Here is a 211,005-nt window from a genome sequence, read left to right as displayed (position 1 = left end):
GCTGATGACCTGGTCCTGGAGCTCCTGGCGGGTCAGGCCCGCGCCGTCCTCGTGGGGGCCGCGCCCGCGGGGGCCGGGCGCGTGGAGGGCGAGCGGTCTGCCGCGCTGACGCCCGGCGCCGGCCGCGCCGGGCGGCCCCGCGACATCTAAGCGTGGTTCGCACCCGGCAGGGCGCTCCGCACGAATAAGGTGGAAGGCCATGGCCACCTCGGAGTACGTCCCTCAGCCCGCGCGATACGCGATCTTCGTCGACGCGGGGTACCTCTACGCGGCCTCCGGGGCCCTCCTGCTCGGTTGCGGTTCCCGGCGCGAGTACCGGGTCGCCGCGGAGAAGTTGATCAAGGCGCTCACCGACCACGCCGACGAGCAGCGGCGCGGCGAGCTGCTGCGGGTGTACTGGTTCGACGCCGCGCCGAGGCGCCAGCCGACCGTCGACCAGCGGGTGATCGCCAACCTGCCGCTGGTGAAGCTGCGCCTGGGCAACCTGAACGCGCAGGGGCAGCAGAAGGGCGTGGACGCCCAGCTGCGCGCCGACCTGGAGGCCCTGGCCCGGCACCGCGCGATCACCGACGCGGTGCTGCTGGCCGGTGACGAGGACATGCTGCCCGCCGTGGAGGCCGCGCAGCGCTACGGCGTCCGCGTGCACCTGTGGGGCGTGGAGCCGACGCACGGCTCCAACCAGGCCGAGTGGCTGGTGTGGGAGTCCGACACGGTCGAGGTGCTGCCCGCCGAGTTCCTGCGCCCGTACTTCACCAAGGCCAAGGTCCTGCCGGTGCCCGCGCCCGGCTCCGCCGCCGCGGTCCGCGACGCCGCGGCCGCCGCGCAGCGCACCAGCCCCGTCCCGTCGCCGTCGCAGGTGTTCGCGGGACGTCCCCCGGCGGTCAAGCCGACGCCCGCGGCGGCCCGCGCGGCCGTCCCGGTGCCGGGCGCCGCCACCCCCGCCACGGTGGCCGCGTCGCTGAACTCCGCCACGGCCGCGCCGTCCGACGGCAAGCTCGGCCCCGACCGCGACCACATGCTGGAGATCGGCGAGCACGTCGCCCAGAAGTGGATCTTCGAGCGCGGCCGGGACAACATCCGCGACCTGCTGCCCGGCCCGATCCTGCCGCCCGTCATCGACAAGGAGCTGCTGATCGAGGCGGAGAAGGAGCTCGGCGGCTCGCTGCGCCCCTACCAGGAGGCCCGCACCTGGCTGCGGGACGGCTTCTGGGAGCGCGTCTACCGCGAGTTCGGCATAGGCATCGGCAAGTCCGACTGACGGACCGGCCGCGGCGCCTCAGCGGAGGATGTCGTGGCCCGCGCGGCGCGCGCGTCAGTGGGCGACGCGCATGGCGGCGCCCACTCCGAGCCGGTAGACGAGCCGTCGGCGCCGGAGTCGGCGCCCAGCGTCTCGGGGTAGTCGCCGAGCGGGGCCGAGAGCGATGCGGTGCCCTGGACCAGCACGTATTCAGGCCGGTCGCTGTAGCCGTGGTCGCGCGCGTGGAAGGCCAGGGCGACCTTGGGCTCGCGCTTGATGCGCTGGAGCTTCTTCCAGCCTCCGACCGAACTGTTCACCGTGACGGTTCCGCCGTCGCGGTCACGTGCGCCGAAGTTGGTGGCCGGGGTGAGCACCACCCCGCGGGCCGGGGTGACGGTGGCGAGGATGACGGCCTGGTCGCCGCCGATGATGTCGTCGACGGTGTCGGGCCAGTGCGCCAGGGTCATCGATCGCTCCCCTCAGAACGGGACCGAATCTAACAGACGTAAGTGTTTTTTTAGAGGGGCCGGCGGGCTTTGCGCCGTTCGTGGCGGTGAACCGCGCACCCCGCGGACCGGCCGGCACCCGATACCGTCTCCGCAGCGAACACGTTTGGCAATTAGCCGGATGCAGAACGTCGTCCCTAGGTAAGGTCCCCGCCGTGAATGGGGGAGACCGCGCATGCAACCTCACAAGGGACGATCACGGGCCGCCGCGCTGCCGCTCGCCGCGGCCCTCGCGCTGACCGGCCTGGCCGGGTGCGAGTCGCCCGTCCCCTTCTACCGGCCCGGGGAGGGCTCCCCGGACGACCCGGTCGTCGGGCTCGGCGGACCGGCGCCCTACCTGCCGGCGCGCCCGGGCGGCGCGCCGCGCGCGTCCGAGTCCGGGCCGCCCGGCGGGGTGCCCGTCGCGCCGGCGGGCGGCCGCGTCTACGCCGCCACCGGCCCCGGGATGCTCGCCCCGGCGGCCCGCGGGCTCCCGGCACGGCTGTACGTGCCGAACGGCCCGTACGTCGACGTCCTCGACCCCGCCGGGCTCAGGCTCGTCGGCCGGTTCCACACCGGGGCGCCGGCGTCGCGGGTGGCGCCGTCGTGGGATCTGCGGCGGCTGTGGGCCACCGACCGCGCGAACGGCCTGCTCGTCCCGCTCGGTCCGCGCAGCGGGAGACTGGGCCGCCCGGTCGGGGTCACCGCGCCGACCGGGCTCTACTTCTCCCCCGACGGCCGCGACGCGCTCGTCCTGGCACGCCGCCCGGACCGGATCGACGTGCGCGACCCGCGCACGATGGCGGCGCGGGGGACGGCGCCCCTGCCGTGCGCGGCCGGCCACGCCGACTTCACCCCCGACGGCGCGTCCCTGGTGGCCACGTGCGCCGCCGCCGGGGTGCTCGCCCGCGTCGACCTGGCGAGCCGCGCCGTCTCCGGCACGCTGCGGCTGCCCGGCGGAGCGCGGCCCGGCGACCTGCGCCTGTCCCCCGACGGGTCCGCCTTCTACGTCGCCGACGCCCGGCAGGGCGGGGTGTGGCTGGTGGACGCCCGGCGGTTCACCCCGCTGGGGTTCGTCCGGACGGGAGCCGGCGCCCGGGGCCTGGCGATCAGCAGGGACGCGCGCCGGCTCTTCGTCGTCGGCGGCGGCGCCGTCACCGCCGTCGAGTTCGGGACGCGGCGGGTCGCGGCGCGCTGGCCGCTGCCCGGCGGCGGCTCGCCCGCGCCGGGCGGGGTGTCCCCGGACGGGACGGCCCTGTGGCTCGCCGACCCCGCCGGGCTCGTCTACGCCGTCTCGACCCGGACCGGGCACGTCGTCCGGTCCGTCCGGGTCGGCGGGCGCCCGGCGGGGATGTGCGTGCATCCGCAGCCCGGCCGCTACTCGCTGGGCGGCACCGGCCTGTACCGCTAGCGGGGCCGGCTAGCGCGAACCGACATGGTGCCAGTCGGGGAGCAGCTCCTCGACGAGCGCCTCGGTCTCGGGCTGGAGCCCGTCGAACAGCGGGTCCCGGACGACGCGGCCGCGCAGCTCGTCCACGGCCACCTGGACCTGCGCGACGTCGCCGGTCGCGTGGGTGGCGCGGAGCAGGTCGCGCCACAGGCCCTCGTCCTCGGGGGCGAGCCGCAGCCCGGCGCGGGCCGCGCCCACCGCGCCGCGCGGGTCGCCCTCCTCCAGCCGCAGCACGACGAGGCGGTGCGCGACGTCGATGACCCGCGCGGGCGCCTCGAACTCCAGGTCGTGGTCGGCGAGCCAGGCGTACCGGCCGCGCGGCCGGTCGGCGAGGAGCGGGCCGCGGACGAGGTCCAGCGCGTACGCCATGTAGGCGGTCTCGGAGGCGGGCTCGGCCGCCGACCGCCACACCAGCCAGCGGAACACGTTCAGGTCGACGCGCACCTCGGAGCCGAGCCGGATCCGGCCGCGGTCGTCGTAGTACAGGTTGGGGCGGCCCCGTGCGTCGCGGCCGAGCCAGTCCGACACGCGGGCCACGCACGCGTCGCGGACCCCGGTGGAGACGCCGCGCGGCCAGACCGCGCCGGACAGCACCGTCGGGTGGACGCCCTCCGGGTGCGCCGCGAGGTACACCAGCAGCTCCGTGCACAGCTCGCGGCGGGACTCGTCCATCGGCCCCGGCGCGTCGACCTCGATCGGGCCGAGCAGCCGGACCTCCACCGACGACTCCTGCGCGCTCGGCGGCTCCTCGCCTCCGGCGAGGCCGGGCAGCTCCACCGGCTCCAGCCGCGCGGCCGTGCGGAACAGCTCGAACACGCCGCGGTAGTCGTCGTCGCCGACGAGCTGCGCCTCGACGTCGAAGCCGAGCACGCCGGCCGTCAGGCGCCCGGCGGCGTCGACGTCCCACGTCCAGGTGGCGCCCGGCACGTCGCCGGGGACGAGGTAGCCGGCGGCCATCCGGGTGCCGGTGCGGGCCAGCGCGACGAGCCGGTCGGCGTCCCGCTCCGGGGGCTGGTCGGCCATGATCAGGTAGTGCGGCATCCACGCCTCGCCGAACACGCCGCGGCAGCGCCCGGTGAGCACCGAGTCGACGCCGGACGCGGCCAGCGCCTGCCGCACCTCCTCGCTGCGGCCCTCCAGCTCGGGCAGCGCGTCCTCCAGCGTCGGGACGGACCGGACCCGGTCGGGGGCGATCTCCGCCAGGCCCTCGCCGAGCTCGGCGTCGAACCCGACGAGCGTGATCCGCATGTGGTCGGACCAGCGGTTGGTGGCCAGCTCCAGCGCGACCGCCGACAGCACGGCGCGGCGGGTCTCCTCGGGCCCGCGCAGCGCGATCAGCCCGTGCGCGGCCTCCAGGTCGACGAGGATGCGGCCGTTGTCGTTCGTGCCGATCGAGACCAGGCCGGGGTAGGGGGCGAGGACGTCGGCGAGGTCGGAGGCCTCCAGGCCCGGCAGCGCGTCGGCGCCCAGCCGCCACACCTGCCCGTCGTCGAACGCCTGCCAGGGCGCGGGCGGGTTCCGGTCGGCGGGCGCGATCCACAGGTCGAGGCTGCCGCGCCCGAGGTGCACGCCGTAGATGGTCGGCAGGGCGCGCCCACCCGCCGCCATCGACTTGGACATGTGCCGAAGCCCGAGGTCGAGCAGCCGCGCCGCGTCGTCGTCGGCGCCGATCCGCAGGGCCCGCTCCGCCTCAACGGCCGCCCCCTCCGGCCGGACGATCATGTGCCCGAACGCGCGGTGCCACATCTGGGTGCGGCGCCGCCGGCCGAGCGCGCCGAGCAGCCCGGCGGCGAGCAGCGACGCCGCGGCGAGTCCGTGCGGCCAGCTCACGTCGAACCTGTCGCCGGTCTCGGCCGAGGGCCTCTCCGTCCCGCCGTCGTGCGCGGGCGGCTGCGCGGTCTCCGTCCTCTCCGGCCCTGACTTCTCCGGCGCGGGCGCCTTCGGCTCGGTGTGCTGCGGCGCCGGGGTCGGCGAGGCCGACGGCCGCGGGACGACCGGCGGGGCCTGGGACGCGGGCGGCTGCGTCGGCTCGGCTTCGTGTGTGGGCGGCTCGTGCGTGGGCGGCGCCTGATGGGTCGGTGGCGCCTGATGCGTGGGCGGCGTCTGCTGCTGCGGCGGCGTCTGCTGCGCCGGCGGGGTGGGCTTCGGCGCCGCGGGCGGGGCCGGGTTCGGCTTGGCGGGCGCGTCGGGGACGGCGTGCCCGTGCCGGAAGTAGTCCTGGAGCTCCTTGGTGGGGATGACCTGCGCGTGCTTGGCGTCCGCGGGCATCTCCAGGATCCAGCCGGGACGGATCAGGCTCGCGATCGTCAGCCGCGTCCCGTCCGGCTGGATGTGGCCCTTGTTGAGGGAGTAGATCTCGTTGTAGCGGCGGCCCTCGCCGAGGCACTTCTCGGCGATCTCCCACAGGGACTCGTGGTGCCGGCCCTCGGGCGGACGCACCCGGTAGATCTTGGTGGTGGCGGCCTTCTCGGCCGGGCTCGCGGCGAGGTTCTCGGCGGCCGGGGCGGCGGCGGGCCGCTCCGGCGCCTCGGGGATCTGGTGGAACTCCGCCGCCTGCGGCTGCATCTGGACGGCGGGCGGACGCTGGGCCAGCCCGCCGGAGAGCGCCGGCATGATCGAAGTGGTGGCGGTGAACAGCAGCAGCGCCGCCACGACGAGCCGGTGCACGAGCGACTGCGTCCCGCCCGCGAGCGGCACCCGCGCGGGGACGCCGACGCCACGGATCCCCGCGTACACCTCGACGACCACGCACGCCGCGAGCTGGATCCAGGCGAGCCACACCAGCACCACGAGGATCGCGATGAGCGAGCCGGGGCCCACCCGGTGCGTGAGGTCGGACGCGGACGGCACGTGGTCCGGCAGCGGCGAACCGAAGATCGTCAACAGCGCGAACGGGACGCCGGCCATCAGCGCGGCGAGCAGGACGAGCGCCCCGATCCCCGCCAGCACGTCGCCCGCGCTGCGCTGCCTCCGCACCCGGACGGGTGTCCTGCGCTCCTGCCGCGTCACCATCGCGCCCCTGCCGTTCTCCGGTCCCTGGACGTCGTCCTCATGGTAGATCTGTTCTCGCCGATGCTCACGGGTTCGTTCCTCCCGGTCCGCCCGTGACGGGGCGGGCGGTCGCGCTGGAGGTCATCTGGAACTCGCCGAAGCCCGGAATGATCCCGAGCAGCTGGGGCCGCACGCTGATCCGCACGCTGACGGCGACCTCCTGCTCGTCGGCGTCGCACCGCGACCCGGTCACCTGGTCGCTGTAGGAGGCCAGCAGGTCGCACGCCGCCGCGCGGGCCTTGCCGGGGTCGAGGACGGGCTTGCCGGTCTGCCGCAGGGCGTCGGGGTCGATCTGGTTCGCGCCGGCGCGGGCGGCCTGCTCGGCCATGTCCGCCGCGCGCTGCCGGGCGTGGATGGCGAGGCCGCCGTCCACGAGCAGCCCGGCCAGCAGGATGACGACCGGGGTGAACAGCACCGTGTACATCGCGATCGTGCCCCGGTCGCGACCGTCGCCGACGGCCCGTGCCTCCGGCCGGCCCCGCCGTCCCGGCGCGTTGCGCGGTCCCGTCATGGCGTGTCCTCCGGCGGCTCGTCGTCCGTCCCGCGGAAGGTGTAGGTGTCGACGGGCGCGATCGCGTGCCCCTGGAGCCGCTTGCTGCCGGGCAGCCCGATGAACGCCAGGTCGCCGAGGTCGACGTCGCAGGTGATGGTCACGTCGACGCTGCCGCCCGGCCCCCAGCCGGACACGTCGGTCTCCACGGTGGGGCCGCCGGAGCACCAGGAGGTGCCGCGCAGCCCGGCGGACGCGGTGTCGGAGGCGAGGCCCTCCGCGTCTCCCGCGCTGCGCGCGATGGACGCGGCGCGGGCGGCGTCGCGGGCCGCGCCGTCCACCTGGCTCTTGGCGTCCACCATGCGCCCCGCGCCCGCGAGGAACAGCAGGAACGCGACGAAGATGGGCGTGACGAGGACCATCTCCAGCGACATGGACCCGCCGTCGGCGACGAGGCGCGGCAGGCGGGCCCTCATCCGCCCGCTCCCCGCTGGCACGCCGTCCCGGAACCGACGTCGGGACGGAAGCACTCGATCGGGCCCTGCGAGCGCTGCGACACGTGGAACCTCATGAACGGGACGACCTGGACGGCCTCGCCGCTGACCTCGACCCAGCGCTCGTCGTTCTCCTCCCCCGCCCGGACCTGGAGCCCGCCGAGCAGGTTCGGCCCGATCTCGCGCACGCTGGAGGACGCCTTCGCGGTCGCCGCGCCCTCCCAGCCGCCGCCGACCGGGGAGGTGCGCGCGACGCGGGCGCCCGACTGCGCCGCCGCGAGGGCGACGTGCCGGGCGTGGAAGACCATGGCGAACTGCACCGCGGCGAGCATCATCATGATGAGGACCGGGGTGAGCAGCGCCCACTCCATCGACGAGGCGCCCGCGTCGGAGGAGGCGCCGGGTTCCCTGGGCCGCACGGCGGTCAGCCCGTGTTGATGCTGTTGGCCTTGTCCTGGATCTTCTTCTGGATCACCGCCCCGATCGTGATCGCGATCAGCGCGAGGATCGCGGTGATGATCGCCCATTCGATCGCGGACGCGCCGCGGCACCGCTCCTCCTCGTCTCGCAGTCGCGCCAGGCGGGTGCCGAGCAGGGCGCGCAGGTAGACGACGGCCGGGTCGTTCAGGGGATTGAGCGGGCTCATCGTGACAGCTCCAGGGGCGTGGGTCGGTGAACGGGTCGGGGAAGGTTCGCGGTCATGAGGCCAGCACCCGCATGAGGGCCGGATAGGCGAGGAAGATCAGGAAGCCGGCGCACAGGAACAGCTGCGCGATGAGCATCGACTGGGAGCGCTCGCCCGCCTTGCCCTCCAGCTCCGACAGTTCGCGGCTGCGCATCGACGCGGCGCGGGCGGCGAGGGACTTGCGGATCTGGGCGCCGTCGTCGGACACCAGCGCGAGCGCGCCCGCGAGGTCGCGCAGCTCGGCGATGTCGACCTCCTCGCCGAGCCCGCCGAGCGCCTGCCAGGGCGTCTGGCCGGTGATGCGGGCGTTGGCCAGGGCGTCGCGGATGCGGTGCATGGCCCAGCCCTCGCCGACGTTCGAGGCGGTCATCAGCGCCTCGGGGACGCCGCGGCCGCCCGCGAGGTTCATCGACACCAGGTCGAGGAACGCGCCGACGACGTGCCGGAAGTCCTGCCGGCGCGACTGCGCCTCCTGCCGGAGCTGCATGTCGGGAAAGAAGAAGAACAGGCCGGCGAACAGCACGCAGATCCACACCGGGACGGCGACCGAGGAGCCGAGCCCGAGCAGCGTGAAGTAGGCGACGACCAGCGGGATGAACACCAGCGCGGCGGCGGGCAGCAGGAACTTGGTGGCGAGGAACGCCTCCAGCGACCGTTCGGTGATCGCCAGGTCGGCGCGGACCGACCGCAGCCGCCAGCCGCGCGCCTCGCACATCCGCGCCAGTTCCCGTCCGAGCTTCTCCCGCGTCCCGCCGAACCGTCCCGGCGTCGGCGCCGGCGTCCCGGACCGCCGCTGCTCCAGGTCGCGGCGGCGGGCGGCGTCGAGCGCCGCCATCCGCGCGGCGAGGCCGGGCCGCGACGGGAACAGCGCCCGGAAGAGCACGTACAGGCCGAACCCGACGACGGCCCCGGCGATCATCGCGGCGTTCACGGGACGCCACCGCCCTCGGCGGCGCGGCCCTGCCAGCCCGCGACGGTGCTCGGCACCTCGCCGGGCACGCCGGGCTGGGCGGCCCCGCGCGGCTCGCTGAGGAACCGGCCGGGCATCTCGTACCGCGACAGGCGGCGCAGCCACAGGAAGGCGGCGCCGTACAGGGCGACGACGATGCAGAGGACGAGCTGCCCGAGGACGTCGTCGTACGGCTCGACGTAGGAGTGGTTGAACACGGCGAGCGCCAGGGCCGTCCCGACGGACACGGCGACGACGATCCGGACGCTGCGCCGGGTCGCGCGGCGGTCGGCCTCCACGCGGCGGCGCATGTCCAGCTCGGCGCGGGCCGAGTCGGCGAGGGCGCCCAGCATGTCGCGCAGCCCGGGGCCGCGCAGCTTGGCGTTCAGGATCAGCGCGGCGATCACCAGGTCGGCGGACGGGTCGTCCAGGTCGTCGGCGAACCGGCGCAGCGCCTCCGGCATCGGGACGCGGGTGTGCAGCCGGTCGACGAGGTTGCGCAGCGGCTGCTGGAGGGCCGGCGCGGCGGCGCGCTGGGAGGCGGGGATGGCCTGCTCCAGCCCGACGGCGCCGGCGATGGTGTCGCGGAGCGACTCCGTCCACGCGGCGAGGGCCTCCAGCCGCGCCATGCCCCTGCGCTCCTCGGCGGCGCCGCCCGCCAGGCCGTTCCAGGCGAGGACGAGCGCGCCGGTGCCGCCGGCGGCGATCGGCCAGCGCGTCACGATCAGCACGACGGCGCCGACGATGACGGCGAGGGCAGTGCGGGTGGTGAGGGTGCGGACCAGGTCCTCGCGGCTGTGGCCGCGGGCGGGCCCGCGGCGCGGCGGCAGCCCGCGCATCGCGACGATCAGCAGCAGGAGGCCGCCGCCGACCGCGGCGCCGGTGACGACGGCGAGCATCACGTCCGGCGCGTACATCAGCCGTCACCCCCGCGCGTCACCAGGACCCCCCGGCGGACGGGTCGTAGCCGTGCTCGACCAGGTCGGCGATGCACGCGATGGGCGCCGCGGGGACGGCGTACCCGGCGGGCCCGAGCGCGAAGATCTCCGAGGACAGCACGCGCCCGTCCACGCCGGTGACCTCCCGGACGCTGGCCACGTAGCGGCGCAGCCGGCCGCCGGAGGCGTAGTCGTTGCGCTTCTCGATGAACACCACGAAGTCGATCGCGCCCGCGATCAGCATGTGGGTCGCCTCGACCGGCAGCCGCTCCTCGGACTGGATCGCGTACGTGGCGACGCGGTTGAAGACCTCCGCCGAGGAGTTGGCGTGGATCGTCGACAGGGATCCGTCGTTGCCCTGCGTCATCGCGTTCAGCATCGTGACGATCTCGTCGCCGAGGACCTCGCCGACGATCACCCGGGACGGGTTCATCCGCAGCGACCGGCGGACCAGCTCGGCCATCGAGATCGCGCCCTGGCCCTCGGAGTTCGGCAGCCGCTGCTCGAACGCGACGCAGTTCGGGTGGAGCTCGGGGAACGCGTCGAGGCCGAGTTCGAGGGCGCGCTCGACGGTGATCAGCCGCTCGTGCGGCGGGATCTCGTTGGCGACGGCGCGCAGCAGCGTCGTCTTCCCCGCGTTGGTCGCGCCCGCGATCATGATGTTCTTGCGGGCGTGCACGGCGGCGCGGAAGAACTGCCCGACCTCCTGCGTGATCGTGCCGTTGCCGACCAGGTCGGCGAGGAACACCTTGCCGAGGCGGGCGCGGCGGATCGACAGCGCGGGGCGGACGGTCACGTCCATCACCGCCGACAGCCGCGACCCGTCCGGGAGCCGCAGGTCCAGCTGCGGGTTCGCGGTGTCGAACGGGCGCGAGGACAGCCCGCTGTAGGCGGCGAGGATCTGGATCAGCTCGACCAGCTCCTCGTCGCTCTCGGCGACGGGCTCGCCCATGGCCTCGCGGCCGTCGGCGTAGCCGAGGAACACGCGGTCGCAGCCGTTGATGTCGATGTTCTCGATCTCGGGGTCCTCCAGCAGCGGCTGGAGCCGGCCGACGCCGAACAGGGCCGCGTGCACGCCGGCGGCGAGGGCCTCCTCCTCTTCGGCGTTCGGCGGCCGGCGCCCCGAGGTGATCTCGCCGCGCGCGAACTCCTCCAGCACCTGGCCGATCAGGGCGCGGGCGAACTGCCGCTCGTCCTCCCCGGACATCGGCGGGAGCCCGTTGGCGGCGTCCAGCCGGCGCTGCCGGGCCAGCCGGTCGCCGACCTCCTGGCGGAGACGTTTGACCAGAGCGTGGTCCATCTAGCGCCTCCCCTCCTCGTGCCCGCCGCCCGCGGCCACGTGCGGCGCCTGCCGCGGCGGCGGCGGTCCCTGCGGCGGCTGCTCGGGCGGTCCCGGCGGGAGCGGGACGTCGTGCCCCGCGGGAGGCGCTCCGGGGGGCCCGGCGGGAGGCGCGGCGGAGACCGCGGCGGGCAGGCGCCCGACCAGGTCGGCGGCGACCTCGCGCGCCGACCGGATGAGCAGCGAACGGTCCAGCCGCCCGCCCCAGCTGCCGGACAGCAGGTCGGCGCCCTTCGGGTCGAGGGCCAGGCCGCCGAGGACGGTGACGTCCGGCGGCGGAGGGCCCTGCGCGGCGTCGGCGGCGCGCCCGCGCACCCCCGCGAGGATCCGGTCGACCTCGGCGATGGAGCCGCGGAAGTCGCGCGGGTCGGCGAGCACCAGCACGCCGACGGGCGGCCCGCCGCGCAGTTCCGCGGTCAGCGCGGCGACGCGCTCGCGCAGGTGGGCGACCTGCTCCAGGGTGGCCCTGGTGAGCAGGACGACGAGGTCGGCCTCGTGCATGAGGTCGATCAGCGGGCTGGCCGCGCCGAGCCGCCCGCAGTCGGCGATCACGTCGACGGGGGCGAGGCCGGCGAACGCCCGGCCGAGCGGTCCCCACAGCCACGTCATCGCGTGCGCCTGCTCGGCGTTGGTGACGCCGACGAGCACGTCGAGGCCGCCGGAGAGCCGCTGGCAGTGCTCGGCGACCTGGTCGGGGCGCAGCCCGCGGCGGGCCGTGGCGGCGAGGCTGAGTAGCCCGCGCGAGGGGTTGAGCATGCCGCCGTCGGCGTCGCCGTCCGGCTGGGCGGAGGGCAGCCGGTAGACCAGGTCGCCGCCCGCCTGGTCGCATTCGGCGACGAGCACGGGACGCGGCCACACGGCGCCGAGCGCGACCGCCGCGGTCGTGACGCCCGGCGCGCCCTTGTCGGCCGCCAGCGCGATGAGTGCCACCGTCAGTTACCGCCCGTGCCTGGGCCCGGGGTGCCGGCTCCGGGGGTGCCGGCTCCGGGGGTGCCGGCTCCGGGAGTGCCGGTTCCGGGGACGGGCTGGACGCCGTTGCCGCCGTCCGAGCCCTCGGGCGCCGCGGGCGGCACCGAGACGTTCGTGCCGGGCGGGAGCAGCGCGAGCGCGACCGTCCCGGCGGAGGCCGCCTGCGTCACCCGCGCCGCGTCGGCCGGGAGCACGGCGACGTCGACGCTCGTCTGCTCGGACCGCAGCCGCGTCGGGCCGCCGCCGTCCCCGGCGCCGACGTTCAGCACGACCGCGTCCCGCGCGAGGACGGTCCCGGCGCGCGGCCCGCCGCCCGTCCCGCCGCCGACCGCGAACAGGGTGACGTGCGCGCCGCGGGTGACGTTCCCGGAGGGCATCTGGCCCGGCTTGAGCGCGAGCCCGACGACGAGCCGGCCGCTGGTGGGCGCGTCGGCCGGGCTGATCATGGAGTTGGTCAGCAGCGCGCCCTTCACCAGCGGGACGGCCGCGAAGTACCGGCTCACCTTCGCCCGCTCGGACCACTTGAGGTACTGGATGCCGGTGTCGCCGATCTGCACCTCTTCGAGGGCGCCCGCCGGGATCCGCTGCCCGGCCGCGACCGGCTGGGCGATGCGGATCGCCGAGACCCGCTCGCCGCTGGCCATCACGAGGTAGGCGCTGGCGAGGGCGCCGCCGAGGATCAGCAGCACCGCCAGCGCGGCGAGCGCCGGTCTGCGCTCGCGCGAGGACGCGGGGAGCCGCTGCCCTCCCGAGGTGCCGAGCCCCGACCGGCCGAGTCCCGTCCCGCCGGACGAGCCCGCCGCGCCGCCGCCGGAGATGGTCGACTGGTTGGCCTTCATCGCGCTGCCCACGCGCTCCTTCCCGCCCTGACCCGGCCCCGTCCCACCGGAGTCCGCGTCGTCGAGCGATCCATGCTCGCGGGGGCGGAGAGGTCACGTCAATGGATTCGCGGGAGCCGAGCGCCCCCATATCCGAGCACACGGCGATGACCTGCGAATTCACGGATCACATGGCCACTTACCACCAGTCACATCCGTCACTGACCCCCGGGCCGGACGGGCGGGAGGGCCCGTCCGGTCACGGTTTCAGGCCGATGAGGCGCGCGAGCAGGGTCGACGTGTGGTCGAAATAGGCGGCCCGTTCCTCGATCACGTTGTTGTACTGGCCGAACAATTCGAAGCTGACAGTCCCGTACAAAGCGGCCCACGCGGTGAACGCCCGCGCCATGACGTCGCCGGGGACGTCCAGGGGGAGCATCGCGCGTGCGCGGGCCATGTCCTCGGCGATGGCGGCCGGCGGCGGGGGGCACGGCCCGGCGGGGTCGAGCTCGCCGGCCGCGTGCGCCTCGGCGACGATCCGCGCCATGACGACGGTGTCCCGCACGGCGGCGGGGACGGTCTCCTCCGGGGCCTTGTAGCCGGGGACCGGCGACCCGTAGAGCAGCGCGTACTCGTGCGGGTGCGCGAGGGCCCACTCCCGGACGGCGCGGCACACGGCGAGCCAGCGTCCGCCGTAGTGCTCCGCGCCGGCCCCGGCGTCGGCGCGCTCGACGGCCTCGCCGACCGCGTTGTAGCCGTCGATGATCAGCGCGGTCAGCAGGTCGTCGCGGCTCGGGAAGTACCGGTAGATCGCCGACGACACCATGCCCATCTCGCGGGCGACCGCGCGCAGGGACAGCCCCGCGGCGCCGTCGGTGGCGAGCTGCCGCCTCGCGATCTCGGTGATCTCCCGGACCATCTCCGCCCGGACCCGCTCGCGCGCCGTCTGCCCCGCGCTCATGCCCACCTCCTCGGGGACGGCCTTCCGCCGGCCCCTTCGTCCTGCCCGTCCTCCGGAGGCTAGCAGAGCGCCGCGCTGTTTTGAGAGCCTCGAACTTCTTCGAGAGCACTGCTCTTGACAACATCGCTCTCCTCAGAGAGCATTGCTCTCGTAACGGAGCACCGAACAAGGAGCCGGCCATGCGAAGCCTCACGACCCTGCACGACGACTACGCGCTGCGCGGACGCATCGACGACGCCGCGCCCGTCACCAGCGCCTCCACCGTCCTGATCGACGCGCCGGCCGCGCGGGTCTGGGAGGTCCTGGCCGACCTGCGCGGCTGGGAGGCCTGGGCGCCCGACTTCAGGCTCCGCGAGCTGGACGCCGTCGAGCCGGGCCGGGAGTTCCGCTGGAGCCAGGGCGGCACGCCCCTGCGGTCCCGCTTCGCCGTGGTCGACCCCGGCCGGGAGCTGAGCTGGACGGGCACCTTCCTCGCGCTCTACCGGGCCGTGGACCGGCTGGTCCTGGCCGACGAGGGCGGCCGGACCCGCGTGACCGTGCAGGAGTCGCTGGACGGCCCGCTGATCCGGCTGATCTACGGGGAGCACAAGCTCCGCGCGGGCCACGAGGCCCGGCTGGCCGCCCTCAAGGACCACGTCGAGGCCTCCGCCTGAGGCGGAGCGCGCAACACCGAGCACACACCACCGGGCACACACCACCGTCAGGGAGAGAACCATGGGCAGGCACGTGATCGTCGGAGCCGGGCAGGTCGGGACGCACCTCGCCGAACTGCTGACCGGGCGGGGGCACGACGTCGTCGTCGTGACCCGGTCCGGGTCGGGCCCGGACGGGGTCGAGCGGGTCGCGGCGGACGTCGCCGACCGGGACCGCCTCACCCGGATCGCCAAGGGGGCCGACGCGCTCTACAACTGCGTCAATCCGCGGTACCACCGGTGGACGCAGGACTGGCCGCCGATGGCCGCGTCCCTCCTCGGGACCGCCGAGGACACCGGGGCCGTCCTCGTGACGCTGAGCTGCCTGTACGGATACGGGCCGGTGGACGGGCCGATGACCGAGGACCTGCCGCTCGCCGCGACCGGCGCCAAGGGGCGGGTGCGGGCGAGGATGTGGAAGGACGCCCTGGCCGCGCACGAGGCGGGCCGCGCCAGGGTCACCGAGCTGCGCGGGTCCGACTACTACGGGCCGCGCAGCACCGACCAGGCCTACATCGGCGAGACGCGGTTCGTGAAGCCGCTGCTGGCGGGCAAGCGCGTCCTGTACTTCAGCGACCCGTCCGTCCCGCACGCGTGGACGTACCTGCCGGACGTCGCGCAGGCCCTCGCCATCGCCGGGACGGACGAGCGCGCCTGGGGGCGTCCCTGGCACGTCCCCACCGGCCCGGCGGTGCCCACGGTCGAGGTCGGGGAGCGGCTGTGCGAGATCGCCGGAGCGCCGGCGCCGCGCATCAGCGAGGTCCCCCGCGCGGTCTTCAACGCGGCCGGGCTCCTCTCACCGATGCTCAGGGAGCTGCGGGAGACGCGGTACCAGTTCGACAAGCCCTACATCCTCGACTCCTCGGCCTTCGAGTCGACTTTCGGGATGGCCCCGACACCGCTGGACGACGCCCTGAAGGCGGTCGTGTCGGCTTCCCGGATGGCGGAGGGGACGGGTAATTAAGCTAGGCCCGGTTGTCCCGCGGACGTCGGAGGGCTCGGATGCGGATCTCGTTCACGGCGTTGACCGGCGGGGGCCCCCGCGACGTGGTGCTCAACCTCGACTCCGAGGCCACCGTGGACGGCGTCGCCCAGACGCTCGCCGCCACGCTGGACGGCCGCCCCGCGGTCCCCGCCCCGCGCTTCTCCAAGGACGCGCTGCTGTCCCGGGGCGCGCGCAAGGCCCTCTGGATGGACGGCCGGATGCTGGACCCGCAGGCGCTCGCCGTGAAGGAGCTGCGGGACGGCGCCGTCGTGGCGGTCGAGCGGCGCGGCGCCGCCGCGACCGTGCTGACCGAGCCGACCGGGCTGGTCGAGGTGCGCGTCGTCGGCGGCCCGGCCGCCGGGTCCGTGCACCGGCTGGGGCTCGGCGTCTGCACGATCGGGTCCGGGAACGACGTCGACGTGGTGCTGGACGACCCGTCCGTCCCGGCCCGGTCCCTGCGGCTGACGGTCGAGCGCACGGCCGTCCAGGTCGAGGCGTCCGCCCTGACGATGCAGGGGGCGGTCGTCCTGGACGGGACGCCCCTCGGCGCGAAGACGGCGTGGCCGATGGGCGCGCTGCTGACGGTGGGGGCCAGCGTGCTCGCCCTCGCGCCGTGCGCCGCCCCCGACACCCACCTGGAGCCCCTGCCTGAGGGCGGCCTCGCGTTCAACCGGCCGCCGCGGCTGAACCGGCCGCGGCGGGCGCGGACGCTGGAGGTGCCGAAGCGCCCCGAACGCAACCCGCGCGAGCGGCTCCGGCTCTTCGGCGCGCTGCTGTTCTCGGCGTTCGGGCTCGCCATGGCGTTCGGGCTCGGCCAGTGGTGGTGGGCGCTGTTCGCGCTGGCCTGGCCGGTGATGACGCTCGGCGAGTGGCTCGGCGACCGGATGCACGGCCGCAAGTCCTACAAGAAGTCGCTGAAGGAGTACCACCGCAAGGCGGGCGAGTTCGACGGCGAGCTGGAGCGGCTGCGGCGCGAGGACGAGGCCGAGCGCCGCGCGCTGCACCCCGACGCCGCCGAGGTCCTGCTCACCGCGACGGGCCCGCGCCGCCGCCTGTGGGAACGCCGCCGGGACGACCCCGACGTCCTGCACCTGCGGGTGGGCCTCGCCGACCTGCCCGCCCGCATCGAGCTGACCGGGGACGCCGAGCCGGCGGGCGGCGCCGGAGGCGAGCGGGCGGGGCGGGAGGGGCCGTCCTCCGACGGGCGCGGACTCCGGGTCCCGAAGGCCCGGCAGGTCCCCGTGGTGCTGCCCCTCACCGAGCTGGGCGTCGTCGGGCTGACCGGGCCGCGGCACGCCTCGCGCGCCCTGGCCCGCTGGATGGTCGCGCAGGCCGCCGCCCTGCACAGCCCCCGCGACCTGGCCATCGTCGTGCTGTCCGCCGACCAGAACGCCGGGCACGAGTGGAACTGGGTGCGCTGGCTGCCCCACTGCGCGCCGCGCGAGGGCGAGGACTGTGTGGCCCTCGTCGGCACCGATCCCGAGTCGGCGGCGCACCGCGTCACCGAACTGGCGATCCGGGTGACCGAGCGGCGCCGGGCCGCGCAGGCCGAGTCGTCGTTCTTCGGCCAGGGCGGCCGGCCCGCCGACGGCGCGCCGTACAACATCCTGATCGTCCTGGACGGCGCCCGCGCGCTGCGCCGCATCCCGGGGATGCCGATGCTGCTGTCGCGCGGCGCCGAGTACGGGCTCTACGCCATCTGCGTGGACGACGAGGAGCGGCTGCTCCCCGAGGAGTGCAGCGCCGTCGCCGCCTGGGACGCCCAGCGGCACTCGACGCTCCTGCTCCAGGGGCGGGGCCTGGACGCCGTCGGCCCCGTCCTCGCCGACCAGGTCTCCGCGACCTGGACCGACCGGGTGGCGCGCGCGCTGGCCCCCGTCCGGGACGTGTCCCGCGAGGACGCCGAGGACTCGCTCCCCGCCGACGTGCGGCTCCTGGACATCCTCGACATGCCCGAGCCCACGGCCGAGCACGTCCTGCAGTCGTGGAACAGGACGGGCGGCCGGACGACCCGCGTCCCCGTCGGCCTCGCCTCGGGCGGCCGCTACGAGATCGACCTGCGCGCGGACGGCCCCCACGGCCTCATCGCCGGGACCACGGGCGCGGGCAAGTCGGAGCTGCTCCAGACCCTCATCGCCTCGCTCGCCGTGGCGAACCGCCCCGACGAGATGACGTTCGTCCTCATCGACTACAAGGGCGGCGCGGCGTTCAAGGACTGCGCGGACCTCCCCCACACGGTCGGCATGGTCACCGACCTGGACGGCCACGCCACCGAGCGCGCCCTGGAGTCGCTGGCCGCCGAGCTCCGCCGCCGCGAGGAGATCCTGCTCGGCGCGGGCGCCAAGGACGTCGACGACTACGACGACCTGCGCCCCGCCGACCCGGGGCTGCCGGCCGTGCCGCGGCTCGTCCTGGTCATCGACGAGTTCGCCGCGATGGTCACCGAGCTGCCCGACTTCGTCGCCGGCCTGGTCGACATCGGCCGCCGGGGCCGCTCCCTCGGCGTCCACCTCATCCTCGCCACGCAGCGCCCCGCCGGGGTCGTCACCGCCGACATCCGCGCCAACACCAACCTGCGCATCGCGCTGCGCGTCACCGACCCCGACGAGTCCGCCGACGTCCTGGACTCCCCTGACGCGGCGCAGATCTCCAAGTCCACCCCCGGGCGCTGCTACGTCCGCTCCGGGGCGTCGTCGCCGCAGGCCGTCCAGTCCGCGCGGATCGGGGGCCGCCGCCCCGGGGCCGCGTCCGGGTCCGGCGGGCCGACCGTCCACCCGCTGCCGTGGCAGGGCCTCGGCCATCCGCTGCCCGCGCCGCGCGAGGCGGCCGACGACGCCGTGCTCGCCACCGACCTCGGCGTGCTCGTCCAGGCGGTCGACGAGGCCGCGCGCCGCGCCGGGATCGCCCGGCAGCCCTCGCCGTGGCTGAGCCCGCTGCCCGAGCGGGTCGCGCTGGCGCCCCGCACCGCCGCGGGCGGCTCCGTCGTGGACGTCCCGCCGATCCCGTTCGGCGTCACCGACCTGCCCGCCGTCCAGTCCCGCGAGGAGCTGACGCTCGACCTCGCGGCCGGCGGCCACCTCTACATCGCCGGGTCCGCGCAGTCGGGCCGCTCCACGGCGCTGCGCACGATCGCCGGGTCCCTGGCGGGGGCGTGCTCCCCCTACGACGCGCACCTGTACGCCGTCGACTGCGGCGCGAACGCCCTGCTGCCGCTGGTCTCCCTGCCGCACTGCGGCGCCGTCGTGACCCGCGACCAGCTCGACCGCTGCGAGCGCCTCCTCACCGCGCTCTCCGCCGAGGTCGCCCGCCGCCAGCAGGTGCTCGCCGAGGCGGGGTTCTCCTCCCTCGCCGAGCAGCGCGCCGCCGTCGCCGCCACCGACCGCCTCCCGTGGATGGTCCTGCTCCTGGACCGCTGGGAGGGCTTCCTCGGCGCGTTCGAGCACTACGACTACGGGCGCCTCGTCGACCAGGTCGTCCGGCTGCTGCGCGAGGGCGCCGCGGCCGGGCTGCGCGCCGTGTTCACCGGCGACCGCTCCGGTCTCGGGGGGCAGGTCTCCACGGTCTTCGACCGCCGCCTCATCCTGCGCATGGCCGACCCGAACGACTACGGGTACGGCGGCCTGCAGGACCGGCAGATCCCCGCCGAGATGCCGCCCGGGCGCGCCCTGGAGCCCGCGGGGCCCGGCGCGCCTCCCCGCGAGTCGCAGATCGCGCTCCTCGGGGACGACGCGTCCGGCGCGGCCCAGGTCGCGGCCCTGCAGGAGATCGCCCGGAGCTGCGTGTCCCGCTACGGCCGGCTGCCGCGCCGCCGGGGTCCCCTGCACGTGGACGAGCTGCCGGTCCGCGTCACCTACCGGGAGGCGATGTCGCTCGACCCGGAGTTCCTGGCCCCCTCGGCGCTGTGGGCGCTGGTCGGCGTCGGCGGCGACACGCTCGCGCCCGTCGGCGTCGACCTGCTCAACGAGGGCCCGGGGTTCGCCGTCGCGGGGCCGCCCCGCTCGGGCCGCTCCACGACGCTGCGGACGATCGTCCAGTCGCTGCTCGACCCCGCGGTCGGCGGCGGGCTCGTCCCGGTCGTCCTGGTGACGCCGCGCCGCTCCCCGCTGCGCCTGCTGGCGGGCCGGCCCGGCGTGCTCGGCGTGCTGACGTCCGACGCCGGCGCCGACGACCTGGAACGCGCGATCGGCGACGAGCACCGCTTCGCGGTGGTCGTGGACGACGCCGAGCTCCTGGACGAGACCGAGCTGGACGAGGCCCTGAGCGGCGTCCTGCGCACCGCCCGGGACGGGGAGCACGCCGTCGTGATCGGCGGCACCACCGACGATCTGGGCCGCGGCTACCGGGGCTTCATGTCCGACACCCGGCGCTCGCGGTCGGGCGTCCTGCTGTCGGTGGACTCCCCGGACGACGGCGACCTGTTCGGGCTGCGCCTGCCCCGCAACGCGCCGCTGGGCGGGCCCACCGGCCGGGGCCTGTTCGTGGCCGCGGGCGCCACCACCCGGATCCAGGTGGCGCTTCCCCCTCCGGTCGGCTCCGACTGATCGCGACCGGCCTCCGCCGGGCGGAGGGCGCCGGGCGAAGAAAAAAGGCGGGTCCCGGCCTCGGGGGGATGGGCCGGGACCCGCGGCTCGCGGAGGCTCAGCGCGTGGCGGCCTCGATGTTCTGCTGGGACCTGCGGATGTCCTGGCTGCCCTGTTCGAGGGCGACGGCCATCTTGTCGAAGGCGGTCTTGGCCTCGGCCCAGGAGGCGCGGAAGCGGTCGGCCCCGGGGCCCCACCAGGCCGCGCTGCTGCTCACGGTGCGGCCGTTGAGGTCCTTGATGAGGGCGTCGAGGTTGCGGGAGTGCTTGCTGAAGATGCGGGACAGTTCCTCTAGCTCGCCCAGGTTGGCGCCGCGCTTGTCACCCATCGCCCCGGCCCTTTCCTCGCTGATCGTTGGAACGTTTCCAGCCGCTGCCGCAGGAATGGCGCCAGCCTACGCCCCACCGATCACATCCATCCAGCGACCCCCCGGGTATCCCCCGTCGAAACGGCCACATTCCCACCATGACGGCCTGTCCGGATGTGGCCAGCGAGGGCGAAGCCGAACGGCTTGTGACGAGGATAATTACTGCGCGTCAAGAGAATTTCAGAGCGGTTTCCGGATGTGAATGGAGATCGCCGCAAGAAAGGGAGGAGCGGCGCGTCAGCGGTTCTCGCCGATCGGGTCGTTCACCGGGTGCGCCCCCGGGTCCAGGACCCGCTCGCCGACCATCGTGATCTGCTCGCCGGACGCGCGGAACTCGAACCGGCGCCGCACCGACTGGGTGACCTTCCCGCGGCCGCCGAGGCCGTAGCGCATCTCCGTGTGCTCCACCGCCTCCAGCGTGATGCGGTCGCCCGTGCGGACGGCGCGGCCCTCGTCCAGGCGCGTGCGGGCCCCGGTATAGGCGGGGCCGCCCTCCACGGGGGCGCGGTTGCGGGTCTCCAGCTCCCGGACGGCCTTCTCCTGCGACCGCACCAGCGACGGGGAGATCCGCACGCCGAGCACCTCCGTGGGGGCGGCGCCGCGGTCGCGGCCGTCCTTCTGCACGAGGGCCTGGGAGCGGCGCTCCAGGTAGGAGTTCGCGGCGACGGTGAGCTGGCGGGTGAGGTAGTCCTCCACCGCAGGGGTCGGCCCGCGCACGCCCGACGAGGGCGCCAGCAGGCAGGCGGCCAGCACGACCGCCAGTCCGGCCCGGGGCCACGGGCGAACCATCGGCCTCTCCCGCTGATCAAAGGCTGGTGGGTCCGAGCCGACATTACACGGCCGGACCGCGGGAGGAACGCCGGTTCAGTCCGCTTCGCTCTCCAGTGCGGCGACGCGCGAGCGGGCCCGCGCCATCGCCTCGTGGTAGCGCTCCTCCCATTCCGGATCACCGTCCGGAATGGCGGCGACGGCCTGGCGGCCGATCTCCGCGAGCACCTCCCCGGCGCCGCCGCGGGAGACGCGCCGGACGACGACCGTGGTGACGCCGCCGGTCGACTCGGTGTGCGCCTCCCACCGGGCGCCGTCCTCCAGCCGCGCCCGGCTCCGCGACGACCGGTCGGAGAACCCGTAGAGCAGCAGGACGACCACCACGGCCGCCACCGCCAGCGCCACCAGAACGATCAGAAACCGCACGACCGCCTCCCTCGCCGTCCGCGCCCGCCGCCGCCCCGGCGCCTACCTGCCCCGCAGGAGCGAGCCGTTCGGGTTGCCGGGCGCGTAGACCGTGATGCCCTGCGGAAGGGCCTTCAGCTCCTCGATCCTCGCGCAGGTCGGGCACTTGTTGTAGCCGTCCTGGCGGGCCTTGTTGGCCGCGGCCTCCGCCTTGGCCGAGGCGACCTTGGCCTGGGCCTCGCTGATCTGCGCGAACGCGGCCTGCGCGCGGTCCACCGCGTCCTGCACCTTGGCCGGCAGGGTGATCCGCACCAGGTTGAAGTGGATGTTGGTGACGAACTTGCCGCCGAGCGTCTGCTCCAGGTCCGCGGCCAGGCTCGTGTTGATCGCGTTCTGCACCTTGGCGATGTTGCCGTTGTTGCTCTGCGCCTGCTGCCCCGCGGTCTGGACGTTCCTCGGCGCGGAGGAGTTCTGCACGAGGGCGCAGGAGGAGACGAGCTCGGCGCAGCGGAAGCTGTTGATCTGGCTGCGCAGGTCGTTGTCGATGACCGGCCGGACGATCTGGTCGAGGAACGCCGACCAGCCCTTGTCGCCGTCGTAGACGTTGTAGGTCTCGCCGCTGGCGCTGCGGAACTTGCGGGTGCCGTACTTGTCGTCGAACTGCCTGAGGGCCTTGTGGTCCTGGTTGAGCGTGAAGTACAGCGTCCCCTCGATGCCCATGTTGACGCCGTCCGAGCTCGGCACGGTGACGACGTCCACGCCGGACTCGTCGCCCTTCCCGGAGTCCGAGGTGATCGTGTAGAAGCGCTGCTGGGCGGGGTACTTGTGGACCTGCGAGTAGAGCCCGACCCAGACGCGGCCGGATCCGGGGTCGATGACCTGCCGGATCCTGTTGTTGTCGAAGAACCCGCCGTTGCGGACGACGGCGATCTCGCCGCCGCCGGTGCGCTCGAAGCCGCCGAACAGCGCGCTCAGCACCGGCCATCCCACGACGACCAGCAGCACGGCGGCGACGATGGCGGTGCGCCGGCTGGGCGCCCTCACCCCGGAGCGCCGGGTCGCGCCGGCCTTCTCCCTGGCTGTGGACGTCTTCTTCTCGGCCACGGTGGCTCCTCTCATGCCCGCACGGGGGGTCGTGCCGCGGGTTCCCGGATGAGACGGACCGGAGCCCCGCCCGGATCCCCCTGGGGGTACCGCTTTCTGGGGAAGCCTCCCACTATCCGGGACCTCGCCCCCAATAAGGAGGGGCTTACGAAAACCTGGGATCCGGGTTATCTAGACTGCCTGCGAGGTTGAAGGAGGAGACCCACGTGCGCAAAGTCCTGATCGCCAACCGCGGCGAGATCGCGGTCCGTATCGCCCGTGCCTGCCGCGACGCGGGGCTGGCCAGTGTGGCGGTGTACGCCGAGCCCGATCTGGAGGCGCTGCACGTTCGGGTCGCCGACGAGGCGTTCGCCCTCGGCGGGCGGACGGCGGCCGAGAGCTACCTGGACATCGACAAGCTGCTGAAGATCGCCTCGGAGTCGGGCGCCGACGCCGTCCACCCCGGCTACGGCTTCCTGGCGGAGAACGCCGACTTCGCCGCGGCCGTGCAGAACGCGGGACTGACCTGGATCGGTCCGCCGCCGGCCGCGATCACCGCGCTCGGCGACAAGGTGCAGGCCCGGCACATCGCCCAGCGGGTGGGCGCGCCGCTGGTCGCCGGCACCGCCGACCCGGTGTCGGGCGCGGACGAGGTCGTCGCGTTCGCGCGCGAGCACGGCCTGCCCATCGCGATCAAGGCCGCGTTCGGCGGCGGCGGGCGCGGCCTGAAGGTCGCCCGGACGCTGGAGGAGGTGCCCGAGCTGTACGAGTCGGCCGTCCGCGAGGCCGTGGGCGCCTTCGGGCGTGGCGAGTGCTTCGTCGAGCGGTACCTCGACAAGCCCCGGCACGTGGAGACGCAGTGCCTGGCCGACAAGCACGGCAACGTGGTCGTGGTGTCCACGCGCGACTGCTCGCTCCAGCGCCGCCACCAGAAGCTCGTCGAGGAGGCGCCCGCGCCGTACCTGTCCGAGGAGCAGCTGGAGCTGCTGTACTCCTCGTCCAAGGCGATCCTGAAGGAGGCCGGCTACGTCGGCGCCGGGACGTGCGAGTTCCTCGTCGGCCAGGACGGGACGATCTCGTTCCTGGAGGTCAACACGCGCCTGCAGGTCGAGCACCCCGTCACCGAGGAGGTCGCCGGGGTCGACCTCGTCCGCGAGATGTTCCGCGTCGCCGACGGCGAGGAGATCGGCTACGGCGACCCGGAGCTGCGCGGCCACTCGATCGAGTTCCGGCTGAACGCCGAGGACGCCGGGCGCGGGTTCCTGCCGGCCGTCGGCACCCTGACGGCCTGGCACCCCCCGACGGGCCCCGGGGTCCGCCTGGACGCCGGCTACGAGGCCGGGCAGACCGTCCCCCAGGAGTTCGACTCCCTCATCGCGAAGCTGATCGTGACGGGCGCGACGCGGCGGCAGGCCGTCGAGCGGTCCCGCCGCGCCCTCGCCGAGTTCGTCGTCGAGGGCATGCCGACGGTCCTGCCGTTCCACCGGGCGGTGCTGGACGACCCCGCGTTCGTCCCGGCGGACGACGAGACCCCGTTCAGCGTCCACACCCGGTGGATCGAGACGGAGTTCGACAACACGATCCCGCCCCACGAGGCTCCCCCCGCAGGCGAGGAGGACGAGGGCGAGCGCGAGCGCGTCACCGTGGAGGTCGGCGGCCGCCGCATCGAGGTCGTCCTGCCCGCCGGGTTCGGCGCCTCCGCCGCCCCCGCCGCCGGCAAGGCGGCGCCCGCCAGGCGCCGCGGCGCCAAGAAGGGCGGGGCGGCGCAGGCGTCCGGCGACTCCCTGGTCAGCCCGATGCAGGGCACCATCGTCAAGCTCCTCGTCGAGGAGGGCGCGACCGTGGCGGCCGGCGACACCATCGTGGTCCTGGAGGCCATGAAGATGGAGCAGCCGCTCACCGCGCACAAGGCGGGGACGCTCACCGGCCTGTCCGCCGAGGTGGGCCAGACCGTCTCCGCGGGCGCCGTGATCTGCGAGATCAAGGACTCCTGAGCGCGGCCCCCGGCCCGCGCCGCCTCCAGGGCCCCGGCGCTCCGGGTCCCTGGAGGGGATGGGGCGCGGTGCCCATGCGGCGCGTGCGCAAATCCGTCCTGCGAAGGACGCATCGGTGCGTCCACGTGGGCAGACTGAGAGCATGAGCACCGAGAACCGGGCCGTTCGAGCGGCTCGCGGGGGCGCCGCGGCGGCGGTCATCGCCGCCGTCGCCGTCCCGGCGTTCGCCCTGGCCGCCCCGGCGGGCGCCGCCGCGTCGCAGGCCGCCGCCACCCGCACGACGGCGACCGCGACGGCGACGGGAACCGCCGTGCGGGCGGCGGCTCCGCGGGCGGCGGCGGACGACACCGTCGGCCAGATCGCCAAGGGCCTGATCGACTCGCGGCTGTACGTGACGAGCGGCGCCGGGAACCCGCTGACCCCGGCCGACCGGAACGAGATCGAGACGTCCCTCGGCGGCGACAGCGACGCCGACATCCGCGCCGTGGTCGTCCGCAACGACGTGACCGGGACCGAGGTCCGGCAACTGCTCCCGGCCGTCGCCGAGCGCGTCGGCAAGGGCCAGACCTACGTCGCGGTCACCGCCGACGGCGCGCGGATGGGCGCGATCTCCAAGAAGCTGGACCGCGCGGAGATCAACCAGCTGGTCACCCGCACCGAGGGCGCGCCGCTGAAGCAGCGGCTGATCCAGTTCGGCGGCCTCGCCGAGAAGAAGGTCGACAGCGACTCCAGGTCCAGCGCGACGATCGGCTACGTGCTGCTCGGCGTGCTCGTGCTCGTGGTGGCGGCGATCACGGGCGTCATGCTCAACGCCCGGAGGAAGCGGCGGGAGCGGGCGGCGCGCGAGATGGCCGACCTCAAGGCGGGCGTGCAGGAGGACGTGACGCTCCTCGGCGAGGACATCGCCCGCCTCGACCTGAACGTCATGGACAGCGGCCTCGATCCCGACACCCGCGCCGACTACGAGCGCGCGATGAACTCCTACGACCGCGCCAAGTCCGCGACCGAGCGCGCCGCCCGGCCGCAGGACATGCAGGAGGTCACGACGGCGCTGGAGGACGGCCGCTACTACATGACCGCGACGCGCGCCCGGCTCGCCGGCGACCCGGTGCCCGAGCGGCGCCCGCCCTGCTTCTTCAACCCGCAGCACGGCCCGTCCGTCCAGGACGTGACGTGGGCGCCGCCCGGCGGCGTCGCCCGCTCCGTCCCGGCGTGCGCGGCCGACGCGGAGGCCGTCCTGCACGGGAACGACCCCGACGTCCGCATGGTCCCGGTCGGCGGGGGGCGGCAGCCCTACTGGAACGCCGGCCCCGCCTACGCGCCCTACGCCGGCGGCTACTACTACGGCTACGGCGGCGTCGACCTGCTCAGCGGCATGCTGATCGGCACCGCGCTCGGCTCGATGTGGGGCGGCGGCTTCGGCGGAGGCTTCGGCGGAGGCGACTTCGGCGGAGGCGACGGCGACGTCGGCGGTGGCTGGGACTTCGGCGGAGGCGACTTCGGGGGCGGCGGCGACTTCGGCGGAGGCGGGGACTTCGGCGGCTTCTGAGGGGCGTTCCCCGTGAGCAGGACACCCGCGTCCGCGCTGTTCTGGCGCATCCTCGGCATCAACGGCCTGGTGTTCGTGGTCGGCACCCTCGTGCTGGCGGTGGGACCGGTGACCGTGTCGACGCCGATCCTCCTGAACGAGTTCTTCGTGCTGCTGGGCGGGCTGGCGGTCATGGTCGCGGCGAACGCCCTGCTGCTGCGCGCCGGCCTGGCGCCGCTGGAGGGGCTCACCGCGCTGATGGCGCGCATGGACTCGCTGCGCTCCGGCGACCGGCTGCCGGCCGGCGGCAGCGGCGACCTGTTCCACGTGGTCGACGAGTTCAACGCGATGCTCGACCGGCTGGAGGCCGACCGCAGCACCAGCACCGCCCTCGTCCTGGACGCGCAGGAGGCGGAGCGCCGCCGCATCGCCCAGGAGCTCCACGACGAGATCGGCCAGACCCTCACCGTGGTGCTGCTGGAGCTGAAGTCGGTGGCGAACCGGGCGCCGGAGGAGATCTCGGAGGAGCTGCGGGAGGTCCAGGAGACCGTCCGGTCCAGCCTGGACGAGGTGCGCCGCGTCGCCCGGCGGCTGCGCCCCGGCGTCCTGGACGACCTGGGGCTGACCAGCGCGCTCACCGCCCTCGCCACGGACTTCTCCGGGACGGGCGGCCCCCGCGTGACCCGCCGCGTCCAGCCCGTCCCCGAGGGGCTCGGCGCGGACGCCGAACTGGTGATCTACCGGATCGCGCAGGAGAGCCTGACGAACGTGTGGCGGCACTCGGGCGCGCGGAACGCCGAGCTGTCGCTCGCCCAGGACGAGGAGGGGCGCGTCGTCCTGCGGGTGGCCGACGACGGGACCGGCCCGCCGGACCGGGTGGGGTCCGGCATCCACGGGATGCGGGAGCGCGCGATGCTCGTCGGCGCGCAGCTGACGATCGGCCCGGCGGACGGCGGCGGCACCGAGGTGAGGCTGGTCGTCCCCCCGCCCGGCGCACGCCGGGCCTGACCCCGCCGGGCGCCGCGCCCGCCCCTCAGGGCTCGACGAGCCCGACGCGGATCGCGTACTTCGTCAGCTCCAGCCGGTCGCGCATCCCGAGCTTGCCGAGGATGTTGGCGCGGTGCCGGTCGACGGTCTTGACGCTGATCGTGAGGGTCTCGGCGATCCGCCGGGACGAGTAGCCCTCCGCGACCAGCTTGATGATCTCCTCCTCGCGGGGCGTCAGGATGCTCGCCTGGCCCTCGCCGCGCCGGTCGCGGTCGAGGTACTCGCGGATCAGCGCGGTCACCGCCGCCGGGTACAGGAACGGCTCGCCGCGCATCGCGGCGCGGACGGCGTGCAGCAGGTCGCGGTCGGCGACGGACTTCAGCACGTACCCGGACGCGCCCGCCTTGAGCGCCTCGAACAGGTACTGCTCGTTGTCGTACATCGACAGGATCAGCGTCCGGACGCCGGGGAAGCGGCGGGAGATCTCCCGCGCGGCCTGCAGCCCCGTCATGCGGGGCATCGCGATGTCGAGGATCGCCAGGTCGACGCCGCCCGCGGCGAGCGCGTCGACCGCCTCCGCCCCGTCGGCGGCCTCCGCCACCACGGTCAGGTCGGGCTCGGCGTCCAGGATCAGGCGCAGCCCCCGGCGCACCAGCGCGTGGTCGTCGGCGAGCAGGATCCGGGTCGCCGACTCCCGGGTGTGCGCGAAGCCTCCCGCGTGCACCGATCACCGCCTCTCGTGCGCACCGGTCACCTGCGGTCTCGTCCTCATCCTAGGCGCGCCGCCCCGCTGGGACCGGGCCGCCGCCCGCGAATACATGATCCGCACCGCCCGATATGGGTGCCGCGCCCGATGGGGACGCGGGCCGCCGCCGAAAAGACTGGAAGCCGCAGGACGAAAGGGGCGGACGCATGGCACGGCGAACGGGCGGAGGGCACCGTCCCCCGCCCACGGCACCGCGGAGGCCGTCCCGTGACGGGTCCGCCCCCGGCGCCAGAAGGAGGACCCCATCCACCCGGAGGACCAGGCTTTCCGGAAGCCGAAAGGACACCATGCAAGCGCGGGACATCGCCGTACAGGTGCCCACCGTGACCCTGGGCGACTCGATCGCCCACGCCATCCAGGTCATGGCGCTCGGGCGGCTGCCCGGCCTGATCGTGATCGACCGGGCGCAGCGCCCTGTGGTCGTCCTGCCGGGCACGCAGGTGCTGCGGCTGGCGGTCCCCGTCGCCTACCAGGAGGATCCGGCCCTGACCCGGACCGTGGACGAGGCGCACGCCGACGTCTTCTGGCACGAGATCCGCGACCTCACGGTCGGCGACTGCCTCGCAACGCCCACTCCCCGCCCGGTGATCGTCAGGACGTCCGCGACGCTGCTGGAGCTCGCCACGCTGATGGCGCGCCAGCGCAGCCCCCTGGTCGCCGTGGTGGACGAGGCCGGGCTGCTGGCCGGGGCGGTCACGCTCGACCGGCTGCTGTCGGCGCTGGCGCTGACCAGGCCCGGCGACTGAGGGACGGCTCCCCCGCCGGCGCCCGGCGCGAGGGCGCGCGGTGACCGCGGTCGCGGCACTCGCCGTGTTCGTGGTCGCGTTCTTCTTCATCGCGACCGAGAAGGTCGACAAGGTCAAGGTCGTCCTCGTCGCCGCGGGCGTGCTGACGGTCCTCGGGCTCGCCCCCGGCGCCGAGGTCTTCTTCTCCGAGCACGACGGGATCGACTGGAACGTCATCTTCCTGCTGCTCGGAATGATGATCATCGTGGGGGTCGTCAAGGGCACCGGGCTCTTCGACTACCTGGCGATCTGGGCGGCCAAGCGCTCCAGGGGCAGGCCGTACCGGCTGCTGGTGATGCTGATGCTCATCACCGCGGTCGCCTCGCCGTTCCTGGACAACGTCACCACGATCATGCTGGTGGCGCCGGTGACGGTGGTGGTCTGCAACCGGCTGCGCGTCCCGGCCCACCCCTACCTCATCGCCGAGGTGCTGGCGTCCAACATCGGCGGCGCCGCGACCCTGATCGGGGACCCGCCGAACATCATCATCGCCAGCCGGGCGGGGCTGACGTTCAACGACTTCCTCGTCCACATGGCGCCGATCACGGTGATCGTCTTCATCGCGTTCGTGCTGCTGGCCCGGGTGCTGTTCCGCTCCTCCTTCCGGTACGACGAGCGGTACGCGGCCGAGGTGATGTCGCTGGACGAGCGCAAGGCGATCACCGATCCGGCGCTCCTCGTCCGGTGCCTGGCCGTGCTCGGCCTGGTCATCGCCGGGTTCTCGCTGCACTCGGTGCTGCACGTCGAGCCGTCCATCGTGGCGCTCGTCGGCGCGGGCGTGATGCTGCTGGTGTCGCGCGTCCAGGTCTCCGAGGTCCTCGAAGAGGTGGAGTGGCCCGTCCTGGTCTTCTTCATGGGGCTGTTCGTGATGGTGGCCGCCCTCGGGCACACCGGCGTCATCGAGAGGATCGGGACCTGGTCGGCGGACGCGGTGGGCGACAACTATTTCGCGGGCGCCACCGCTCTGCTGTTCGGGTCGGCCGTGCTCGGCGCGTTCTTCGACAACATCCCCTACGCGGCGACGATGGCGCCGATCGTGGAGGGGATGGCCGCGGGCGCGCCCGACCCCACGACCGCGCAGGCGCTGTGGTGGTCGTTCGCCCTCGGCGCGGACTTCGGCGGCAACGGGACGGCCGTCGCCGCGAGCGCCAACGTGGTCGCGATCGGCATCGCCGCCAAGACCGGCAACCCGATCAGCTTCTGGCAGTTCACCCGGTACGGGATCATCGTGACGGTGCTGAGCACGCTGATGGCGTGGGTCTACGTCGCCCTGCGCTACTTCTAGCCGGATCTCCGGACGGCCCGGCCGGGCACGCCGCTAGTAGGCGTGCTCGGCCATCAGCCGGCGGGACGCCTCGGTGATGCTGCCCGACAGCGACGGGTAGACCGCGAACGTGTGCGCCACCTGGTCGACCGTGAGGTGCTGCTGGACGGCGATCGACACGCCCAGGATCAGCTCGCTGGCCCGCGGCGCCACGATGACGCCGCCGAGCACGATCCCCGTGGACGGGCGGCAGAACAGCTTCACGAAGCCGTCCTCGAAGCCCTGCATCTTGGCGCGCGCGTTGGTGAACAGCGGCAGCATGACCGTCCGGGCGTTGACGTCCCCGGAGTCGACCATGTGCTGCGTCACGCCGACCGACGCGACCTCGGGATCGGTGAAGATGTTGGAGGAGACCCAGCCGAGCTTCAGCGGCTGCACGGCCTCGCCCAGCGCGTGCCACATAGCGATGCGCCCCTGCATGCCGGCGACGGAGGCCAGCATGAGCACGCCGGTGCAGTCGCCGGAGGCGTAGATGTGCGGGACCGACGTCCGCGACACCTTGTCGACCTCGACGAAGCCGCGCGCGTCGCACCGCACGCCGACCTCCTCCAGGCCGATGCCCCGGGTGTTCGGGACCATGCCCACGGTCATCAGGCAGTGGGTGCCCTCGACCTTCGTCCCGTCCTCCAGCGTGACGATCACGCCGTTGCCCGACCGCTCCACGGCCGCGGCCCGCGACCGCGACATGACGTTCATGCCGCGCCGCAGGAACACGTCCTGCAGGACGGCGGCGGCGTCGGCGTCCTCCGTGGGCAGGATCCGGTCGCGCGAGGAGACCAGCGTCACCTTCGAGCCGAGGGACAGGTAGGCGCCCGCGAGCTCGGCGCCCGTCACGCCGGAGCCGACCACGATCAGCTCCTCGGGCAGCTCCGGCAGGTCGTAGAGCTGGCGCCAGTTCAGGATGCGCTCGCCGTCCGGCTCCGCGCCGGGCAGCACGCGCGGCGTCGCGCCGGTCGCGATGAGCACGATGTCGGCGTGGATGCGGCGCTCGCCGACCGCCACGACGTGCGGCTCCACCAGCCGCGCCTCGCCGCGGACGATCTTGACCTCCTCGTAGGCGAGCCGTTCGGCGACGTCGAACGACTGGGCCCGTGCGAGGTCCTTCACGCGCTTGTTGACGGTGGCCATGTCGGCTTCGAGGGCGCCGACGATCCCGTCCGGGCCGCCGTTGAAGCGCAGCCCGAGGCCGGCCGACTCCGACATGACCGCGATGCGGGTCGAGGTGGCGATGAGCGTCTTGGAGGGCACGCAGTCGGTGAGCACGCACGCGCCGCCCGGACCGTCCCGTTCGACGACGGTCACGTCGGCGCCGAGCTGCGCCGCGACGAGCGCGGCCTCGTAACCGCCCGGGCCTCCTCCGATGATCACGATGCGGGTCACATCTTCCATTGTTTCCTACTCACGGCAGTGAAAAGTCCCGCTCCGGACCCTTTCTTCCTGCAACAACCCCCGAGTGGCCCATCAACCGGTGTGGCGCGTTCCATCGCAGACCACAGCAGCCACACCCCCGCCTCCCTGGTGGCGTCTTCCCTGTGGGGGGCGTCCCCCACACCCCCGAGCCTTACTTGGCGTAGCCTTCCCCCGTGGCTCTGTACGCGGCGTACGCCTCCAACATGGACCCCGAGCAGATGGCCGGCCGGGCTCCCCACTCGCCCATGCGCGGCACCGGCTGGCTCGCCGGCTGGCGCCTGACCTTCGGCGGGCAGGACAAGGGCTGGGACGGGGCTCTCGCGACGGTCGTCGAGGACGACTCCGAGCAGGTCTTCGTCGTCATCTACGACGTGCCTGCCTGGGACGAGAAGGAACTCGACGCCTGGGAGGGCGCCGCGCTCAACGTCTACCGCAAGATCAGGGTGCGAGTGCAGACGCTCGACGGCGACGCGCTGTGCTGGATGTACGTCCTGGACGACTACGAGGGCGGGCTGCCGTCCGCGCGCTATCTCGGCATCCTCGCCGACGCCGCCGAGAAGGCCGGCGCGCCCGACGACTACGTCAAGGACCTGCGCACACGCCCCTGCAAGTCGCTGGGCGACTGACCGGCGGCGGCCGGGCGGCGCGGCGGTAGTGTCGGCGGCGTGAGCAACGACGCTTTTGCACTGGCACGGGACGCCGCGGACGCGCTGCGCTCCCGCACGTCCATCGACTCCTTCGACGTCGCCCTCGTCATGGGGTCCGGGTGGGTTCCGGCGGCCGACAAGCTGGGCGAGCCCGTCGCCGAGCTGACGGTGGCCGAGCTGCCCGGGTTCGCGCCGCCGGCCGTGGAGGGCCACGCCGGCCGGATCCGGGTCGTGGAGATCGGCGGGCGCAACGCGCTGGTGTTCCTCGGCCGCACGCACCTGTACGAGGGGCGCGGGGTCGACTCCGTGGTGCACGGCGTCCGGACGGCGCTCGCCGCGGGCGTCAAGACGATGGTGCTCACGAACGCCGCGGGCGGGCTGCGGCCCGAGCACCAGCGGGTGGGCGACCCGGTGCTGATCTCCGACCACCTGAACCTGTCCGGCGCGAACCCGCTGACCGGCGCGACGTTCCTCGACCTGACCGAGGCGTACTCGGGACGCCTGCGGGCCCTGGCCAAAGAGGCCGACCCGAGCCTGTCGGAGGGCGTCTACGCGGCGTTCCGCGGCCCGACCTACGAGACGCCCGCCGAGATCCGGATGCTGCGCACGCTGGGCGCCGACATGATCGGCATGTCGACGGTGCTGGAGACCATCGCGGCCCGCCAGGGCGGCGCGGAGGTGCTCGGCATCTCCCTGGTCACCAACATCGCGGCGGGGCTGTCGGACGAGCCGCTCGACCACGAGGAGGTCCTCGCGGCGGGACGCGCGTCGGCCGGCCGCATGGGCACCCTGCTCGCCACCGTCCTGGCGAAGCTGTGAGCGACCTGCGCGCGCGGGCCGGGGAGTGGCTCGCCCAGGACCCCGACCCGGCGACCCGCGCAGAACTGCGGGCGATCCTCGACGCGGGCGACGAGGCGGTCCTCGCCGACCGGTTCGGGACGCGGCTGGAGTTCGGGACGGCCGGGCTGCGCGGCGAGCTCGGCGCCGGGCCGAACCGGATGAACCGGGTGACGGTCATGCGCGCCGCCGCCGGTCTGGCCGCCCGGCTGCCCGCCGGCGGCCGGGTGGTGATCGGGTTCGACGCGCGGCACGGCTCCCGGCGGTTCGCCGACGACACCGCGGCCGTGCTGAGCGGGGCGGGGCTGCGTCCCGAGGTGTTCGCCGATCCCGTCCCGACGCCGGTCCTGGCGCACTTCACCCGGGCGTTCGACGACATCGTGGCGGGCGTCATGGTCACGGCCAGCCACAACCCGCCGCGCGACAACGGCTACAAGGTGTACTGGGCGGACGGGGCGCAGATCGTCCCGCCGACGGACGCGGAGATCTCCGCCGCGATCGACGCCGTCGGCCGCGTCGACGAGCTCCCCCTCGGCGAGGGGTGGCCCGTCCACGAGGGCGCCGGCCTCTACCTGGACGCGGTGTCGTCCCTGCGCCTCGGCGGCGACCGGGACGTCTCGATCGTCTACACGCCCCTGCACGGGGTGGGCCGGGACGTCCTGCTCGCCGCGTTCGAGCGCGCCGGGTTCCCCGCGCCGGCCGTCGTCCCGGAGCAGGCCGAGCCCGACCCCGACTTCCCCACCGTCGACTTCCCGAACCCGGAGGAGCCGGGCGCGCTCGACCTGGCCCTCGGCCTCGCCGAGGCCCGCGGCGCCGACCTGGTGATCGCGAACGATCCGGACGCCGACCGCTGCGCCGTCGCCGTCCCGGGCCCGTCCGGGTGGCGGACCCTCACCGGGGACGAGGTCGGCGGGCTGCTGGCCGAGCACGTGCTGCGGCACACCACGGGCGACGACCGCCTGGTCGCGACGACGATCGTGTCGTCGTCGCTGCTGCGCTCGATCGCCGCCGCGCACCGCGTCCGGTTCGCCGAGACGCTCACCGGCTTCAAGTGGATCATGAAGGCGGGCGGTCCGGGCCTCAGGATGGTGTTCGGCTACGAGGAGGCGCTCGGCTACAGCGTCGGCGACGACCGGGGCGTGCTCGTCAACGACAAGGACGGCATCGGCGCCGCGCTCGCCGTCGCCGCGCTCGCGGCCGACGCCAGGCGCGACGGCCGCACGCTGCTCGACCTGCTGGACGCGCAGGCCCGCCGGTACGGGCTGCACGCGACGTCCCAGCTGTCGGTCAGGGTGAGCGACCTCTCGCTGATCACCGCGGCGATGGCCCGGCTGCGCTCCGATCCCCCGCGCGAGCTCGGCGGGCGGCGCGTCGAGTCCTTCGACGACCTCGCCCTGCCCGCCGGGGACCTGCCGCCCACCGACGGGCTCCGGTTCCGCCTGGCCGGGGGCTCGCGGGTGGTCGTGCGCCCCTCCGGGACGGAGCCGAAGCTGAAGTGCTATCTGGAGGTCGTCCTCCCGGTGGACGGGGACGTCGCCGAGGTCCGCACGCGCGCCGCCGCCGACCTGGAGGCCCTCCGCGCGGACGTGTCCGCGGCCATCGGCTGACCCGGCCCCCTCAGCCGACCGGGGCCCTCAGCCGACCGCGCCGACGATCAGCAGGGCGACGACCACCGCCAGCGGGACGGCCAGCGAGGCCACCGCGGGAACGGACCACGTGACCCTCCCCCTGGCGGGCCCCTGCTCCTCCGCCTCGGCCTTGGCCCTGGCCGCCTTGTCCGGCGCGCCCGACCGGGCCGTGGAGCGCTGCCGTTCCTTCATCTCGTTCAACTGCTGCGCCGCGTACGCGGTCGGCGTCCGCCCCCGCAGATCGAGCCCCTGCGCCTGCCCCTTGCCCTTGCGGGCCTCCTTCTCGGCGCGGGCCTCCGCCTTGGCCTGCGCCCGGGGCGAGGTCTGGAGCACCCACGCCCGGGTCTCCAGGTCCGTCCCGTCCGGGCCGGCGAACACCACCGTGAGCGCGTTCCTGCCCTCGATCCGGCGGACCGCGCCCCACGGCGCCCGGACGTCCCGCAGCGGGTTGCGGATCGTCACCCCGTCCTCGTCGCCGGCGATCAGCGGCCGCAGCCCGACCGTGTAGGCGATCCCGCAGCCGAGCAGCAGCAGGAACGCGATCGTCACCGTCGTCAGCGAGTAGTCGGGGTCGCCGGTGATGCCGACGAACAGGTCGACGAGGTTGAGGGCGGCGAACACCAGCCACGCGTACGCCGCGACGCGCCCGCCGGTGGAGCGAATGGTCATGGCTCGATCATGCCAGGGGCCGGGCGCCGCTCCACTTGAGCTGCGCGAAACCGGGCTTGATCACCCCGTTGATCAGTTCGAGCCGCTCGTTGAACGGCGCGAACGCCGACTTCATCGCGTTCACCGTGAACCACTGCAGGTCGTCCCATCCGTAGCCGAACGCGTCGGCGAGCTTGGCGAACTCCTCCGACAGCGTCGTGCCGCTCATCAGCCGGTTGTCGGTGTTGACCGTGACCCGGAAGCTCAGCCTCCGCAGCAGCCCGATCGGGTGCTCGGCGATCGACTTCGCCGCGCCCGTCTGGATGTTGGAGGTCGGGCACATCTCCAGCGGGATCCGCTTGTCGCGCACGTAGTCGGCGAGCCGGCCGAGCCGCGCCTCGCCGCCCTCGACCTCGATGTCGTCGATGATCCGGACGCCGTGCCCGAGCCGGTCGGCGCCGCACCACTGGATCGCCTGCCAGATCGACGGCAGCCCGAACCCCTCGCCCGCGTGGATCGTGAAGTGCGCGTTCTCGCGCTGCAGGTACTCGAACGCGTCCAGGTGGCGGGTGGGCGGGTACCCGGCCTCGGCGCCCGCGATGTCGAACCCGACGACGCCCGCGTCCCGGTACCGGACGGCCAGCTCCGCGATCTCCATGCTGCGCGCCTGGTGCCGCATCGCGGTGACGAGCGTCCCGACGCGGATGCCGAAGTCCTCGCGGCCGCGGGCGAAGCCGTCCAGGACGGCCTCGACGACCTGCTCCAGCGACAGCCCCTCGCGCAGGTGCTGCTCGGGGGCGTACCGGACCTCCGCGTAGACGATCCCGTCGTTCGCGAGGTCCTCGGCGCACTCGTAGGCGACCCGGGTGAGCGCCTCGACGGTCTGCATCACCCCGACCGTGTGGGAGAACGTCTCCAGGTACCGTTCGAGCGATCCGGAGTTGGAGGCCTCCTCGAACCACGTCCGCAGGGCGTCCGCGTCGGTGGTGGGCAGGTCCCCGTACCCGGTCTCCCGCGCCAGGTCCACGATGGTGGCGGGCCGCACGCCGCCGTCAAGGTGGTCGTGCAGCAGTACCTTCGGCGCGCGGCGGATGTCCTCGAGAGTAGGCCGATCGTTCATTCCCCGAACCTACCCGTCCCGGCCTCTCCCGGCGTCATCAATTCTCGCCGGAACCGCCGCCCCCCGCCCTCGCGACCTGCGGACCTTCCGGCCCGCTACACCCCGAGACGGTCGAGGAACGCGGCGACGAGGGGCGCGATCTCGCAGAGGTGGGTTTCGAGGGCGAAATGGCCGGTGTCGAGAAGGTGGAGCTCCGCGTCCGGGACGTCCCGCAGGTAGGCACGGGCGCCGGACGCGGTGAAGAACGGGTCGCCGGCTCCCCAGACGATGAGGGTGGGCGGCGTGCACCGGCGCAGCCAGGCCTGCCAGCGGCCGTAGCGCTCGACGTTGGAGTGGTAGTCGAAGGCCAGCGCGACCTGGGCTTCCTTGCGTCCCGGCAGGTCGAGGAAGTGCTGGTCGAGGGTCCAGCCCTCCGGTGCGATCGCCTCGGGGTCGGCGACGCCCGTCTCGTACTGGCTCCGGGTCCCGTCCAGGGTCAGCAGGCCCCGGACGGCCTCCTCCGCCCCCGGCGCACCGGGACGCAGGGCGATGAAGTCGCGGGCGCCGTCCGACAGGCCCTCGGCGTAGGCGTTGCCGTTCTGGACGACCAGGCCCGCGATGCGCTCGGGCCGCCGCTCGGCCAGCCGGAACCCGACCGGCGCCCCGAAGTCGAACACGTACATGGCGAAACGGGTGAGGCCGAGCCGCTCGACGAAGCCCTCCATGACGTCGGCGAGCCCGTCGAAGGAGTAGGCGAAGTCGTCCGGCGCCCGCGTGTGGCCGAAGCCCGGGTAGTCCGGGGCGATCAGCCGGTAGCGGGCGCCGAGGACGTCGACGAGCCGGCGGAACTGGTGCGAGGCGGACGGAAAGCCGTGCAGGAGCAGCAGGACGGGCGCGTCCTCCCTCTCCGGCAGGGACTCGCGGTAGAAGACGCGGACACCGTTCACGTCGGCGTGCCGGTGGGCGGTGCGGGCGATCGAAAACATACCTAACGCCTAACTGTCGAGATGTTGCATTAGGTACAACGATCGCACACCTAACGGGTCAATCGGTCGATGTACCGTTAGGACATGAGCGACCCGACCCCGTTGACCGGCGAGCCCCCGGCCCTGGACCTGGTCAACACGCGACCGGCGGGCGCCGACCTGCTGTCCACGCCCGACGACCTCCGGGCCTGGCTGCGCCTGCAGGCCGACCGGTCCGACGAGGCCGCGGCGCTCGCCGCCGCGGAGACGGGGGCCGCGTCGCTGGCCGCCGTCCGGGACGTCCGGGAGCACACGGCCCGGGCCCTCGACCGCGTCCGCCGCGGCGAGCCGCCCTCGGCCGCCGATCTGGAGGCCCTCACCCGGGCCCAGTGCGCGGCGCCCGCGGTCACCCAGCCGGTCTGGGACGGGCGTTCCCTGCTCGCGGCCCGCCGCCGCACCGGCCCGCCGGAACTGCGCCCGGCGTCCTGGCTCGCCGAGGCCGCCGCCGAACTCCTCGCCGACCCGGCGGTCACCAGGATCCGGAAGTGCGAGGCCGACGACTGCGTGCTGCTCTTCCTGCCCGCCCACCCGCGCCGCCGCTGGTGCTCGGCGGCGCGCTGCGGCAACCGCGTCCGCGTCGCGCGGCACTACCGGCGGCACAGGCCCGTGGAACCCGGCCCGGAGTCCTCCTGACACGCGGAAGCGGGGGCACCTGACGGCGCCCCCGCCTCACGGAACCGAACGCTCAGTGACCGGCCTTGGCGTACTCGCCGATGCCGCCGGCGAAGTCGAACACGACGCAGGCCTCGTCTCCGACGACCCATGCGTCATGGCCGGGCGTGGCGACGAACACGTCACCGGGGCCGACCTCCTGCTCCGCGCCGTCGCGCATGCGGATGTGCATCCGCCCCTGCACGACGTAGCCGTTGTGGTGGACCTCGCACAGGTCGGTGCCCGCGATGTCCTTCACCGACTCCGTCCAGCGCCATCCGGGCTCGAACGTCGCCTTCCCGAAGACGAGGCCGCTGAGGTTGGCGATCTCCAGGTGCCCCCTGGGGAAGTCGCGCCGGTCGTCCGGCTTCTCGATGCTCTTGATCTCAATCATGTCGGGTCCCCCTTCCCCCTCTCTTTTCACGCTCGCACTGGTGCTGACCTGCGTCAAGCCGTCTGGAGCGGCGAGCGCGCGGCGGTTGCGGAACAGCAGCACCGGGGTCGCCAGGGACAGGACGCCCGCGACCGCGACGGCCGTGCGGGGGCCGGTGAGCCCGGCCAGCACGCCCCACAGGCCCGTCATGGCCGCGATCGTGAGCTTGCTCGTCACCGACCACGCCGACAGCACGCGGGCGACGCGGTCGGGCGGCGTCCACTCCAGCCGGCAGGTGGCGTACAGCGGGGTGAACACCCCCATGCAGGTGATCAGCCCGAGTTCGACGGCGATGACGAGCACCAGGCCGGCGACGCCCGGGCGGACGAAGGCCAGCCCGGGCAGCCAGCACGCGCGCAGGGTGCCGAAGACCAGCATGGTCCTGGCCCGTCCGAACCGCGCGGCCAGCGGCCGGGCCAGCCGCGAACCGGCGAGCCCTCCCACGCACGGGGCGGCGAACGCCAGCGCGTACTCCCAGGGCGCGAACCCGAGGTCGCCGAGCATCAGGACGGCCAGCACCGGCGCCGTCGCCATGATCAGCCCGCCGACCAGGATCTGGTTGAGGAACAGCGAGCGCAGCGCCGGGCCGGTGAGGATGTGCCGCCACCCTTCGAGCAGGTCCCCGGCCCGGAGCCGGGCGCCCGCGCTCGGGGCCGGGCGCGGCTCCGTCCCCCCGATCGCGCGGATCCCGGCCGCCGACACCAGGAAGCTGACCGCGTTGGCCGCCACGGTGACCAGCGGGCCGGACAGGCCGATCGCGGCGCCGCCGAGCGGCGGCCCGAGCATGGTGGCGGTCCAGCTCGTGGACTCCAGCCGCCCGTTCGCGGTGAGCAGGTCGTCCGGCCGGACGAGCGCCTTCAGGAAGGAGCCGCTCGCCGCGGTGAAGGCGATGTCGGCCGCGGCGACGACGACCGACACGACCAGCAGGTGGGCGAAGCCGAGCCCGCCGAGGAGGAACGCCGCGGGCAGGCTCAGCAGCGCCGCGCACCGGACCAGGTCCATCGCGACCATCACGGGCCGCTTGCGGCGGAACTCCACCCACGGGCCGAGCGGCACCGCCACCGCCGCCCCCGCCAGCAGGCCCGCGGCGGCCAGCGCCGACACCCGGGCCGGCCCGGCGTGCAGCACGGTGATCGCGATCAGGGGGAACGCGTCGAAGGCGAGCCACGTCCCGAACGCGCTGACCGCGTAGGCCGTCCAGAGCCACCCGAACCCCCGGCCGAGCGACCGTCGCTCCCCCGTGCGCACCATCGCCACGCCCCTTCCGCCGGCCGCGCCTCCGGCGGCCAGGGAGATCCAAGCGGGCGGCGGGGCCGCGGATCAAACAACCGCCCGCCCAGGTCACAACCACGCGTTGTCACCCATGGCATGGGCGAACGAGGTGACCGATCGGACTTGCGTACTCGGGGAGTGGACGGACGTCTCATGTCGGGGGGCGGCGGCGCCGGCCCCCCGATCCCACTCGATCAAGGAGAACCATGGCCAATTCCGTCAGCCTCGCGGTGTCCGGCACCCTCGACCAGGTCCGTGCCGTCGTGGAGGCCGCCCTGCAGCCCGAGGGCTTTCGTTTCACGTGGGAGAACCCCGGTCAGGGCATCGTCGAGAAGGGGACCCGCACCAAGGCGATGCTCCTCGGAGCGTTCGCCACGCACTACAAGTACCACCTGCTCCTGAGGCCGCAGCCCGACGGGACCGTGGTCGTCGAGCTCGGGCTCGCGACGACCGGTCTGTCCGGCGGCGCCACCGGCGCCGTCAAGCTGCGGAAGAATCTCGACAAGGTCGGCCGGATCCTGACCACCGCGTTCCAGTCCTCCGGCACCCTCGTCTCCCCGGCGCAGTGACCGGATCGGCCTTCGGCCGGGGCTACCGGACCGCCGTCTCGGCGGCGTAGACGATGACGTTGTCGCGGTAGCTGCGCACGGCGCGGTCGAACGCGCCGCCGCAGGTGACCAGGCGGAGCCCGGGGTGGTCGAGCGGGCCGTAGACGCGCGCGGTGGGGAAGCGGCCCTTCGGGACGCGCTCCACGGACTCGACGGTGAACACGGCCACCCGGCCGTCCGCGCGTTCCACCTCGACGCGGTTCCCGGGCCTCAGACGGCCCAGGTCGTAGAAGACCGCGGCGCCCTTCCCGGAGTCGACATGGCCCAGGATGACCGCCGCGCCGCGCTCGCCGGGAGTGGGCCCGCCCTGGTACCAGCCGGCCTCCCCCGGCCGGTCGGCCGGGGGGACCCGCACCTCGCCGCCCGCCCCGAGGCCCAGGCGGGACAGCGGCGCCCGCACCCCGATCGACGGGATGGACACCCGGACGGGCAGGGAGCGGTCCAGCACCGGCCCGTGCCGGTCGACCGCCCGCGGGGTCGCGGCCCACGCGGGCGGGCTGGGCGGACCGGCCCGCCCGCCCAGCCCGAGGACGACCAGGACGAGACCGGCGGCCGTCAGGACCGCTGCCGCCGCCCCCGGGCCCCACCGGCCGCCCTTTCTCCCCATCGCCCTTCCCGTCCCCTTGGAATTGTCGGAGTCAGCCTTCGCGAGAAAGGCTGCGGTATTACGCGCTCGCGCCATTCCTGCGTCGGACGGCAATGGCGCCGACACCGATCCCGCCCAGCAGCAGGACGCCTCCGCCGGCCAGAAGGGCGGTGTCCGCTCCGCCCGTCCCGCCGCCGAATCCCGTCGCCGGCCCGCCGGTCGGGGTGGGCTGCGACATCGGACGCGCCTTGCCGTCCACGACGTGGACCTCGCCGGTCCCCTTGTACGCGCCGCACCGCACGAGCACCGTGTAGGTGCCGGCGAAGGTGTCCTTCTTGATGGTCGCGAGACCGGCCCGGCCGTCGACCTCCTCCGCGCCGTTCAGCGGGACGGCCCCGCCCACGAAGGCCAGCGAGCCCGCCGTGCCGTCGACCTCGCACTTCTTCCCCACGACGGTGACCTGCTCGCCGGGGCGCGCCTGCGCGGGCTTCACGACGACGTCGCCGGGGTCGGCCATCGCGGGCGCGGCCGCGCCGAGCGTCGCCGTACCGATCACAAGGCCGAGAACGGCCGCCTTACCGAGTCGCATGTTCTCCCCATATCGACACGGCGGCTTACTCGACTTTCAGCCCGCTGGACCGTGTCCCCCTTATGCCCATCTCTGATGAGGACGGCCCCGGTTTGGTTCGGTGATCCTTTTTCAATGGCCGGCGACGTGCCCGTCCGGCGTTCTAGGAAAGGTCCGCGCGGTGGCCGTCGCATTCCAGCACGGCCCGGGCGATCTCCTCGGGCCGTTCAGCGACCACGGCGTGGCTGCCGGCCAGTTCGAGCACGCGCAGGTGCGGCCGATCGGCGGTGAGGGCCAGCAGGTCGCGGCGGACGCCCGCACGCTGCGCCGCCATGAGGTCGCCGACGCGGCCCGGCAGGCCGGGCAGGTTCTCGGTGGCCAGGACGAACAGGGCGGGGCAGCGGATGCCGGCCACCGCCGCCACGCTGTCCTGGAAGTACGGGTCGTACCTGATCTGCCCGGCCAGCTCCGCGTCCGGCCGCGCGTAGACGCCCTCATCGGTGGTGCGCAGCGCCCGCGAGGGAAGCATCGCGGCTTGGGCCTCGGGCAGCGGCCGGGCCATCGCCTCGACCTGGGCCTCGAAGAGGGACTTCAGCTCCGCCAGCAGCGGGGTCAGTTCGTCGGGCTCGATGCCCGCGTAGTGCTCCGGCGCGGTCTCGGCCGAGCGCAGGCCGTCGACGTTGACGATCCCGGGGCCGTCCGGATGGCGCAGCGCCCACCGCACCGCGACCATGCCGCCGAGGGAATGGCCGACCACGAGAGGAGCGGTCAGGCCGAAGTGGTCGACGACCGCCTGCACGTCGTCCAGGACGGCCTCCCACTCCCACGGCCCGTCGCCGGACAGCCCGTGGCCGCGCAGGTCCATCGCGACGACCCGGTGCGCGCCGGTCAGCAGGGGCGCGACGGCGTCCCAGTGCAGGAGGGTGCCGCCCAGGCCGTGGAGCAGCAGCACCGGAGACCCGGCCCCGCCGTGGTCGCGGGCGGCCAGGCGGACCGGACGGTCATCGATGATCACTTCTTGCGGTGCCACGGGTGTTCTCCTGGGGTCGGTCGAGCCGGTCGCGAATGGAGGAGGTGGTGACGCCGCCGCCGGGATCCCTGTCGAGCTTTCCGCGTTTCACCAGGTCGTGGACGCCTTGCCGGGTGATGCCGAGCATCGCCCCGGCCGTGGAGTACGGGACGGCCGCCGCGGGGTGGGCGGTCGTGCGGGCCACGGCCCGTCCCAGCGCGGTGCGCCACCACGCGGCGGGCGGGTCGAAGGGCCCGTCACCGGGGAACAGCACCCCGATGAGCCGTGCCGCGGTCAGCGTGGCCCGCTCCCGATCGGCGCCGAGCAGCTGGGCCGCCCACACCTCGGCCTCCACGCGCAGCCGCGCCCTGATCGGCCCGAGCGGCTCGTCGGAGGCCAGCAGGATCTCCAGGGGATCGAAGATCCGCGTCTCCAGCGTCCGGACCAGCTCGGCGACGAGCTCGATGTGGTCTTGCGTGGTCGTCACTTGACGAACGATAGCAAGTACTTGCTCTCTCGCGTCAAGTAGTGAACGGCGCTAGCGGTCGGCGATGGTGAAGAGCTGGCCGGGCGCGCGTTCGTCGCAGGGCAACTGGAGCACCGGGGCGCGGACCGCGGGCTCGCCCTTCACACCGACGCAGAGATCGCTGCCCTGGGGCCTCAACTGGATGCCGCCGGCCGACGACCGGAGGGTGAACAGGTCAGGTTCCGTGCGGTCGCAGGTGTCGTCGGACATCGGCGAGCCAGGCCCGAACGAGGCGTCCAGGACCCCGCGGGGGAGCCGAAGGCCCGCCGAACTGCCCGCGCTGCGGGAGTCGGTGAAGGGACGGCCCCGCCGCGCGTGGGGGCGAGCGCGCACGGGTCATAAAGGCGTGCGCCCGGAACGCCGATTCGGCGTTCCGGGCGCAGCTCTTCAATGGCCGCCCCTACCTCGGGGCGTGCCGGGTCAGCCGCTGGTGAGGGGCAGGGTCAGGGTGCTGCCGTGCAGGTCGACCTTGACCTTCGTGCCCGCCGGGTAGCGGAGCGTGTAGGCGTGGTCGGTGGCCAGCACCATGAGGCCGATCCGGTGGCCGGGCTTGAAGACGTAGTCGTACGGCTGCATGGGCCAGCTGAACGTGTAGTCCTTGCCGGGCGTCACCGGGCTGCTGCGCCAGATCGACTCGCGGTTGCGCACGTCCGTCCAGCCGCGCGTCACGATCTTGAACGGGCTGACGGCGGTGGTGTACTTCCGGACGGTCCGGCAGCCCTCGTCGCCGGGAATCGAGTCGCCGTAGCACCACCGGTCGGACGTCGGGCCGAAGCCGGAGACGCGCTCGTCGGAGCCGTAGTCGACCAGGAGGGCCGACAGGTACGGCGAGCGGCCGTCGACGGAGGCGCGCAGCTTGATCCGCGCCGTGCCGCTGAGCCGCATGGCCTTGGTCAGCTTCGGCGTGAGGTAGACCAGGCGGTTCGGGTCCGCCGTGTCCGGGTTCGCGGCCAGTTCCTCGGCCTTGCGGGACGGGTCGTCCACCAGCTGCTGGGTGCCGGCGCCGCGCTCGCCGAGGCCCTTGGCCGACAGGCCGAGCGGCACGGGGCGAGCCGAGGCCTCCGGCCAGTCCTTGTGCGTCTCCCACTGGCCGGGGGTGCGCTCCAGGTCGACCTTGGGCTGGCGCATGATGTCGTTGCGGACGTTGTAGAGCTCATGCGCGAACCACAGGTTCAGGGATTCGAGCCACACGCTCTGGCGGACGTCCAGGGGCTCGTCGTGCGCGGCCTGGTGGATCCACAGCTTGCGGTCGACGCCGGCCTTCTTCAGGCCGTCCCACAGCAGGGACATCTGGATCGGCTTGACGTTCCAGTCGGCGAGGCCGCTGGTCATGAACACGCTGGCCTTGAAGCGGGGCGCGGACTTGGCGAAGTTCCGCTCGTCCCAGGTCCGGTTGTAGTCGCCGGTGACCCGGTCCATCTTCTTCTCGAGGTCGTGCATGACGGGCGCGCAGACCTCGGGGTCGCGCCGGGTCAGCACGGCCTTGGCGTGCAGGTCGAGGTCCTCGCCCTCCCAGCCGTCCGGTGCGACGACGCCGCCGTTGGCGCGGTACTCGTCGTACCAGTTCGACACGCCGGAGATGGACACGACCGTCTTGAGGCCGGTCACCCGGGTCGCGGCGGCCGCCAGGGGCAGCGTGCCGTCGTAGGACTTGCCGGCCATGGCGACGTTCCCGGTCGACCATCCCGCGCGGATCCTGTTGCCCTGGGCGTCGTACGCGGTGGCCTTGCCGGTGAGCCACTCGATGACCGACTTCATGCCCTGCGCCTCGTTCGGCCCGACGGCGGTCGGGCAGCCGTCGGAGTCGCCCGTGCCGAGGGTGTCGGCCGCGAGGACGGCGTAGCCGCGGGAGACGAAGTAGTTGTCGTAGTAGACGCGCGAGTAGCTCGTCGGTCCGGGCGGACCGGGCGGCGGCGTCCACGGCGCGAGGCGCGGGTGGTCGGTGACGTCGGCCGGGTGGTACGGCGGGTCCTGGAGGCCCGCGTAATAGGGGCTGCCCTCGAGGATCGAGGCGACCTTGAGGCCGCCGCCGGTCTCCTTCGGGCGGGTGATGTAGACGGAGACGCGGTCACGTTCGCCGTCCCGGTCGCTGTCCACGGTCGTCTCGACGAACACCTTCTCGCGGATGGCGTCCTTGAACGAGAACGTGGGCTGCGTCTTGCCGTCCTTCACCACGATGTGAGGACGTCCCGCGTCGGCGTACGCGGGCACGGTGCCGGCCGCGAGGCCGACCGCGCCCGCGAGCGCCGCGGCGGGGAGGAGTGAGAGTCGCAACGTCCGCTCCTTGGCTGCTGAGAGAAACCTGATCAGCTTCCAGAGCGGACACAACGCCCGTCAACGGTGATTCTTAACAAACCGGCCGGTTCACGCGATCCTGTCGATGACCAGGGGGAGCGCGGGCACGGTGCCGCCTGCCTCGATGTCGAAGGCGCCGTCCAGGGCCTCCAGCGCGCGACCGAACCTGGCCTCGTCGTCGGCGTGCAACGTCAGCAGCGGCCGGCCCGCCTCGACCGTGTCGCCCGGCTTGGCATGGCAGATCACGCCCGCGCCGAACGACACCGGGTCCTCCTTGCGGGCCCGGCCGGCGCCCAGACGCCACGCCGCGACACCCACCCCGTAGGCGTCCAGCCTGGTCAGCACGCCCGAGGACGGGGCGGTGACCACATGGGTCTCGCGGGCGGCCGGCAGCGGCGCGTCCGGATCGCCGCCCTGCGCGGTGATCATGCGGCGCCAGGCGTCCATGGCGGAGCCGTCCTTTAGCGCGTCCGCCGGATCCCTCCCGGAGATCCCGGCGGCGGCGAGCATCTCCCGCGCCAGCGTCAGGGTCAGCTCGACCACGTCGGACGGGCCTCCCCCGGCGAGCACCTCCACCGACTCGGCCACCTCGACGGCGTTGCCGACCGCGTTGCCGAGCGGACGGTCCATCGCGGTCAGCAGCGCGACCGTGCGCAGCCCGTGGTCGGCGCCGATCGCGACCATCGTCTCGGCCAGCTCGCGGGCCCGGTCCGCCGTCTTCATGAACGCGCCCGAGCCGACCTTGACGTCCAGCACCAGCGCGCCCGTGCCCTCGGCGATCTTCTTCGACATGATCGAGGAGGCGATCAGCGGGATCGACTCCACCGTGCCGGTCACGTCCCGCAGCGCGTAGAGCTTGCGGTCGGCGGGCGCGAGGCCGCCGCCCGCCGCGCAGATGACCGCGCCCGCCGAGCGCAGCACGTCCAGCATCTCGGCGTTCGACAGCGACGCCCGCCAGCCCGGAATCGACTCCAGCTTGTCGAGCGTCCCGCCGGTGTGCCCGAGGCCGCGCCCCGACAGCTGCGGGACCGCCGCCCCGCACGCCGCCACCAGCGGCGCCAGCGGCAGAGTGATCTTGTCGCCGACCCCGCCGGTGGAGTGCTTGTCGGTGGTCGGACGGTCCAGCGCCGACCAGTCCATCCGCTCCCCGGACCGGATCATCGCCTCGGTCCACCGGGCCACCTCGGCCCGCGACATGCCGTTCAGCAGGATCGCCATCGCCAGCGCCGACATCTGCTCTTCGGCGATCACGCCCCGCGTGTAGGCGTCCACCGCCCAGTCGATCTGCTCGGGGGTCAGCGTCCCCCCGTCCCGCTTGGCGCGGATGACATCGGTGGCGTCCACGAAATCCTCTCAGAAGGTGAAACCGAGCCGGCCAGGGTGTGCCGGCCAGGGTGCGTCGGTCAGGCCCGGTCCACGAGATCGTCGGGACCGAACGCGTCCGGCAGGACGTCCGACATGGGCAGGATGCCGCGCGTCGTCTCCAGCAGCATCGGGGCGCCGCCGTGCTCCCACAGCAACTGCCGGCAGCGCCCGCACGGCATCAGCGGATTCCCGTGCCGGTCGACCACCGCCATGGCGACCAGCCGCGGCCGCTCGGACTTGCCGGGCCCGTGCAGCGCCGACACGACCGCGCACTCCGCGCACAGCCCGACCCCGTACGAGGCGTTCTCCACGTTGCACCCGGTGATCACCCGGCCGTCGTCCACCAGCGCGGCGGCCCCGACCGGAAACCCGGAGTACGGGCAGTAGGCACGTTCCATAGCCTCCCGCGCCTCAGCGCGCAGAACAGGCCAATCAATCTCCATAAGAGTTATCGTGCCTCACCGCGCCGGTAGCGGAGCCCGTTGGCGGCGGGCATGCGGAGGCGTTGGCTGGCCAGGGCCAGGACGAGCAGCGTCGTCAGGTGCGGTGTGAAGGAGACCAGCTCGCCGGGGACGATGTCGCTCAGCAGGAACCACGTGAGCAGCGCGGCGGCCGTGACCAGGGACAGCGCGGAGCCGACGACGGCGGCCCGCATGTCGCGGCGGTGCGCCGCGTCCAGCGCCGCCTGCGGGAGCAGGCGGTTCGCTCGCACGCCCTGCCAGACCGCGACGCCGATCAGCAGGATCGCCACGAACAGCAGCAGCGCGTGCACCGACTGGCCGCCGCCGCGCACGTTCATCGCGTCGGTGTAGCCGAACAGCAGCGAGCCCGCGGCGAGGCCGCCCGGACGCCAGTTGCCGAAGATCATGGCGGCGAGGCCGATGAACCCGCGGCCGTTGGTCTGGCCGTCCTGGTAGATCGGCGCGGCGACGGTGACGAGGAACGCGCCCGCCAGGCCCGCGAAACCGCCCGAGATCATCACGGCCGCGTACTTCATCCGGTAGACCTGCACGCCGAGCGACTCGGCCGCGTACGCGTCCTCGCCGCACGAGCGGATCCGCAGACCGAACGCCGTCCGCCACAGCACGAAGAAGCTGGCCGGGAGGAGCAGCAGGGCCACGAGCGTCAGCAGCGACATGTCGCTGGTGAGACCGCGGACGATCCCCGCGAGGTCCGACACCAGGAACCAGTGGTGCCTCTCCAGCGAGCCGAGCCAGTCGGGGCTCTGCCAGCCGCCGATCTTGCCTCCGGACAGCACCGGCAGCGTCAGCGTCGGGATCGGATCGACGGGCGGAGACTGCCGGGGGCCGCCGCCGAGCGCCTTCGCCTCCCCCTTGTCGAAGATCAGCCCGGCGAGGAACTGGGTGAGCCCCAGCCCGAGGATGTTGATCGCGACACCGGACACGATGTGGTCGACGCCGAACGACACGGTCGCGATCGCGTGCAGCAGCCCGCCGAGCACGCCGCCGATGATCCCGGCGAGGACGCCGATCCACGGGCCCCACTGGTAGCCGGCCCAGGCGCCCGTCCAGGTGCCGAGGATCATCATGCCCTCGAGGCCGATGTTGATCACGCCGGACCGCTCGGACCACAGCCCGCCGAGCCCGGCCAGGAAGATCGGCACGGCGAGGCGCAGCGCGGCGCTGACCGTCCCGCTGGAGGTCACCGGGTCGGCGTCGTCGATCACCCGGACCAGCGACAGCAGCACCAGCAGGCCGGACGCGATGAGCAGGTAGTGCGGCCAGCGCAGCCGGCGCGCGCCGCTCGCGGCCTTGCGGGCCGGGGCCGTCTCGGTGGCGGTGCTCATGAGGCGCTCCCAGCGGCCTCGCGGGCCAGGTCGTGGCCGGTGGCCAGCTCGGCGGCGACGGCCCGCTGCTGCAGCCGGATCTCCCAGCGCCGGACGAGCTCGTACACGATGACGACGGTCAGCACGACCACGCCCTGCATGACCCCGACGATCTCCTTCGGGACGTCGACCTCCTGGAGGACGTCGGAGGTCTGGTCGAGGAACGCGAACAGCAGCGCGGCCAGCGCGATCCCGGCCGGATGGTTGCGGCCGAGCAGCGCGACCGTGATGCCGGTGAAGCCGAGGCCGGCCGGGAAGTTCAGCGAGTACTCGTAGGACGCGCCGAGCAGCTCCGGCATGCCGATCAGGCCCGCCACCACGCCGGACGCGACCATCGTGTAGACGATCATGCGGCGGGCGTTGACGCCGCTGGCCTGCGCCGCCGACGGCGACAGCCCCGACACCTTCAGGTCGAACCCGAAACGCGTGCGGTTGATGACGACCCAGAACACGACGCCGACCAGGATCGCCAGCGGCAGCAGCCCGTAGACGTCGCCCGGCAGATCGATGCCGATCGAGGACAGGAGGCCGTTCAGGCCGCCGACACGTCCCGACTCGGGGATCTGCGGCGTCGCGACGTTGTTGCTGCCCGGCCGCACCTCGGCGAGCCGCTTGTCGTTCAGCAGGTAGGCGATCAGGCCGGTCGCGATCGCGTTCAGCATGATCGTGGACAGCACCTCGCTGACCCCGCGGGTCACCTTCAGCACGCCCGCGATCGCCGCCCACAGCCCGCCGACCACCATCGCCGCGACGATCGTCAGCATCTGGCCGAGGGGGGCGGGCAGCGCCAGCGCGCCGCCGAGCGCGGCGGCGAGGAACGCGGCGATCCGGTACTGGCCGTCCACGCCGATGTTCAGCAGCGCCATCCGGAACCCGATGGCCACGGCCACGGCCGACAGGTAGTAGCGGGTGGCGCGGTTGACGATGTCGACGATCGAGTTGTCGGTCGTGCCGTAGTCGATCATGCTCTGGATCGAGCTGACCGGGTCGGCGCCGGTGACCCGCAGCAGGATCATCGTGATGCCGAGGGAGATCAGCAGCGCCAGCACCGGCGCGCCGATCTTCAGGCCGAGCCCCCGCGGGCCGAGGCCGCGCAGCATCGCCTTCCACGACGGCACCGTCTCCGGCTCCACCGGGCCGGACGCCTTCTCGGGCCGCTTCCCGGGATCGGGGCTCTCGCCCGGACGCGGCGCGGGGACGTCGGCCGGGGGCGTCGCGCCCGCCGGTTCCCCGCCGCCCGCGGGCTCCTCGCCCGCCGGGTCCAGGTCCTTGCGCTCGTCGCTCATGCGGGCGCTCCGGCACCGGTCATGGCGGAGCCGAGCTCCTCGGGGGTGACGGTCCGCGGATCGACCTCCGCGACCAGCCGCCCCCGCAGGATCACGTGCAGGGTGTCGGACATACCGATGAGTTCCTCAAGATCGGCGCTGATCAGCAGCACGGCCAGCCCGTCCGCGCGGGCCTGCCGCAGGTACTCCCAGATGGCGGCCTGGGCGCCGACGTCGATGCCGCGCGTCGGATGCGCCGCGATCAGCAGCCGCGGGTCGCCGGACATCTCCCGCCCGACGATGAGCTTCTGCTGGTTGCCGCCCGACAGCGCGGCGGCGGGCACGTCGATCCCCGGCGTCCGCACGTCGTAGGCCTGGACGATCCGGGTGGTGTCGCGGCGGGCGCCGCGCCGGTCGATCCACGGACCGCGCACGTTCGGGCGCCGGGTCTGGTGGCCCAGCATGCGGTTCTCCCAGAGCGTCCCCTCCAGGACGAGCCCGTGGCGGTGCCGGTCCTCGGGGATGTAGGCGATGCCGGCCTCGCGGCGCCGCCGCGTCGACCACGAGGTGACGTCCTCGCCGCCGTAGCCGATGGTCCCGGCGTCGGCGCCGCGGATGCCCATGATCGCCTCGATGAGCTCGGTCTGCCCGTTGCCCTCGACACCGGCCAGCCCGACGATCTCGCCGCGGCGGATGCGCAGCGACACGCCGTCCACCACGGGACGGCCCTCGGAGGTCAGCACGGTGAGCCCGGCCACGTCCAGCTGGACGTCCTCGGTGACGGTGGACTCGCGCAGCTCCGGGGTGGGCAGCTCGGACCCGACCATCAGCTCGGCCAGGCGCCGGGACGTCACCTCGCGCGGGTCGAGCCGGGTCGCGACCGTCGTGCCGCGCCGGATCACCGAGATCGTGTCGGCGACGGTCAGCACCTCGTCCAGCTTGTGGGAGATGAACAGGACGGTCAGGCCCTCGGCGCGCAGCTCGCGCAGGTTGCCGAACAGCTCCTCGACCTCCTGCGGGACGAGCACCGCGGTCGGCTCGTCCAGGATGAGCACGCGGGCGCCGCGGTAGAGCACCTTGAGGATCTCCACGCGCTGCCGCTCGCCGACGCCGAGCGTCTCGACCAGCACGTCGGGGTCGACGCGCAGCCCGTACGCCTGCGACATCTCCTTGATCTTGGCGCGCGCGGCGGCGAAGTCGATCCGGCCGCGCCGCCGGCCCTTGGCGCGGGGCTCGGCGCCGAGGATCACGTTCTCCAGGACGGTGAGGTTGTCGGCCAGCTTGAAGTGCTGGTGCACCATGCCGATGCCGCGGGCGATCGCGTCGGCCGGCGTCCGGAAGGCCGCCTGCTCGCCGTCGACCTCGACGGTGCCCTCGTCCGGCCGCTGCATCCCGTAAAGGATCTTCATCAGCGTGGACTTGCCGGCGCCGTTCTCACCGCAGAGCGCGTGCACCTCGCCGCGCTCGATGGTGAGGTTGATGTCGCGGTTGGCCACCACTCCGGGGAACCGCTTGGTGATCGATGTCAGCCGCACGGCCGGCACCTGGTCAGGCACGAGTGCCCCTCCTCCTGCCTAGAACGTGAGAGAGGTCCTGGACGGGGATACGTGCCGCCGCACCGGGCGCCACCACGAGATGGCGCCCGGTGCGCGCGTCGGCCGGCGGACCGGCCGGCACGTCGCCGCGCGGGAGCGTGCTCCCGCGTCCCGGCCGCGGCGTCAGGCCTTGGTCGGAACGGTGATCTTGCCGCTGACGATCTCCGCCTTCAGCTCGTCGAGCTTGGCCTTGATGTCGTCGACGTTGCCGCCGGAGGTGGCGTACCCGATGCCGTCGTTGCTCAGGTTGTACTGCGTGGTGCCGGCCTTGAAGGTGCCCTTGGCGACGCTCTCGACGAAGTCGTACACCGCGACGTCCACGTGCTTCTCCATGGACGTCAGGATCTGGGCCTTCACCCCGGCGACCGCGGGCTGGTTGTACTGGTCGGAGTCGACGCCGATCGCCCACTTCTTGGCCGCGCCGACGGTCTTGATGACGCCGATGCCCGCGCCGCCCGCCGCGTGGTAGATCACGTCGGCGTTCTCGTCGAGCTGGCCCTTGGCCGCCTCGTTGCCGAGACCGGCGTCCTTGAAGCCGTTGAAGTTCGGGGGCTGCGTGAGGTACTTGGCGGGCAGCACCTTGATGCCCGGCTTGGCCTTCTTCGCACCCGCCTGGTACCCGGCGAAGAACTTGTTGATCAGCGGGACGTTGACGCCGCCGATGAACCCGATCGTGCCGGTCTTGGACTTCAGCGCGGCCGCGGCGCCGACCAGGTAGGACCCCTGCTCCTCGGAGAAGCAGGCGCCGCTGACGTTGGCGCCCTCGACCTTGCACTGGTCGGCGTCGACGACGAGGAACTTGGTGTTCGGGAAGTCCTTGGCGACCTTGTTGATCGAGGCCGTGTAGGCGAAGCCGACGCCGATGACCGGGTTGTAGCCCTTGTTGGCCAGCAGACGCAGGCGCGACTCCTTGTCGGAGTCCGGCTCGTCCGGCTTGGCGGAGATCTCCTCGGTCTTGACGTCCAGGTCCTTCTTGGCCTTGTCGAGGCCCGCGGCCGCCGAGTCGTTGAAGGACTGGTCGCCGCGGCCGCCGATGTCGAAGGCCAGACCGATCTTGAGGGTCTTCTTGCCGTCGCCGCCGCCGTCGCCGCTGTCGGCCTTCTTGCCACCGCACGCGGAAGCGCTGAGCGTCAGCGCCGCACCCGTCACGGTGACGAGCGTAATCTTCAGTCCACGGCGCAAGGTAGCGCTCCTTCCGTCCCACCCACGGTCCGGTGACAGATCCGGTCACCGAAATCGTCAGGACGCTACCTCGCGAATGAGGGCAAACCTCTTGCTTGCACGGTTTCGCAACAGGTCCGTTACCAATGCGTAGGCATATCGCCACAGGTCAGCGCCGCCATGGACGGCGCTGACCGGCGCGCGAGGCCCTCGTGCGCGGGCGTCCGAAAGGACGGAAAGCGACAGGCCGGGCGATGACGCCTGGTGATCAAGCCCGGCCGGCGGGGGGAGTCTAGGCCAGCGCGGCGCCCTCGATCGACTCGGCGTCGCCGGGACGTCCGCCGTCCCACAGCGCGGTCAGCGCGGTCGCGCTCAGCACCTTCATGCCGACGGCGATGCACCGCTCGTCGACGTCGAAGTCGCCGCGGTGCAGGTCGTACTCGCCGGGCGAACCGGGAGTGCGGACACCGAGCCGGGCGAGCGCGCCGGGGATCGACTCCAGGTACCAGCCGAAGTCCTCGCCGCCGAGGCTCTGCGGGGTCGGCACGACGCCGTCCTCGTCCATGACCTGGGCGGCCGCGTCGCGGAACATCTGCACGCTGGCCACCTCGTTCACGGTCGGCGGGACGCCCCGCACGTAGTCCAGCGACGCCTCCACGTCGTAGGCGGCGGCGACCGACTGCAGCAGCGCCTTCATCATCTCCGGCGCCCGGTGCCACGCCTCGTCGTCCAGGCAGCGGACGGTGCCCTCGGCGATCCCGTCGTCGGGGATGGCGTTGGCGACGGACCCGGCCGAGACGCGGCCCCACACCAGCGACAGGCTGGAGCGCGGGTCGACGCGCCGCGACAGCGCGGACGGCAGCTCGGTGACGATCTTGGCGAGCGCGTAGACCAGGTCGGCGGTCAGGTGCGGCCGGGCGGTGTGCCCGCCGGGGCCGGTGACCTTCACGTAGACCTTGTCGCAGGCCGCGGTGATCGGGCCGGTGCGCAGCCCGAGCTGGCCGACCTCGATGCGGGGGTCGCAGTGCAGCGCGAAGGCGCGGTCGACGCCCGCGATGCCGCCGGCGGCCATGACGTCCAGCGCTCCGCCGGGCGTCTCCTCGGCGGGCTGGAACAGCAGCCGGACGCGGCCGGGCAGCAGCCCCGCCTCCGCCTGCTGGGCCAGGAACAGGCCCGCGCCCAGCACCATCGCGGTGTGGACGTCGTGACCGCACGCGTGCGCGACGCCGGGGACGGTCGACCGGTAGGCGACGCCCTCCTTCTCGTCCTGGAGCGGGAGCGCGTCGATGTCGGCCCGCAGCGCCACGGTCGTGCCGTCGGCGGGGCCGATGTCGCAGAACAGCCCGGTGCCCTTCGGCAGGATCACGGGTTCGAGCCCGGCCGCGCGGAGCCGCTCGGCGAGCCTGCGGGTGGTGCGGTGCTCGGCGTAGCCGAGCTCGGGGTGCATGTGCAGGTCGCGGCGGAAGGCGATCAGCTCCGCCTCGTGCCCGGCGAGGAACGCGTCGAGCTGCGGCTGCAGCACGGCGCCGCCGAGCACCGCCGGGAGCCCGGACACGACCGGTGCTCCGGCCGCCGCGGCGGACGCGTCCCGCCGCCGCGCCGAGCCCTCGGCGTCGCGCGGTGCGGGCCCGCCGGAGGCCGTCCCGTTCACTCCGCCGGCGCCGGCGGCGGCGCCCCGGTCCTCCCGGCCCTCGGGACTCTCGTGTCCCGGGGCGGCGGGTGGTTCAAGGCCGGGCATCACCCCGGGTCCCGGATATGTCATGTGCGCCCCCTGCGCGACGGCGGAGCCTAGCGGCGCCCGCCGGGTGATGTTCTCGTTGGTGGATGCGGTGCGGTTCTCGGGTCTGCTCGCGGGATCGGTGTTCGCGGGGTTCCCGGCGCCGTCCGGCTGCTCAGGCTCCGGCATGTGCGACCTCCCCCAGTGTGACGAACCTGTCCTCCGCGAGCTCGGCGATCGCCGCGTCGACGATGTTCTCCAGCGTCCCTCCGCCGGCGCGGATCGCGCGCTGGCGCTCGTACGGGGCGCCGTGCTCCAGCACCTCACCGGCGACCTTGAGCTCCTCGGCGCAGCCGAGCCGGTCGGCGACCGGTTCCAGCTCCCTGATCAGCTCGTACAGGTCGTCGCGGAGCGGAGCGGTGTTCCCCGTGTCGTCGGTGATGACGATGGCGTCGAGCCCGTACCTGGTGGCGCGCCACTTGTTGTCGCGCACCACCCAGGCGGCCGGCCGCGGCAGCGTGTAACCGCGGTCCAGCTGCTGCTCGAACAGCGTGACGAGGCTCTGGCACAGCGCGGCGGCCATCCCCACCTCACGCAGGGTGGGAATCCCGTCGAACATCCTGATCTCGACGGTGCCGAAGTCAGGATGCGGCCGGATGTCCCACCAGACCTCCTTGATGCTCCTTATGGTTCCCGAACGCATCAGCGTGTCCATGTAATCCTCGAAGGCCGCCCAGTCGTCTAGGAGATGGGGCGGCCCGGCCGTGGGCAGCTGGCCGAACACGACCGCCCGGCAGGACGCGAGGCCGGTGTCGCTGCCGCTCCAGAACGGGCTGGACGCGGTGAGCGCGAGGAAGTGCGGAAGGTAGGACGAGAGCGCGTTGACGATCGGGATCGCCTTGGCGCCGTCGGAGATGCCGACGTGGACGTGAACGCCGAACGTCTGGATGCGCCGGGCCAGCCACTGCATCTCCTCGACCAGCTTGGCGTAGCGCCCCATGGGCGCCATCACCGCCTCCCGCCAGTCGCTGATCGGGTGGGTGCCCGTGCAGGCGAGGGCGAGGCCGCGGTCCGCGGCGGCGGCGCGCAGGTCGGTGAGGGTGCCGGCCAGGTCGGCCTTGGCCTCCCCCACGGTGTCGCTGATCCCGGTCACCACCTCGATGGTGGACTCCATCAGCTCGTGCCGGACGCGCGGGTTGTCGCCGTCGTCACTGAGCGAAGGCAGGGCGGCGAGCACCTCGCGTGCGTCCTGCCGCAGGTGCCTGGTCTCCGCATCGACGAGCTGGATCTCCCACTCGACGCCGAGCGTCGCCCCGTGCGATGCGTTGAAGTCAATGGCCACGGCCAACCTCCGTCCACAATCCTTGCAGGTCGTTGCGTGGCACGTGGCGCAATTCAGCCAGCGGGTCCCTAAGCCTGGACAAACGCCGGTCCAGGTCACGTGTTCGTTCCATGATGGCGTCCGTGCCCGCCCCCTGCCGGGCGTCCATGCCCTTTGCGGATCAATTGACTCATGCGAGCCGTCGGAAGGGGGGCGGACGTCCTACTTTTCGGTCACGATCTTGGCGTCCGCACCGCTAGATCGAACTAGTCAGTCCGTCCAAAATACCGTCAGCCCGTCTCAAAGTCTCGTCCATGACGGATGGTAACCGATCGGCCTCGCCCCATACGTACCGGGTTATGACCGCTGCACCCTGTCGTCACGTCCGTCGCCTGCGCCCCGCGCTTGCCGGATTCGCGATCGGGTACCTCTTCGCCGGATAGGTCGCCTAGTCTTCGGGGGGAGTCATGGGCGTTGGGCGCCTGCGCGCCGGGAGCGATCGCGCTCCCATGGGACTGAGGAGCGTCGGGAGCTTGCCAGGACAGCGACGAGGGCCGGCCGGCGTCCGCCGCGCCCTGACGTTGATCACCGTGCCGGTCACGGCCGCCTCGCTCGCGGCGGCCCCCGCGCTCGCCGCCGCACCGGCCGGCGCCGCGCGTGCCGGAGCGTCCCCGGGCGGGGGCGCGCGCGCCGAGGCGTCGCCCGTGGCGTCGCCGTCCGCGCAGACGGTCGGCGGGCCCCGGCTCGCGAGCCGCGGCGTCGTCGCGAACACGGCCCCGGGCGTCCCGGCCCCGCCGAAGATCAAGGCGGCCTCGTACCTGATCGCGGACGCCGACACCGGCGAGGTCCTGGCCGCCAAGGACCCGCACGGGCACTACCTGCCCGCCAGCACCCTCAAGACCCTCACCGCGCTGACGCTCGTCCCCAAGCTGGACCCGAACCGGCTCGTCCGGCCGTCCCAGAAGGCGTGCGACACCGAGGGCACCAAGGTCGGGCTGACGCCGAAGATGCAGTACAAGGTCTCCGACCTGTTCCACGCGCTGCTGATGATGTCGGCCAACGACGCGGCGGTGACGCTGGCCGAGGCCGACGGCGGGATGGGCAGGACCCTCGCCGACATGAACGCCGAGGCCCGGCGGATCAACGCGCGCGACACGCTCGCAGGATCCCCGAACGGGCTGGACAAGGACCTCGGGCTGAACGTCCGGACGCAGCACACCTCGGCCTACGACCTCGCGCTCATCCTGCGCGAGGGGATGAAGAACCCCCAGTACCGCGCCTACATGCAGGCGATCGACTTCCCGTTCCCGGCGCCCCCGACCAAGAAGGAGCGCAAGAAGGGCAAGAAGGTCGGCGGGTACCCGATCCACACGCACAACCACATGCTCCCGGGCGAGCGGCTGGCCTACCCCGGGATGCTCGGCGGCAAGAACGGCTACACGATCGCCGCCCAGCAGACCTTCGTCGCCCAGGCGCGCCGCGGCGGGCACACGATCGTGATCTCGCTGATGCGGGCGGACATGCCGCCGTCGGCGTACGCGGCCAAGCTGCTGGACTGGGGCTTCGCCGCGCGCGGCAGGGTCCAGCCGGTGGGCACGCTCGTCCCGCCCGGCGACATCGAGCAGACCCGCAAGAACGGCGGCTCGGGCGTGCTGCCCGACGCACCGCTCGCCTCCGACGACTCGTCCCGCATGTGGCTGCTCGTCGGCGGCGGCGCGGTCGGCGCCCTGCTCGCGATCGCGGTGCTGTACGTGGTGCTGCGCCGCAGGCGGCGGCTGGAGGCGGCCCGCTCCCGCGGCGGCCGGTAAAGCTTCCCCCACCCCTTCTCACGGGCCTGGCACCGCCGCGCCCGGCGGGCTTACGCTCGCGGTGGCGCCGGTGATCGCGTCACCGCCGGGGGGACGGCGGAACGGCGCCGCGGGGAGGAACTGCGCCATGTCCGACTTGTATGTCCCCTTGCCCGGCGCCCTCGCCCTGGCGCCGGAGCCGCCGCCGACGTACGAGCATCCGAACGTGACGCTGCTGAAGGACGGCTACACGGCCTTCGACAAGGGCGACATGGACCTCATCCGCGAGCTGCTCGCCGACGACGTCGTGCACCGCGTCCCCGGACGCGGGCCCGTCTGCGGCGTGTACCGGACGCCCGAGGAGGTCCTGGGCTTCTACGTCCGGCTGTTCGAGCTGTCCGGCGGGACGTTCCACACCGAGCCCTACTCGGTCATGGCCAACGACGAGTACGGCGCCGCCCTCGTCCAGACCTGCGCCGAGCGCCCCGGCCGCATCCTGGACGGCCGCGCCGTCGACCTGTTCCGCTTCCGCGACGGAAAGATCACCGAGATTCGCACCCTGGCCGAGGACCAGTACGCCAACGACGCCTTCTGGACCTGACCGTGTTTCACAGTCCCGGCCCACTTCGCCCGCCTGGCGGCTGTGTTTCAACGTCCCGGCCCACTTCGCCCGCCTGGCGGTTCGCTGCGTGACCGGGCCTGGGCGAACGCGGCATCGCTTCGCGATCTGCCCGGCTCCGCTCGCCTCCGGCTTCGCTCCACCGGCCAGGTCACGCGTTCGCGCGTGCGGCCAGGGCCACTTCGAGACAGGTCCTAGGCCGGTTTCCCGGTTTCGAGCGGCTTTTCGTCGTTGCTCGGCTTCGCGGCCTCTGCGGGCCTCCGGTCTTCCGCCCGGTCGCCGGCCTCGGCCGGTTTCTCGTGGCGGCCGGGCTTCCGGCGGCGGGCCTCGGCCCCGTCCTCGGCCGGGTCCTCGTTCCTCGCGGGCCTCTCGTGCCTGCCGGGCCTCTCCCCGGCGCGCTCCTGGAGCGCCTCGACCTCCGCGCGGTCGACGCTGTTCTCCGGGTTGGCGGCATCCGCGGTGAGGACGACGCGGCGCGTCGCGGTCCAGGCGGCGACGAACAGCGCGAACCGGGTCGCGATGTTGATCCACACCATCAGGCCGACCAGCACCGCGAACGTGCCGTAGACGGGGTTCTGCGTCGTCCGCCCGATCAGGAAGGCCGCGATCTGCTTGAGGATCTCGAAGCCGACCGCGCCGAAGAGCGCGCCCCGGATGATCCGGCGCCAGGGCGCCCGGGTGCCCGACAGCCGGCTGAACAGGGCCAGGAAGACCACGGTGTCGAAGAAGATGGCGCAGGCGAGGGACAGCAGCCGCAGCCCGGTCCCGGCGCCGGGGACGTGCTCCAGGCCGAGCCAGCCGAGGACGGTGTGGGTGGCGGACGTCGTGACCGTCGTGACCGCCATGCCGCAGATCAGGATGAGCCCGAGGAACGCCAGCACGCCCCCGTCCCAGAGCCGCTTCAGGAAGAAGTTGCCGCCGCCGCCCGGCTCGTTGCCCCAGATGTCGCGCAGGGACTCGCGCAGCACCTGCACCCAGCCGATCCCGGTGACCAGCAGCGCGACCAGGCCGAGGACCCCGACGGCGGTCTTGGACTGGGCGATCTGCTCGACGTCCAGCTGGCCCGCGAGCCCCGGCAGCTGCGAGCTGATCGCCCGGACGAAGTAGGCGCGGGCCTCGTCGCTGACCCCGACGAGATAGCCGAGCAGCGCGTACGCCAGCGCCATCAGCGGGAAGAACGACAGGAACGCGTAGCTGGTGAGGGCGGCGGCGAGCCGGTCGCCGCGGCGCTCCTGGTACCGCTCCAACGCGCGCACCTGGTGGTCGAACCACCGTGACCGCTCCCGGGAGCGTTGCAGCAGCGCCTTCCCGTCGCCGAGCAGGGACTCGCTCCGCCGCTGAACCCTGCCGATCACCTGCCGCATGCACGCAACGTACCCAACGCGGGCCGGTCGATGCCGCAGACGGTAATCGAACGGTCAACGCAGCGTCTCGTGCGGCCCGCTCATCCGGGGGCGGGCCCGCCGCGGTCGCCGCCCGGGGACGGCACCGCGCCGTCGCCGAAGATGAAGTCGCACTGCGGGCGCCAGACGCCGTCCCGCCCGTGCTCGTACAGGGAGAACCCCCACGCCTCGAAGTCGGCGCTGTAGCCGGCGAGCTCCTTGAACGCCTGGTCCATGACGCTCTCGGGGAGGTGGTGGGCGATGGTCACGTGCGGGTGGTACGGGAACGGCAGCGGCCGGGCGAGCGGACCCGACAGAACCTTCGCCTGAACCCGCTCGCAACCGCCGATTCCTTCGGCGAGCGCCACGAACACGACCGGTGACACCGGCCGGAACGTTCCGCTGCCTCGCAACTTGATCGGGAACGGGGTCTCGGTCGCCGCGACGGCCCGCAGATGCTCCTGGACGGCGTCGATCCCCGACTCGGGGACCTCGGTCGGCGGCAGCAGCGTGATGTGCGTCGGGATCGCGTGGGCGAGCGGATCCCCGAACGAGGCCCGCCGCGCCTGGAGGAAGGCCCCGAACGGGTCGGGGATGGGGATGGCGACGCCGATGGTGCGCACGCCGCCGTCCCCGCCGGGGGTCACGCCCCCGGCGGCGGAGGGCGCCTTCCCGGGGCCCTCCGCGGCGTCGCGGGCGGGGCCGTCAGCGGCCACGTCCCACGAATCCCACCCGTTCGCGCACGGTCTCCATCGTCGCGGTGGCGACCCTGGAGGCGCGCTCGGCTCCCAGGGCGAGCACCCGGTCGAGCCGCTCCTCGTCCTCCAGCAGCGTGAGGGTGCGCTCCCTGATCGGCGTGAACGTGTCGAGGACGACCTGCGCGAGGTCCTTCTTGAACTGCCCGTAGCCCGAGCCCGCGTAGCGCCTCTCCAGGTCGGGGACGGAGGTGCCCTCCAGCGCGGAGAAGATCCGCAGGAGGTTGGTGACGCCGGCCTTCTTCTCCTCCTCGTAGACGACCTCGGAGCCGGTGTCGGTGACCGCGCGCATGATCTTCTTGCGCATCGGGCCGGGCTCCTCCAGCACGTCGATGATCCCCTGCGGCGAGGACGCCGACTTGCTCATCTTGGCGTCCGGCTCCTGCAGGTCGGTGATCTTCGCGGCGCCCTCGGGGATGTGCGCGTCCGGCGGGACGAACGTGTCGCCGAAGCGGTGGTTGAACCGCTGCGCGAGGGTGCGGGTCAGCTCCAGGTGCTGACGCTGGTCCTCCCCGACGGGGACGCGCAGCGCCCGGCCGCCCTCGGCGGTGGGGTCGGGCGAGTAGAGCAGGATGTCGGCGGCCTGGAGGACCGGGTAGGTGAACAGCCCGACCGTCGTCCCGCCCGTGCCCTGCTTGGACGACTTGTCCTTGAACTGCGTCATCCGCTGGGCCTCGCCGAAGCCGGTGAGGCAGCCGAGGACCCAGGCCAGCTCGGCGTGCTCGGGGACGTGGCTCTGCACGAACACCGTGGCGCGCTCGGGGTCCAGGCCCATCGCGAGGAGCTGGGCGACGGCGACCTTGGTCCGGCGGCGCAGCAGCGCGGGGTCGTGCTCGACGGTGATCGCGTGCAGGTCCACCACGCAGTAGAAGGCGTCGTGGGTGTCCTGCATCGAGACCCACTGCCGGAGCGCCCCCAGGTAGTTGCCGAGGTGGAACGAGTCGGCGGTGGGCTGGATGCCGGACAGCACGCGCGGCGGTGCCGCGGCCGTTCCGGCGGACGCTTCGGGGCTGGGCGCTTCGGGCATGTGCACGGACCGATTCTCTCAGGTGTCGCTTGAGACTTCGCCGCCGGTGGCCTGCCGGGTGCCGGGGCCGGCGGCGGCGTCGCCTGCCACCGCCCGCGGGGTCGCGGACGGCGTGCCGGGCGGCACCGGTGCGGCCTGCGGCGACGCCCGCGGCATGACGCGCACGCGGGCCACCCGCCGGCCCTCCATCCGGGCCACGGCGAGCCGGCGACCGCCGGCGTCCACCGAGTCGCCCTCGGCGGGCACGCGGCGCAGCACCGCCATGATGTGCCCGGCGACCGTCTCGTACGGCCCGGCCGGGAGCCGGATGCCGGTCTCGGCGGCGAAGTCGTCCAGGTTGAGCAGGCCGTCGACCTCGACCACCCCGCCGTGCAGGCGCCGTGCCTGCGCGTCCTGGACATCATATTCGTCGCGGATGTCGCCGATGAGCTCCTCCAGGAGGTCCTCCAGCGTGACGATGCCGGCGACGCCGCCGTACTCGTCCATGACGATCGCCAGGTGGCAGCCCTCGCGGCGCATCTCCGACAGCGCCGGCAGCACCCGCTTGGAGGACGGCAGGAATTTCACCGGCCGCACCAGACCGCCCACCGGGCCGTCGCCGGGGACGCCCGGGGCGGGCCCGTCCGGCAGGACGGGCGCCAGCAGGTCGCGGATGTGCACGAACCCGATCACCTCGTCGTGGGAGTCGCGGCAGACCGGGAACCGCGAGTGCGGGCTGCCGGCGGCGATCCGGGCGGCGGCGGTCAGCGGGAGCGCGGCGTCCAGGAACTCCACCTCGGTGCGCGGGACGAGGACCTCGCGCAGCGGCCGCTCCCCCGCCGCGAACACCTCCCCGATCAGCGCCCGCTCGTCCGGGGTGAGCTGCGTGTTCTGGGCGACCAGCGTGCGCATCCGCTCCGCGGTGATCTCCCCGCGGAGCGTGCCCGGGTCGCCGCCCGACAGCCGCACGACGAGGTGGGTCGAGCTCGACAGCAGCCGCGCCAGGGGGCGGGCGAGCGCTCCCGCGGGCCCCACGAGCGTCCGGGACGGCGTCCGGTCCATGGGTTCAGCCTTCCCCGTTCGGCGTTCCGGATAGCCTGGGCGGACCCCTCGGCCTGGACGGGTCTCGCCGTCCTGATGATCGTGAACCGGCCGAGAGTCTCGTCGTGGAGGTCCGTCAGTGAAGCTGCTCGTCACCGGAGGCGCCGGCTACGTCGGCAGCGTCGTCTCCGCTCTGCTGCTGGAGGCGGGGCACGAGGTCGTCGTGCTCGACGACCTGTCCACCGGGCACGCGGACGCGGTGCCCGAGGGCGCACGGCTGGTGCGCGGCACGCTGCGCGACGCGGCGGCGGAGGTGCTCGGCGGCGCCGGGTTCGGCGCCGTGCTGCACTTCGCGGCCCGCTCGCTCGTCGGGGAGTCCGTCGAGAAGCCCGGCCTGTACTGGGACAAGAACCTCGGCGAGTCCCTCGCCCTGCTGGAGGCGATGCGCGTCGCGGGCGTGCCCCGGATCGTGTTCTCCTCGACGGCCGCGACCTACGGCGAGCCGGAGTCGACGCCGATCCTGGAGACCGACCCGACCCGTCCGACCAACCCCTACGGGGCGTCCAAGCTGGCGATCGACACGGCCCTCGCCGAGTACGCACGGCTGCACGGGATCGGCGGGGTGTCGCTGCGGTACTTCAACGTGGCCGGCGCGTACGGGCGGCTCGGCGAGCGCCACACGGTCGAGACCCACCTGATCCCGAACGTGCTGAGGATCGCGCAGGGCGGTGGCGACGCCGTGAAGATGTTCGGCGACGACTACCCGACCCCGGACGGCACCTGCGTCCGCGACTACATCCACGTGACCGACCTCGGCCGCGCCCACCTGCTCGCGCTGGACGCCTGCGAGCCCGGCCGCCACGAGATCTTCAACCTGGGCAGCGGCACCGGCAACTCGGTCCGCGAGGTCGTCGAGGTCTGCCGCGAGGTGACCGGCCGCGCCATCCCCGCCGAGGTGGCGCCGCGCCGTCCCGGCGACCCGGCCGTGCTGGTCGCCTCCTCGGAGAAGATCCAGGCACGGCTCGGCTGGAAGCCCGAACGCGATCTGCGCACCATGGTCGGCGACGCGTGGACCTTCCTGCGCTCCCGATGAGCGGCGCGCTCAGCGAGGCCTTCGCCGAGGCGTTCGGGCGGGCCCCGGAGGGCGTGTGGCGCGCGCCCGGCCGGGTCAACCTGATCGGCGAGCACACCGACTACAACGACGGCTTCGTCCTGCCGTTCGCGCTCCCGCACGGCGTCTCGGTCGCCGCCGCCCGCCGCGACGACGGCGTGGTGGAGGTCCGCTCGCTGCAGGCCGCCACCACCGTCAGCGCGCCCGTGGACGGCGGGACGGTCGCCGCCGAGAACTGGCCCGCCGACCGCGAGTGGGCCGCGTACCCGGTCGGCGTCGCGCGCGTGCTGCGCGAGCACGGCACGGGCGGCGCGTCCCTGCTGATCGACTCCGACCTCCCGCAGGGCGCGGGCCTCTCCTCGTCCGCCGCCCTGGAGTGCGCGACGGCGCTGGCGCTGTGCGACCTGCACGGCGTGGAGATCGACCGTCCCGCGCTGGCCCGGCTGGCGCAGCGCGCCGAGAACGAGCAGGTCGGCATGCCCTGCGGCCTCATGGACCAGTCGGCGTCCCTGCTGTGCACGCCCGGCCGGGCGCTGATGCTCGACTGCCGCAGCGGTCTGTCGTCGCAGGTCCCGTTCGACCCGGCCGCCTCGGGCATGGTCCTGCTGGTGGTCGACACGCGGGCCTCGCACGCGCTGACGGGCGGCGACTACGGCCGCCGCCGCGCGGAGTGCGAGGAGGCCGCGTCCCTGCTCGGCGTCGAGGCCCTGCGCGACGTCAAGGACCTCGCCGCCGCCCTCGCGGCGCTGCGCGACCCCGTCCTGCGCCGCCGCGTCCAGCACGTCGTCACCGAGAACCACCGGGTCGAGGCCGCCGTCGGGCTGCTGCGCGCCGGCGCCCTCCCCGAGCTCGGCGCCATGCTGAACGCCTCGCACCTGTCCCTGCGGGACCAGTTCGAGGTCTCCTGGCCCGAGGCCGACGCCGCCGTCGACGCCGCGGTGCGCGCGGGCGCCCGGGGCGGCCGCATGGTGGGCGGCGGCTTCGGCGGCTCCGCCATCGTCCTCACCCCGGCCGCCCGGGCCCAGAAGGTGCGGGACGCGATCACGGCCGCCTACGCCGACCGCGGCTGGACGGCCCCGGAGTTCCTGGAGGCGCCCCCCTCCGAGGGCGCCCACCGCGTCAGCTGAGGGCCGACTTGAGGTCGTCGTGCAGGCGGGTGGCCTCTTCCGCGGCGCCGGTCTCGTCCAGGGTGGTGAAGCCGTCGGCGGCGGCCGCGGCGTGCGCGGCCGCCTCGGGGAGGCGGCCGACCTGGCCGAGGACGCGGGCCTGGTCGTAGGAGACGAGGGCCGTCTCCCAGACGCGGGCGGGCTCGTTGTCCGGGGGCAGCCCGGCCAGGGCCGCGCGGGCCGCGTCCATGACGGCGACGGCCTCGTCGGCGTCGCCGCTCCACAGCAGGCTCATCGCGGCGCGGCGGCGGGTGCGGACCACCCCGTAGGGATCGCCCGCCTTCTCGTTGGCCTCGGCGGCCTCGGCGAACCGGGCGGCGGCCTGGGCGTCCCTGTCGAGGGCGGTCAGGACGCCCCCGGCCTCCTCCAGGAAGTGCGCGACGGCGTCGTGCCGGCCGTCCCGCGCGGCGTCCTCGGCGAGGTCGGCGAACGTCGCGGCGGCGTCCTCCTCGCCCATGTCCTTCTGCGCGTGCGCGAGGATCAGGCGGCAGCGCCGGGCGGGGTCGCCGTCCAGTCCGGGCAGCGCCTCCTCGGCGGTCTCGGCGGCCTCCAGGTGGCGGCCCACCGCCAGGTACGCGGCGGCGAGGTCCACGCGGAGGTGGACGGCCTGCTCGTGCATGCCCTCGGCCGTCCAGGCCGCGATGGCCTCGGCGAGGTCGGCGACGGCGTCGGCCGGCCGGTCGGCGGCGAGGAGCGCCAGGCCGCGGTCGCAGTGCGCCACCGCGCGCATCGGCGACGGGGGCAGCGCGGCGATCACCTCGTCGAGCAGGGCGAACACCTCCTCGTCCGGGCCGGTCTCCCCGCGGGCGAGGGTGCGGGCGAGCAGCAGGCCGGGCGAGGCGACCGTCTCCGGCTCGCCGGAGGCGCGCGCCGCGTCGGCGGAGCGCCGCAGCGCCGCCACCGCCTCGCCGGTGTCGCCGGTCCGCAGGAGCGCCTGACCCCGCAGGAACCACAGCTCGCCGGCGCGGTCGGGCGCGTCGCCGGTGTCGACCCGGTCCAGCGCGGCCAGGGCCTCGGCCGGGCGGTCCAGCCCGAGGTGCGCGGTGGCGAGGCGGAGCAGCGCGGCCGTGGCGTCGCCGTCCTCCCCCGGATGCGCGGTGAGGTGCTCGGCGGACGCGACCACCTGCTCCAGGCCGCCCTCGTCGCCGAGGTCGACGCGCATCGCGCCGAGGCGGCCGAGCGCGCGGTACCGGCGCGTCTCCTCGCCCAGCTCCGCGTACAGCCGGGAGGCCTCCTCCCAGCACCGCGCGGCGCCCTGGCCGTCGCCCTCGACGGCCAGCTCGACGCCCCGGCCGTCCAGGCGGCGGGCCTTCTGGAAGGGCGTCGGCCCGGTGGTCTCGGCGACGGCGTCGAACCGCCGGAAGGCCGCGAGCATGCCGGGCAGGTCGCCGTCGGCGCGGCGCCGGTCCACCAGGTCGAGCAGCTCCCCGAGATCGTCCATGGACGCGAGGGCGTCGGCGGAGGCGGCGTCGTCCGCGGAAGGGGTCCGCGGGGCGGGGGCGGGCGCGGGGCGGCGGTGGTGGGGGGCCAGCGGCAGGAAGTCGACGACCGGCTCGGCCTCCAGCGTGGCGCGCACCTTGTCGCCCTGGTGGGACGTGCCGTTGCGGGCGTCGAACCGGGCCGCCAGCGCCGTCGCGCGCTCGGCCAGTGCGCCGCGCTGCTCGGGCAGGGGCACGTCCGCCGCCGGGCGGTCGTCGGCCGCCGGCCGGCGGACGGTCGCCGCGCCGTGCCCGGCCGCCTCGACCGCCCCCAGCAGCAGGGCCGCCGCGGCGGAGAACTCCATGTCGGCGTGCGCGCTCGGGGCCCGGTCGAGCCAGCCGAGGTGCCGCTGCAGGATCTCCAGGCCGCGCGCCCCGTTGCCCGTGACCGCGCAGAACTCCAGGTGCTCGCCGATGTCGCCGAGGTCGGCGAGGCGCGCCCGGTGCACCCGGTAGGCGCGGCGGTGCGCGGCGGCGGCCTCCTCCAGGCGGCCCATGCGCAGGTACACCGGCAGCAGCGCCGTCTGGATCGACTGCGGCTGCTCGTTGCAGGACAGCCGCGCGCTCAGCACCGGCGCGGCGATCTCGAACGCCTCCTCGTGCCGTCCGGCCTCGACCAGGTGGCGGGCCATGCCGGTCGGGTCGCAGCCCTCGCAGTCGGACAGCTCGTCCCGCTCGGCGGCGCGCCACTTCACGAACCACTCGTGCGCCGAAGCGTCGCCGATGTGCCGCGCCACCACGTTGCGGTAGTGGTACACCGCCTGGAGGCTGTGCCCGCCCGCCTTGTAGCGCCGCTCCATGTCGTCGAGGACGGCGTAGGCGCGGTCCAGCGGGATCTCGGGGAACGAGGTCAGGGAGCTGACCACCGCCTTCATCTGCCACAGCAGGCTGTGCGCCTCGTCGAACCGGGCGGGGTCGCGGTCGTGGTCGGCCAGCGTGCGGCTGAACGTCGCGAACGCCTTCACGGGCTCGCCGCCGTACCGGTAGGCGTCGGTCAGCCTGACCCGCACGTGGAACGCGAGGACCTCGTCGCCCGCCGCCTCGGCGCGGCGCAGCGCGTCCTCGATCAGGACGGTGCGGGCCTCCCCGTAGGGCAGCTCCTGCGACCGCGCCATCAGCGCGTAGACGTCATCCATGCTCAACGGGGCCCTCCGGGGAGTGGACGGCCCACTCCAGCAGGCCGATGAAGGAACGGTTCAGGACCGCCGTGTCGACGGGCCGCAGCGGATGGTGGCCGAGCAGCAGCGCCTGCCCGTACAGAGCCTGGACGGCCGCCTCGACCGGCCCGCCGTCGCCGAGCGAGGTGACGCGCCGCGCCAGCGGATTGCGGTAGTTCAGCACCAGCTGGGGGCGGTCGGCGCTCGTGGTCGCGCCGACCGCGCCGAGCACGTCCGCCCACAGCTCGCCCGCCTCCTCCTGCGCGCGGGCCAGCTCCTCGCGGAACTGCGCGTCCCGGCTCGTCAGGTACAGCGCGGGCAGCGACGCGGGGTCGAAGTCGCGGACGACGACCTCGCAGCCGAGCCGCTCCACCGCCCGCTGCGCCGCCGCGAGGAACGGCCGCAGCGCCAGCTCCGCCGCCGGGTCGAGGACGCCGAAGGTGGTGGTCAGCTCGGCCGCGTCCAGCCGCGCGAGCCGGATGTCGGGATCGAGGTCCGGCAGCCGCTCGATGATCTCGGTGTCGTGGACGTAGCCGCCGTTGACCAGGCCCACGCCCTGGGCGCCCGCGACCGCCGCGAGCCGCCGGAACTCGTCCACGTCCGCGGTGAACCGGCCGTCCGGGTGGCGGCGGCGGAACTCGTGCAGGGTCATCGGCCCGGAGGACGTCTCGTACTCCAGCCACCGGTCGACGATCCGCAGCATGTCGTCGTCGTGCAGGGCCATCGCCTTGACGCCGAGCTGGTGCAGCCGCAGGAAGGCCCGCAGCCGCGCCGGGTCGGTCTCGGCGAGCTTCACCAGCCACTGCCGCAGCACCTCGCCGAGGCCGTGCCGGGTCGATTCGAGCAGCTCGTCCTCGTAGAGGGCCTCGCGGCTCGCGGTCGGCCGCAGCTCCCCCGCGTCCACGACGCAGCGCGCGAAGAACGCCCAGTCGGGAAGCAGTCCCTCGACGCTCTCGGCCAGCAGCATCCGCTTCAGGTAGACGCGGTGCGCGGCGCGCGCGGACGGCGACACCGGCTCGGGCAGGACGAACGCGACGCCCGTCAGCCCGGCCTCCGGCACGTCGAGGTCCACGACGTCGAACGGGGTGAACCCGCAGACCTCCTCGCAGTACCGCTCCAGCGCCCGCCTGCGGTCGGCGGGATCGCGGTAGGACGCCCGCCACGGCGGCCCGTCGCCGGTGACGGCCACGCCGTCCACGACCAGCTCGACCGGGAGGAGCGACCCGTAGGTGGCGGCCAGCTCGGCGACGACCGGCGGGCTGAGCAGCTCCCCCGCGCCCGGCCGCGCCCGCAGCGTCACCGTCGTGCCCGGCTCGTCGCGCTCGCCCGGCTCGACCAGGTAGCTGCCCTCGGACCGTCCCGTCCACCGGACGGCCCCGCCGCCGCGCGCGGACCGCGTCACGACCTCGATCTCGTCCGCGACGAGGAACGCCGACAGCAGCCCGATCCCGAACTGGCCGAGGAAGTCGTGCCGCGCGAAGCCCAGTTCGTCCCGCTTGGACGACCGCCCGATGGTCGCCAGCAGCGTGTGCACCTCGTCCTCGGTCAGGCCGACGCCGTCGTCGTGGACGCGCAGCACGCCGCCGCCCGTCTCGATCTCGACGCGGCCGCCGGCGCCGCGCGCGGTGATCGCGTCCACCGCGTTCTGCAGCAGCTCCCGCAGGTAGACGCGCGGGCTCGCGTAGAGATGGCGGCTCAGCAGATCCACCACGCCCCGCAGGTCCACCTGGAACGCCTGTTCGGCCACCGGCACGCCTCCCCCGATCACTTTCCGAGCGATCACACCCTAGCGACCGATACCGACGCATTCAGATCATTTGCCGTCGCCACCGCGTGATCGCCGCCCCGCCGCCGCCCGGAAGCGGCCCCGGACGCGGACGAGCCCCGGACCACGGGGTCCGGGGCTCGTCCGCGCTCAGGTCAGATGAGGCCGAGCTTGCGGACCGCCTCGCGCTCCTCCGACAGCTCCGCGACGGACGCGTCGATCCGGGCGCGGGAGAAGTCGTCGATCTCCAGGCCCTGGACGATCTCCCACTTCCCGTCCGCGGCGGTGACCGGGAAGGAGGAGATCAGGCCCTCGGGGACGCCGTAGGAGCCGTCCGACACGACCGCCATCGACGTCCAGTCGCCGTCGGCGGTGCCGTTCACCCAGGTGTGCACGTGGTCGATCGCGGCGGACGCGGCCGACGCCGCCGACGACGCGCCCCGCGCCTCGATGATCGCGGCGCCGCGCTTGGCGACGGTCGGGATGAAGGTGTTCTCCAGCCAGTCCTGGTCGTTCACCGTCTCGGCGGCGTTCCTGCCGGCGATCTCGGCGTGGAACAGGTCCGGGTACTGCGTGGCGGAGTGGTTGCCCCAGATCGTCATCCTGCGGATGTCGGAGACCGAGGCGCCCGTCTTCTTCGCCAGCTGCGCGAGGGCGCGGTTGTGGTCCAGGCGCGTCATCGCGGTGAACCGCTGGGCCGGGACGTCCGGCGCGTGCTGCTGCGCGATCAGCGCGTTGGTGTTGGCCGGGTTGCCGACCACGAGGACCCTGACGTCGTCGGCGGCGCCGGCGTTGATCGCCTCGCCCTGCGGCTTGAAGATGCCGCCGTTGGCCTCCAGCAGGTCGCCGCGCTCCATGCCCTTCGTGCGCGGGCGCGCGCCGACCAGCAGCGCCACGTTCGTCCCCTCGAACGCCCGGCCGGCGTCGTCGAAGATGTCGATGCCGGACAGCAGCGGGAACGCGCAGTCGTCCAGTTCCATCGCGGTGCCCTCCGCGGCCTTCACCGCCTGCGGGATCTCCAGCAGGCGCAGGCGTACGGGCACGTCCGCGCCGAGGAGGTGCCCGGACGCGATGCGGAACAGCAGCGCGTAGCCGATCTGGCCCGCGGCGCCGGTAACGGTAACGGTGACTGGGGTGCGAGTCATGCGTCCTTCTCCTGCTGTGACCTGACGGGGCTCAGGCGGCCATCCTTGGGAACCCGACCGCCCGAGAGGCCTCCCGCCCGCACTCCGTCGCGCGGGTTCTCTCGCCGTCGAGATAGTTGCGGTGCCAGGCTATCGCGCACGTCCCGCCCGCCACCGCGCAGGTGCGCCTCCCGGCACGCCCCCCGCCCCGAACAGGCGGAAGGCCGCCCCGGACGGATCCGGAACGGCCTTCACCCCGCGTGCGCGGGGGGCGACCGGCGAGACGCTAGCCGCCGATCTTCTTCTGGAGGTTGGTGTCGAGCGCCTCCAGGAAGCCCTGCGTGGTCAGCCAGGGGGTCTCCCCGCCGACGAGCAGGGCGAGGTCCTTGGTCATCTGGCCGCTCTCGACGGTCTCGATGCAGACCTGCTCCAGCTTGCGGGCGAAGTCGATGACCTCGGGCTGGTCGTCGAGCTTGCCGCGGTGCTCCAGCCCGCGCGTCCAGGCGAAGATCGACGCGATCGGGTTGGTCGACGTCGGCTTGCCCTGCTGGTGCTGCCGGTAGTGCCGGGTCACCGTGCCGTGCGCGGCCTCGGCCTCGACGGTCCTGCCGTCGGGGGTCATGAGGACGGAGGTCATCAGGCCGAGGGAGCCGAAGCCCTGCGCGAGGGTGTCGGACTGGACGTCGCCGTCGTAGTTCTTGGCGGCCCAGACGAACCCGCCCTCCCACTTGAGCGCGGCCGCGACCATGTCGTCGATCAGGCGGTGCTCGTAGGTGAGGCCCTTGGCCTCGAACTCGGCCTTGAACTCGGTCTCGTAGATCTCCTGGAAGAGGTCCTTGAACCGGCCGTCGTAGGCCTTGAGGATCGTGTTCTTCGTCGACATGTACAGCGGCATCCCGCGGCTCAGCGCGTACCGCATGCTCGTCCGGGCGAAGTCGCGGATCGAGTCGTCGTAGTTGTACATGCCCATGGCCACGCCGCCGCCGGGGAACGAGGCGACCTCGAACTCCATCGGCTCGTCGCCGTTCTCGGGGGTGTAGGTGATCGTCACCTTGCCCGGGCCCGGCACGACGAAGTCGGTGGCCTTGTACTGGTCGCCGTGGGCGTGGCGGCCGATGATGATCGGCTTCGTCCAGCCGGGGACCAGGCGCGGGATGTTGGAGACAACGATCGGCTCACGGAAGATCACGCCGCCCAGGATGTTGCGGATCGTCCCGTTCGGGGACCGCCACATCTTCTTCAGGCCGAACTCCTCGACGCGCGCCTCGTCGGGGGTGATGGTCGCGCACTTCACACCGACGCCGTGCTCCAGGATGGCCTTGGCGGCGTCGACGGTGACCTGGTCGTCCGTGGCGTCACGGTGCTCGATCCCCAGGTCGTAGTACTTCAGGTCCACATCGAGGTAGGGCAGGATCAACTGGTCCTTGATGAATTTCCAGATGATCCGCGTCATTTCGTCGCCGTCGAGTTCGACGACCGGGCCCGCTACTTTGATCTTGGGCATGCTGTTGCTGTCCCTTTCCTACACCTGGCCAGCAGTCCTTGTAAGGCTCAACTGGCAAGGCTAGCCGAGGCGGTCATGAGGTCTAGACCTGGCCTTGCCCTGGGACCCGCCGCCTCCGGCCTGACCTGCGGCGACGCGCTAGCCCGGGGGCTCCTTGGCCGTCCGGGAGGAGCGCCCGGCGAGGAGCAGCCGCGCCCCGCGCACCATCATCGTGAACGCGATCAGCACGCCGAACGCGCCGGCGAGGACGAGCCCGGTCTTGTTCATCGGCGGGACGCTCAGCGACACGAACGCGACCATCTCGCCGAGGATCACGAGCGTCCAGCAGTCGACCGACCGGCTCCGGACGGCGAGCGGGCCGAGCTGCGACTCGGGCAGCAGAAGCCGGGCCAGCGCGCCGATGAGCAGCGCGGCGGCCATCAGGCCCGAGCCCTTGCGGAAGTAGTTGAAGGCGCACAGCGTGAGCCCCGCGCCGACGCCGCTGAGCACGAGGAGGTACGGCAGCCGCGCGAGCCAGTGCGGGGCGGCGCTCCTCCGACGCGGCGCCTTGCGCCTGCGCCGGTGCACCTGGGTGCTCATGGCCCTCACGGTATAGGCAATCGGGCCCCGGCACGACATCGCGCACCCCTCCGGCGGGAGCGGTCCGCGGGGGGACGCAGATGAGTCGGGGCGGAGACGCAAGCGAGGCGGCGGGGGGAGCGTCCGGTTTGTCACACGCCGCCGAAATGCGGATGGGACCTATGTGCTCAAGGTGATGGCCGAGAGCCCGGAATCCCCTGCGCCATCGGTCCTACTCGCCAGTAGGAGGGTGTGACGGCATGGCACCCGGGTAACCCGGCAGACAGGGGTCGCTAACTAGCTGGGAGGACTGCCGTGGAGGGGCCGTTCATGCGGATCGAGGACAGCGGGCTGGTGGTGCCGCTGCGCCCCGACGTGACGACGGTCGGGAGAGGGAGAGGAGTGGACATCCGCCTCGACGACCCGTCTGTGTCCCGTTTGCACGCAGAGATCGTCCGACGTGGCCCGTACGTCTACGTGGTGGACATGGGCCTGTCCCGCAACGGGACGCGCGTCAACGGCCGGCCGATCGCCCGCCGTGTGCTGGAGGACGGTGACGTCGTGAGCTTCGGCACGGCGCGCTGCCGCTTGGGGGGCATCCCCCGTGAGGAGGTCGACCCGGACGTCGAACTGCGGCGCGCCGTCGCGCCCGAGCTCACCCGCCGGGAGGTCGACGTGCTGACCTCGCTGTGCCGGCCCGCACTGTCCGACGAGGCGTTCGTGGCCCCGGCCACGGCGCGCGACATCGCCGGCGAGCTGGTCGTCACGGAGGCCGCGGTCAAGCAGCACCTGCTGCGCCTCTACCAGAAGTTCCGGATCCCCGAGGGCGCCAACCGGCGCACCCGGCTCGCCAACGAGGTCATCGCGATGGGCCTCGTCCGCCCGCTGCCGCCGGTGCACGTGCCCCAGCAGGGCCGTCCGCCGATGGACGGGCGCGTCCCCGGGGTGCGCGGCACCACCGAGACGCGCCGGCCGGGCGCCACCGGCCACGCGCACGGCCCGGGCCGTCCGGCGCACAGCACGGCCGCGGGACGGAGGGCCAGCTGATGTGAGACCCGCGGTCGCCCTCCCCGGCAGCGCGACAGGAGGGCGATCGCTCAGCCCCCGATGCGGCCGCGTAAGTGACGGCGCGGCCCAGGGACTCGCCGGCGGGGGCCGCCACCCAGGTGCTGGTGGCGGCCCCCGAAGCGTGCCTGTCCGCGGCCCGTGCCCGGCCGGCCCGGCGGGGCCGGCCGGTCGGGCTGGTGGTCAGACGGCCTGCCCTGTGGCCTGCTCGGCGGCCTCGACGACGTTCGCGAGGAGCATGGCGCGGGTCATCGGGCCGACACCGCCGGGGTTGGGCGCGACCCAGCCGGCGACGTCGCGGACGTCGGCGGCGACGTCCCCGGCGAGCTTGCCGTCCACGCGGGACACGCCCACGTCGAGGACGGCGGCGCCGGGCTTGACCATGTCGGCGGTGATGAGGCCGGGCACCCCGGCCGCGGCCACGACGATGTCGGCCTTGCGGGTGTGCTCGGCGAGGTCGCGGGTGGCGGTGTGGCAGAGGGTGACGGTCGCGTTCTCGGTGCGGCGGGTCAGCAGCAGGCCGAGGGAGCGGCCGACGGTGATGCCGCGGCCGACGACGGTGACCTCGGCCCCCTTCAGCGGGACGTCGAAGCGTCGCAGCAGCTCGACGATGCCCTTCGGCGTGCACGGCAGCGGGCCCGGCTGCATCAGGACGAGCCGGCCGAGGTTGACCGGATGCAGGCCGTCGGCGTCCTTGACGGGGTCGATGCGCTCCAGCACGCGCTGCTCGTCGAGGCCCTTCGGGAGCGGCAGCTGGACGATGTAGCCGGTGCAGGCGGGGTCGGCGTTCAGCTCGGCGACGGCGCGCTCCACCTCGTCCTGCGAGGCGGTGGCGGGCAGGTCGCGGCGGATGCTCTCGATGCCGACCTCGGCGCAGTCGCGGTGCTTCATGTTCACGTACGAGTGGCTGCCGGGGTCGTCGCCGACCAGGACGGTGCCGAGCCCGACGGAGACGCCGCGCTCGCGCAGCGCCTCGACGCGGACCTTGAGGTTCGAGCGGATCTCGGCGGCCGTGGCCTTGCCGTCCAGAATCTGTGCCGTCATGCGTTCCTCCGCGTGGATCTCGGCGGGACCGGGCCCCGGGCGCACAGCCCGGCCGGATGGGTCCCGTCCACCCAGGCGCGCGGTGTCCGGACTGTCGTTCGCTCCCCGGTGGTGATCCACCTTGACCGCGCCAGTCGCGTAGGCCCCCATGCTAACCGGCCGCCCGGAGACGGCGGGCCCCGCGGCTCCGTGGAGGAGGCCCCCCGCGAGTGGCTTGCGGAAAAGGGCGCCGAGTGGCTCTGCCGGAGGCCGCCCCCGGGGTCCTAGCGTGCTCCGCATGAACGAGGAATGGTTCGAGCGGCCCGTCCTGACCGGGCGGTACGTGCGGCTGGAGCCGCTGTCCGCCGAGCACGCCCCGGGCCTGTTCGAGGCGTCCAAGGACCCGGACCTGTGGACGTGGATGAGCCAGCGCCGGCCGGAGAGCGTCGCCGACATGCGCGCGCAGGTCGACCAGGCGCTGGCGGCCTGCGAGCGCGGGCTGCGCCTGCCCTGGGTCCAGATCGACGCGGTGACCGGGGAGGTCGCCGGGACGACGTCGTACTACGAGATCTCCCCGTCCGACCGCGGCCTGTGCATCGGCCACACGTGGATCGGGGCGCGGTGGCACCGGACGGGGCTCAACACCGAGGCGAAGCTGCTGCTCATGGGCCGCGCGTTCGCCGACCTGGGGGCGATCCGGGTCGGCTGGCACACGCACGTCAGCAACGAGCGGTCGCGCGCGGCGATCGAGCGGCTCGGGGCGGCGTTCGAGGGCGTCCACCGGAAGCACCGGATCCGCGCGGACGGCTCGATCCGCGACACCGCCGTCTACGCGATGACGGACGACGACTGGCCCGCCGCCGAACGCGCCCTGCGCGCGAGACTGCGCTGACGGCCGGTGGGCGGGGCGCTCAGTCCTCGGAGCGCTGGCGCCAGCCGATGAGGCGGTCGGTGCCGTGCCAGCCGAGCTGGGCGGCGAGCACCGCGGCCAGGAACGCGGCGACCAGCCCGATCACCTGGCGCGACTCCATCAGCAGCAAGTCGGCCTGGTAGACGACGCCGAGCATGAGGGACATCAGCAGATTCATCCTGCCTCCACCACGGAACGCCCGCGCCGGGGTCAAGGGAGGGTCACAGGGGGGCGCGGCAGCCTGAGGGTACCTGCCCGGCGGCCGTGTGTGGTCCCGCGCCGCGGAACGGGTCGCGCGAGGGCGCCGGGCGGGCCGCCGTCAGTGAATGATCGCGATGAAGATCAGACAGCAGATGATGTTGACCATCCAGCTGTTGTTCGTCATCCACTCCCGCGCGCGTGGCATGGCGCGCTCGGCGCGCCGGTGGAAGAGCAGCACGGCGAGCAGCGGCAGCGCCGCGACCAGGAGGGTGGCCCCGACGAAGACGGCGGCCTCCGCCGCGCCCTCGTGGTGCTGCTCCAGGTTGGCCCCCACCGTGAGCATAACGATGATGTCGGAGGGCATCAGGATGATCAGCAGCAGCCCGGTCTTGAACGCCCGGCCCGGCCCGGCGTTCATCAGCGAGCCGAGCCACTTGGGCGGTTCGATCGTGGCCCGTTTCACGTAGTTGCGCACGATGGCGGCCAGCAGCAGCGCGATCAGCACATACTGGACGATCTTGCCGACCGAGCTGTCGTCGGACGGCTTGCCGATGTCCACGCTGTTGCCCACCAGCGCGAAGATGCCCCGCGCGGCGGCGACGCCCGCGCTCGCCGAGATGGCCACGCCCGCCAGGAACGCCAGGGAGACCCGCACGGGCCTCGGGGTCGTCACCAGGATGATCGCCGACATGATCTGGGGACCCGCCATCATCGTGATGGCCAGCGGGAGCACCTGAAAGCTCATGGCCCCTCCCCGCCGTGGCTCCCGCCGCACGGGAGACGCCCCTCGTCAGGGCTCACGCTAGAGGAGCGACCGGGGCTCGGTCCGCCGGCCGACGCGTTCTTGACCGGGAGCCGATCCTTTTTTCTGCCCCGCGGTCCGCCCGATGGCCCGCGCCAGGGACGCGGCTGACCCGCGTCTGGGGAGCGCGGACGCGACGCCCCGCGGCAGCACGGGCCGGGAAGCGCGCAGGCGCGCCGGCGGGACGTTCCCCGCCGGCGCGCCCGGCGGACGGCGCGCCTCGCGGCCCCTCAGTGGAAGAAGTGCCGGACGCCGGTGAAGTAGAGGGTGATGCCGGCCTTCTCCGCCGCGGCGATCACCTTGTCGTCGTTGACGGACCCGCCCGGCTCGACGATCGCGCGGACGCCCGCCTCGGCCAGCACCTCCAGGCCGTCCGGGAACGGGAAGAACGCGTCGGACGCGCCCACCGACGCCGCGGCCCGCTCCTGCCCGGCCCGCGCGACGGCGAGCTTGGCGGAGTCGACCCGGTTGACCTGGCCCATGCCGACGCCGACGGTGGCGCCGTCCGCGGCCAGCAGGATCGCGTTGGACTTCACCGAGCGGATCGCCCGCCACGCGAACGCCAGGTCGCGCAGCGTCGCCTCGTCCGCGGCGGCGCCGGTCTTGAGCTCCCAGGAGGACGGGTCGTCGCCGGGGGCGTCCACGCGGTCCACGTCCTGCAGGAGCACGCCGCCGTCGACGCGCCGGTACTCGACGCCGCTTGCCGGGGCGTCCGGGCAGACCAGCAGGCGGATGTTCTTGAAGCGGTCCTTCAGGACCGTCACGGCCTCGTCCTCGAAGGACGGGGCGACCAGCACCTCGGCGAAGCTCTCGGTGACCTGGCGGGCCATCGCGGCGGTGACCGGCCGGTTCGCCGCGATCACGCCGCCGTACGCCGACACCGGGTCGCAGGCGTGCGCCCTGCGGTGCGCCTCGGCGATGTCCGCACCGACCGCGATGCCGCACGGGTTGGCGTGCTTGATGATCGCGACGCACGGCTCGGTGAAGTCGTAGGCGGCGCGGCGCGCGGCGTCGGTGTCGACGTAGTTGTTGTAGGACATCTCCTTGCCGTAGAGCTGCTCTGCCCCGGCCAGGCCGCTCTCGCCCGGCGAGCGGTACAGGGCGGCCCGCTGGTGCGGGTTCTCGCCGTACCGCAGGGTGTTCGAGCGCTCCCAGGTGGCGCCGAGGAAGTCGGGCCACCGCGTCTCGGCGGCGGTCTCGTCGGGCGCGTAGTCGCCGGCGAACCAGGACGCGACGGCCACGTCGTAGGACGCGGTGTGCGCGAACGCCCGCGCGGCGAGCCGGCGGCGCTCGTCCAGGGTGAAACCGCCGGCGTTCACGGCGTCCAGGACCGTCCCGTAGGCGGACGGGTCCACCACGACGGAGACGCTCGCGTGGTTCTTCGCGGCGGCGCGGACCATCGTGGGCCCGCCGATGTCGATCTGCTCGACGCACTCGTCCGGCGTCGCGCCCGAGGCCACCGTGTCGGCGAACGGGTACAGGTTCGCGACCACGAGGTCGAACGGCTCGACGGCCAGGTCGTCGAGCTGCTGGAGGTGGTCCTCCTTGCGCCGGTCGGCGAGCAGGCCCGCGTGCACCTTCGGGTGCAGGGTCTTGACCCGTCCGTCCAGGCACTCGGGGAACCCGGTGAGCTTCTCCACCCTCATCACCGGGACGCCGGCCGCGGAGATCCGGCCCGCCGTCGACCCGGTCGAGACGATCTCCACTCCCGCCTCGTGCAGGCCGCGGGCCAGCTCCTCCAGCCCGGACTTGTCGTACACGCTGATCAGCGCGCGCTTAATCGCCACCCGACTCACCGGTCGAGCTCCCCTCTTGATCGGACGAACCCCTGCCAGACGAACCGCTGTCGGACGGACCCGGGGCGGAGGTCTCGCCGCCGGGCGAGTCCGCGCAGGTCCGGCACTTCATCGAGACCCGTCTGCCGCGCACGGTCCACCCGTCGCGGGCCAGCCGTCCGACGACGTCGACCAGGAGCCGGCGCTCCACCTGCTTGATCCGCTCGTGCAGGGAGTCTTCGTCGTCATGCCAGCCCACGGGGACGGTCTCCTGGGCGATGACGGGTCCGGTGTCCACGCCTTCGTCGACGAAGTGAACCGTACAGCCCGTGACCTTCACTCCGTACGCCAGGGCGTCCCGTACGGCGTGCGCGCCGGGGAAGGACGGCAGCAGCGCGGGGTGGGTGTTGACCGTCCGGCCGCCGAAGCGCGCCAGGAACCGCGGGCCGAGGATCTTCATGAAGCCGGCGGACACCACGAGGTCGGGCTCGTGCTCGGCGACCGTCTCGGCGAGCGCCGCGTCCCAGTCGTCCCGGGACGGAAAATCCGGTATGCAGAGAGTGAAAGTCGGCAATCCCGCCCGTTCGGCGCGTTCGGTTCCGCCGATATCGGGGCGGTCCGCCCCCACGGCCACCACTTCCGCCCCGTAGGCTGGATCCGCGCACGCGTCGAGCAGCGCTTGTAGGTTGGTCCCCGCGCCGGAGACGAGGACGACGAGCCGGGCGGACACCTTTTCTCCCCGGTGGACGTTGCTGGGACGACACGAAGCCTATCGGGCGACCTCGGCGCGGCCTCACCCCAGACCGCCCGAACCGGAAGCCCGCCCGAACAAGAGCCCGCCCAAACCCAGACCCGTACGAACGCAGACCGTACGCACACCCCGCATGGAACCGAGATGCGCACGCCCCAGGAGGAGAAGAACGTGAGCGACCAGCCGGACCGTCCGGCCCAGCCCGAAGACCGCCCCGACGGGCGGCCGGCGGGAGAGCCGCCCGCGGGACCGCGCCAGGGCGGGCGAGGCACCGGCTGGCGGGCCCTGTGGCTCGGCGGCATCGCCCTGCTGACCGCGTTCTTCTTCTACCCGCTCGGCCTGGTGCTCGGCATCGCCGCGCTCGTCGTCGGCGTCAAGGCCCGCCGCAGCGCCCGCCGCACGCACGACGCCGCACCCGGCGCCGTCCCCGGCATCGTGCTCGGGACGATCGGGCTGGTGTTCTCGCTGCTGTCGGTCTCCCTGACGGCGTTCCTGTGGACGGAGCTGAGCGGCTACCAGAGCTGCGTCAGCGCGTCCAACACCACCACCGACAAGCAGGCGTGCCGCGCCGAGTACTACCCGAAGATCGAGAAGAAGCTCGACCTGCCCGCCGGCAGCATGGACAAGTACGGCGACCTGCTCTGACCCACCGGCTCCGCCCCGCCGCGGGTCGGGGCGGAGCGGACTATGCGTCCTGGTCGGGGTCGTCCCGGAGGACGTAGATGGCGCCGCCCCGGTTCTCGGTGCGTCCCGAGTCCTCGCGGGGCGGCGGGACGGGGCGCCGCTCCTCCGCGGGCTCCCGCTCGCCGGGCTCGTGGTGCACGCCGAGATCTCGGTGCCCGCCGGGCTCCTCGGGCTCCAGGTGCCCCTCGACGACGATCGTGCCGTCGCTCGGCGGCTGGGGCTCGTCCTCGGCGAGATCGGGCGCCGGGTCCGTCCGGCGGCGGGGCCGCCGGGGCGCGAGGACGGGCTCGGCCTCCTCGAACTCCAGCGGGTCAGGGGCGTGCGGGGCCTTCGGCGCCGGCTCGGGCGGGCCCTCGGGGCGCAGGTCGTAATCCCCGGGGACGGGCGCCGACAACGGCACGGCGGGCTCCGGGACGGTCCGCACCGGCTTCTTCGGCTTGCCGGGCTTCTTCGCCGCCTTCTTGGAGGGCGCCTTCGCGGCAGAGGCCTTCTTGGCCGCCCGCTTCTTGGACGGGGCGCGCGCCGGACGCCGCAGCACCATCCAGTTCGCCACCCACGCCGCGATCGCCGCCGAGATCCCCACCTCCAGGGCCGCCAGCAGCCCCACCTGCCACGCCGACGGACCCACGGTCGCCATCCGTCCGCCGCCCAGCGGCCCTCCCGCCAGCGCGCTCAGCAGCGCCGCGACGGCCCCGGTCAGGGCGCCGGACACGAAGCCCCACAGCGGCGCGCCCTCCGACACCGGGCTCGGCAGGGACCGGATCGTCAGGACGCCGCCCACCGCGCCGGCGACGAAGGGCGCGGCCAGCGCCAGCAGTGAGATCGCGGGGGCCGGGCCCGGCTGGGGAAGGGCCGCGAGCGGCGGGAACGCGGGCACGGCGTTCAGGAACACCCCGGTCGGGGAGACGCTCGTCCCGGCGCCGACGGAGAAGCCCGGCCCGACCGCGTACGCCATGCCCCAGATCGCCGCGTTCGGAAGGAAAGCCAGCTCGACCAGCAGCAGGAGGACGCCGCCGACGGCGCCGGGGGCGAGCATGTCGTAGAGGTCGCCGGCGTCCGACAGGTGCGCGGCGAGGGACCCGCCGACGAGCAGCGCGCCGGACGCGAGCAGCACGCTCAGCGACCCCGCCACACCGATCACCAGGGAGCGCGGCCGCTCGGGCAGCAGCCGCAGCAGCGCGCCCAGCCCGGACCGGACCCGCCGCCCGCGGGCCTCCGCCGCCACGACCGCCCGCGCCGCCCCGAGCCCGCCCGCGACGGCGGCGACGAGGAAGCAGCCGACGAGCGCCTGCCACGCCGACGGCCGCACCTCCTCGGACGACGCCGCGAGCGCGAGCAGCCCGGCCAGCGCCGCGTACGGGGCGGCCAGCGCGACGCTCACGTGCAGGACCGCGGTGCGCTGCCGGTGCGGCAGCCCGGCCACCCGGATCATCCACCCGCCGCCCCGGTACAGCAGGACCCCGGGCAGGACGAGCACGCCGAGCGGAAGGAGCCCGAACCGCCCCTGCCCGTAGGAGAAGCCCGCGTGGTGCGAGACCAGCCAGAAGTTCACGGCCGTGCGGAACACCCCGGCCAGGCCGTGGCCGAGCGCGGTCTTCGGCGCGGCGATCCAGCCGATCAGCGTGATCGTGGTGAGCACCGCGAGCCCGATGCCGATGCACCACAGCGCCGCGACGAGCCCCGTCACGTACAGCGGCCTCGCGGGGACGGCCGGCGGGCGCCCGCGACCGGAGTCCGCGCCCGGCGGCGCGTCGGCCCGGCCCGCCTCGCCCGGCGGCGGCGCGGCCTTCGGCGTGCCCGTCGCTCCCGCCCCCCTCGCCCCTGCGCCCTTCGACGGCGCGCTCTTCGACGGTGCCGCTTTGGTCGGTGCCGCTTTGGTCGGTGCCGCCTTGGTCGGTGCCGCCTTCGACGGCTGCCGCTTCGCGCGGTGCCCGGGGGTCTTGTCGCTCACCGGTCCATGCTGGCACCGCGCCCGCCCCCGCAAGGCCCGCCCGCCCGGCGTGTCGCCTTTGCGATCACGCCTGGCCGGGCGCCGCCACCCCGCCCGGCCGGCTGGCGCCACCGCGCGCCGCGGCGCCTGCCGGGACGCGAAAGACGCCCGGGCCGACGGGCGGCTCGGGCGTCTTTCGGGTGGTCCGGGGGGATCAGCGGTTCTGCATGATCTCCCGCATGAGGACGGCGGTCTCGCTCGGGGTCTTGCCGACCCGGACGCCGACCTTCTCCAGGGCCTCCTTCTTCGCCTGCGCGGTGCCGGCGGAGCCGGACACGATGGCGCCGGCGTGGCCCATGGTCTTGCCCTCGGGGGCGGTGAACCCGGCGACGTAGCCGACGACCGGCTTGGTCACGTGCTGCTCGATGTAGGCGGCGGCGCGTTCCTCGGCGTCGCCCCCGATCTCACCGATCATCACGATGGCGTCGGTCTCCGGGTCGTCCTGGAACGCCTGGAGCGCGTCGATGTGGGTCGTCCCGATGACGGGGTCGCCGCCGATGCCGACGCAGGTGGAGAAGCCGATGTCGCGCAGCTCGTACATCATCTGGTAGGTCAGCGTGCCCGACTTGGACACCAGGCCGATGCGGCCGGGCGTCGTGATGTCGGCCGGGATGATGCCCGCGTTCGACTTGCCGGGGGACGCGATGCCGGGGCAGTTCGGCCCGATGATGCGGGTCTTGTCGCCCTTGGACTCCGCGTACGCCCAGAAGTAGGCGGTGTCGTGCACCGGGATGCCCTCGGTGATGACGACGCAGAGCGGGATCTCGGCGTCGATCGCCTCGACCACGGCGTCCTTGGTGAACTTCGGCGGGACGAACACGACGGAGACGTCAGCGCCGGTCTCCTGCATGGCCTCCCTGACGGTGCCGAACACCGGGAGGGTCGTGCCGTCGAAGTCGACCGTCTGCCCGGCCTTGCGGGCGTTCACGCCGCCGACGACCTGGGCGCCGGAGGCGAGCATCCGGCGGCCGTGCTTGGTGCCCTCGGAGCCCGTGATGCCCTGGACGATGATCTTGCTGTTCTCGGTGAGCCAGATGGCCATTGTCATGCACCTGCCGCTGCGAGTTCGGCGGCGCGCCTGGCCGCGTCGTCCATGGTGTCGACCTGCTGGACGCCGGGAAGCGCCGCGTCGTTGAGGATCCTGCGCCCGAGCTCGGCGTTGTTGCCGTCCAGCCGGACGACGAGCGGGCGGTTGACGGTCTCGCCGCGGTCGGCCAGCAGCTTGTAGGCCGACACGATGCCGTTGGCGACGGCGTCGCAGGCGGTGATGCCGCCGAAGACGTTGACGAAGACGGACTTGACGTCGGCGTCGGACAGGACGATCTCCAGCCCGTTCGCCATCACCTCGGCGGACGCGCCGCCGCCGATGTCGAGGAAGTTCGCGGGCTTCTGGCCGTTGAACTGCTCGCCGGCGTAGGCGACCACGTCGAGCGTGGACATGACGAGCCCGGCGCCGTTGCCGATGATGCCGACGCTGCCGTCCAGCTTGACGTAGTTGAGGTCCTTGGCCTTCGCCGCCGCCTCCAGGGGGTCGGCCGCGGCCTTGTCCTCGAGCTTCTCGTGGTCGTCCTGGCGGAACGAGGCGTTGTCGTCCAGGGAGACCTTGCCGTCGAGGGCCTTCACCTGGCCGTCGGCGGTGAGGATCATCGGGTTCACCTCGACGAGGGTGGCGTCCTCGTCGGTGAACACGGCCCACAGCCGCTCGATCAGCTCGGCGGCACCCTCGAGGGCCTCCTGCGGGAGGCGGCCCTTCTCGGCGATCTCGCGGGCCCGGGCGCGGTCGACGCCCTCCAGCGGCGAGACCGGCACCATCGCCAGCCGGTCGTGCGGCACCTCCTCGATCTCCACGCCGCCCTCGACGGAGCAGATGGACAGGAAGGTGCGGTTGGCGCGGTCGAGCAGGAAGGAGAAGTAGTACTCCTGCGCGATCGCGCTGCCCTCCTCGACGAGGACCTTGTGGACCGTGTGGCCCTTGATGTCCATGCCGAGGATCTGGGTGGCGAGCTGCTCGGCCTCGTCGGCGGAGTCGGCCAGCTTCACGCCCCCGGCCTTGCCGCGGCCGCCGGTCTTCACCTGGGCCTTGACGACGACTTTCGAGCTTCCCGCGGCGAACAGCTCCGCCGCGATGGCCCGGGCTTCCTGGGGAGTATGGGCGACCTTGCCGGTGGGCACCGGTACCCCGTACTCGGCGAAGAGTTCCTTCGCCTGATGTTCGAACAGGTCCACGAGGGCGTCCTTTTACGGATCGACAGCCGAATGTGCGACCACACGAGTGGGCGTTACACGGGTGTCCGTGCGGCCGGCACTCTGCGGTCCGCTCCGTCGATGCAGCCTAGTCAACCCGCCTCGGTGGTGACGCCGCCGGGTCCACAAGTAACGCGGACTTCTCTTGTACGGGAGCGCCCCGGGCGGTAGGTGTGCTCATCCTCAGGGGAGGGCACGAGTGGCTCGTGAGGAGGATGAACCGATTGACGTAGTTTGATGTACTAATTCGGCGAGACGGCCAGGCGGACAGGGGGCGAACGCATGGCGATGGCGGAGAGACGGAACAGGTCCGTCGCGGAACCCGTCCCCGTCGCGTCCGTCATCTCCGTCCCGCCGCCCGCGGGCGGGCCGGCCACGCCGCGCCGGCGGGCCGCGCCGCGCGGCCGCTCGGGCGCCCGCAAGGTGCGGCGCACCGCGGGCCTGCTCATCGTGGCGGCGCTCGTCGCGACCGGCGGCGCCACCGTCCCCGAGCCGCCCGAGGCCGGCTGGGCGAGCCCCGGGCTCGTCGGCGGCGGCGGGTGGCCGTTCGCGGGCGTCCCGCTCTCCCCCGACCAGGCCGAGGGGGCCTCCTACCTGCCGGGAAGCTCGGTCGTCAGGCTCGCGGACGGGCGGGTCCGGCTCGTCCCGTCGGGCGGCGAGGCGCCGATCACCGTGGACGCCTCCGACCCGCGGGTGGACCGGGCGGTCCGGTCCGACGGCGCGTGGCTGGCGCAGGGGACCGTCCCGGGCGGCGCGACGAACGACGCCTACCGCGACATGGCGACGCGCGCCCTGCTCGACCTCCGGCTCCTCACCCGCCCGAACGGCGCGTCCCTCGCGTCCTGGTACTCGAAGTGGCGGTACTGCTGGCCCCGCGACTCGGCGTTCACCGTGGCAGCGTTCACCGCCACCGGGCATCCGGCCGAGGCGCGCCGCGTCCTGTACTTCCTCGCCCGGGCGCAGCACGACAACGGCATGTGGGCCGCGCGGTACAACGCCGACGGGACGGCCGTCGCCGATGGCCGCGCCCCGCAACTCGACTCGCTCGGCTGGGTGTTGTGGGCGACGTGGTTCTACGGCGTCCGGACCGCGGACCAGGACGACCTGCCCACGCTGTGGCCGATGGTGCGGCGCGCCGCCGACCACCTGGCGCGCTCCCTCGACGCCGAGGGGCTGCCGCCCGCCTCGTCCGACTACTGGGAACGCGACCACCGGCGCGAGCAGGACCCGCGCCGCCCGACGCTCGGCGTGGTCGGCCCCGCGCTGGCGGGGCTGCGCGCGGCGGCCGACCTCGCGCGGATGCGCGGCGAGGGCGCCAAGGCGACGCAGTGGCGGCACGCCGCGCGGCGGCTCTCGGACGCGGTGGCCAGGCAGTTCGCCCCCTACGGCTACCCGCGCTCCCCCGTCCCCGGCGGGCTGATGGACACCTCGGTGACATTTCTCGCACCGCCGTTCGCGCCGGCCGATCAGGGCGTGACCACCGCGATCGCGGACGCCGCGCGCAAGCAGGCGCTGCCGAACGGGGGCGTCCTGCCGGGCGAGCGCTGGTCGGGCGACCCCGACGTCGCCTGGACGCCGGAGACCGCGCTGTTCGGGCTGAACGCGGCCGCGTCGGGCCGGAGGGACGAGGCGCTGCGGCGGCTCGACTGGCTCTCGGCGCACCGCACGTCCCTGGGCGTCCTGCCGGAGAAGGTCGGCGTGACGGGCAGGCCCGCGGGCCCGGCTCCCCTGGGCTGGACGGCGTCGCTGGTCCTGCTGAGCCTTTCCGCGCTGGACCGGCCGCTCCCCGTCCCGTGAGGTGAGGCCCTAGCCGAACTGCTCGTACCCGAGCTTCAGCACGAGGGCTGAGACGACGCAGAGCAGGACGGCCCGAACGAATCCGGCACCGCGGTTGATCGCCATGTGGGCGCCGAGTTGCGCGCCGACGATGTTGCAGACCCCCATGGCCAGCCCGATGGCCCACAGCACGTGGCCCTGGGCCGCGAACACCGCGAGGGCGCCCAGGTTCGTGCCGGTGTTGATGATCTTCGAGGTGGCGGAGGCGTCGACGAAGTCCATGCCGAGCAGCACGGTGAAGGCGATCACCAGGAACGTCCCGGTGCCCGGCCCGAGGAGCCCGTCGTAGAAGGCGATCGCGACGCCCGGGACGAGGACGGCGGCGGCGACCCGGCGGCGCGTCCGCAGCACCGGCCGCGGGAGCCGGCCGAGGTTCGGCCTGAGCACCACGATCGCGGCCACCGCCAGCAGGACGACCATGATGACGGGTTTCAGCACGTCCGAGGAGATCGCCGCCGCGCAGAGGGCGCCGCCGGCGGCGCAGCAGACCGCGAGCAGGCCCGCCGGGAGGGCCACCCTGACGTCCGGCTTGGCCTTGCGCGCGTAGGCGACGGCGGCGGACGCGGTGCCCGCGATCGAGCCCAGCTTGTTGGTGGCGAGCGCGGTCGCGACCGGCTGCCCGGGGTTGAGCAGCAGCAGCGCGGGCAACTGGATCAGCCCGCCGCCTCCCACCACGGCGTCGACCCAGCCCGCCGCGACGGCGGCGGCCAGCAGCAAGACGACCTGCTCGGCGTGCACGGGGGCTCCCGGGGGTAAGGAGTGAAACTGAGATCACCGATTACCCTAGCGGGCCGCCTCCTCCGGCCGGCGGCCGCCTCCTCCGGCCGGCGGCCGCCTCCCCCGCCCCCCGGCACGCCGCTCCCTTCAGGAGGTCGGCCACTCGCTGGCGAGCACCGCCCAGACCTGGACGTCGCGACGGTCGCCGTCGAGGACGAACGCCTGCCGCAGGACGCCCTCGCACGTCATCCCGAGGCGCTCCGCCACGGCCGCGCTCGCGGTGTTGCGCGGGTCGCACAGCCACTCCACCCGATGCATCCCCCGCACGCCGAACGCCCAGTCGATCATGATGCGGACGGCCTTGGTGATCAGCCCGCGCCCCCGGACCTCGGCCGCGAGCCACACGCCCGCCTCGCAGACGCCCTGCGCGGCGTCGAACGTCCGGAAGACCGTGCCGCCCTGGAGGACCCCGTCCACCCAGATGCCGTAGAGGCGGCCCTCGTCCCTGGCCTGCCTGTGGGCGTAGGCCTGGAGGAGCTCGCGGGCGCTCGCCTCGTCCACCACGGTCCGGGCCCAGGGGATGTACTGGTCGATCTCTCCGCGGATCCGGTCGGCGTGCTCGGCGAACTCGGCCGCCTGCCAGGGCTCGAACGGGCGCAGCTCGGCGCCCTCGGCGAGCGTGCGAGCGAACATGGGGGACCTCCCGGGGAGTACGTACCGAACGTTTGTTATGTATTCTACGGGCATGCCCGCCCGAGGTGATCACGACGCCCGCCGCCAGGACGTGTCCGAGGCCGTCTGGCGCGTCCTGGCCGGTCGCGGCTTCGGCGGCCTGACCCTGCGCGCGGTCGCGGCGGAGATGGGCGCCTCCACCGGACTGCTCACGCACTACTTCCCGAACAAGAGGGCCCTCGTCGCCTACGCCCTCGACCTCGCCGAGGAGCGCACCGCGAACCGCCCCCTCCGCGAGGCCCCGCCCGGCCTGGCGTCCCTGCGCGCCGCGCTCCTGGACGTCCTGCCGCTGACCCCCGCCGCGTCGGCCATGAACCGGATCTGGGTGAGCTCCTGGGACGTCGCGCTGGCCGATCCCGAACTCGGCGAGCGCCAGCGGCTCCGCTACGAGAACTGGCGCGCGCGGCTCCGCCCCCACGTCGCCGCCGCCGTCGAGCGCGGCGAACTGCCCGCGGGGCCCGGCCCGGACGACACCGTCGCGGCCGCCGCCGCGTTCACGCACGGCCTGGTCGTCCATGCCCTGTTCGCCCCGGACGCCTACCCGCCCGCCCGCCAGGCCGCGATGCTGGACGCCTTCCTGGCCGTACTGGCCGCGCCGGCCGGCCTCCCCGCGGCTCCCGGCGGGGAGGGATGATGTCCCGATGACCGAGCCGCGCACGCTGCGCTGCCCCCGCCACCTCGGCATGATCCTCGCCGGGGTCGCCATCGCCGCCCTCTTCGGCGTCGTGGCGGTCCAGAAGGCCCTCGACGGCGCCGGCGCCCCGGCATGGGCCGCCGCAACCGCCTGCTTCGCCCTCGCGGCCGGAGCCGTCCCCCTGCTGCGGACGCGCATGATCCTGGACGCGGAGGCCCTCACCCTCGTCACGGGTTACGGCCGCCGCCGGTTCGCGTGGACGGAGATCACCGAGATCAGCGCGGACGCCTACCAGGGCTTCTGGCTGCTCCAGGTCCGGTCCGAGGAACGCGAGCGCCAGGCCGCCTTCTTCCCCGTCCGGCCGGCGTCGATGCCCGTGGACCAGGGCACCCGCTTCCGTGAGCCGTCCGGCGACACCCCCTACGGCCTCTACCGGCTGCACGCCGAGCTCAGCGAGGAATGGCGGCGCCTCGCCCCGCCCCGCGCGCGGAGCCGCGGCGGCCCGGGCTCCGCTGGGCCATCCTGGTCCCATGACGATCAGGACCCGCGCCCTCGGTGACGACTTCGCCGCCCCCATCGACGACCGCTATCTCGAGGACTACACCGCCGGCACGACCTACGAGTACGGCCACGTCACCGTGGACGAGGCGGAGATCGTCGAGTTCGCCCGCCGCTTCGACCCGCAGCCCATCCACGTGGACCCGCAGTTCGCCGCCTCCGGCCCGTTCGGGGGCATCATCGCCAGCGGCTGGCACACCGGCTCGATCATGATGCGGCTGTTCGCCGACCACTTCCTGTCCCGGGTCGCCAGCCTCGCCTCCCCCGGCGTGGACGAGCTGCGCTGGCCCGCTCCCGTCCGTCCCGGCGGCACCCTGCGCCTGCGCGTCGCCGTCCTGGAGGTCCGCCCGTCGCGTTCCAAGCCGGACCGGGGCGTCGTCAGCACCCGCGCCGAGCTTCTCAACCAGGACGACCAGGTCGTCCTGCACACCCTGCCGGCGAACCTCCTGGGCCGCCGCACGGCCTGATCACCGCGCGCCCTCCCGCACCGGCGGCGGCGCGGCGGCGGGCGCCGGGACCGCGGGCTCGGGCAGCGTCCGGAACAGCAGCCAGGCCAGCGCGGGCAGCGCGATGAGCGGCGCGAGGGCGACGCGCAGCGACGCGGCGTCGGCGACGGCTCCGAGGACGGGGCTCGCGAGTCCGCCGACGCTGACGGTCAGGCCGAGGGTGACGCCGCCGGCGGTGCCGACGCGCGTGGGCAGGTAGTCCTGCCCGAGGGTGACCTGCAGCGAGAACGGGACGTAGAGGCCGGCGGAGGTCAGCGCGACGAACAGGTAGAGCGCCGGGCCGGGCACGAGCACGATGCCCGCCACGGCGACCACGGTCAGCAGGTACGACCAGCGCACGACGGTGACCCGGTCCCAGCGGGCGGCCAGGGAACCGCCCGCCACGGTGCCCACGGCGCCCCCGACGTACAGGACGAACAGCGCCGCCGTGCCCGCCGCCACTCCCCCTCCAGTGCGCTGCCGCGCGTAGAACGAGATGAACGTGCTCAGGCCCACGAACACGATCGACCGGCAGACCACGGCGAGCGACAACTTGATGAAGGAGCGTGGGTCGTCCACACCGACCGTTGTTACCGCGCGCGCGCCGGAGGCCGTCCCCTCAAGGGCGCGCAGGACGGGCAGGCACACGACGCTGCCCACGAGCGCCGGCACCACGAGGAACGGCGTGCAGCGCAGGCCGCCGGTCGCGACGACCGCCGCGACCAGAAGCGGCGCGAGCGCGAACCCGACGTTGCCGCCGACGGAGAACCAGCTCATCGCCGTGTGGCTCCCCCTGCTCGCCTTCCGCGCGACCCGGGCGGACTCGGGGTGGTACGCCGCGACCCCGATCCCGGAGATCGCCACGAAGGCCAGGGTGAGGGCGTAATCGCCGCTGAGGCCGCTCAGAGCGATCCCCGCTCCCCCCAGAAGCGTGCTCAGCGGAAGCAGCCAGGGCATCGCCCACCGGTCGGTGAGCGCCCCGAACAGCGGCTGCGCCACCGAGGACAGCAGCGACGCGGCGAGCACGATGCCCGAGGCGGCCGCGTAGGTGTAGGCGCGCTCGGCCACGAAGAACGGGACGAGCGCCGTCACGGACCCCTGGTAGACGTCCACGCACGCATGTCCGGCGGACAGCAGGAAGACCGGCCGCCCGTCCCGCCGACGGGTCGCTTCTCTTGGACTCGATGACACGTCCCTCATGCTCGCGCCGGAGACCGGTGTCGGACTTCCGATAATCTGCCAACCAATGCAGGAAAGCCGCCATCAACCGATCGCGCCGACCCGAGCGCGCTCGCTGGCGCCGGGCGCCGCCATCGACGCCCACCGCCACGACGACCACCAGATCGCCTACGCCGGACGGGGCGTGGTCGCCGTCACCACCGGCGCGGGCTCCTGGGTGGCGCCCGCCGACCGCGCCATCTGGATCCCCGCCGGGGCCGTCCACGCCCACCAGGCCCACGGCGAGCTCGAACTCCACCTGGTCGGGCTGCCCGCGACCCACAACCCGCTCGGGCTGGACGAGCCGGCGGTGCTCGGGGTCAGCCCCCTGCTGCGCGAACTGATCCTCGCCTACACCCGCGACCCGGACGGCGACACCCCCGCCCGGGTCCGGCTGCGCGCCGTCCTGCTGGACCGGCTGCGCGTCTCGTCCCAGCAGCCGCTGCACCTGCCCGCCCCGTCCGTCCCGCAGCTCAGGGCGCTGTGCGGCATCCTGCACGCCGACCCCGCCGACAACCGCACGCTCGCCGAACTGGGCAGGGAGGTCGGCGCAAGCGACCGCACCCTCTCCCGGCTCTTCCGGAGCGACCTCGGGATGACGTTCCCGCAGTGGCGCACCCAGCTGCGCCTCTACCACGCCCTGATACTCCTGGCCGAGAACACCCCGGTGACCACCGTGGCCCACCAGTGCGGCTGGTCGTCCGCCAGCAGCTTCATCGACGTCTTCCGCCGTGCCTTCGGCCACACCCCGGGCGCCCACCACCCCGCGTGAGCGGCTCCGGGGACGGGGTCAGCCCTTCAGGAAGTCCAGCAGGTCGGCGTTGAACCTCTCCTTGTCGCCGGGCACGAGCGCGATCCCGTGCGAGGACCCCTCGTACACCTTCAGGTCGGCATTCGGAATGATCTCGACGGCCTTGCGGGCGGTCGCGTCGATCGGGACGATCTGGTCGTCGTCGCCGTGCACGATCAGCGTCGGGACGTCGAACTTGCGCAGATCCTCGTGGAAGTCGGTGAAGCCGAAGGCGTCGACGCACTTCACGCCGGCCTGGAGGCTCTCCTGCATGCCCATGAACCAGAACGCGTCCCGGTTGCCCTGGGTGACCTTGTTGCCCGGCCGGTTCGCGGAGAAGAACGCCTCCGAGGCGTCCTTCCAGTACTGCGAGCGCTCGCGCAGGATGCCGTTCTTGATGTCTTCGAACGCCTGCTCGGGCACGCCCTCGGGGTTGTCGCCGGTCTTGAGCATGGACGGCGTGATCGCCGACAGCAGGACGGCCTTGCGGACCCGCCCGGTGCCGTGCCGCCCGATGTAGCGGGCCAGCTCGCCGCCGCCCATCGAGTGCGCGACCAGCGTGACGTCCCGCAGGTCGAGCCGGTTGATCAGGTCGTTGAGGTCGTCGGCGAAGGTGTCGAAGTCGTAGCCGTCGAACGGCTGGCTGGAGCGCCCGTGCCCCCGGCGGTCGTGGGCGATGCCGCGGTAGCCGGCGTCGGCCACCGCCTTCATCTGGTCCTCCCACGCGTCGGCGTTCAGCGGCCAGCCGTGGATGAAGAGCACGGGCTGCCCGCTGCCCCAGTCCTTGTAGAAGATCTCGTTGCCGTCGCGCGTGGTGACGAATGCCATGCTCGAACCCCCGTAGCGTCTCGTGGACACGTCGGCCGGACCGACCGCGCCCCCAGCGACGAAACGGCCGTCCAGCAACCAGCCGCACCGATACCCTCACGACCGCCCAGAACGCCCAATGAGCAGTCGAAGTGTCTTTACCTCCAAGCCCAGCCTTGGGGAGATCGAACGGAATCCATGGATTGACGAGGGTCGTCCTCGGCGCGCAGCCTGTCGAGGGGGCCTTCGACCAGGGAGCGGCCGTGACGGCAGAACAGGACGCCGGCCTGAACCGCGAGGCCGATGCCGCCGACCTCCTGCGCGCCGAACGCGCCGACCTGATCCAGCACCCCGGCGGCACCCTGCTTGAGCATCTCCAACGGGTGCACGCTCTGCTGGAAGCCTGGGGTGCGCGGCCCGCCCTTCGTCTTGCTGGACTGTGCCACGCCTTCTACGGAACCGACGGTTTCCCCGTCGCGCTCGGCTCCGTTCACCGGCGCCAGGAACTGAGCGAGGTCATCGGCACCGAAGCCGAGGACCTCGTCCACCTCTACGCCGGCTGCGACCGTGCCCGCACGTACCCGTCCCTGCACCAGCCCGACGGCGCCTTCACCGACCGCTTCACCGGGTCGGTGTCTCGTCCCTCACCACGGCAGCGCCGGGACTTCGCCGAACTCACCGTCGCCAACGAACTGGACGTCATCCGCACGGCCGCCCTGGACGGATCCCAGATCACGAAGCTTCTCGACCTGTTCGCCGCCTGGCGGCCCCTGCTGAGCGCCGCGGCTTCCCTGGCAGTCGAGGAGACCGCGCGGCGCCGGGTACCCCCGCCGGCATGATCGCTCGCGGCACCGCGAGCGGCCGGCGGCTCTCGTTCAGGCGCACAGCTGGGCGGCCAGGGTGGCGTGGACCCATTCCTCCCAGGCGTCCGGCGCCCAGCCGCGGTCCTGGACGAAGAGCAGGTACAGCTGCGGGCTGAGCAGGCCGAACAGCAGGTCGGCGGCCAGCTCGGCGGACACGCCGGGGCGCGCGTCGGGCTTGCCGACCAGCGCCTCGGCCGCGGCGCGCTGAACGGTGTAGCGGGGGTCCGGCCCGTCGGGCCACTGCGCGGCGATCTGCGGGTCGGCGGCGCCGGCGGCCGCGATCATCGACATGATCGGGGCGACCCGGCCGAGGATCTCGACGGTGCCGCGCACGTGCTCGCGCAGCTGGACGGCCGCGGTGGGCGCGGCGCACGCGGCGCGGAACCACTCCCGCTCCAGGGTGGCGACCGGCTCGGCGTCCCCCGCGATGGACACGTCCACGACGTCCTTGAACAGCGCGCGCTTGGTGCCGAAGACGAAGTACACCGTCTGGACGGCCACCCCCGCGCGGTCGGCGACCTCCTGAAGGCTCGTCGCCCCGTAGCCCTGCGCGACGAAGAGCTCCCGCGCCGCCTCGATGACCTTCGCCCGGGTGCGGCGGGAGCGCTCGGCCCGCTTGTCCGGCCGCTTGACGGTGTCCATGGCGGGAGTATATCTCTAGAGTTCATCACTAGAGTTAACCTCTAAAGAGTTCGGACCCCCAGCGAAGGAGACAGGATGCACACCGTCGTCAACGTCCAGCAGGCCGAGGCGTGGAACGGGTGGGAGGGGGCGGCCTGGGCCGACGACGCCCCGCGGTACGACGCGATGATGGGCGGCTTCAACCGGCCCCTTCTGGACCGGGCCGCGATCGCCGAGGACGAGACCGTCCTGGACATCGGGTGCGGCACCGGGCAGCTCACCCTGCTCGCCGCGCGACGGGCGGCGCGGGCGCGGGCGGTCGGCGTCGACATCTCCGGCCCCATGCTGGCCCGCGCCCGCGCCGACGCGGCGGAGCAGGGCATCGCCAACGTGCGGTTCGACCAGGCCGACGCGCAGGCCCACCCCTTCGACGAGGAGGGCTTCGACGTCGTCGTCAGCCGCGGCGGCGTCATGTTCTTCGCCGATCCCGCCGCCGCGTTCGCCAACATCGCCCGCGCGCTGCGGCCCGGCGGCCGGATGGCGTTCATCGTGCCGCAGGCCGGCGGCCCCGACAGCGAGTACGCCACGGCCACCGCCGCTCTCGCGCCGCTGATGCGCCGCCCCTCGCCCGCGGCCCGCGGCATGGGCTCCCTGTCCGACCCCGACCGCATCCGCCAGGTACTGCACCAGGCGGGGCTGACGGACGTGGACACGAGCCCCGTCCAGGCGCCGATGGACTACGGCCGCGACCCCGGCGACGCCGCGGACTTCATCCTCAGCCAGGGCCCGGTCCGCTACAACCTCCAGGACGCGGACCAGACCGCTGTCGCGCACGTCCGCCAGGAGCTCCAGGAAGCACTCGCGGCCTACGAGACTCCGGGCGGCATCCGCATCCGCGGCTCCGTATGGCTGGTGAGCGCCACCCGCCCCTGACGTCGATCGCGGCCTGGTCAGCCTTCCGGATAGAAGAGGAAAAGGGTGCAGCCGGTCGACGTCTGCGGGACGTGGGAAGAACCCGCGGGGGCATGGATGAACGAGCCGGCCGGGTAGTCCCGGTCGCCGTCGTTGAAGGTGCCGGAGACCACGAAGACCTCCTCAGGACCCGGTTCGTGGACGTCGACCCCCTCCCAGCACGTGTTCGGATCCATCTGCAGGACGAAGGCCTTCGCGCCGTCGTCGCCCTGCCACAGCGGCCGCAGCCGGATGCCCGGGAAGAGTTCGCGGACCGGGGCGTCCTGAACGCTCGCCCACACATAGCCGGGCATGCTCTGTTCCGTCGTCATGGGGCCAGCATGGCGACCGGCGCCGCGTCCGGCCGAGTGTCAGGAAAGACATCTTGCGGTACTTTCATGCCATGCATCGCGTGGCGGCGCTCGTCCACCCACCCCAGTCGACCTTCGAGCTCGGCTGCGCGGCCCAGATGTTCGGCGTCGAGCGCGCCGGGCTTCCGGTCCGGTACACCTTCGGCGTGTGCACGGAGCACCCCGGCCCCGTCGCGACACTGGCCGGGTTCGACATGCTCGTGACCGACGGGCTGGACGCGCTCGACGCGGCCGACACCGTGGTCGTCCCGGGCTGGCTGCCCGCCGGCAGGCCGCCGTCCCCTGCGGTCGTGCACGCCCTGCGCCGCGCGCACTCCCGCGGCGCGCGAGTGGTCAGCATCTGCTCCGGCGCCTTCGCCCTGGCGCACGCGGGCCTCCTGGACGGGCGGAAGGCGACCACCCACTGGGCCCTGGCCGGCGAGTTCGCCGCCCGCTTCCCGCACGTCCAGGTCGACCCGGACGTTCTCTACGTCGACCACGGCGACGTCGCCACCAGCGCCGGAGCCGGAGCCGGCATCGACCTGTGCATGCATCTGATCCGCTCCGACCAGGGCGCCCGGTACGCCGCCCACGTCGCGAGGACCATGGTGATGCCGCCCCACCGCGAGGGCGGCCAGCTCCAGTACTCGGCGCCGCCGCGCCCCGCGCAGATCGACGGCACGCTGGCGCCGCTCCTGGACTGGATCGCCGAGCGGCTCGGCGAACCCGTGACCATCGAGACCATGGCCGCGCACGCGGGCGTCTCCACCCGCACCCTCGCCCGCCGGTTCGCCGAGCAGCTCGGCACCAGCCCCGGGCACTGGCTGCTCACCCGGCGCATCGCCGCGGCCCAGGACCTGCTGGAGTCCTCCGACCTTCCCCTGGACGCCATCGCCCGCCGCGCCGGCCTCTCCTCGGCCACCAACCTGCGCAGGCGCTTCCTCGCCGCCCTGGGCACGACACCGGGCGCCTACCGCCGCACCTTCCGCACTCAAGCGGATTCCGCAGGCGCCCCGGCGTCGTCCAGCACGCAGCCGCCGGAGAGCTAGGCGTCGTCGGACTGGGGAAGGCTCGCCTTGGCCGTCTCGTAGTCGCCGCTCGGGGCCTCGTCGTCCAGGCGGTAGACGAGGTGGACCACGCCGGTGCCGAAGGTCTCGGAGGAGACGAGCTTCAGCGGCAGCGGCGCGTCGGCGTCCTCGAACAGCCGCATCCCCTTGCGCACGGCGATCGGGTGGACCAGCAGGTGCAGCTCGTCGAGCAGGCCCGCTTCCAGAAGCGCGCGGACGACCGAGACCGAACCGCTCATCGCGATGTCCGACGTGCCCGGTTCCTTCTTCAGCGCGGTCACGGCCTCGATGAGGTCGCCCCGGAGCAGCTCGGAGTTGCGCCAGGTGAAGTCGAGGTCCTGGCCGGACACCACGATCTTGCGGGCGTCTCCGAGCTTCCTGGCGAAGTCGGCGTCCTCACCTCCGGCCTTCTCCCGGTCCGGCCACGCGCCCGCGAAGCTGTCGTAGGTCCTGCGGCCGAGCAGGAGGGTGTCGGCCGACCCCAGCTGGGCGTCGACGGCCTGGCCCATCTCCTCGTTGAAGTACGGGAAATGCCAGTCCTGCGGGTCTTCGACGACTCCGTCGAGCGAGATGAACAACCCTGCTGTGATCTTCCGCATCCTGCGACTCCTTCGACAGCCCGGTGGAAAAGGTGCTCACAGGATCTGACCACCGCCGCCCCCGGAACTCATCGGTTCCGGCTGCATCCGGCCGTACGCACTGCCGCCCCGGCGCGGCGGCCTCACCTGAGCGAACGGCTGAAGAGCCGGACGTCCTCCACCAGCAGCTCCGGCACCTCCATGGCCGCGAAATGGCCGCCCCGGTCATACTCCGACCAGTGCCCGACAGAGCCGTCCGGGTCCATCAGGGAGCGGATGGTGGTGTCCGCGGCGAAGACCGCGACCCCCACCGGCACATCCGGCTTCGGGGCGGGCCCGCTCTGCTGCGCCGCGAAGGCCTTCCATGCCCGCATGCCGTCGTAGACGGCGTGCGCGGAGGACGCGCCGGAGCCCGTGAACCAGTAGAGGCTCACGTTGGCGAGAAGCTGGTCCCGGTCCACCGCCGCGTCGGGGAGGTCGATCGCCGGGTCCGTCCACTCGCGCACCTTCTCCACGATCCAGGCCAGCTGGCCGACCGGCGAATCGTTCAGGGAGTACGCCAGCGTCTGCGGTCGCGTCGACTGCAGGGCCAGGTAACCGGTCCCCTCCTCCCTGAACTCGTTGAACTTCCGCGCCCGGGCCCGGTCCGCTCCCGAGAACCGCTCCGGCTCAAGGGCGGGCCCGAACGGCGGGGCAGCGCCCGTCCCGGACAGGTGGACGCCGGCGACCTGCCCCGGAGCGACCAGGGGGAGCATCCCCGCCACCCCCGAGCCGACGTCCGTTCCCTGCGCGACGTACCGCTCGTATCCGAGGCGGCGCATCAGTTCCGCCCACATCCGCGCGACGCCGAAGAGGTTGAAGCCCGCCTCGCCGATCGGGTTGGAGTATCCGTAGCCCGGAAGCGAGGGCAGGACGACGTGGAAGGCGTCGCGGGGATCGCCGCCGTGGGAGCGGGGATCGGTCAGCGGCCCGACGGCCTTCATGAACTCGACCGGCGAACTGGGCCAGCCGTGCGTGAGCACGATCGGGAGCGCGCCCGGCTCCGGCGACCGCGCGTGGAAGAAGTGGATCGTCTGGCCGTCGATCTCGGTCGTGAACTGCGGGATCTCGTTCAGCGCCGCCTCCTGCGCCCGCCAGTCGAACCCGGCGGCCCAGTACTCGGCGAGTTCCCGCAGGTATCCGGCCGGCACGCCGCGGCTCCAGTCGTCCACCCCCACGGCCGCCGGCCAGCGCGTCGCGGAGATCCGGGCTCGCAGGTCCTCGATCTCGGCGGCCGGGACGTCGATGCGGAAAGGACGGATGTCGTTCGTCATGGGAAACACGCTACGGGCCAATGCGGAACAGATCGTTCCGCGATTCGCGGCATCATGGAGCGATGATGCGAACCTCGGTCCGGCTGCTCCGGCTGCTGTCCCTCCTCCAGGCCCGGCGCGACTGGACCGGGCCCGAGCTGGCGGAACGCCTCGACGTCACCACCCGGACCGTCCGCAACGACATCGAGCGCCTGCGGGAGCTCGGGTATCCGGTGGACGCGGCCCCGGGGGTCGGAGGCGGCTACAGCCTCGGCACGGCCGCCGTGCTGCCGCCGCTGCTGTTCGACGACGACGAGGCGGTCGCGGTGGCGATCGGGCTCCGGACGGCGGCGACCGGCGCGGTCTCCGGCATCGAGGAGAGCTCGGTCCGCGCGCTCGCCAAGCTGGAGCGCCTCCTGCCGTCGCGGCTGCGCCGCCGCGTCGGCGCGCTCGCCTCGGCGACGGTCGCGCTGCCCGGCTCGCAGCCGCCGGTGGACGCGGCCGTCCTGACCGCGATCGCCGCCGCCTGCCGGGACCACGAGCGCCTGCGCTTCGACTACCGCACGCACGGCGGCGCGACCGGGCCCCGCGTGACCGAACCGCACCGCCTGGTCGCCTCCGGCCGCCGCTGGTACCTCCTCGCCTGGGACCTGGAGCGGGACGACTGGCGCACCTTCCGCGTCGACCGCGTCGTCCTGCGTCCGCCCGCCGGCCCCCGGTTCACGCCCCGGGACATGCCGGACGAGGACGTCACGACCCGCCTCGCCTCCGGCCTCGCGCAGGCCACGTGGGCCTACAGAGCGCGGGTCGTGGTCAACGCGCCGGCCACCGAGATCGCGGCTCGGCTGCCCGCCGGCATCACGGTCGAACCCGGCGAAGACGACACCTGCGTCGTGGAGGTCGGCTCCGACGACCCGTCCATGCTCACCGTCTACCTGGGCATGCTGGGCGCCGACTTCCGGATCGACGAGACCGCGAACCCCGAACTCGCCGACCATCTGCGCGCCCTCGCCGCCCGCTACACCCGCGCCACCGCCCCCGGCCCCAGCGCGGGCACACCGGGAACGTCACCGGCGTAGGCGCCCTGCCTCGCGCCGCCGGAAGCTGGGGTCAGAGCTTCTCGATGGTGGCGAAGCGAAGGACCAGGGTGCGGACGCCGTAGTCGCCGCCGAAGTCAACGCTGGCCTTCTCGCCCTTGTCGTAGACGGAGACGACGGTGCCCAGCCCGAAAGCGTCGTGGGTGACCTTGTCGCCTGGCGACAGGGACGGGACCGGACGGTTTCCCGGTGAGCGGGTTCCCGGGCGTTCCGCCATCCGCGACATGGCGGAACCGGACGTGGAGGACGCCTCGCGTTCCCATTCGACGAGGGATTTCGGGACCTCGCCGAGGAAGCGGGACGGCGGGTTGACCTGAGGCGCTCCCCACGAACTGCGCATCGTGGCCCGGGAGACGTAGAGGCGCTGCCGGGCGCGGGTGATGCCGACGTAGGCGAGACGGCGTTCCTCTTCGAGCTCCTTGGGGTTGCTCATGGCGCGCAGGTGCGGGAAGACCCCGTCCTCCATGCCGGTGAGGAAGACGACCGGGAATTCGAGGCCCTTCGCGGTGTGCAGCGTCATCAGGGTGACGACGCCGTGCTCACTTTCTTCGGGCTGCTCTCCCGGCGGCACGGGCCCGCCCTTCGCGCCCCCGGGAATGGAGTCGGCGTCGGCGACGAGGGCGACCTGCTCCAGGAACTCGGGAAGGCGGCCCTCGGCGGACTCCCCGTCGAGGCGCTCTTCGAACTCGCGGGCGACGGCTTCGAGCTCCTGGAGGTTCTCGATGCGGGTCTCGTCCTGCGGGTCCTTGGACGCCTGGAGCTCGGCCAGGTAGCCGCTGGCCTTCAGCACCTCGGCGATCAGGTCGGCGGGGGCGAGCGACTCGGCGGCGGCGCGCAGCTCGTCCAGCAGGGCGACGAAGTCGCGGACGGCGTTGAGCGAGCGGGTCGCCATGCCGGGGACGTCCTCGGGCGTCCGGAGGGCCTGCCAGAACGAGATGCGCTCGCGGGACGCGTACGCCTCGACGCAGGCCTCGGCGCGGTCGCCGATGCCCCGCTTGGGGACGTTCAGGATGCGGCGCAGGGAGACGGTGTCCTCGGGGTTGGCGAGGCAGCGCAGGTAGGCGAGCGCGTCGCGGATCTCCTTGCGCTCGTAGAACCGGACGCCGCCGACGACCTTGTACGGCAGCCCGACCCGGATGAAGACCTCTTCGAAGACACGGGACTGCGCGTTGGTGCGGTAGAAGATGGCGACGTCGCCGGGACGGGCCTCGCCGTCATCGGTGAGCCGGTCGACCTCGCGGGCGACGAACGCGGCCTCGTCGTGCTCGTTGTCGGCCACATAACCGGTGATCTTGTGGCCCTCGCCCTGGTCGGACCAGAGCTTCTTGGGCTTGCGGTCGGCGTTGCGCTCGATGACGGCGTTGGCGGCGGACAGGATCGTCTGCGTGGAGCGGTAGTTCTGCTCCAGCAGGATCGTGGTGGCGTCGGTGTAGTCGCGCTCGAACTCGAGGATGTTGCGGATGGTCGCGCCGCGGAAGGCGTAGATCGACTGGTCGGCGTCGCCGACGACGCACAGCTCGGCGGCCCCGACGCCCTCCACCGGCGCGGTCAGCTCGCGGACGAGCTCGTACTGCGCGTGGTTGGTGTCCTGGTACTCGTCCACCAGGACGTGCCGGAAGCGGCGCCGGTAGTGCTCGGCGGCCTCCGGGAACACCTGCAGCAGGTTGACCGTCATCATGATCAGGTCGTCGAAGTCCATGGCGCCGGCCTGCTGGAGCCGCGCCTGGTACATCTCGTAGGCCTCGGCGAGCGTCTGCTCCATGTGCGTGGACGCCCGCGCCTTGAACGTCTCGTAGTCGATCAGCTCGTTCTTCAGGTTGGAGACCTGGGCGCTGAACGACTTCGGCGGGTAGCGCTTGGGATCGAGGTCGAGCTCCCGGCAGACGAGCGCCATCAGCCGGTTCGCGTCGGCCTGGTCGTAGATCGAGAAGCTCGTGGGGAAGCCGAGGCGCTTGGCCTCGCGGCGCAGGATCCGGACGCACGCGGAGTGGAACGTCATCACCCACATGGCCCGCGAGCGCGGCCCGACGAGGGCGTCGACCCGCTCCTTCATCTCGGCGGCGGCCTTGTTGGTGAAGGTGATCGCCAGGATCTGGCCGGGGTGCACCTCCCGCTCGCCGAGCAGGTGGGCGATGCGGTGGGTGAGCACCCGGGTCTTGCCCGAGCCTGCGCCGGCGACGATCAGCAGGGGGCTGCCGGAGTGCACGACGGCGGCGCGCTGCTGCGGGTTGAGGCCGTCCAGCAAGGGGTGAGCTTCGGTCTTCGACATCACGTGCGAGTCTACGGCGCTGCGCGGACGTTTTCGGCGCGTCCGCCGAGCCGGGGTGTCCGGCCGGGCCGTACCACCTCCGCACCTCTTCCGAACTCGCCCGGGGGCCCGGCGGCAGCATGTGGACAGATGGGATGCCTTTTGGACACGGTGGGTTGACTCGATCTCACGTTCCGGCGGACGTTGAAGATGAGGCGGACACCGATCGGGCTCCGGCCCGTACTCGGAGTGCAAGGCCCTTATTTGCATCCCCGCATGTCCGCGCACAGCGGCGCAGAGTCAGCAGGGACTCGCGCACTGTCACAGGGGAGGTGGCTTCGATGACCCACCAGCAGGAACTCCAGACGCAACTCGACGCCGAGATCGTCGTACCCGCGCAGTGGACGGGACGCGCGTCCCAGGCGGCGGCTCCGCCGGTTCCGCGTTCCGTCCCGCGCCCGGTGCCGGTTCCCGTGCCGGCGCAGCCCGGCCACAGGTTCCTGATCTACAAGCAGGACCCGTCGGTCACCGAGCTCGGCGCGCGGCTGACCTACATCCCGACCGTGGTGCTGAACGGCCCGATGGACGTGCGCGTCCAGACCGAGTTGCCGGGCGTCACCCCGGTCGCCCGCAACATCGACGGCGACTTCGTGTTCACTCCCGGGACCCCGCAGTTCGACTGCGCGCACACGTTCGCGGTGGTCCGGGAGACGATCGCCATGTACGAGCGCCACAACGGCGGGGTCCCGATCCCGTTCGCGTGGAACGTCGGGGGCAACACCGAGCGCATCACCGTCTTTCCGCATGCCGCCGAGGGCGCGAACGCGTTCTACACGCGGACGGCCAAGGCGTTGAAGTTCCTCTTCTTCACGCCGAAGGGACAGCCTCCGCAGAACGTGCTCTACACGTGCCAGTCCCTCGACATCGTCGCGCACGAGACGGGCCACGCGGTCCTGGACGGCCTCAAGCCCGGCTGGCTGTCGGCGGACGCGCCGCCGCAGACCGGCGGGCTGCACGAGTCGTTCGGCGACATCACGGCGATCTTCCTGGCCCTGGCGCAGCCGGACCAGGCGGACGCGCTCGTCGCGCTCACCAAGGCGAACCTGCACGACAGGTCGTTCCTGGCGGAGCTGGCCGAGCAGTTCGGCCAGGCGCTCGGCATGCCGTCCGGGCTCCGCAACGCCGACAACGACCTCAAGCTCAGCGAGGTCGGCAACGAGGTGCACGCGATCTCGCAGGTGTTCACCGGCGCGATCTACGACATCCTCGCCGACGTCTACACCTTCGAGATGAGCCGGCAGCAGCGCACGAAGGACGCGACGATCGTGCTGATCGAGACCGCGTCCGCGCTGTGCAAGCTCGTGTTCGACGCGATCGTCGCGTCCCCCGCGACCGGCGCCCGGTACGTGGACGTGGCGAACAGGATGCTCCAGGCCTCGGCGAGCCGCGGCGACCCGGCCGTCTACCGGACGTTCATCCGCAACCGGTTCGCCGTCCGGGAGATCACGACGGCGGCGACGCCGCTGCGCGACCTGATGAGCGGGCAGATGGCGATGACCGAGGCCGCGTACACCGGGGACGGCCAGGACGTCACCGAGGTCGAGCCGCACGACGAGAACTCGGCGAGCCTGCTGGCCGCCCAGGACCGGTCGCGCTGCTGCGGCACCATGCAGATGCCCGAGTACCGGCTCGTCCCTGAGGAGAAGCTGGCCCAGGGCGGTCCGCTGGACAACGACGACATCCTCCGGAGCCAGCTGGACGAGCTGCGCAGCACGTTCGGCTAGCGGCACCGGCCAGGCGGTCGCCGGGCGGCACCGTTCGGGAGGTAGCGACCCGCGGCGAGCGGGTAGCGAGCAAGGAGCAGGCCAGTCGACGGGGAGGTGCGCGGGATGCGCGTGACGATCGAGAGCACCGGCGGTTTCACCGGCCAGAGCGCCGTCGTCGCGCAGTACGACACCGCGACCCTCCCCGCCGGACAGGCCGGCCGCGTCCGCGACGCCGTGGACGCGCTGGCCGCCGCGCACGCCCGGGGCGAGTCCGGCGAGATCGGCGCCGACCTTCCCGCTTACCGGATCACGGTGTCCGGGGACGGAGCCGAGGAGTACGGGGCGGAGGGGGAGCCGCGCGTCTACGAGGTGCGGGGCGACCCGACCGCCGGGGTCGCCTCCGTCCTGGGCACCCTCCTCGAAGGCCCCGACGCCACCCCTTGACGAACCCGCTGCACGTCCCGGCCGCGCGGCGCCGCGGTGAGGCCGGGGCGTCGCCGGCCCGGCACGGACGCGGGGTCAGCTCGTCTTGCGGTGGTCGCGGGCGGATTCGGCCGCGGCGTGGACCGCGGCGAGGTCCGCGCCGGTCGCGGCCATGGACGCGGCGGCGACGGCGCCCTCGACCAGCGGGGCGTCCGCGAGCAGGACGTCGTCGCCCTCGGCGTCCTCGATGAGCATCTTGGCGGTCAGCACGGAACTGCCGAGGTCGGCGAGCAGCACGACGCCGTCGCCCCCGTTCGCGGCGGCGACCGCCTGCTCGACGAGGTCGATGCTCGTCCCGAGACGCCCTTCGGAATCTCCCCCGGCGGGTTCGACGACGGCCTTGCCGACGCCCATGGCGCGGGCGACCTCGGCGACGCCCTCGGCGAGCGTCCGGCTGTGGGAGATGATGACGATGCCGACCATGTCACGCCACCCCCGCGGATTCCGCGACGTCGGCGAGGGCTTCGAGCACCAGGGCGGTGGACGACGCGCCGGGGTCCATGTGCCCCTCGCTGCGCTCGCCCAGGTAGCTCGCCCGGCCCTTGCGCGCCCGCATCGGGACGGTGCCGTCCGCGCCCTTCGCGGCGGCCTCGGCGGCGGCCCGCGCGCATCCGGCGAGGCCGGAGCCGTCCGCCAGGGCCGCCTCGTACGCGGCGACGGCCGGAGCCAGCGCGTCGACCATCGTCTTGTCGCCCTCGGCGGCCTTCCCGAGATCCTGGACGCCCTCCAGGGCGGCCCGGAGCGCGGCGCCGAGCGCGGCGGCGTCCACGTCGGCGGCGTCGCCGAACGCCTTGCCCGCGCGGCGCAGCGCCGTCCCGTAGAGGGGGCCGGACGCGCCGCCGGTCTTCGACACGATGGCCCGGCCGGCCGCGATCAGCACCTTCCCCGGCGGGGCGTCCCCGGGCAGCGCCTCCACGGCGGCGCGGAAGCCGCGGTCGAGGTTGAGGCCGTGGTCGCCGTCGCCGATCGCCGCGTCCAGCCGCGTCAGCCGCTCGGCGTCGGCGGACACCCGCTCGGCCGTCCGCCTGATCCAGGCCGCGAAGTCCCCCGCGTCCATCGAGTCCGCGCTCATCGGCCCCACCGCAGCCCCGGCGTCTCGACGGGCGCGTCCCACAGGCGGACCAGCTCGGGCGTCACCCGGCACACGCTGATCATGCAGCCCGCCATCTCCAGGCTGGTCACGTACGGCCCGACCAGGCGGCGGACGACGGTCGCGCCGTGCCCCTCCAGCCATTCGGCGGCCGCCGCGTAGGCGACGTACTGCTCGATCAGCGGGGTGCCGCCCATCCCGTTGACCAGCACGAGCACCTCGGAACCCGACAGCGGCATGTCCGCGTCGATCGCGCCGAGCGCGGCGTCCACGATCTGCGCGGCGGTGCCGATCCTGACGCGTTCGCGGCCGGGCTCGCCGTGGATGCCGATGCCGAGCTCCATCTCGTCCTCGCCCAGCTCGAACGTCGGCGTCCCGGCCGCCGGGACCGTGCAGGACGACAGCGCCACGCCGAAGGACCTGCTGCGCTCGTTCACCTCCCGGGCCGCGGCCGCCACGTCCGCGAGCGGGGCCCCCTCCTCGGCGAGCGCCCCGGCGATCTTCTCGGCGAACAGCGTGGCGCCGGTGCCGCGCCGCCCGGCGGTGAACGTGCTGTCCTCCACCGCGACGTCGTCGTCGACGATGACGGACACGACCTCGATGTCCTCGTCCTCGGCGAGTTCGGCGGCCATCTGGAAGTTCATGACGTCGCCGGTGTAGTTCTTCACCAGGTGCAGCACGCCGGCGCCGCCGTCCACCGCCATCGTCGCGGCGATGATCTGGTCGGGGACGGGAGAGGTGAAGACCTCCCCGCAGCAGGCCGCGTCCAGCATCCCGTGGCCGACGAATCCGGCGTGGAGCGGTTCGTGCCCGGATCCGCCGCCCGAGACCAGGGCGACCTTCCCGGTGCGCGGGGCGTCCCCCCGGATGACGGTCCCGGTCCCCGGGTCGACCTTCAGCGACGGGTGCGCGGCGGCCAGCCCGCGCAGGGCGTCGGACACCACGTCCGCCGGGGCGTTGATGAGTTTGCGCATGTCTCAGGCTTACCCCGGCGAAGCGCCCCCTCCCAGGCCCAATCGCCGATCTTGCGAACCGGGGGTGCCCGAAGGTCCGCGCCCGCATAGGTTGCACCCGTGACGAAGGCACCGAAGATCCTTTATGACTGCGACACCGGCATCGACGACGCGATGACGCTGCTGTACCTCGCCTCGCTGGTGCGGGCGGGGAAGGCGGAGCTGGCGGCGGTCGGCACGGTGCACGGCAACATCGACCCGACGACCGGCGCGCTGAACACGCTGCGCGTCCTGGAGGCCGCCGGCGTCCCCGCGGGCGAGCCCGGGCCGGGAGGGCCCGTGGTGCCGGTCGCGGTCGGCGCCGCCCGGCCGATGGCGCAGGACGTCCACTACGCGCTCGACTGGCACGGCACCGACGGCCTCGGCGACACGCACCTCCCCGAGCCCGCGGGGCGCCCGGTCGCCGAGCCCGCCGCCGCGCAGATCGTCCGGCTGGCCCGCGCGATGCCCGGCGAGCTGACCCTGCTCGCGACCGGCCCGCTGACCAACCTCGGCTCGGCGCTGCTGCTGGACGGCGAGCTGCCGTCGCTGATCCGCGAGGTCGTGGTGATGGGCGGCGCGTTCGACCACCCCGGCAACATCACCACGCACGCCGAGGCGAACATCTGGCACGATCCCGAGGCCGCCGACCTGGTGTTCGCGGCGGACTGGCCGATCGTCCTGGTGCCGCTGGACGCGACGCACCCGACCGCCGTCCACGACGACTGGCTGGACAGGCTGGCCGCGCACGACACCCCCGTCGCCCGGTTCGCCGCGAACATCCTGGAGTTCTACGCGGACGCCTACACCCCCACCCTGAGGCGCCGGGGCGCCGTCATCCACGACGCCCTCGCCGCGATGCTGGTCGTCGACCCGGACCTCGGCGAGTACGTCCAGCGTCCGGTGCGGGTGGAGCTGCGGGGCGAGCTGACGCGCGGCACGACCGTGTGGGACGCCCGCTCGCTGCCCGCCGAGGACACCCGCCGTCCGGTGAAGGTGGCCGTGGGCAGCGACGTCGCGCGGTTCCAGGAGCGCCTGCTGTCGGCCCTGCTCACCTTCTGAGCGGGAGCCGCCTCCCGGCCGCCTCGGATCCGGTCACCCGGCGCACCCGGAACGTTCGCCGAAAGCACGGCGTCCGGGTATGCCGGGACCGTTGGCCGACCTTATTGTTGAAGATGTGACCAACGTTCTGGACGACAGCGAAGTGCAGCGGATCCTGGCCGTGATGGCGCACCCCGACGACGTCGACTTCGGCGCGGCCGGGACGGTGGCGCACTGGACGGACCGCGGGATCGAGGTCGTCTACCTCATGATCACCGACGGCGACGCGGGAGGCTTCGACGACGGCGTCACCCGCGAGGAGATGGCCGCCCTGCGCCGCGAGGAGCAGCGCGCCGCGGCCAAGTGCGTCGGGGTCGGCGACGTCCGGTTCCTCGGCTACCCGGACGGGCGGGTCGAGGTGGGCTTCGGCCTGCGCCGCGACATCGCGCGCGTGATCCGGCAGGTGCGCCCGGACCGGGTGCTGATGCCGAGCCCCGAGCGCAACTACGAGCGGATCTACCCCAGCCACCCCGACCACCGGGCCGTCGGCGCGGCCGCGCTCGACGCCGTCTACCCCGACGCCCGCAACCCCTACGCCTATCCGGAGCTGCTTGCCGACGAGGGCCTGGAGGCGTGGACGGCGCGGGAGGTGTGGCTGTCCGGCGGCCCCGTGGTGAACCACTACGTCGACATCACCGACCAGTTCGACCGGAAGGTGAACGCGCTGCGGGCCCACGCGAGCCAGACCGCCCACATGGGGGACGGCCTGCCGGAGATGCTGCGCGGCTGGCTCGCGGCCAACGCCGCCGCCGCGGGGCTGCCCGAGGGACGTCTCGCCGAGTCGTTCCAGGTCGTCGACACCGCCTGAGCCCCGCCACGACTCCCGGGGAACGCGCCCCCAGGTAATGCGCCGCTCTCGCAAAGGCTCCCCGAAGCGGTCAGGTCACTCAAGTCTCGGTCACTTAGCAAATACAGTCTCTTACAAGCCGTAATCAGCCTCCGAGCGGGCATGTACCCCCATGTGACAGAACTCGGGGGGTCGTCATGCCGCGTGAGATCGAGGCCACCGCCACATCCGCCGCCGCGCCTGAGGTGATCTTCAAGCACGTCTGCGTGCCGGAGGCATGGGACGAGTGGGGCGGTTTCTGGACCAGGGTGCGGCGGGAGTCCGCCGGTGAGGAGCACCCGAACGGGCTCGGCGCCGTCCGGTACGTCCGGTCGTGGCGGGAGGAGGTCGTGGCCTGGGACCCGCCGCGGCACTACGGCTACATCGCGCTGGCCGGCCACCCGGAGCGGCGCCTTCGCGCCGACATCACCCTGGAGCCGCACTTCGCGGGCACGCTGATCCGCTGGCGCGGCGAGGTGGACGGCTTCCCGGGCACCGGACCGCTCACCAGCGCCGTCCTGCGTCGCCGCCTCGACGCGTACGCGCGCCGGTTGGCGCGGCATTCCGAGCGCTGCGAGCCGGGCTGCCCGGCCCGCCTGCCAGGCGCCCTCTAGGCCCACACGCCACCCAGGCGCGCACCCCGGGGCGGCACCTGCCCACGGGGACGCGCGCCCGCGAGCGCCTGCCCCTGAAGAGCCCCGCAGAGCCCGTCCGGCCACGCACGACCAAGAACTCGTGCGCGGCCGATGAGTCGCGCACGGCTAGAGGGCTCACACGCAGCCGGTAGGCCACGCGTTCATTTTTGGTTGGGTCGCATGAGTTTCGGGGGAATCGATGCGGCGTCAGTTGGTTGTGCTCGCTCTCTTGGCGGGTGGCGGGGCGGGTTCGGCCGCCTACTGGTTCATGGCGGACGGGGCGCCGCACGGGGGCCGTGTCGTCGCGAACGCGGGCGAGTCCTCATCGACGGGGCGGGACGTGTCCACGGTCCGGCTGGCGAGTCGCCCGTTCGACTCGGGGGCGCTCCGCCAGGCGGTGCGCGCCTATGTCAGGAACCGTCCGGGCAGGGCCGGGGTGATGGTGAAGGACCTCAGGACGGGGGCGTCGTTCGGCGAGAACCAGGACGGGCGGTTCGTCTCCGCCAGCATCATGAAGGTCGACATCCTGGCGAGCCTCCTGCTGCAGCGGCAGGCCGGCGGGCGAGGGCTGAGCGGCACGGAGCGGGCGCTGGCCCGAACGATGATCAGGGAGAGCGACAACGCGGCGGCGGACGCCCTGTACTCCGCGGCCGGTCGCGGCCCCGGAGTCGCGAGGACGAACCTGGCCTTCGGGCTGAAGGACACGAAGCCGTTCCCCACCTCATGGGGGTCGTCCTGGACGAGCCCGGCCGACCAGGTGCGCCTCCTGACGAACCTGGCGTCGGACGAGAGCCCGTTGGAGGCGCGCGGGCGCCGGTACGTCCTCGGTCTGATGGGGTCCGTGCTGGACGAGCAGGCGTGGGGCGTCAGCGCGGCGGCGCGTCCGGGAGAGAGGGTGGCGCTGAAGAACGGCTGGGTGCCGCTCCGCTTCCAGGGGCACGGCTGGTCGATCAACAGCATCGGCCGCGTCAGCGGGCCCGGCCACGACTTCCTCATCGCGGTGTGCAGCGGGGGCAACCCGACGATGGAGACGGGGGTGTCCACCGTCGAACACGTCGCCGACATGGTGGTCGACGGCTTGCGCGGGTCGGGAGGGTGAGGGGGTTCGCGCGGAGGGAAGTCCTCTGGTCCGGAGAAACCGGTACGGAAAGAGGCTGGCGCAGAACCGGGGGAGCCGCGGTTCCGGACCGGGCGGCGGGCCGGCCGCCCAGCGTACGCCGGGAACGTCAGCGGTGCAGAGGTCGCGTGAGCTTCTTGCCGTCGGCGGCGGCCACGGCGACGCAGGTGACGGTGCGGTCGCCGGACTTCCACGAGTCGGCGGTCGGGTAGTAGTAGGAGTTCGCGATGCCCCGCGCGGCCGGGTCGCGGTTGATCCGCGCCTGCGTGCGGAGCTTGCACCCGGTCAGGGCGAGCTGCTGGAGCCGCGCCTCGGGCGGCATGACGTAGCCCTTCAGCCGGAAGACGGCCGTCACCTCGCCGTCGTGCGGCCCCGTGCAGGGCACGATCTTGACGCTCTCCACCTCGACCGGCGCCTCGGTCGCGGTGCTGGTGGCGCCCGAGTTGTCGTTGATGCAGTCGCCGAGCTTCATCTTCTCGGCGTCGACCTCCTTGGGCTTGGTCGGGGTCACCTTGGGCGCGGCCCCGGCGTCGTCGGACGAGCCGTCTCCGCTGAGCGCGAAGGCGGCGATGCCGCCCACGAGCCACAGGCAGGACAGGACAATCCCGGCGATCGCGAGGCCGCGGCCCTTGCCGCCCTTCTTCGCGATCTGGCTGAGCGCGACGGCGCCGAGGACGAGGCCGACGACGCCGAGGCATCCGAGGAGGCCGGTCACGAAGGCGGCGATCGCCAGCCCGTTGGTCTTGTCGGAGTCGGATCCGTACGGGGAGCCGGGACCATGGTCGCCCGGCATCGGCGGGGGCGGGGGCTGGGGCGGATAGGGGGCCTGCGGGCCCGGCTGCGCGGGCCCGGGTGGTGGATAGGTCATGACGAGCGACTGTTCCACACCGGAGGGTGTTCGTGATCATGATGCGCGGCAACCGGGGATTACGATTCGCTCACAACCGCAGTGAAAACGTTTACTTCCTGGCCCGCCCGGGCAGGGTGTTCCCCCTCTAGACGAGGCGGCGGGCGGCGGCCCAGCGCGACAGCTCGTGCCGGTTCGACAGCTGGAGTTTCCGCAGGACGCTGCTGACGTGCGTCTCCACCGTCTTCACCGAGATGAACAGCTCCTTGGCGATCTCCTTGTAGGCGTAGCCGCGCGCGATCAGCCGCAGCACCTCGCGCTCCCGCTGGGTGATCTGGTCCAGCTCAGGGTCCACGGACGGGGCGTCCGTGGCGGCGAACGCGTCCAGGACGAATCCGGCGAGCCGCGGCGAGAACACGGCGTCCCCGTCGGCGACCCGGCCGATCGCGTCCGTCAGCTCGGGCCCGGAGATCGTCTTGGTCACGTAGCCGCGGGCTCCGCCGCGCACGACGCCGATGACGTCCTCCGCCGCGTCCGACACCGACAGCGCGAGGAACTTGGACGAGACGGCGCCGTGCAGCCGCCGCAGCACCTCGATGCCCCCGCCGCCGGGCAGGTGGACGTCCAGCAGGACCACGTCCGGCCGCGTCTCCCGGATCACCGCGACCGCCTCGTCGACGTCGCCGGCCTCCCCGACGATCTCGACGCCCCCGCCCAGCTCCGCCTTCACGCCGGTCCGGAACATCTGGTGGTCGTCGACCAGCACGACCCTCTTCAACGACCCGCTCATGCCCACGTCCCGCTCCACCTCACCCCGCGCTGCCGCCCCGGCGGCCGCGCTCACGACTTCCTGATCTCCAGGCGCACCTCGGTGCCCTCGCCCGGCGCGGTGCGGACGGTGGCCTTGCCGCCGTTGCGCTCCATACGTCCGATGATGGACCCTCGGACGCCCATCCGGTCCTCCGGGACCTGGTCGAGAACGAATCCCCTGCCCCGGTCGCGGACGAAGATGGCGATCTCGTCGCCCTCCACCTCCGCGTACACCGACACCGAGGGCGCCTCGGCGTACTTGGCGGCGTTCACCATCGCCTCCCGCGCGGCCTGCAGCGCGGCGCCGAGCCGGTCGTCCAGCGCCGTGTCGCCCACGCAGACGACCTCGATCGGGACGTTGTGGTCGTCCTCGACCTCTCCGGCCGCCTCCCGGATCGCGGCGGCGAACGTCTGGTCGGGGTCGGCGCGCGGCTGGTAGAGCCAGCTCCGCAGCGTCCGCTCCTGGGACCGGGCGAGCCGCTGCACCTCGCGGGTGTCGTGCGCGTTCCGCTGGATGAGGGTCAGCGTGTGCAGCACCGAGTCGTGGATGTGGGCGGCCAGCTCCGCGCGCTCCTGGGACCGGATCCGCTCGTGCCGTTCGGCGTCGAGGTCCTGCCAGAGCCGCACGACCCACGGCGTCACGATCACAGCGACCCCGGTCAGGATGATCAGCATGGCGATGAGGACGGACCGCGCCTGGTCGGCCTCCACCTTCTGCGCCACGAAACCGCCGATGCCGCCGACGACGAGGAGCAGGCCGAGCAGGCTGCGCAGCCACCTCTGGCGCAGCGGCAGCGTCCAGCGCTGCCGCTGGTCGCGGTCGGCCTGCTGCCACAGGATCGCGGCGCCGACGCCGCCGACGATGAACGGCCACAGCGCCCACCGGACGACCCCGGCCGCGCCCCACGGCAGCGCCGCCAGCCCGAACGCCACGGCCGCGTAGGCGAGCAGCTGGCCCCAGTCCCGGCCGCGCCGCCGCCCGGCCGCCTCGGCCGAGGACCTCTCCCGGACGGGGAGGAGGATCCAGAACGCGGCATAGGCGGCGAACCCGAGCCCGCTCGCCATCGTGAGCAGGACGAAGGCGCCTCGGACGAGGAACACGTCCACGCCGAGGTGCACGGCCAGCCCCCGGCCCACCCCGGCGACGAGCCGCCCCTCGGCCGCCCGTTCCAGCCGGGCCGGCCCGAGGGGGCTCGCGCCCGCCGGCCCCGGCGGCGCCGCCGGCCGTTCCGCCGTCTCCTGGCTCACCGCCGTCCTTCCCCAGGTTCTCCCACGTCACCGATCGTCACACGCCCGGACATGTTTCGCATCAGGGAACCACCCCGGGCCGGTCTCAGGGTCGGAATCAGGGACGACCCCGATACCGCGCGCCGCGCGGGGCAGGCGACCATGGCTGCCATGGGCGAGAAAGAGGGCCAGAACGAGGACCTGCACGGGCGCACCGGCGACGGGCCCGCCACTGGTGACCGCGGCGCGGCCGGTTACCGGCGGCTCTCGCGGGACGCCGAGCGGAAGGTGCTCGCCGGCGTGTGCACGGGGCTCGGCCGCTACACCGGCATCGACCCGGTCGTGTTCCGCGTCGGGTTGGCGGTCCTCGCGCTCGCGCACGGGCAGGGGATCTTCCTCTACATCGTGGCGGCGCTGCTGATGCCGGCGAGCCCGGGCGAGTCGTCGCTCGCCGAGCAGTGGCTCAAGCGGTGGTTCGACGGGCAGGCCGTCCTGACGATCCTCGGCGCGCTGCTGTGCGTGGGCGTCGCGTTCAGCCTCTTCGGCGGGGTCCCCACCGACGCCATCGCGCCTCTGGTGGTGGTCGGGCTGGTGCTGCTGGTCGCGCACTCCCGGGGCGTCGACCTGATCTCCGTGGCGCGGACCGTCCCCGAACGGATCACCGGGCACACGCCCGAGCCCTCCGCGAAGTGGGCGCGGGCCGAGACCGCGTCCGTCGGCGGCGTCTCGCTCGACAAGGACGTTCCTCCCCGCGAGCACGGCCCCCTCGGCGAGCACGGCCCCCTCGGCGAGCACGGGCCGCTCGGCGGGCCCGGGGCCTCCGGGCGGGGCGGGCTGCCCGAGGGCATGATCGATCTCGCCGCGTACTCGGCCGCGTGGACGGACGCGCCCGGCGCCGCGCCCGCGGCGCCGGCCCGGGAAGGCTGCGGCGGCCGGACGTCGCCGGTGGCGGCGATCACGCTACTCGCGGCCATGGGCGCCGGCGCGGCGCTGATCCCGATGGCCAAGGACCACCCCGCCCCGGACTCCTGGCTGATCGTCATGGCGCCCGCGCTCGCCGTCCTCGGGCTCGGCCTCGTCGTCGGCGGCTGGTTCCGGACGGGCGGCCTCGCCGCGGCCGGGACCGCCCTGACCCTCGCCATGCTGACCACCACGGTCGCGGGCGACGTCCCGCGCAACGCCGAGTACGGGGAGGTCGACTGGCGCCCGACCGACACCTCCCAGATCGGCCGGGTGTACAAGGTGGGCGTCGGGCAGGGCGACCTCGACCTCACCGCGCTGCCGGTCGCGGCCGGCCAGCGGGTCACGATCGACGCCGAGGTCGGGCTCGGCGGCCTGGAGGTCACGGTGCCGCCCACCGCCCGGGTGCTGGTGGACGCGCGGATCGGCCTCGGCGACGTGCGGATCGACCACCGGACGACGAGCGGGCCCGCCGCCAAGGTCATGCGGACCCTGGAGCCGGAGGTCGCGCACGCCGCGAACCCGCCGGTGATCGTCCTGCGGATCCGCGGCAAGCTCGGAGACGTGGACGTGCACCGTGTCTGAGATCCCGCGCGCCCGTGGGACGGGTTCCGGCGAGACAGGTCACAGCGAGTGAAGGCGGGCAGGGAGATGGCCGGTAAGAAGGCGGCGGGCGAGAAGCGGTTCCGGTTCGATCCGGCGGGGCCCGTGACGGGGCTGTTCTTCCTCGCCCTGGCGGGGCTGTTCCTCGCGGACGGCCTGACGGACGGGGACGTCCTGCCCGTGACGGCGATGGTCCCGGTCGTGCTGATCGGCCTGGGGCTGGTCGGGACCGTCCGGGTGCTGACCCGCTCGCGGCGCCGCCACCTGCGCTGACGCGCCGGCGCCGCGGCGCCGCTGTGACCCGTGCCGCACGGCCCGGGGCTTCCCCCCGGACGGCGAACGCCGAGTAATGTGACCTCGACGGCAGGTGACGGATCGAGGGCCGATGGCGGGGAAGGCCGGGACACCGGAGACGGGGTGCGCCGAGGCGCTGCCCGGATCCCGGTCCGCGCTGGACCCGCGCCGCGCCATCAAGCCGGGCCGCCACGGCCTCTCCCCCGAGACCGTCGCCGGGATCCAGCGGGAGCGGCTGATCGACGCGCTCGTCCACGTCGTCTCGGAGCGGGGCTTCGCGCACACGACGATCAGCGGGGTCACCGAGGGCGCGGGCGTCACGAAGAAGACGTTCTACGCGCACTTCTCCGACCTCGACGCGTGCTTCCTCGCCGCCTACCAGCGCGGCATGGACATCCTGCTCCGCCGGATGACCGAGGCCTACGAGGCCGCGCCGTCCTGGCCGGACGGCATCCACGCGGCGCTTCGCGCGCTCCTCGCCGCCCTCGCCCGCGAACCGCGGTTCGCGCGGGCGTCGCTGGTGGAGGTGAACGCGGCGGGGCCGCAGGTCAGGCAGGCGCGCCTCGACAATCTCACCCGGTTCCGCGCCTTCTTCACCGATCCGTCCCTGGCGCCCGTTCCGACCCCGGTGGTGGACGCGATCGTGGGCGGCATCTACAGCGCGATCCACGTCCAGATGGAGACGGGCGAGGCGGAGGAGCTTCCGTCGCTGCTGCCGTCCCTCACCTATTTCGCGCTGCTCCCCCTCGTCGGCCGCGAGGCCGCCTCCCCCTACCTGACCGGCGACCCCGGCTGACCTGGCCTGACCGGCGCCGTACGGGTTCCTGGCCGCCCCGGGCCCGGCGCGCCCCCTCCCCGGCCGGCCGCTGACCGGAAGCGGCCGGAGGCCCCCGTCCCCCTTGACGTGAAAAACCCACGGGTTTCTATTGGTGTGGATCTTGCGTGGGACCTCCGGGCGGTCCGGGCCGTCCCGCGCCGACCCCCGGTGCACGCGCGGCGGGCCTAATCCCCCGGGGCCCGCCGCGCGCTCTCTTTCCCTGGAGGACCCATGCGGCCGGCCGTGGCCACGCTGTGCCTGTCCCTCGCCGCGCTGCTCACCGCCTCGCTGGCCGGCTGCAGCGACTCGGGAGAGCCGGAGCCGGCGCGGTCCTCGCCGGCCGCGCCGGCGGCTCGTCCGACGCCGCCGGTGCTGAACGGGGTCCGGCCCGGCGCGGAGAAGAAGTCGCCGCTGGACGGCACCTGGACGGCGGGATCCGGTTCGCGGCGCGTGGCGCTCTTCCTCTACCGGGGCGCCGCCGCGCTGAACGCGCCGGGCTTCTGCACCGGCACCGTGGACGCGCAGGGCCGGATCAAGCTGAGCTGCGCGAACGGCTCCCGTGACCGGCTCGACGGGCGGGCCGCCCTGCGCTCGGGCGAGCTGGTGGTCACGTGGGCGGGAGGTCCCAAGGACGTCCTGCACCGGCGTGCAGGCTGACCGCGAACGCCGGACCCGGATTCGTCAGCGCGGGCGGGCCGCCGTGGACGCGGACCCGGTTGGCCCGGAGCGGACGCTCGGTGACGCCGCGCGCGGTGATCGTCACCTCGGCCAGCTCGCCCGCGATCAGGGTGCTGACCCGGGTGGGGATCGTCCCGCCGTGGCCGGGCGGCCAGGTCGTCAGCCAGGTCCGGCCGTCCAGCGGGACGTGCACCGGCCCGGCGGCGTCGAACCGGACGAGGCGCCACCACTCGCCGGGACGTCCGGCGAGGTCGCCGACGCGGGCGGCGAGCTGCCCGACGGTCGCGGGACGGACGGCGGTGGCGCGGCCGTGCGGATCGTCCTGGCCGCGCATGGCGAGGTCGGGAACCACGGAAAGGTCCATGGGAAGTCCTTCGTGCAGGTGTGCCGGCTGGGAAGGGGACCGTCAGCGAGAGCGACGATCACCCGGAAGGGGGATCAGCGACAACACGAAGGACACAGCGCGCTGGCCACGCGACCCAGGGCCACGGGGCTGTCGGTCTGCACGCGCTTCGTCACGCACACAAGGAGACACTCGGTAACCGAAGCTTGTCAAGCTGATCACTCGGAGTCGACCGGAATCTTCCCGGCGAGGGCCCTCGCGGCGCCTCGACGGGCCTCGCCCCGCGCCGCCGGCTCAGCGGCTGAGGAACACGTAAACGACCCACGTGAGCACCAGGGTCACGAGCAGCGACCCCAGGCAACCCAGGCGGGAAGAGAAAAAGAAGAACATAGGCGGCCCCTACCCCGGAAACGCCAAATATCCCCTGCTCAGAACGGTGACGCCCGCCCCGAACGGCGTCCGCGCGGCCGAGGCCCGGGCTGCCTCCCGCTCCTGAGGGACGGGTCGTGAATGGCTCCGGCCGATCGACCGTCGTCGCTGGTGAACGGCAGAAATCCAGCAATCACGTGTTTTCGCCCAAAAACCGGAGAAAGTGGGGTTGTTCCCATTACGGTCGGCCCGGAGCCGCTGACGGAACGGATCAGGCTCCCGACCGATCGGACACTCCGACGCTGCGGAGAAGCAACGTGACCCCCCAGACCGAAACAGACACCGCGGAAGCGACTCACATGGACGAGGTGGACGTCAATCCCGACGTCCACCGGGCCACCGAACCCGACGAGGAGCAGATCCTCCGGGAGCTGTACGGCGAGCCCGACGCCGACGGCATCTTCCGCGGACAGGGCGCGGCCCTCCTGGACGAGACCCAGCAGGACGGGACCGAGCAGGAGGACCCGTCATGAGCGCCGCGGGAATGATCGCCGAGGCCCGCAAGTCGCTCGGGATGGCGGGACGCCCGAACACCATCACCCGGGAGTACGCCTCCAGGCACGGAAGCGAGTTCCTCAAGGCGTCCTGGTGCGACATGGCCATCACCTACTGGGCGCGGCACAGCGGCAACGCGGGCGCCGTCCTGCCCGGCGGGGACCGCGCCTACACCGTGTGGCACGCGCAGGACTTCCAGAAGGCCGGGCGCTGGCACAGCGGGACCACCGCGAGCGTCAACCAGGCCAAGCCCGGCGACATCGTGTTCTTCGACTGGGGCGCCACCAACAGCATCGGCGCGATCGACCATGTCGGCGTCGTCGAGAAAGTCCTCGGCGGCGGGCGGCTGCAGACGATCGAGGGCAACACGAGCGACTCGGTGAGGCGCCGCGTCAGGGACTCCAGTGTCATCGCTGGTTATGGACGGCCCGCCTACGGCGGGGGCAACTGGACGGAGGACATGGTGAAGAAGCTGCCGCAGCTGAACAAGGGCGACTCCGGCGAGCACGTGGAGACCCTGCAGGGGCTGCTGCTGGCGCGCAGCCACCCCGAGGTGAGCATGACCGGCAAGTTCGACGACGAGACCGAGAAGGCCGTGAAGGCCGTGCAGCGGTGGGGCGGCGTCGACGACGACGGGGTCGTCGGGCCGAAGACCTGGCCGGTTCTGCTCCGCGTGCACTAGCGGCCATGAGAACCCCAGACGTCGGTAAATAAGCGACGCCGGGGACTAGTACGGCATTCAACCCCGGCATAGGTTCGGAGGGTCGCCTTCCACGGAGGTGGCCCCGATGACGTGGCCGGATCAGCGCGCTCCTCCCAGGGACGTCTCTCTCGCTGTCCACCCCGAGACGTCCCTGGGAGAAACCGCATGCCACGTATCCGTGTGGAGGTCGACGGAGCGACGTACGAAGACGACGTCGAGCCGCGCCTCCTTCTCGTCCAATATCTGCGCGAACGGCTGGGAAAGGTCGGGACCCCGGTCGGGTGCGACACCAGCAACTGCGGAGCCTGCACCGTCCTGATGGACGGGATGAGCGTGAAGAGCTGCTCCGTGCTCGCCGTCCAGGCGGACGGCCATGACGTGACGACCGTCGAGGGGCTCGGCGTCGACGGCGAGACGCACCCGATGCAGCGGGCCTTCCACGAGGAGCACGCGCTGCAGTGCGGCTACTGCACGCCCGGCATGATCATGGCGTCGCTCGACCTGCTGAGGGAGAATCCCGACCCGTCCGAGGACGAGGTGCGGGAGGGGCTCGAAGGGAACCTGTGCAGGTGCACCGGTTACCAGAACATCGTCAAGGCCGTGCGGCGGGCGGCGAGCGACATGCGCGAGCCCGGCCGGCAGGAGGTGACGCCGTGACCGTGCAGGAGGTCGGCTCCCCGCGCAAACGGTCGGAGGACGCGCGGCTCATCACGGGCCGGACGCGGTGGACCGACAACATGACCCCGGCGGGGACGCTGCACGTGGCGTTCCTGCGCAGCCCGTTCGCGCACGCCCGGATCACCGGGGTCGACACCGCGCCCGCGAAGGAGCGTCCCGGCGTCGTCGCCGTGTTCAGCGGCCGGGATTTCGCCGCGGAACAGGGTTCGCTGCCCTGCGCGTGGGTCGTGACCGAGGACATGAAGCATCCGGCCCACCCGCCCATGGCGGTGGACGAGGTCCGCTACGTCGGCGAGCCCGTCGCATGCGTCGTGGCCCGCGACAAGGCCGCGGCCATCGACGCCCTGGAGGAGATAGACGTCGACTACGAGCCGCTGTCCGCCGTCGTGGACATGGAGGCGGCCCTAGCCGACGGCGCCGATCTGGTGCACGAGGACCTCGGCACGAACAAGTCCTACACGTGGGTGTTCGAGAACGGGGATCTCGACGCGGCGATGCGGGACGCGCCGGTCGTGCTGGAGCGCCGCTTCGTCCAGCAGAGGCTCATCCCGACGGCCATGGAGCCGCGGTCGGTGCTGTGCGTCCCCGAGGGGGACGAGTTCACGCTGTACTCGGCCACGCAGATCCCGCACATCCTGCGGTTGATGCTGGCCACGGTCACCGAGATCCCCGAGCACCGGATCCGGGTCGTCGCGCCGGACGTCGGCGGCGGCTTCGGCTCCAAGCTGCAGGTGTACGGGGAGGAGGTCCTCGCGCTCCTGCTCGCCCGCAGGCTGGGCCGTCCGGTCAAGTGGACGGAGACCCGCAGCGAGGGCAACATGACCGTCCACCACGGCCGCGACCAGATCCAGCGGCTCACGCTCGCCGCCGAGCGCGACGGCCGGATCCGCGGTCTGAAGGTCGAACTGCTGGCCGACATGGGCGCGTACCTGATGCTGGTCACCCCCGGCATCCCGCTGCTGGGCGCGTTCATGTTCAACGGCATCTACAAGATGGACGCGCTGTCGTTCACCTGCACGGGGGTCTTCACCACCAAGACGCCCACGGACGCCTACCGGGGTGCGGGCCGCCCGGAGGCCACCTTCGGCATCGAGCGGATGATGGACGAGCTGGCCCACGAACTGGGCATCGACCCCATCGAGGTACGGCGCCGCAACTGGATCGCGCACGAGGAGTTCCCGTACGAGACGATCGCGGGCCTCACGTACGACACGGGCAACTACGAGGCGGCGACCGACAAGGCGCTGGAGCTGTTCGAGTACGACAAGCTCCGTGCGGAGCAGGCGGACAGGCGGGAACGGCGCGATCCGGTGCAGCTGGGCATCGGGGTCTCGACGTTCACGGAGATGTGCGGTCTCGCCCCGTCCCGGGTCCTCGGGTCGCTGTCGTACGGTGCCGGCGGCTGGGAGCACGCGTCGGTGCGGGTGCTGCCGTCCGGCAAGGTCGAGGTGGTCACCGGCTCGTCCCCGCACGGGCAGGGCCACGCGACGGCGTGGGCGCAGATCACCGCCGACCGGCTCGGCGTGCCGTTCGAGGACGTGAAGGTCCTGCACGGCGACACCGCCATCTCGCCCAAGGGAATGGACACCTACGGGTCCCGTTCCCTGGCCGTGGGAGGGGTCGCGCTGTTCTCCGCCTGCGAGAAGGTGGTGGACAAGGCCCGCAAGGTGGCCGCGCATCTGCTGGAGGCGTCCGAGCAGGATCTGGAGTTCTCCGGTGGGCGGTTCAGCGTCCGCGGCGTCCAGGAGGAGGGCAGGACGATCCAGGAGGTGGCGCTGGCCGCGTTCGCCGCGCACGACCTGCCGGACGGCATCGAACCGTCTCTGGACTCCGACGCCACGTTCGACCCGGAGAACTTCTCCTTCCCGCACGGCACGCACCTGTGCGCGGCCGAGGTCGACACCGAGACCGGGATGGTGAAGCTCCGCAAGTACGTGGCGGTGGACGACGTGGGCAAGGTCGTGAATCCGCTCATCGTGGAGGGGCAGGTCCACGGCGGGCTCGCGCAGGGCATCGCCCAGGCGCTCTACGAGGAGGCCGTGTACGACGCGGACGGCAACCTGACGACGACCACGATGGCCGACTACCTGGTCCCGTCCGCCGCGGACCTGCCGACGTTCACGACGGACCGCACCGAGACGCCAGCGACGTCCAACCCGATGGGGGTGAAGGGCGTCGGCGAGGCCGGAACGATCGCCTCGACCCCCGCGGTCGTCAACGCGATCGTGGACGCGCTGCGCCCCTACGGGGTGCACGACGTGCGGATGCCGTGCACGCCGGAACGCGTGTGGCGCGCGATGCGCGCGGAGGAGAAGCCGGCGGCCGCGGAACCGGGCGCGGGCGGCGGACTCGGCTCGGCCGGAGGTGACCAGTGATACCCGCGACGTTCGACTACGTCCGTCCCGCGTCGGTGGACGACGCCGTCCAGGTGCTGGCCGACGCGGGCGAGGACGCCAAGGTGCTGGCGGGAGGGCAGAGCCTGATGCCGCTGCTGCGGCTGCGGCTCGCCTACCCCGACGCGCTGATCGACCTGGGCCGGCTCGGCGCGCTCCGGGAGATCCGCGACGAGGGGGACTCGCTGTTCATCGGCGCCATGGCGACGCACCACCAGGTGATCCGCGATCCGCTGGTGCGCGAGCACGTCCCGCTGATCGTGCAGGCGACGGAGACCGTCGCCGACCCGGCGGTCCGGCACCGCGGCACCTTCGGCGGGTCGCTCGCCCACGCGGACCCGGCGGGCGACCTGCCCGCCGTGGCGCTCGCGCTGGACGCGGTGTTCCTCGTCCGGTCCTCGCGCGGCGAGAGGGAGATCCCCGCGTCGGAGTTCTTCGTCGACTGGATGACGTCGGCGATGGAGCCGGACGAGCTGCTCGTGGGCGTGCGCGTGCCGAAACTGGGTGCGGGCTGGGGCGTGCACTACGAGAAGTTCCACCGGACCGCGCAGGCATGGGCGATCGTCGCGGTGGCGTGCGCCGTCCACCGCAACGGTGACGGCATCGAGGAGGCGCGCGTCGCGCTGACGAACATGGGCCCGGCGCCGGTCAGGGCGAGCGCGGTGGAGACCGCCGTGAGAGGGGGGCCGGCGTCGGAGGACGCGTTCCGGACCGCCGCGGCGCAGGCCGCGGCGGGCACGGAGCCGCCCACCGACCTGCACGGGTCGTCGGAGTACCGGGCCCACCTGGCGACGGTGCTGACGGCGCGCGCGCTGGCGGCCGCCGCGGGCTGACCCGCCCGCGCGGCGGGAGCACGCGGCCGGGCGCCGTCGCCCCGGCGTCCGGCCGCGTGCGTTCCGGCGCCCCGGGTTCCCCGTGCCGCATGATCACTGCTGGGCGGGGTACACCGGGGTGCCTGAGGCGTACCGAGGTGCCCGGGGCCCCACTGGCGACGCGACGGGCGGCCGCCGTAGGGTCGGGGCGAGGACTCCGGACGATAAGGACACTGATCATGGAGCTCGACCACGATTTCACCGTCCCCGTGCCGGTGGATCAGGCCTGGTCGGTGCTGCTCGACGTGGAGCGCGTCGCGGCCTGCATGCCGGGCGCGACGCTCGACTCGATCGACGGCGAGGAGTACTCGGGCCGGATGAAGGTGAAGGTCGGCGCGATGACCATCACCTACCGCGGCACCGCGCGGATCGTCTCGGCGGACGAGTCGTCCCGCGTCGTCACGATGGAGGCGTCCGCCAAGGAGGCCCGCGGGTCGGGGACGGCGGCGGCGACCGTGCAGGCGCGGCTGCACGGGGAGGACGGCGCCACCCGCGTGAGCGTCCACACCAAGCTGAACGTGACGGGCCGCCCGGCGCAGTTCGGCCGCAACATCCTGTCCGAGGTCGGCTCCAAGATCATCGCCCGGTTCGCGAAGCAGCTGGCCGCCGAGCTGGAGGCCCCCGGGGAGGCCGCCGCCGAGACCCCGGCCGCCCCGTCCGCTCCTGCGGAGAAGCCGGCCGAGGCCACCGCCGACACGCCGGCCACCGCTGCCGTGGCGCCCACGGACGCGCCCTCCGCCACCCCGGAGAGCACTGAGAAGGCCGCCGAACCGGAGCTGGAGGCGGAGACGGGCGTGGCCCCCGCGACGCCGGAGCAGCCCGCCGCCGAGCCCGCGCCCGTCCGGGCGGAGCCCAAGGAGCCTCTGTCGCCGCCCGCCGCGGCCGGAGGAGACGAGGGCGGGCGCGTGCGGCGCCTGGAGGACAGGCGGCAGGCGGAGGAGGACGACGCGATCGACCTGCTGGAGTTCGCGGGCCCGTCGATCGCCAAGCGGGCCGTTCCCGCGGTCGGCGCCCTGGTCGCCGTCCTCCTGATCGTCCGCTTCCTCGTGCGGCGCCGCCGGAAGCGCTGATCGCGGGAGGCGCTCGCCGGCGCGCACGTCCGGGGCGGGGTCAAACCGGCGTCAACGATCCGTGCGCGGGCGGCGGCGTCGATGGAACGCGCCGCCGCCGGTGCGGTCGGCTTGTCCGGTGGACACCACCGAGCTCCAGCGGATCGCGCGGATCGAGAACGACAACTGGTGGTACCGCGAGCGCCGCGAGATCCTGTCCGCGGAACTGCTGCGGTTCAGCGTGCCCGGGACGGCCGTCGACATCGGCGCCGCGTCCGGGGCGGCCTGCCGCGTCCTGGCCGACCACGGCTGGAGCGCCACCGCGATCGATCTGAGCCCGGACGCCGTCGCGCTGGCCCGCGCCTACGGCGTCGAGGCCTACGAGGGCGACGCGCGTTACCTGCCGCTGCCGCCATGCGGGTTCGACCTGGCGCTGGCTCTCGACGTGCTCGAACATGTCGAGGACGACGGGCGAGCGGCCGCGGAGGTCGTGCGGGTGCTGCGGCCGGGTGGGACGGCATTGGTGTCCGTGCCCTGCGACATGGCTCTGTGGTCGGCGCAGGACGTGGCTCTCGGACGTGTCCGCCGCTACTCTCGCCGCACTCTGGCCGAACTGCTGGAGGGCGCCGGGCTCGTGCTGGAACGCGTGTGGAGCAGGGGCGTTCTGCACCGCCCGCTCCTGCGTCTGCTGAGGAACCGGACGGTGCGGCGCGAGGACCTGGCTCCGCTGCATCCGCTGGCCAACGAGGCGCTGCGCCTGTCCGCCTCGCTGGAGCGGCGCCTGCCGGTCGCCTCGTGGCCCGGCGTCTGGCTGTTCGCACGGGCCCGCCGTCCGGGCTGAACGGCGGGCCCCTCCCTGCCGTCAGGCCTTGCCGAAGACGCGGTCCACCACCCTGGACGCGGCCTGGCCGTCGTCGTGCGGGCAGTACTTCACGAAGAAGCGGTCGTAGGCGTCGGCGTAGCGCTGCTCGCTCGCGGACGCCGCCCTGACCGCCTCGGCGACCTCCGCCGACGTCCGTACGACCGGGCCGGGCGCTTCGGCCTCCAGGTCGAAGTAGAAGCCGCGCACGTGGTCGCGGTACCAGTCCAGGTCGTAGGTGTAGAGGACGATGGGGCGGCCCAGGATGGCGTAGTCGAACATGGCGGACGAGTAGTCCGTGACGAGCACGTCAGCGGCCATGTACAGCTCGGCGATGTCGGGATACCGGGACACATCGATGACGAAGGGGCCAGCGTCGCCGCCGGCGAGCCGGCCCGCAGCGATCCGGTCCCGGTCGGTGATGAAGTGGTGCGTCCGCAGGAGGAGGACGTGGTCGTCGCCCAGGGCCTGGCGCATGGTCTCAACGTCCAGCTCCAGCGAGAAACCCTGCTTGCCTTCTGCGTGATGCCGGTCGTCCCGCCATGTCGGCGCGTAGAGGACGACTTTCTTGCCCTGCGGGATCCCCAGGCGCTTCCGGACGCGGGTTCCGATGCGTTCCCACTCGGGCGTGCTGAGGATGTCGTTGCGCGGGAACCCCGTCTCCAGGACCTCGCCCTCGTACCGGAAGGCCCGCCGCATGACCTGGGTGGCGTACGGGCTGGAGGACAGCAGGAGATCCCATCGCGGCACCTCCTCCTCCATCCAGTCCAGCCGCTCGGTGCGCTGGTACGGCATGTCCTGGAGGTCGTAGGCGAGGCGCTTCAACGGGGTGCCGTGCCACGTCTGGAGGTAGACCTGACCTGTCCGCTTGAAGAACCAGGGCGGCATCGCGTGGTTGGCGACGACGTACCGGGCGTGCGCGAGGACGCGGTAGTGCTCGCGGCTCCCCGCCAGGACGGTCGTGGCCTTTCCGTCCACCGCGAACTGGCCGTCCTGGGAGACCCACACGCATTCCAGGTCGGCGTCACGGCGGATGAGCTCCTCATAGACGGCCCTCGGGCTGCAGCTGTACTGGGAGCCGTTGTAGCTGCTGAACAGCACCATGTCGGCCAGAGGGTTCCGCAGGTAGACGGTGTAGTCCCTCTGCTGGAGAAGGGTCTGCGCGTGTCCGCCGCGCTCGTCGTCCTCCAGGGAGACGCGGCTGTGCAGTATCAGCGCGTCGATCTGGTGGACGCCGAGCTCGAATTCGTGCGTGCCCGCGCGATGACGGTCGGGCAGGTCGGGGATGGCCTCGCGTTCGACGACGACGGCCACCTCTCCCGATCGCGTGGGCGCCACCAGGTCCCAGGTACCGCTGCTCAGCGGCAGGTCCGTCCCGAACACCGACACCGTCGCGGGGAGGAACGCGGCGGTGAACCGGTCTCCCTCCCAGGTGACGGGGACGCGGTGCTCGTCGCCGGACCGGCGCCGCCGGAGGACGAAGCGGTCGGGGCGGTGTTCCGGGTCGGCGAAGTCGCCTCTCAGCGTGAGCAGTCCGTTGGCGTCCCATGCGGCGCCCGTGACGACCGGGCGGAAGCTGCGCTCGACTCCGCGCAGGTTGCCGAACGCGGTGCGGCTGACGGCGAACTCCCGGCCGCGCCCCACGCTCTCCGGCAGGGCGAAGCGGGCGGGCTTGACGTTGCTCGCGACGGTGAGCCGCAGCGGGCCGCCTTCGCCCGTCAACCGAATGTCCCAGTCGATGACGTCGCGCAGGTGCGTGCCGTACGGGACGGTGTTCGGCGCGCTGTTCGGCGCGCTGTTCGGCACGGACGCCAGGTACTTCAGGGGCAGCCTCGCCGTGAAGTCGAACCCGGTGCCCTCCGCCATCCGCAGGACGGCCGCCTGCCGCAGCGTCACCTCCCCGCGGACCTCGGCTCCCCCGTGCCGCCGGACCGCGACCATCGCGGCTCCGGCACCGAGCGCGCGCCGCGTCCAGCCGGACAGCACCAGCGCGTCGCCGTCGAGGCCGAGCCTGGTGAGGACGGCCTTGGCCCGCTTCACGTGAACGACGAACACGTCGTCGTCGCCCGCCGCCGGTTGGACGGCCACGTGCTCGTCCACCTGCCGCGGCGACGTCCACCTGACGGCGGGAGCCATCGCGGTCAGCCGCTGCACCGCCCTGCGCCCGGCCGTCGTCACCTCGGCGAACAGCTCGTAGGTGGCCGTCCGCCACTCGTCGTTGTCCAGCAGGTACTCGGGCTCCACCCGTACCGTGAAGCCCGACCAGTCGAGGGAGACGTTCGCCTGCCCTGAGCGCGCCGTGACCTCCGGGACGTAGCGGCGCTCCACCGGCAGCCGGATCTCCTTGCCGGTCCGCACGTCGCGCATCCACACGCGGATCCGGGAATCGGTCACCGACGCCACGGCGAACCGGTCGAAGCAGGCGTGCCCCTCGACGATGAGGGTGTCGACGTCCCACTCCACACGGTCGACGTCCGCCCACAGCGCCAGCTCGTCGGTGACGTCGTACACGTCCTCCGGGACGCCCCGCTCGGCGTCGTCGAAGAAGGGGTAGCGGGCGTACCAGCGCTGCCGGAGACGGCCGCGCGACACCAGCGGGACGCCCCGCAGGCCGCCCTCCTCGAAGCGCAGCACCTCCAGCAGTTCGGGCAGCATGCGCTCGCCGAGCAGGTACGTCTCCAGCCGCCTGATCGCCTCAAGCCCGGCCGTGGCGCGGCGCCCGGCGACGGCGACGACCTCCGCGCCCAGTTCGACCAGGTGTTCGCGCTCCTCCCAGGTGGCCGCGGGCAGGGCGAGCATCAGTTCGCGCACGTCCAGGTCGAGCGCGTACATGTCGTGGACGGTCAGAAGGTCCGGCGCTTGCGTACGGACGAATTCCCGCGTCTTCGCGAGGGTCGCCATGCGCGCGGTGATGTCGGCTGGGTCGGGGCGCGTGCGCAAGCCCGTTCCGGGACGGTCCCGCCAGAAATAGACGGTCGCGTCCAGCACGTCCACGGCGGAGGCCAGCACGTGGCTCTGCACGGCGATGAGGAGGTCACCGCTGGTTCCGAACTCGAAGCCGTACGCGTCCCAGAACGAGCGCCGGTAGACCTTGTTCCACACAGTCCTGTCTTGCAGGAGGGCGGGATGGCGGGTCACGTGCGTGGACAACACGGTCTCCGCGTAGGGGTCGCTGTGGAGCGGCGACTGCCACGCCTGTTCCTCGTCCAGGCACATGACGTTTCCGCCCGCGAGGTCCGAACCGGTGTTGTCCAGGGTCCCGACCAGCAGTTCGTAGGCGTAGGGCGGCACTGTGTCCTCACCGTCGGCGAAGGTGAGGTAGCGGCCTTTCGCCTGCTCGACGCCCGCGTCGGCCGCCGCCGTGCCGGGGGCGGGCTGCAGCAGGGCGAAACGGTCGTCGCGGCCCGCGAACTCCTTGGCGACGGCAGCGTCGTCGGCCGCGGCGTCCTTCGCGGCACTGCCGTAGTCCGGACCGTCCTCCACCATGAGCACCTGGATGTCGCGCAGCGTCTGCCCCGCGATCGACTCCAGGCACTCCGCCAGGCGGCCGCCGGTGCTGCGGATGGGGACGACGATGCTGATCTGCGGGGACACGAGCGGCTCCGTACTGGGCTTTCGGGGATTCGTGGGCTTGCGGGGCTTCAGCGGAGGACCCGGTCGAGCACGCGGGCGCCCGCGTGGCCGTCGTCGTGCGGGCAGTACCGGGCGGCGAAGGCGGCGCGCGCGTCCCGGAACCCGGTCTCCAGCGCGGCGGGCTCGCGGAGGGCCTCGACGACGTCCTGCGTGGTGGCGAGCAGCGGCCCCGGCGCCTCCGCGTCGAAGTCGAAGTAAAAGCCGCGCACGTGGTCGCGGTAGCGCTCCAGGTCGTAGGTGAAGAACACCATCGGGCGGCCGGTGACGGCGAAGTCGAACATGGACGACGAGTAGTCGGTCACGAGCACGTCGCTGATGAGGAACAGCTCCGAGATGTCGGGGTAGACCGAGACGTCCATGACGCAGTCGCCCGGCCGCAGCCTCGGGCGGTCGGTGACGAGGTAGTGCGTCCGCAGGAGCAGGACGTGGTCGCGGCCCAGCGCGGCCCGGAACCTGTCGATCTCGAATTCGAGGCGGAACGCGCGCTTGCCGATCGCGTGGTGGAAATCGTCCCGCCAGGTCGGTGCGTACAGGACGACCCGCTTGCCCTCCGGGATGCCGAGCCGCCGCCGCACCGCCGCGGCGATCTCGTCGCGGTGCGGGCTGCTCAGCACGTCGTTGCGGGGGTAGCCGCTTTCGAGGACGTCCCCGGTGTAGCCGAACGCGCGCCGGAACAGCGGCACGGAGAACGCGTTCTGGGCGAGCAGGAGGTCCCACTGAGGGACGTCGTGCTCCATCCAGTCCACGCCCTCGGTGCGCTTGAAGGGCATCTGCTTGACGTCGTACCCGAGCTTCTTCAGGGGCGTCCCGTGCCAGCACTGCACGTAGGTCTGGTCCTCGCGTTTGGTGAACCATTCCTGCTGCGACCAGTTGCCGAAGATGTAGCGCGCGCGGGCGAGCGCCTCGTAGTGCTCCCGCGTCCCGGCCAGAACGGTGCGGGCGCCGGAAGGCTTGCCGAACTGTCCGTTCTCGGTGACCCACACGCATTCCAGGTCGGTCTCGCGGCGCCGCAGCGCGTCATAGATGCCGCGCGGGTTGCACGAGTACTGGCGCCCCTTGTACGCGTCGAACACGGCGAGTTCACGGACGGGCAGGTTCAGGTGGCGCCGGTAGTGCCCGGACCGGATGCGGCTCTGCGCGTAGGCTCCGCGCTCGTCGTCGTCCAAGGCCGTCTCGACGCGCAACTGCAACTGGTCGGTCTTCTGGGCCCGGACGGTGATCCGGTGCAGGCCCGCTTCGAACGGCTCCGGCAGGTCGCGGAGGCTGTGGCGGCGGACGACCACCGGCCGCTCCTCCCCGCCGACGGTGGCGAGGGCGTCCCAGCGGCCGGAGACCAGCGGGCGCGACAGCCCGAGCACCGGCATGCGCGCGGGCGAGAACACTGCGGTGAACCGGTCGTCCTCCCAGTGCAGCCTGACGGCGTGCTCCTCGCTCGACCGCCGCCGCCGCAGGACCAGCGAGTCGGGCCGCCCGATCCGCTCCGAGCACGTGCCCGCCAGGCGCAGGGCGCCCTCGGGCGACCACGACACCTCCTCGACGGCGAGGACGCGCCCGCGGGAGACGATCCTCAGCGTGCCGCGCCGCGTCCTGGCGATCTCCAGTTCCCCGCCGGGGACGGAGAAGGCGGCGCCCGCGGCGTCCTCGTCCAGGTACGGGCGGATCCCCTCCGACAGGGCGATCTCCCAGTCGCCCTGCCGCCGGGCCAGCCCGGCGACCGGCAGCCGCGCCCGGAACCCGTCGGCGCCGACCGGCTCGACCGGGCCGAGCACCGTGGCCCGCCCCGTCCTCGGGGTGGCGGTGACGCGCGGCTCGTCCCCGAGCGGGACGCGGCTCCAGCCGTCCAGCCACAGCTCGCCGCCCTCCAGGTGGCAGCCGACGACCGCCGCCGGCGTGCGGCGCACCTGGATCACGAAGCGGTTCCGGCCCGCGACGCCCTGGACGAGCACGCCCGGCGCGCACTCCCTGTCCCGCGGCCACTGCCGCCCGGTGAGCCGCGGGCCGGTGAACGTCGACCGGCGCCGCAGCCCCCGGTTGACGATCTCGACGCACGGCACCCAGTCGACGTCCCGCCAGCGCCCGAACATCCGCAGCGCGGACGGGTCGATCTCCGCGACGAAGCCGGACCAGTCGTAGGAGACGTTCGACTGCCGCGACCCGGCGGTCACGTCCGGCCTGCGGACCCTCCGGACCGGGACGCGCACGAGGCCCCGCTTGTTGGCCGCCACCAGCCAGAGCCGGATCCGGGACCCGTCCTCGCTGGAGGCGTCCAGATGCCGGACGTAGGCGTGGCCCTCCAGGCGCAGCAGCCCGTCCGCCCAGGTGGCCCGGTCGATCGCCGCGACCGGCCTGAGCTCGTCGGTCACGTCGTACACGTGCGCGGGGACGCCCCGGTCCTCGTCCTCGAAGAACGGGTACTCGGCGTACCAGCGGTGCCGCAGGCCGCGCCGCACGCGCGGCGCGTCCGCCGCCTTGCGCAGCTGGACGAAGCGCAGCACCTCCAGGAGTTCCGGCAGCATCCGCCGGCACAGCAGGTGCAGTTGCAGACGCGTCATCGCGGGCTGCCGCTTGAGGACGCGCGCGTTCACCCGCCGTGCCAGGGCCGCCCCCATGGCCACGAGTTCCCCGCGGTTCTCGTCCTGCGTCCTCGGGAGGGCCTCGAACAGGACGCGAAGCTCGATCGGGATCAGCACGTGCTCGTCGTAGGCGTTCAGGAGCTGCGGGGCGTAGTCGGCCAGACCGTCCCGGACGACCCGGGCGGAGCGCATGCGCTGGCTGAAGTTGTCCCAGTCGTAGCGGTCCTCTGTGATGGACCCGGGACGTCTGCGCCAGAAGTAGACCGTCTCGCTGAGGATGTCGACGGAACGGGCCAGGGCGTGCGCGCGCGCCGTGACAGGCGGGTCCTCGTAGTAGCCCGGGGGGAACTCCAGACCGGTCCGGTTCCAGAACGCCCGCCGGTACACCTTGTTCCACGGCGTCCGGTCGCGCATGAGCATCGGCATGGACGACACATGCGTCTTCGAACGGGACTGCGTGAACAGGCCGTCGTGCAGGTGCGACTGCCAGGTCCGGTCGTCGTCCATCCGCTGGACGTTGCCGGACGCCAGGTCCGACCCGGTCCGCTCAAGGGACGCGACCAGCCGCGCGTACGCCTCGCGCTCCACGACGTCGTCGGCGTCGGCGAACGCCAGGTACTCGCCCCTCGCCTGCCGCACCCCCGCGTTGCGGGCGGGCCCCGGCCCCTCGTTCTCCCGGGTGAGGAGCCGGAACCGCGGGTCGCGGCCGCACATGTCCTTGGCGATCACGGCGCCGTTGTCAGTGGACCCGTCGTCCACCATGATCACTTCAAGGTCGCCCAGCGTCTGGCCCGCCAGCGATTCCAGGCACTCCTGGAGGTACTCCTCGGTGTTGTGGAACGGCACGACCACGCTGAGCTTCGGGGACATGGGGCCTCCTCCTCGCCCCCGAGCATGGTGACGTCACGCCGCCGCACGAACGCGCATCGCGATTGCGAGGCCGTCCCCTGACGCAGACTTGACCTCGCCTGGCCGCGGCTTGACCTGGGCGTTAACCCGAAGGATCAGAGCCGGGGATCAGGCGGGGCGGATGCCGGGGGCCGCGCCCGGCCCCGCCGTGCCCGACTCCGCCGCGGCCGACTCGGAGAGGGCGGCGCGGACGCTCGCGGCGAGCGCCTCGAACTCGTCCGCGCGCGGCGACGTCGACCGGAAGCCCAGGCCGACGCGGCGGAACGGCGCCGGGGCCGCGAACCGGTGCAGGCCGAGGTTCGGCGCCCGGCGGGTCTCCACGGGCAGCGCCGTCTCGGGGACGAGCGTCACCCCGAGGCCGCCCGACACGAGCTGGACCAGCGTCGCCAGGCTCGTGGCGTACGTCGCCGCGGCGGCGCGCGCCCCCACCTCCCGGCAGACGTCCAGCGCCTGGTCGCGCAGGCAGTGGCCCTCGTTCAGCAGGAGGACGTCGAGGTCGTTGAGCGCCTCCCGCGCGACCCCGGTCGCTCCCAGCTCGAACCCGGCGGGCGCGACGAGCACGAAGTCCTCGTCGTACAGCGGCAGCTCCGTCACGCCCGACGCGGGCACGGGAAGCGCCAGCAGCACCACGTCCAGGCGTCCCGCGAGCAGTTCCGCGACGATGTGGCCGGTCTGCTCCTCGTGGACGGACAGTTCCAGGTCGGGGAACTCCTTGGCGAGCCGAGGAAGGACGACCGGCAGCAGGTACGGCGCGACGGTCGGGATGACGCCCACCCTGAGCGGCCCGACGAGCATCCCCCGGACGGCCTGGACCTCCTCGACCAGCCGGTCGAGTTCCGCCAGGACGGTCTCGGCCCGCCGCGCGACCCGCTCCCCCGCGGGAGTCAGCAGGACCTTGCGCGTCGTCCGCTCGACGAGCTGCGTCCCGAGGCCCTCCTCCAGCGCCGCCACGGCCCCGGACAGGGCGGGCTGGCTCATGCGGAGAGCGGCGGCGGCGTCGCGGAAATGCAGGTACTCCGCCAATGCCAGGAACGCCCGCAACTGGGCCACCGTCGGTCTGCTGATCCCCATCCTGCCGCAGACATTACCCAAGGCCGATCACGCACCGTGACTTGTCCCAGGTGGAGGCGGGGTGGTGTTCACCACAGCGGGCAGGCGCTCAGCGGACGGGCAGGCGGTCGGGATGGGGAATGGGCGCGTCGGGGTCGGCGACGCGCGGGGTGAAGGTGCCGTGGAAGCCGAACGGGATGTGATGCGGCAGGTGGAGGTCCGCGACGGAGGTGAGGTCCCTGGCGTCCAGGACGGTGAGCCGCGAGCGGTGCTCCGCCGCGAGATACACGACCGCCAGGAGCCACCCGTCGTCCTCGGCGGAGTCCGGCGCGCGGGGCACGAAGACGGGCTCGCCCACGTAGGTGTGCGGGCCGGCCTCGTGCGCCTGCGTGCGGCCGGTGTCGTTGTCGACCTTCAGGACGGTGTCGTACTCACCGCTCGGGCCCGTCCGTCCCGTCATGTAGGTGTAGCGGTGCCTGCGCGTGGAGCGGCGCCAGTCGTACTGGGGGAACTCGCCGGGCAGGTCGGAGAGCGGCGTCTCGATCACCCGTCCCGCCGGGGTGATCCGGCAGCGCGTCAGCCTGCTGGACGGCAGGTCGGTGAAGCGGGCGCGGAAGTCGGACAGGTCACGCCTGATCGCCTCGAAGTCGTCGAAGAGCACCAGGTCGACGACGGTGTCGGCGCCGTCCTCGAAGGCGTTCGCCACGTGGACGTGCACGAGCGCCTCGTGCTCCACGACCCGCGCCGGACCGCCGTCGCGCGGCACCAGCACGAACCGCGTCCCCTTCTCGGGACGGTGCCGGATCGCGTCGAACACCGACGCGCCGCCGCCGAACATCGTGCGCAGGTCGACCATGTACGGGTCCAGGACGAACACCATGTGGTCGGTCGTCAGCGCCACATCGTGGTTCCACGGCATGTTCGCCATCCGGACCCGGGCGAGCCGCCGCAGCCGGCCGCGCCGGTCGACCTTCCAGCAGTTCAGGGACGGCAGCGGACTGAAGTCCTGTCCGAAGTTGAACATCTCGCCCGTCACCGGATCCCACTTCGGGTGGGCGGAGAACGCCTTGAGCGCGCCGCGCAGCCGCCCGTCGAAGTCGTGGACGCCGAGCGTCTCCAGCGTGTCGGGGTCGAGCCGGTGCGGCGGACCGCCCTCCCACAGGGCCAGCAGCCGGTCGGCGTGCAGGGCGATCCCGGTGTTGGCGGGGTTCGCCGGCCCCTTCCCCTTCACGAAGTTGGCCCAGAAGCCGCCGGGAAGCGGGGTTCCGACCCCCGGCCGGACGGGCCCGTCGGCGACCATGCCCTGCCTGAACTGCGGCGTCCGGACGTACCGGTTGCGGAACCGCACGGACCGCCCGTCGAAGGCGAACTGCGAGACCATCCCGTCGCCGTCGAAGAGGTGGTGCATCAGCGTCCGCCCGACCTCCCACTTGCCGGGGCCGATCCGGTACAGCGTCCCGGTCAGGCCGGGCGGGAGCTTCCCGTCGATCTGGTCGATGACGTAGTCGTGCTCGCGCAGGAGCGGCGCGAAGACGCGCGCCATGTCCGGCTCGCCGGGCCGGGGCGCTGCGGTGTCCGTCGTCAGGGGGTCTGTGTCGCTGGAGCGGGGCACGGGGGCCTCCCCATCTGGCTACGCATGTTGCCAGAAAAGTAGGTTCTGGCAACGGCTGTGTCAAGATTGCGGGGTGAGTCCTCGCCCGTACGGCGGCGTGACCGCCGACCGCCGCCGCGCCGACCGCCGCGCCGCCCTCCTGGACGCGGCCCTCGACCTGCTGGCGGCGGAGGGCGTCCGGGGGACGTCCCTGCGCGCGGTCTGCGCGCGCGCCGGCCTCAACCCGCGCTACTTCTACGAGAGCTTCACCGACCTCGACGCCCTGCTCACCGAGGTCCACGACCGGATCGTCGCGGAGATCGCCGAGGCCGCCGCCCGGGGAGTGGCCGCCGCCGGACCGGACGCCGACCTGCGCACGACCGTCCGCTCCGCCGCCCTGGCCGCGCTGGACACGGGCCGCACCGACCCCCGCAAGATCCGCGTGGTGCTGGTCGAGGCGGCGGCCAGCCCCGTCCTGCGGGCGCGCCAGCACGCCGCCCGCCGCGACTACGCCCGCCTGGTCATCGAGTACGCCCGCACGTTCTACGACATCCCGCCGGACGCCGACGCGCGCATGCGCTTCACCGCCACGATGCTGGTCGCCGGGTGGAACGAGAACCTCGTCGCCTGGCTGGACGGCGAGATCCCGACCTCCCTGTCCGGCCTGGCCGACATGTTCGCCGACGCCGCCGAAGCCCTCGCCGTCCACGCCGCCGCCCGGCCCCGCTGAGCCGGCCCCTCGCGCCGTCGAGGGCCGCCCTCAGGCGAGGGTCAGCCAGAGTGGTCGGTGATGCGGTCGAGCCATTCCCGCATCAGGCCCCGCTCCGGTTCGGTCAGGGCGACGGCCTGGGGAAGGGCGGCGCGCAAGGCGATGGCGGCGCCGACCGGGCCGGGCGCCGCCGGCACGGGAGCGTCCGTCGTGATCGCCGTGATGACCGCCTCACGCGCCATGACGGACAGCCCCGGGTCGCGGTCGCCCTCGGGCATCGCGATCAGTGCGAGGGTCGTGCCGGAGCCGGCCGCGTGGACGAGCCGGACGGCACGCTCCTCACCGGCGCGCAGCCGCCCGGCCTCGGCGATCCGCCGGATGCGGGCGGAGAGGATCTCGAACCCGGCGACCGCCGCCGGCGCCGGCGCCCTCCCGGGACGGGGCTCGCACATGAGCATGTAGAGGGCCGGATTGGCCAGGCCGAACTCGACGTGCTCGTCCCATCCGGCGCGCAGGTCGTCCACCGGGTCGGCGTCGGGTCGCGGGCCGGCCTTGGCGGCCAGGTAGGCCGCGAAGCCCTCGGCGGCGACCGCGTCGAGCAGGCCGCCCTTGTCCCCGAAGAGCCGGTAGATGGTCGGCGCCTGGACCCCGGCCGCGACCCCCACCGCGCGCGTGGAGACGGCCTCGCGCCCGCCCTCGGCCAGGAGCTCGGCGGTGGCGGCGAGGATGCGCTCCCGCGGTCCGTCACCGGAATGCCCTTCCTGCATGCTAACGACGATAACAGACTTGGGTTAGCACTGTTCAAGTATCGGTGTTACCGTGATTTCGTTAGCACTGATTCGGCGAAGGGGCGGAAGCAATGATCATCATCACCGGGGCCACCGGGCGACTCGGCCGGATGACCGTCGAGCGCCTGCTCGGACGCGTCCCCGCCGAGGAGATCGGGGTCAGCGTCCGGAATCCGGAGAAGGCGGGAGACCTCCGTGAACGCGGCGTCCGCGTCCGCCGGGGCGACTTCGCCGATCCCGAGAGCCTCGCCCGCGCGTTCGAGGGCGCGTCGCAGATCCTGATCGTGTCCGCCGACACCACCGGCGAGGCGGCGCTGCGCCTGCACCGCACCGCGATCGACGCGGCCGTCAAGGCGGGCGCCGGCCGGATCGTCTACACCGGCCACATGGGCACGAGCCCGTCCTCCCTCTTCCCGCCCATGCGGGACCACGCCGCCACCGAGGACGCGCTGCGAGCCTCGGGCGTCCCTTTCACATCGCTGCGCAACGGCTTCTACGCGTCCACGACGGCGGCGCTCCTCGACACCGCCTTGCGGACCGGCGAGCTGGCGGCGCCGGAGGACGGGCCGGTCTCCTGGACCTCCCACGACGATCTCGCCGAAGCCGCCGCGGCCGCGCTGGCCGAGGAGGTCTTCGACGGCGTCACCCCGGCCCTGACGGGCGGCGAGGCGGTCGGCATGGCCGGGGTCGCGGCCCTCGCCTCCGAGATCACCGGACGTCCGATCAGGCACGTGGTCGTGCCGGACGCCGAGTACCGGTCCGGCCTGATCGCGCACGGCGTCCCCGAGCACGGGGCGGACATCCTCACGGCCATGTTCGCCGCGGCTCGCCGAAGCGAGTTCTCGCAGGTCGATCCCGCCCTCGGCCGGCTGCTGAACCGCCCTCCGACCCCGCTCCGGGACGTCCTCAAGGCGGCCCTCACCCCTGGAACCGCGCCGGCCAGATCATGACGGACGGCAGTGGGTCCTGGGGATGGCCGGCGGCGCGGCAACGGCACCCGTCACCAATGTCGCCTGTTGTCCGGGGAGAGCCGAGCGCCCTACACTTGCGCGCTACGCAGAGTTAGACCCGATATGGGCGCATCTGTGTGATCTATGTCTACCGGACGGGCGGCCGGCGGACCGACCGCTCTCTTTTCGCCGGTCAGCACACCGTCCGCCACATTGATAGGCCGCGCCTATCGCGCTTGTGGGATCCATCGATTTCTCTTTTTGATCGAGTCGGGGCACTGTGAGTGACATCGGCCGCCGAGGCGAAGAGCCCGCGGCCCTCCTGCGCCTCCCCATGCGGAGGCGACCCCATTCTCATGATGAAGGAGCATGCGTGCTTACTGTCGGTGACAAGTTCCCCGAGTACGAGCTCACCGCCTGCGTCTCGCTGGACGCCGAGAACGCGTTCGAGACGATCAACCACAAGTCCTACGAGGGCAAGTGGCGCGTGGTGTTCTTCTGGCCCAAGGACTTCACGTTCGTCTGTCCGACGGAGATCGCGGAGTTCGGCCGCCTCAACGAGGACTTCGCCGACCGCGACGCGCAGGTGCTCGGCGCGTCCGTCGACAACGAGTTCGTCCACTACGCGTGGCGCAAGGACCACCCGGACCTGCGGGAGATCCCGTTCCCGATGCTGTCCGACCTCAAGCGCGAGCTCTCGGAGTCGCTCGGCATCCTCACCGAGGACGGCGTCGCCCAGCGCGCGACGTTCATCGTCGACCCGAACAACGAGATCCAGTTCGCCATGGTGACCGCCGGTTCCGTCGGCCGGAACGTCAAGGAGGTCCTGCGGGTCCTGGACGCCCTGCAGAGCGACGAGCTGTGCCCCTGCAACTGGAACAAGGGCGAGGACACGCTCGACGCGACCAAGCTGCTCGCCGGGGCCTGAGCCCCTCGCCGGGCCCGGCCCGGCGGAGTCCGACCACGGACCGACGGCGGCCGGCCGCGCGACCCGCGGCCGGCCGTCCGCACGAAAGGACGCATGATCATGAGCGTTGACGCGCTGAAGGGCGCCCTCCCGGGCTACGCCAAGGACACCAAGCTCAACCTGGGCTCGCTGACCTCGACCTCCCAGCTCACCGACCAGCAGCTGTGGGGGACGGTCCTGGCCTGCGCCCTCGCCACGCGGAGCGCCGTCGTCATCCGCGAACTCGCCGAGGAGGCGGGCGACCACCTGTCCGCCGAGGCGTTCGAGGCGGCCAAGGGCGCCGCGTCGATCATGGCGATGAACAACGTGTACTACCGCGCCACCCACCTGATCGGGGACGAGACGTACGCGACCCTCCCGGCCCGGCTGCGGATGTCGATCATCGGCAGGCCCGGCGTGGAGAAGGTCGACTTCGAGCTGTGGTGCCTCGCCGTGTCGGCGATCAACGGCTGCGGGCGGTGCCTGGAGTCGCACGAGAAGGTCGTCCGCGAGGCCGGCCTGTCGCGCGAGCTCGTCCAGGAGGTGCTGCGGATCGCCGCCGTGGTGAACGCGACCGCCGCGACGCTGGACGCCGAGGCCGCGCTGGCCCCCGCCACGGTCTGACGACGGGCACGTCCGGCCGCGGGCGCGTCCGACGGTAGGCGAGAGGCCCGGACGGATTCCGTCCGGGCCTCAGCCGTGCCTGGTGGGCCGCCCTACTCCCACTCGATGGTGCCCGGGGGCTTGGAGGTGATGTCGACGGTGACGCGGTTGATCTCGCGGACCTCGTTGGTGATGCGGGTGGAGATCCGCTGCAGGACGTCGTAGGGCAGCTTCGCCCAGTCGGCCGTCATCGCGTCCTCGCTGGTCACCGGGCGCAGGACGATCGGGTGCCCGTAGGTGCGGCTGTCGCCCTGCACGCCCACCGACCGCACGTCCGCGAGCAGGACGACCGGGAACTGCCAGATGTCGCGGTCGAGGCCCGCGCGGGTGAGCTCCTCGCGGGCGATGGCGTCGGCGTCCCGGAGGATGTCCAGGCGGTCGCGCGTGACGGCGCCGATGATGCGGATGCCGAGGCCGGGGCCGGGGAACGGCTGCCGCCAGACGATCTCGGCCGGGAGGCCGAGCTGCTCGCCGAGCGCGCGGACCTCGTCCTTGAACAGCGTCCGCAGCGGCTCGACCAGCTTGAACTGGAGGTCTTCGGGCAGGCCGCCGACGTTGTGGTGCGACTTGATGTTCGCCGCGCCGGTACCGCCGCCCGATTCGACCACGTCCGGGTAGAGGGTCCCCTGGACGAGGAACTCGACCGGCTCGGCCGGTTCTCCGGCGGAACCCGCGCCGCCGTGGACGATCTCCCGGGCCGCCTCCTCGAACACCCGGATGAACTCGCGTCCGATGATCTTGCGCTTCTCCTCCGGGTCGGTGACGCCGTCGAGGGCGGACAGGAAGCGCTCCTGGGCGTCCACGACGTGCAGGTTCACCCCGGTGGCGGCGACGAAGTCCTTCTCGACCTGCTCGGGCTCCCCCTTGCGCAGCAGGCCGTGGTCGACGAACACGCAGGTCAGCTGGTCGCCGATGGCGCGCTGGACGAGCGCGGCGGCGACGGCGGAGTCCACGCCGCCCGACAGCGCGCAGATCACCCGCTTGTCCCCGACCCGCTCCCGGACGGCCTCGATCGACTCGTCCGCGATGTTCACCATCGTCCAGTTCGGCCGGCACCCGGCGCCCTCGTAGAGGAAGCGCCGCAGGATCTCCATGCCGTGCTGGGTGTGCAGGACCTCGGGGTGGAACTGGACGCCGAAGAAGCCGCGCTCCAGGTCCTCCATGCCCGCGACCGGGGTGACGTCGGTGCTGGCCGTCACGGTGAAGCCGGCCGGGGCGCTGCTCACGAAGTCGCGGTGGGACATCCACACCGCCTGCTCGTGCGGCAGGCCCGCGAACAGCATGCCGGGGGACGCGACGGCGACGGTGGCGCCGCCGTACTCGGCCACGTCGGAGTTCTCGACCGTCCCGCCGAGGGCCTGTGCCATGACCTGGTGGCCGTAGCAGATGCCGAGCGTGGGGACGCCGATGTCGAACAGGCCGTCCGGCACGACCGGAGCGCCCTCGGCGTACACCGACGCGGGCCCGCCCGAGAGGATGATCGCCTTGGGCCGCTTGGCGAGCATCTCCGCCGCCGGCATGGTCGACGGCACGATCTCGCTGAACACATGGCACTCGCGGACCCGTCGTGCGATCAGCTGCGCGTACTGCGCGCCGAAATCGACGACGAGGACGGTGTCAAAGGACTGGTCTGCGACCACCAACTACGCCTTTCGCCCGGCCGGAAGGGACTTCCCAGTCTACGGGCCGCTGCCTGCGCCGATGCGCCCGGTCCCCGACATGATCGTCACTGGGGGCGACTGTCCTATAACGGTCGGCATCCATTTACCTTGATCACACGCACAGCATGACTGCGGTCTGATATCAGTTGATGACGCCCTGTGTTCGGTGAAGCGTCGTTTCTCCGAAACGCCGCGCTCGCCGGAACGCCGTCCCTAGGAGTGCCGTGAAGCCGCTCGCCGCCGCCGCTCTGCTCGCCGCCCTCGTCCCCGCCGCGACCTTCGGGCAGCCGGCGCCGTCCGCGAGCACCGGACCATCCGGGCGGCCAGGGCACGAAAGCCGTGGCGACGACTGCGCGCACCCGCCGGCGGCGGCCGTGGCGCGTCACCGGACTGACGGCCATGCCCGAGACCGCATGGATCTCAGCCCCGCCGAGGCAGCCGCCGTGGAGAGGCGCCTGAACCGGATCCTGGACGGGCTCGGCCTGGGGAAGCATGGCGCCTCGAAGAGCGCGGGCCAGCGCAGGGCGGCGCAGATCACCATTCCGGTCTACTTCCATGTGATCCACGCCGGCGCGAAGGGCAACGTGTCCGACGCGATGATCCAGCGCCAGATCGGCACGCTGAACACGTCCTACGGCGGCGGCAACGGCGGCGCGAACGCGCGCGTCTCCTTCACGCTCAAGGCCGTGAGCCGCACCGACAACGCGGCATGGTTCGGCGACCCGGAACGCTACGAGGGCACCTACAAGCCGAAGCTGCACAAGGGCGGCAAGTCGACGCTGAACCTGTACAGCACCTACATCGGCGGCGACCTGCTCGGCTGGTCGACGTTCCCCTGGAAGTACACCTCCGACCCCCAGATGGACGGCGTGACCGTCCACTACGCCAGCCTGCCGGGCGGTTCCATCGAGAACTTCAACAAGGGCTTCAGCGCGACCCACGAGGTCGGGCACTGGATGGGGCTCTACCACACCTTCCAGGACGGCTGCAGCGGGGAGGGCGACCGCGTCGCCGACACTCCCGCCGAGCGCGACCCCACGAACGGCTGCCCGTCCTTCAAGGACACCTGCCCCGCCCCCGGGGAAGACCCGGTGCACAACTACATGGACTACAGCTACGACACCTGCATGACGTCCTTCACCCCGGGCCAGGGCACCCGCATCCACAACGTGTGGGCCGCCTACCGCGCCTAGCGCCCCCTCCCGCCTCCGGCGGTTTCACCGGGAAGCGGGCTTGAGACGGGTGGCGACTTCGGGTGGGAGGTGACGGACGGCCTCGCGGAGCGTGACGCCTGAGACGGCGCCCACGCGTGGCTCGACCCATGCGGCCACCCACTCCGGGTCTTTCTTGGACAGCTCCCGGAGCACCCAGCCGAGCGCCTTGCGGATGAAGAACTCGCGTTCGCCTATGAGCGCGTCCCCGTACCGGCCGATGCGGTCGAGATCGGGGTCGCCGGCTCGGACGCCCGCCAGGAGTGCCAGCATGGCCGTGCGTCTCACCCACATGTAGGGATCGGCGACCCACGCGTCCAGGACCGCCGCCAGGTCCGGGTTGCGGACGACCAGCGCGCCGACGACCTTCTCCGCGAGCTGGTCGACGTAGACCCAGCTCGCCGAGTCCCTGACGAGCCGTTCCGTCAGCTCCACATCGCGCGGCTCCAGCAGCGCCACCCGCTTCACGAGGACCTCTATGGCGGCCATGCGGGCCTCGTGCACCGGGCGGCCCTCTTCGGTGACGTCCCAGAGCGTCACCGCGAGGGCGACCAGTTCCTCTCGGGTCGGCGCACTCTTGACCGCCGACAGCGCGACCTTGCGCAACGCGGGCACCGGGACGCCGATATGGGCGAGGTCGCTCTTCAGGTAGCGCTTCTCCCCTTCGGCGCGCACCGGGTCGGCCTGGGCTCGCAGCTCGGCCAGGATCCGCGACGCCTCCTCCTCCACGTCCATGGGGACACGCTACGCCGCCGCGCTACGGTGCCGTATTCAGCATTACCCGCGCCTGTTCGTCCAGGTTTGCTAAAGACGTGTTGTTTGTTCGCATCCACCCTGGTTCCAGCGATGACTCCGCTCCCCACGCGCGCGCTCCCCCGCACGCGCCGCACCCCCAAGGAGTTCCATGAAACGCGCCGGAATCGCCGCCGTCCTCGGCATGGCCGCCGCCTTCACGGCGTACGCCCCCGCCGCCCCCGCCACGCTGGCCGCCCCGTCCGCCCGCACCGCCTCGCCCACGGTGTGCGCCGAGCAGCCCGCCCAGGCCCGCGTCCGCGCCGGGGCCCACGCCACCGAGCGGAACCAGCCAGGAACGGCCCAGGTCGCCGCGATGGAGAAGGACTTCCAGAACCGCCTCGGCAAGCTGAGGAAGACGAGCACGGCGGCGGCCATCACCGTCCGCGTGCACTTCCAGGTCGTCTACGGCAGCGCGGGCAACGTGTCCGACTCGGTCCTGACCAAGCAGCTCAGCGTCCTCAACAACGCCTATGCCAGCAGCGGCGTCACGTTCACTCTGGCCGAGATCAGGCGGACGCAGAACGCGGCCTGGTTCTCCGACCCCGAGGGCTACGAGTCCCAGATGAAGTCGGCCCTGCACACCGGCAACGCGCAGGACCTCAACTTCTACACGGCCGACCTCGGCAGCAGCCTCCTCGGCTGGGCGACGTTCCCGAGCGGCTACCGATCCAAGCCCAAGATGGACGGCGTCGTCATCCACTACCAGAGCCTTCCGGGCGGCTCGCTGGGCAACTACAACGAGGGCGACACCGGAACCCACGAGGTGGGCCACTGGATGGGGCTCTACCACACGTTCCAGGGCGGGTGCAGCACCACCGGGGACAGCGTCTCCGACACGCCCGCCGAGCAGAGCCCCGCCTCGGGCTGCCCCACCGGCCGCGACACCTGCTCCTCGGCCGGCGCCGACCCCATCCACAACTTCATGGACTACAGCTACGACTCGTGCATGTACGAGTTCACGCCGGGCCAGTCCACCCGCATGAAGAACCAGTGGGCCGCCTACCGCGCCTGATCCTGACGCCCGGCGCCGGAGCGGTGGCCCGCTCCGGCGCCGGACTCGTCCGTCCTCAGGTGATGTCGACGATCGGGAGCCTCAGGGCGGCGGGGGCCTCGGCCGGGACGGCCGGGTTCTTCGGGACGACGGGGGCCACGCGACGGTAGGAGTCGCCGAGCGCGGGACGCGGGTCGTCCTCCGAGCGGTTCGGCCAGAACGCCATGGCCCGCTCGGCCTGCGCCGTGATGGTGAGGGACGGGTTGACGCCCAGGTTGGCCGAGACGGCGGAGCCGTCCACGACGTGCAGGCCCGGGTGCCCGTAGACGCGGTGGTAGGAGTCGATCACCCCCGTCTCGGCGGAGTCGCCGATGGCGCAGCCGCCGAGGAAGTGCGCGGTCATCGGGATGTCGAACAGGTCGCCCCAGGCGCCGCCCGGGATGCCGCCGATCTCCTCGGCGATCCGGCGGGTCGCCTCGTGCCCCTCGGGGATCCACGTCGGGTTCGGCTCGCCGTGCCCCGCCGTCGCGCGGACGTCCCAGCCGAACGGGCCCTTCTTCGGCCGCAGCGTGATCGAGTTGTCGCGGGTCTGCATGACCAGGGCGATGACCGTGCGCTCCGACCAGTGGCGGACGTCGAAGAGCTGGAGGAGGTCGCCCGGCTTGCGCAGCACCTCGCGGGCGAACTTGCGGATCCGGGGCGTGTGCCGCTCGCCCGGCCGGTCGCCGTCCACCAGGAGGGTCTGGAGGGAGGCGAGCAGGTTCGAGCCCCGGCCGTACCGGACGGGCTCGATATGGGTGTCCGGCGTCGGGTGGAACGACGACGTGATCGCCACGCCCTCGGAGAAGTCCGGCCCCGGCCTGCCGTTGCGGCGCCCGCCGCCGAGGATCGCCTCGGAGTTGGTGCGGGTCAGGGCGCCGAGCCGGTCGGACAGGCGCGGCAGCAGCCCGGTCGACTTGAGCTTGTGCAGGAGCTTCTGCGTCCCGTAGGTGCCGGCGGCGAACACGACCTGCTCGGCGGTGAGCGTCTTGCGGTTGCGGCCGAACGAGCCCGTGCGGACGATCTCGACCTCGTACCCGCCGCCGGCGCGCGGCCGCACCGAGGTGACGCGGCTGAGCGGCATCACCCGGGCGCCCGCCCTCTCGGCCAGGTACAGGTAGTTCTCCGTCAGCATGTTCTTCGCGCCGTGGCGGCAGCCCACCATGCACTCGCCGCACTCCAGGCAGCCGCGCCGGCGCGGGCCCGCCCCGCCGAAGTAGGGGTCGGCGCTCTCGATCCCGGCGCCGCTCCCGAAGTAGACGCCGACCGGCGTCTTGACGAAGGTCTCGCCCTTGCCCATCCGGTCGGCGACCCGCTTCATGACCTTGTCGGCCGCCGTCGTCGTCGGGTTCCGGACGACGCCGAGCATGCGCTTGGCCTGCTCGTAGTAGGGCGCCAGCTCGTCCCGCCAGTCGGTGATGTGCGCCCACTGCCGGTCCTTGAAGAACGGCTCCGGCGGGACGTACAGCGTGTTGGCGTAGTTGAGCGATCCGCCGCCGACGCCCGCGCCCGCCAGCACCATCACGCGGCTCGACTTCGCGCCGCGGATGAGGTGCATCCGCTGGATGCCGGTCAGGCCGAGCGCGGGCGCCCACAGGTAGCGGGCGATGCGCCAGTTCGTCTTCGGCAGCTCCGGATAGCGGGACCCCGGCGCGCCGTCCGGGTTCGTGTCGAAGCGGCGGCCGGCCTCGATGACGCCGACCCGGTAGCCCTTCTCGGTCAGCCGGAGCGCCGCGACGCTGCCGCCGAACCCCGACCCGACGACGAGCACGTCGAAGTCATGCTTCACAGGAGATCCCTACTTGATCCGCAGCTTCTTCATGAGCTTGATGCCGGTGGCCATGTAGTCGGCGAAGGTGTCGTAGCCGATCGCGCCGGGCGGCTCCAGGTCCATGAGGTGCTGGCTCGCGACGGTCTGGACCTCGGTGAACTTCAGCAGCCCCTCGGCCCCGTGGCGGCGTCCCACGCCCGACTGCTTCATCCCGCCCATCGGGGAGTCGTAGGAGGCGTAGGCGGCGCCGTAGCCGTCGTTGATGTTGACCGTCCCCGCCTGGATGCGGGCGGCGAGGCGGCGGCCCCGCGCCGGGTTCTTCGTCCACACCGACGCGTTCAGCCCGTAGGGCGTGTCGTTGGCGCGGGCGACGACCTCGTCCTCGTCCCGGTACTTGTAGACCGCGACGACGGGGCCGAACGTCTCGTTCGCGCACAGGTCCATGTCGCCGTTGACGTCCGCGAGGACCGTCGGCTCGTAGAACAGCGGGCCGACGTCGGGACGGGCCTTCCCGCCGGTCAGGACGGTCGCGCCCTCCTTGACGGCCTGGTCCACGTGCGCCGTCACCGCGTCCAGCTGGCGCTTGTGGGTCAGCGAGCCCATCTCGGCGTCGAAGTCCAGGCCGGTGCCGAGCCGCATCCCCTTGACGAGTTCGACGAACCGCGGCACGAACCGGTCGTAGACGTCCTCGTGGACGTACATCCGCTCGATCGAGATGCACAGCTGGCCGGCGTTGGTGAAGCACGCGCGGACGGCGCCGCGCGCGGCGCGCTCGACGTCGGCGTCCGGCATGACGATCATCGGGTTCTTGCCGCCGAGCTCCAGCGAGTAGGCGACCAGCCGCGGCGCCACCTTCTCCGCGATCGCCTTGCCCCCGCGCGTGGAGCCGGTGAACGAGACGTAGTCGGCGTCGTCCACCAGCGGGTCGCCGATCTCGGCGGGATCGCCGACGACGATCTGCCAGAGATCGCGGGGCAGCCCGAGCGAGACCAGCAGGTCCAGCACCCACAGGCTGGACAGGCACGTCTGGGTGTCCGGCTTGTGGACGACCGCGTTGCCCGCCATCAGCGCCGGAGCGATGTCGCTGGCGCCGAGCGCGAACGGGTAGTTCCACGGCGCGATCAGCGCCACGACGCCCTTCGGGTGCCGCAGTTCCTGGACGCGGGTCAGCCCCGGCATCATCCCCTTGCGGCGGCGGGGCTTCAGCAGCCGCGGCGCCCGCCGGGCGTAGTAGAGCGAGCACAGCGCGACGTCGAGGAACTCCTCCATCGCGTGCCGGCGCGCCTTGCCGGTCTCCAGCTGGATGATGTCGAGGATCTCCGCGCGCCGGTCGACGAGCGCGTCCGCGAGCCGCAGGAAGGGTTTGGCGCGCTCCCCCGCGGGCAGCGCCGCCCAGGCCCGCTGCGCCTCGCGCGCCCGCTCGTAGGCGGCCCGGACGTCCTCGGGGCTCGACAGCGGAACGGTCGCGAGGGGCTCACCGGTGAAGGGGCTCGGGATCGTCGCGGTCTCGGCGCCGTCCGAGGCGACGTGCGAGACCAGCCGGTCGACCAGAGTCCGGGGAAGCGTGTGCTCTGCCGCGCCCTTGGCAGAGTCCGCCGCGCCTTCGGCAGTGTTCGCCGCGCCTTCGGCAGTGTTCGCCGCGCCTTCGGCAGTGTTCGCCGCGCCTTCGGCAGTGTTCGCCGCGCCTTCGGCAGTGTTCGCCGCGCCTTCGGCAGTGTTCGCCGCGCCTTCGGCAGAGCCTGCCGCGCCTTCGGCGGGAACCGTCGGGGATGCCATGCAGGCAGGGTATGACCACCCGCCCAGTTTGGCTACCCGCAAGTAATGCGCTACTTGCAGTGATTCGCCCCACTCGGGGCGCTATCTCCGCTCGCGCTCCTCGCGGCTTCCGTCCGCGAGTGGTGACCGCTGTCGAACGGACCGTTCCAAGCCGGGTGGAGTTGTGGAAGTCGGAGACTGACCGCCCCCACCCGGTGTATCCCGAAAGCAGGAGGAGAATCTCAGCGCCGTCGGGGGGCGGCGCTGCCCAGGGGAGGGACAGCGATGACGCATGCCCGCGGCCACACACCCGAGAGCGGCGCCGCCCGCCCCGGCGCGCGCCGGGACCGCCGCGAGCAGACCCGCGCCGCCCTGCTCGCCGCCGCCGAGCGCCTCTGGGCCGAGCGCGGCATCCACGGCGCCTCGCTCGACGACATCGCGGCGGCCGCCGGACTCACCAAGGGCGCCGTCTACTCCAACTTCGCGGGCAAGACCGACCTGCTCCTCGCCCTCATGGAGCGCATCACCAGCGCCCGCACCCGCACCGACGTCTGCGACGAGCTCCGCGCCGCCGCCGAGGATGCCGACCGCACCGGCCGCCCGTCCCGCCGCGACTCCGACGAGGCCCCCCGCCGCCTCGCCCTCCTCCTGGTCGAGTTCTGGCTCTACGGGATGCGCGACTACGCCGCCGGGTGGCGCATCGCCGACTGGTACGCCGAACGCCGGGAACAGCTGGCCCGGGAACTGGAGCCCGCCGACGGCTCCGCCCCCGACGGCCCGGCCCCGGGCGAGCCGACCCCGGGCGACCGCGCCACCTTGACCATGGCCCTCGACTTCGGCCTGGCCTTCCAGCACCTCCTCGACCCCGTCCGGGTCCCGGCCGACCTCTACAGCACCGGCAAGACCCTCGTGCAGGGACGGCCCCGGCCCTGAACCGCCGGCGCCCGGGTCAGGGGGTCGCCACGGGGACGATCTCGGGGGCGCCCCGGCGGCGGGCGTCGGCCTCCTGGTCGCCGTCCTGGGTCTGGGAGGCGCGTTCGGCCTCGACGCGCTTGCGGTAGTACTCGATCTCGCGGTCGCGCTGCTTCTTGGACCAGCCGAGGACGGGCGCGAGAAGGTCGGCGGCCTCCTGGGCGACGCCGACGCCGCGGTCCCACGTCTCGATGGAGATGCGGGTGCGGCGGGCGAGGACGTCGTTGAGGTGGCGGGCGCCCTCGTGGGTGGCGGCGTAGACGACCTCGGCGCGCAGGTAGTCGTCGGCGCCGTCCAGCGGCTTGGCGAGGTCTGGCCTGTCGGAGATGAGTTCGAGCAGGTCGTCCAGGAGCGTCCCGTAGCGGCGCAGCAGGTGCTCGATCCGGGCGACGTGCAGGCCGGAGCGCGAGGCGAGGCGGTGCCGCGCGTTCCACATGGCCTGGAAGCCGTCGCCGCCCACGAGCGGGATGCGGTCGGTGCAGGACTCGGCGACCTTGCCGTCGAGGCCGTGCGCGACGGCGTCGATGGCGTCCTTGGCCATGACCCGGTAGGTCGTGTACTTGCCGCCCGCCACGAGGACGAGGCCCGGGACGGGGTGCGCGACCACGTGCTCGCGGGAGAGCTTCGACGTCTCCTCGGTCTCGCCGGTGAGGAGGGGGCGCAGGCCCGCGTAGACGCCCTCCACGTCGTCATGGGTGAGCGGCGTGGTGAGGACGGCGTTGACGTGGTCCAGGACGTAGTCGATGTCGGCCTTGGACGCGGCGGGGTGCGCCCGGTCGAGGTCCCAGGCGGTGTCGGTGGTGCCGATGATCCAGTGGCGGCCCCAGGGGATCACGAACAGCACCGACTTCTCGGTGCGCAGGATGATCCCGGTCGCGGAGTGGATGCGGTCCTTGGGCACCACCAGGTGGATGCCCTTGGACGCCTTCACGTGGATCTGGCCGCGCCCGCCGACGAGCTCCTGGATGTCGTCGGTCCACACGCCGGTGGCGTTGACGACCTGCTTGGCGCGGACCTCGCTGGTCGTGTTGCCCTCAAGGTCGCGGATGCGCAGGCCGGTGACGCGCTCCCCCTCGCGCAGGAACCCCAGGCACTGGGTGCGCGAGGCGATCTGGGCGCCGTACTCCGCGGCCGTCCGCAGGGCGGTCATGACGAAGCGGGCGTCGTCGACCATCGCGTCCCAGTACTGGATCGCCCCGGTGAAGGCGTCCTTGCGCAGGGACGGCGCGAGGCGCAGCGCCCCGCGGCGCGTCAGGTGGCGGTGGTGCGGGACGCCGCGCGTGCTGCCCATCTGGAAGGCCAGCGCGTCGTAGAGGGCCACGCCCGCCCCGAGGTACGCGCGCTCCCACACGTGGTGCGTGGTCGGCAGCATGAACGGGACGGGCTGCACCAGGTGCGGCGCGATCTGCTGGAGCAGCAGCGAGCGCTCGGTCAGCGCCTCCCGGACGAGATCGAAGTTGTACTGCTCCAGGTACCGCAGCCCGCCGTGGATCAGCTTGGACGAGCGGGACGACGTGCCGGACGCGAAGTCGCGGGCCTCGACCACCGCCACGGACAGGCCCCGGGTGGCCGCGTCGAGCGCCGCGCCGGCGCCGACGATGCCGCCGCCGACGACGACCACGTCGAACTCCTCGCGGGCCATGCGGTCGAGCGCCGCCGCGCGCTCGGCCGGGCCGAGCCGCGAGCTTCCAAGACCGGTCACCGGTGATCCCGTCATCGCGCATCCCCCCACAGCGGTTCGGTTTCCGAACGGTTCTTACCCAAGAGTAAGGACCGGTTCACACCGAGATGTGAAAGAACGGGCGTGGGGTCGCTCTCAGTCGGTGGACTGGCCGGGGGCCACGACGACCTGGACCCGCTGGAACTCCTTCAGCTCGGTGTATCCCGCGGTGGCCATCGAGCGGCGCAGCGCGCCGATGAGGTTCATGGAGCCGTCCGCGACGTGGGACGGGCCGTGCAGGATCTGCTCCATCGTCCCGATCGTGCCGATCTCGATGCGGGTGCCGCGGGGGACGTCGCCGTGGTGGGCCTCGCTGCCCCAGTGGTAGCCGCGCCCGGGCGCCTCGGTGGAGCGGGCGAACGGGGAGCCGACCATCACGGCGTCGGAGCCGCAGGCGAACGCCTTGGCGATGTCGCCGCTGTTGACCATGCCGCCGTCGGCGATCACGTGCACGTAGCGGCCGCCGGACTCGTCCATGTAGTCGCGGCGGGCGGCGGCCACGTCGGCGACCGCGGTGGCCATCGGGACGGCGACGCCGAGGACGGTCCGCGTCGTGTGCCCGGAGCCGCCGCCGAACCCGACCAGCACGCCGGCCGCGCCGGTGCGCATCAGGTGCAGCGCCGCGGTGTAGGTGGAGCAGCCGCCGACGATCACGGGGACGTCGAGGTCGTAGATGAACTGCTTGAGGTTCAGCGGCTCGGCGCGCCCCGACACGTGCTCGGCGGACACGGTCGTCCCGCGGATCACGAACAGGTCGACGCCGGCGTCGATCACGGCCTTGTGGAACTGGGCCGTGCGCTGCGGCGACAGCCGCGCCGCGACCGTGACGCCGGCCTCGCGGACCTCCTCGATCCGGCGGCCGATCAGCTCCTCCTTGATCGGCTCGGAGTAGATCTCCTGGAGCCGCTGGGTGGCGCGGACGTCGTCCAGCGAGGCGATCTCGGCGAGCAGCTGCCCCGGGTCGTCATAGCGCGTCCAGAGCCCCTCGAGGTCGAGCACGGCCAGGCCGCCGAGCCGTCCGACGGCGATCGCCGTCGCCGGGCTGACGACGCTGTCCATCGGCGCGACGACCAGCGGCATGTCGAACCGGTAGGCGTCGATCTGCCAGGCGACGCTGACCTCCTCGGGATCGCGCGTCCGGCGGGACGGCACGATGCCGATGTCGTCGAAGGCGTACGCCCGGCGGCCGCTCTTGCCACGGCCGATCTCCACCTCAGCAGCCACTGCGCCCTTCCTCCACCTGAATCGGTCTTCCCGCGGTTCGCGGGACCAAGCCCCGGAAGAGCTTACGTCAGGTCACCGGCCCTGGTAGTTGGGGGCCTCCACCGTCATCTGGATGTCGTGCGGGTGGCTCTCGCGCAGGCCCGCGACGCTGATGCGCATGAGCTGGCCCCGCTCCTGGAGCTCGGGGACGGTGCGGGTGCCCGCGTACCACATCGACTGGTGGAGACCGCCGACGAGCTGGTGCGCGACGTTGGCGAGGGGACCGCGGTAGGGGACCTGGCCCTCGACGCCCTCGGGAATCAGCTTCTCCTCGGCGTTGACGTCGGCCTGGGCGTAGCGGTCCTTGGAGTAGGAGGCGCCGCGCTCGCGGTTGCGCATCGCGCCGAGCGAGCCCATGCCGCGGTAGGACTTGTACTGCTTGCCGTGGACGAAGATCAGCTCGCCCGGGGACTCCTCGACGCCGGCGAGCAGGCTGCCGAGCATCACGGTGTCGGCGCCCGCGACCAGGGCCTTGGCGATGTCGCCCGAGTACTGCAGGCCGCCGTCCCCGATCACCGGGACGCCCGCCGCCTTCGCCGCGCGGGCCGCCTCGAAGATCGCGGTGATCTGCGGGACGCCGACGCCGGCGACGATGCGGGTGGTGCAGATCGAGCCGGGGCCCACCCCGACCTTGATCGCGTCGGCGCCCGCGTCCACCAGCACCTGGGCGCCCGCCGCGGTGGCGACGTTCCCGCCGACGACCTGGACCGACGAGTTGCCCTTGATCGCGGCGATCGTGTCGGCGACGCCCTTGGAGTGGCCGTGCGCCGTGTCCACGATGATCACGTCGGTGCCGGCCTCGATGAGGGCGCGAGCGCGGCGCAGCGCGTCCTCGCCGACGCCCACGGCCGCGGCGACGAGCAGGCGGCCGTCGGCGTCCTTGGTGGAGTCGGGGTACTGCTCGCTCTTGGTGAAGTCCTTGGTGGTGATCAGGCCCTTGAGGCGGCCCTCGCCGTCGACGAGCGGGAGCTTCTCCACCTTGTTGCCCGCGAGCAGGCGGAACGCCTCCTCGCGGGAGACGTCCACCGGGGCGGTGATGAGCGGCATCGGCGTCATCACCTCGCGGACGGAACGCGACAGGTCCGTCTCGAAGCGCATGTCGCGGTTGGTCACGATGCCGACGAGCGCGCCGCGCACGTCGGTGACCGGCACGCCGGAGATCCGGTAGCGGGCGCACAGCTCCTCGACGTCGGCGAGCGTGGCGTCCGGCAGGCAGGTCACCGGGTTGGTGATCATCCCCGCCTCGGAGCGCTTGACCCGGTCGGCCTCCGCGGCCTGCTCCTCGATCGACATGTTGCGGTGCAGCACGCCGATGCCGCCCTGGCGCGCCATCGCGACCGCGGTGCGGGCCTCGGTCACCGTGTCCATCGCCGCCGAGACGAGCGGGATCCGCAGCGAGATCTCGCGGGTCAGCCGGGTCGTGGTGTCGGCCTCGCCGGGCTGCAGGTCGGAGTAGCCCGGCAGCAGGAGCACGTCGTCGAAGGTCAGGCCCTGCGGGAGGAACTTGTCGGGCTCGGCGGCGGGGTTCATGACAACCTTCCCGTGGTGGTGGCGGCATCGGGCCAGGTCACAAGGGACCCTGTCCCCATGGTAGGGGCTGGGCCGACGGCCGGGCGGGCTTTGGGCGCGGCGCTCACGTGGTCTTGATGACATCTGCCAACACGCCGGGCGCTCCTTCGCATTCCCCTCCGTGCACGCGCGCTTCGCGCTCGTTCGCGCACGGAGGAGGCCGGGGGGTGCACCTCCCGGGGCGTCCCGCAGTAGCGTGGGGGTGTGCACGACGATGCTCCGCTCGACCCGTTCGCCGGAGATCCGGAGGATCCGGCGGCGGCGCTCGGCGACCCGGGCGACGAAACCGCTCCGCTCAGCGTGACGGAGCGGGAGGACGTGCTGGCCGACCTCGCCGACCTGGAGGTCTTCCGGGCCCTGCTGGAGCCGCTCGGGGTGCGCGGCCTCACGGTCGACTGCGGCGACTGCGGCAAGATGCACTACATCGACTGGGAGCTGCTGCACGGCAACCTGCGCCACCTGCTCGACGAGGGCCTCCCCCGCGTGCACGAGCCCGCGCTCTCCCCCGATCCCGTCGACTACGTCAGCTGGGAGTACGCCCGCGGCTACGTCGACGGCGTGATCGACAGCGAAGAGGGGCGCGACGAGAACTGACCGCCCGAGCCCGCACCGATCCGGACGCGAGGGGCGCGGGGCGCCGTCAGTCGTCGGTGGGGCGGTTCTGGTAGTCGAGGGCGCGTTTGCGGGCCAGGCGGCGCAGATCGTCGAGACGGGGACGCGGGTCGGCGAGCGGCTGCGCGTCGGGCCTCTCCACCGGCTCCGCGAACATCGTCGGGGCCTCCTGCCTGCGCGGAAGGCGGCGCGGCAGGTGACGGGGGAAGGGCCCGTCCGGGCGGCGCCTGAGCTGCCGGCCCTCACCGCGGTCCGGGGCCTCGGACGGCGTGCGCGCGGCGGGGCGTCCCGCCTCCGGGGCCGGGCGCACGGGCGGCCGCGGACGCTGGAGCGCGCCGGCGTCGGTGTCGGCCGTCGTGTCGACCTCCTCCGCCACGCCGGACGCGGCCGGCGTCGGGGACGCCGTGGTGCGTTCGGAGACGCCGCCGCCCGCGGCCGCGACGCCGCTGCTGGCGAGGACGGCGCCGGCCACGCCCAGGGCCACGATGGTGCGCGGCCCGCGGCGGCGCGGGCCGGGCCCCGACGGGGCCGGCGGTTCGGGGGCGTCGCAGGCCGGGTCGTCGACGTCGACGATCAGGGCGCGCAGGAGCCGCACCGCGGGGTCGCGGTCGTCGGAGGGCTCCGCGGGGTCGCGGTCGTCGTCCTGCGGGACGGCGGGGCGGGCTTCGGCCCGGGCCTCGCCGGGGCTCTCACCAGGAGCGGCGGAACCGGCAGCGCCTCGGGCCGCCAGCGACTCGAAGAGCGCGTCGGTCCGCCGGACTGCGGAAAGGTCCACGGGCGGGACGGCAGGCGGACGGGACCGCGGCGCCTGCGCCGGGGCGTCGCCGCGGCGGGCGGGGTCGTCCGGATCCGGGGCGCCCCGCAGGCCGGTGAGGGGGCCGCGCTCCGTCAAGCGATCGACTCCTCTCTGGCCATCGCGCGCAGCCGGGCCAGGGCCCGGTGCTGCGCGACCCGTACCGCCCCCGCGGACATGCCCAGCACATTACCGGTCTCCTCCGCCGACAGGCCCGCGACGACCCGCAGCAGCACGAGCTCGCGCTGGTGCTCGGGCAACCGGGTGAGCAGGTCGCGGGCGCGCTGCGCCTCGATGTAGCGGACCACCGTCTCCTCGGGGCCCGGGCGGTCGTCCGGACCGTCCGGCAGGTCCTCGGTGGGGACGGCGGCGCGGACCGCGCTGCGCAGCGCGTCCGCGATCTTGTGCGCGGCGATGCCGAAGACGAAGGACGCGAACGGCCGGCCCATGTCCCGGTAGCGGGGCAGGGCCGACAGGACGGCGATGCAGACCTCCTGCGCCACGTCGTCGGCGATGTGGTACTGCCCGGAGACCCGGCCGAGCCGGGCCCGGCAGTACCGGACGATCATGGGCCGCACCTCGGCGATGAGGACCTCGATGGCGCCCGGGTCGCCCTGCACGGCGAGATGGGTCAGCTCCCTGAGGTCGCCGTCGCCCGCGTCGGCGGCGCGCAGCGCCCGCGCCGAACGGGGGGCGGGAGGGGCGGGCCCGTTCGAGGGGTCGGCAGCACGCGCGGCCATGGTTCCGGCGAAGCTTCCCTCGGTCACGTCAAGCATGATGCCCAGCACCCCCGGGCGTGTCTCCACTGTCGTCTACAACGGAATGGTCACAGTGCGGGAGCGAACCTGGAGTTATTACGCGTCGTGGTCATCGCGCTGCCGGGCGTGGCGGACTTCTGCGGGCGAAGACGCGCTTTCTCCGGCGGCGGGACGGCCACCCGGCCGGGACGCGGCGAGGCCCCCGCCCGGACGGACGGGGGCCTCGCCTACGCTCCCCGGACGGGACGAGCCCGCCGGTCGGCCGATCTCAGTGGCCGTGACCGTGGCCGTGGCCGTGGCCGCCGCCGGCGGCCTCGTCGGCCTCCTCCGGCTTGTCGACCACGAGCGCCTCGGTGGTGAGGAGCATGCCCGCGATGGAGGCGGCGTTGGTGACCGCCGAGCGGGTGACCTTCACCGGGTCGATGACGCCCTGGGCGATCAGGTCGCCGTACTCGCCGGTGGCGGCGTTGTAGCCGTGCCCGGCCTGCAGCGCCTCCACCTTGGAGACGACGACGTAGCCCTCCTGGCCGGCGTTCTCGGAGATCCAGCGCAGCGGCTCGGGCAGCGCGCGGCGGACCGCCTCGGCGCCGGTCGCCTCGTCGCCGGACAGGCCGAGGGCGCCGAAGCCCTCCTTGGCGACGTGCACCAGGGCGCTGCCGCCGCCGGAGACGATGCCCTCCTCGATCGCCGCGCGGGTCGCCGAGATGGCGTCCTCCAGGCGGTGCTTCTTCTCCTTCAGCTCCACCTCGGTGGCGGCGCCGACGCGCAGCACGCAGACGCCGCCGGCCAGCTTGGCCAGGCGCTCCTGCAGCTTCTCGCGGTCCCAGTCGGAGTCGCTGTTCTCGATCTCCACCTTGATCTGGTTGATCCGGGCGGTGACCTCGTCCGCCGAGCCCTCGCCGTCGACGATGGTGGTGGCGTCCTTGGTGACGGTGATCCGGCGGGCGCGGCCGAGGTCCTCCAGCCCGATCGAGTCGAGCTTGAGGCCGATCGCCTCGCTGACGACCTGGCCGCCGGTCAGGGTGGCCATGTCGCCGAGCATCGCCTTGCGGCGGTCGCCGAAGCCGGGCGCCTTGACCGCGACGGACAGGAAGGTGCCGCGGATCTTGTTGGCGACGAGCAGCGCCAGCGCCTCGCCCTCGACGTCCTCGGCCACCACGAGCAGCGGCTTCTTGGTCTGGGCGACCTTCTCGGCCAGCGGCAGGAACTCCTGCACGTTGGAGATCTTGCCGTCCACGATCAGCACGTAGGCGTCCTCCAGGACGGCCTCCATGCGCTCGTGGTCGGTGACCATGTGCGGCGACAGGTAGCCCTTGTCGAACTGGAGGCCCTCGGTGAACTCCAGTTCGAGGCCCATCGTGTGGGCCTCCTCGACGGTGATGACGCCGTCCTTGCCGACCTTCTCGAACGCCTCGGCGATCAGCTCGCCGATCTGCGGGTCCTGCGCGGAGATGGTCGCGACGTGCGCGATCTCGCCCTTCTCCTCGACCTCGCGGGCCGACTTCAGCAGCTGGTCGGAGACGTACTGGGCGGCCGCGTCGATGCCCCGCTTGAGGGCGAGCGGCGAGGCGCCGGCCGCCACGTTGCGGGTCCCCTCGCGGACCAGCGCCTGCGCGAGGACGGTCGCCGTGGTGGTGCCGTCGCCCGCGATGTCGTTGGTCTTGGTCGCCACTTCCTTGGCGAGCTGGGCCCCGAGGTTCTCGTAGGGGTCCTCCAGCTCCACCTCGCGGGCGATGGTGACGCCGTCGTTGGTGATCGTCGGCGCGCCGAACTTCTTGTCGATGACGACGTTGCGGCCGCGCGGGCCGATCGTCACCTTGACGGCGTCCGCGAGAGCGTTGACGCCGCGCTCAAGAGCCCGGCGAGCGTCCTCCTCGAACTCCAGGATCTTCGCCATGCGGATACTCCTCTTTCACGCGATCCGCCCCGGCGGGCCGCCCGAAGGCGGCGCCGACCGGGGCGGGTGCATCACGTCTCGGTGATTACTTCTCGATGACCGCGAGCACGTCGCGGGCCGAGAGGACGAGGTATTCCTCGCCGTTGTACTTGACCTCGGTGCCGCCGTACTTGCTGTAGAGCACGACCTCGCCGACCTTGACGTCGACGGGGACGCGCTCGCCCTTGTCGTCGACGCGACCCGGGCCAACGGCAAGGACGGTGCCCTCCTGGGGCTTCTCCTTGGCGGTGTCCGGAATCACCAGGCCCGACGCGGTGGTGGTCTCGGCCTCAAGCGGCTGGACGACGATGCGGTCCTCAAGCGGCTTGAGAACAACCTTGGTGGCGGTCGTCACGATCTGACCTCCCCTTCGATTGGTCCTCGGCCGGCCACGGATGACCGACCAGCACATGTGACAGAAGAGGCGACCCTGGACCGGCCTGCCGTCGCGGGTGCCAGACCGACCTTCGTCGCTGTATTTGGCACTCTACCCTTGAGAGTGCCAGTCGTGAGACTATTCCGTGCCCGGTACCCCGTCAACACGGACACGGGCCCGCCCGGCGACCGTCTCCAGAGGTTCACCCGCGGCCGCCGTCCGGTCTCCGCCGTCCGGCTCGGCCGCTAACTTCCACCCTATGGACATCGCGTCGTTCCGGGCCCTGAGCACCCCCTCCGGCCAGGCGCTCCTGAGGGAGACGGCCGAGGCGGACGTGAGCGAGGACGGACTGCTCGCCACGGCGTCCCGCCTGCGGGAGCGGCACGATCCCGCGCTCGTGGCCGCCGCGCTGACGCAGGTCCGGTTGCGCAAAAGGGCACGGGCCAAGTTCGGGGCGGACGCCGACCGCATGTACTTCACGCAGGCGGGGCTTGAGCAGTCGACGCGCGCGAGCGTGGCGGCCTACCGTGCCGGAAGGTTCGCGGACCGGCCGCCCGGCGCGCGCGTGCTGGAGCTCGGATGCGGGATAGGCGCCGACCTCATCGCCCGAGCGCGCGCGGGCCTGGCCGGGGACGGCGTGGAACTGGACCCGCTGACCGCCGAGGTGGCCCGTGCCAACCTGGCCGTCTTCGGGCTGGACGGTCTCGCCTCCGTCCGCGTCGGGGACGCCACCGAGGAGGACCCGTCCGGGTTCGACGCGGTCTTCGCCGATCCTGGGCGGCGCACGGCGCGGGGCCGTGTCTTCGATCCCCGTTCGTATGAGCCGCCGCTCGACGTCGTCCTGGCCATGGCCGGCCAGGTGCCCGCGGCCTGCGTGAAGGTCGCGCCCGGCATCCCGCATGAGGCCGTACCGGACGACGCGGAGGCCGAGTGGATCTCGGTAGGGGGCGAGGTCAAGGAAGCAGCCCTCTGGCTGGGCGGGCTGGCCGGGCCGGTGGGTCGGCGGGCCACTCTCCTCGCGTCCGACACCCATCTCTCGGGAACAGAGCCCCAGGTGTGGACCATGACCCCCCAAGGTCTGGACGACCCGGACGTACGCGCGTGGGGCCGTTACCTGTACGAGCCTGATGGCGCCGTGATCCGGGCCCACTTGGTCGGCGAAGTCGCGGAACTGGTCGGGGGCGGCTTGGCGGACCCGCACATCGCGTACGTCACCTCCGACGAGCTGCGCCCGACGCCCTTCGCCTCCGCCTACGAGGTGGAGGACGTGATGGCGTTCTCCGTGAAGCGGCTGCGCGCCGAGCTGCGCCGCCGCGAGATCGGCGTGCTGACCGTCAAGAAGCGCGGTTCCGCCGTCGACGTCGACCGGCTCCGCCGCGACCTCGGCTTCGGCGGGCGCCGCGCGGGCCGCGGCGCCAAGGAGCTGACCGTCGTGGTGACGCGCGTGGGGCGCGATCCCGTCGCCCTGCTGACGCACCCCGTCGCGGGGCCTGACCAGCCGGTCGCCGGGGCCTGACCCGCCCGGGGCGGGCTCCGCCCGGCAACCCTGCCCAAAGATCTCCCACTGGGCGGCGCAGCACCAAGGGGGACCAGGCGACGCGCCATGGCGGTGCAAATCATCGATGCTTTCCGGCATTGCGCGCACCAGGGATTGCGGCCACCTGGCAAGGGCACGACGCGGCGCGGGAATCGGCGCGCCGAGATCAACCGGCGCGAAAAACACCAAGGCAGGTTCACCGGCCGGGACGCCCGTCCCCCTAAAGCCCTCCCGAAAAGGCCCGGAACCCGCCCCTCGGCATCACTCCCGACGCCTGCGCGTCGGGCGGGTGTGGCCGTCCCCGGGGTTCGGGAACTGCCGATGTTGGACGAGATGTACGGACAGAACGGCACCCGGAACGCCGGACCCGTCCCGCGCCGCCCGCCACCGCCCACCCCACCTATCCCCCCAACACGGGCAATATGCCTGAAGCGGGAAAGGTGCCATGCATTCGGCGATATCTCGCTATCCCGTCTAGTCGGATAACAGGCGCATTCCGCAGAACTCGCAATCTTCTCTGCTACCCGTTTTGGCCGCGCTCTACACGCACTACAGTGGCCACTCCAGAGATTCATTTGCCGTGCGTCATTTCGTCGCGCCGGCACACGAAGGAGCATCGGGTGGAAACGAATCACAACTTCCTGCAGACGGGGGGTCAACCGGTCTCGGATCGGATGCGGGAGTTGCTCGCCCGTGCGGCGCAGGACCACGTCTACGAACAGCGTTCACAGGGTCAGGTCCTCGACGAGATCCGCCAGCGCCTGGAAGGCATGGAGTGGCTTCTCCGCGAGGTCCGGGAGCGCGAGCTCAGCGGGCTGACCGGACAGATCGAGAGCGTCCGCGGGCAGGTCGACGACCTGTCCGGCAAGCCCCCTGAATGGGCCGAGGGCCTGGCCGAGCACATCGAGGCGTTCGGCGAGCGGGTCAAGCCCGTCGCCGAGCTGCCCGCGCTGTGGGCCGACGTCGGCGTGGTGGCCGAGAACGTCGACGAGGGCCTGACCCGCATCCAGGCCGTCCTCGACTCCGCGCAGCAGATCACCGACGCCACGCAGCAGGCGTCGCAGCGCATGGACGAGATGACCAAGCGGCTGGACAAGCTCCAGGGCAGCATGGAGGCCGCGTCCGTCCGCTTCAACCGGCTCGACAAGTCGCTCGCGGAGCTCGGCCACCGGTCCGAGCGGCTCGAACACTCCGTCAACGGGGTCACCTCACGGGTCGACCAGGCGCTCGGCGAGATGGCCGAGCGCATGGAGCAGGGTCTTGAGGCGGTCAACGGCCGGGTCGAGGGCGTCGGCGGCCGCCTCGACGGGCTCGACGGGCGGCTGGACGGCGTCGACGGGCGCCTCGAAGGGGTCTCGGGCAAGCTGGGCGGGCTGGACGGCCGGTTCGAGAGCGTCGACGGGCGGCTCGACGGGCTCGGCGAGCGGATCAACCGGCTGCCCGCCACGCTGGAGATCGCCGAGGTGCACCGGCTGCTGGCCGAGATCGCGCGGCGCCCGGCGGCCGAGTACGGCGACCGGTTCGACGCGCTGGAGAAGCACCTCGCCGAGGCCGTCGACCCGCTGATCGAGGAGCTGCGCGCCCGGCCCGACCGCGACGAGGTCAAGGCCACCATGTCGCAGATCGCCGAGACCGCCTACAGCGACGTCGCCAAGCGCATGGACGAGTTCTCCCGCAGGTTCGAGGACGTGCACGACGACGTCCGCAAGCGCATCGAGAACATCCACGAGGAGGTCGCCAAGCGGGTCGACAGCGCGCTGGAGGAGTTCACCACCCAGGTCGACATCGTCTCCCGCCGCGTCGAGTCCGTGCACGCCGACGTCGCCAAGCAGGTCGGGACCATGCAGGAGGACGTCGCGCGGCAGGTCAGCGGCGTCCACCACGACTTCGGCAAGCGGATCGGCGACATCCACCAGGACGTTACGCGCCAGGTCGGCAGCATCCACGACGACGTCGCCAAGCAGGTCGGCGGCGTCCAGGCCGAATTCGCGAGGCGGGTGGAGAGCATGCAGGACGAGGCCGCGCGGCGCGCCGACGCGGCGCAGGCGGATTTCGCCAAGCGCTTCTCCCATGTCGAGGACGAGGTCGGCCGGAAGGTGGACGGCGTCCACGACGATGTGTCCAAGCAGGTCAACGCGGTGCACGAGGACGTGCTGAAGCGGCTGTCCACCCTGGAGGAGACCATGCTCGCGCTCGCCGAGGCGCTGCTGCGTCCCCGCCGCGAGACCAAGGACTGACGAGCGTCCGGGTGGGGCCGGCGCGGGCCCCACCCGGCATCCTGATACCTCCCGGTATTCGCGGCATTCGTCCCGCGAACCGCCGGGACGACCGAAGATGCTTCGTTCATGTCACCCCGATGACGTGCGTTTTGTTACTTTCCGTCTTCGCAAAATCACTCCCAATACCCTTCGGAATCCGTTTTCATGGATCAGGTGACCCACCTACCGGCTCCCTGCCTGCCGACCGGCGTCCCGCCCGGGCACACCACCCTGCGATGGGTGGAGGAGTGCCTCGGCAAGGGCGCCGAGGTCCGCATGGTGCGGCCCCTCGCCGGCGGCTCCGCCCACGCCAACCACGCCCTCCTCGTCGAGAGCCGCTCCGGCGAGGCGCACCACCTCGTCCTGCGCCGCTGGACCTCCCGCGAGACGGCTCCCCGCCACTGCTACGGCGACGCCGAGTTCTCCCCCGAGCGCGAGATCGCGGCGCTCGCGCTGCTCGCCAGCGGGAAGAAGATCCCCGCACCGTCCCTCGTGGCCGCCGACCCGTCGGGCGCCTACTGCGACGTCCCGGCCCTGCTCCTCACCCGGCTCCGGGGCCATCCGCCGCGCCCGTCCCACGACGACCTTCCCGAGTACCTGATCCAGCTCGCCGCCGCGCTGCTGTCGGTGCACGAGCTGAACGGCGCGTCCACGATGCCGCCCTACGTCCCGCACAACCGCCTCGACGTGCGGCTCCCGCCCAAGCACGCGCTCCGCCCCGACCTGTGGGAGCGCGCCTTCGAGGTCGCCGCCCGGCCCGCCCCGGAGGCGCCCGACCGGTTCATCCACCGCGACTACCACGCCGACAACACCCTGTGGTCGTACGGCAGGCTCACCGGCATCGTCGACTGGTCGGACGCCTCGTCCGGCCCCGTCTCGGTCGACCTCGCCTGCATGCGCCGCGGCCTGGCCCTGCGTTACGGCGCGTCCGTCGCCGACCGCTTCCTGTGCTCCTTCGACCAGGTCTCCGGCGGCCACGCGCACGACCCCTATTGGGACGTCCGCGGCCTCCTCGACCTGCTCCCCGAGGACGGCGTCCGCATGATCGACGAGCCGCAGGTCCCCCTCTGCGAGGACTACCTCGACCGGCTCCTCGCCCAGTGCTGAGAGCTGTGCTGAGAAAGTCGTCCTGAGGCGCCGCCTCGCGGGGGCGGCGCCGCGGGCGTTCAGAGCAGGGTGACGGCCTCGATCGGGAGGCTGGAGTCGGCGGGCAGTTCCAGCTGGGACGGGCCGACGCCGGAGGCGACCAGCTCCGACCCCAGCGCGGCGACCATGGCGCCGTTGTCGGTGCACAGCTTCGGGCGCGGGACCCGCAGGTGCACCCCGGCGGCCGCGCAGCGCTCCGCGGCGAGGGCGCGCAGCCGCGAGTTGGCCGCGACGCCGCCGCCGATCAGCAGGTGGTCGACGCCGTTGTCCTTGCAGACCTTCAGCGCCTTCTGCGTCAGGACGTCGACGACGGCCTCCTGGAAGGACGCCGCGACGTCGGCGACCGGCACGGGCTCGCCCGCCCGCTCCTTCGCCTCGACCCAGCGCGCCACGGCCGTCTTCAGGCCGGAGAACGAGAAGTCGTAGGTGCCGTCGTTGTACTTGCCGCGCGGGAACGCGATCGCGGCCGGGTCGCCCTCGCGGGCCATGCGGTCGATGACGGGCCCGCCGGGGAACCCGAGGTCGAGGACCCGGGCGACCTTGTCGAACGCCTCGCCCGCCGCGTCGTCCACGGTGCTGCCGAGGGGCCGGACGTCGCTCGCCACGTCCGGGACCAGCAGCAGGGAGGAGTGGCCGCCCGAGACCAGCATCGCCACGCACGGCTTCGGCAGCGGGCCGTGTTCGAGCTGGTCGACGCACACGTGCGCGGCCAGGTGGTTGACGCCGTAGAGCGGCTTGCCGAGCGACAGCGCGTACGCCTTGGCGGCGGCGACGCCGACCATCAGCGCGCCCGGCAGCCCCGGGCCCGCGGTGACCGCGAACGCGTCCACGTCGGCGAACGCCACCCCGGCGTCCGCGAGGGCGCGCTCGACGGTCGGCCCCATCGCCTCCAGGTGCGCCCGCGACGCGACCTCCGGCACGACGCCGCCGAACCGGGCGTGCTGGTCCACGCTGGAGGCGATCGCGTCCGCCAGCAGCGTGTGCCCGCGCACGATCCCGACCCCGGTCTCGTCGCAGGAGGTCTCGATGCCGAGCACCAGTGGCTCGTCCCGAATCACGTGAGTCTCCCTGTCTCGCCGTTCGCCCTGTCTTCCCGCCCGCTTCCCGGGCGCCTTCCGCCGCCGCGGTTCATTCGGCCCTGGTGAAGCCCATGGGCGGCCGGTCGCGGAGCTTGCGGCACATGACGATCGCGTCCACGTCCGAGGGCTGGTAGTAGCGCTTGCGGATGCCGACCCGCTCGAAGCCGAACCGCTCGTACAGGCGGTGGGCGGCGTCGTTGTCGGCCCGGACCTCCAGGAACACCGACTCGCTGCCGCGCCGGACGGCCTCCTCCAGCAGGGCGGTGAGCAGCACCGCGCCGATGCCGCCCTTGCGGCGGTCCGCGCGGACCCCGATGGTCTGCACGTCGGCCTGCCCGCCCGCCGCGGCGAGGCCCGCATAGCCGACGATCTCGCCGTCGGGCGTCTCCGCGACGACGTAGTGCCGGGTGCGGGGCTGGTCGGCGAGCTCGCCGGCGAGCATCTCCTCGCTCCAGGTGTCCTCCGGGAACAGCACGCGGTCCAGCCGGTGGACGGCCGGAAGGTCCGCCTCGGTCATGGTCCGCAGGACGACGTCGCTCACGCCGGCGTCACCTTCTTGCGGGGGCCCGGCTCCTTCGCGTCCGGCCGGCGCAGGTAGAGGGGCTCCGGCGGCAGCAGCTCGGGGCCCTTCAGGCCCGACAGCCGCGCGACGACGAGCTCGGCGAGGGCGCTCGCGGTGGGCAGCAGCGGCTCGTGCCCGGAGTCGCCGAGGACCTCCGGGTACAGCGCCGCGCCCTCGCCCACGACGGGCAGCCCCTCGGGCGCGCCCTCCAGGACGTCCGCCGCCGGGCCCACGGCGGGCTCGGTGGCACGGAACCGCGCCGACTCGTACCGCGCCCAGTAGACCTCCTTGCGGCGGGCGTCGGTCGCCACGGCGAACGGCCCGTCCCGCTTGGTGGCCCAGGCCATGATGTCGAGCGTGCAGACGCCGTGCACGGGGACGCTGAGCGCCTCGCCCATCGCGCGGGCGGTGACCAGCCCGACCCGCAGGCCCGTGTAGGGCCCCGGCCCGACGCCGACGGCGATCGCGCTGAGGTCGCCCGGCGCCGCGCCCGCCTCCGCCATCACCTCCGCGATGGACGGGGTGAGCAGCTCGGTGTGGCGCCGCCGGTCGACGGCCTCCGCGAGACCGCGCGGCACCGCGCCCTCGCCCGGGGTCCACTCGTACAGCGCCACGGTGATCGCGGCGGTCGCGGTATCGAAAGCCAAGACCAGCACGGGTTGTAAGCCTACCGGCCGCCGGCACGGGGTCGTCCGGCTCTTTCGCAGCCGGGTTCGGACGGATCGGCGCGGGTTCGAGCGGATCGCCCGCCGGCTCAGGCCCGGCTCAGCGCGGTGACGACGGCCTTGGTGACGTCGGTGGCGCCGCCGGTGGCGGCGTCCGACGACAGGGGGTCTCCCTTGTCCGAGCCCGAGTAGTGGACGGTGACCAGGACGTTGGCGACCCGGACGTTGCCGACGGCCTCGCCGGAGCCCTGGTTGTCGTCCACGCTGTAGACGATGTAGCCCTCGTCGCCGACGCCGGTGAGCCGGATCTTGTCGGTGAGCTTCTGCCCGGCCAGCAGCGCCTTGCCGGACTCGTCGGCGGTCCGCTCGGCCGCGAACGTCCTGCGGGCGGACTCCGTGGGCGACGCCGCGCCCCCCGCCGCGATCGCGCGCAGCTCGATGGTGAGCTGCCGCCTCCGCTCGCCCGCGTAGGCGCCCCAGACGCACTGGTTCTGCTGGTCGCCGCCCTGGTAGTTGTCGGCCTCGGTGCGCTCGGACTCGGGCGCCAGCCGCTTGATCAGGTCGTCGCCGACGATCGTGCAGGAGTCGGGGACGGCGGTGCGCTCGCCCTTGGCCGTCGGGGAGTTGTCGGTGGCGCCGCTGCCGACGACCTGGCCGGCGCTCTTGTCGCCGCTCGCGCCGACGCCCGCCAGGACGGCGAACGCCGCGAACCCGCACACGGCGACACCGGCGACGACGCCGCCGAGGACGACGGCCCAGCGCCGCCCGTTCCGGCGCTCGCGCGCCCGGTGGCTGCCGGTGCGGTATCCGCCGCTCCCGCCGCGACGGGTCCCGCCGCCCGCCCGGTATCCGCCGCTTTCGGTGCGGTATCCGCCGCTTTCGTTGCGGTATCCGCCGCCGTCCGTGCGGTAGCCGCCGCTACCCGTCTCGTACGGGCCGGTCTCCCGCTGGTACGGGCCGCTGCCCGGCCGTCCGGAGGAGTACCGCTCGTAGCGGTCGTCGCCCGTGCCGTCTCCACCGCCGTCCGGCCGGTAACCGCCGCCTGATCCCCGGCCACCGCCCGAAGCGCGGTAGCTGTCGCGGTAATTCCCGCTGCGATGGCTACCACTCACCGGCCCCACTCCCGTTCGGAATCGATATGTCGCGAAGGTGAGGTTCGTTCCGGCAAAGAGTACGACATCAAGCCGTAAAATGGACCAACCGGCCAGGCAAAAACCGTAGAAGTTGCCAGATCCAGATCATCCGGGGCCGAGTCGCAGGTCCGACCAGCGATCACCGACCCCGACGATCCTTACCTCGCGCCCCTCGCCGGGGCCTTCTCCGCGAGAAATGATCACTTCCAGCCGGTCGTCGGCGAGGCCCTCGGCGAGCCCTTCTCCCCATTCCACGATCGTCACCGAATCCTCGACCGACGCGTCGAGATCGAGATCGTCCAGTTCCGCGAAACCGCCCAGCCGGTAGGCGTCCACGTGCACCAGCGACGGGCCGCCCGCCAGCGACGGATGCACCCGCGCGATGACGAACGTGGGCGAGGTGATCGGGCCCCGCACCTTCAGCCCCTCGCCGATTCCCTGGGTGAGGGTCGTCTTGCCCGCGCCGAGGTGGCCCGTCATCACGAGCAGGTCGCCCGCCCGCAGCAGCCCGGCCAGGCGCAGCCCGAGCTCGCGCATGTCCTCGGCGGCGGGGACGGTGACGGTCACGGCTTTCACGCGGTGCGCTCCTCTTCCTCGTAGGCGGGACGGACCCGTTCGACCAGCCGGCGCAGCCCACCGGTCACCACGCCGGGGTACTCCAGCGGCAGCACGTGCCCGGCCTCCTCCACCTCTACCAGTTCCGCGTCCGGCAGCGCCTCGGCGATCCGGCGGGCGTGCTCCGCGGGGGTCAGCCGGTCGCGGCCGCCCGCCAGCACCAGTGTGGGCACGCCGCGGAGCACGTCCAGGCACCCGATCTTGTCGTGCGCCATCAGCGCCGGGTAGTACTCCGCGATCACGTCGATCGGCGTCTCCCTGATCATCTGCTCCAGGAAGCCCACCACCGACGGGCTGACGTACTTGTCGGCGAACGCCATCTTCCGCGTGACGACGAACGCCAGGTCGGCGCCGAGCCCGCGGGCCCTGTCGACGAGGTCGGCGCGGCGGCCGAGGCCGCGCAGCGTCCCGGGGGCGAGCGGCCGGACGGCCTTGGCGAGCACCAGCGGCAGGCCCAGCGTCATCTCCCCGAGGTCGCCGCAGGAGGTGTTCACCAGCGCCACGCCCACGACCCGCGACCCGAACAGCTCGGGGTGCCGGTCCGCCAGCGCCATGATCGACATACCGCCCATGGAGTGCCCCACGAGGACGATCGGACCGCCCGGCGGGACGGCCGCGTCCAGCACCGCGCGCAGGTCGTCGCCGGTCTGCTCGATCGTCGCGTCCCCGGGCCTGCCGCGTCCCGAACGGCCGTGGCTGCGCTGGTCCCAGAACACCAGCCGCAGCGAGCCCCGCAGATCGCGGCGCTGGTAGTGCCACGAGTCCTGGTTGAGGGTGTAGCCGTGGCTGAACACGACGGTGAGGTCGGCGTCGTCGGGGCCGTCCACCTCCACGTGCAGCGGGACGCCGTCGTCCGCCCGGACGGTCAGCTCCCGCCCGCGCAGCTCCCCGAAGGGCTCGGCCGCGTCGGGGTCGGGGCGCAGCCGCACCCGGCCGACGGCGAGGTGCCGCAGCCCGACCGCCGCCCCCACCCCCGCGGCGCCCACGCCCGCGACGACACCGGCGAGGCCGATCCTGCGCCTGTTCCTGCTGTCCATGACCGCGCCCCCTACAGCCCCCCACCCGGGTACGCCCTCGGCACCCGGGCTCCGATGCGGGTGACGATCTCATACGAGATCGTCCCCAGCGCCTCCGCCCACTCCTGCGCGGTCGGCTCGCCCCGGTCCCCCGGGCCGAACAGGACGATCTCGTCTCCCGCCGCGAGCGGGTCGTCGCCGAGGTCGACGACGAACTGGTCCATGCAGACCCGCCCGGCGATCGTCCTGCGGCGCCCGCCCGCGAGGACCTGCAGCACGTTGGACCCGTGCCGCGGGATCCCGTCCCCGTACCCCACGGGCACCACGGCCAGCGTGGTCTCCCGCTCGGTGTGGTAGGTGTGACCGTACGACACTCCGCTGCCCGCCGGAACCCGCTTGACCAGCGCCGCGTCCGCCACGAGCGTCATCGCGGGCCGCAGCCCGAACCCGCCGAGCGCCGGCACCGGCGTCAGCCCGTACGTCGCGATGCCGGGCCGGACGAGGTCGAAGCGCGCCTCCGGCAGCGTCAGCGCCGCCGCCGAGTTCGCGATGTGCCGCACCTCGAACCGCGCCCCCGCCTTCTCGGCGTGCGCGACCATCTCGGTGAACGCGCCGACCTGCGCCGCGATCGAGGGATGTCCGGGTTCGTCCGCGCAGGCGAAGTGCGACATGACCCCGGCCACCCGCACGTGCCCGGTGGCCTCGGCCTTGAGCGCCGCGTCGACCAGCGCCTCCCACCCGTCGCCCCGCGCGCCCCCGCGCGACATGCCCGTGTCGGCCTTGAGGTGGATCCGCGCCTCGCGCCCGGACAGCTCCGCCGCCCGGACGACCTCGTCCAGCAGCCAGACCGCCCCCACGGTCAGGTCCACGCCCCGCGCGACGGCCTCCTCGTAGGGCTCGCCGGGAACGCCCAGGCAGACCAGCGTGCGGGCGGTGACCCCCGCGTCCCGCAGGCGCAGCGCCTCCGCCAGCTTCGCGACGCCCAGCCAGGACGCGCCGCCGGCGAGCGCCGCGCGGGCGGCCTCCACCAGCCCGTGCCCGTACGCCTCGGCCTTCACCATGGCCATCACCTCGGCGCCCCCCGCGCGCTCGCGCAGCACCCCGATGTTGTGGCCGATGGCGCCGAGATCGACCCGTGCCTCCGCAGGAACCCTCATGGTCACCCAGTCTGCCGTCCCCACCCCCATGCCCGCGCCTCATCCCCCAGGTCACGGCCGGAACGGCCCCGCACGAGCCCGCCCCCGGCACCCCTTCTGCCCTGTATGACGCGAATGCCCGACTGTGGGTTCGACCCCCGCCCCGCGCGGGGCGGGGGATCGCTACCCCTGGGCGGAGACGACCCTGAAGGCGGCGGGGAGGGCGTCGACCACGTCCTGGGCGCTGATGGGGGCCTCGGCGCCGGGGGTGGGGGACGAGGCCAGGCGGGCGGCGAGGCCGTGGAGGTAGGCGCCGGCGGCGGCCGCGTCGAGGGCGGGCATGCCGCCGGCGAGCAGGGCGCCGATCAGGCCCGACAGGACGTCGCCCGTGCCGGCGGCGGCGAGGCGGGGGGTGCCCGTCGGGTTCACGCGGACGGGGCGGTCCTGCTCGGCGACCAGGGTCGTGGAGCCCTTGAGCAGGACGGTCGCGGAGAGCTCGGCGGCGGCGCGGCGGACGTGGTCGAGCCGGGCGGCCTCGATGTCCTCGCGGGCGGCGGCGATGAGGCGCGACAGCTCGCCCGCGTGCGGGGTGAGGACGGTCGGGGCGGCGCGGCGCAGCAGGTCGCGGCGGCGGGCCAGGACGGTGAGGCCGTCGGCGTCCACCAGCACGGGCAGGTCGGTGGTGAGGACGGCCTCCAGCAGCGACTCGGCGGCGTCGCCGGTGCCGAGGCCGGGGCCGGCGACCCAGGCCTGGACCCGTCCGATGCGCTCAAGGACGCCCGCGTCGTGGCGGCCCGGCTCGATGACCGTGGTGACCGCTTCGGGCCAGCGGCTCCGGACGAGCCCGACCGGGCGCTCCACCGAGGCGAAGCGGACCATTCCGGCGCCGCCGCGGACGGCGCCGCCCGTGCTGAGGACGGCCGCGCCGGTGAACTGGTCGCCGCCGGCGAGGATGCCGACGACGCCGCGGCGGTACTTGTCGGACTCGGGGCGCGGCTCGGGCGGGGCGACGTCGGCGGGGCGGGCCGCGACGACGTCGGGGTCCGGCAGGTCGGGGCCGAGCCCGATGTCGACCAGCTCGACCACGCCGCAGTGGGCCGCGCCCGGGTCGATGAGCAGGCCCGGCTTGTGCGTGCCGAAGGTGACGGTGACGTCGGCGTGGACGGCGGCGCCCTCGACGCGGCCGGTGCTCGCGTCCACGCCGCTCGGGACGTCGCAGGCGACGACGAGCCCGGCGGATTCGGAGGCGAGCGCGGCGTAGCGGGCGTGGGGCTCGCGGAGGCCGCCGGAGCCGCCGATGCCGGTCAGGCCGTCGATGATCAGGTCGGCGCCGGCGATCGCGGCCTCAGCGCCGGAGTCCAGCAGGCGGCCGCCCGCGGCGCGCAGGTCCGCCAGCCCGCCGGGGTGAACGCCGGACCCCGCCTGGACGGCCCAGACGCGGGCGCCGCGCCGGGCGAGGCGGGCCCCGGCGTACAGGGCGTCGCCGCCGTTGTCGCCGCCGCCGACCAGCAGGACGACGCGGGCCCCGTACACGGCGGGCAGGAGGCGCGCGCAGACCGAGGCCAGCCCGGCGGCGGCCCGCTGCATCAGGGCGCCGTCCGGGAGCCGGGCCATGAGGGCCTGCTCGGCCGCCCGGACCTTGCCGACCTCGTGCGCGTACCTCATCCGCGGCTCCCCAAGTCGATCACACACTTAGAGTGCCACGTGGGGACCGTCCGCAACCTCCGGCAGGGGTGATCACAACTTGCACCGCAAGTTTCGGTGTCATGTGCGTAAAAGAATCTTCAGCCGTAGAATCTTGCTCCACCGGTCCGATGTATTCGCGCCGCGACCCCCCGGTGCGGCAGAATGCGCCCAGATCAGTCCGCCGGGACTGGAGAGGCCCGAGCAATGAGCACTTCCCGAGGTCCCTCCGTCCGGCAGCGGCGGCTGGCCGCCGAGCTCCGGAGACTGCGCGAGCGCATGGGTCTGACCGGAGACGAGGTCGCCGAACGGCTCGCCTGGTCCACAGCCAAGGTCAGCCGGATCGAGAACGCGCGGACCGGCGCGAAGATCGGCGATGTGCGGCGGCTGCTCGATCTGTACGAGATCGACGGCCCGCGGCACGACGACCTGATCGCCCTGGCGCACGACGCCGCCCAGCGGGGCTGGTGGGAGGACTACCGCGACCTGCCGAGCCCGCTCGCCGACTTCATCGCGCTGGAGTCCGAGGCCACGGCGGCCAGGGAATGGGGCAGCACGGTCATTCCCGGGCTGCTGCAGTCGGAGAGCTACGCCCGAAATGTGATCGGCGGCTGGAGCGACCTGGCCACCCTGCCCCCGCAGGAACTCGAACGCCGGCTGGAGGTGCGAATGCGGCGGCGCGAACTGCTGGACGCGCCCACTCCGCTGGAACTGTCGGCGATTATCGACGAGGCGGTTCTGCGGCGCCGCATCGGCGATCACAAGGTCATGCGCGAGCAACTCGAACATCTGTACCAGATGACCGAGCGGCCGAACGTCAACGTGCAGATCTTGCCCTTGGACATAGCACACTCGGTGTTGGCTGAATCGTTTATCCTTCTAGAATTCTCTTCGGTGCACGACATCACCTTTCCTGATATCGTGCATACCGAATCACTGACGATCAGCCACTTCGGGGATGAAGCCGTCACCTATATGTACCGGCTCGCCTATTCGAGCCTGTCCCGGCAGGCGCTGGACGCCGCGGAATCGCGGCGGCGCATCGCCGAGGTCAAAGAGGCGTGGTGACGGTCCGCCGAGGGGCTCAATTTTTGTGAAAGGCACCGAGTGTCCCCTTTCGCCACTCCTGTACCACAATGGAGGAAAAGCGCCCACTGCGGGGCGAGCAACACCTGCGTCGAGATCGCCACATTGGCCGATTCTTCCCGTTTTATCGGGGCGCGAGACGCGAAGCACGGCACGCAGAGTCCGGTCCTGTCGTTCTCTCAGGCAGAATGGCGGGAATTTCTCAAACGAGCGAAGAAGGGTGATTTCGACCTGGGCTGCTGACCCGGCGCCGACGCGCCGTCCGGCCCCGTCCGCACAGGGCGGCGCGGGGCCACGACGCAGGGGCCGGGTCCACCGCTGACCCGGCTCGTCGCCCTCCCACCCGCAACTCTGGAACTACCTCGGCACGCCTGTCACACGGGTACCGCGCCACCCGGACGTGATCAGGCGTTTTTTGCGATCTTGTTACCGTGTGCTTGAGCACCGGCAGCGCGGCCGCGGGCAATGCAACTTTCAATGCAGGGAGCCGGAATGAGTTTCCAGGGGACACCGCCCGCCCGATGGAGAAAGAGCGCTCGATGCGGCGCCAGCAACGGCTGCGTCGAGGTCGCACGGCGTGGAGAGGACGCCATATCCGTACGCGACACCGAGGACGCCGCGACGATCCTGTCGTTCCGGCCCGACGAATGGCGCAGGTTCACGGAGGAGGCCAAAGGCGGCCGTTTCGACCACCCGCTGAAATAGTCACTGCAACTTGCATCGCCGGAGAGATTCCCAACCGGCCAGAGAATTGCGTCCAGCGGGAGCGGATACGCGCCGCCGCATGATAAGCCCCATGTTTTTCCGCCGCACCCCCGCTCCCGCTGATCGCATTTCCCGGAAGGTGATCGCATTGGGGTCCCGTTCACGCCACGCGAACGCCTCGGGGAACCCGGTGCAATGGCGTCCGCAGGCGGGAGGCCGTGATCATTACCGCGCCTCCCGCGAGGGCCAGGTCGAAGGCCAGCCCCCACGGCCACACCGCGGCCCCGTCCCGGCGGTGCGGCTCGTAGCCGCGGTCCGCCTCGCGGAGCCCGCGCACGCTGCGGCTGATCTGTCCGAGCGGGTCGGACGACGCCGAACGGGTGATCACCTGGTCGCCGACAATGATCCGGCGCTCGGGCAGGCGCGGCGCCGCGTCCGCGAGCGCGACGACCGGGTTCGGGGCCAGTAGCCACCAGATCCGCTCGGTGTGGTCCCGGTCGTACCCGCCGTAGGCGCCGTCGACGTGCTCGGACGTGAGCGGTACCGCCAGCGTGAACAGCAGCGGCGTCCCGACGAGCAGGCCGAACACCGTCAGGTACGACATCAGGATCGAGGTGACGCTGCGGGCCAGCACCGCCGACCAAGCCTGCGAGACCGCGCACACCACGCCGATCATCAGCGCCGTCACGAACAGGACGACGAGGGCCCGGCCCGCGCCGATGGCGCCCTCGGCGACCGGCAGCAGCAGGCTCGGCAGCGTCAGGAGCAGCGCGACCAGCCCGGTCCCCCAGGCGGCGGCGAGCTTGCCGAGCGCGATCTCGCCCGGCGTGAGCCGGGTGACCTGCAGCGTCGCCAGCGTCCCGCGCTCCCGGTCCCCGTTGACCGACTGCCCGCCGAGCGCCGGGGAGACGAGCAGCGTCAGCACCAGCACCCCGAGCAGGACCCCGCCGAACATGGGGACGCCGGGCTCGCCGTAGGAGGAGGCGTCGCCGTACTCCAGCGCCACCCGGAACAGCAGCCCGAGCCCGTTGACGACCAGGAACCAGACCGCGAGGAGGGTCTTCCAGCGTCCGGTCCGCAGCCGCGTCCTGATCTCCTGCCGCGCCACCAGGCCGACTCCGCGTGCGGTCACGGCGCTCACCTCCGGTCCTCGGTCATCGCGAGATAGGCGGATTCGAGCGCGCTGCCCGCGGGCGCGAGGCCGCTGACGGGCACGCCGGCGGCGACGAGCCTGGCCAGCAGCCCGGCCGCCTCGGCCTCGGTCAGCGGACCGACCTCGGCGCCTCCCGCCGCGTCGGCCGCCCGCGCCCACGGCAGCTCCGGCTCGCCGTCCAGCGCGGCCGCCAGCGGCTCGGGGTCGAGCGAGCGGATCCGCCACCGGACCCGGGCCGACGCGCCGGCGATCTCCGCCATCGCGTGGTCCCCGGCCGTCCGCCCGTGGTCGACCAGGACGACCCTGTCGGCGATCTCCTCCAGCTCGCTGAGGATGTGGCTCGACACGAGCACCGCGGTCCCCTCGGCCGCGAGGGAGCGCAGCAGGTCGCGCAGCTCGATGCGGGACCGCGGGTCGAGGCCGGACGCGGGCTCGTCCAGCAGCAGGACGCGCGGCCGGTGCACGAGGGCCCGCGCCATCCCGAGGCGCTGCTTCTGCCCGCGTGACAGGGCGTGGACGGGCTGTCCGAGACGGTCCTCCAAGTGGACGAGGGTGAGCAGCGCCCTGATCCGGCGCGGGCGCTCCTGCCTGGACAGCCCGTAGGCGTCGGCGAAGAACCCCAGGTACTCGTCCACCGTGAGCTGGTCGTACACGCCGAACGTGTCCGGCATCCAGCCGAGCGCTTCGCGGGCCCGCGCGGGATGGGCGAGCGCGTCGTGGCCCGCGATCCGCACCGTGCCCGCGTCGGGCGCGAGCAGGGTCGCCAGGATGAGCAGCAGCGTCGTCTTGCCCGCCCCGTTGGTCCCGACGAGCGCCGTGACCTGCCCGTACGGGACGGTGAGGTCGAGGCCGCGCAGCGCCTCCACCGCCCCGAAGCGCCGCACCACCCCGCGCGCCTCGATCGCGAGGCCGCCTTCTCCTGCCACCCGTCACCTCCGCCGCCGGGCCGGTCCCGATTCCGATGGGACGCGGCCCGGCGCCGGAGGGTTCAGTCGATTTCGGGTTGTCCGCCCGGACCGGCCGCTATTCGACGGTGACGGACTTGGCGAGGTTGCGGGGCTGGTCGACGTCGTGGCCCTTGGCGGTGGCCAGCTCGCACGCGAAGACCTGCAGCGGGACGGTCGTGACCAGCGGCTGCAGCAGCGTCGGGACGGCCGGGACGCTGATCAGGGTGTCCGCGTACGGCTCGACCGACGCGTCGCCCTCCTCGGCGATCACGATCGTCCGGGCGCCGCGGGCCCGGATCTCCTGGATGTTCGACACGATCTTGTCGTGCAGGACGTCCCGCGCCCGCGGCGGCACGACGACCACGACGGGCAGGTCCTTCTCGATCAGCGCGATCGGGCCGTGCTTCAGCTCCCCGGCGGCGAAGCCCTCGGCGTGCATGTACGCCAGTTCCTTGAGCTTGAGAGCGCCCTCCAGGGCGACCGGGAAGCCGACGTGGCGGCCGAGGAACAGCACGCACCGCTCGCCGGCCAGCGAGCGGGCCAGCTCCCGCACCGGCTCCATGGTCTCCAGGACCTTCTCCACCTTCTCCGGCATCCGTTCGAGGAGCTGGACCATGGCGAAGACCTCGTCGCCCCACTTGGTGCCGCGCACCTGCGCGATGTAGAGGGCGATGAGGTAGACGGCGACGAGCTGGGTGAGGAACGCCTTGGTGGACGCGACCGCGATCTCCGGCCCGGCGTGCGTGTAGAGGACGCCGTCGCACTCGCGGGGCAGCGTGGAGCCGTTGACGTTGCAGATGCCGAGCAGCTTGGCCTTCTGCTCGCGGGCGTGCCGGACGGCCATCAGCGCGTCCATCGTCTCGCCCGACTGGGAGATCGCGATGACCAGCGTCGTCGGGGACAGGATCGGGTCGCGGTAGCGGAACTCGCTGGCCAGCTCGACCTCGCAGGGCAGCCCCGCCCAGTGCTCGATCGCGTACTTGGCGATCAGCCCGGCGTGGTAGGACGTCCCGCACGCCACGATGATGATCTTGTCGACCTCGCGCAGCTCGCGGTCCGGGATGCGCATCTCGTCCAGGTGCAGGCGCCCGTCCGCGCCGATCCGGCCGAGCAGGGTGTCGGCGACGGCGCGCGGCTGCTCGGCGATCTCCTTGAGCATGAAGTAGTCGTAGCCGCCTTTTTCCGCGGCGGACACGTCCCAGTCGACGTGGTACTCCTTCACCTCGGCGGGGCGCCCGTCGAAGTCGGTGACCTTCACGCCCTCGGCGCGCAGCTCGACGATCTGGTCCTGGCCCAGCTCGATCGCGTCCCGGGTGTGCTCGATGAACGCGGCCACGTCGCTGGCGAGGAAGTTCTCCCCGTCCCCGACGCCGACGACGAGCGGGGAGTTGCGGCGCGCCCCGACGACCAGGCCCGGCGAGCCGGTGTGCGTCGCGACCAGCGTGAACGCGCCCTCCAGCCGGCCGCAGACGCGGCGCATGGCGTCGGCGAGGTCGCCGCCGCCCTTCAGCTCGTCCTCCAGCAGGTGGGCGACGGCCTCGGTGTCGGTGTCGGAGCCAAGCCCGTGCCCGGCCTCCTCCAGCTCCGCCCGCAGCTCCGCGAAGTTCTCGATGATGCCGTTGTGGATCACCGCGACGGAGCCGGTGCAGTCGACGTGCGGGTGGGCGTTGCGGTCGTTCGGCGGGCCGTGCGTCGCCCACCGGGTGTGCCCCATGCCGAGCGTCCCGGCGGGCGGGGGCTCCTCCTCCAGGGCGCCGCGCAGGTTCACCAGCTTGCCCGCGCGCTTGGCCGTCGCCAGCTTCCCGTCGGCCAGCACGGCCACTCCGGCCGAGTCGTAGCCGCGGTACTCCAGCCGCGCCAGCCCGTCGACGACCACGTCGAGGGCGGACCGGCCGCCCACGTAACCCACGATTCCGCACATGGCGGCAACTCTATTCGGTACGGCGCACCGGACCTACCTGCGAGGGCCGCCCTGGCATGACGCTAGCGTGGACGACCGGTGGAAACCCGGTGACCGGAACGCAGCCCGGTTACTGTTCAGCCATGACGAGCGGATGGGACAGCGTGCCGAGCCCCTACGTGGAACTCTCCCGTGAGGCCTGGCGCGGCCTGCGCGAGAACACCCCGCTCCCGCTCACGCCCGGTGAGCTGGACGCCCTGCGCGGCCTGCGCGACCCGATCGACATCACCGAGGTCGAGGAGGTCTACCTGCCGCTGTCCCGGCTGCTCAACCTGTTCTTCCTGTCGGACGGGCGGCTGCGCGACACCGTCAGCGGCTTCCTCGGCGGCGAGGTGCGGCCCACCCCGTTCATCCTCGGCGTGGCGGGCAGCGTCGCGGTCGGCAAGTCCACCACGTCCCGGCTGCTGCGCACGCTCCTCGCGCGCTGGCCGGAGCACCCGAGCGTGGAGCTGGTCACGACCGACAGCTTCCTGTACCCGAACGCCGTTCTGGCCGAGCGCGGGATCATGGACCGCAAGGGGTTCCCCGAGTCCTACGACCGCCGCGCCCTCGTCCGCTTCGTGTCGGCGATCAAGTCGGGCGCGGCGGAGGCGTCGATCCCGGTGTACTCGCACCTGGAGTACGACATCGTCCCGGGCGCGACGCAGACCGTCCGGCGCCCCGACATCCTGATCGTCGAGGGCCTCAACGTGCTGCAGGCGCCCCCGCCCGGCACCCTGGGCGTATCCGACTTCTTCGACTTCTCCATCTATGTGGATGCGCGGGTCGAGGACATCCGGCAGTGGTACATCGACCGGCTCTTCGCGCTGCGCCGCACCGCCTTCACCGACCCGCGCTCCTACTTCCACAAGTACGCCCGCGACCTGGACGAGGACGAGACCGCCGCGTTCGCCCAGCGCGTCTGGCGCGACGTCAACGAGATCAACCTCGTCTCCAACATCCTCCCGACCCGCGCCCGCGCCACCCTCGTCCTCCACAAGGACAAACAGCACTCTGTTCAACGGATCCGACTCCGTCGGATCTGATTTCTCTCCTCCTTCGGGCCTTGAAGGCCCTCCTGTGCTTATTGCAGTGCTCTCCTCCTTCGGGCCTGGCGGCCCTCCATCGTCGAGCACCGCGGCGATCGCTGGCATCGCTTCGACTCGCCTGGCGGCTCGCTGCGCGATCAGGTTCTCGCAAGCTCGAACCTGCCTTCGGACGCGATCGCGGCCCTTCGGGTTGTTGCGTGGTGGTGGTGGCTGGGGGCGGCGGTCGAAGGACCTCTTCCGTGGGCGCGGCGGGTCAGCGGGTCCAGGGGCCTGTTATGGCGAACGTGGTGCCTGGGGTGTAGACGTTCACGTACATCGTGCGCTCGTCGGGGGAGAACGTGACTCCGGCGAACTCGCCCCACTCCGGCTCGGTCTCCGTGCCGATGTTCTGGCTGTTGCGGGCCATCGGGTAGACCGTGCGGCGACGGGAGACGCCGAAGACATGCTGGGCGCCGTTGCCGTCCTCGCACACCATCAGGCCGCCCTGCGGCGCCAGGCAGATGTTGTCGGGCGACTCTCCGGGCTTCTCGACGTCGGTGTCCGGGCCGAACACGATGACGAGGGTGAGCCGGCGGTGGCGCGGCTCGTAGGACCACACCTGCCCGAAGTGGTCGGCCTGGGAGCCGTCCTTCTTCTTCGCGAAGCTCGACACGAAGTAGACGCGGTCGCCGCCCCAGTAGCAGCCCTCCAGCTTCTGGGCGTGGGTGATGCCGCCGGACCCGAAGTCCTGGAACCGGATCGGCGTCTGCGCCGCGAGCGGGTCGGGCACCTTCTTCCACTCGACGTGGTCGAACACGGTGCCGGGCTCCTGCACGACCGACAGGTCCGGGACGCCCGGAACGCACAGCGCCTCCAGCCGTCCGCCGGCCCGCAGGCTGCCGAAGCCGCCGCGCGGCCGCTTCGGGTGGAACCGGTAGAACAGCCCGAACGGCTTGTCGAAGGCGTCCTCGGTCTCGTAGACGGTCCCGTCGCGCGGGTCGACGGCGATCGCCTCGTGCTGGAACCGCCCCATCGCGGTCAGCGGCTCGGGGTCGGTGCGGCCCTGGTCGTACGGGTCGACCTCGAAGATGAACCCGTGGTCCTTGGTGTAGTTCCCGGTGCCGGCCTTGTCCTCGGTCTCCTCGCAGGTCAGCCACGTGTGCCACGAGGTGGGACCGCCCGCGCAGTTGACGGCCGTCCCGGCGATGGCGACGCGCTCGGTGTGCACGCGCCCGGCGGCGTCGACCTCCAGCGCGGTGCAGCCGCCGAGGCCGCCCGGGTCGTAGGTGACGCCCTCGACCGCCGGCACCCGGTGCTCGGCGGTCGGCCGGTTCTCGTGGTTGCGGACGAGCCACGTGCGGCCCCGGCGGCCGGGGAAGGCCGCCATCCCGTCGCAGTGGCTCGGCACCGGGCCCTCCCCCGAGCGCAGCGGCTCGCCCTCGCGGGACAGGACGGTGTAGCGGAAGCCGCGCGGCAGGTCCAGCAGCCCCTTCGGGTCGGGCACGAGGGGCCCGTACCCGTCGTGGCCGCCGGTCGGGGCGGCGGACGCGCTTCCGGCGAACAGCTGCTCCACGGCTCCGGTGAAGGCGATCCCCGCCCCCACCGCACCCGTCCTTGCGAGGAGCTGGCGGCGCGAAACTGTCATGAGCACACTCCCTGATGGATCGTTACAAGATCCCCTCGCCCGTTGTAACACGCGTCACATCGATTGTGAACCGACCCGGCCCGGGACCCGGCCGAACCGGGCGTCGCGGGCGTGCGTCTGACGATCGATACTGTCCGTGCCTGCCGTGAAACTGGAGCGATGACCGACATTCCCGGCGTCGAGGACGCCCCCGAAAGCGCGCTGCCCCGCCTGCTCGTCGAACCGCCATGGAAGCGTCGCCGCCCCGCGAGTGCCGAACCGGTCGTTCTGAAGGGGTTGAAGCGGCCCAAGACGCCCACCGTGGAGTCCTGGCCGCCCGGGTTGCGGGACGAGTGGGCGAAGACCCCGCACATGTTCCCGAAGGCGTACGAGCCCTTCCCCGAGGAGCCCGACTGGAAGGCGCTGGCCGAGCGGTTCCGCAGTGGCGAGATGCTGGAGTCCCCGCGGGGCGGAGACCGGCGCCGCGGCTACTACTGGCTGGTGATGCAGGGTCCTGACGACCTCGCCGAAGAGCTTCTCGCCGACGAGCGCTACTACGACGACTGGAACAGCTACGTAGACGTGGTCCCGGTGAAGCACTTCACCGCGCGTCGCGGCCTCGCCGCCCACCGGCTGCTGCTCCACGCGGCGAAGTGTCACATCTCCTGCGCGGCGGCGCTCGTCCCGTTCCTGGACGACGCCACCGCGCAGATCATGATCGGCGCGCTCGGCCGGGTCGACGAGGCCGCGCGGCTCTGGTTCACCTGGCACGGCGCCGGGGCGGCCCCGTTCGTGATCCCCGAGGCGCTGCGCAAGCCCGGCCCCAAGCGCACGAAGGCCGAGCAGGGCCTCACGCTGATCGCCCGCGAGCACGGCAGCGGCTGCCTCGTGGACGCGGCGCGGGGGTACGGCGAGGAGGTGGTCGCGGCGATCGAGGCGCTGCGCACCGACCCGCTGGACCAGTATCCCGACGATCTCCCGGAATGGGACGAGGAGACGGTTCGCAAGCTGCCGCGGCTCCTGCTGCGCGGCCGCGACCGGGCGCTGCCGGTGGAGGCCGCCCGGCACTTCGTGACGATGCTGCTGATCTCCACGCAGGAGGACCCGTACCCGGGGTGCGAGCAGGTCGTCGAGCTGTGCGACCCGGAGTCCCTGGCCGAGTTCGCGCTGGCCCTCAGCGTCCACGACCGGGGCAGCGGGCTGTGGGCGTCGCAGGGCGTGCAGTACGCCCTGCGGCGCTTCGGCGACGCCGCCGCGGCCGCCCGGCTGACCGACCGGATGGTGCGCTGGGACAACTACTACACCTGGACGTTCAAGGGGTGGACGGCGCTCGACGTCCTCATGGCGATCGACATGCCCGCCGACGACAAGCTGCGCCATCTGGACCGCATCGTCCGGCGGGGCGCCGACGCCAAGCACCTGCGGCCCCGCGCGCAGGGCCGGCTGAACGCCGCCGCCCGGGAGCGGGGGCTGACCTCCGAGCAGCTGGCGGACCTGCTCGTCCCCGACCTCGGCCTGGACGCCGATGGCTCGATGACGCTCGACTACGGCACGCGCCGCTTCGTCGTCGGCTTCGACGAGCAGCTCAAGCCCTTCGTGACCGACGAGGACGGCAAGCCCCGCAAGACGCTGCCGAAGCCGGGCGTCAGGGACGACGAGAAGCTCGCGCCGCTCGCCTACCAGCGGTTCGCCGACCTGAAGAAGGAGGCACGGGCGGTCGCCGCCGACCAGATCAAGCGGCTGGAGAAGGCGATGGTCGCCGGGCGCTCCTGGACGCCCGAGGAGTTCCGCTCGGTCTTCGTGGGGCACCCGCTGATGCGCCACATCGCGCGCCGCCTGGTGTGGTCGGCGGGCGGGGCCGCGTTCCGGGTCGCCGAGGACGGCACGCTCGCCGACGTCCATGACGACGAGTTCGTCCTCCCGCAGGACGCCCTCGTGACGCTCCCGCACCCGGTCCTTCTCGGGGCGGACACCGTGGCGGCCTGGGCGTCGGTCTTCGGGGACTACGAGATCCTCCAGCCGTTCCCGCAGCTCGGACGTCCCGTCTACGAACTGGAGGACGGCGAGCGCGACGCCGCCCGGCTGGCCCGCTTCGAGGGGGTCACCGCCCATTTCGGCAAGTTCATGGGCATGACGTCCCGCGGCTGGGAGCTGGGCGACAAGGAGACCGGCGGGTTCCGCCGCCAGGTCAACCTGATCACCCCGGACGAGCGGCACGTGATGGTCGCGTTCGAGCCCGGCATCCGCGTCCTGAGCCCGGAGGAGTTCGCGGAGCAGAGGATCGAGCGCGTCATGCTGATGACCGGCCGCTACTCCGGGAAGGCGCATCCGTTCGGCGCGCTCGACCCGGTCACCGCGTCCGAGATGCTCGCCGAGCTGACCCGCCTCACCGCCTGACCCGCGGACCGGCGCCTTCCGTCCACCGATCGGTGGACGGAAGGTTCCACCGGTCGAGGCTCATGCGCGCCGGGGCGCCGCGGCCAGCATTTCCGGTATGACGGATCTACTCGTACGCATGGCCCGGTGGAGCGCCGGGCACCCCTGGCGCGGCATGGCGGCCTGGCTGCTGTTCGTGGTTCTGTGCCTCGGCATCGGCGTCGCGGCCGGCGGGCACGCGGCCACGACCGAGGACTTCCGGATCGGCGAGGCCGGCCGGGGAGAGACGATCGCCGCCGAGGGCGGGCTCCAGCAGCGGCCCGTCGAGCACGTGCTGGTCACCGGCGGGGGCGCGGCCGCCGACGCGGCGGCGCGGGACGCCGCCGCGCGGATGGGGCGGCTGCCCGAGGTCGCGTCGGTGTCCGCGCCCGTGAGGTCGAAGGACGGCTCGGCGGTCCGCGTCGACGTGACGTTGAAGGGCTCCGAGCTCCAGGGCAAGGAGCACGTCGAGCCGCTGCGGGCCCAGACCGCCGCGGTCCGGGCCGCGCACCCGGACGTGAGGGTGGAGGAGACCGGCGGCCCGTCCATCAGCAAGGGCGTGGGCGAGCTGCGCGACGACGACCTCGCCCGCACGGAGATGATCGCGTTGCCGATCACCCTGCTCACGCTGCTGCTGGTGTTCGGCTCGTTCGCGGTGGCGGTCGTGCCGGTGGTGCTCGCGCTGACCTCGATCGCGGCGGCGATCGGCCTGTCGATGCTCGCCTCGCACGTCTTCCCGGACGCCGGGGTCGGCGCCAGCGTCATCCTGCTGATCGGCATGGCGGTCGGCGTCGACTACACCCTCTTCTACCTCAAGCGGGAGCGGGAGGAGCGGGCCCGCTCGGGCGGCCGGCTGGACGCGCGGGCCGCCGTGGAGACCGCCGCGGCGACGTCGGGCCGCTCGGTGGTGGTGTCCGGGCTGGCGGTCGCCGCGTCCAGCGCGACCCTCTACCTGGCCGACGACGTGATCTTCTCCTCGATCGCGACCGCGGCGATCGTCGTCACGCTGATCGCCGTGGTCAGCTCCCTGACCGTCCTGCCGGCGGTGCTCGCCAAGCTCGGCGGATGGGCGGAGCGGCGGGCCGTCCGGCGCGGCCGGACGCCGAAGCCGCCGCGGACGGGCGGCGGCCGGATCACCCGGGCGATGCTGCGTCCCACCGGAAGGCACCCGGCCGCGACGCTGGCCGTGGCGGTGACCGCGATGCTCGCGCTGACCGCGCCGCTGCTGAGCATCGACCTCACCGACATGGGTCGCGACAGCCACCCGCGCGAGATCCCGGCGATGCGGACCTACGACCGGCTGAACGCGGCGTTCCCGGAGCTCAAGGCCATGCACCAGATCGTCGTCAAGGCCGACGCCGGACGCGCGGACGAGGTGACCGCGTCCCTGCGCGCCCTGGCGGAACGGGCGGCGGGCGACCCCCTGCTCGCCGGGACGTCCGAGCTGCGCACCTCGCCGGACGGTCGGATCAGCCTGCTCGAACTCGCGGTGCCGCACCACGTGAGCACCGACGCCGCGCGGCGCTCCCTGGAGCGGGTCCGCGGCGAGTACGTCCCGGAGACCGTCGGGAAGCTCGGCGTCGAGACCGCCGTGACCGGAGACGTGGCCCGCTACGCCGACTACCCCGAGCACCAGGAGAGCAAGCTTCCGTTCGTCATCGGGGCGCTGCTGCTGGTGACGTTCGCGATGACCGTGTGGGCGTTCCGCTCGGTGGCCCTCGGGCTGATCGGGGTGCTGCTGAACCTGCTGTCGGCCGGCGCCTCGCTCGGCCTGCTCACCCTCGTCTTCCAGGGGACGTGGGCCGAGGGGCTGCTCGGCTTCACCTCCACCGGCTCGGTCGGCTCCCGCGTCCCGCTCTTCCTGCTGGTGATCCTGTTCGGGCTGTCGATGGACTACCAGGTGTTCGTGATCAGCCGGATCCGGGAGGCGGCGCTGCGCGGCGTCCCGACCCGGCAGGCGGTGCTGGACGGGGTCGGCGGCTCGGCGAGCGTGGTGACCAGCGCCGCGTTCGTCATGGTCACGGTGTTCGCCGGCTTCGCCACCGTCCACATCATGGAGCTGAAGCAGATGGGCTTCGCGCTGGCCGTGGCGGTGCTCCTGGACGCGGCCGTCATCCGGATCACGGTCCTGCCCGCCCTGATGCTTCTGCTCGGCGACCGGTGCTGGTGGCCCGGCCGGCGGCATCGCCCCGGCGCCGCCCGGACGGCGGACGGCGCGACCGCGCCCCTGCCGCAGAACATAGGCTGACCGGCATGGTGCAGCCCGGTGAACGTCCCCAAGTGCGGGCGCTCCGCAGGTGGTACGCCGCCGCCTGGATCATGTTCGGACTGGTCCCGCCCGCCCTCGCGGTGGCCGACCAGCCGGACGACACCAGAGCCGCCACGCTGGCGCTGCTGACCGCGCTGGGGCTCTGCTACCCGATCACCGAGACGTTCCCCGGGAACCCGGCGGTCCGCCGGAACACCTTCCTGGCCGCGCTGATCGGGGGGATCGGCGCCGTCTCCTACCTGATGGGCGGTGCCGCGTCCCTGCTCATCACGTCCCTCCCGCACTTCTGGATCCTCGCGGGGACCCCGCGGCGCGCGGTGCTGCTCAGCGGCGCCGCCGCCGCGGCCGCGGTCGCCGGAGACGCCCTCCACAACGCCCCGGACGGGGAGCCGCTCACCGGCAACTCGATCGCCGCGCTCATCGGATACGCGGCGGGCGTCCTGTTCGGGCTGTGGATGCAGCGGGTGGTCGGGCAGCACGACCAGCGCGCCCGGCTCCTCGAAGCCGACCTGGCCGAGGCCGAGCGGCGGCTCGCCGAGGCGCAGCGCCGGCAGGGCGCCGCCGACGAGCGCGAACGCATCGCCCGCGAGATCCACGACACGCTCGCGCAGGGGTTCGCGTCCATCGTCGTCCTGGCGGAGGCGGCTCGCGACGGCCTGCGCTCCGACCCGGACCGCAGCGGCCGCCAGCTCGTCTCGATCGAGCAGACGGCGCGGGAGAACCTCGCCGAGGCGCGCGTCCTCGTCGGGGCGGCGTCGCAGGGCAGCGTCGCCCCCGCCTCGGTCGCCCGGACCCTGCGCCGCACCCTCGACCGGTTCGCCGAGGACACCGGGCTCACCGTCCACGCCGAGCTGCCCGACGTCGAGTGCGACCAGACGACCCGGATCGCGCTGCTGCGCTGCACGCAGGAGTCGCTCGCCAACGTCCGCAAGCACGCCGCCGCGTCCACGGTCGGCGTCGTGCTCGAACGGCACCCGCACGGCGTCGAGCTGGAGATCACCGACGACGGGCGCGGGTTCGCGGTGGCCGGGTCGCGCGGCTTCGGCCTCGACGGCATGCGCCGCCGCCTCGCCGAACTCGGCGGCGAGCTCACCGTGACCAGCTCCCCCGGCGAGGGCACCCGGATCCTCGCCATGATCCCCGCGAGGGCGTGAGATGACCGCGAAACTCAGGATCATCGTGGTGGACGACCACACGGTCATGCGCGCGGGCGTCGTCGCGCTGCTGGCCGCCGAGCCCGGCATCGAGATCGTCGGCGAGGCGGACGACGGCCGCGCGGCGATCGACCTGGCCGAGCGCCTGCGGCCCGACGTCGCGCTGCTCGACCTGCGGATGCCGGTGCTGGACGGCGTCGCGGCCACCGCCGAACTCGCCCGGCTCGGCACCCGCGTCCTCGTCCTCACCACCTACGACACCGACACCGAGATCGAGCGCGCGATCGAGGCCGGGGCCATCGGCTACCTGCTCAAGGACACCACCCGCGACCAGCTGGTCGGCGCCATCCGGGCGGCGGCGCGCGGGGAGACCGTCCTCGCGCCGCGCGTGGCCGAGAAGCTCGTCGCCCGGATGCGCCGCCCGGAGCCGGCCGCGCTGACCGCCCGGGAGATCGAGGTCCTCCGGGCGGTCGCCGACGGCCTGTCCAACGCCGAGATCGGGCGGCGGCTCGTCATCGCGGAGGCGACCGTCAAGACGCACCTGCTCCGCGTCTTCGCGAAGCTGGACGTCGGCGACCGCACGCACGCCGTCGTCGTCGCCATGGACCGCGGTCTGCTCTCCCGCTAGCCGCGCTCCCCTAGTCGGCGCTGGCGACGGGCAGGGAGCGGAGCCGGAAGGTGGCGAGGAACGCCGCGACGAGCGTGACCGCGACCAGCAGCCCGATCGCCACCGGAAGGTCCACGGTCGACCTCACCGGCGACGCGTCGGTGAGCGCGTCCGTCACCGACAGGCACCACTGCTGGATCGACGCCGACTTGGCGCCCGGCGCGAAGTTGCCGAGCAGCGACTCCCACACCAGCGCGTACAGCAGGCCGATCGTGACGGCGTTGCGGCTGGCGACGGCCAGCGCGACGAACACCGCGCTGTAGACGACGCCGCCGATCAGCACGCCGATCGTGAACGCGGGCGTCAGCTGCGCGGTCGTCCCCGTGAGGATCAGCCCCGCCAGCGCCGTCGGCACCGCCGCGAACGCCGTCACCAGGACGATCGCCACGACCAGCTTCGTCAGCACGATCACCTCGCGCGGAACCGGCTTGGTCAGCACGTACATGATCTGGCCGTCGTCGATCTCCGGGCCGATCACCCCGGTCCCGGCGATCAGCGCGAGCAGCGGCAGCAGCGTCGCCAGGCCGAACTTCTGCAGGATGTTCGCCGAGACGTCCAGGTCGTCGTTGCCGGTCACCTTGAGCGCCGCCGCCAGCACCAGCAGGAGCAGCGGCAGCCCCAGCAGGAGCAGCGCGCGCTTGCGTCCGAGCATCGCCCGGAACGTGATCATCGCGATCGTGCCATTCATCGGGCCACCAGGTAGGAGAAGACGCTTTCGAGGGACTCGTCGGCCGGGGAGACCTCCCACAGGCGCACGCCGGCGTCCCGGGAGACCTGCGGCAGCAGCCAGGTGAAGCGCTGGAAGTCGACCGCCTCGACCTGCAGGCCCTTGTCGGTGAGCTGGACGCTGCGGGCCGACCCGTCGGCGATGACGGCGGCGGCGAGCCGCCGGTCGTCGGACGAGCGGACCAGGAAGATGTGCGGCCGGTCGGTCATCAGCCGCCGGATCTTGCGGAAGTCGCCGGACGCCGCGTGCCGCCCCGCCACGATCACCTCGATGTGGCTGGCGAGCCGCTCCACCTCCTCCAGGATGTGCGAGGAGAACAGGATCGTGCGGCCCTCGGCGGCCATCCGCTGGATGAGGTCCATCAGCTGGAGCCGCTGCCGCGGGTCCATGCCGTTGAACGGCTCGTCCAGCAGCAGCACGGGCGGGTCGTGCACCAGCGCCGACGCCATCTTGATGCGCTGCTTCATGCCCTTGGAGTAGTTGCCGATGGGGCGCCCGGCCGCGTAGTCCATCTCCACCAGGCCGATGGCGCGGCGGGCGGCCGCGCGCGGATCGGGCAGCTTGTGCAGCTTGGCCATCGCGAGGATGAACTGCTCGCCGGTGAGGAAGTCGTAGGCGGACTCCCGCTCGGGCACGAGCCCGAGGCTGCGGTAGATGCCCGGGTTGCGCCAGATCGGCTTCCCGTCCAGCGTGACGGAGCCGGACGACGGCGCGAGGAACCCGCCCATCATGTGGATGAGCGTCGACTTGCCCGCCCCGTTCGGCCCGAGGAGCCCCGTGACGCCCGGCCCGACCTTCATCGTCACGCCGTTGACGGCGACGACGTTCCCGTACCACCGGGACACGTTCTCCAGAATGAGCTCACTCATGTCTTCCTCCATGTGGGGGGGCGACCCCCCACACCCCCCGGTTCGCTTCGCTCATCAAGAGAGGCCCGCCTTCCGGAACCTGCGGTAGAGCACCGCGATCGAGCCGACGACGATCAGGACGCACACCGCGAGGGCGACCACCCCGCCGGCGACTCCGGACGGGACCCCGGCGGACGACGACTGGGCGCCCAGCAGCCGCACCTGGACGATGTCGACCAGGTTGAACGGCGTGAACAGCCCCGCCCAGCCCTGGAGCGTGAAGTTCGTCTGCGCCTCGGCGATCCCCTGGACGGCCCCGACGAACGCCGCGCTGATCATGTAGACGGCGATGACCGCCGCGACCCCGAAACCGCGCCGCGGGGTGAACGCCGCGACCACCATCCCGATGGCGGCCAGGACGAGCGCGAACAGCACGCAGCCGACGAGCGCGCCGAGGTACTTCAGCAGCTGCTCGCCGGAGTCCGGCATCTTGGAGATCAGGCCGCCCACGTACAGGACGGTGACCGGCACCGCCATCAGCGCGAACAGCGCGGTCGCCATCGCGGCGGCCTTCGCCAGCACGAAGTCGAGATGGCCGACGGGGCGCGAGAAGTACAGCGGGATGACGTGGAAGCGCACCTCCCGCGAGGCCAGCACCGGCGCCTGCGTGGCCAGGAAGATCGCCACGATGACCTGCATGATGTTGGCGTAGGAGGAGTAGCGGAACAGCGCGTCCTCCTGCTTGGTGAACGCGAACGCCGCGACCGACCCGGCGGCCGGCAGCAGCATGATCGCCCCCAGCAGGAACGGCATCACCTTCGCCCGCGCGGGACGGCCGAGGCCGTAGGCGGCGCGCAGGTTGTGCACGTACAGCGACCGCAGCACGTACGCGCGGCCGTTGCGGCGCCCCTCGTAATGCCGGTAGCCGATGTCGTGGATCGTGCTGGTGCTCATCGCGGCGCTCCCTGCTGCACGTCTCCGGGCTGCGCGCCGCCGGGCTCGACCCCCGCGGCAAGGGCCTGCGGGGCGGGCGGCGTCTGGAAGACCTCTTCGATGTGGTGGCGGCGCTGCTCCATCCGGATCAGCCGGAGCCCGAGCTCGGCGACGCCGTCGCGGACCAGGTCGTAGGTCTGCTCGCCGGCGATGTCCACGACGAGGAACCGGCCCTCCGGACGGACGGCCACGCCCTGGTCGTAGAGGTGCTGCCCGAGCGTGTCGCGCCCCTCGTCCACCTCGACGGTGAGCACGCCGCTCTCGGCCGTGTACGCCTCGACGGCCTGGGAGCGCAGCAGCTTCCCGCCGTCGACGATGACGACGTGCTCGCAGACCCGCTCCAGCTCGCCCAGCAGGTGCGAGGTGACCAGGACGCTGATCCCGAACTCGGTGCCGATCCGGCGGATCAGGTCGAGCATCTCGTCGCGTCCGGCCGGGTCGAGGCCGTTGGTGGGCTCGTCCAGGAAGACGAGCTTCGGGTCGTGGACGAGGGCCTGCGCGAGTTTCACCCGCTGGCGCATCCCCGTCGAGTAGCCGCCGATGGGACGGTAGCGCTCCTCGTACAGGCCGACGTGCCGCAGCGTGTCGGCGGCGCGCTCGCGGGCCGCGGTCGGCGGCAGCCCGCACATCCGGGCCATGTGCACGACGAACTCGGTCGCGGACACGTCCGGCGGCAGGCAGTCGTATTCGGGCATGAACCCGACGCTCTCCCGGATCCGCAGGCCCTCGCGCGCGATGTCGAGGCCGAGCACGGTCGCGGTCCCGGAGGTGGGCGGCAGCAGCCCGAGGAGGATCTTGATGAGCGTCGACTTGCCGGCGCCGTTGGCGCCGACCAGGCCGACGACTCCGGGCTCGACGGCCACGGAGAGGTCGTCCAAGGCGGTCACCCGGGGGAACCTCATCGTCAGGCCCTGGGTGGCGATGATGGGCATACCGTCGAACCTAGCGGCTGGCCCCGCATGGCACGTCACCCTCAAGGGCGATCAGGGGCAGCCTTTGGTCCGATGCCGGAGGCGACCTAAGTCCCCCTCATCGCGTTCCTTCGGCCGCGGTGCCGCAGCACGACGGCCCACACGGCCCGCTGCAGGAGCAGGGTCAGCGTCCCCGCGATGATCATTCCGGCGACGTTCACGCCCAGCTGGAGCAGCGACCCGTTGATCTCGCTGCCGTGCTTGAGCGCCATCGCGACCGCGAGGTTGCCCGCCGCCGGCACGGTGGTGACCGAGATGAAGACCCCGACCAGCGCCGACGACTTGCCCGCGGTGAGCGACAGCACGCCCGCGGCGCCGGCGAGCAGCGCGACGATGAACGACCAGCGGTCCGGGCTGTAGATGAACGCGGTGAGCGGGCGTTCGTCCGGCAGGCGGTCCAGCTCGATCACCCCGCTCCACCGGGCGGCCAGCGCGCACACGTAGGTGACGGCGATCGCCACGGCGAAGCCGATGACCAGCGCCCGGATCGCGTGCACGATGCGTCCGGGCTGGAGCCGGACGAGCCCGTAGCAGATCGCCGCGATGGCCGCGAACTCCGGTCCGAGGACCATGGCGCCGACCACCAGCACCGGCGAGTCGATCAGCGCCGCGATCGCGGCGAGCTGCGTGGCGAGCACGAGGAACGCCACGAACGACCAGGTCAGCGCGGTTCCCTCGCTGACCTGCCGGTCCAGCTCCTCCCAGACGACGGCGTCGTCGCCGTGCCCCGGAGCCAGGTCCTTGGCCACCTCGGCGCGGTCCGACAGCGTCAGGTCGACCTTGTCGAGGGCGATCGACCCGTCCCGGTCGACGTCGAGGGCGCGCAGCGCGTCCAGCACCTCGTTGGCCGACTCGCGGGCGATGTCGGCGGTGACGAGGTCGCCGCGCGGGGCCCGGGCGGCGCCCTCGATCACGACGACGTTGGTGGCGCCGGCGCAGCCCGCCAGCTCCTTGCAGACCGCTTCCGTGCGGTCGGCCGGAACGATCGCTCTCAGATGCAACACGGGCCAATCGTGCCGTAAGCGTCGCGGTGGTGGGTCACGAGCCCGGCCGGAGGAAGCCCAGGCCAGAATGTTTGATCGATTATTTGCCTTCAAGTTGGCAAAAACGCCCAGAAACTCCCCCCAGGACGGTGAAGTCATGAAACAGGCGCCGGTGCTGTTGAAGGCCGCGCGGACGGCCGCGGCGGGCCTCGCGCTCGCCGTCCCGCTGGCGACGGCGGGCTGCGAGGGCGATGTGGGCCTCTCGGAGTCAGGATCGCCCTCGTCCGGCTCGACCAAGCCCGCCTCCGGCGACGAGGCCAAGGCCCGCAAGAACCTGTCCGGGCTCCGGATCTCGTCCGAGGGTGATCGCGGCGGCTACCGGCGCGACCGGTTCGGCACACGCTGGAAGGACACCGACCACAACGGCTGCGACCAGCGCAACGACGTCCTCGCCCGCGACCTGACGAAGGTCGAGAAGAAGGGCCGCTGCATCGTGCTCGCCGGGAAGCTGGACGACCCCTACAGCGGCAAGCAGATCGCCTTCGAGAAGAAGGACGCCGCCGAGGTCCAGATCGACCACGTCTACCCGCTCGCCCTCGCCTGGCGGATGGGCGCGTCCCGCTGGAGCGAGGACAGGCGCGAGCAGTTCGCCAACGACCACGACAACCTGCTCGCCGTCTGGGGCGTGCCCAACCGGGACAAGAGCGACTCCGGCCCCGGCGAGTGGAAGCCCCAGAAGGGGTTCCAGTGCGTCTACGCGATCAAGTACGTCGCGGTCGCGAAGAAGTACTCCCTGCCGGTGACGCGCTCCGACCACGACGCGCTCCAGGACTTCCTCGCCCGCTGCTGACCGCCGCACCACCGACGGGCCACACCACCGACCGGCGCTGCCGTTGACCGGCAGTGCCATCGGACGGCGGTGCCGCCGAAGGGCGGTGGCACTGACCGGCGGTGCCGTGGGCCGGTAGTGCCGTGGGCCGGTAGTGCCGTGGGCCGGTAGTGCCGTCGGACGGCGGTGCTGCCGGTGGGCCGTAGGCTCGTGCCATGAGCGAAGCGCGCGGCGAGGACGCCGAGAAGGACGTGGAGAGCGCCGGGCAGGAGCGGCCGCGGGTGCGGACGGAGCGGGGCGTGGGGGCGCGGGCGACCGGTGCGGAGGTGACCGGCGCGTCCGCGACCGGCCTCACGCTGCGGGCCGGGAACGGGCTCGGCTCCCTGGCGCTCGGGGCCATGGCCCTCGGCGCCGTCGCGGTCGGCGCGGTCGCGATCGGCAGGCTCGTCGTGAAGCGGGCGGTCGTCGACCATCTCCAGGCCGGGACCGTCGAGATCAGGCACCTGAAGGTCGGCCGGCTGGAGATCGACGAGCGTTAGCCCGGGCGGGCCCGTGCCCGTCCGGCCGTGCGCGTCCGGCTAGCCGAGGGTCGCGCGGACCACGCCGGCGAGGTGCTCGGCCACCGACTGGGCCTGCGTCTCGGAGGCCGCCTCCACCATCACGCGCACCATCGGCTCGGTGCCGCTCGGGCGGATCAGGACGCGGCCGGTGTCGCCGAGGTCGGCCTCGGCGGCGGAGACGGCGACGGCCAGCTCGGGAGAGGTCTTGGCACGGTCCTTGTCGACGTCCTTGACGTTGATGAGGACCTGCGGCAGCCGCGTCATCACCTTGGCCAGCTCGTCGAGCGGGCGACCGCGGCGCACCATCGCGGCGAGCAGGTGCAGGCCGGTGAGGACGCCGTCCCCGGTCGTCGCGTGGTCCAGCATGATGACGTGGCCGGACTGCTCGCCGCCGAAGCCGAAGCCGCCCTCCTTCATCGCCTCCAGGACGTACCGGTCGCCGACCGCCGTCTCCACGACGGTGATGCCCGCCTCGCGCATGGCCAGCTTGAAGCCGAGGTTCGACATCACGGTCGCGACCACCGTGTCGGCGGCGAGGGCTCCGGCCTCCCGCAGGTCCAGGGCCAGGATCGCCATGATCTGGTCGCCGTCGACGACCTCGCCGCCCGCGGTCACCGCCAGGCACCGGTCGGCGTCGCCGTCGTTGGCGATGCCGGCGTCCGCGCCGTGCTCGCGGACGGCGCGCTGCAGCGCCTCCAGGTGCGTGGAGCCGCAGCCGGAGTTGATGTTCAGCCCGTCGGGGGCCGTGCCGATCGTGATGACCTCGGCCCCCGCGCGGCGCAGCGCCTCCGGGGCGACGTCGCTGGACGCGCCGTTGGCGCAGTCGATCACGACGCGCAGGCCGTCCAGCGACACCGGGACCGTGGTCAGCAGGTGCGCGACGTACTGCTCGACCGCGCCGTGCGCCTCCCGGACGCGGCCGACGCCCGCTCCGGTCGGCGGCTTCCACGCCTCGCCGAGCCGCGCCTCGACGCGGTCCTCCAGCTCGTCGGGGAGCTTGTAGCCGCTGCGGTCGAAGAACTTGATCCCGTTGTCGGGGGCCGGGTTGTGCGAGGCCGACAGCATCACGCCGAGGTCGGCGTCCAGGGCGTGGGTCAGGTGCGCCACCGCGGGCGTCGGCAGGACGCCGAGGCGCAGCACGTCCACCCCGGCGCTCGCGAGGCCCGCCACGACGGCGGCCTCCAGGAACTCGCCCGAGGCGCGGGGGTCGCGGCCGACCACCGCGACCGGGCGGTGCCCCTTGAACGCGCCCTGCTCCCCCAGCACCCGCGCCGCCGCGACGGACAGGTCCATGGCGAGCGGGGCGGTCAGGTCTCGGTTGGCGAGTCCGCGCACGCCGTCGGTCCCGAACAGACGAGCCACAGTTCAACTCCCGATCAGAGAGAAGGTTCCGGAAAACAGGGAGAGGACACCCGGAAAAGCGGACGAGCCGCCGCACCCGGGTGCGCCGGCCGTACGGGCCGGCTGCGGAGAAGCCACGGGGTGCGACGGCTCGTGCCGTCGATCAACGCTTGCTGTACTGCGGAGCCTTGCGGGCCTTCTTGAGACCGGCCTTCTTGCGCTCGGGCACCCGCGCGTCGCGGGTGAGGAAGCCGGCCTTCTTCAGCGCCGGGCGGTGCTCGATGTTCGCGAACTGCAGCGCGCGGGAGATGCCGAGGCGCAGCGCGCCGGCCTGGCCGGTGGTGCCGCCGCCGTTCACGCGCGCGAGCACGTCGAACTGGCCCTCCAGGCCCAGCAGCACGAACGGCTCGTTCACGATCTGCTGGTGCACCTTGTTCGGGAAGTACTGGTCCAGGGTGCGGCCGTTGATCTTCCACTGGCCGCTGCCGGGGACGATGCGGACCCGCGCGATGGCCTGCTTGCGGCGGCCGGTGCCGGCCGCGGGGCCGGTGGCGACCGGCTGGCCGAGGTAGCTCTCGCCGGCGGCCTCGGGGGTCTCGGTGCTGTACTCGGAGGGCGCTTCCTCGTACGAGTCGATCTCGGCGGCCTGCTCGGCGCCGGTGGTGTCGTCCACGGTTCTCCTTGGGGTGTTCTAGCCAGGGCGGCTGGCCCGTCAGGCGGGTGCCCCGGCGGCCTCTGCTTCCGGGTCGCGCACGATCGGCTCGTGCGCGGGCGTCACTTCTTGATCTGGCTGACCTGGGTGATCTCGAACGGGACCGGCTTCTGCGCCTGGTGCGGGTGGTCCGGCCCGGCGTAGACCTTCACCTTGCCGAACATCTTCCGGCCGAGGGAGTTCTTGGGCAGCATGCCCTTGATCGCCTTCTCGACGGCCCGCTCGGGGTGCTTGGCCAGCAGGTCGCCGTAGCTCACCGAGCGCAGACCGCCCGGGTAGCCGGAGTGCCGGTAGGCGCGCTTCTGCTCCAGCTTGTTGCCCGACAGCGCCACCTTGTCGGCGTTCACGATGACGACGAAGTCACCGGTGTCGAGGTGCGGGGCGTAGATCGGCTTGTGCTTACCCCGGAGCAGCTGTGCGACCTGACTGGCGAGACGGCCCAGCACGACATCGGTCGCGTCGATGACGTACCACTGACGCTGGACGTCAGCGGGCTTAGGGGTGTACGTGCGCACGGTCGTAAGCCTTCGTTTCTCGTCGACTCTCAGCGGTTTCGATCCTCCACCCGTCCTCGCGGACGGGTGCCTCCTGGCAGCGGAATCCTGCTCGCGCCGATCAGAGGATCATCCGACCCGGCGCTCCGGGATGCCGGGGCCCGCACGCGGCCACGGGGGCACATGATGGGGACACACCGACAGGTCGTCGCGCCTCCCGCCTGCAGCGAGCAGGCGCCGACGCACACAACAAACACGCAGGATACTCGGCCATGCGCACACGGGTCAAAACGAGCCGCCGTGGCGCTTCCAGCCGCGGGTCCAGTATGCCGCATGACTTGAATGCCAGGAAGTGGACGTTCAGCACCGCGACGATCACACTTCGTGGCGGATCGGCTCTTTCTGGATTCATTTCTATAACACAGGGTCTATGTCGGGATATGGTGCCGGGCGACCGGTCCACGCCGGCTCACGCCGGCCCGCACCCGGGAGCCCCCGCTGACCACTCCCCGCAGACCAGCCGATCCCGCCGGAGGTCGCCGGCCCGGCCACGCCGGGCGCCCCGGCCCCTCCGGGCGCGACGCCTCCGCGCCGCGCGACGTTCCCCCGCGGCCCGGTGTCCCTCCCTACCGCGACGAACTCGTCGCGAGCGGCCCGCGACGCGCCCGCCGGGAGCCCCCGCCCGCCGACCGGTCGCCTAGCGACGGCGACGCGTTCTGGAACGGCCGCCCGCCGCGCGGGAAGCGCCCCAAGAAGAAGGGCGCGAAGGGGATCGTCGTGGCCGCCACCGCGTCCGCCCTCGCCATCGGCACCGGCGTCGTGATCGACCGGCTCGTCCTGCCCCAGTTCCGGTCGGAGCGGACGTCCGCCTCCGGATCACGGCACAGCCCGACCGTGGAGGTCCCGGCCGGTCCGCAGAGCGACCCGCTCGCCGCGACCGGCAAGGGCTCTGGAACCGGGACGGGTTCCGGCTCCGGGACGGGGACGGGCGGCGGCCGGACCGGCGCCTCGCCCGCGCCGACCGCCGAGGAGCAGACGCCGCCGCTGAAGGTGATCCACCCGCCGAAGAGCGCGTCCGCCAAGCCCTCGAAGTCCAAGAAGTCCCCCGGGTCGGACGCTCCGTCGGCGCCGGGCGCGAGCAGGACTCCGGGAGGCGGTACCGGCGGCTCCGGCTCCGGCGGCTCGTCCGGCCCCGAGGCGAGCGTGGTGTCCCTCACCAACGCCGAACGCGCCAAGCACGGCTGCCCCGCGCTGCGCACCGACGCGCGGCTCGTCACCGCGGCCCGCAAGCACTCGGCGGACATGGCGGCCAACGACTACTTCGACCACACGTCCCGCAACGGCGACAGCCCGTGGAAGCGGATGGAGGACGCCGGATACAGCAGCCCCGGGGCGGAGAACATCGCCAAGGGCTACCCGACCGCGTCGGCCGTCGTGAAGGGCTGGATGGACAGCCCCGGCCACCGGGCCAACATCCTGAACTGCGGGCTGCGCGCCATCGGCGTCGGGATGGCCTCGGGGTCCGGCGGGCGGCTGTGGACGCAGGACTTCGGCTGGAAGTGACCGCCCCCGCCCGGCGGGGACGCGACCTTCGGCAAATCACCGGCGTCCGGTTCGCCCCCATGTCATGGTGGGTGTCGCGAAGGTCCAGAGCCCTGAACGAGGAACGGTAAGGTCCAACCCATGGGTTATCCGGGCGATCAAGGCAAACCCGGCGACTGGCCTCCCCGGCAGTCGCCGCACGCGCCGTACGGACCCGGAGCCGAAGCGCCGCCGTACGGCCACGACAACGACGAATCCCCTTTCGCCCCGCGCGACGAGGGCCCCGGCGCGCCGCCGGCGTTCGGCGGGGGCGGCTTCGGCGACGACACGTTCGGCCAGGAGAAGTTCGGCAATGACGCGTTCGGCGGTCCCTCCTACGGTGGCGGCGCGCCCGGTGGTGCGCCCGGCGGCGAGGCGCCCGGCGAGCGGACCGCGGCCTGGTCCGACCAGCCGCCCGCGTGGGGCGACGAGTCCGCCGCCGGCGGCGGCTTCGGCGAGAACGGCCCCGGCGAGGGCGGCTTCGGCTCCTACGAGGGCATGCCGCCCGGACCGTCCGGCGCGCCCGAGCGCCCCGAGCGCCGCCGCAACCTGCCGCTGATCATCGGCGGCGCCGCGGTCGCCGGGATCCTCCTCATCGGCGGCGGCGTCGGGCTGTCGTCGATGCTCAAGGGCGACTCCAAGCCGAAGCCGAAGCCGACGCAGGCCGCGTCCCAGCAGCCGCAGGCCACGCCGACCCCCACGCAGCCCGTCCTGACCCCGGTGAAGCTGCAGAGCCGCACCACCGACCCCGTGCCGCTGACCCTCAAGGAGATCTTCGGCAAGGCGACGTTCAAGGCGGGCAGCCACAAGTACGTGCGGACGGCCGCCGCCGGGAAGAAGACCTGCGCCGGCGCCGTCGGCGGCACGACCCTGGCCGCGGCGCTCAAGAAGGGGCGCTGCACCCAGGTGCTCCGGGCCACCTACGCGCTCAGCAACGGCTCCCTCGTCGGCACGGTCGGCGTGTTCAACCTGCAGACCGAGGCCGCCGCCAAGAAGGCCGTCAAGGCCGCCGCCGCCAAGGACGCGTTCCTGGTGTCGCTGCCCGGCACGGGCGTCAGCAAGAACATCGGCAAGGGCGAGGCGCTCGGCACCTCGCAGGCGCGCGGCCACTACGTCATCATGACCTGGGTGCAGCGGCCGGACGGCAAGAAGATCTCCAGCAAGTACCATGCCGCGGTCCAGGTCTTCGGCACCCAGCTGGTGAAGGGCAGCAACCTGGCAATGGCGCTGCACTACCGGGAGACCGAAGGCAAGCCCCTCCAGAAGTGACCCCCATGACTACCCTCACTGCTTATGTCTGGACCTAGAGACGCACGGGAGCCCGGCGAGCAGGCCGGCGAGGCCCCTCCCCTCAAGCTCCCCGCCTTCGGGCTGGAGGCCCCCTGGTGGGCCGCGGAGTCCGCGGACGCGGCCCCGTCGGCCGAGCAGGCCGCCGCGCCGGAGATGCTGTCGGCGCCCGTCGTCGAGGACGCCCTCACCGAGGAGGTCCAGGACGAGGCCGGCGCCTCCGCCTCCGAGACGCCCCGCCTCTCCGAGGTCCCCGCCGCTCCCCACGTCGCCTCGGCGCCGCCCGGGACGCTCGTCGCCGGGAGGGGCGTCCCGCGCGTCGACTCCCGCGGCGCCGTCCCCGCCGATCCGATCGTCAAGCCCCCGATCTCCCCCGACGAGACCGACCCCGAAGGCTTTCCGCCCATCCCGCCCGTCGAGGGCGGGTTCCGGGACGCGACGCCGCGAGGCGAGGCCGCGGGGGCCGTCACACCAGAGACCGAGGCCACCGTGGACCACCCCGCCGTGACCGACACCGCGACGGACATCCCCGCGTCGCTTTCGGCGTTCGAGAAGGCCAAGGAGGCGGAGGACGCCGCCTCGCTCGCGCCCGTGCTCGTCCCGGACGCCATCCTCCCGCCCGGCGTCGTCCCGCCCACCGGAAGCGGCCCGTTCCCGCACACCGATCCGGCCGCGGTGGGCCCGGCCGGCTCCGACCAGGGGGGCACGCCGCTCTTCCACGCCGAGGGCGCCGCCCCCGCCGACGCCCCGCCGCCCGGACGCCCCCCGCAGGGCATGCCCGTCACCGGCCGGGGTGGCGCCAAGGGACGCTCGGTGCTGATCGGCGGCGTCGCCGCGGTCATCCTCGCCGCGGTCGGGGCCCTGTTCCTCATCGGCGGCACGGGCTCGGACGGCGACCGCGGCAAGAAGGGCGAGACCCCCGAGGCCCCCGCGGCGGCCCAGACCACGCCCGCGGTCACACCGTCCGCCACGGCCGCCGCCCCCGTGGACATCAACAACGAGAAGACCGACACCGCCGACCTGACGTTCCGCGACGTCTTCCCGACCGAGACCATCCGGTTCGGCGACCGGACGTACCTGCGGGACCGCTGGTCGCTCAACCGGGACGTCACCTACGCGGCCCGCGGCTCCATGCTCGCGGCCCTCCGCAAGGACCAGTGCCGCAAGATCGTCCGCGCCACCTACATCGACCCGCAGACCAAGCTCGCCGTCACCTCCGGCATCGCGGTGATGCCGACGAAGGCGGCCGCGATCGCCGTGAGCAAGGCGGGCGACCCCGCCCGCTACGAGTGGTTCCGCGGCATGGCGGGCAAGCGGTCCCCCGACATCGACCAGGCTGGCGGGTACGCGGCCGCGACCGTGCGCGGCCGGTACGTCGCCTACGCCTACGTCCAGTGGGCGAACGGGAAGAAGGCCAAGCCCGGCGACCCGACGATCAAGAAGGCGGCGCAGCTGTTCCTCGACTACGACCTGCGCCCGATCGTGGCGCGGTCCCGCGGCTGAGCCCGTAGGCCCGGCCCGGGACCGCGGGGTCAGCAGCCCTGCCGGTGCACGGCGCCGCCGGGCGGCGCCGGCTGGTCGGCGGACGCCGCGGCGGCCGTGGCGTTCAGCGTCCGGACGCGGCGGGTCTCCTGGGCCCGCCTGGCCAGGCTCTCGTCCTCGGGGTAGCGGATCTCCTCCAGCGACAGGCCGTGCGCGGGCGCCACGTTCACGCCCGAGTCGCGGACGCGCGCCGCGAGCACCTGCGCGGGCCACTCGACCTCGCGCCGCCCGTCCCCCACCATCAGCAGCGCGCCGACCAGCGCGCGGACCATCGAGTGGCAGAACGCGTCGGCCTCCACGGTGGCGAGCGCGAGATGCGGGTCGCGGTCGTCGCGCGCCCACTCGTAGCGCAGCAGCTCCCGGATCGTCGTCGCGCCCTCCCGCCTGCGGCAGTACGCGGCGAAGTCGTTCTCGCCGACCAGCCTGCGGGCGGCCTCGTTCATCCGGCCGAGGTTCAGGGGACGGGGATGCCACAGCACGTCGTGGCGGCGCAGCGGCTCCACCCCGAACGGGTTGTCGCACACCCGGTACACGTAGCGCCGCGACAGCGCGGAGAACCGCGCGTCGAACCCCTCCGGGGCGATCGACACGCGCCACACCCGCACGTCCGGGGGCAGCAGCCCGGCGAGGCGGCGCGGCATCGTCCCGTTGATCGCCGAGTAGGCGGCGACGGGGACGACGAGGTGGGCGACCTGGCCTCGGGCGTGGACCCCGGCGTCGGTGCGGCCGGCGACGGTGAGCATGGGGGGCGGGTCCAGCCGCAGCATCCGGGCCAGCGCGTCCTCGATGACGCCCTGGACGGTCCGCTGGTTCGGCTGCCTCGCCCAGCCCGCGAAGTCCGACCCGTCGTAGGAGATGTCGAGCCGGAGTCGTACCAGTGCGGTCATGTCAGCCGAGTCGTCCTTCTGCAACGTCCGTCCATCCCTCCGGGCACCCCGCGTTCGTCGGGCACTCCCCTGACACGCTCCCCGGTGAACCGTCGCCCTCCTGCCATGACCATGCGATCAAGTCTGGCAAAGTTCGGGCCCGCCGTCCCGATGGAAACGGCGGGCCCTCACGAACTTCGAGCAAACGCTCGCCCAGTTCAAGCGGCGGATTACTCCTTCTCGCCCTCGTCCTTGGCTTCCGCGTCGCCGGCGGCCTCGTCCTTGGCGTCCACGGCGGCCGTGTCGTCGGCCTCCGTCTTGGCCTCGGGCTCCTCCGCCTTCGGCGCCGGGGCGGCCGGAGCGGCCGTGCCGCCGGACGCCGCCAGCTGCTCCTGCACCAGCTCGATCACGGCCATCGGGGCGTTGTCGCCCTTGCGCGGCCCGATCTTGGTGATGCGGGTGTAGCCGCCGGGACGGTTCTCGAAGCGCGGCGCGATCTCGGTGAAGAGCTCGTGCAGGACGCCCTTGTCGCGGATCGTCTTGGCGACCAGGCGACGGTTGTGCAGGTCGCCCTTCTTCGCCTTGGTGATCAGCTTCTCCGCCAGCGGACGCACCCGCCGGGCCTTGGCCTCGGTGGTGGTGATGCGGCCGTGCTCGAACAGCGACGTGGCCAGGTTGGCCAGGATCAGGCGCTGGTGCGCCGCGCTGCCGCCGAGGCGGGCGCCCTTGGTGGGCTGGGGCATGTCGTTTCCTTCCTGCACCGGCCGTGTCAGGTACCGGTGTCAGCTGGTTCCGGCCGGCCGGGGACCGCGGGCCCCCGGCCGCCGGACTCGGGTTCCTAGTACTGCTCGGTCTCGGCGTAGCCCTGGTCGTCGTCGCCGTAGTTGTCGGCCGCCGCGCTCGGGTCGAACCCGGGCGGGGAGTCCTTCAGCGACAGGCCCATGTCGTTGAGCTTCTGCTTGACCTCTTCGATCGACTTGGCGCCGAAGTTGCGGATGTCGAGCAGGTCCTGCTCGCTGCGGGCGACGAGCTCGCCCACGGAGTGGATGCCCTCGCGCTTCAGGCAGTTGTAGGAGCGGACCGTGAGGTTCAGCTCCTCGATCGGCAGGGCCAGGTCCGCGGCGAGCGCGGCGTCCGTCGGGGACGGGCCCATGTCGATGCCCTCGGCCTCGACGTTGAGCTCCCGGGCCAGCCCGAACAGCTCGACGAGGGTCTTGCCGGCGGAGGCGACCGCGTCGCGCGGCAGCATCGCCTGCTTGGTCTCCACGTCCAGGATGAGGCGGTCGAAGTCGGTGCGCTGCTCGACTCGGGTGGCCTCGACCTTGTAGGTGACCTTGAGCACGGGCGAGTAGATGGAGTCGATCGGGATCCGGCCGATCTCCTGGCCCGGCTGCTTGTTCTGCGCGGCCGAGACGTAGCCGCGGCCGCGCTCGACCGTCAGCTCCATCTCCAGCTTGGCCTTGTTGTTCAGCGTGGCGATGTGCAGGTCCGGGTTGTGGACCTCCACGCCCGCCGGCGGCGCGATGTCGGCCGCGGTCACCTCGCCCGGGCCCTGCTTGCGCAGGTACATGACGACGGGCTCGTCGTGCTCGGAGGAGACGACGAGCTCCTTGAGGTTCAGGATGATGTCGGTGACGTCCTCCTTCACCCCGGGCACGGTCGAGAACTCGTGCAGGACGCCCTCGATCCGGATGCTGGTGACGGCCGCACCGGGAATGGAGGAGAGCAGCGTGCGGCGCAGCGAGTTGCCGATCGTGTAGCCGAAGCCCGGCTCCAGCGGCTCGATGGTGAACCGCGACCGGTACTCGTCAACCTGCTCTTCGGTGAGAGTGGGACGCTGAGCGATGAGCATGGTGGTGCCTTCTTTCCGCGGTGCCCGCTATTTGACTACCGCGTTCTGGATTCTTCCCCGATCCGCCGGGGCCCCAACGGGGGACCCCGGCGGGCGTTGAGCCCTTACTTGGAGTAGAGCTCGACGATCAGCTGCTCCTGGACGGGAGCGTCGATCTGCTGCCGGACGGGCAGCGAGTGCACGAGGATCCGCATCTTCTCGCCGTCGACCCCGAGCCACGCCGGAACCGGACGCTCGCCGACCTCGGCCTTGGCGACCTGGAACGGCGTCATCTCCAGCGACTTGGGCTTGACGTCGACGATGTCGGCCTCGCCGACCAGGGCCGACGGGATGTTGACCTTCTTGCCGTTGACCCGGATGTGGCCGTGCCGGATGAGCTGGCGGGCCATGTCGCGGGACTTGGCGAAGCCGGCCCGGTAGACGACGTTGTCGAGCCGGCGCTCCAGCAGCATGAGCAGGTTGTCACCCGTCTTGCCCTGCTGGCGGGTCGCCTCGACGTAGTAGTTGTGGAACTGCCGCTCCAGCACGCCGTAGATGCGCCGCGCCTTCTGCTTCTCGCGAAGCTGCAGCAGGTACTCGGTCTCCTTGGGCCGACCGCGACCGTGCTCACCCGGCGGGTAGGGACGGATCTCGATCGGGCACTTCGGGCCCTCGCACTTGCTGCCCTTGAGGAACAGCTTCATCTTCTCGCGGCGGCAGAGCTTGCAGTCCGCACCGGTGTAACGAGCCATTGTTCTAGATCTCCCCTGCCTCAGACCCGGCGACGCTTCGGCGGGCGGCAGCCGTTGTGCGGAACGGGCGTGACGTCCTGGATCGAGCCCACCTCGAGGCCGGTGGCCTGCAGCGACCGGATGGCGGTCTCGCGGCCCGAGCCCGGGCCCTTCACGAAGACGTCGACCTTGCGCATGCCGTGCTCCATCGCGCGCCGGGCGGCGGCCTCGGCGGCCTGCTGCGCGGCGAACGGGGTGGACTTGCGCGAGCCCTTGAACCCGACGTGGCCCGAGGAGGCCCAGGAGATCACGTTGCCGTTGGGGTCGGTGATCGAAACGATCGTGTTGTTGAACGTGCTCTTGATGTGGGCGTGCCCGTGAGCGACGTTCTTCTTTTCCTTGCGGCGCACCTTCTTGGCGCCGACACGGCTCTTAGGAGGCATGTGCTCTCTCTACTCTTGAGGTCATCGATCCGGAGGACCGACTCCGGACTACTTCTTGCCGGCCTTCTTCTTGCCGGCCACGGTCTTCTTCTTGCCCTTGCGGGTGCGGGCGTTGGTCTGCGTGCGCTGACCGTGCACCGGAAGCCCGCGGCGGTGCCGGATGCCCTGGTAGCACCCGATCTCGATCTTGCGGCGGATGTCCGCCTGGACCTCGCGGCGAAGATCACCCTCGATCTTGTAGTTCGCCTCGATCCAGTCACGGAGCTTGACCAGCTCGTCGTCGCCGAGCTGGTGCACGCGCAGGTCGCCGCTGATGCTGGTGCCCGCAAGGGTCTCCAGCGCCCGCGTCCGGCCGATGCCGAAGATGTAGGTGAGAGCGACCTCGAGGCGCTTGTCGCGCGGGAGGTCGACGCCGAGGAGGCGTGCCATGTGGGCAGTTCCCTTCATTCGTCCGGAGGTATGGACGCACCGCCTCCGCATACACCCTGCCCGGGTGGCGGCCCCGGCCTCCGGAGTTCCGGGGGTGCCCCTCCACACGACACTGCCGTACGGCCGGATCCGGGAGTTCCCGGACCCGGCGCGTACGGCCGTGTGAAGGCTGCGGTGCGCTTGCTGGGTTGTGAGCGTCAGCCCTGACGCTGCTTGTGGCGCGGGTCGGAGCAGATGACCATGACCCGGCCGTGCCGGCGGATGACGCGGCACTTGTTGCAGATCTTCTTGACGCTCGGCTTGACCTTCACTGGGTCTCCTAGAGATAAGGGTCACCCCCGCGCCGCCACGCACGGGGAAGGCAACCCCAGTGGGATTTACTTGTAGCGGTAGACGATCCGACCGCGCGTGAGGTCGTAGGGGCTCAGCTCCACAACGACGCGGTCGTCCGGCAGGATCCGGATGTAGTGCATCCGCATCTTGCCGCTGATGTGGGCGAGCACCTTGTGCCCGTTGTCGAGCTCCACCTTGAACATGGCGTTCGGCAGCGACTCGATGACGGTGCCCTCGATCTCGATGGCCCCTTCTTTCTTGGGCATGTCCTCCGCGCTTCGCTGATCGGCTCATTGGACGCGGTCCGGCTCTCCAGGGGAGAATCAGCCGCGACCCGCACCGCGGCGCGGATGCGCCAGGAAGGGGAATCGAGCGGCCGTCGACGGACCGACAAGGGAGTCTACGTCAACCGGCCGTCCAATGCGAAATCGACGCATGATACGTGTCCGGAGACTGCTCCCGAGTCAAGCATACCTCGCCTGCGCGTTGTACCTTTCCAGGAGAGCGACGTTCGAGGAGGGTCAGCATGCCGAGCTATGACTTCGCGCTGATCCTCAGCCGTCCCCTCTACGAGGACGAGCTCGACCCGCTGTTCGACCGCACCCACGGCGCCGTCACCGTGTCGATCGTCAGCGAGCCGCAGCACGCCGACCGGCGCGGAAACGCCTCGTGCACCTGGCCCGGCGCCACCCTCGCCGCGGCGATCATGGAGGTGGTCGGGCACGTCGAGGAGAGCGCGCCCGGCCTGCACGTCCTGCAGGTGGAGGCCGACCCGCTGCTGACCATCCGCGACATCGCCGAGCGGGTGGGCCGGTCCCTCGACTCGGTCCGGCACGCGATCACCGGGGCGCGCGGCGCCACCGGCTTCCCGTCCTCGGAGATGTCCACCGCCGGTCACCGGCTGTGGCGGTGGTCCAAGGTCGCCGCCTGGTACGGGCTCGACGATCCCCAGCTCATCGAGGCCAAGCCGACCGTCCAGGCCATCAACGGCTGGCTCGCGCTGCGCGACGTCGTCCCCGACGTCGCCCCTGCTCCAGAGGACGTCACCTCGGCCCTGTCCCTCGTCATCCCCCACGTCGCCTGAGCGCGCGCCGCCCGGGCGAGGCGGAGGACGCCGCCCCGGCGACCGCCCTCCCGGCGGGGGCCGAGTCGACAGTCCCGGCGCGCGGACGCGAAGATCGTCCCGGCGCCCGCGCCCGGGGCTGCCCGGAACGCGGGGTTCCGTGATGTGCTGGGGGCGACGGGGAGGCGATCGATGGCGATCATCGCGCAGCTGAGCGACATCCATCTGGCGGCCGGACGCAACGGCGGGATGGACGACGACTCGGGGCCGGTCCGCGCGCTGCGGGCCGCCGTGTCGAGCCTGCTGTCGCTGCCCGCGCGGCCCGACGCCGTCGTGCTCACCGGGGACCTCGCCGACCGCGGCCTGCCCTCCGAGTACGCCCGGCTGCACGCGCTGCTGTCGCCGCTGCCGATGGCCGTCTACCCGATGTGCGGCAACCACGACGACCGCGACGAGATGCGCCGGACGTTCGCCGACCATCCGGCGGTCGCGGCGACGGGGACCGGGCCCGGGGCGCCCGTCCAGTACGCCGTCGACGTGGCCGGCGTGCGCCTGGTCTGCTGCGACACGACCGTCGACGGCCACCCCCACGGGCACATGAGCGAGGAGAGGCTCGCCTGGCTGGAGGAGACGCTGAGCGCCGCGCCCGGCGTCCCGACCGTCATCGCCACCCACCACCCGCCGTACCCGATCGGGATGCGGTTCATCGACGACCTGCGGTTCGTCGACCCCGCCGGGTTCGCGGCCGTGATCTCCCGGCACCCGCAGGTCGTCCGGGTGATCTCCGGGCACGCGCACCGGGCGACGGTCGGATCGCTGGCGGGACGGGTCTGCACCACCTGCCCGAGCACCTACCGGCAGCTGTTCCTCGACCTCACCCAGCGGGGCCGCGCCGCCGTCACCGGGGAGCCCGCCGGGTTCGCCCTGCACCTCGTCGGCGAGGACGGCACCGCCACCACCCACTTCGCCCCGACCGGGAACTACCGGCCCCTGATGGACGTGGAGTGACCCCGCCGGGCGGCACCGGGCGCGCCGGCCCGGCCCCTGCCGGACGGGCGCGTCAGCGGTCGCCCTGGCGCCCGCCGAAGACCGTGCGCATCAGCAGGACGGCGCCCCACGGGGCCGCCACCCAGATCCACCACGGGTAGACCGCGCCCGACGTCACCAGGATGATCAGCCACACCGTCAGGTTGATCGCGCTGACCGTCGCCCAGGCGCCCCACATCGCCGCCATCCGCTGCGGTCCGAGGTCGCCCGACGGCCGCCGCGCCGGCGACGCGGTGCCCTTGCTCTGCGTCGCGGGGACCGGGAGCTGGTACAGGTCCTCCTCGGGCAGGTCGGACGTGACCTCCTGGAGCTGCCCGAGCGTCTTGGCGCCGTAGACCGCGTCCAGCCGCTCCTGCAGCTCGTCCATCGTGATCCGGCCCTCCGCGCAGTGCTCGCGCAGACTCGCGGCCACCCGGTCGCGGTCGGCGTCCGACGCCCGGATCTCAGGGTTCGGCGCCATCGCTCCTCCGCTCCTCAGGACCTGCCTTCACTCTCCATTCTGCGGCGCGGATCCGAGCTTCGCGAACCGGTCCCGGCCTTCGTCGAGCGCCGTCAGGACGCGGGGGCCGTCCGCCGTGACCGCGAACGTGTGCTCGAAGTGCGCCGAGGAGCGCCCGTCGGTCGTCACGACCGTCCAGCCGTCGTCGAGCTCGACGGTCTCCTTCGTGCCGAGGTTCACCATCGGTTCCACCGCGAAGCACATGCCCGGCTCCAGGACGGGCCCGTGCCCGGGCGCGCCGTGGTTGGGGATCAGCGGGTCCATGTGCATCTCGGTCCCGATGCCGTGCCCGCCGTAGCCCTCGACGATGCCGTAGCGCCCCTGAGAGCGGATGTGGGACTCGATCGCATGGGAGATGTCCGTGAGGCGGGCGCCGGCGCGCCCGGCCGCGAGGCCGCGCCACAGGGACTCCTCCGCGACCTCCAGCAGCCGCCGCTCCTCGTCGGTGATCTCCCCCACCGGGACTGTGATCGCCGCGTCGCCGTGCCAGCCCTCCACGATCGCGCCGCAGTCGATGGACAGCACGTCGCCCTCGCGCAGGATCTTGTCCGCCCGCGGGATGCCGTGCACGATCTCCTCGTTGACCGACGCGCAGATCGTCCCCGTGAAGCCGTGGTAGCCCTTGAACGACGGGACGCCGCCGTTGTCGCGGATGTGCTCCTCGGCGAGCGCGTCCAGGTCCAGCGTGCTCAGGCCGGGCTCGGCGGCCGCGCGCAGCAGCTCCAGCGTCCGGCCGACGAGCAGACCCGCCGCGCGCATCAGCTCGACCTGCTCCGCGGTCTTCATCTGGATCATGAGCCTGCGCCGTTTGAACATCTCTCCCCTTGCACCGGTCCTCGCGCCGAAACGGCCGCGCGGACGCGGGATCACCCGCGTCCGCGCCCACGACCCCCTCGGGGGGCCGTCACTTCTCCAGTGAACCCGTCGACCTCTCCAGCGGGCCCGTCACTTCTCCAACGGGCGCAGCGCGGTGAGGGCGCGCTTGGTGACCTCTTCGACCGGTCCGGTGGCGTCGATGCCGACGAGGATGTTCTCGTCGGCGTAGAACTGCACCAGCGGCGCCGTGTCGTGCCGGTACACCTCCAGGCGGTGCATGACGACCTCTTCCTTGTCGTCGTCCCGCTGGAACAGGTGACCGCCGCAGTCGTCGCAGATGTCGTCCTGCTTGTCGTCGAAGTCGACGTGCCAGATCCGGCCGCACTTGTCGCAGGTGCGCCGGCCCGACAGCCGCCGGACGACCTCGTCCTCGTCGACGACGAGCTCCAGCACGATGTCGAGGCGGGTGTCCCACTCGGCGAGGATCTTCTTCAGCGTCTCGGCCTGCGGGACGTTGCGCGGGAACCCGTCCAGCAGGAAGCCGTCGCGGGCGTCGTCCTCGCCGAGCCGGTCGCGGACCATCGCGATCGTGACCTCGTCGGGGACGAGGTCGCCGCGGTCCATGTACTGCTTGGCCTGCCGGCCGAGCGGCGTCCCGCCGCTGACGTTCGCGCGGAAGATGTCACCTGTCGAGATCTTCGGGACCGACAGATGAGATGCGATGAACTGGGCCTGCGTCCCCTTGCCCGCACCCGGGGGGCCCACCAGGACGATACGCACTACCGGAGGAAGCCCTCGTAGTTGCGCTGCTGGAGCTGACTCTCGATCTGCTTCACGGTATCCAGTCCGACGCCGACGACGATGAGGATGCTCGTGCCGCCGAACGGGAAGTCCGAGCTCGCCTTCATGAGTGCGAAGGCGACCATCGGGATGAGGGACACGAGCCCCAGGTAGAGCGCACCGGGTGTGGTGATCCGGGTCAGCACGAAGTCGAGGTACTCGGCGGTCGGCCGACCAGGACGGATACCTGGGATGAATCCACCATACTTCTTCATGTTGTCGGCGACTTCAGTGGGGTTGAAGGTGATCGCCACATAGAAGTACGTGAAGAAGATGATGAAGACGAAGAAGATCCCCATGTGCCAGGCGTTGTCCTGCTGGAGATAGGGCTGGACCTTTTGCAGCCACTTGGTGTTGGGCCACAACTGGGTGGCCAGTACCGGCAGGTAGAGCAGCGAGGACGCGAAGATGATCGGGATGATGCCGGCCTGGTTGACCTTCAGCGGGATGTAGGTCGACGTGCCGCCGTACATGCGGCGTCCCACCATCCGCTTGGCGTACTGGACCGGGATGCGCCGCTGGGCCTGCTCGACGAACACGACCCCGGCCATGATCGCCAGACCCACCAGGATCACGACCGCGAAGACGAAGCCGTTCTTGGTCTTGTAGATGCTCCAGAACTGGGCGGGGAAGACCGCCACCACCTGGGTGAAGATCAGGATCGACATGCCGTTGCCGACGCCGCGGTCGGTGACCAGCTCGCCCAGCCACATGATGACGGTCGTGCCCGCCACCATGATGATCACCATCGTGATGATCGGGAAGATGCCCTTGTCGTACAGGATGTCGCCGCTGCCGGAGATGCCCTGGAACAACTGACCGGTGCTCGCCATCGCGACGATGCCGGTCGCCTGCAGGATCGCCAGCCCGACCGTCAGGTACCGCGTGTACTGGGTGATCTTCGTCGTGCCGGCCTGGCCCTCCTTCTTCAGGGCCTCCAGCCGCGGGATCACCACCGTCAGCAGCTGCAGGATGATGCTGGCCGTGATGTACGGCATGATGCCGAGCGCGAAGACCGACAGCTTCAGCAGCGCGCCGCCGCTGAACAGGTCGACCAGGCCGTAGAGCTGGCTGCTGCCCTTGGCCGCGTCCGCGGTCTCCTTCAGCACCTTCACGTTCACGTTGGGCGTCGGCAGGATCGAACCGATCCTGAACACCACGATCATGAACAACGTGAAAAGGATTTTCTTACGCAGGTCAGGCGTACGGAAAGCCCGAGCGAACGCGGTCAGCACCATTCCTCCTGCGCGACTGGCGGGTTCATGGCCGCCGAGGGGGCGGTTTCAGGTCCATGAGTTCGGGCGGAGAATACCCGGTGTGACGGCAGAGTGCGCAATCTCACGCGGAGTACCTTCGCTCGTGTGACTCTAACAGCAGATGACACCGGGGCCGCCCCGCCGGACCCGGCGGCCTCACGGCCCCGGGCCTCATGCGGGCGCGGCCCCGGCATCAGGTGTCCTTCTTACAGCTCGTCGGCGGATCCGCCGGCGGCCGCGATCTTCTCCTTGGCGGCGCCGGAGAAGGCGTGCGCCTTCACCCGGACCGCGACGGAGATGTCGCCCGTGCCGAGGATCTTGACCGGACGGCCGCGGCGCACCGCGCCCTTCGCCGCCAGGTCCTCCGCCGTGACCTCGCCGCCCTCGGGGTAGAGCGCGGCGAGCTTGTCCAGGTTCACGACCTGGAACTCGACCCGGTTCGGGTTCTTGAAGCCCTTGAGCTTCGGAACCCGGCGGATCAGGGGCATCTGGCCGCCCTCGAAACCGACGGGGACGGTGCTGCGGGCCTTGGTGCCCTTGGTGCCGCGACCGGCGGTCTTGCCCTTGGACGCCTCGCCACGGCCCTTGCGGGTCTTGGCCTTGTTGGCGCCGGGGGCCGGACGCAGGTCGTGCACCTTCAGCGGGGCGCCCTCGGTCTCCGCAGCGGAGTCCTTACCGAGATCAGCCGCCATGTCAGTCGACCTCCTCGACGGTGACCAGGTGCGCCACCGTCCGGATCATGCCGAGCACCTCGGGGCGGTCCTCGCGGACCACGCTCTGCCCGATCTTCTTCAGGCCCAGGGTGCGCAGCGTGTCACGCTGGTTCTGCTTCTCGCTGATCACGGACTTGGTCTGCGTGATCTTCAGGTTGCTCACGACGACGCGACCTCCGCCCTCGGCTCGCTGCCCGCGGCACGCGCGCGCAGCATGGCCGCCGGGGCGACGTCCTCGATCGGCAGGCCGCGCTTGGCCGCGATCTCCTCGGGACGCTTCAGCGACTTCAGACCCGCGATCGTGGCGTGCACGATGTTGATCGCGTTGTCGCTGCCCAGCGACTTGCTCAGCACGTCGTGGATGCCGGCGCACTCCAGGACCGCGCGCACCGGGCCGCCGGCGATGACGCCGGTACCGGGGCTGGCCGGACGGAGCAGGACCTCGCCCGCCGCGTCGCGCGCCTGCACCAGGTGCGGGATGGTGCCCTGGATCCGCGGCACCTTGAAGAAGTGCTTCTTGGCCTCCTCGACGCCCTTGGCGATCGCCGCGGGCACCTCCTTGGCCTTGCCGTAGCCGACGCCGACGGTGCCGTTGCCGTCACCGACGATCACCAGAGCGGTGAAGCTGAAGCGCCGCCCGCCCTTGACGACCTTGGCGACACGGTTGATCGCCACGACCTTCTCGATGTACGACTGGCCCTTGTCGGCGCCACCGCGGCGGTCGTCGCGGCGGTCGCGACGGTCGCCACCCTGACCGCCACCACGCCTCTGCGCTGCCATCAGTGGTTCCTCTCGTTCACCTTGTAAAGGGCCATCAGAGCTCCAGGCCCCCCTCACGCGCACCGTCCGCGACAGCGGCGATACGGCCGTGGTACTTGTTGCCGCCGCGGTCGAACACGACCGCGTGGACGCCGGCCTGCTTGGCCCGCTCGGCGACGAGCTCGCCGACCTTGCGGGACTTGGCCGTCTTGTCGCCGGAGTCGGCGCGCAGGTCCGCCTCCATCGTCGACGCGCTGGCCAGCGTGTGGCCCTTGTCGTCGTCGATGACCTGGACGAACACGTGCCGGCTGGAGCGGGTCACGACCAGGCGCGGCCGCGCGGCGCTGCCCACGACCTTCTTGCGGACCCGCAGGTGCCGACGCTTGCGAGCAAGCTGGCGACCGCTCGTGGCCTTGCCGGCCAGGGTCTTGGTGCCTGCCATGACTACTTACCAGCCTTTCCGACCTTGCGGCGGATCTGCTCGCCCTCGTAGCGCACGCCCTTGCCCTTGTACGGGTCGGGCTTGCGCAGCTTGCGGATGCGAGCGGCGATCTCACCGACGAGCTGCTTGTCGATGCCCTCGACGACGAGCTGCGTCGGCCTCTCCACCGTGAAGGTGATGCCCTCCGGCGCCTCGAACGGGATCGGGTGGCTGTAGCCGAGCGAGAACTCCACGTTCTTGCCCTTGGCCACCACCCGGTAGCCGACGCCCTGGATGACCAGGGTCTTCTTGTAGCCGTCGGTGACCCCGACGACCATGTTGTTGATCAGCGTCCGAGTGAGCCCGTGCAGGCCGCGCACCTTGTTGACGTCGTTGGGCCGGGAGACGACGAGCTTGCCGTCCTCCTGGCTGACCTCGATGGGGTCGGCGACGGTGTGCGAGAGCGTGCCCTTCGGGCCCTTGACGGTGACCTCGCGGCCTTCGAGCTTGACCTCGACACCGCTGGGCACGCTGATGGGGAGACGTCCGATACGAGACATTAGAAGTGCCCTCCCCTCACCAGACGTAGGCGAGGACTTCCCCGCCCACTCCGCGCTTGCCGGCCTGACGGTCCGTCATCAGGCCCGAGGACGTCGAGATGATCGCGACGCCCAGCCCGCCCAGGACCTTCGGCAGGTTGTCCTTCTTCGCGTACACACGCAGACCCGGCTTCGAGACGCGCTTGATGCCGGCGATCGAACGCTCGCGGGTCGGGCCGAACTTCAGCTCGATCAGGAGCTTCTTGCCGACCTCGGCGTCCTCCACGGTCCAGCCCGAGATGTAGCCCTCCTGCTGGAGGATCTCGGCGATGTGCGCCTTGATCTTCGAGTACGGCATCGCCACCGAGTCGTGGTACGCCGAATTCGCGTTGCGCAGACGCGTCAGCATGTCTGCGATCGGGTCGGTCATCGTCATGGCCTACTGGCCCTCCCTCGCCACGGTTTCCTCGGGTTGATGCGGCCCGTGGACCTTTGGCGCGGTCGTGGACACCCTCTCAGGCGCCCGGTTGGTCATTACAGGCCGGCTTCCGCCGCCCCCGGAGCCGCGCTCCGGGGACGCGGTCACCAGCTGGACTTCGTGATGCCAGGCAGCTCGCCGCGGTGGGCCATCTCCCGGAAGCACACGCGGCACAGGCCGAACTTCCGGTAGACGGAGCGCGGACGCCCGCAGCGCGAGCACCGAGTGTACGCGCGCACGCCGAACTTCGGCTTCCGCGCCGCCTTGGCGATCAGCGACTTCTTCGCCATGCTCAGCTCTCCTTGAAGGGGAAGCCCAGGAGCTTGAGCAGCGCCCGGCCCTCGTCGTCGGTCTTCGCGGACGTCACGACCGTGATGTCCATGCCCCGCGAGCGGTCGATCTTGTCCGGGTCGACCTCGTGGAACATGACCTGCTCGGTCAGCCCGAAGGTGTAGTTGCCGTTGCCGTCGAACTGCTTCGGCGACAGCCCGCGGAAGTCGCGGATACGGGGCAGCGCCGTGGCGAGCAGGCGGTCCAGGAACTCCCACATCCGGTCGCCGCGCAGCGTGGCGTGCGCGCCGATCGGCATGCCCTCGCGCAGCTTGAACTGCGCGATGGACTTGCGGGCCCGGTTCACCGCGGGCTTCTGCCCGGTGATCGCCGCCAGGTCGCGGATCGCGCCCTCGATCAGCTTGGCGTCCTTGGCCGCGTCGCCGACCCCCATGTTGACCACGATCTTGGTCAGCGAGGGGATCTGCATGACGTTGGCGTAGCCGAACTGCTCGCGCATCTGGCCCGCGATCTCCTCGCGGTAGCGCAGCTTCAGCCTCGGCGTCGGAACGGGACGCTCGGTAACGGTCTCGGTCATCGGTCTCAGATCTCCTTACCGCTACGGCGCGAGATCCGAACCTTCGTGCCGTCGTCGTTGGTGCGGTAACCGACCCGTGCCGGCTTGCCGTCCTCGACGATCGCGACGTTGCTGACGTGCAGCGGCGCCTCGACCGTGACGCGACCGCTCTCCTTGCCGGCACGCTGCTGGTCGGCCTTGATGTTCTTGGTGATGAGGTTGACGCCCTCGACGACGACCCGCTCCTCGCGGGGGATGACGCGCAGGACCTTGCCCGTCGCGCCCTTGTCCTTGCCGGCGATGACGATGACCTCGTCGCCCTTACGGATCTTCATCAGAGCACCTCCGGCGCGAGCGAGATGATGCGCATGAACTTCTTCTCGCGCAGTTCGCGGCCCACCGGGCCGAAGATACGGGTGCCGCGGGGGTCGCCGCCGTCCTTGATCAGGACGGCGGCGTTCTCGTCGAAGCGGATGTAGGAGCCGTCCGGGCGCCGGCGCTCCTTGCGGGTGCGCACGACGACCGCCTTGACGACGTCACCCTTCTTCACGCCCGCGCCGGGAAGGGCGTCCTTCACCGTCGCGACGATGATGTCGCCGACTCCCGCGTAGCGCCGACCCGAGCCGCCGAGAACCCGGATGCAAAGGATCTCCTTCGCACCCGTGTTGTCGGCGACCTTGAGTCGCGACTCCTGCTGGATCACGTCTAACTCCTGTTCGTCACACCGGTTCTCGGCGCCCCCTTCGCGGGCGCCGAGCCTGGTGGAACCAGACTGTGGTCAATAGCGGGACTGCGTCCCGCGGGCCTGCGGCCCTACTTGGCCTTCTCGAGGATCTCCACCACGCGCCACCGCTTGGTGGCCGACAGCGGCCGGGTCTCCATGAGACGGACGCGGTCGCCGACGCCGCACTCGTTGGCCTCGTCGTGCGCCTTGTAGTTCTTCGTGCGGCGGATCACCTTGTGGTACTTGGGGTGCTTCACGCGGTCCTCGACGGACACGACCACGGTCTTGTCCATCTTGTCGCTGACCACCAGACCCTCAAGGATCTTGCGGCTGGTCCGCTGCTCGGTCGTCTGCTCGGTCATTCGTTGCCCTCCGCGGCGTCCTCGACCGTCACGATGCCGAGCTCGCGCTCCCGCATCACGGTGTAGATGCGGGCGATCTCGCGCTTGACGGTGCGCAGCCGCCCGTGGCTCTCAAGCTGGCCGGTGGCGGCCTGGAAGCGGAGGTTGAACAGCTCCTCCTTGGCCTCCCGGAGCTTGGTGACCAGGACGTCCTCGGGCTCGGTCCGCAGGTCGTCGGCGGTAAGACCCTTGGCCATCAGGACTCACCCACCTCTCGCTTAACGATCTTGCACTTCATCGGCAGCTTGTGGATCGCGCGGGTGAGCGCCTCCCGAGCGACCTGCTCGTTCGGGTAGGAGATCTCGAACAGCACGCGGCCCGGCTTGACGTTCGCCACCCACCACTCCACGGAGCCCTTACCGGAGCCCATGCGGGTCTCGGCGGGCTTCTTGGTCAGCGGACGGTCCGGGAAGATGTTGATCCAGACCTTGCCGCCGCGCTTGATGTGGCGGGTCATGGCGATACGCGCGGCCTCGATCTGCCGGTTGGTCACGTACGCGCTTTCGACGGCCTGGATGCCGTACTCGCCGAACGTCACCCTCGTGCCGCCCTTGGCCATGCCGCGGCGCTTCGGGTGGTGCTGCTTGCGGTGCTTGACCTTGCGAGGGATCAGCATCGGTTACTCAGCTCCCCTCACCCTGCGGAGCAGCCTCGGCGGTCGGCGCCGGCTGCTCGGAACCCTGCTGCTGCTTCTGCTCGCCGCCACGGCCGCCGCCGGCGCCACCGGCACCACCGGCACCGCCACGGCCACCGCGACCGCCGCGAGCGCCGCCGCGACCCTCACCGCCGCGGCGCTCGC

205 protein-coding genes and 1 riboswitch are annotated in these 211,005 nt (G+C 72.7%); of the genes, 75 read left to right on the top strand and 130 right to left on the bottom strand.

What is annotated here, in order from left to right; genetic code table 11:
- Nucleotides 1-199 precede the first annotated feature (199 nt).
- Nucleotides 200-1,258, top strand: coding sequence for an NYN domain-containing protein (locus tag ABD944_RS15595; RefSeq protein ID WP_345176822.1), 1,059 nt, complete (start codon nucleotides 200-202; stop codon nucleotides 1,256-1,258).
- Here ABD944_RS15595 and ABD944_RS15590 read toward each other — a convergent pair.
- Nucleotides 1,219-1,704 (bottom strand): pyridoxamine 5'-phosphate oxidase family protein, encoded by a 486-nt coding sequence (locus tag ABD944_RS15590; RefSeq protein ID WP_345176819.1) that lies wholly within the window; start codon nucleotides 1,702-1,704, stop codon nucleotides 1,219-1,221. The genes ABD944_RS15595 and ABD944_RS15590 overlap by 40 nt on opposite strands.
- 214 nt (nucleotides 1,705-1,918) lie before the next feature.
- On the opposite strand from ABD944_RS15590, the gene ABD944_RS15585 reads away from it, so the two are divergent.
- Nucleotides 1,919-3,133, top strand: a complete 1,215-nt coding sequence (locus ABD944_RS15585) for a YncE family protein (protein WP_345176818.1) — start codon at nucleotides 1,919-1,921, stop codon at nucleotides 3,131-3,133.
- 9 nt (nucleotides 3,134-3,142) lie between these two features.
- Here ABD944_RS15585 and ABD944_RS15580 read toward each other — a convergent pair whose 3' ends face one another.
- From ABD944_RS15580 to ABD944_RS15530, 11 genes are all read right to left on the bottom strand, one after another.
- Nucleotides 3,143-6,184, bottom strand: coding sequence for a BTAD domain-containing putative transcriptional regulator (locus ABD944_RS15580; protein WP_345176815.1), 3,042 nt, complete (start codon nucleotides 6,182-6,184; stop codon nucleotides 3,143-3,145).
- A 64-nt stretch (nucleotides 6,185-6,248) separates the two neighbouring features.
- On the bottom strand, nucleotides 6,249-6,734 hold the full coding sequence (locus tag ABD944_RS15575; RefSeq protein ID WP_345176813.1) for a TadE/TadG family type IV pilus assembly protein: 486 nt from the start codon (nucleotides 6,732-6,734) through the stop codon (nucleotides 6,249-6,251).
- A complete protein-coding gene (locus ABD944_RS15570; protein ID WP_345176811.1) occupies nucleotides 6,731-7,189 on the bottom strand; it encodes a TadE family protein in 459 nt (152 codons plus the stop codon). The genes ABD944_RS15575 and ABD944_RS15570 overlap by 4 nt, the downstream gene beginning before the upstream one ends.
- Nucleotides 7,186-7,626: a TadE family protein gene (locus tag ABD944_RS15565; RefSeq protein WP_345176809.1), complete on the bottom strand. Its 441-nt coding sequence runs from the start codon at nucleotides 7,624-7,626 to the stop codon at nucleotides 7,186-7,188. Before ABD944_RS15565 ends, ABD944_RS15570 begins: the two co-directional genes overlap by 4 nt.
- 5 nt (nucleotides 7,627-7,631) lie before the next feature.
- Entirely contained in the window at nucleotides 7,632-7,853 is a 222-nt protein-coding gene (locus ABD944_RS15560) for a Flp family type IVb pilin (RefSeq protein ID WP_089314798.1), read from the bottom strand.
- Between the two features lie 52 nt (nucleotides 7,854-7,905).
- Nucleotides 7,906-8,823 (bottom strand): type II secretion system F family protein, encoded by a 918-nt coding sequence (locus ABD944_RS15555; RefSeq protein ID WP_345176806.1) that lies wholly within the window; start codon nucleotides 8,821-8,823, stop codon nucleotides 7,906-7,908.
- The gene (locus tag ABD944_RS15550; RefSeq protein ID WP_345176803.1) at nucleotides 8,820-9,758 is read right to left on the bottom strand and encodes a type II secretion system F family protein; all 939 of its coding nucleotides are present in this window, start codon (nucleotides 9,756-9,758) and stop codon (nucleotides 8,820-8,822) included. Before ABD944_RS15550 ends, ABD944_RS15555 begins: the two co-directional genes overlap by 4 nt.
- A 19-nt stretch (nucleotides 9,759-9,777) precedes the next feature.
- Nucleotides 9,778-11,079: a TadA family conjugal transfer-associated ATPase gene (locus tag ABD944_RS15545; protein WP_345176800.1), complete on the bottom strand. Its 1,302-nt coding sequence runs from the start codon at nucleotides 11,077-11,079 to the stop codon at nucleotides 9,778-9,780.
- Nucleotides 11,080-12,048 carry a hypothetical protein gene (locus ABD944_RS15540; protein ID WP_345176798.1) on the bottom strand — a complete coding sequence of 323 codons (969 nt, stop codon included), beginning with the start codon at nucleotides 12,046-12,048 and terminating at the stop codon, nucleotides 11,080-11,082. It lies immediately after the preceding gene.
- Nucleotides 12,049-12,050: 2 nt separating this feature from the next.
- Nucleotides 12,051-12,938 (bottom strand): CpaB family protein, encoded by an 888-nt coding sequence (locus ABD944_RS15535; RefSeq protein ID WP_345176795.1) that lies wholly within the window; start codon nucleotides 12,936-12,938, stop codon nucleotides 12,051-12,053.
- A 226-nt stretch (nucleotides 12,939-13,164) separates the two neighbouring features.
- A complete protein-coding gene (locus tag ABD944_RS15530; protein WP_345176792.1) occupies nucleotides 13,165-13,866 on the bottom strand; it encodes a TetR/AcrR family transcriptional regulator in 702 nt (233 codons plus the stop codon).
- A gap of 179 nt (nucleotides 13,867-14,045) precedes the next feature.
- Here ABD944_RS15530 and ABD944_RS15525 point away from each other — a divergent pair, with 179 nt between their 5' ends.
- From ABD944_RS15525 to ABD944_RS15515, 3 genes are all read left to right on the top strand, one after another.
- Nucleotides 14,046-14,519 carry an SRPBCC family protein gene (locus ABD944_RS15525; RefSeq protein WP_345176789.1) on the top strand — a complete coding sequence of 158 codons (474 nt, stop codon included), beginning with the start codon at nucleotides 14,046-14,048 and terminating at the stop codon, nucleotides 14,517-14,519.
- A 61-nt stretch (nucleotides 14,520-14,580) separates the two neighbouring features.
- Nucleotides 14,581-15,522 (top strand): NAD-dependent epimerase/dehydratase family protein, encoded by a 942-nt coding sequence (locus ABD944_RS15520; RefSeq protein ID WP_345176786.1) that lies wholly within the window; start codon nucleotides 14,581-14,583, stop codon nucleotides 15,520-15,522.
- A 38-nt stretch (nucleotides 15,523-15,560) separates the two neighbouring features.
- Entirely contained in the window at nucleotides 15,561-20,084 is a 4,524-nt protein-coding gene (locus ABD944_RS15515; protein WP_345176783.1) for an FtsK/SpoIIIE domain-containing protein, read from the top strand.
- Between the two features lie 97 nt (nucleotides 20,085-20,181).
- Here the strand turns inward: ABD944_RS15515 and ABD944_RS15510 are convergent, their stop codons facing one another.
- From ABD944_RS15510 to ABD944_RS15495, 4 genes are all read right to left on the bottom strand, one after another.
- Entirely contained in the window at nucleotides 20,182-20,451 is a 270-nt protein-coding gene (locus ABD944_RS15510; protein WP_089314806.1) for a WXG100 family type VII secretion target, read from the bottom strand.
- Between the two features lie 276 nt (nucleotides 20,452-20,727).
- Nucleotides 20,728-21,279, bottom strand: a complete 552-nt coding sequence (locus tag ABD944_RS15505; RefSeq protein WP_345176781.1) for a hypothetical protein — start codon at nucleotides 21,277-21,279, stop codon at nucleotides 20,728-20,730.
- A gap of 75 nt (nucleotides 21,280-21,354) precedes the next feature.
- Nucleotides 21,355-21,684 (bottom strand): hypothetical protein, encoded by a 330-nt coding sequence (locus ABD944_RS15500; RefSeq protein ID WP_345176779.1) that lies wholly within the window; start codon nucleotides 21,682-21,684, stop codon nucleotides 21,355-21,357.
- A gap of 42 nt (nucleotides 21,685-21,726) precedes the next feature.
- Complete coding sequence (locus tag ABD944_RS15495) at nucleotides 21,727-22,767, bottom strand: SPFH domain-containing protein (RefSeq protein ID WP_345176777.1); 1,041 nt, start codon at nucleotides 22,765-22,767, stop codon at nucleotides 21,727-21,729.
- Nucleotides 22,768-22,973: 206 nt separating this feature from the next.
- Here ABD944_RS15495 and ABD944_RS15490 point away from each other — a divergent pair, with 206 nt between their 5' ends.
- The 3 genes from ABD944_RS15490 (at nucleotide 22,974) to ABD944_RS15480 (ending at nucleotide 27,276) form a co-directional block, all read left to right on the top strand.
- Nucleotides 22,974-24,740: an acetyl/propionyl/methylcrotonyl-CoA carboxylase subunit alpha gene (locus tag ABD944_RS15490; protein WP_345176774.1), complete on the top strand. Its 1,767-nt coding sequence runs from the start codon at nucleotides 22,974-22,976 to the stop codon at nucleotides 24,738-24,740.
- 142 nt (nucleotides 24,741-24,882) lie between these two features.
- Nucleotides 24,883-26,289, top strand: coding sequence for a hypothetical protein (locus ABD944_RS15485; RefSeq protein WP_345176772.1), 1,407 nt, complete (start codon nucleotides 24,883-24,885; stop codon nucleotides 26,287-26,289).
- A 12-nt stretch (nucleotides 26,290-26,301) separates the two neighbouring features.
- Nucleotides 26,302-27,276 (top strand): HAMP domain-containing sensor histidine kinase, encoded by a 975-nt coding sequence (locus ABD944_RS15480; RefSeq protein WP_345176769.1) that lies wholly within the window; start codon nucleotides 26,302-26,304, stop codon nucleotides 27,274-27,276.
- A 25-nt stretch (nucleotides 27,277-27,301) separates the two neighbouring features.
- Here ABD944_RS15480 and ABD944_RS15475 read toward each other — a convergent pair whose 3' ends face one another.
- Nucleotides 27,302-27,979, bottom strand: coding sequence for a response regulator (locus ABD944_RS15475; protein WP_345176767.1), 678 nt, complete (start codon nucleotides 27,977-27,979; stop codon nucleotides 27,302-27,304).
- A gap of 329 nt (nucleotides 27,980-28,308) precedes the next feature.
- Between ABD944_RS15475 and ABD944_RS15470 the strand changes: the two genes are divergently transcribed.
- Together ABD944_RS15470 and ABD944_RS15465 are read left to right on the top strand one after the other, a co-directional pair.
- Nucleotides 28,309-28,767: a CBS domain-containing protein gene (locus ABD944_RS15470; RefSeq protein ID WP_345176764.1), complete on the top strand. Its 459-nt coding sequence runs from the start codon at nucleotides 28,309-28,311 to the stop codon at nucleotides 28,765-28,767.
- 40 nt (nucleotides 28,768-28,807) lie between these two features.
- Nucleotides 28,808-30,091 (top strand): ArsB/NhaD family transporter, encoded by a 1,284-nt coding sequence (locus ABD944_RS15465; protein ID WP_345176761.1) that lies wholly within the window; start codon nucleotides 28,808-28,810, stop codon nucleotides 30,089-30,091.
- A 33-nt stretch (nucleotides 30,092-30,124) separates the two neighbouring features.
- Here ABD944_RS15465 and ABD944_RS15460 read toward each other — a convergent pair whose 3' ends face one another.
- Nucleotides 30,125-31,510 (bottom strand): NAD(P)H-quinone dehydrogenase, encoded by a 1,386-nt coding sequence (locus ABD944_RS15460; RefSeq protein ID WP_345176758.1) that lies wholly within the window; start codon nucleotides 31,508-31,510, stop codon nucleotides 30,125-30,127.
- Between the two features lie 203 nt (nucleotides 31,511-31,713).
- On the opposite strand from ABD944_RS15460, the gene ABD944_RS15455 reads away from it, so the two are divergent.
- From ABD944_RS15455 to ABD944_RS15445, 3 genes are read left to right on the top strand one after another with little or no spacing between them, the layout of a single operon-like run.
- Nucleotides 31,714-32,166: a gamma-glutamylcyclotransferase family protein gene (locus ABD944_RS15455; RefSeq protein WP_345176756.1), complete on the top strand. Its 453-nt coding sequence runs from the start codon at nucleotides 31,714-31,716 to the stop codon at nucleotides 32,164-32,166.
- A gap of 39 nt (nucleotides 32,167-32,205) precedes the next feature.
- A complete protein-coding gene (locus ABD944_RS15450) occupies nucleotides 32,206-33,006 on the top strand; it encodes a purine-nucleoside phosphorylase (protein WP_345176753.1) in 801 nt (266 codons plus the stop codon).
- Complete coding sequence (locus ABD944_RS15445; RefSeq protein ID WP_345176751.1) at nucleotides 33,003-34,631, top strand: phospho-sugar mutase; 1,629 nt, start codon at nucleotides 33,003-33,005, stop codon at nucleotides 34,629-34,631. The genes ABD944_RS15450 and ABD944_RS15445 overlap by 4 nt, the downstream gene beginning before the upstream one ends.
- A gap of 27 nt (nucleotides 34,632-34,658) precedes the next feature.
- On the opposite strand, the gene ABD944_RS15440 is transcribed toward ABD944_RS15445, so the two are convergent.
- The 3 genes from ABD944_RS15440 to ABD944_RS15430 all read right to left on the bottom strand — a co-directional run bounded on the left by ABD944_RS15440 (nucleotide 34,659) and on the right by ABD944_RS15430 (nucleotide 37,385).
- A complete protein-coding gene (locus tag ABD944_RS15440) occupies nucleotides 34,659-35,321 on the bottom strand; it encodes a PH domain-containing protein (protein WP_345176749.1) in 663 nt (220 codons plus the stop codon).
- 7 nt (nucleotides 35,322-35,328) lie between these two features.
- Entirely contained in the window at nucleotides 35,329-36,420 is a 1,092-nt protein-coding gene (locus tag ABD944_RS15435; RefSeq protein ID WP_345176748.1) for an adenosine deaminase, read from the bottom strand.
- A gap of 95 nt (nucleotides 36,421-36,515) precedes the next feature.
- Nucleotides 36,516-37,385 (bottom strand): alpha/beta fold hydrolase, encoded by an 870-nt coding sequence (locus ABD944_RS15430; RefSeq protein ID WP_345176746.1) that lies wholly within the window; start codon nucleotides 37,383-37,385, stop codon nucleotides 36,516-36,518.
- An 84-nt stretch (nucleotides 37,386-37,469) separates the two neighbouring features.
- On the opposite strand from ABD944_RS15430, the gene ABD944_RS15425 reads away from it, so the two are divergent.
- Nucleotides 37,470-38,057 (top strand): CGNR zinc finger domain-containing protein, encoded by a 588-nt coding sequence (locus ABD944_RS15425; RefSeq protein WP_345176744.1) that lies wholly within the window; start codon nucleotides 37,470-37,472, stop codon nucleotides 38,055-38,057.
- Between the two features lie 52 nt (nucleotides 38,058-38,109).
- Here the strand turns inward: ABD944_RS15425 and ABD944_RS15420 are convergent, their stop codons facing one another.
- The gene (locus ABD944_RS15420) at nucleotides 38,110-39,759 is read right to left on the bottom strand and encodes an MFS transporter (protein WP_345176742.1); all 1,650 of its coding nucleotides are present in this window, start codon (nucleotides 39,757-39,759) and stop codon (nucleotides 38,110-38,112) included.
- 227 nt (nucleotides 39,760-39,986) lie between these two features.
- On the opposite strand from ABD944_RS15420, the gene ABD944_RS15415 reads away from it, so the two are divergent.
- Nucleotides 39,987-40,349 (top strand): hypothetical protein, encoded by a 363-nt coding sequence (locus ABD944_RS15415; RefSeq protein ID WP_345176740.1) that lies wholly within the window; start codon nucleotides 39,987-39,989, stop codon nucleotides 40,347-40,349.
- 22 nt (nucleotides 40,350-40,371) lie between these two features.
- Here ABD944_RS15415 and ABD944_RS15410 read toward each other — a convergent pair whose 3' ends face one another.
- The 14 genes from ABD944_RS15410 to ABD944_RS15345 all read right to left on the bottom strand — a co-directional run bounded on the left by ABD944_RS15410 (nucleotide 40,372) and on the right by ABD944_RS15345 (nucleotide 55,663).
- Nucleotides 40,372-40,995, bottom strand: coding sequence for a class F sortase (locus ABD944_RS15410; RefSeq protein ID WP_345176738.1), 624 nt, complete (start codon nucleotides 40,993-40,995; stop codon nucleotides 40,372-40,374).
- 58 nt (nucleotides 40,996-41,053) lie between these two features.
- Entirely contained in the window at nucleotides 41,054-41,563 is a 510-nt protein-coding gene (locus ABD944_RS15405; protein ID WP_345176736.1) for a hypothetical protein, read from the bottom strand.
- Between the two features lie 142 nt (nucleotides 41,564-41,705).
- Nucleotides 41,706-42,572 carry an alpha/beta fold hydrolase gene (locus tag ABD944_RS15400; RefSeq protein WP_345176733.1) on the bottom strand — a complete coding sequence of 289 codons (867 nt, stop codon included), beginning with the start codon at nucleotides 42,570-42,572 and terminating at the stop codon, nucleotides 41,706-41,708.
- Entirely contained in the window at nucleotides 42,544-43,038 is a 495-nt protein-coding gene (locus ABD944_RS15395; protein ID WP_345176731.1) for a hypothetical protein, read from the bottom strand. The genes ABD944_RS15400 and ABD944_RS15395 overlap by 29 nt, the downstream gene beginning before the upstream one ends.
- A 51-nt stretch (nucleotides 43,039-43,089) precedes the next feature.
- Complete coding sequence (locus ABD944_RS15390) at nucleotides 43,090-43,410, bottom strand: RICIN domain-containing protein (protein WP_345176729.1); 321 nt, start codon at nucleotides 43,408-43,410, stop codon at nucleotides 43,090-43,092.
- Nucleotides 43,411-43,497: 87 nt separating this feature from the next.
- On the bottom strand, nucleotides 43,498-45,351 hold the full coding sequence (locus ABD944_RS15385) for a Xaa-Pro dipeptidyl-peptidase (RefSeq protein ID WP_345176726.1): 1,854 nt from the start codon (nucleotides 45,349-45,351) through the stop codon (nucleotides 43,498-43,500).
- 90 nt (nucleotides 45,352-45,441) lie between these two features.
- Nucleotides 45,442-46,716: a thymidine phosphorylase gene (locus tag ABD944_RS15380; protein WP_345176724.1), complete on the bottom strand. Its 1,275-nt coding sequence runs from the start codon at nucleotides 46,714-46,716 to the stop codon at nucleotides 45,442-45,444.
- Nucleotides 46,717-46,775: 59 nt separating this feature from the next.
- Nucleotides 46,776-47,180: a cytidine deaminase gene (locus tag ABD944_RS15375; RefSeq protein WP_345176722.1), complete on the bottom strand. Its 405-nt coding sequence runs from the start codon at nucleotides 47,178-47,180 to the stop codon at nucleotides 46,776-46,778.
- Nucleotides 47,181-47,185: 5 nt separating this feature from the next.
- Nucleotides 47,186-48,544, bottom strand: a complete 1,359-nt coding sequence (locus ABD944_RS15370; protein WP_345176719.1) for an ABC transporter permease — start codon at nucleotides 48,542-48,544, stop codon at nucleotides 47,186-47,188.
- Nucleotides 48,541-49,869 (bottom strand): ABC transporter permease subunit, encoded by a 1,329-nt coding sequence (locus ABD944_RS15365; RefSeq protein ID WP_345176716.1) that lies wholly within the window; start codon nucleotides 49,867-49,869, stop codon nucleotides 48,541-48,543. Before ABD944_RS15365 ends, ABD944_RS15370 begins: the two co-directional genes overlap by 4 nt.
- A complete protein-coding gene (locus ABD944_RS15360) occupies nucleotides 49,866-51,404 on the bottom strand; it encodes an ABC transporter ATP-binding protein (protein ID WP_345176714.1) in 1,539 nt (512 codons plus the stop codon). Before ABD944_RS15360 ends, ABD944_RS15365 begins: the two co-directional genes overlap by 4 nt.
- 162 nt (nucleotides 51,405-51,566) lie before the next feature.
- A complete protein-coding gene (locus ABD944_RS15355; RefSeq protein WP_345176711.1) occupies nucleotides 51,567-52,592 on the bottom strand; it encodes a BMP family lipoprotein in 1,026 nt (341 codons plus the stop codon).
- Between the two features lie 304 nt (nucleotides 52,593-52,896).
- Nucleotides 52,897-54,141: a M20 family metallopeptidase gene (locus tag ABD944_RS15350; RefSeq protein ID WP_345176843.1), complete on the bottom strand. Its 1,245-nt coding sequence runs from the start codon at nucleotides 54,139-54,141 to the stop codon at nucleotides 52,897-52,899.
- Nucleotides 54,142-54,496: 355 nt separating this feature from the next.
- Complete coding sequence (locus ABD944_RS15345; protein ID WP_345176708.1) at nucleotides 54,497-55,663, bottom strand: glutamate--cysteine ligase; 1,167 nt, start codon at nucleotides 55,661-55,663, stop codon at nucleotides 54,497-54,499.
- 512 nt (nucleotides 55,664-56,175) lie between these two features.
- Here ABD944_RS15345 and ABD944_RS15340 point away from each other — a divergent pair.
- Both ABD944_RS15340 and ABD944_RS15335 read left to right on the top strand, forming a co-directional pair.
- Nucleotides 56,176-57,450, top strand: coding sequence for a D-alanyl-D-alanine carboxypeptidase family protein (locus tag ABD944_RS15340; protein ID WP_345176705.1), 1,275 nt, complete (start codon nucleotides 56,176-56,178; stop codon nucleotides 57,448-57,450).
- A gap of 127 nt (nucleotides 57,451-57,577) precedes the next feature.
- Complete coding sequence (locus ABD944_RS15335; protein ID WP_345176703.1) at nucleotides 57,578-58,030, top strand: nuclear transport factor 2 family protein; 453 nt, start codon at nucleotides 57,578-57,580, stop codon at nucleotides 58,028-58,030.
- A 212-nt stretch (nucleotides 58,031-58,242) separates the two neighbouring features.
- Here the strand turns inward: ABD944_RS15335 and ABD944_RS15330 are convergent, their stop codons facing one another.
- From ABD944_RS15330 to ABD944_RS15315, 4 genes are all read right to left on the bottom strand, one after another.
- On the bottom strand, nucleotides 58,243-59,412 hold the full coding sequence (locus ABD944_RS15330; protein ID WP_345176701.1) for a YihY/virulence factor BrkB family protein: 1,170 nt from the start codon (nucleotides 59,410-59,412) through the stop codon (nucleotides 58,243-58,245).
- Between the two features lie 80 nt (nucleotides 59,413-59,492).
- Nucleotides 59,493-60,146 carry a 2'-5' RNA ligase family protein gene (locus ABD944_RS15325; RefSeq protein ID WP_345176699.1) on the bottom strand — a complete coding sequence of 218 codons (654 nt, stop codon included), beginning with the start codon at nucleotides 60,144-60,146 and terminating at the stop codon, nucleotides 59,493-59,495.
- Nucleotides 60,136-61,212 carry a tryptophan--tRNA ligase gene (gene trpS / locus ABD944_RS15320; RefSeq protein ID WP_345176840.1) on the bottom strand — a complete coding sequence of 359 codons (1,077 nt, stop codon included), beginning with the start codon at nucleotides 61,210-61,212 and terminating at the stop codon, nucleotides 60,136-60,138. Before trpS ends, ABD944_RS15325 begins: the two co-directional genes overlap by 11 nt.
- 18 nt (nucleotides 61,213-61,230) lie before the next feature.
- Nucleotides 61,231-62,253: a hemolysin family protein gene (locus ABD944_RS15315; protein ID WP_345176697.1), complete on the bottom strand. Its 1,023-nt coding sequence runs from the start codon at nucleotides 62,251-62,253 to the stop codon at nucleotides 61,231-61,233.
- Between the two features lie 118 nt (nucleotides 62,254-62,371).
- On the opposite strand from ABD944_RS15315, the gene galE reads away from it, so the two are divergent.
- On the top strand, nucleotides 62,372-63,325 hold the full coding sequence (gene galE / locus ABD944_RS15310) for a UDP-glucose 4-epimerase GalE (RefSeq protein WP_345176695.1): 954 nt from the start codon (nucleotides 62,372-62,374) through the stop codon (nucleotides 63,323-63,325).
- On the top strand, nucleotides 63,322-64,470 hold the full coding sequence (galK, locus tag ABD944_RS15305) for a galactokinase (protein WP_345176838.1): 1,149 nt from the start codon (nucleotides 63,322-63,324) through the stop codon (nucleotides 64,468-64,470). Before galE ends, galK begins: the two co-directional genes overlap by 4 nt.
- On the opposite strand, the gene ABD944_RS15300 is transcribed toward galK, so the two are convergent.
- The 5 genes from ABD944_RS15300 to ABD944_RS15280 form a co-directional block, all read right to left on the bottom strand.
- Complete coding sequence (locus tag ABD944_RS15300) at nucleotides 64,463-67,129, bottom strand: hypothetical protein (RefSeq protein WP_345176692.1); 2,667 nt, start codon at nucleotides 67,127-67,129, stop codon at nucleotides 64,463-64,465. The two genes, galK and ABD944_RS15300, sit on opposite strands and share 8 nt — an antisense overlap.
- A complete protein-coding gene (locus ABD944_RS15295) occupies nucleotides 67,116-68,891 on the bottom strand; it encodes an HSP90 family protein (RefSeq protein ID WP_345176690.1) in 1,776 nt (591 codons plus the stop codon). Before ABD944_RS15295 ends, ABD944_RS15300 begins: the two co-directional genes overlap by 14 nt.
- A 173-nt stretch (nucleotides 68,892-69,064) precedes the next feature.
- Nucleotides 69,065-70,054 carry a malate dehydrogenase gene (locus ABD944_RS15290; RefSeq protein ID WP_345176687.1) on the bottom strand — a complete coding sequence of 330 codons (990 nt, stop codon included), beginning with the start codon at nucleotides 70,052-70,054 and terminating at the stop codon, nucleotides 69,065-69,067.
- A gap of 265 nt (nucleotides 70,055-70,319) precedes the next feature.
- A complete protein-coding gene (locus tag ABD944_RS15285) occupies nucleotides 70,320-71,537 on the bottom strand; it encodes an NADP-dependent isocitrate dehydrogenase (RefSeq protein ID WP_345176684.1) in 1,218 nt (405 codons plus the stop codon).
- Between the two features lie 138 nt (nucleotides 71,538-71,675).
- Complete coding sequence (locus ABD944_RS15280) at nucleotides 71,676-72,116, bottom strand: DUF3017 domain-containing protein (protein WP_345176682.1); 441 nt, start codon at nucleotides 72,114-72,116, stop codon at nucleotides 71,676-71,678.
- A gap of 294 nt (nucleotides 72,117-72,410) precedes the next feature.
- On the opposite strand from ABD944_RS15280, the gene ABD944_RS15275 reads away from it, so the two are divergent.
- Complete coding sequence (locus tag ABD944_RS15275) at nucleotides 72,411-73,142, top strand: FHA domain-containing protein (protein WP_345176679.1); 732 nt, start codon at nucleotides 72,411-72,413, stop codon at nucleotides 73,140-73,142.
- Between the two features lie 201 nt (nucleotides 73,143-73,343).
- On the opposite strand, the gene ABD944_RS15270 is transcribed toward ABD944_RS15275, so the two are convergent.
- Nucleotides 73,344-74,204: a bifunctional methylenetetrahydrofolate dehydrogenase/methenyltetrahydrofolate cyclohydrolase gene (locus ABD944_RS15270; RefSeq protein WP_345176676.1), complete on the bottom strand. Its 861-nt coding sequence runs from the start codon at nucleotides 74,202-74,204 to the stop codon at nucleotides 73,344-73,346.
- Nucleotides 74,205-74,266: 62 nt separating this feature from the next.
- Nucleotides 74,267-74,352, bottom strand: a riboswitch (ZMP/ZTP riboswitch).
- Nucleotides 74,353-74,481: 129 nt separating this feature from the next.
- On the opposite strand from ABD944_RS15270, the gene ABD944_RS15265 reads away from it, so the two are divergent.
- The gene (locus ABD944_RS15265) at nucleotides 74,482-75,075 is read left to right on the top strand and encodes a GNAT family N-acetyltransferase (protein WP_345176673.1); all 594 of its coding nucleotides are present in this window, start codon (nucleotides 74,482-74,484) and stop codon (nucleotides 75,073-75,075) included.
- Between the two features lie 19 nt (nucleotides 75,076-75,094).
- On the opposite strand, the gene ABD944_RS15260 is transcribed toward ABD944_RS15265, so the two are convergent.
- From ABD944_RS15260 to purN, 4 genes are all read right to left on the bottom strand, one after another.
- Nucleotides 75,095-75,271, bottom strand: a complete 177-nt coding sequence (locus ABD944_RS15260; RefSeq protein WP_179837580.1) for a hypothetical protein — start codon at nucleotides 75,269-75,271, stop codon at nucleotides 75,095-75,097.
- Between the two features lie 141 nt (nucleotides 75,272-75,412).
- On the bottom strand, nucleotides 75,413-76,039 hold the full coding sequence (locus ABD944_RS15255) for a GAP family protein (RefSeq protein ID WP_345176671.1): 627 nt from the start codon (nucleotides 76,037-76,039) through the stop codon (nucleotides 75,413-75,415).
- A gap of 287 nt (nucleotides 76,040-76,326) precedes the next feature.
- On the bottom strand, nucleotides 76,327-77,892 hold the full coding sequence (gene purH / locus ABD944_RS15250) for a bifunctional phosphoribosylaminoimidazolecarboxamide formyltransferase/IMP cyclohydrolase (RefSeq protein ID WP_345176669.1): 1,566 nt from the start codon (nucleotides 77,890-77,892) through the stop codon (nucleotides 76,327-76,329).
- A complete protein-coding gene (gene purN, locus ABD944_RS15245) occupies nucleotides 77,873-78,601 on the bottom strand; it encodes a phosphoribosylglycinamide formyltransferase (RefSeq protein ID WP_345176667.1) in 729 nt (242 codons plus the stop codon). Before purN ends, purH begins: the two co-directional genes overlap by 20 nt.
- 165 nt (nucleotides 78,602-78,766) lie before the next feature.
- Between purN and ABD944_RS15240 the strand changes: the two genes are divergently transcribed.
- The gene (locus ABD944_RS15240; RefSeq protein ID WP_345176665.1) at nucleotides 78,767-79,267 is read left to right on the top strand and encodes a DUF4190 domain-containing protein; all 501 of its coding nucleotides are present in this window, start codon (nucleotides 78,767-78,769) and stop codon (nucleotides 79,265-79,267) included.
- Between the two features lie 40 nt (nucleotides 79,268-79,307).
- Here ABD944_RS15240 and ABD944_RS15235 read toward each other — a convergent pair whose 3' ends face one another.
- From ABD944_RS15235 to sucC, 3 genes are all read right to left on the bottom strand, one after another.
- On the bottom strand, nucleotides 79,308-81,257 hold the full coding sequence (locus ABD944_RS15235) for a cell division protein PerM (RefSeq protein ID WP_345176663.1): 1,950 nt from the start codon (nucleotides 81,255-81,257) through the stop codon (nucleotides 79,308-79,310).
- Nucleotides 81,258-81,450: 193 nt separating this feature from the next.
- Nucleotides 81,451-82,338, bottom strand: a complete 888-nt coding sequence (gene sucD / locus ABD944_RS15230) for a succinate--CoA ligase subunit alpha (RefSeq protein WP_345176661.1) — start codon at nucleotides 82,336-82,338, stop codon at nucleotides 81,451-81,453.
- 2 nt (nucleotides 82,339-82,340) lie between these two features.
- Entirely contained in the window at nucleotides 82,341-83,522 is a 1,182-nt protein-coding gene (sucC, locus tag ABD944_RS15225) for an ADP-forming succinate--CoA ligase subunit beta (RefSeq protein WP_345176659.1), read from the bottom strand.
- 306 nt (nucleotides 83,523-83,828) lie between these two features.
- Here sucC and ABD944_RS15220 point away from each other — a divergent pair, with 306 nt between their 5' ends.
- Nucleotides 83,829-85,337 carry a glycoside hydrolase family 15 protein gene (locus tag ABD944_RS15220; RefSeq protein ID WP_345176658.1) on the top strand — a complete coding sequence of 503 codons (1,509 nt, stop codon included), beginning with the start codon at nucleotides 83,829-83,831 and terminating at the stop codon, nucleotides 85,335-85,337.
- Between the two features lie 9 nt (nucleotides 85,338-85,346).
- On the opposite strand, the gene ABD944_RS15215 is transcribed toward ABD944_RS15220, so the two are convergent.
- Entirely contained in the window at nucleotides 85,347-86,114 is a 768-nt protein-coding gene (locus ABD944_RS15215; protein WP_345176656.1) for a sulfite exporter TauE/SafE family protein, read from the bottom strand.
- 126 nt (nucleotides 86,115-86,240) lie between these two features.
- Nucleotides 86,241-86,786, bottom strand: a complete 546-nt coding sequence (locus ABD944_RS15210) for a GNAT family N-acetyltransferase (RefSeq protein WP_345176654.1) — start codon at nucleotides 86,784-86,786, stop codon at nucleotides 86,241-86,243.
- 52 nt (nucleotides 86,787-86,838) lie between these two features.
- Between ABD944_RS15210 and ABD944_RS15205 the strand changes: the two genes are divergently transcribed.
- From ABD944_RS15205 to ABD944_RS15195, 3 genes are read left to right on the top strand one after another with little or no spacing between them, the layout of a single operon-like run.
- Nucleotides 86,839-87,459 (top strand): TetR/AcrR family transcriptional regulator, encoded by a 621-nt coding sequence (locus tag ABD944_RS15205; RefSeq protein WP_345176652.1) that lies wholly within the window; start codon nucleotides 86,839-86,841, stop codon nucleotides 87,457-87,459.
- A 7-nt stretch (nucleotides 87,460-87,466) separates the two neighbouring features.
- Complete coding sequence (locus ABD944_RS15200) at nucleotides 87,467-88,018, top strand: hypothetical protein (protein ID WP_345176649.1); 552 nt, start codon at nucleotides 87,467-87,469, stop codon at nucleotides 88,016-88,018.
- Nucleotides 87,990-88,484, top strand: a complete 495-nt coding sequence (locus ABD944_RS15195; protein ID WP_345176648.1) for a MaoC family dehydratase — start codon at nucleotides 87,990-87,992, stop codon at nucleotides 88,482-88,484. The genes ABD944_RS15200 and ABD944_RS15195 overlap by 29 nt, the downstream gene beginning before the upstream one ends.
- On the opposite strand, the gene ABD944_RS15190 is transcribed toward ABD944_RS15195, so the two are convergent.
- Nucleotides 88,485-89,693, bottom strand: coding sequence for an MFS transporter (locus ABD944_RS15190; RefSeq protein ID WP_345176645.1), 1,209 nt, complete (start codon nucleotides 89,691-89,693; stop codon nucleotides 88,485-88,487).
- Nucleotides 89,694-89,748: 55 nt separating this feature from the next.
- On the opposite strand from ABD944_RS15190, the gene ABD944_RS15185 reads away from it, so the two are divergent.
- Nucleotides 89,749-90,492: an AraC family transcriptional regulator gene (locus ABD944_RS15185; protein WP_345176642.1), complete on the top strand. Its 744-nt coding sequence runs from the start codon at nucleotides 89,749-89,751 to the stop codon at nucleotides 90,490-90,492.
- Nucleotides 90,493-90,510: 18 nt separating this feature from the next.
- Here ABD944_RS15185 and ABD944_RS15180 read toward each other — a convergent pair whose 3' ends face one another.
- Nucleotides 90,511-91,338, bottom strand: a complete 828-nt coding sequence (locus ABD944_RS15180) for an alpha/beta fold hydrolase (protein WP_345176639.1) — start codon at nucleotides 91,336-91,338, stop codon at nucleotides 90,511-90,513.
- A 242-nt stretch (nucleotides 91,339-91,580) separates the two neighbouring features.
- Between ABD944_RS15180 and ABD944_RS15175 the strand changes: the two genes are divergently transcribed.
- On the top strand, nucleotides 91,581-92,156 hold the full coding sequence (locus ABD944_RS15175; RefSeq protein WP_345176636.1) for a DUF6817 domain-containing protein: 576 nt from the start codon (nucleotides 91,581-91,583) through the stop codon (nucleotides 92,154-92,156).
- A gap of 36 nt (nucleotides 92,157-92,192) precedes the next feature.
- Here the strand turns inward: ABD944_RS15175 and ABD944_RS15170 are convergent, their stop codons facing one another.
- Nucleotides 92,193-92,822: a TetR/AcrR family transcriptional regulator gene (locus tag ABD944_RS15170; RefSeq protein ID WP_345176633.1), complete on the bottom strand. Its 630-nt coding sequence runs from the start codon at nucleotides 92,820-92,822 to the stop codon at nucleotides 92,193-92,195.
- 75 nt (nucleotides 92,823-92,897) lie between these two features.
- Here ABD944_RS15170 and ABD944_RS15165 point away from each other — a divergent pair, with 75 nt between their 5' ends.
- The gene (locus ABD944_RS15165) at nucleotides 92,898-93,734 is read left to right on the top strand and encodes a class I SAM-dependent methyltransferase (RefSeq protein ID WP_345176631.1); all 837 of its coding nucleotides are present in this window, start codon (nucleotides 92,898-92,900) and stop codon (nucleotides 93,732-93,734) included.
- A 17-nt stretch (nucleotides 93,735-93,751) separates the two neighbouring features.
- Here the strand turns inward: ABD944_RS15165 and ABD944_RS15160 are convergent, their stop codons facing one another.
- Nucleotides 93,752-94,084 carry a cupin domain-containing protein gene (locus ABD944_RS15160; protein WP_345176628.1) on the bottom strand — a complete coding sequence of 111 codons (333 nt, stop codon included), beginning with the start codon at nucleotides 94,082-94,084 and terminating at the stop codon, nucleotides 93,752-93,754.
- 71 nt (nucleotides 94,085-94,155) lie between these two features.
- Between ABD944_RS15160 and ABD944_RS15155 the strand changes: the two genes are divergently transcribed.
- Nucleotides 94,156-95,151, top strand: coding sequence for a GlxA family transcriptional regulator (locus ABD944_RS15155; protein ID WP_345176626.1), 996 nt, complete (start codon nucleotides 94,156-94,158; stop codon nucleotides 95,149-95,151).
- On the opposite strand, the gene ABD944_RS15150 is transcribed toward ABD944_RS15155, so the two are convergent.
- Entirely contained in the window at nucleotides 95,148-95,768 is a 621-nt protein-coding gene (locus tag ABD944_RS15150; RefSeq protein WP_345176623.1) for a dihydrofolate reductase family protein, read from the bottom strand. The genes ABD944_RS15155 and ABD944_RS15150 overlap by 4 nt on opposite strands.
- 122 nt (nucleotides 95,769-95,890) lie before the next feature.
- Complete coding sequence (locus ABD944_RS15145; RefSeq protein WP_345176621.1) at nucleotides 95,891-97,060, bottom strand: epoxide hydrolase family protein; 1,170 nt, start codon at nucleotides 97,058-97,060, stop codon at nucleotides 95,891-95,893.
- Between the two features lie 62 nt (nucleotides 97,061-97,122).
- Here ABD944_RS15145 and ABD944_RS15140 point away from each other — a divergent pair, with 62 nt between their 5' ends.
- Nucleotides 97,123-98,118, top strand: a complete 996-nt coding sequence (locus ABD944_RS15140; RefSeq protein WP_345176619.1) for a helix-turn-helix transcriptional regulator — start codon at nucleotides 97,123-97,125, stop codon at nucleotides 98,116-98,118.
- Between the two features lie 31 nt (nucleotides 98,119-98,149).
- On the opposite strand, the gene pcrA is transcribed toward ABD944_RS15140, so the two are convergent.
- Entirely contained in the window at nucleotides 98,150-100,405 is a 2,256-nt protein-coding gene (gene pcrA / locus ABD944_RS15135) for a DNA helicase PcrA (protein ID WP_345176617.1), read from the bottom strand.
- Nucleotides 100,406-100,725: 320 nt separating this feature from the next.
- Between pcrA and ABD944_RS15130 the strand changes: the two genes are divergently transcribed.
- Both ABD944_RS15130 and ABD944_RS15125 read left to right on the top strand, forming a co-directional pair.
- Nucleotides 100,726-102,168, top strand: coding sequence for a gluzincin family metallopeptidase (locus ABD944_RS15130; RefSeq protein WP_345176614.1), 1,443 nt, complete (start codon nucleotides 100,726-100,728; stop codon nucleotides 102,166-102,168).
- 105 nt (nucleotides 102,169-102,273) lie between these two features.
- Entirely contained in the window at nucleotides 102,274-102,594 is a 321-nt protein-coding gene (locus ABD944_RS15125; RefSeq protein ID WP_345176611.1) for a protealysin inhibitor emfourin, read from the top strand.
- Between the two features lie 75 nt (nucleotides 102,595-102,669).
- On the opposite strand, the gene dhaM is transcribed toward ABD944_RS15125, so the two are convergent.
- The 3 genes from dhaM to dhaK are packed head-to-tail and all read right to left on the bottom strand — an operon-like array spanning nucleotide 102,670 to nucleotide 104,697.
- On the bottom strand, nucleotides 102,670-103,056 hold the full coding sequence (gene dhaM, locus ABD944_RS15120) for a dihydroxyacetone kinase phosphoryl donor subunit DhaM (protein WP_345176610.1): 387 nt from the start codon (nucleotides 103,054-103,056) through the stop codon (nucleotides 102,670-102,672).
- Between the two features lies 1 nt (nucleotide 103,057).
- Nucleotides 103,058-103,705 (bottom strand): dihydroxyacetone kinase subunit DhaL, encoded by a 648-nt coding sequence (gene dhaL, locus ABD944_RS15115; protein ID WP_345176607.1) that lies wholly within the window; start codon nucleotides 103,703-103,705, stop codon nucleotides 103,058-103,060.
- Nucleotides 103,702-104,697: a dihydroxyacetone kinase subunit DhaK gene (gene dhaK / locus ABD944_RS15110; protein WP_345176606.1), complete on the bottom strand. Its 996-nt coding sequence runs from the start codon at nucleotides 104,695-104,697 to the stop codon at nucleotides 103,702-103,704. Before dhaK ends, dhaL begins: the two co-directional genes overlap by 4 nt.
- Before the next feature lie 99 nt (nucleotides 104,698-104,796).
- Here dhaK and ABD944_RS15105 point away from each other — a divergent pair, with 99 nt between their 5' ends.
- From ABD944_RS15105 to ABD944_RS15090, 4 genes are all read left to right on the top strand, one after another.
- Nucleotides 104,797-105,777, top strand: coding sequence for a nucleoside hydrolase (locus ABD944_RS15105; RefSeq protein ID WP_345176604.1), 981 nt, complete (start codon nucleotides 104,797-104,799; stop codon nucleotides 105,775-105,777).
- A gap of 163 nt (nucleotides 105,778-105,940) precedes the next feature.
- Nucleotides 105,941-106,624 (top strand): PIG-L deacetylase family protein, encoded by a 684-nt coding sequence (locus tag ABD944_RS15100; RefSeq protein WP_345176836.1) that lies wholly within the window; start codon nucleotides 105,941-105,943, stop codon nucleotides 106,622-106,624.
- Between the two features lie 176 nt (nucleotides 106,625-106,800).
- A complete protein-coding gene (locus ABD944_RS15095) occupies nucleotides 106,801-107,256 on the top strand; it encodes an SRPBCC family protein (protein WP_345176603.1) in 456 nt (151 codons plus the stop codon).
- Nucleotides 107,257-107,506: 250 nt separating this feature from the next.
- On the top strand, nucleotides 107,507-108,376 hold the full coding sequence (locus ABD944_RS15090) for a serine hydrolase (protein ID WP_345176601.1): 870 nt from the start codon (nucleotides 107,507-107,509) through the stop codon (nucleotides 108,374-108,376).
- A gap of 127 nt (nucleotides 108,377-108,503) precedes the next feature.
- Here the strand turns inward: ABD944_RS15090 and ABD944_RS15085 are convergent, their stop codons facing one another.
- From ABD944_RS15085 to ABD944_RS15075, 3 genes are all read right to left on the bottom strand, one after another.
- Nucleotides 108,504-109,262: a DUF4190 domain-containing protein gene (locus ABD944_RS15085; protein ID WP_345176600.1), complete on the bottom strand. Its 759-nt coding sequence runs from the start codon at nucleotides 109,260-109,262 to the stop codon at nucleotides 108,504-108,506.
- Between the two features lie 127 nt (nucleotides 109,263-109,389).
- Nucleotides 109,390-110,031: a LuxR C-terminal-related transcriptional regulator gene (locus ABD944_RS15080; protein WP_345176598.1), complete on the bottom strand. Its 642-nt coding sequence runs from the start codon at nucleotides 110,029-110,031 to the stop codon at nucleotides 109,390-109,392.
- Nucleotides 110,032-110,081: 50 nt separating this feature from the next.
- Complete coding sequence (locus tag ABD944_RS15075) at nucleotides 110,082-111,299, bottom strand: ATP-binding protein (RefSeq protein ID WP_378187473.1); 1,218 nt, start codon at nucleotides 111,297-111,299, stop codon at nucleotides 110,082-110,084.
- A 150-nt stretch (nucleotides 111,300-111,449) separates the two neighbouring features.
- Here ABD944_RS15075 and ABD944_RS15070 point away from each other — a divergent pair, with 150 nt between their 5' ends.
- The 4 genes from ABD944_RS15070 (at nucleotide 111,450) to ABD944_RS15055 (ending at nucleotide 114,609) form a co-directional block, all read left to right on the top strand.
- Entirely contained in the window at nucleotides 111,450-112,823 is a 1,374-nt protein-coding gene (locus ABD944_RS15070) for a PspC domain-containing protein (protein WP_345176596.1), read from the top strand.
- A gap of 66 nt (nucleotides 112,824-112,889) precedes the next feature.
- Nucleotides 112,890-113,114 (top strand): hypothetical protein, encoded by a 225-nt coding sequence (locus ABD944_RS15065; protein ID WP_345176594.1) that lies wholly within the window; start codon nucleotides 112,890-112,892, stop codon nucleotides 113,112-113,114.
- Between the two features lie 112 nt (nucleotides 113,115-113,226).
- Complete coding sequence (locus ABD944_RS15060; protein ID WP_345176591.1) at nucleotides 113,227-113,931, top strand: TetR/AcrR family transcriptional regulator; 705 nt, start codon at nucleotides 113,227-113,229, stop codon at nucleotides 113,929-113,931.
- Between the two features lie 252 nt (nucleotides 113,932-114,183).
- A complete protein-coding gene (locus tag ABD944_RS15055) occupies nucleotides 114,184-114,609 on the top strand; it encodes a hypothetical protein (protein ID WP_345176589.1) in 426 nt (141 codons plus the stop codon).
- On the opposite strand, the gene ABD944_RS15050 is transcribed toward ABD944_RS15055, so the two are convergent.
- The gene (locus ABD944_RS15050; RefSeq protein WP_345176587.1) at nucleotides 114,560-114,994 is read right to left on the bottom strand and encodes a cysteine dioxygenase; all 435 of its coding nucleotides are present in this window, start codon (nucleotides 114,992-114,994) and stop codon (nucleotides 114,560-114,562) included. The two genes, ABD944_RS15055 and ABD944_RS15050, sit on opposite strands and share 50 nt — an antisense overlap.
- A gap of 707 nt (nucleotides 114,995-115,701) precedes the next feature.
- Here ABD944_RS15050 and ABD944_RS15045 point away from each other — a divergent pair.
- The 7 genes from ABD944_RS15045 to ABD944_RS15015 all read left to right on the top strand — a co-directional run bounded on the left by ABD944_RS15045 (nucleotide 115,702) and on the right by ABD944_RS15015 (nucleotide 122,433).
- Entirely contained in the window at nucleotides 115,702-115,875 is a 174-nt protein-coding gene (locus ABD944_RS15045) for a hypothetical protein (RefSeq protein ID WP_345176585.1), read from the top strand.
- A complete protein-coding gene (locus ABD944_RS15040) occupies nucleotides 115,872-116,579 on the top strand; it encodes a peptidoglycan-binding protein (protein ID WP_345176582.1) in 708 nt (235 codons plus the stop codon). The genes ABD944_RS15045 and ABD944_RS15040 overlap by 4 nt, the downstream gene beginning before the upstream one ends.
- Before the next feature lie 186 nt (nucleotides 116,580-116,765).
- Entirely contained in the window at nucleotides 116,766-117,257 is a 492-nt protein-coding gene (locus ABD944_RS15035) for a (2Fe-2S)-binding protein (RefSeq protein WP_345176581.1), read from the top strand.
- Nucleotides 117,254-119,653, top strand: a complete 2,400-nt coding sequence (locus ABD944_RS15030; RefSeq protein WP_345176578.1) for a xanthine dehydrogenase family protein molybdopterin-binding subunit — start codon at nucleotides 117,254-117,256, stop codon at nucleotides 119,651-119,653. Before ABD944_RS15035 ends, ABD944_RS15030 begins: the two co-directional genes overlap by 4 nt.
- A complete protein-coding gene (locus ABD944_RS15025; RefSeq protein ID WP_345176576.1) occupies nucleotides 119,650-120,504 on the top strand; it encodes an FAD binding domain-containing protein in 855 nt (284 codons plus the stop codon). The genes ABD944_RS15030 and ABD944_RS15025 overlap by 4 nt, the downstream gene beginning before the upstream one ends.
- A 218-nt stretch (nucleotides 120,505-120,722) precedes the next feature.
- The gene (locus tag ABD944_RS15020) at nucleotides 120,723-121,613 is read left to right on the top strand and encodes an SRPBCC family protein (protein ID WP_345176573.1); all 891 of its coding nucleotides are present in this window, start codon (nucleotides 120,723-120,725) and stop codon (nucleotides 121,611-121,613) included.
- Nucleotides 121,614-121,731: 118 nt separating this feature from the next.
- Complete coding sequence (locus ABD944_RS15015) at nucleotides 121,732-122,433, top strand: class I SAM-dependent methyltransferase (RefSeq protein ID WP_345176570.1); 702 nt, start codon at nucleotides 121,732-121,734, stop codon at nucleotides 122,431-122,433.
- A 21-nt stretch (nucleotides 122,434-122,454) separates the two neighbouring features.
- On the opposite strand, the gene ABD944_RS15010 is transcribed toward ABD944_RS15015, so the two are convergent.
- The 4 genes from ABD944_RS15010 to ABD944_RS14995 form a co-directional block, all read right to left on the bottom strand.
- Nucleotides 122,455-126,045 carry a bifunctional glycosyltransferase/CDP-glycerol:glycerophosphate glycerophosphotransferase gene (locus ABD944_RS15010; RefSeq protein WP_345176569.1) on the bottom strand — a complete coding sequence of 1,197 codons (3,591 nt, stop codon included), beginning with the start codon at nucleotides 126,043-126,045 and terminating at the stop codon, nucleotides 122,455-122,457.
- Nucleotides 126,046-126,092: 47 nt separating this feature from the next.
- Complete coding sequence (locus ABD944_RS15005; protein WP_345176566.1) at nucleotides 126,093-129,527, bottom strand: bifunctional glycosyltransferase/CDP-glycerol:glycerophosphate glycerophosphotransferase; 3,435 nt, start codon at nucleotides 129,525-129,527, stop codon at nucleotides 126,093-126,095.
- A 147-nt stretch (nucleotides 129,528-129,674) separates the two neighbouring features.
- Nucleotides 129,675-130,637, bottom strand: a complete 963-nt coding sequence (locus ABD944_RS15000) for a LysR substrate-binding domain-containing protein (protein WP_345176563.1) — start codon at nucleotides 130,635-130,637, stop codon at nucleotides 129,675-129,677.
- An 88-nt stretch (nucleotides 130,638-130,725) separates the two neighbouring features.
- On the bottom strand, nucleotides 130,726-132,228 hold the full coding sequence (locus tag ABD944_RS14995; RefSeq protein ID WP_345176560.1) for a carotenoid oxygenase family protein: 1,503 nt from the start codon (nucleotides 132,226-132,228) through the stop codon (nucleotides 130,726-130,728).
- Between the two features lie 73 nt (nucleotides 132,229-132,301).
- On the opposite strand from ABD944_RS14995, the gene ABD944_RS14990 reads away from it, so the two are divergent.
- Complete coding sequence (locus ABD944_RS14990; RefSeq protein ID WP_345176559.1) at nucleotides 132,302-132,937, top strand: TetR/AcrR family transcriptional regulator; 636 nt, start codon at nucleotides 132,302-132,304, stop codon at nucleotides 132,935-132,937.
- A gap of 41 nt (nucleotides 132,938-132,978) precedes the next feature.
- On the opposite strand, the gene ABD944_RS14985 is transcribed toward ABD944_RS14990, so the two are convergent.
- A complete protein-coding gene (locus tag ABD944_RS14985) occupies nucleotides 132,979-133,683 on the bottom strand; it encodes a TetR/AcrR family transcriptional regulator (protein WP_345176557.1) in 705 nt (234 codons plus the stop codon).
- Nucleotides 133,684-133,775: 92 nt separating this feature from the next.
- On the opposite strand from ABD944_RS14985, the gene ABD944_RS14980 reads away from it, so the two are divergent.
- The 3 genes from ABD944_RS14980 to ahpD all read left to right on the top strand — a co-directional run bounded on the left by ABD944_RS14980 (nucleotide 133,776) and on the right by ahpD (nucleotide 136,224).
- Nucleotides 133,776-134,654, top strand: coding sequence for an NAD(P)H-binding protein (locus tag ABD944_RS14980; RefSeq protein ID WP_345176554.1), 879 nt, complete (start codon nucleotides 133,776-133,778; stop codon nucleotides 134,652-134,654).
- Nucleotides 134,655-135,027: 373 nt separating this feature from the next.
- Nucleotides 135,028-135,582 (top strand): peroxiredoxin, encoded by a 555-nt coding sequence (locus tag ABD944_RS14975; RefSeq protein WP_345176552.1) that lies wholly within the window; start codon nucleotides 135,028-135,030, stop codon nucleotides 135,580-135,582.
- 99 nt (nucleotides 135,583-135,681) lie between these two features.
- The gene (ahpD, locus tag ABD944_RS14970) at nucleotides 135,682-136,224 is read left to right on the top strand and encodes an alkylhydroperoxidase, AhpD family (RefSeq protein WP_345176549.1); all 543 of its coding nucleotides are present in this window, start codon (nucleotides 135,682-135,684) and stop codon (nucleotides 136,222-136,224) included.
- A gap of 92 nt (nucleotides 136,225-136,316) precedes the next feature.
- On the opposite strand, the gene guaA is transcribed toward ahpD, so the two are convergent.
- Nucleotides 136,317-137,903, bottom strand: a complete 1,587-nt coding sequence (guaA, locus tag ABD944_RS14965) for a glutamine-hydrolyzing GMP synthase (RefSeq protein WP_345176547.1) — start codon at nucleotides 137,901-137,903, stop codon at nucleotides 136,317-136,319.
- Nucleotides 137,904-138,337: 434 nt separating this feature from the next.
- Here guaA and ABD944_RS14960 point away from each other — a divergent pair, with 434 nt between their 5' ends.
- Entirely contained in the window at nucleotides 138,338-139,117 is a 780-nt protein-coding gene (locus ABD944_RS14960; protein WP_345176544.1) for a zinc metalloprotease, read from the top strand.
- 24 nt (nucleotides 139,118-139,141) lie between these two features.
- Here ABD944_RS14960 and ABD944_RS14955 read toward each other — a convergent pair whose 3' ends face one another.
- Complete coding sequence (locus ABD944_RS14955; RefSeq protein WP_345176542.1) at nucleotides 139,142-139,870, bottom strand: DNA alkylation repair protein; 729 nt, start codon at nucleotides 139,868-139,870, stop codon at nucleotides 139,142-139,144.
- A 169-nt stretch (nucleotides 139,871-140,039) separates the two neighbouring features.
- Here ABD944_RS14955 and ABD944_RS14950 point away from each other — a divergent pair, with 169 nt between their 5' ends.
- Nucleotides 140,040-140,942, top strand: coding sequence for a zinc metalloprotease (locus ABD944_RS14950; RefSeq protein WP_345176539.1), 903 nt, complete (start codon nucleotides 140,040-140,042; stop codon nucleotides 140,940-140,942).
- Between the two features lie 55 nt (nucleotides 140,943-140,997).
- On the opposite strand, the gene ABD944_RS14945 is transcribed toward ABD944_RS14950, so the two are convergent.
- Together ABD944_RS14945 and ABD944_RS14940 are read right to left on the bottom strand one after the other, a co-directional pair.
- Entirely contained in the window at nucleotides 140,998-142,749 is a 1,752-nt protein-coding gene (locus ABD944_RS14945) for a GMC oxidoreductase (protein WP_345176538.1), read from the bottom strand.
- A gap of 9 nt (nucleotides 142,750-142,758) precedes the next feature.
- A complete protein-coding gene (locus tag ABD944_RS14940; RefSeq protein ID WP_345176535.1) occupies nucleotides 142,759-144,507 on the bottom strand; it encodes a succinic semialdehyde dehydrogenase in 1,749 nt (582 codons plus the stop codon).
- Nucleotides 144,508-144,771: 264 nt separating this feature from the next.
- Here ABD944_RS14940 and ABD944_RS14935 point away from each other — a divergent pair, with 264 nt between their 5' ends.
- Nucleotides 144,772-145,419: a TetR/AcrR family transcriptional regulator gene (locus ABD944_RS14935; protein WP_345176532.1), complete on the top strand. Its 648-nt coding sequence runs from the start codon at nucleotides 144,772-144,774 to the stop codon at nucleotides 145,417-145,419.
- 16 nt (nucleotides 145,420-145,435) lie between these two features.
- Here the strand turns inward: ABD944_RS14935 and glpD are convergent, their stop codons facing one another.
- The 3 genes from glpD to guaB form a co-directional block, all read right to left on the bottom strand.
- Entirely contained in the window at nucleotides 145,436-147,175 is a 1,740-nt protein-coding gene (gene glpD, locus ABD944_RS14930; protein ID WP_345176529.1) for a glycerol-3-phosphate dehydrogenase, read from the bottom strand.
- A 99-nt stretch (nucleotides 147,176-147,274) separates the two neighbouring features.
- The gene (locus ABD944_RS14925; RefSeq protein WP_345176832.1) at nucleotides 147,275-148,390 is read right to left on the bottom strand and encodes a GuaB3 family IMP dehydrogenase-related protein; all 1,116 of its coding nucleotides are present in this window, start codon (nucleotides 148,388-148,390) and stop codon (nucleotides 147,275-147,277) included.
- An 84-nt stretch (nucleotides 148,391-148,474) separates the two neighbouring features.
- The gene (gene guaB / locus ABD944_RS14920) at nucleotides 148,475-149,971 is read right to left on the bottom strand and encodes an IMP dehydrogenase (protein WP_345176526.1); all 1,497 of its coding nucleotides are present in this window, start codon (nucleotides 149,969-149,971) and stop codon (nucleotides 148,475-148,477) included.
- 243 nt (nucleotides 149,972-150,214) lie between these two features.
- Between guaB and ABD944_RS14915 the strand changes: the two genes are divergently transcribed.
- The gene (locus ABD944_RS14915; RefSeq protein WP_179845994.1) at nucleotides 150,215-150,604 is read left to right on the top strand and encodes a DUF5319 domain-containing protein; all 390 of its coding nucleotides are present in this window, start codon (nucleotides 150,215-150,217) and stop codon (nucleotides 150,602-150,604) included.
- A 46-nt stretch (nucleotides 150,605-150,650) separates the two neighbouring features.
- On the opposite strand, the gene ABD944_RS14910 is transcribed toward ABD944_RS14915, so the two are convergent.
- From ABD944_RS14910 to groES, 4 genes are all read right to left on the bottom strand, one after another.
- Nucleotides 150,651-151,514: a hypothetical protein gene (locus ABD944_RS14910; protein WP_345176522.1), complete on the bottom strand. Its 864-nt coding sequence runs from the start codon at nucleotides 151,512-151,514 to the stop codon at nucleotides 150,651-150,653.
- A complete protein-coding gene (locus ABD944_RS14905; protein WP_345176830.1) occupies nucleotides 151,511-152,155 on the bottom strand; it encodes a sigma-70 family RNA polymerase sigma factor in 645 nt (214 codons plus the stop codon). Before ABD944_RS14905 ends, ABD944_RS14910 begins: the two co-directional genes overlap by 4 nt.
- Nucleotides 152,156-152,441: 286 nt before the next feature.
- The gene (gene groL / locus ABD944_RS14900; protein WP_345176518.1) at nucleotides 152,442-154,070 is read right to left on the bottom strand and encodes a chaperonin GroEL; all 1,629 of its coding nucleotides are present in this window, start codon (nucleotides 154,068-154,070) and stop codon (nucleotides 152,442-152,444) included.
- 85 nt (nucleotides 154,071-154,155) lie between these two features.
- A complete protein-coding gene (groES, locus tag ABD944_RS14895) occupies nucleotides 154,156-154,464 on the bottom strand; it encodes a co-chaperone GroES (protein ID WP_089324409.1) in 309 nt (102 codons plus the stop codon).
- Between the two features lie 280 nt (nucleotides 154,465-154,744).
- Here groES and ABD944_RS14890 point away from each other — a divergent pair, with 280 nt between their 5' ends.
- The 3 genes from ABD944_RS14890 (at nucleotide 154,745) to ABD944_RS14880 (ending at nucleotide 159,387) form a co-directional block, all read left to right on the top strand.
- The gene (locus ABD944_RS14890; RefSeq protein WP_345176515.1) at nucleotides 154,745-156,001 is read left to right on the top strand and encodes a THUMP-like domain-containing protein; all 1,257 of its coding nucleotides are present in this window, start codon (nucleotides 154,745-154,747) and stop codon (nucleotides 155,999-156,001) included.
- Between the two features lie 641 nt (nucleotides 156,002-156,642).
- Nucleotides 156,643-158,259 (top strand): hypothetical protein, encoded by a 1,617-nt coding sequence (locus ABD944_RS14885; protein ID WP_345176512.1) that lies wholly within the window; start codon nucleotides 156,643-156,645, stop codon nucleotides 158,257-158,259.
- Nucleotides 158,260-158,445: 186 nt separating this feature from the next.
- Nucleotides 158,446-159,387, top strand: coding sequence for a phosphotransferase family protein (locus ABD944_RS14880; RefSeq protein WP_378187488.1), 942 nt, complete (start codon nucleotides 158,446-158,448; stop codon nucleotides 159,385-159,387).
- A gap of 59 nt (nucleotides 159,388-159,446) precedes the next feature.
- Here ABD944_RS14880 and tsaD read toward each other — a convergent pair whose 3' ends face one another.
- From tsaD to ABD944_RS14840, 8 genes are all read right to left on the bottom strand, one after another.
- Nucleotides 159,447-160,484: a tRNA (adenosine(37)-N6)-threonylcarbamoyltransferase complex transferase subunit TsaD gene (gene tsaD, locus ABD944_RS14875; RefSeq protein ID WP_345176506.1), complete on the bottom strand. Its 1,038-nt coding sequence runs from the start codon at nucleotides 160,482-160,484 to the stop codon at nucleotides 159,447-159,449.
- Between the two features lie 70 nt (nucleotides 160,485-160,554).
- The gene (gene rimI / locus ABD944_RS14870; protein ID WP_345176501.1) at nucleotides 160,555-161,046 is read right to left on the bottom strand and encodes a ribosomal protein S18-alanine N-acetyltransferase; all 492 of its coding nucleotides are present in this window, start codon (nucleotides 161,044-161,046) and stop codon (nucleotides 160,555-160,557) included.
- A complete protein-coding gene (gene tsaB / locus ABD944_RS14865; protein WP_345176498.1) occupies nucleotides 161,043-161,723 on the bottom strand; it encodes a tRNA (adenosine(37)-N6)-threonylcarbamoyltransferase complex dimerization subunit type 1 TsaB in 681 nt (226 codons plus the stop codon). Before tsaB ends, rimI begins: the two co-directional genes overlap by 4 nt.
- 98 nt (nucleotides 161,724-161,821) lie before the next feature.
- A complete protein-coding gene (locus tag ABD944_RS14860; RefSeq protein WP_345176494.1) occupies nucleotides 161,822-162,844 on the bottom strand; it encodes a hypothetical protein in 1,023 nt (340 codons plus the stop codon).
- A 126-nt stretch (nucleotides 162,845-162,970) separates the two neighbouring features.
- A complete protein-coding gene (tsaE, locus tag ABD944_RS14855) occupies nucleotides 162,971-163,402 on the bottom strand; it encodes a tRNA (adenosine(37)-N6)-threonylcarbamoyltransferase complex ATPase subunit type 1 TsaE (protein WP_345176827.1) in 432 nt (143 codons plus the stop codon).
- Nucleotides 163,403-163,437: 35 nt separating this feature from the next.
- Nucleotides 163,438-164,517 (bottom strand): alpha/beta fold hydrolase, encoded by a 1,080-nt coding sequence (locus tag ABD944_RS14850; RefSeq protein ID WP_345176491.1) that lies wholly within the window; start codon nucleotides 164,515-164,517, stop codon nucleotides 163,438-163,440.
- A gap of 11 nt (nucleotides 164,518-164,528) precedes the next feature.
- Nucleotides 164,529-165,653, bottom strand: coding sequence for an alanine racemase (gene alr, locus ABD944_RS14845; RefSeq protein WP_345176487.1), 1,125 nt, complete (start codon nucleotides 165,651-165,653; stop codon nucleotides 164,529-164,531).
- 162 nt (nucleotides 165,654-165,815) lie between these two features.
- Nucleotides 165,816-167,297 (bottom strand): NAD(P)H-hydrate dehydratase, encoded by a 1,482-nt coding sequence (locus tag ABD944_RS14840; RefSeq protein ID WP_345176484.1) that lies wholly within the window; start codon nucleotides 167,295-167,297, stop codon nucleotides 165,816-165,818.
- Nucleotides 167,298-167,522: 225 nt separating this feature from the next.
- Here ABD944_RS14840 and ABD944_RS14835 point away from each other — a divergent pair, with 225 nt between their 5' ends.
- From ABD944_RS14835 to ABD944_RS14825, 3 genes are all read left to right on the top strand, one after another.
- The gene (locus ABD944_RS14835; RefSeq protein WP_345176482.1) at nucleotides 167,523-168,383 is read left to right on the top strand and encodes a helix-turn-helix domain-containing protein; all 861 of its coding nucleotides are present in this window, start codon (nucleotides 167,523-167,525) and stop codon (nucleotides 168,381-168,383) included.
- Nucleotides 168,384-168,422: 39 nt separating this feature from the next.
- On the top strand, nucleotides 168,423-168,644 hold the full coding sequence (locus tag ABD944_RS14830; RefSeq protein WP_345176477.1) for a DUF397 domain-containing protein: 222 nt from the start codon (nucleotides 168,423-168,425) through the stop codon (nucleotides 168,642-168,644).
- Nucleotides 168,645-168,893: 249 nt separating this feature from the next.
- The gene (locus ABD944_RS14825) at nucleotides 168,894-169,106 is read left to right on the top strand and encodes a DUF397 domain-containing protein (protein WP_345176475.1); all 213 of its coding nucleotides are present in this window, start codon (nucleotides 168,894-168,896) and stop codon (nucleotides 169,104-169,106) included.
- Between the two features lie 160 nt (nucleotides 169,107-169,266).
- On the opposite strand, the gene ABD944_RS14820 is transcribed toward ABD944_RS14825, so the two are convergent.
- The 3 genes from ABD944_RS14820 to glmS all read right to left on the bottom strand — a co-directional run bounded on the left by ABD944_RS14820 (nucleotide 169,267) and on the right by glmS (nucleotide 173,127).
- On the bottom strand, nucleotides 169,267-170,238 hold the full coding sequence (locus ABD944_RS14820; protein ID WP_345176472.1) for an ABC transporter permease: 972 nt from the start codon (nucleotides 170,236-170,238) through the stop codon (nucleotides 169,267-169,269).
- A gap of 5 nt (nucleotides 170,239-170,243) precedes the next feature.
- Nucleotides 170,244-171,185 carry an ABC transporter ATP-binding protein gene (locus ABD944_RS14815; protein ID WP_345176469.1) on the bottom strand — a complete coding sequence of 314 codons (942 nt, stop codon included), beginning with the start codon at nucleotides 171,183-171,185 and terminating at the stop codon, nucleotides 170,244-170,246.
- Between the two features lie 97 nt (nucleotides 171,186-171,282).
- Entirely contained in the window at nucleotides 171,283-173,127 is a 1,845-nt protein-coding gene (glmS, locus tag ABD944_RS14810) for a glutamine--fructose-6-phosphate transaminase (isomerizing) (protein WP_345176466.1), read from the bottom strand.
- A gap of 122 nt (nucleotides 173,128-173,249) precedes the next feature.
- Here glmS and coaA point away from each other — a divergent pair, with 122 nt between their 5' ends.
- The gene (coaA, locus tag ABD944_RS14805; protein ID WP_345176465.1) at nucleotides 173,250-174,191 is read left to right on the top strand and encodes a type I pantothenate kinase; all 942 of its coding nucleotides are present in this window, start codon (nucleotides 173,250-173,252) and stop codon (nucleotides 174,189-174,191) included.
- Between the two features lie 256 nt (nucleotides 174,192-174,447).
- Here the strand turns inward: coaA and ABD944_RS14800 are convergent, their stop codons facing one another.
- Nucleotides 174,448-175,818 carry an alkaline phosphatase PhoX gene (locus ABD944_RS14800; RefSeq protein ID WP_345176462.1) on the bottom strand — a complete coding sequence of 457 codons (1,371 nt, stop codon included), beginning with the start codon at nucleotides 175,816-175,818 and terminating at the stop codon, nucleotides 174,448-174,450.
- A gap of 159 nt (nucleotides 175,819-175,977) precedes the next feature.
- On the opposite strand from ABD944_RS14800, the gene ABD944_RS14795 reads away from it, so the two are divergent.
- From ABD944_RS14795 to ABD944_RS14780, 4 genes are all read left to right on the top strand, one after another.
- Nucleotides 175,978-178,194, top strand: coding sequence for a DUF4132 domain-containing protein (locus tag ABD944_RS14795; RefSeq protein WP_345176459.1), 2,217 nt, complete (start codon nucleotides 175,978-175,980; stop codon nucleotides 178,192-178,194).
- Nucleotides 178,195-178,291: 97 nt separating this feature from the next.
- Nucleotides 178,292-180,460 (top strand): MMPL family transporter, encoded by a 2,169-nt coding sequence (locus tag ABD944_RS14790; protein WP_345176458.1) that lies wholly within the window; start codon nucleotides 178,292-178,294, stop codon nucleotides 180,458-180,460.
- A gap of 5 nt (nucleotides 180,461-180,465) precedes the next feature.
- On the top strand, nucleotides 180,466-181,635 hold the full coding sequence (locus ABD944_RS14785) for a sensor histidine kinase (RefSeq protein ID WP_345176456.1): 1,170 nt from the start codon (nucleotides 180,466-180,468) through the stop codon (nucleotides 181,633-181,635).
- 1 nt (nucleotide 181,636) lies between these two features.
- Entirely contained in the window at nucleotides 181,637-182,263 is a 627-nt protein-coding gene (locus ABD944_RS14780; RefSeq protein WP_345176454.1) for a response regulator, read from the top strand.
- Nucleotides 182,264-182,273: 10 nt separating this feature from the next.
- On the opposite strand, the gene ABD944_RS14775 is transcribed toward ABD944_RS14780, so the two are convergent.
- The 5 genes from ABD944_RS14775 to ABD944_RS14755 form a co-directional block, all read right to left on the bottom strand.
- Nucleotides 182,274-182,990 (bottom strand): ABC transporter permease, encoded by a 717-nt coding sequence (locus ABD944_RS14775; RefSeq protein WP_345176452.1) that lies wholly within the window; start codon nucleotides 182,988-182,990, stop codon nucleotides 182,274-182,276.
- Complete coding sequence (locus tag ABD944_RS14770) at nucleotides 182,987-183,898, bottom strand: ABC transporter ATP-binding protein (protein ID WP_345176449.1); 912 nt, start codon at nucleotides 183,896-183,898, stop codon at nucleotides 182,987-182,989. Before ABD944_RS14770 ends, ABD944_RS14775 begins: the two co-directional genes overlap by 4 nt.
- A 54-nt stretch (nucleotides 183,899-183,952) precedes the next feature.
- Entirely contained in the window at nucleotides 183,953-184,831 is an 879-nt protein-coding gene (locus ABD944_RS14765) for an ABC transporter permease (protein WP_345176446.1), read from the bottom strand.
- Nucleotides 184,828-185,802 carry an ABC transporter ATP-binding protein gene (locus ABD944_RS14760; RefSeq protein WP_345176444.1) on the bottom strand — a complete coding sequence of 325 codons (975 nt, stop codon included), beginning with the start codon at nucleotides 185,800-185,802 and terminating at the stop codon, nucleotides 184,828-184,830. The genes ABD944_RS14765 and ABD944_RS14760 overlap by 4 nt, the downstream gene beginning before the upstream one ends.
- A gap of 86 nt (nucleotides 185,803-185,888) precedes the next feature.
- Nucleotides 185,889-186,845 (bottom strand): DUF389 domain-containing protein, encoded by a 957-nt coding sequence (locus ABD944_RS14755; RefSeq protein ID WP_345176441.1) that lies wholly within the window; start codon nucleotides 186,843-186,845, stop codon nucleotides 185,889-185,891.
- A gap of 136 nt (nucleotides 186,846-186,981) precedes the next feature.
- Between ABD944_RS14755 and ABD944_RS14750 the strand changes: the two genes are divergently transcribed.
- Both ABD944_RS14750 and ABD944_RS14745 read left to right on the top strand, forming a co-directional pair.
- Nucleotides 186,982-187,674: an HNH endonuclease family protein gene (locus tag ABD944_RS14750; RefSeq protein WP_345176438.1), complete on the top strand. Its 693-nt coding sequence runs from the start codon at nucleotides 186,982-186,984 to the stop codon at nucleotides 187,672-187,674.
- Nucleotides 187,675-187,868: 194 nt separating this feature from the next.
- A complete protein-coding gene (locus tag ABD944_RS14745) occupies nucleotides 187,869-188,192 on the top strand; it encodes a hypothetical protein (RefSeq protein ID WP_345176437.1) in 324 nt (107 codons plus the stop codon).
- 39 nt (nucleotides 188,193-188,231) lie between these two features.
- On the opposite strand, the gene glmM is transcribed toward ABD944_RS14745, so the two are convergent.
- The 3 genes from glmM to rplM all read right to left on the bottom strand — a co-directional run bounded on the left by glmM (nucleotide 188,232) and on the right by rplM (nucleotide 190,781).
- A complete protein-coding gene (gene glmM, locus ABD944_RS14740; protein ID WP_345176435.1) occupies nucleotides 188,232-189,575 on the bottom strand; it encodes a phosphoglucosamine mutase in 1,344 nt (447 codons plus the stop codon).
- 142 nt (nucleotides 189,576-189,717) lie between these two features.
- The gene (gene rpsI, locus ABD944_RS14735; RefSeq protein ID WP_345176434.1) at nucleotides 189,718-190,227 is read right to left on the bottom strand and encodes a 30S ribosomal protein S9; all 510 of its coding nucleotides are present in this window, start codon (nucleotides 190,225-190,227) and stop codon (nucleotides 189,718-189,720) included.
- 101 nt (nucleotides 190,228-190,328) lie between these two features.
- Nucleotides 190,329-190,781, bottom strand: coding sequence for a 50S ribosomal protein L13 (rplM, locus tag ABD944_RS14730; RefSeq protein ID WP_345176432.1), 453 nt, complete (start codon nucleotides 190,779-190,781; stop codon nucleotides 190,329-190,331).
- Nucleotides 190,782-191,537: 756 nt separating this feature from the next.
- On the opposite strand from rplM, the gene ABD944_RS14725 reads away from it, so the two are divergent.
- From ABD944_RS14725 to ABD944_RS14715, 3 genes are all read left to right on the top strand, one after another.
- On the top strand, nucleotides 191,538-192,323 hold the full coding sequence (locus ABD944_RS14725; RefSeq protein ID WP_345176430.1) for a CAP domain-containing protein: 786 nt from the start codon (nucleotides 191,538-191,540) through the stop codon (nucleotides 192,321-192,323).
- 120 nt (nucleotides 192,324-192,443) lie between these two features.
- The gene (locus tag ABD944_RS14720) at nucleotides 192,444-193,610 is read left to right on the top strand and encodes a hypothetical protein (RefSeq protein ID WP_345176427.1); all 1,167 of its coding nucleotides are present in this window, start codon (nucleotides 192,444-192,446) and stop codon (nucleotides 193,608-193,610) included.
- 24 nt (nucleotides 193,611-193,634) lie between these two features.
- Nucleotides 193,635-195,131, top strand: coding sequence for a hypothetical protein (locus ABD944_RS14715; protein WP_345176425.1), 1,497 nt, complete (start codon nucleotides 193,635-193,637; stop codon nucleotides 195,129-195,131).
- Between the two features lie 29 nt (nucleotides 195,132-195,160).
- Here the strand turns inward: ABD944_RS14715 and truA are convergent, their stop codons facing one another.
- The 8 genes from truA to infA form a co-directional block, all read right to left on the bottom strand.
- Nucleotides 195,161-196,057, bottom strand: coding sequence for a tRNA pseudouridine(38-40) synthase TruA (truA, locus tag ABD944_RS14710; RefSeq protein WP_345176423.1), 897 nt, complete (start codon nucleotides 196,055-196,057; stop codon nucleotides 195,161-195,163).
- 209 nt (nucleotides 196,058-196,266) lie between these two features.
- Nucleotides 196,267-196,779, bottom strand: coding sequence for a 50S ribosomal protein L17 (rplQ, locus tag ABD944_RS14705; RefSeq protein ID WP_345176421.1), 513 nt, complete (start codon nucleotides 196,777-196,779; stop codon nucleotides 196,267-196,269).
- A 95-nt stretch (nucleotides 196,780-196,874) separates the two neighbouring features.
- Nucleotides 196,875-197,888, bottom strand: coding sequence for a DNA-directed RNA polymerase subunit alpha (locus ABD944_RS14700; protein ID WP_067454600.1), 1,014 nt, complete (start codon nucleotides 197,886-197,888; stop codon nucleotides 196,875-196,877).
- A gap of 104 nt (nucleotides 197,889-197,992) precedes the next feature.
- Entirely contained in the window at nucleotides 197,993-198,619 is a 627-nt protein-coding gene (gene rpsD, locus ABD944_RS14695; protein WP_345176417.1) for a 30S ribosomal protein S4, read from the bottom strand.
- Nucleotides 198,620-198,639: 20 nt separating this feature from the next.
- Nucleotides 198,640-199,041, bottom strand: a complete 402-nt coding sequence (gene rpsK, locus ABD944_RS14690) for a 30S ribosomal protein S11 (protein WP_021596710.1) — start codon at nucleotides 199,039-199,041, stop codon at nucleotides 198,640-198,642.
- A 48-nt stretch (nucleotides 199,042-199,089) separates the two neighbouring features.
- Nucleotides 199,090-199,470, bottom strand: a complete 381-nt coding sequence (rpsM, locus tag ABD944_RS14685) for a 30S ribosomal protein S13 (RefSeq protein ID WP_345176414.1) — start codon at nucleotides 199,468-199,470, stop codon at nucleotides 199,090-199,092.
- Nucleotides 199,471-199,667: 197 nt separating this feature from the next.
- Nucleotides 199,668-199,781 carry a 50S ribosomal protein L36 gene (rpmJ, locus tag ABD944_RS14680; RefSeq protein WP_021596712.1) on the bottom strand — a complete coding sequence of 38 codons (114 nt, stop codon included), beginning with the start codon at nucleotides 199,779-199,781 and terminating at the stop codon, nucleotides 199,668-199,670.
- A gap of 66 nt (nucleotides 199,782-199,847) precedes the next feature.
- A complete protein-coding gene (gene infA, locus ABD944_RS14675) occupies nucleotides 199,848-200,069 on the bottom strand; it encodes a translation initiation factor IF-1 (protein WP_034519601.1) in 222 nt (73 codons plus the stop codon).
- A gap of 260 nt (nucleotides 200,070-200,329) precedes the next feature.
- Between infA and ABD944_RS14670 the strand changes: the two genes are divergently transcribed.
- Nucleotides 200,330-200,887: a hypothetical protein gene (locus tag ABD944_RS14670; protein WP_345176407.1), complete on the top strand. Its 558-nt coding sequence runs from the start codon at nucleotides 200,330-200,332 to the stop codon at nucleotides 200,885-200,887.
- 171 nt (nucleotides 200,888-201,058) lie between these two features.
- Nucleotides 201,059-201,874 carry a phosphodiesterase gene (locus ABD944_RS14665; protein ID WP_345176404.1) on the top strand — a complete coding sequence of 272 codons (816 nt, stop codon included), beginning with the start codon at nucleotides 201,059-201,061 and terminating at the stop codon, nucleotides 201,872-201,874.
- A 52-nt stretch (nucleotides 201,875-201,926) separates the two neighbouring features.
- Here ABD944_RS14665 and ABD944_RS14660 read toward each other — a convergent pair whose 3' ends face one another.
- From ABD944_RS14660 to rplP, 17 genes are all read right to left on the bottom strand, one after another.
- Complete coding sequence (locus tag ABD944_RS14660; RefSeq protein ID WP_345176400.1) at nucleotides 201,927-202,373, bottom strand: DUF1707 SHOCT-like domain-containing protein; 447 nt, start codon at nucleotides 202,371-202,373, stop codon at nucleotides 201,927-201,929.
- Between the two features lie 27 nt (nucleotides 202,374-202,400).
- Entirely contained in the window at nucleotides 202,401-203,228 is an 828-nt protein-coding gene (gene map, locus ABD944_RS14655) for a type I methionyl aminopeptidase (RefSeq protein WP_345176397.1), read from the bottom strand.
- 129 nt (nucleotides 203,229-203,357) lie between these two features.
- Nucleotides 203,358-204,008 (bottom strand): adenylate kinase, encoded by a 651-nt coding sequence (locus ABD944_RS14650; protein ID WP_149258925.1) that lies wholly within the window; start codon nucleotides 204,006-204,008, stop codon nucleotides 203,358-203,360.
- Nucleotides 204,008-205,303, bottom strand: coding sequence for a preprotein translocase subunit SecY (gene secY / locus ABD944_RS14645; protein ID WP_345176825.1), 1,296 nt, complete (start codon nucleotides 205,301-205,303; stop codon nucleotides 204,008-204,010). Before secY ends, ABD944_RS14650 begins: the two co-directional genes overlap by 1 nt.
- A gap of 227 nt (nucleotides 205,304-205,530) precedes the next feature.
- Nucleotides 205,531-206,016, bottom strand: coding sequence for a 50S ribosomal protein L15 (gene rplO / locus ABD944_RS14640; RefSeq protein ID WP_345176393.1), 486 nt, complete (start codon nucleotides 206,014-206,016; stop codon nucleotides 205,531-205,533).
- Between the two features lies 1 nt (nucleotide 206,017).
- Complete coding sequence (rpmD, locus tag ABD944_RS14635; protein ID WP_021596720.1) at nucleotides 206,018-206,200, bottom strand: 50S ribosomal protein L30; 183 nt, start codon at nucleotides 206,198-206,200, stop codon at nucleotides 206,018-206,020.
- The gene (gene rpsE / locus ABD944_RS14630) at nucleotides 206,197-206,817 is read right to left on the bottom strand and encodes a 30S ribosomal protein S5 (RefSeq protein ID WP_372505490.1); all 621 of its coding nucleotides are present in this window, start codon (nucleotides 206,815-206,817) and stop codon (nucleotides 206,197-206,199) included. Before rpsE ends, rpmD begins: the two co-directional genes overlap by 4 nt.
- A 34-nt stretch (nucleotides 206,818-206,851) precedes the next feature.
- Nucleotides 206,852-207,238, bottom strand: a complete 387-nt coding sequence (rplR, locus tag ABD944_RS14625; RefSeq protein WP_089314936.1) for a 50S ribosomal protein L18 — start codon at nucleotides 207,236-207,238, stop codon at nucleotides 206,852-206,854.
- Between the two features lie 2 nt (nucleotides 207,239-207,240).
- The gene (rplF, locus tag ABD944_RS14620; protein ID WP_345176387.1) at nucleotides 207,241-207,777 is read right to left on the bottom strand and encodes a 50S ribosomal protein L6; all 537 of its coding nucleotides are present in this window, start codon (nucleotides 207,775-207,777) and stop codon (nucleotides 207,241-207,243) included.
- 16 nt (nucleotides 207,778-207,793) lie between these two features.
- Nucleotides 207,794-208,192, bottom strand: a complete 399-nt coding sequence (gene rpsH, locus ABD944_RS14615; protein ID WP_089314938.1) for a 30S ribosomal protein S8 — start codon at nucleotides 208,190-208,192, stop codon at nucleotides 207,794-207,796.
- A 146-nt stretch (nucleotides 208,193-208,338) separates the two neighbouring features.
- Nucleotides 208,339-208,524, bottom strand: coding sequence for a type Z 30S ribosomal protein S14 (locus ABD944_RS14610; RefSeq protein ID WP_018657585.1), 186 nt, complete (start codon nucleotides 208,522-208,524; stop codon nucleotides 208,339-208,341).
- A gap of 2 nt (nucleotides 208,525-208,526) precedes the next feature.
- Nucleotides 208,527-209,102 carry a 50S ribosomal protein L5 gene (gene rplE / locus ABD944_RS14605; RefSeq protein ID WP_185028472.1) on the bottom strand — a complete coding sequence of 192 codons (576 nt, stop codon included), beginning with the start codon at nucleotides 209,100-209,102 and terminating at the stop codon, nucleotides 208,527-208,529.
- Between the two features lie 5 nt (nucleotides 209,103-209,107).
- Complete coding sequence (gene rplX, locus ABD944_RS14600; protein WP_141580642.1) at nucleotides 209,108-209,416, bottom strand: 50S ribosomal protein L24; 309 nt, start codon at nucleotides 209,414-209,416, stop codon at nucleotides 209,108-209,110.
- Complete coding sequence (gene rplN / locus ABD944_RS14595) at nucleotides 209,416-209,784, bottom strand: 50S ribosomal protein L14 (RefSeq protein WP_021596728.1); 369 nt, start codon at nucleotides 209,782-209,784, stop codon at nucleotides 209,416-209,418. Before rplN ends, rplX begins: the two co-directional genes overlap by 1 nt.
- 110 nt (nucleotides 209,785-209,894) lie before the next feature.
- Nucleotides 209,895-210,167: a 30S ribosomal protein S17 gene (rpsQ, locus tag ABD944_RS14590; RefSeq protein ID WP_345176381.1), complete on the bottom strand. Its 273-nt coding sequence runs from the start codon at nucleotides 210,165-210,167 to the stop codon at nucleotides 209,895-209,897.
- A complete protein-coding gene (gene rpmC / locus ABD944_RS14585; protein WP_185028474.1) occupies nucleotides 210,164-210,403 on the bottom strand; it encodes a 50S ribosomal protein L29 in 240 nt (79 codons plus the stop codon). The genes rpsQ and rpmC overlap by 4 nt, the downstream gene beginning before the upstream one ends.
- A complete protein-coding gene (rplP, locus tag ABD944_RS14580; RefSeq protein ID WP_089314943.1) occupies nucleotides 210,403-210,822 on the bottom strand; it encodes a 50S ribosomal protein L16 in 420 nt (139 codons plus the stop codon). Before rplP ends, rpmC begins: the two co-directional genes overlap by 1 nt.
- Here rplP and ABD944_RS14575 point away from each other — a divergent pair.
- Nucleotides 210,806-211,005 (top strand): hypothetical protein (locus ABD944_RS14575; protein WP_345176376.1); only part of this gene is annotated, 200 nt, incomplete at its 3' end. The two genes, rplP and ABD944_RS14575, sit on opposite strands and share 17 nt — an antisense overlap.

The sequence above is a fragment of the Actinomadura verrucosospora genome (genome assembly GCF_039540335.1).
Classification (GTDB): Bacteria; Actinomycetota; Actinomycetes; order Streptosporangiales; family Streptosporangiaceae; genus Spirillospora; species Spirillospora verrucosospora.
The sequence above is the reverse complement of the archived record's forward strand: the minus strand, read 5'-3'. Positions and strand labels throughout refer to the sequence as shown.

Bases quoted from the DNA above. Each gene is read 5' to 3' on its own strand.
- ABD944_RS15595 (WP_345176822.1), top strand. From the start codon at position 200: ATGGCCACCTCGGAGTACGTCCCTCAGCCCGCGCGATACGCGATCTTC.
- ABD944_RS15410 (WP_345176738.1), bottom strand. From the start codon at position 40,995: ATGGGGAGAAAGGGCGGCCGGTGGGGCCCGGGGGCGGCGGCAGCGGTC.
- ABD944_RS15335 (WP_345176703.1), top strand. From the start codon at position 57,578: ATGTCCGACTTGTATGTCCCCTTGCCCGGCGCCCTCGCCCTGGCGCCG.
- ABD944_RS15070 (WP_345176596.1), top strand. From the start codon at position 111,450: ATGGGCGAGAAAGAGGGCCAGAACGAGGACCTGCACGGGCGCACCGGC.
- ABD944_RS15570 (WP_345176811.1), bottom strand. From the start codon at position 7,189: ATGAGGGCCCGCCTGCCGCGCCTCGTCGCCGACGGCGGGTCCATGTCG.
- ABD944_RS15085 (WP_345176600.1), bottom strand. From the start codon at position 109,262: ATGACCTATCCACCACCCGGGCCCGCGCAGCCGGGCCCGCAGGCCCCC.
- ABD944_RS15130 (WP_345176614.1), top strand. From the start codon at position 100,726: ATGACCCACCAGCAGGAACTCCAGACGCAACTCGACGCCGAGATCGTC.
- ABD944_RS15585 (WP_345176818.1), top strand. From the start codon at position 1,919: ATGCAACCTCACAAGGGACGATCACGGGCCGCCGCGCTGCCGCTCGCC.
- ABD944_RS14960 (WP_345176544.1), top strand. From the start codon at position 138,338: ATGGATCTCAGCCCCGCCGAGGCAGCCGCCGTGGAGAGGCGCCTGAAC.
- ABD944_RS15315 (WP_345176697.1), bottom strand. From the start codon at position 62,253: ATGGACCGGACGCCGTCCCGGACGCTCGTGGGGCCCGCGGGAGCGCTC.
- ABD944_RS15580 (WP_345176815.1), bottom strand. From the start codon at position 6,184: ATGGTGACGCGGCAGGAGCGCAGGACACCCGTCCGGGTGCGGAGGCAG.
- ABD944_RS15270 (WP_345176676.1), bottom strand. From the start codon at position 74,204: ATGACGGCACAGATTCTGGACGGCAAGGCCACGGCCGCCGAGATCCGC.
- rpsQ (WP_345176381.1), bottom strand. From the start codon at position 210,167: ATGACCGAGCAGACGACCGAGCAGCGGACCAGCCGCAAGATCCTTGAG.
- ABD944_RS15020 (WP_345176573.1), top strand. From the start codon at position 120,723: ATGGAGCTCGACCACGATTTCACCGTCCCCGTGCCGGTGGATCAGGCC.
- guaB (WP_345176526.1), bottom strand. From the start codon at position 149,971: ATGAACCCCGCCGCCGAGCCCGACAAGTTCCTCCCGCAGGGCCTGACC.
- dhaL (WP_345176607.1), bottom strand. From the start codon at position 103,705: ATGAGCGCGGACTCGATGGACGCGGGGGACTTCGCGGCCTGGATCAGG.
- ABD944_RS15060 (WP_345176591.1), top strand. From the start codon at position 113,227: ATGGCGGGGAAGGCCGGGACACCGGAGACGGGGTGCGCCGAGGCGCTG.
- ABD944_RS14660 (WP_345176400.1), bottom strand. From the start codon at position 202,373: ATGGCGCCGAACCCTGAGATCCGGGCGTCGGACGCCGACCGCGACCGG.
- ABD944_RS14850 (WP_345176491.1), bottom strand. From the start codon at position 164,517: ATGGACAGCAGGAACAGGCGCAGGATCGGCCTCGCCGGTGTCGTCGCG.
- ABD944_RS14795 (WP_345176459.1), top strand. From the start codon at position 175,978: ATGACCGACATTCCCGGCGTCGAGGACGCCCCCGAAAGCGCGCTGCCC.
- ABD944_RS15220 (WP_345176658.1), top strand. From the start codon at position 83,829: ATGGCGGAGAGACGGAACAGGTCCGTCGCGGAACCCGTCCCCGTCGCG.
- ABD944_RS15125 (WP_345176611.1), top strand. From the start codon at position 102,274: ATGCGCGTGACGATCGAGAGCACCGGCGGTTTCACCGGCCAGAGCGCC.
- ABD944_RS15470 (WP_345176764.1), top strand. From the start codon at position 28,309: ATGCAAGCGCGGGACATCGCCGTACAGGTGCCCACCGTGACCCTGGGC.
- tsaE (WP_345176827.1), bottom strand. From the start codon at position 163,402: ATGCGCGAGCTCGGGCTGCGCCTGGCCGGGCTGCTGCGGGCGGGCGAC.
- ABD944_RS15255 (WP_345176671.1), bottom strand. From the start codon at position 76,039: ATGAGCTTTCAGGTGCTCCCGCTGGCCATCACGATGATGGCGGGTCCC.
- ABD944_RS15575 (WP_345176813.1), bottom strand. From the start codon at position 6,734: ATGACGGGACCGCGCAACGCGCCGGGACGGCGGGGCCGGCCGGAGGCA.
- rpsD (WP_345176417.1), bottom strand. From the start codon at position 198,619: ATGGCTCGTTACACCGGTGCGGACTGCAAGCTCTGCCGCCGCGAGAAG.
- sucD (WP_345176661.1), bottom strand. From the start codon at position 82,338: ATGGCCATCTGGCTCACCGAGAACAGCAAGATCATCGTCCAGGGCATC.
- ABD944_RS15195 (WP_345176648.1), top strand. From the start codon at position 87,990: ATGACGATCAGGACCCGCGCCCTCGGTGACGACTTCGCCGCCCCCATC.
- ABD944_RS15145 (WP_345176621.1), bottom strand. From the start codon at position 97,060: ATGACGAACGACATCCGTCCTTTCCGCATCGACGTCCCGGCCGCCGAG.
- ABD944_RS15040 (WP_345176582.1), top strand. From the start codon at position 115,872: ATGAGCGCCGCGGGAATGATCGCCGAGGCCCGCAAGTCGCTCGGGATG.
- ABD944_RS15000 (WP_345176563.1), bottom strand. From the start codon at position 130,637: ATGGGGATCAGCAGACCGACGGTGGCCCAGTTGCGGGCGTTCCTGGCA.
- rplP (WP_089314943.1), bottom strand. From the start codon at position 210,822: ATGCTGATCCCTCGCAAGGTCAAGCACCGCAAGCAGCACCACCCGAAG.
- ABD944_RS15055 (WP_345176589.1), top strand. From the start codon at position 114,184: ATGCGGCCGGCCGTGGCCACGCTGTGCCTGTCCCTCGCCGCGCTGCTC.
- ABD944_RS15065 (WP_345176594.1), top strand. From the start codon at position 112,890: ATGGCCGGTAAGAAGGCGGCGGGCGAGAAGCGGTTCCGGTTCGATCCG.
- rplE (WP_185028472.1), bottom strand. From the start codon at position 209,102: ATGACCGAGACCGTTACCGAGCGTCCCGTTCCGACGCCGAGGCTGAAG.
- ABD944_RS15520 (WP_345176786.1), top strand. From the start codon at position 14,581: ATGGGCAGGCACGTGATCGTCGGAGCCGGGCAGGTCGGGACGCACCTC.
- ABD944_RS14765 (WP_345176446.1), bottom strand. From the start codon at position 184,831: ATGAGCACCAGCACGATCCACGACATCGGCTACCGGCATTACGAGGGG.
- ABD944_RS14700 (WP_067454600.1), bottom strand. From the start codon at position 197,888: ATGCTCATCGCTCAGCGTCCCACTCTCACCGAAGAGCAGGTTGACGAG.
- ABD944_RS15415 (WP_345176740.1), top strand. From the start codon at position 39,987: ATGGCCAATTCCGTCAGCCTCGCGGTGTCCGGCACCCTCGACCAGGTC.
- ABD944_RS15165 (WP_345176631.1), top strand. From the start codon at position 92,898: ATGCACACCGTCGTCAACGTCCAGCAGGCCGAGGCGTGGAACGGGTGG.
- rpsE (WP_372505490.1), bottom strand. From the start codon at position 206,817: ATGGCAGCGCAGAGGCGTGGTGGCGGTCAGGGTGGCGACCGTCGCGAC.
- rplQ (WP_345176421.1), bottom strand. From the start codon at position 196,779: ATGCCCCAGCCCACCAAGGGCGCCCGCCTCGGCGGCAGCGCGGCGCAC.
- ABD944_RS14825 (WP_345176475.1), top strand. From the start codon at position 168,894: ATGAGTTTCCAGGGGACACCGCCCGCCCGATGGAGAAAGAGCGCTCGA.
- ABD944_RS15280 (WP_345176682.1), bottom strand. From the start codon at position 72,116: ATGAGCACCCAGGTGCACCGGCGCAGGCGCAAGGCGCCGCGTCGGAGG.
- ABD944_RS14790 (WP_345176458.1), top strand. From the start codon at position 178,292: ATGACGGATCTACTCGTACGCATGGCCCGGTGGAGCGCCGGGCACCCC.
- ABD944_RS15180 (WP_345176639.1), bottom strand. From the start codon at position 91,338: ATGGCATTCGTCACCACGCGCGACGGCAACGAGATCTTCTACAAGGAC.
- ABD944_RS15080 (WP_345176598.1), bottom strand. From the start codon at position 110,031: ATGAGCGGGTCGTTGAAGAGGGTCGTGCTGGTCGACGACCACCAGATG.
- ABD944_RS15365 (WP_345176716.1), bottom strand. From the start codon at position 49,869: ATGAGCGACGAGCGCAAGGACCTGGACCCGGCGGGCGAGGAGCCCGCG.
- rplO (WP_345176393.1), bottom strand. From the start codon at position 206,016: ATGGCGGCTGATCTCGGTAAGGACTCCGCTGCGGAGACCGAGGGCGCC.
- ABD944_RS14905 (WP_345176830.1), bottom strand. From the start codon at position 152,155: ATGGCCGCGCGTGCTGCCGACCCCTCGAACGGGCCCGCCCCTCCCGCC.
- coaA (WP_345176465.1), top strand. From the start codon at position 173,250: ATGACGAGCGGATGGGACAGCGTGCCGAGCCCCTACGTGGAACTCTCC.
- ABD944_RS15330 (WP_345176701.1), bottom strand. From the start codon at position 59,412: ATGCGGCAGGTGATCGGCAGGGTTCAGCGGCGGAGCGAGTCCCTGCTC.
- ABD944_RS15530 (WP_345176792.1), bottom strand. From the start codon at position 13,866: ATGAGCGCGGGGCAGACGGCGCGCGAGCGGGTCCGGGCGGAGATGGTC.
- ABD944_RS14940 (WP_345176535.1), bottom strand. From the start codon at position 144,507: ATGGCATCCCCGACGGTTCCCGCCGAAGGCGCGGCAGGCTCTGCCGAA.
- ABD944_RS15510 (WP_089314806.1), bottom strand. From the start codon at position 20,451: ATGGGTGACAAGCGCGGCGCCAACCTGGGCGAGCTAGAGGAACTGTCC.
- ahpD (WP_345176549.1), top strand. From the start codon at position 135,682: ATGAGCGTTGACGCGCTGAAGGGCGCCCTCCCGGGCTACGCCAAGGAC.
- ABD944_RS14665 (WP_345176404.1), top strand. From the start codon at position 201,059: ATGGCGATCATCGCGCAGCTGAGCGACATCCATCTGGCGGCCGGACGC.
- ABD944_RS15440 (WP_345176749.1), bottom strand. From the start codon at position 35,321: ATGACCATTCGCTCCACCGGCGGGCGCGTCGCGGCGTACGCGTGGCTG.
- ABD944_RS15485 (WP_345176772.1), top strand. From the start codon at position 24,883: ATGAGCACCGAGAACCGGGCCGTTCGAGCGGCTCGCGGGGGCGCCGCG.
- ABD944_RS15265 (WP_345176673.1), top strand. From the start codon at position 74,482: ATGAACGAGGAATGGTTCGAGCGGCCCGTCCTGACCGGGCGGTACGTG.
- ABD944_RS15150 (WP_345176623.1), bottom strand. From the start codon at position 95,768: ATGCGGAAGATCACAGCAGGGTTGTTCATCTCGCTCGACGGAGTCGTC.
- dhaK (WP_345176606.1), bottom strand. From the start codon at position 104,697: ATGCGCAAACTCATCAACGCCCCGGCGGACGTGGTGTCCGACGCCCTG.
- ABD944_RS14720 (WP_345176427.1), top strand. From the start codon at position 192,444: ATGGGTTATCCGGGCGATCAAGGCAAACCCGGCGACTGGCCTCCCCGG.
- pcrA (WP_345176617.1), bottom strand. From the start codon at position 100,405: ATGTCGAAGACCGAAGCTCACCCCTTGCTGGACGGCCTCAACCCGCAG.
- ABD944_RS15035 (WP_345176581.1), top strand. From the start codon at position 116,766: ATGCCACGTATCCGTGTGGAGGTCGACGGAGCGACGTACGAAGACGAC.
- ABD944_RS15240 (WP_345176665.1), top strand. From the start codon at position 78,767: ATGCGCACGCCCCAGGAGGAGAAGAACGTGAGCGACCAGCCGGACCGT.
- ABD944_RS14775 (WP_345176452.1), bottom strand. From the start codon at position 182,990: ATGAATGGCACGATCGCGATGATCACGTTCCGGGCGATGCTCGGACGC.
- ABD944_RS14800 (WP_345176462.1), bottom strand. From the start codon at position 175,818: ATGACAGTTTCGCGCCGCCAGCTCCTCGCAAGGACGGGTGCGGTGGGG.
- ABD944_RS15200 (WP_345176649.1), top strand. From the start codon at position 87,467: ATGACCGAGCCGCGCACGCTGCGCTGCCCCCGCCACCTCGGCATGATC.
- ABD944_RS14715 (WP_345176425.1), top strand. From the start codon at position 193,635: ATGTCTGGACCTAGAGACGCACGGGAGCCCGGCGAGCAGGCCGGCGAG.
- ABD944_RS15050 (WP_345176587.1), bottom strand. From the start codon at position 114,994: ATGGACCTTTCCGTGGTTCCCGACCTCGCCATGCGCGGCCAGGACGAT.
- ABD944_RS15550 (WP_345176803.1), bottom strand. From the start codon at position 9,758: ATGTACGCGCCGGACGTGATGCTCGCCGTCGTCACCGGCGCCGCGGTC.
- ABD944_RS15425 (WP_345176744.1), top strand. From the start codon at position 37,470: ATGAGCGACCCGACCCCGTTGACCGGCGAGCCCCCGGCCCTGGACCTG.
- ABD944_RS14785 (WP_345176456.1), top strand. From the start codon at position 180,466: ATGGTGCAGCCCGGTGAACGTCCCCAAGTGCGGGCGCTCCGCAGGTGG.
- rpsK (WP_021596710.1), bottom strand. From the start codon at position 199,041: ATGCCTCCTAAGAGCCGTGTCGGCGCCAAGAAGGTGCGCCGCAAGGAA.
- rplX (WP_141580642.1), bottom strand. From the start codon at position 209,416: ATGAAGATCCGTAAGGGCGACGAGGTCATCGTCATCGCCGGCAAGGAC.
- ABD944_RS15435 (WP_345176748.1), bottom strand. From the start codon at position 36,420: ATGAACGATCGGCCTACTCTCGAGGACATCCGCCGCGCGCCGAAGGTA.
- ABD944_RS14770 (WP_345176449.1), bottom strand. From the start codon at position 183,898: ATGAGTGAGCTCATTCTGGAGAACGTGTCCCGGTGGTACGGGAACGTC.
- ABD944_RS15370 (WP_345176719.1), bottom strand. From the start codon at position 48,544: ATGAGCACCGCCACCGAGACGGCCCCGGCCCGCAAGGCCGCGAGCGGC.
- ABD944_RS14745 (WP_345176437.1), top strand. From the start codon at position 187,869: ATGAGCGAAGCGCGCGGCGAGGACGCCGAGAAGGACGTGGAGAGCGCC.
- ABD944_RS14980 (WP_345176554.1), top strand. From the start codon at position 133,776: ATGATCATCATCACCGGGGCCACCGGGCGACTCGGCCGGATGACCGTC.
- ABD944_RS15285 (WP_345176684.1), bottom strand. From the start codon at position 71,537: ATGCCCAAGATCAAAGTAGCGGGCCCGGTCGTCGAACTCGACGGCGAC.
- ABD944_RS14610 (WP_018657585.1), bottom strand. From the start codon at position 208,524: ATGGCGAAGAAGTCGCTGATCGCCAAGGCGGCGCGGAAGCCGAAGTTC.
- ABD944_RS15155 (WP_345176626.1), top strand. From the start codon at position 94,156: ATGCATCGCGTGGCGGCGCTCGTCCACCCACCCCAGTCGACCTTCGAG.
- rpsH (WP_089314938.1), bottom strand. From the start codon at position 208,192: ATGACGATGACCGACCCGATCGCAGACATGCTGACGCGTCTGCGCAAC.
- ABD944_RS15140 (WP_345176619.1), top strand. From the start codon at position 97,123: ATGATGCGAACCTCGGTCCGGCTGCTCCGGCTGCTGTCCCTCCTCCAG.
- glmS (WP_345176466.1), bottom strand. From the start codon at position 173,127: ATGTGCGGAATCGTGGGTTACGTGGGCGGCCGGTCCGCCCTCGACGTG.
- ABD944_RS15170 (WP_345176633.1), bottom strand. From the start codon at position 92,822: ATGGACACCGTCAAGCGGCCGGACAAGCGGGCCGAGCGCTCCCGCCGC.
- ABD944_RS15100 (WP_345176836.1), top strand. From the start codon at position 105,941: ATGGCGCACCCCGACGACGTCGACTTCGGCGCGGCCGGGACGGTGGCG.
- ABD944_RS15525 (WP_345176789.1), top strand. From the start codon at position 14,046: ATGCGAAGCCTCACGACCCTGCACGACGACTACGCGCTGCGCGGACGC.
- rplF (WP_345176387.1), bottom strand. From the start codon at position 207,777: ATGTCTCGTATCGGACGTCTCCCCATCAGCGTGCCCAGCGGTGTCGAG.
- glpD (WP_345176529.1), bottom strand. From the start codon at position 147,175: ATGACGGGATCACCGGTGACCGGTCTTGGAAGCTCGCGGCTCGGCCCG.
- ABD944_RS14950 (WP_345176539.1), top strand. From the start codon at position 140,040: ATGAAACGCGCCGGAATCGCCGCCGTCCTCGGCATGGCCGCCGCCTTC.
- map (WP_345176397.1), bottom strand. From the start codon at position 203,228: ATGTTCAAACGGCGCAGGCTCATGATCCAGATGAAGACCGCGGAGCAG.
- ABD944_RS15375 (WP_345176722.1), bottom strand. From the start codon at position 47,180: ATGGAGATTGATTGGCCTGTTCTGCGCGCTGAGGCGCGGGAGGCTATG.
- ABD944_RS15005 (WP_345176566.1), bottom strand. From the start codon at position 129,527: ATGTCCCCGAAGCTCAGCGTGGTCGTGCCGTTCCACAACACCGAGGAG.
- ABD944_RS14760 (WP_345176444.1), bottom strand. From the start codon at position 185,802: ATGCCCATCATCGCCACCCAGGGCCTGACGATGAGGTTCCCCCGGGTG.
- rpsM (WP_345176414.1), bottom strand. From the start codon at position 199,470: ATGGCACGCCTCCTCGGCGTCGACCTCCCGCGCGACAAGCGCCTCGAG.
- ABD944_RS15290 (WP_345176687.1), bottom strand. From the start codon at position 70,054: ATGACTCGCACCCCAGTCACCGTTACCGTTACCGGCGCCGCGGGCCAG.
- ABD944_RS15260 (WP_179837580.1), bottom strand. From the start codon at position 75,271: ATGAATCTGCTGATGTCCCTCATGCTCGGCGTCGTCTACCAGGCCGAC.
- ABD944_RS15205 (WP_345176652.1), top strand. From the start codon at position 86,839: ATGCCCGCCCGAGGTGATCACGACGCCCGCCGCCAGGACGTGTCCGAG.
- ABD944_RS14955 (WP_345176542.1), bottom strand. From the start codon at position 139,870: ATGGACGTGGAGGAGGAGGCGTCGCGGATCCTGGCCGAGCTGCGAGCC.
- ABD944_RS15405 (WP_345176736.1), bottom strand. From the start codon at position 41,563: ATGCGACTCGGTAAGGCGGCCGTTCTCGGCCTTGTGATCGGTACGGCG.
- rplR (WP_089314936.1), bottom strand. From the start codon at position 207,238: ATGGCAGGCACCAAGACCCTGGCCGGCAAGGCCACGAGCGGTCGCCAG.
- infA (WP_034519601.1), bottom strand. From the start codon at position 200,069: ATGCCCAAGAAAGAAGGGGCCATCGAGATCGAGGGCACCGTCATCGAG.
- ABD944_RS14935 (WP_345176532.1), top strand. From the start codon at position 144,772: ATGACGCATGCCCGCGGCCACACACCCGAGAGCGGCGCCGCCCGCCCC.
- ABD944_RS15185 (WP_345176642.1), top strand. From the start codon at position 89,749: ATGCAGGAAAGCCGCCATCAACCGATCGCGCCGACCCGAGCGCGCTCG.
- ABD944_RS15560 (WP_089314798.1), bottom strand. From the start codon at position 7,853: ATGAGCCCGCTCAATCCCCTGAACGACCCGGCCGTCGTCTACCTGCGC.
- truA (WP_345176423.1), bottom strand. From the start codon at position 196,057: ATGACCGCACTGGTACGACTCCGGCTCGACATCTCCTACGACGGGTCG.
- ABD944_RS15505 (WP_345176781.1), bottom strand. From the start codon at position 21,279: ATGGTTCGCCCGTGGCCCCGGGCCGGACTGGCGGTCGTGCTGGCCGCC.
- ABD944_RS14880 (WP_378187488.1), top strand. From the start codon at position 158,446: ATGGATCAGGTGACCCACCTACCGGCTCCCTGCCTGCCGACCGGCGTC.
- ABD944_RS14840 (WP_345176484.1), bottom strand. From the start codon at position 167,297: ATGAGGTACGCGCACGAGGTCGGCAAGGTCCGGGCGGCCGAGCAGGCC.
- ABD944_RS15430 (WP_345176746.1), bottom strand. From the start codon at position 37,385: ATGTTTTCGATCGCCCGCACCGCCCACCGGCACGCCGACGTGAACGGT.
- ABD944_RS15160 (WP_345176628.1), bottom strand. From the start codon at position 94,084: ATGACGACGGAACAGAGCATGCCCGGCTATGTGTGGGCGAGCGTTCAG.
- ABD944_RS14890 (WP_345176515.1), top strand. From the start codon at position 154,745: ATGGACATCGCGTCGTTCCGGGCCCTGAGCACCCCCTCCGGCCAGGCG.
- ABD944_RS14835 (WP_345176482.1), top strand. From the start codon at position 167,523: ATGAGCACTTCCCGAGGTCCCTCCGTCCGGCAGCGGCGGCTGGCCGCC.
- ABD944_RS15545 (WP_345176800.1), bottom strand. From the start codon at position 11,079: ATGGACCACGCTCTGGTCAAACGTCTCCGCCAGGAGGTCGGCGACCGG.
- ABD944_RS14670 (WP_345176407.1), top strand. From the start codon at position 200,330: ATGCCGAGCTATGACTTCGCGCTGATCCTCAGCCGTCCCCTCTACGAG.
- galK (WP_345176838.1), top strand. From the start codon at position 63,322: ATGAGCGGCGCGCTCAGCGAGGCCTTCGCCGAGGCGTTCGGGCGGGCC.
- ABD944_RS15095 (WP_345176603.1), top strand. From the start codon at position 106,801: ATGCCGCGTGAGATCGAGGCCACCGCCACATCCGCCGCCGCGCCTGAG.
- alr (WP_345176487.1), bottom strand. From the start codon at position 165,653: ATGAGGGTTCCTGCGGAGGCACGGGTCGATCTCGGCGCCATCGGCCAC.
- groL (WP_345176518.1), bottom strand. From the start codon at position 154,070: ATGGCGAAGATCCTGGAGTTCGAGGAGGACGCTCGCCGGGCTCTTGAG.
- trpS (WP_345176840.1), bottom strand. From the start codon at position 61,212: ATGCCCGAAGCGCCCAGCCCCGAAGCGTCCGCCGGAACGGCCGCGGCA.
- dhaM (WP_345176610.1), bottom strand. From the start codon at position 103,056: ATGGTCGGCATCGTCATCATCTCCCACAGCCGGACGCTCGCCGAGGGC.
- ABD944_RS15045 (WP_345176585.1), top strand. From the start codon at position 115,702: ATGGACGAGGTGGACGTCAATCCCGACGTCCACCGGGCCACCGAACCC.
- ABD944_RS15210 (WP_345176654.1), bottom strand. From the start codon at position 86,786: ATGTTCGCTCGCACGCTCGCCGAGGGCGCCGAGCTGCGCCCGTTCGAG.
- ABD944_RS14985 (WP_345176557.1), bottom strand. From the start codon at position 133,683: ATGCAGGAAGGGCATTCCGGTGACGGACCGCGGGAGCGCATCCTCGCC.
- ABD944_RS15590 (WP_345176819.1), bottom strand. From the start codon at position 1,704: ATGACCCTGGCGCACTGGCCCGACACCGTCGACGACATCATCGGCGGC.
- ABD944_RS15515 (WP_345176783.1), top strand. From the start codon at position 15,561: ATGCGGATCTCGTTCACGGCGTTGACCGGCGGGGGCCCCCGCGACGTG.
- ABD944_RS14780 (WP_345176454.1), top strand. From the start codon at position 181,637: ATGACCGCGAAACTCAGGATCATCGTGGTGGACGACCACACGGTCATG.
- rpmC (WP_185028474.1), bottom strand. From the start codon at position 210,403: ATGGCCAAGGGTCTTACCGCCGACGACCTGCGGACCGAGCCCGAGGAC.
- ABD944_RS15420 (WP_345176742.1), bottom strand. From the start codon at position 39,759: ATGGTGCGCACGGGGGAGCGACGGTCGCTCGGCCGGGGGTTCGGGTGG.
- ABD944_RS14750 (WP_345176438.1), top strand. From the start codon at position 186,982: ATGAAACAGGCGCCGGTGCTGTTGAAGGCCGCGCGGACGGCCGCGGCG.